The 226,933-nt window shown below is 72.2% G+C and carries 196 protein-coding genes and 3 pseudogenes (2 of these 199 cut by a window edge); 117 read left to right on the top strand and 82 right to left on the bottom strand.

The features are described from left to right. The 9 genes in view from ACZ4UV_RS22060 to ACZ4UV_RS22020 are tightly spaced (at most 27 nt apart) and all read left to right on the top strand, a layout consistent with a single transcriptional unit that may run on beyond the window. Positions 1-235, top strand: partial view of an ABC transporter ATP-binding protein gene (locus ACZ4UV_RS22060; RefSeq protein ID WP_451019113.1) — the 3' end only. It extends 473 nt beyond the left edge of the window; 235 of the gene's 708 nt are visible here — the last part of the coding sequence; the start codon falls outside the window, past its left edge; it ends in the stop codon at positions 233-235. After that, positions 232-627: a hypothetical protein gene (locus ACZ4UV_RS22055; RefSeq protein ID WP_451019112.1), complete on the top strand. Its 396-nt coding sequence runs from the start codon at positions 232-234 to the stop codon at positions 625-627. Before ACZ4UV_RS22060 ends, ACZ4UV_RS22055 begins: the two co-directional genes overlap by 4 nt. Then, positions 593-910 carry a hypothetical protein gene (locus ACZ4UV_RS22050; protein WP_451019111.1) on the top strand — a complete coding sequence of 106 codons (318 nt, stop codon included), beginning with the start codon at positions 593-595 and terminating at the stop codon, positions 908-910. The genes ACZ4UV_RS22055 and ACZ4UV_RS22050 overlap by 35 nt, the downstream gene beginning before the upstream one ends. A 27-nt stretch (positions 911-937) precedes the next feature. Further along, positions 938-2,236: an amidohydrolase family protein gene (locus ACZ4UV_RS22045; protein ID WP_451019110.1), complete on the top strand. Its 1,299-nt coding sequence runs from the start codon at positions 938-940 to the stop codon at positions 2,234-2,236. Next, entirely contained in the window at positions 2,236-3,003 is a 768-nt protein-coding gene (locus ACZ4UV_RS22040; RefSeq protein ID WP_451019109.1) for an SDR family NAD(P)-dependent oxidoreductase, read from the top strand. The genes ACZ4UV_RS22045 and ACZ4UV_RS22040 overlap by 1 nt, the downstream gene beginning before the upstream one ends. Then, complete coding sequence (locus ACZ4UV_RS22035; protein WP_451019108.1) at positions 3,003-4,187, top strand: CaiB/BaiF CoA transferase family protein; 1,185 nt, start codon at positions 3,003-3,005, stop codon at positions 4,185-4,187. The genes ACZ4UV_RS22040 and ACZ4UV_RS22035 overlap by 1 nt, the downstream gene beginning before the upstream one ends. Then, positions 4,184-5,008 carry an enoyl-CoA hydratase/isomerase family protein gene (locus ACZ4UV_RS22030; RefSeq protein ID WP_467839989.1) on the top strand — a complete coding sequence of 275 codons (825 nt, stop codon included), beginning with the start codon at positions 4,184-4,186 and terminating at the stop codon, positions 5,006-5,008. The genes ACZ4UV_RS22035 and ACZ4UV_RS22030 overlap by 4 nt, the downstream gene beginning before the upstream one ends. Further along, positions 4,993-6,126, top strand: a complete 1,134-nt coding sequence (locus ACZ4UV_RS22025) for a thiolase family protein (RefSeq protein WP_451019106.1) — start codon at positions 4,993-4,995, stop codon at positions 6,124-6,126. Before ACZ4UV_RS22030 ends, ACZ4UV_RS22025 begins: the two co-directional genes overlap by 16 nt. Before the next feature lie 13 nt (positions 6,127-6,139). Continuing rightward, the gene (locus ACZ4UV_RS22020; RefSeq protein ID WP_467839986.1) at positions 6,140-7,288 is read left to right on the top strand and encodes an acyl-CoA dehydrogenase family protein; all 1,149 of its coding nucleotides are present in this window, start codon (positions 6,140-6,142) and stop codon (positions 7,286-7,288) included. Between the two features lie 61 nt (positions 7,289-7,349). Here ACZ4UV_RS22020 and ACZ4UV_RS22015 read toward each other — a convergent pair whose 3' ends face one another. Continuing rightward, positions 7,350-8,378 carry a phosphotransferase family protein gene (locus tag ACZ4UV_RS22015; RefSeq protein WP_467839983.1) on the bottom strand — a complete coding sequence of 343 codons (1,029 nt, stop codon included), beginning with the start codon at positions 8,376-8,378 and terminating at the stop codon, positions 7,350-7,352. Continuing rightward, a complete protein-coding gene (locus tag ACZ4UV_RS22010; protein WP_451021768.1) occupies positions 8,375-9,676 on the bottom strand; it encodes an acyl-CoA dehydrogenase family protein in 1,302 nt (433 codons plus the stop codon). The genes ACZ4UV_RS22015 and ACZ4UV_RS22010 overlap by 4 nt, the downstream gene beginning before the upstream one ends. 85 nt (positions 9,677-9,761) lie before the next feature. Here ACZ4UV_RS22010 and ACZ4UV_RS22005 point away from each other — a divergent pair, with 85 nt between their 5' ends. Genes ACZ4UV_RS22005 through ACZ4UV_RS21995 form a run of 3 tightly spaced genes read left to right on the top strand, consistent with a single transcriptional unit; the run spans position 9,762 to position 11,709 of the window. Further along, positions 9,762-10,400 (top strand): TetR/AcrR family transcriptional regulator, encoded by a 639-nt coding sequence (locus ACZ4UV_RS22005; RefSeq protein ID WP_451021769.1) that lies wholly within the window; start codon positions 9,762-9,764, stop codon positions 10,398-10,400. A gap of 2 nt (positions 10,401-10,402) precedes the next feature. Further along, positions 10,403-10,861 carry a VOC family protein gene (locus ACZ4UV_RS22000; RefSeq protein ID WP_467839979.1) on the top strand — a complete coding sequence of 153 codons (459 nt, stop codon included), beginning with the start codon at positions 10,403-10,405 and terminating at the stop codon, positions 10,859-10,861. Next, positions 10,858-11,709: an SDR family oxidoreductase gene (locus tag ACZ4UV_RS21995; RefSeq protein WP_451021771.1), complete on the top strand. Its 852-nt coding sequence runs from the start codon at positions 10,858-10,860 to the stop codon at positions 11,707-11,709. The genes ACZ4UV_RS22000 and ACZ4UV_RS21995 overlap by 4 nt, the downstream gene beginning before the upstream one ends. An 82-nt stretch (positions 11,710-11,791) precedes the next feature. On the opposite strand, the gene ACZ4UV_RS21990 is transcribed toward ACZ4UV_RS21995, so the two are convergent. The 3 genes from ACZ4UV_RS21990 to ACZ4UV_RS21980 are packed head-to-tail and all read right to left on the bottom strand — an operon-like array spanning position 11,792 to position 13,586. Further along, the gene (locus ACZ4UV_RS21990) at positions 11,792-12,106 is read right to left on the bottom strand and encodes a DUF1330 domain-containing protein (protein WP_467839976.1); all 315 of its coding nucleotides are present in this window, start codon (positions 12,104-12,106) and stop codon (positions 11,792-11,794) included. Between the two features lie 14 nt (positions 12,107-12,120). After that, positions 12,121-12,309: a ferredoxin gene (locus ACZ4UV_RS21985; protein WP_390039046.1), complete on the bottom strand. Its 189-nt coding sequence runs from the start codon at positions 12,307-12,309 to the stop codon at positions 12,121-12,123. After that, positions 12,306-13,586 carry a cytochrome P450 gene (locus tag ACZ4UV_RS21980; protein ID WP_451021772.1) on the bottom strand — a complete coding sequence of 427 codons (1,281 nt, stop codon included), beginning with the start codon at positions 13,584-13,586 and terminating at the stop codon, positions 12,306-12,308. The genes ACZ4UV_RS21985 and ACZ4UV_RS21980 overlap by 4 nt, the downstream gene beginning before the upstream one ends. Positions 13,587-13,709: 123 nt before the next feature. Here ACZ4UV_RS21980 and ACZ4UV_RS21975 point away from each other — a divergent pair, with 123 nt between their 5' ends. From ACZ4UV_RS21975 to ACZ4UV_RS21955, 5 genes are all read left to right on the top strand, one after another. Then, positions 13,710-14,096: a carboxymuconolactone decarboxylase family protein gene (locus ACZ4UV_RS21975; protein ID WP_451021773.1), complete on the top strand. Its 387-nt coding sequence runs from the start codon at positions 13,710-13,712 to the stop codon at positions 14,094-14,096. Then, positions 14,093-14,953 (top strand): NAD(P)-dependent oxidoreductase, encoded by an 861-nt coding sequence (locus tag ACZ4UV_RS21970; protein ID WP_467839972.1) that lies wholly within the window; start codon positions 14,093-14,095, stop codon positions 14,951-14,953. Before ACZ4UV_RS21975 ends, ACZ4UV_RS21970 begins: the two co-directional genes overlap by 4 nt. 196 nt (positions 14,954-15,149) lie before the next feature. Next, the gene (locus ACZ4UV_RS21965) at positions 15,150-16,436 is read left to right on the top strand and encodes an aromatic ring-hydroxylating oxygenase subunit alpha (protein ID WP_451021775.1); all 1,287 of its coding nucleotides are present in this window, start codon (positions 15,150-15,152) and stop codon (positions 16,434-16,436) included. A 17-nt stretch (positions 16,437-16,453) separates the two neighbouring features. Next, positions 16,454-16,783, top strand: coding sequence for a hypothetical protein (locus ACZ4UV_RS21960; protein ID WP_390039036.1), 330 nt, complete (start codon positions 16,454-16,456; stop codon positions 16,781-16,783). Positions 16,784-16,820: 37 nt separating this feature from the next. Beyond that, positions 16,821-18,083, top strand: coding sequence for a metal-dependent hydrolase family protein (locus ACZ4UV_RS21955; protein WP_451021776.1), 1,263 nt, complete (start codon positions 16,821-16,823; stop codon positions 18,081-18,083). Positions 18,084-18,158: 75 nt separating this feature from the next. On the opposite strand, the gene ACZ4UV_RS21950 is transcribed toward ACZ4UV_RS21955, so the two are convergent. Both ACZ4UV_RS21950 and ACZ4UV_RS21945 read right to left on the bottom strand, forming a co-directional pair. Further along, a complete protein-coding gene (locus tag ACZ4UV_RS21950; RefSeq protein WP_390039032.1) occupies positions 18,159-18,923 on the bottom strand; it encodes an SDR family NAD(P)-dependent oxidoreductase in 765 nt (254 codons plus the stop codon). A gap of 5 nt (positions 18,924-18,928) precedes the next feature. Further along, positions 18,929-20,419 (bottom strand): class I adenylate-forming enzyme family protein, encoded by a 1,491-nt coding sequence (locus ACZ4UV_RS21945; RefSeq protein WP_467839967.1) that lies wholly within the window; start codon positions 20,417-20,419, stop codon positions 18,929-18,931. Positions 20,420-20,538: 119 nt separating this feature from the next. Between ACZ4UV_RS21945 and ACZ4UV_RS21940 the strand changes: the two genes are divergently transcribed. Both ACZ4UV_RS21940 and ACZ4UV_RS21935 read left to right on the top strand, forming a co-directional pair. After that, the gene (locus ACZ4UV_RS21940) at positions 20,539-21,705 is read left to right on the top strand and encodes an acyl-CoA dehydrogenase family protein (protein ID WP_467839964.1); all 1,167 of its coding nucleotides are present in this window, start codon (positions 20,539-20,541) and stop codon (positions 21,703-21,705) included. A 96-nt stretch (positions 21,706-21,801) separates the two neighbouring features. Then, on the top strand, positions 21,802-22,470 hold the full coding sequence (locus ACZ4UV_RS21935; RefSeq protein WP_467839961.1) for a Type 1 glutamine amidotransferase-like domain-containing protein: 669 nt from the start codon (positions 21,802-21,804) through the stop codon (positions 22,468-22,470). 57 nt (positions 22,471-22,527) lie between these two features. On the opposite strand, the gene ACZ4UV_RS21930 is transcribed toward ACZ4UV_RS21935, so the two are convergent. Genes ACZ4UV_RS21930 through ACZ4UV_RS21915 form a run of 4 tightly spaced genes read right to left on the bottom strand, consistent with a single transcriptional unit; the run spans position 22,528 to position 27,071 of the window. Next, complete coding sequence (locus ACZ4UV_RS21930) at positions 22,528-22,794, bottom strand: hypothetical protein (protein WP_390039024.1); 267 nt, start codon at positions 22,792-22,794, stop codon at positions 22,528-22,530. Between the two features lie 50 nt (positions 22,795-22,844). Further along, positions 22,845-24,290, bottom strand: coding sequence for a FadD3 family acyl-CoA ligase (locus ACZ4UV_RS21925; RefSeq protein WP_467839958.1), 1,446 nt, complete (start codon positions 24,288-24,290; stop codon positions 22,845-22,847). Position 24,291: 1 nt separating this feature from the next. Then, positions 24,292-25,470: an amidohydrolase family protein gene (locus tag ACZ4UV_RS21920; protein ID WP_467839955.1), complete on the bottom strand. Its 1,179-nt coding sequence runs from the start codon at positions 25,468-25,470 to the stop codon at positions 24,292-24,294. 38 nt (positions 25,471-25,508) lie between these two features. Beyond that, a complete protein-coding gene (locus ACZ4UV_RS21915; protein WP_467839952.1) occupies positions 25,509-27,071 on the bottom strand; it encodes an AMP-binding protein in 1,563 nt (520 codons plus the stop codon). 115 nt (positions 27,072-27,186) lie between these two features. Between ACZ4UV_RS21915 and ACZ4UV_RS21910 the strand changes: the two genes are divergently transcribed. After that, the gene (locus ACZ4UV_RS21910) at positions 27,187-27,906 is read left to right on the top strand and encodes an enoyl-CoA hydratase/isomerase family protein (RefSeq protein ID WP_451020973.1); all 720 of its coding nucleotides are present in this window, start codon (positions 27,187-27,189) and stop codon (positions 27,904-27,906) included. Between the two features lie 216 nt (positions 27,907-28,122). Here ACZ4UV_RS21910 and ACZ4UV_RS21905 read toward each other — a convergent pair whose 3' ends face one another. From ACZ4UV_RS21905 to ACZ4UV_RS21890, 4 genes are all read right to left on the bottom strand, one after another. After that, positions 28,123-28,881 carry an SDR family NAD(P)-dependent oxidoreductase gene (locus ACZ4UV_RS21905; RefSeq protein WP_451020972.1) on the bottom strand — a complete coding sequence of 253 codons (759 nt, stop codon included), beginning with the start codon at positions 28,879-28,881 and terminating at the stop codon, positions 28,123-28,125. Beyond that, positions 28,878-29,714: a TauD/TfdA dioxygenase family protein gene (locus tag ACZ4UV_RS21900; protein WP_467839948.1), complete on the bottom strand. Its 837-nt coding sequence runs from the start codon at positions 29,712-29,714 to the stop codon at positions 28,878-28,880. Before ACZ4UV_RS21900 ends, ACZ4UV_RS21905 begins: the two co-directional genes overlap by 4 nt. 118 nt (positions 29,715-29,832) lie before the next feature. Further along, on the bottom strand, positions 29,833-31,047 hold the full coding sequence (locus tag ACZ4UV_RS21895) for a CaiB/BaiF CoA transferase family protein (protein WP_451020970.1): 1,215 nt from the start codon (positions 31,045-31,047) through the stop codon (positions 29,833-29,835). Beyond that, on the bottom strand, positions 31,044-32,519 hold the full coding sequence (locus tag ACZ4UV_RS21890; protein ID WP_451020969.1) for an aldehyde dehydrogenase family protein: 1,476 nt from the start codon (positions 32,517-32,519) through the stop codon (positions 31,044-31,046). Before ACZ4UV_RS21890 ends, ACZ4UV_RS21895 begins: the two co-directional genes overlap by 4 nt. Positions 32,520-32,706: 187 nt before the next feature. Here ACZ4UV_RS21890 and ACZ4UV_RS21885 point away from each other — a divergent pair, with 187 nt between their 5' ends. From ACZ4UV_RS21885 to ACZ4UV_RS21850, 8 genes are all read left to right on the top strand, one after another. Beyond that, positions 32,707-33,522: an NAD(P)-dependent oxidoreductase gene (locus ACZ4UV_RS21885; protein WP_467839946.1), complete on the top strand. Its 816-nt coding sequence runs from the start codon at positions 32,707-32,709 to the stop codon at positions 33,520-33,522. A 104-nt stretch (positions 33,523-33,626) separates the two neighbouring features. After that, on the top strand, positions 33,627-34,487 hold the full coding sequence (locus ACZ4UV_RS21880; protein ID WP_451020967.1) for a mycofactocin-coupled SDR family oxidoreductase: 861 nt from the start codon (positions 33,627-33,629) through the stop codon (positions 34,485-34,487). Positions 34,488-34,523: 36 nt separating this feature from the next. Next, positions 34,524-34,715: a ferredoxin gene (locus ACZ4UV_RS21875; protein WP_388908112.1), complete on the top strand. Its 192-nt coding sequence runs from the start codon at positions 34,524-34,526 to the stop codon at positions 34,713-34,715. Positions 34,716-34,749: 34 nt separating this feature from the next. Then, positions 34,750-36,114: a cytochrome P450 gene (locus ACZ4UV_RS21870; protein WP_467839941.1), complete on the top strand. Its 1,365-nt coding sequence runs from the start codon at positions 34,750-34,752 to the stop codon at positions 36,112-36,114. Between the two features lie 14 nt (positions 36,115-36,128). Beyond that, positions 36,129-37,790: a thiolase C-terminal domain-containing protein gene (locus ACZ4UV_RS21865; protein WP_451020965.1), complete on the top strand. Its 1,662-nt coding sequence runs from the start codon at positions 36,129-36,131 to the stop codon at positions 37,788-37,790. Then, a complete protein-coding gene (locus ACZ4UV_RS21860) occupies positions 37,787-38,704 on the top strand; it encodes an alpha/beta fold hydrolase (protein ID WP_467839937.1) in 918 nt (305 codons plus the stop codon). Before ACZ4UV_RS21865 ends, ACZ4UV_RS21860 begins: the two co-directional genes overlap by 4 nt. Then, on the top strand, positions 38,701-39,240 hold the full coding sequence (locus tag ACZ4UV_RS21855) for a DoxX family protein (RefSeq protein ID WP_467839934.1): 540 nt from the start codon (positions 38,701-38,703) through the stop codon (positions 39,238-39,240). Before ACZ4UV_RS21860 ends, ACZ4UV_RS21855 begins: the two co-directional genes overlap by 4 nt. Beyond that, on the top strand, positions 39,240-40,097 hold the full coding sequence (locus ACZ4UV_RS21850) for an NAD(P)-dependent oxidoreductase (RefSeq protein WP_451023075.1): 858 nt from the start codon (positions 39,240-39,242) through the stop codon (positions 40,095-40,097). The genes ACZ4UV_RS21855 and ACZ4UV_RS21850 overlap by 1 nt, the downstream gene beginning before the upstream one ends. Here the strand turns inward: ACZ4UV_RS21850 and ACZ4UV_RS21845 are convergent. Continuing rightward, positions 40,082-41,482: an amidohydrolase family protein gene (locus ACZ4UV_RS21845; RefSeq protein WP_467839931.1), complete on the bottom strand. Its 1,401-nt coding sequence runs from the start codon at positions 41,480-41,482 to the stop codon at positions 40,082-40,084. The two genes, ACZ4UV_RS21850 and ACZ4UV_RS21845, sit on opposite strands and share 16 nt — an antisense overlap. Then, the gene (locus ACZ4UV_RS21840) at positions 41,479-42,822 is read right to left on the bottom strand and encodes a CoA transferase (protein WP_467839928.1); all 1,344 of its coding nucleotides are present in this window, start codon (positions 42,820-42,822) and stop codon (positions 41,479-41,481) included. Before ACZ4UV_RS21840 ends, ACZ4UV_RS21845 begins: the two co-directional genes overlap by 4 nt. 22 nt (positions 42,823-42,844) lie before the next feature. On the opposite strand from ACZ4UV_RS21840, the gene ACZ4UV_RS21835 reads away from it, so the two are divergent. Beyond that, positions 42,845-43,930: an enoyl-CoA hydratase/isomerase family protein gene (locus tag ACZ4UV_RS21835; protein WP_467839926.1), complete on the top strand. Its 1,086-nt coding sequence runs from the start codon at positions 42,845-42,847 to the stop codon at positions 43,928-43,930. Between the two features lie 35 nt (positions 43,931-43,965). Here the strand turns inward: ACZ4UV_RS21835 and ACZ4UV_RS21830 are convergent, their stop codons facing one another. The 6 genes from ACZ4UV_RS21830 to ACZ4UV_RS21805 all read right to left on the bottom strand — a co-directional run bounded on the left by ACZ4UV_RS21830 (position 43,966) and on the right by ACZ4UV_RS21805 (position 51,816). Further along, positions 43,966-44,775, bottom strand: coding sequence for an SCO2400 family protein (locus ACZ4UV_RS21830; protein WP_451021687.1), 810 nt, complete (start codon positions 44,773-44,775; stop codon positions 43,966-43,968). 334 nt (positions 44,776-45,109) lie between these two features. Beyond that, on the bottom strand, positions 45,110-47,230 hold the full coding sequence (locus ACZ4UV_RS21825; protein ID WP_451021686.1) for a beta-galactosidase: 2,121 nt from the start codon (positions 47,228-47,230) through the stop codon (positions 45,110-45,112). Between the two features lie 46 nt (positions 47,231-47,276). Continuing rightward, positions 47,277-48,131 (bottom strand): carbohydrate ABC transporter permease, encoded by an 855-nt coding sequence (locus ACZ4UV_RS21820; protein WP_467839923.1) that lies wholly within the window; start codon positions 48,129-48,131, stop codon positions 47,277-47,279. After that, positions 48,128-49,042 carry a carbohydrate ABC transporter permease gene (locus ACZ4UV_RS21815; RefSeq protein ID WP_467839922.1) on the bottom strand — a complete coding sequence of 305 codons (915 nt, stop codon included), beginning with the start codon at positions 49,040-49,042 and terminating at the stop codon, positions 48,128-48,130. The genes ACZ4UV_RS21820 and ACZ4UV_RS21815 overlap by 4 nt, the downstream gene beginning before the upstream one ends. 1 nt (position 49,043) lies before the next feature. Next, positions 49,044-50,435, bottom strand: a complete 1,392-nt coding sequence (locus ACZ4UV_RS21810) for an ABC transporter substrate-binding protein (RefSeq protein ID WP_451021683.1) — start codon at positions 50,433-50,435, stop codon at positions 49,044-49,046. A gap of 265 nt (positions 50,436-50,700) precedes the next feature. Then, complete coding sequence (locus ACZ4UV_RS21805) at positions 50,701-51,816, bottom strand: LacI family DNA-binding transcriptional regulator (protein ID WP_467839917.1); 1,116 nt, start codon at positions 51,814-51,816, stop codon at positions 50,701-50,703. Positions 51,817-52,379: 563 nt separating this feature from the next. Between ACZ4UV_RS21805 and ACZ4UV_RS21800 the strand changes: the two genes are divergently transcribed. From ACZ4UV_RS21800 to ACZ4UV_RS21785, 4 genes are all read left to right on the top strand, one after another. Continuing rightward, a complete protein-coding gene (locus ACZ4UV_RS21800; protein WP_451021681.1) occupies positions 52,380-53,315 on the top strand; it encodes an SGNH/GDSL hydrolase family protein in 936 nt (311 codons plus the stop codon). Positions 53,316-53,490: 175 nt separating this feature from the next. Beyond that, the gene (locus tag ACZ4UV_RS21795; protein ID WP_467839915.1) at positions 53,491-55,737 is read left to right on the top strand and encodes an MMPL family transporter; all 2,247 of its coding nucleotides are present in this window, start codon (positions 53,491-53,493) and stop codon (positions 55,735-55,737) included. 117 nt (positions 55,738-55,854) lie between these two features. Beyond that, a complete protein-coding gene (locus tag ACZ4UV_RS21790) occupies positions 55,855-57,060 on the top strand; it encodes a sensor histidine kinase (RefSeq protein ID WP_451022639.1) in 1,206 nt (401 codons plus the stop codon). Beyond that, complete coding sequence (locus ACZ4UV_RS21785) at positions 57,057-57,737, top strand: response regulator transcription factor (protein WP_451022638.1); 681 nt, start codon at positions 57,057-57,059, stop codon at positions 57,735-57,737. Before ACZ4UV_RS21790 ends, ACZ4UV_RS21785 begins: the two co-directional genes overlap by 4 nt. Positions 57,738-57,901: 164 nt before the next feature. Here ACZ4UV_RS21785 and ACZ4UV_RS21780 read toward each other — a convergent pair. Next, a pseudogene (locus ACZ4UV_RS21780) lies at positions 57,902-58,356 on the bottom strand (PaaI family thioesterase). Positions 58,357-58,492: 136 nt separating this feature from the next. Here ACZ4UV_RS21780 and ACZ4UV_RS21775 point away from each other — a divergent pair. After that, positions 58,493-59,893: a Fic family protein gene (locus ACZ4UV_RS21775; RefSeq protein ID WP_467839911.1), complete on the top strand. Its 1,401-nt coding sequence runs from the start codon at positions 58,493-58,495 to the stop codon at positions 59,891-59,893. A gap of 15 nt (positions 59,894-59,908) precedes the next feature. On the opposite strand, the gene ACZ4UV_RS21770 is transcribed toward ACZ4UV_RS21775, so the two are convergent. Then, entirely contained in the window at positions 59,909-60,730 is an 822-nt protein-coding gene (locus tag ACZ4UV_RS21770; RefSeq protein WP_467839908.1) for a methyltransferase domain-containing protein, read from the bottom strand. Next, positions 60,727-60,876 carry a hypothetical protein gene (locus tag ACZ4UV_RS21765; RefSeq protein ID WP_390038962.1) on the bottom strand — a complete coding sequence of 50 codons (150 nt, stop codon included), beginning with the start codon at positions 60,874-60,876 and terminating at the stop codon, positions 60,727-60,729. Before ACZ4UV_RS21765 ends, ACZ4UV_RS21770 begins: the two co-directional genes overlap by 4 nt. A 211-nt stretch (positions 60,877-61,087) precedes the next feature. On the opposite strand from ACZ4UV_RS21765, the gene ACZ4UV_RS21760 reads away from it, so the two are divergent. Next, on the top strand, positions 61,088-61,444 hold the full coding sequence (locus ACZ4UV_RS21760; protein ID WP_351500824.1) for a 5-carboxymethyl-2-hydroxymuconate Delta-isomerase: 357 nt from the start codon (positions 61,088-61,090) through the stop codon (positions 61,442-61,444). Between the two features lie 28 nt (positions 61,445-61,472). Here ACZ4UV_RS21760 and ACZ4UV_RS21755 read toward each other — a convergent pair. Further along, a pseudogene (locus ACZ4UV_RS21755) lies at positions 61,473-61,739 on the bottom strand (alpha/beta hydrolase fold domain-containing protein); the annotation flags it as partial. A 10-nt stretch (positions 61,740-61,749) separates the two neighbouring features. Between ACZ4UV_RS21755 and ACZ4UV_RS21750 the strand changes: the two are divergent. Together ACZ4UV_RS21750 and ACZ4UV_RS21745 are read left to right on the top strand one after the other, a co-directional pair. Then, positions 61,750-62,601, top strand: a complete 852-nt coding sequence (locus ACZ4UV_RS21750; protein ID WP_467839904.1) for an NAD(P)-dependent oxidoreductase — start codon at positions 61,750-61,752, stop codon at positions 62,599-62,601. A gap of 10 nt (positions 62,602-62,611) precedes the next feature. Next, positions 62,612-63,067, top strand: a complete 456-nt coding sequence (locus tag ACZ4UV_RS21745; RefSeq protein ID WP_451018149.1) for an RpiB/LacA/LacB family sugar-phosphate isomerase — start codon at positions 62,612-62,614, stop codon at positions 63,065-63,067. 13 nt (positions 63,068-63,080) lie between these two features. Here the strand turns inward: ACZ4UV_RS21745 and ACZ4UV_RS21740 are convergent, their stop codons facing one another. Together ACZ4UV_RS21740 and ACZ4UV_RS21735 are read right to left on the bottom strand one after the other, a co-directional pair. Further along, entirely contained in the window at positions 63,081-63,446 is a 366-nt protein-coding gene (locus tag ACZ4UV_RS21740; RefSeq protein ID WP_390038956.1) for a DUF6479 family protein, read from the bottom strand. A 78-nt stretch (positions 63,447-63,524) separates the two neighbouring features. Further along, the gene (locus ACZ4UV_RS21735; RefSeq protein WP_451018150.1) at positions 63,525-64,121 is read right to left on the bottom strand and encodes a CBS domain-containing protein; all 597 of its coding nucleotides are present in this window, start codon (positions 64,119-64,121) and stop codon (positions 63,525-63,527) included. A gap of 318 nt (positions 64,122-64,439) precedes the next feature. On the opposite strand from ACZ4UV_RS21735, the gene ACZ4UV_RS21730 reads away from it, so the two are divergent. From ACZ4UV_RS21730 to ACZ4UV_RS21690, 9 genes are all read left to right on the top strand, one after another. Beyond that, positions 64,440-64,883, top strand: a complete 444-nt coding sequence (locus tag ACZ4UV_RS21730; protein ID WP_451018151.1) for a universal stress protein — start codon at positions 64,440-64,442, stop codon at positions 64,881-64,883. Positions 64,884-64,940: 57 nt separating this feature from the next. Beyond that, a complete protein-coding gene (locus tag ACZ4UV_RS21725) occupies positions 64,941-65,321 on the top strand; it encodes a four-helix bundle copper-binding protein (protein ID WP_451018152.1) in 381 nt (126 codons plus the stop codon). Positions 65,322-65,562: 241 nt separating this feature from the next. Then, positions 65,563-66,087, top strand: coding sequence for a cupin domain-containing protein (locus tag ACZ4UV_RS21720; RefSeq protein ID WP_451018153.1), 525 nt, complete (start codon positions 65,563-65,565; stop codon positions 66,085-66,087). A 94-nt stretch (positions 66,088-66,181) separates the two neighbouring features. Continuing rightward, positions 66,182-67,360, top strand: coding sequence for an acyl-CoA dehydrogenase family protein (locus ACZ4UV_RS21715; protein ID WP_467839898.1), 1,179 nt, complete (start codon positions 66,182-66,184; stop codon positions 67,358-67,360). A 9-nt stretch (positions 67,361-67,369) separates the two neighbouring features. Continuing rightward, entirely contained in the window at positions 67,370-68,215 is an 846-nt protein-coding gene (locus tag ACZ4UV_RS21710) for an oxygenase MpaB family protein (protein WP_451018155.1), read from the top strand. A 61-nt stretch (positions 68,216-68,276) separates the two neighbouring features. Beyond that, positions 68,277-70,511, top strand: coding sequence for a serine/threonine-protein kinase (locus ACZ4UV_RS21705; RefSeq protein ID WP_467839893.1), 2,235 nt, complete (start codon positions 68,277-68,279; stop codon positions 70,509-70,511). Positions 70,512-70,669: 158 nt separating this feature from the next. Then, complete coding sequence (locus tag ACZ4UV_RS21700; RefSeq protein ID WP_451018157.1) at positions 70,670-72,241, top strand: phytoene desaturase family protein; 1,572 nt, start codon at positions 70,670-70,672, stop codon at positions 72,239-72,241. Between the two features lie 85 nt (positions 72,242-72,326). Further along, positions 72,327-73,436 carry a nitronate monooxygenase gene (locus tag ACZ4UV_RS21695; RefSeq protein ID WP_351494932.1) on the top strand — a complete coding sequence of 370 codons (1,110 nt, stop codon included), beginning with the start codon at positions 72,327-72,329 and terminating at the stop codon, positions 73,434-73,436. Next, positions 73,433-74,986, top strand: a complete 1,554-nt coding sequence (locus ACZ4UV_RS21690; RefSeq protein WP_467839889.1) for an acyl-CoA synthetase — start codon at positions 73,433-73,435, stop codon at positions 74,984-74,986. Before ACZ4UV_RS21695 ends, ACZ4UV_RS21690 begins: the two co-directional genes overlap by 4 nt. Before the next feature lie 19 nt (positions 74,987-75,005). Here ACZ4UV_RS21690 and ACZ4UV_RS21685 read toward each other — a convergent pair whose 3' ends face one another. From ACZ4UV_RS21685 to ACZ4UV_RS21675, 3 genes are all read right to left on the bottom strand, one after another. Beyond that, positions 75,006-77,873: an ATP-binding protein gene (locus tag ACZ4UV_RS21685; protein ID WP_467839886.1), complete on the bottom strand. Its 2,868-nt coding sequence runs from the start codon at positions 77,871-77,873 to the stop codon at positions 75,006-75,008. Between the two features lie 230 nt (positions 77,874-78,103). Then, a complete protein-coding gene (locus tag ACZ4UV_RS21680; protein ID WP_467839883.1) occupies positions 78,104-79,111 on the bottom strand; it encodes a (-)-alpha-amorphene synthase in 1,008 nt (335 codons plus the stop codon). Continuing rightward, positions 79,095-80,567 carry a cytochrome P450 gene (locus ACZ4UV_RS21675; RefSeq protein WP_467839880.1) on the bottom strand — a complete coding sequence of 491 codons (1,473 nt, stop codon included), beginning with the start codon at positions 80,565-80,567 and terminating at the stop codon, positions 79,095-79,097. The genes ACZ4UV_RS21680 and ACZ4UV_RS21675 overlap by 17 nt, the downstream gene beginning before the upstream one ends. 346 nt (positions 80,568-80,913) lie before the next feature. Between ACZ4UV_RS21675 and ACZ4UV_RS21670 the strand changes: the two genes are divergently transcribed. From ACZ4UV_RS21670 to ACZ4UV_RS21655, 4 genes are all read left to right on the top strand, one after another. Further along, on the top strand, positions 80,914-82,416 hold the full coding sequence (locus tag ACZ4UV_RS21670; protein ID WP_467839877.1) for an acyl-CoA synthetase: 1,503 nt from the start codon (positions 80,914-80,916) through the stop codon (positions 82,414-82,416). Between the two features lie 142 nt (positions 82,417-82,558). Next, positions 82,559-84,073, top strand: coding sequence for a purple acid phosphatase family protein (locus ACZ4UV_RS21665; protein ID WP_467839875.1), 1,515 nt, complete (start codon positions 82,559-82,561; stop codon positions 84,071-84,073). A gap of 27 nt (positions 84,074-84,100) precedes the next feature. Next, positions 84,101-84,820 (top strand): class I SAM-dependent methyltransferase, encoded by a 720-nt coding sequence (locus tag ACZ4UV_RS21660; RefSeq protein WP_390038926.1) that lies wholly within the window; start codon positions 84,101-84,103, stop codon positions 84,818-84,820. A gap of 67 nt (positions 84,821-84,887) precedes the next feature. After that, positions 84,888-85,724 (top strand): alpha/beta fold hydrolase, encoded by an 837-nt coding sequence (locus ACZ4UV_RS21655; protein WP_390038924.1) that lies wholly within the window; start codon positions 84,888-84,890, stop codon positions 85,722-85,724. Here ACZ4UV_RS21655 and ACZ4UV_RS21650 read toward each other — a convergent pair. Both ACZ4UV_RS21650 and ACZ4UV_RS21645 read right to left on the bottom strand, forming a co-directional pair. Continuing rightward, positions 85,661-87,433 carry an alkaline phosphatase family protein gene (locus ACZ4UV_RS21650; RefSeq protein ID WP_467839870.1) on the bottom strand — a complete coding sequence of 591 codons (1,773 nt, stop codon included), beginning with the start codon at positions 87,431-87,433 and terminating at the stop codon, positions 85,661-85,663. The two genes, ACZ4UV_RS21655 and ACZ4UV_RS21650, sit on opposite strands and share 64 nt — an antisense overlap. A gap of 111 nt (positions 87,434-87,544) precedes the next feature. Further along, positions 87,545-89,155, bottom strand: a complete 1,611-nt coding sequence (locus ACZ4UV_RS21645) for an acyl-CoA synthetase (protein ID WP_451018165.1) — start codon at positions 89,153-89,155, stop codon at positions 87,545-87,547. Between the two features lie 208 nt (positions 89,156-89,363). Here ACZ4UV_RS21645 and ACZ4UV_RS21640 point away from each other — a divergent pair, with 208 nt between their 5' ends. From ACZ4UV_RS21640 to ACZ4UV_RS21605, 8 genes are all read left to right on the top strand, one after another. Beyond that, positions 89,364-90,164 carry a crotonase/enoyl-CoA hydratase family protein gene (locus tag ACZ4UV_RS21640; RefSeq protein WP_451018166.1) on the top strand — a complete coding sequence of 267 codons (801 nt, stop codon included), beginning with the start codon at positions 89,364-89,366 and terminating at the stop codon, positions 90,162-90,164. 141 nt (positions 90,165-90,305) lie between these two features. Then, positions 90,306-91,247, top strand: coding sequence for a Zn-ribbon domain-containing OB-fold protein (locus ACZ4UV_RS21635; RefSeq protein WP_467839867.1), 942 nt, complete (start codon positions 90,306-90,308; stop codon positions 91,245-91,247). Beyond that, on the top strand, positions 91,247-92,293 hold the full coding sequence (locus ACZ4UV_RS21630; RefSeq protein WP_390038914.1) for a thiolase domain-containing protein: 1,047 nt from the start codon (positions 91,247-91,249) through the stop codon (positions 92,291-92,293). Before ACZ4UV_RS21635 ends, ACZ4UV_RS21630 begins: the two co-directional genes overlap by 1 nt. Next, positions 92,290-93,456: a thiolase domain-containing protein gene (locus ACZ4UV_RS21625; RefSeq protein WP_351494958.1), complete on the top strand. Its 1,167-nt coding sequence runs from the start codon at positions 92,290-92,292 to the stop codon at positions 93,454-93,456. The genes ACZ4UV_RS21630 and ACZ4UV_RS21625 overlap by 4 nt, the downstream gene beginning before the upstream one ends. Positions 93,457-93,539: 83 nt before the next feature. Then, a complete protein-coding gene (locus ACZ4UV_RS21620; RefSeq protein ID WP_451018859.1) occupies positions 93,540-93,782 on the top strand; it encodes a DUF397 domain-containing protein in 243 nt (80 codons plus the stop codon). Between the two features lie 156 nt (positions 93,783-93,938). Beyond that, the gene (locus ACZ4UV_RS21615; RefSeq protein ID WP_467839863.1) at positions 93,939-94,841 is read left to right on the top strand and encodes a universal stress protein; all 903 of its coding nucleotides are present in this window, start codon (positions 93,939-93,941) and stop codon (positions 94,839-94,841) included. 131 nt (positions 94,842-94,972) lie between these two features. Continuing rightward, positions 94,973-97,636 (top strand): ATP-binding protein, encoded by a 2,664-nt coding sequence (locus ACZ4UV_RS21610; RefSeq protein WP_467839861.1) that lies wholly within the window; start codon positions 94,973-94,975, stop codon positions 97,634-97,636. A gap of 328 nt (positions 97,637-97,964) precedes the next feature. Beyond that, entirely contained in the window at positions 97,965-98,462 is a 498-nt protein-coding gene (locus ACZ4UV_RS21605) for a glycosyltransferase family protein (RefSeq protein WP_093507815.1), read from the top strand. A gap of 6 nt (positions 98,463-98,468) precedes the next feature. Here the strand turns inward: ACZ4UV_RS21605 and ACZ4UV_RS21600 are convergent, their stop codons facing one another. Together ACZ4UV_RS21600 and ACZ4UV_RS21595 are read right to left on the bottom strand one after the other, a co-directional pair. Then, positions 98,469-100,499 (bottom strand): N-acetylmuramoyl-L-alanine amidase, encoded by a 2,031-nt coding sequence (locus ACZ4UV_RS21600; RefSeq protein WP_467839858.1) that lies wholly within the window; start codon positions 100,497-100,499, stop codon positions 98,469-98,471. A 267-nt stretch (positions 100,500-100,766) separates the two neighbouring features. Further along, positions 100,767-101,906: an aminoglycoside phosphotransferase family protein gene (locus tag ACZ4UV_RS21595; RefSeq protein WP_451018863.1), complete on the bottom strand. Its 1,140-nt coding sequence runs from the start codon at positions 101,904-101,906 to the stop codon at positions 100,767-100,769. Positions 101,907-102,172: 266 nt separating this feature from the next. Between ACZ4UV_RS21595 and ACZ4UV_RS21590 the strand changes: the two genes are divergently transcribed. Next, positions 102,173-103,669, top strand: a complete 1,497-nt coding sequence (locus tag ACZ4UV_RS21590; protein WP_451018864.1) for a DNA-binding protein NsdB — start codon at positions 102,173-102,175, stop codon at positions 103,667-103,669. A gap of 73 nt (positions 103,670-103,742) precedes the next feature. Here the strand turns inward: ACZ4UV_RS21590 and ACZ4UV_RS21585 are convergent, their stop codons facing one another. Beyond that, complete coding sequence (locus tag ACZ4UV_RS21585; protein WP_451018865.1) at positions 103,743-105,164, bottom strand: PP2C family protein-serine/threonine phosphatase; 1,422 nt, start codon at positions 105,162-105,164, stop codon at positions 103,743-103,745. A gap of 383 nt (positions 105,165-105,547) precedes the next feature. Between ACZ4UV_RS21585 and ACZ4UV_RS21580 the strand changes: the two genes are divergently transcribed. Both ACZ4UV_RS21580 and ACZ4UV_RS21575 read left to right on the top strand, forming a co-directional pair. Next, positions 105,548-105,961, top strand: a complete 414-nt coding sequence (locus ACZ4UV_RS21580) for an SsgA family sporulation/cell division regulator (RefSeq protein WP_351494974.1) — start codon at positions 105,548-105,550, stop codon at positions 105,959-105,961. A 140-nt stretch (positions 105,962-106,101) separates the two neighbouring features. Continuing rightward, positions 106,102-108,135: a phosphocholine-specific phospholipase C gene (locus tag ACZ4UV_RS21575; protein WP_451018866.1), complete on the top strand. Its 2,034-nt coding sequence runs from the start codon at positions 106,102-106,104 to the stop codon at positions 108,133-108,135. Here the strand turns inward: ACZ4UV_RS21575 and ACZ4UV_RS21570 are convergent. Together ACZ4UV_RS21570 and ACZ4UV_RS21565 are read right to left on the bottom strand one after the other, a co-directional pair. Beyond that, a complete protein-coding gene (locus tag ACZ4UV_RS21570; protein WP_451018867.1) occupies positions 108,125-109,150 on the bottom strand; it encodes a Gfo/Idh/MocA family protein in 1,026 nt (341 codons plus the stop codon). The two genes, ACZ4UV_RS21575 and ACZ4UV_RS21570, sit on opposite strands and share 11 nt — an antisense overlap. A 66-nt stretch (positions 109,151-109,216) precedes the next feature. Beyond that, positions 109,217-110,311 carry a baeRF3 domain-containing protein gene (locus ACZ4UV_RS21565; RefSeq protein ID WP_390038897.1) on the bottom strand — a complete coding sequence of 365 codons (1,095 nt, stop codon included), beginning with the start codon at positions 110,309-110,311 and terminating at the stop codon, positions 109,217-109,219. Between the two features lie 168 nt (positions 110,312-110,479). On the opposite strand from ACZ4UV_RS21565, the gene ACZ4UV_RS21560 reads away from it, so the two are divergent. Together ACZ4UV_RS21560 and asnB are read left to right on the top strand one after the other, a co-directional pair. After that, positions 110,480-111,259: an alpha/beta fold hydrolase gene (locus ACZ4UV_RS21560; protein WP_451018868.1), complete on the top strand. Its 780-nt coding sequence runs from the start codon at positions 110,480-110,482 to the stop codon at positions 111,257-111,259. A gap of 323 nt (positions 111,260-111,582) precedes the next feature. Continuing rightward, on the top strand, positions 111,583-113,421 hold the full coding sequence (asnB, locus tag ACZ4UV_RS21555; RefSeq protein WP_451018869.1) for an asparagine synthase (glutamine-hydrolyzing): 1,839 nt from the start codon (positions 111,583-111,585) through the stop codon (positions 113,419-113,421). A gap of 73 nt (positions 113,422-113,494) precedes the next feature. Here asnB and ACZ4UV_RS21550 read toward each other — a convergent pair whose 3' ends face one another. Continuing rightward, positions 113,495-115,114 (bottom strand): alpha/beta hydrolase, encoded by a 1,620-nt coding sequence (locus ACZ4UV_RS21550; protein ID WP_451018870.1) that lies wholly within the window; start codon positions 115,112-115,114, stop codon positions 113,495-113,497. 281 nt (positions 115,115-115,395) lie between these two features. Here ACZ4UV_RS21550 and ACZ4UV_RS21545 point away from each other — a divergent pair, with 281 nt between their 5' ends. From ACZ4UV_RS21545 to ACZ4UV_RS21535, 3 genes are all read left to right on the top strand, one after another. Continuing rightward, positions 115,396-116,061 (top strand): chaplin, encoded by a 666-nt coding sequence (locus ACZ4UV_RS21545; protein ID WP_467839850.1) that lies wholly within the window; start codon positions 115,396-115,398, stop codon positions 116,059-116,061. 245 nt (positions 116,062-116,306) lie between these two features. Beyond that, positions 116,307-117,161, top strand: coding sequence for a GNAT family N-acetyltransferase (locus ACZ4UV_RS21540; RefSeq protein ID WP_451023147.1), 855 nt, complete (start codon positions 116,307-116,309; stop codon positions 117,159-117,161). A 93-nt stretch (positions 117,162-117,254) separates the two neighbouring features. Continuing rightward, positions 117,255-118,031: a GNAT family N-acetyltransferase gene (locus ACZ4UV_RS21535; RefSeq protein ID WP_451023146.1), complete on the top strand. Its 777-nt coding sequence runs from the start codon at positions 117,255-117,257 to the stop codon at positions 118,029-118,031. Positions 118,032-118,166: 135 nt separating this feature from the next. Here the strand turns inward: ACZ4UV_RS21535 and ACZ4UV_RS21530 are convergent, their stop codons facing one another. Then, positions 118,167-118,430 (bottom strand): GlsB/YeaQ/YmgE family stress response membrane protein, encoded by a 264-nt coding sequence (locus ACZ4UV_RS21530; protein ID WP_351502889.1) that lies wholly within the window; start codon positions 118,428-118,430, stop codon positions 118,167-118,169. A gap of 217 nt (positions 118,431-118,647) precedes the next feature. Between ACZ4UV_RS21530 and ACZ4UV_RS21525 the strand changes: the two genes are divergently transcribed. Next, positions 118,648-120,081 (top strand): hydrolase, encoded by a 1,434-nt coding sequence (locus ACZ4UV_RS21525; RefSeq protein ID WP_467839846.1) that lies wholly within the window; start codon positions 118,648-118,650, stop codon positions 120,079-120,081. On the opposite strand, the gene ACZ4UV_RS21520 is transcribed toward ACZ4UV_RS21525, so the two are convergent. Then, positions 120,068-122,815 (bottom strand): glycoside hydrolase family 2 protein, encoded by a 2,748-nt coding sequence (locus tag ACZ4UV_RS21520; RefSeq protein WP_451020559.1) that lies wholly within the window; start codon positions 122,813-122,815, stop codon positions 120,068-120,070. The two genes, ACZ4UV_RS21525 and ACZ4UV_RS21520, sit on opposite strands and share 14 nt — an antisense overlap. Before the next feature lie 112 nt (positions 122,816-122,927). After that, positions 122,928-124,115 (bottom strand): ROK family transcriptional regulator, encoded by a 1,188-nt coding sequence (locus ACZ4UV_RS21515; protein ID WP_451020558.1) that lies wholly within the window; start codon positions 124,113-124,115, stop codon positions 122,928-122,930. Positions 124,116-124,254: 139 nt separating this feature from the next. Here ACZ4UV_RS21515 and ACZ4UV_RS21510 point away from each other — a divergent pair, with 139 nt between their 5' ends. The 3 genes from ACZ4UV_RS21510 (at position 124,255) to ACZ4UV_RS21500 (ending at position 127,148) form a co-directional block, all read left to right on the top strand. After that, a complete protein-coding gene (locus ACZ4UV_RS21510; RefSeq protein WP_467839841.1) occupies positions 124,255-125,724 on the top strand; it encodes an APC family permease in 1,470 nt (489 codons plus the stop codon). Positions 125,725-125,865: 141 nt separating this feature from the next. After that, complete coding sequence (locus ACZ4UV_RS21505) at positions 125,866-126,297, top strand: GNAT family N-acetyltransferase (RefSeq protein WP_467840709.1); 432 nt, start codon at positions 125,866-125,868, stop codon at positions 126,295-126,297. A gap of 83 nt (positions 126,298-126,380) precedes the next feature. Next, on the top strand, positions 126,381-127,148 hold the full coding sequence (locus tag ACZ4UV_RS21500) for an ArsR/SmtB family transcription factor (protein WP_467839838.1): 768 nt from the start codon (positions 126,381-126,383) through the stop codon (positions 127,146-127,148). 76 nt (positions 127,149-127,224) lie between these two features. On the opposite strand, the gene ACZ4UV_RS21495 is transcribed toward ACZ4UV_RS21500, so the two are convergent. Beyond that, complete coding sequence (locus ACZ4UV_RS21495; RefSeq protein ID WP_451020554.1) at positions 127,225-127,665, bottom strand: SPW repeat protein; 441 nt, start codon at positions 127,663-127,665, stop codon at positions 127,225-127,227. 104 nt (positions 127,666-127,769) lie between these two features. Continuing rightward, on the bottom strand, positions 127,770-129,143 hold the full coding sequence (locus ACZ4UV_RS21490; RefSeq protein ID WP_467839835.1) for a cryptochrome/photolyase family protein: 1,374 nt from the start codon (positions 129,141-129,143) through the stop codon (positions 127,770-127,772). A 171-nt stretch (positions 129,144-129,314) separates the two neighbouring features. Here ACZ4UV_RS21490 and ACZ4UV_RS21485 point away from each other — a divergent pair, with 171 nt between their 5' ends. Continuing rightward, on the top strand, positions 129,315-129,518 hold the full coding sequence (locus ACZ4UV_RS21485) for a hypothetical protein (RefSeq protein ID WP_351485420.1): 204 nt from the start codon (positions 129,315-129,317) through the stop codon (positions 129,516-129,518). On the opposite strand, the gene ACZ4UV_RS21480 is transcribed toward ACZ4UV_RS21485, so the two are convergent. After that, on the bottom strand, positions 129,504-131,945 hold the full coding sequence (locus tag ACZ4UV_RS21480; RefSeq protein ID WP_451020552.1) for a SpoIIE family protein phosphatase: 2,442 nt from the start codon (positions 131,943-131,945) through the stop codon (positions 129,504-129,506). The two genes, ACZ4UV_RS21485 and ACZ4UV_RS21480, sit on opposite strands and share 15 nt — an antisense overlap. Positions 131,946-132,191: 246 nt before the next feature. Here ACZ4UV_RS21480 and ACZ4UV_RS21475 point away from each other — a divergent pair, with 246 nt between their 5' ends. The 4 genes from ACZ4UV_RS21475 to ACZ4UV_RS21460 all read left to right on the top strand — a co-directional run bounded on the left by ACZ4UV_RS21475 (position 132,192) and on the right by ACZ4UV_RS21460 (position 136,249). Beyond that, positions 132,192-133,280, top strand: coding sequence for an S-(hydroxymethyl)mycothiol dehydrogenase (locus ACZ4UV_RS21475; protein ID WP_451020551.1), 1,089 nt, complete (start codon positions 132,192-132,194; stop codon positions 133,278-133,280). Positions 133,281-133,540: 260 nt separating this feature from the next. Further along, positions 133,541-133,903, top strand: a complete 363-nt coding sequence (locus tag ACZ4UV_RS21470) for a bifunctional 3-phenylpropionate/cinnamic acid dioxygenase ferredoxin subunit (RefSeq protein ID WP_451020550.1) — start codon at positions 133,541-133,543, stop codon at positions 133,901-133,903. After that, complete coding sequence (locus tag ACZ4UV_RS21465) at positions 133,900-135,063, top strand: NAD(P)/FAD-dependent oxidoreductase (protein ID WP_467839830.1); 1,164 nt, start codon at positions 133,900-133,902, stop codon at positions 135,061-135,063. The genes ACZ4UV_RS21470 and ACZ4UV_RS21465 overlap by 4 nt, the downstream gene beginning before the upstream one ends. A gap of 52 nt (positions 135,064-135,115) precedes the next feature. Continuing rightward, positions 135,116-136,249, top strand: coding sequence for an aromatic ring-hydroxylating oxygenase subunit alpha (locus ACZ4UV_RS21460; protein ID WP_351485428.1), 1,134 nt, complete (start codon positions 135,116-135,118; stop codon positions 136,247-136,249). A gap of 56 nt (positions 136,250-136,305) precedes the next feature. Here the strand turns inward: ACZ4UV_RS21460 and ACZ4UV_RS21455 are convergent, their stop codons facing one another. Next, positions 136,306-137,103 (bottom strand): IclR family transcriptional regulator, encoded by a 798-nt coding sequence (locus ACZ4UV_RS21455; protein ID WP_451021943.1) that lies wholly within the window; start codon positions 137,101-137,103, stop codon positions 136,306-136,308. Positions 137,104-137,252: 149 nt separating this feature from the next. On the opposite strand from ACZ4UV_RS21455, the gene betA reads away from it, so the two are divergent. From betA to ACZ4UV_RS21400, 11 genes are all read left to right on the top strand, one after another. Next, on the top strand, positions 137,253-138,923 hold the full coding sequence (gene betA, locus ACZ4UV_RS21450) for a choline dehydrogenase (RefSeq protein WP_451021942.1): 1,671 nt from the start codon (positions 137,253-137,255) through the stop codon (positions 138,921-138,923). A 6-nt stretch (positions 138,924-138,929) separates the two neighbouring features. After that, on the top strand, positions 138,930-139,766 hold the full coding sequence (locus tag ACZ4UV_RS21445) for a methylenetetrahydrofolate reductase (protein WP_467839825.1): 837 nt from the start codon (positions 138,930-138,932) through the stop codon (positions 139,764-139,766). A gap of 142 nt (positions 139,767-139,908) precedes the next feature. After that, complete coding sequence (locus tag ACZ4UV_RS21440; protein ID WP_467839821.1) at positions 139,909-141,378, top strand: aldehyde dehydrogenase family protein; 1,470 nt, start codon at positions 139,909-139,911, stop codon at positions 141,376-141,378. A gap of 21 nt (positions 141,379-141,399) precedes the next feature. Further along, entirely contained in the window at positions 141,400-142,491 is a 1,092-nt protein-coding gene (locus ACZ4UV_RS21435; RefSeq protein WP_451019934.1) for a quaternary amine ABC transporter ATP-binding protein, read from the top strand. Continuing rightward, positions 142,491-144,464: an ABC transporter permease gene (locus ACZ4UV_RS21430; protein WP_451019939.1), complete on the top strand. Its 1,974-nt coding sequence runs from the start codon at positions 142,491-142,493 to the stop codon at positions 144,462-144,464. The genes ACZ4UV_RS21435 and ACZ4UV_RS21430 overlap by 1 nt, the downstream gene beginning before the upstream one ends. A gap of 13 nt (positions 144,465-144,477) precedes the next feature. Continuing rightward, on the top strand, positions 144,478-145,443 hold the full coding sequence (locus ACZ4UV_RS21425) for an ABC transporter substrate-binding protein (RefSeq protein WP_451019933.1): 966 nt from the start codon (positions 144,478-144,480) through the stop codon (positions 145,441-145,443). A 256-nt stretch (positions 145,444-145,699) separates the two neighbouring features. Then, entirely contained in the window at positions 145,700-148,165 is a 2,466-nt protein-coding gene (locus ACZ4UV_RS21420; protein WP_451019932.1) for a GcvT family protein, read from the top strand. A 140-nt stretch (positions 148,166-148,305) separates the two neighbouring features. Then, positions 148,306-149,589: a serine hydroxymethyltransferase gene (gene glyA / locus ACZ4UV_RS21415; protein WP_467839815.1), complete on the top strand. Its 1,284-nt coding sequence runs from the start codon at positions 148,306-148,308 to the stop codon at positions 149,587-149,589. 32 nt (positions 149,590-149,621) lie between these two features. Next, the gene (locus tag ACZ4UV_RS21410; protein WP_467839812.1) at positions 149,622-150,851 is read left to right on the top strand and encodes a sarcosine oxidase subunit beta family protein; all 1,230 of its coding nucleotides are present in this window, start codon (positions 149,622-149,624) and stop codon (positions 150,849-150,851) included. Positions 150,852-150,862: 11 nt separating this feature from the next. Continuing rightward, positions 150,863-154,111, top strand: coding sequence for a sarcosine oxidase subunit alpha family protein (locus ACZ4UV_RS21405; protein ID WP_467839809.1), 3,249 nt, complete (start codon positions 150,863-150,865; stop codon positions 154,109-154,111). Then, positions 154,104-154,712 (top strand): sarcosine oxidase subunit gamma, encoded by a 609-nt coding sequence (locus tag ACZ4UV_RS21400; RefSeq protein WP_467839807.1) that lies wholly within the window; start codon positions 154,104-154,106, stop codon positions 154,710-154,712. The genes ACZ4UV_RS21405 and ACZ4UV_RS21400 overlap by 8 nt, the downstream gene beginning before the upstream one ends. Positions 154,713-154,769: 57 nt before the next feature. Here ACZ4UV_RS21400 and purU read toward each other — a convergent pair whose 3' ends face one another. Together purU and ACZ4UV_RS21390 are read right to left on the bottom strand one after the other, a co-directional pair. Further along, positions 154,770-155,642, bottom strand: a complete 873-nt coding sequence (gene purU / locus ACZ4UV_RS21395; protein WP_467839804.1) for a formyltetrahydrofolate deformylase — start codon at positions 155,640-155,642, stop codon at positions 154,770-154,772. Positions 155,643-155,783: 141 nt separating this feature from the next. Continuing rightward, positions 155,784-156,836, bottom strand: coding sequence for an acyl-CoA dehydrogenase family protein (locus ACZ4UV_RS21390; RefSeq protein WP_451023218.1), 1,053 nt, complete (start codon positions 156,834-156,836; stop codon positions 155,784-155,786). A gap of 99 nt (positions 156,837-156,935) precedes the next feature. Here ACZ4UV_RS21390 and ACZ4UV_RS21385 point away from each other — a divergent pair, with 99 nt between their 5' ends. The 5 genes from ACZ4UV_RS21385 to ACZ4UV_RS21365 all read left to right on the top strand — a co-directional run bounded on the left by ACZ4UV_RS21385 (position 156,936) and on the right by ACZ4UV_RS21365 (position 161,788). Beyond that, positions 156,936-157,286 carry a YciI family protein gene (locus ACZ4UV_RS21385; RefSeq protein WP_390038828.1) on the top strand — a complete coding sequence of 117 codons (351 nt, stop codon included), beginning with the start codon at positions 156,936-156,938 and terminating at the stop codon, positions 157,284-157,286. Further along, positions 157,286-158,479, top strand: coding sequence for an RNA polymerase sigma factor (locus ACZ4UV_RS21380; protein ID WP_467839800.1), 1,194 nt, complete (start codon positions 157,286-157,288; stop codon positions 158,477-158,479). Before ACZ4UV_RS21385 ends, ACZ4UV_RS21380 begins: the two co-directional genes overlap by 1 nt. 66 nt (positions 158,480-158,545) lie before the next feature. After that, positions 158,546-159,940, top strand: a complete 1,395-nt coding sequence (locus ACZ4UV_RS21375; RefSeq protein WP_451022753.1) for an aldehyde dehydrogenase family protein — start codon at positions 158,546-158,548, stop codon at positions 159,938-159,940. Positions 159,941-160,137: 197 nt separating this feature from the next. Next, positions 160,138-160,848, top strand: coding sequence for a chitinase (locus ACZ4UV_RS21370; RefSeq protein WP_467839797.1), 711 nt, complete (start codon positions 160,138-160,140; stop codon positions 160,846-160,848). A 34-nt stretch (positions 160,849-160,882) separates the two neighbouring features. Continuing rightward, the gene (locus ACZ4UV_RS21365; RefSeq protein ID WP_451022752.1) at positions 160,883-161,788 is read left to right on the top strand and encodes an oxidoreductase; all 906 of its coding nucleotides are present in this window, start codon (positions 160,883-160,885) and stop codon (positions 161,786-161,788) included. 9 nt (positions 161,789-161,797) lie between these two features. On the opposite strand, the gene ACZ4UV_RS21360 is transcribed toward ACZ4UV_RS21365, so the two are convergent. Further along, on the bottom strand, positions 161,798-162,256 hold the full coding sequence (locus ACZ4UV_RS21360; RefSeq protein WP_467839794.1) for a pyridoxamine 5'-phosphate oxidase family protein: 459 nt from the start codon (positions 162,254-162,256) through the stop codon (positions 161,798-161,800). A gap of 199 nt (positions 162,257-162,455) precedes the next feature. On the opposite strand from ACZ4UV_RS21360, the gene ACZ4UV_RS21355 reads away from it, so the two are divergent. The 4 genes from ACZ4UV_RS21355 to ACZ4UV_RS21340 all read left to right on the top strand — a co-directional run bounded on the left by ACZ4UV_RS21355 (position 162,456) and on the right by ACZ4UV_RS21340 (position 165,484). Further along, positions 162,456-162,839: a BlaI/MecI/CopY family transcriptional regulator gene (locus tag ACZ4UV_RS21355; protein ID WP_351499325.1), complete on the top strand. Its 384-nt coding sequence runs from the start codon at positions 162,456-162,458 to the stop codon at positions 162,837-162,839. Next, positions 162,836-163,762: a M48 family metalloprotease gene (locus ACZ4UV_RS21350; RefSeq protein ID WP_467839792.1), complete on the top strand. Its 927-nt coding sequence runs from the start codon at positions 162,836-162,838 to the stop codon at positions 163,760-163,762. Before ACZ4UV_RS21355 ends, ACZ4UV_RS21350 begins: the two co-directional genes overlap by 4 nt. Positions 163,763-163,982: 220 nt before the next feature. Continuing rightward, positions 163,983-164,375: a VOC family protein gene (locus ACZ4UV_RS21345; RefSeq protein ID WP_451022515.1), complete on the top strand. Its 393-nt coding sequence runs from the start codon at positions 163,983-163,985 to the stop codon at positions 164,373-164,375. A 38-nt stretch (positions 164,376-164,413) separates the two neighbouring features. Continuing rightward, a complete protein-coding gene (locus tag ACZ4UV_RS21340; protein WP_451022514.1) occupies positions 164,414-165,484 on the top strand; it encodes an adenosine deaminase in 1,071 nt (356 codons plus the stop codon). Here ACZ4UV_RS21340 and ACZ4UV_RS21335 read toward each other — a convergent pair. The 3 genes from ACZ4UV_RS21335 to ACZ4UV_RS21325 all read right to left on the bottom strand — a co-directional run bounded on the left by ACZ4UV_RS21335 (position 165,466) and on the right by ACZ4UV_RS21325 (position 168,478). After that, the gene (locus tag ACZ4UV_RS21335; RefSeq protein ID WP_390038811.1) at positions 165,466-165,981 is read right to left on the bottom strand and encodes a mycothiol transferase; all 516 of its coding nucleotides are present in this window, start codon (positions 165,979-165,981) and stop codon (positions 165,466-165,468) included. The genes ACZ4UV_RS21340 and ACZ4UV_RS21335 overlap by 19 nt on opposite strands. 27 nt (positions 165,982-166,008) lie before the next feature. Continuing rightward, positions 166,009-167,502 carry a carotenoid oxygenase family protein gene (locus ACZ4UV_RS21330; RefSeq protein WP_467839788.1) on the bottom strand — a complete coding sequence of 498 codons (1,494 nt, stop codon included), beginning with the start codon at positions 167,500-167,502 and terminating at the stop codon, positions 166,009-166,011. Between the two features lie 61 nt (positions 167,503-167,563). Then, positions 167,564-168,478: a LysR family transcriptional regulator gene (locus ACZ4UV_RS21325; protein ID WP_451022512.1), complete on the bottom strand. Its 915-nt coding sequence runs from the start codon at positions 168,476-168,478 to the stop codon at positions 167,564-167,566. Positions 168,479-168,589: 111 nt separating this feature from the next. Between ACZ4UV_RS21325 and mgrA the strand changes: the two genes are divergently transcribed. Continuing rightward, a complete protein-coding gene (gene mgrA, locus ACZ4UV_RS21320; RefSeq protein WP_451022511.1) occupies positions 168,590-169,582 on the top strand; it encodes an L-glyceraldehyde 3-phosphate reductase in 993 nt (330 codons plus the stop codon). Here the strand turns inward: mgrA and ACZ4UV_RS21315 are convergent. Beyond that, entirely contained in the window at positions 169,572-169,859 is a 288-nt protein-coding gene (locus tag ACZ4UV_RS21315) for a DUF1905 domain-containing protein (RefSeq protein WP_451022510.1), read from the bottom strand. The genes mgrA and ACZ4UV_RS21315 overlap by 11 nt on opposite strands. 76 nt (positions 169,860-169,935) lie before the next feature. Beyond that, on the bottom strand, positions 169,936-170,319 hold the full coding sequence (locus ACZ4UV_RS21310) for a nuclear transport factor 2 family protein (RefSeq protein WP_451022509.1): 384 nt from the start codon (positions 170,317-170,319) through the stop codon (positions 169,936-169,938). 310 nt (positions 170,320-170,629) lie between these two features. Between ACZ4UV_RS21310 and ACZ4UV_RS21305 the strand changes: the two genes are divergently transcribed. The 3 genes from ACZ4UV_RS21305 to ACZ4UV_RS21295 all read left to right on the top strand — a co-directional run bounded on the left by ACZ4UV_RS21305 (position 170,630) and on the right by ACZ4UV_RS21295 (position 174,005). Then, a complete protein-coding gene (locus ACZ4UV_RS21305) occupies positions 170,630-171,040 on the top strand; it encodes a hypothetical protein (protein WP_467839783.1) in 411 nt (136 codons plus the stop codon). A gap of 69 nt (positions 171,041-171,109) precedes the next feature. Next, complete coding sequence (locus ACZ4UV_RS21300; RefSeq protein ID WP_467839780.1) at positions 171,110-173,449, top strand: FHA domain-containing protein; 2,340 nt, start codon at positions 171,110-171,112, stop codon at positions 173,447-173,449. 7 nt (positions 173,450-173,456) lie between these two features. Further along, entirely contained in the window at positions 173,457-174,005 is a 549-nt protein-coding gene (locus ACZ4UV_RS21295; RefSeq protein ID WP_451017742.1) for an SH3 domain-containing protein, read from the top strand. A gap of 13 nt (positions 174,006-174,018) precedes the next feature. Here the strand turns inward: ACZ4UV_RS21295 and ACZ4UV_RS21290 are convergent, their stop codons facing one another. After that, positions 174,019-175,308, bottom strand: coding sequence for a streptophobe family protein (locus ACZ4UV_RS21290; protein ID WP_467839777.1), 1,290 nt, complete (start codon positions 175,306-175,308; stop codon positions 174,019-174,021). A 177-nt stretch (positions 175,309-175,485) separates the two neighbouring features. On the opposite strand from ACZ4UV_RS21290, the pseudogene ACZ4UV_RS21285 reads away from it, so the two are divergent. Together ACZ4UV_RS21285 and ACZ4UV_RS21280 are read left to right on the top strand one after the other, a co-directional pair. Continuing rightward, positions 175,486-176,691: pseudogene (locus tag ACZ4UV_RS21285) on the top strand (DUF6777 domain-containing protein); the annotation flags it as partial. A 353-nt stretch (positions 176,692-177,044) separates the two neighbouring features. Beyond that, positions 177,045-177,497, top strand: coding sequence for an ATP-binding protein (locus tag ACZ4UV_RS21280; protein WP_388917060.1), 453 nt, complete (start codon positions 177,045-177,047; stop codon positions 177,495-177,497). A gap of 80 nt (positions 177,498-177,577) precedes the next feature. On the opposite strand, the gene ACZ4UV_RS21275 is transcribed toward ACZ4UV_RS21280, so the two are convergent. Both ACZ4UV_RS21275 and ACZ4UV_RS21270 read right to left on the bottom strand, forming a co-directional pair. Continuing rightward, positions 177,578-178,465 (bottom strand): RNA polymerase sigma factor SigF, encoded by an 888-nt coding sequence (locus ACZ4UV_RS21275; RefSeq protein WP_451017753.1) that lies wholly within the window; start codon positions 178,463-178,465, stop codon positions 177,578-177,580. Between the two features lie 206 nt (positions 178,466-178,671). Then, complete coding sequence (locus ACZ4UV_RS21270) at positions 178,672-179,493, bottom strand: class I SAM-dependent methyltransferase (protein WP_467840706.1); 822 nt, start codon at positions 179,491-179,493, stop codon at positions 178,672-178,674. A 134-nt stretch (positions 179,494-179,627) separates the two neighbouring features. Here ACZ4UV_RS21270 and ACZ4UV_RS21265 point away from each other — a divergent pair, with 134 nt between their 5' ends. Next, entirely contained in the window at positions 179,628-180,110 is a 483-nt protein-coding gene (locus tag ACZ4UV_RS21265) for a VOC family protein (protein ID WP_451016104.1), read from the top strand. Positions 180,111-180,170: 60 nt separating this feature from the next. On the opposite strand, the gene ACZ4UV_RS21260 is transcribed toward ACZ4UV_RS21265, so the two are convergent. From ACZ4UV_RS21260 to ACZ4UV_RS21245, 4 genes are all read right to left on the bottom strand, one after another. Continuing rightward, entirely contained in the window at positions 180,171-181,055 is an 885-nt protein-coding gene (locus ACZ4UV_RS21260) for a geranyl diphosphate 2-C-methyltransferase (RefSeq protein ID WP_451021967.1), read from the bottom strand. Between the two features lie 49 nt (positions 181,056-181,104). Beyond that, on the bottom strand, positions 181,105-182,157 hold the full coding sequence (locus ACZ4UV_RS21255; RefSeq protein ID WP_451021968.1) for a family 2 encapsulin nanocompartment cargo protein terpene cyclase: 1,053 nt from the start codon (positions 182,155-182,157) through the stop codon (positions 181,105-181,107). Positions 182,158-182,174: 17 nt separating this feature from the next. After that, the gene (locus tag ACZ4UV_RS21250; protein ID WP_451021969.1) at positions 182,175-183,617 is read right to left on the bottom strand and encodes a family 2B encapsulin nanocompartment shell protein; all 1,443 of its coding nucleotides are present in this window, start codon (positions 183,615-183,617) and stop codon (positions 182,175-182,177) included. Positions 183,618-183,847: 230 nt separating this feature from the next. Then, positions 183,848-184,855 carry a zinc-binding alcohol dehydrogenase family protein gene (locus ACZ4UV_RS21245; protein ID WP_451021975.1) on the bottom strand — a complete coding sequence of 336 codons (1,008 nt, stop codon included), beginning with the start codon at positions 184,853-184,855 and terminating at the stop codon, positions 183,848-183,850. 148 nt (positions 184,856-185,003) lie between these two features. Here ACZ4UV_RS21245 and ACZ4UV_RS21240 point away from each other — a divergent pair, with 148 nt between their 5' ends. Both ACZ4UV_RS21240 and ACZ4UV_RS21235 read left to right on the top strand, forming a co-directional pair. Further along, positions 185,004-185,798 carry a VOC family protein gene (locus ACZ4UV_RS21240; protein WP_451021970.1) on the top strand — a complete coding sequence of 265 codons (795 nt, stop codon included), beginning with the start codon at positions 185,004-185,006 and terminating at the stop codon, positions 185,796-185,798. A gap of 47 nt (positions 185,799-185,845) precedes the next feature. Next, complete coding sequence (locus tag ACZ4UV_RS21235; protein ID WP_390038781.1) at positions 185,846-186,550, top strand: ribonuclease H family protein; 705 nt, start codon at positions 185,846-185,848, stop codon at positions 186,548-186,550. Between the two features lie 24 nt (positions 186,551-186,574). Here the strand turns inward: ACZ4UV_RS21235 and melC2 are convergent, their stop codons facing one another. Together melC2 and melC1 are read right to left on the bottom strand one after the other, a co-directional pair. Further along, positions 186,575-187,405 (bottom strand): tyrosinase MelC2, encoded by an 831-nt coding sequence (melC2, locus tag ACZ4UV_RS21230; RefSeq protein ID WP_467839770.1) that lies wholly within the window; start codon positions 187,403-187,405, stop codon positions 186,575-186,577. A gap of 36 nt (positions 187,406-187,441) precedes the next feature. Next, complete coding sequence (gene melC1 / locus ACZ4UV_RS21225; protein ID WP_451021972.1) at positions 187,442-187,849, bottom strand: apotyrosinase chaperone MelC1; 408 nt, start codon at positions 187,847-187,849, stop codon at positions 187,442-187,444. Between the two features lie 343 nt (positions 187,850-188,192). Here melC1 and ACZ4UV_RS21220 point away from each other — a divergent pair, with 343 nt between their 5' ends. The 3 genes from ACZ4UV_RS21220 (at position 188,193) to ACZ4UV_RS21210 (ending at position 191,582) form a co-directional block, all read left to right on the top strand. Then, a complete protein-coding gene (locus tag ACZ4UV_RS21220; RefSeq protein WP_451021973.1) occupies positions 188,193-189,383 on the top strand; it encodes an FAD-dependent monooxygenase in 1,191 nt (396 codons plus the stop codon). Positions 189,384-189,477: 94 nt separating this feature from the next. Then, positions 189,478-190,971 carry an MFS transporter gene (locus ACZ4UV_RS21215; protein WP_467839766.1) on the top strand — a complete coding sequence of 498 codons (1,494 nt, stop codon included), beginning with the start codon at positions 189,478-189,480 and terminating at the stop codon, positions 190,969-190,971. Then, positions 190,968-191,582 (top strand): TetR/AcrR family transcriptional regulator, encoded by a 615-nt coding sequence (locus ACZ4UV_RS21210; protein ID WP_390038771.1) that lies wholly within the window; start codon positions 190,968-190,970, stop codon positions 191,580-191,582. Before ACZ4UV_RS21215 ends, ACZ4UV_RS21210 begins: the two co-directional genes overlap by 4 nt. Before the next feature lie 150 nt (positions 191,583-191,732). Here ACZ4UV_RS21210 and ACZ4UV_RS21205 read toward each other — a convergent pair whose 3' ends face one another. Beyond that, a complete protein-coding gene (locus ACZ4UV_RS21205) occupies positions 191,733-192,629 on the bottom strand; it encodes a LysR family transcriptional regulator (RefSeq protein ID WP_451023099.1) in 897 nt (298 codons plus the stop codon). 132 nt (positions 192,630-192,761) lie between these two features. On the opposite strand from ACZ4UV_RS21205, the gene ACZ4UV_RS21200 reads away from it, so the two are divergent. Then, positions 192,762-193,658: an SDR family oxidoreductase gene (locus tag ACZ4UV_RS21200; protein ID WP_467839761.1), complete on the top strand. Its 897-nt coding sequence runs from the start codon at positions 192,762-192,764 to the stop codon at positions 193,656-193,658. A 73-nt stretch (positions 193,659-193,731) separates the two neighbouring features. Here the strand turns inward: ACZ4UV_RS21200 and ACZ4UV_RS21195 are convergent, their stop codons facing one another. Further along, positions 193,732-195,438 (bottom strand): cholesterol oxidase substrate-binding domain-containing protein, encoded by a 1,707-nt coding sequence (locus ACZ4UV_RS21195; protein ID WP_451023159.1) that lies wholly within the window; start codon positions 195,436-195,438, stop codon positions 193,732-193,734. A gap of 139 nt (positions 195,439-195,577) precedes the next feature. Here ACZ4UV_RS21195 and ACZ4UV_RS21190 point away from each other — a divergent pair, with 139 nt between their 5' ends. Both ACZ4UV_RS21190 and ACZ4UV_RS21185 read left to right on the top strand, forming a co-directional pair. Next, positions 195,578-196,561, top strand: a complete 984-nt coding sequence (locus ACZ4UV_RS21190) for an aldo/keto reductase (protein ID WP_451023158.1) — start codon at positions 195,578-195,580, stop codon at positions 196,559-196,561. Between the two features lie 81 nt (positions 196,562-196,642). Next, a complete protein-coding gene (locus ACZ4UV_RS21185) occupies positions 196,643-197,128 on the top strand; it encodes a DUF6328 family protein (RefSeq protein WP_451022222.1) in 486 nt (161 codons plus the stop codon). Between the two features lie 25 nt (positions 197,129-197,153). Here the strand turns inward: ACZ4UV_RS21185 and ACZ4UV_RS21180 are convergent, their stop codons facing one another. From ACZ4UV_RS21180 to ACZ4UV_RS21140, 9 genes are all read right to left on the bottom strand, one after another. Continuing rightward, the gene (locus ACZ4UV_RS21180) at positions 197,154-197,822 is read right to left on the bottom strand and encodes a DUF2238 domain-containing protein (protein ID WP_451022221.1); all 669 of its coding nucleotides are present in this window, start codon (positions 197,820-197,822) and stop codon (positions 197,154-197,156) included. A 68-nt stretch (positions 197,823-197,890) separates the two neighbouring features. Further along, positions 197,891-198,316, bottom strand: a complete 426-nt coding sequence (locus tag ACZ4UV_RS21175; RefSeq protein WP_451022220.1) for an SsgA family sporulation/cell division regulator — start codon at positions 198,314-198,316, stop codon at positions 197,891-197,893. 102 nt (positions 198,317-198,418) lie between these two features. After that, positions 198,419-199,474 (bottom strand): hypothetical protein, encoded by a 1,056-nt coding sequence (locus ACZ4UV_RS21170; RefSeq protein ID WP_390038758.1) that lies wholly within the window; start codon positions 199,472-199,474, stop codon positions 198,419-198,421. Positions 199,475-199,565: 91 nt separating this feature from the next. Then, on the bottom strand, positions 199,566-200,537 hold the full coding sequence (locus tag ACZ4UV_RS21165; protein ID WP_451022219.1) for an LLM class F420-dependent oxidoreductase: 972 nt from the start codon (positions 200,535-200,537) through the stop codon (positions 199,566-199,568). Positions 200,538-200,584: 47 nt separating this feature from the next. Then, positions 200,585-202,234, bottom strand: a complete 1,650-nt coding sequence (locus tag ACZ4UV_RS21160) for a serine/threonine protein kinase (protein WP_467839754.1) — start codon at positions 202,232-202,234, stop codon at positions 200,585-200,587. A 200-nt stretch (positions 202,235-202,434) separates the two neighbouring features. After that, positions 202,435-203,397 carry a threonine/serine dehydratase gene (locus ACZ4UV_RS21155; RefSeq protein ID WP_390039708.1) on the bottom strand — a complete coding sequence of 321 codons (963 nt, stop codon included), beginning with the start codon at positions 203,395-203,397 and terminating at the stop codon, positions 202,435-202,437. A 132-nt stretch (positions 203,398-203,529) separates the two neighbouring features. Next, entirely contained in the window at positions 203,530-204,207 is a 678-nt protein-coding gene (locus tag ACZ4UV_RS21150; RefSeq protein ID WP_451022217.1) for an AIM24 family protein, read from the bottom strand. Between the two features lie 56 nt (positions 204,208-204,263). After that, positions 204,264-205,607 (bottom strand): CAP domain-containing protein, encoded by a 1,344-nt coding sequence (locus tag ACZ4UV_RS21145; RefSeq protein WP_467839751.1) that lies wholly within the window; start codon positions 205,605-205,607, stop codon positions 204,264-204,266. Between the two features lie 103 nt (positions 205,608-205,710). Next, positions 205,711-206,922: a serine hydrolase domain-containing protein gene (locus ACZ4UV_RS21140; protein WP_451021472.1), complete on the bottom strand. Its 1,212-nt coding sequence runs from the start codon at positions 206,920-206,922 to the stop codon at positions 205,711-205,713. A gap of 323 nt (positions 206,923-207,245) precedes the next feature. Here ACZ4UV_RS21140 and ACZ4UV_RS21135 point away from each other — a divergent pair, with 323 nt between their 5' ends. From ACZ4UV_RS21135 to ACZ4UV_RS21115, 5 genes are all read left to right on the top strand, one after another. Beyond that, complete coding sequence (locus ACZ4UV_RS21135; protein ID WP_467839748.1) at positions 207,246-209,030, top strand: M4 family metallopeptidase; 1,785 nt, start codon at positions 207,246-207,248, stop codon at positions 209,028-209,030. 193 nt (positions 209,031-209,223) lie between these two features. After that, a complete protein-coding gene (locus ACZ4UV_RS21130) occupies positions 209,224-210,414 on the top strand; it encodes an ROK family transcriptional regulator (protein WP_451021468.1) in 1,191 nt (396 codons plus the stop codon). A gap of 31 nt (positions 210,415-210,445) precedes the next feature. Further along, positions 210,446-212,242, top strand: a complete 1,797-nt coding sequence (locus ACZ4UV_RS21125; protein WP_467839744.1) for an alpha-galactosidase D — start codon at positions 210,446-210,448, stop codon at positions 212,240-212,242. A 110-nt stretch (positions 212,243-212,352) separates the two neighbouring features. Continuing rightward, positions 212,353-214,698, top strand: a complete 2,346-nt coding sequence (locus ACZ4UV_RS21120; RefSeq protein WP_467839741.1) for a glycosyl hydrolase family 95 catalytic domain-containing protein — start codon at positions 212,353-212,355, stop codon at positions 214,696-214,698. After that, on the top strand, positions 214,695-215,996 hold the full coding sequence (locus ACZ4UV_RS21115) for an SGNH/GDSL hydrolase family protein (protein WP_467839739.1): 1,302 nt from the start codon (positions 214,695-214,697) through the stop codon (positions 215,994-215,996). Before ACZ4UV_RS21120 ends, ACZ4UV_RS21115 begins: the two co-directional genes overlap by 4 nt. 22 nt (positions 215,997-216,018) lie before the next feature. Here the strand turns inward: ACZ4UV_RS21115 and ACZ4UV_RS21110 are convergent, their stop codons facing one another. From ACZ4UV_RS21110 to ACZ4UV_RS21095, 4 genes are all read right to left on the bottom strand, one after another. Beyond that, complete coding sequence (locus ACZ4UV_RS21110) at positions 216,019-218,895, bottom strand: helix-turn-helix transcriptional regulator (protein ID WP_467839736.1); 2,877 nt, start codon at positions 218,893-218,895, stop codon at positions 216,019-216,021. A 123-nt stretch (positions 218,896-219,018) separates the two neighbouring features. After that, positions 219,019-219,372: a UBP-type zinc finger domain-containing protein gene (locus tag ACZ4UV_RS21105; RefSeq protein WP_451019104.1), complete on the bottom strand. Its 354-nt coding sequence runs from the start codon at positions 219,370-219,372 to the stop codon at positions 219,019-219,021. Further along, positions 219,369-220,847 carry an ATP-binding protein gene (locus ACZ4UV_RS21100; protein ID WP_451019103.1) on the bottom strand — a complete coding sequence of 493 codons (1,479 nt, stop codon included), beginning with the start codon at positions 220,845-220,847 and terminating at the stop codon, positions 219,369-219,371. The genes ACZ4UV_RS21105 and ACZ4UV_RS21100 overlap by 4 nt, the downstream gene beginning before the upstream one ends. After that, complete coding sequence (locus tag ACZ4UV_RS21095; protein WP_451019102.1) at positions 220,844-222,520, bottom strand: NAD(P)/FAD-dependent oxidoreductase; 1,677 nt, start codon at positions 222,518-222,520, stop codon at positions 220,844-220,846. Before ACZ4UV_RS21095 ends, ACZ4UV_RS21100 begins: the two co-directional genes overlap by 4 nt. 189 nt (positions 222,521-222,709) lie before the next feature. Here ACZ4UV_RS21095 and ACZ4UV_RS21090 point away from each other — a divergent pair, with 189 nt between their 5' ends. Then, positions 222,710-223,579, top strand: a complete 870-nt coding sequence (locus ACZ4UV_RS21090) for a universal stress protein (protein WP_451019101.1) — start codon at positions 222,710-222,712, stop codon at positions 223,577-223,579. A 23-nt stretch (positions 223,580-223,602) separates the two neighbouring features. On the opposite strand, the gene ACZ4UV_RS21085 is transcribed toward ACZ4UV_RS21090, so the two are convergent. From ACZ4UV_RS21085 to ACZ4UV_RS21075, 3 genes are all read right to left on the bottom strand, one after another. Then, on the bottom strand, positions 223,603-224,838 hold the full coding sequence (locus tag ACZ4UV_RS21085; protein ID WP_467839731.1) for a DUF4032 domain-containing protein: 1,236 nt from the start codon (positions 224,836-224,838) through the stop codon (positions 223,603-223,605). A gap of 24 nt (positions 224,839-224,862) precedes the next feature. After that, positions 224,863-225,612, bottom strand: coding sequence for an MBL fold metallo-hydrolase (locus ACZ4UV_RS21080; RefSeq protein WP_451022961.1), 750 nt, complete (start codon positions 225,610-225,612; stop codon positions 224,863-224,865). Positions 225,613-225,693: 81 nt separating this feature from the next. Next, the gene (locus tag ACZ4UV_RS21075; protein WP_390038724.1) at positions 225,694-226,320 is read right to left on the bottom strand and encodes an alpha-ketoglutarate-dependent dioxygenase AlkB; all 627 of its coding nucleotides are present in this window, start codon (positions 226,318-226,320) and stop codon (positions 225,694-225,696) included. Between the two features lie 120 nt (positions 226,321-226,440). Here ACZ4UV_RS21075 and ACZ4UV_RS21070 point away from each other — a divergent pair, with 120 nt between their 5' ends. Further along, on the top strand, positions 226,441-226,933 hold the 5' portion of the coding sequence (locus tag ACZ4UV_RS21070; RefSeq protein WP_351497921.1) for a TetR/AcrR family transcriptional regulator. It continues 137 nt past the right edge of the window; 493 of the gene's 630 nt are visible here — the first part of the coding sequence; its start codon is at positions 226,441-226,443; its stop codon lies beyond the right edge, outside the window.

The following is a 226,933-nucleotide window of genomic DNA, read 5'->3' as shown; positions in this document are numbered from 1 at the left end:
CGACGAACTGTCCATGGGACTCGCCCCGTTGGTCGTCTCCCGGCTCTACGAACAGGTCGCCGAGATCGCCCGGCGGGGTGTCGCGGTCCTGGTCGTCGAGCAGTTCGCGGCCGCCGTCCTCGGCATCGCCGACCACGCCGCCGTCCTCGTGCGCGGCCGCATCGAACGCCAGGGCCGCCCCGACGGCGGGCTGCGCGACGAACTGTCCGCCCTCTATCTGGGGAGTTCCGCATGACATCCACCGAGCCGGCTCCAGACTCCCGTGCGGACCGGTTCGTCCGCGAACTCGCCGACCTCCGGATCCCCGACCCGGCCGCCACCCGCGCCGGCCTCTGGCTGCGCCTGGGTGCCGCCCTGATGACCGTCGGCCTGGTCCTCGCGGTCTCCGCGTACTTCGTCTCGCACAACACCCAGAACCCGCTCGACCAGAACGACGCCCTCGCCCTCGGCCTCGGCGGCATCGCGGCGACGGTCGTCGGCGCGGCCCTGTTCCTGCGCTACTCGCTCACCGGCTTCCTGAGGTTCTGGATGGCCCGCCAGTCCTACGACCTCGCCGTGCTCGCCGACCGCCTGTCGGAAAGGGACCTGAACCATGACCTCACCAGCACCGACGCCGCGCCCCGGTGACCAACTCGCCAGCACGGTGTGCGGCACCCGGGTCGTCGTGGTCCGCGCCCCGGCGGACCGGCAACCGGCCCTGACCTGCGGCGGCGCCCCCATGACGGCCGCCGCCGACGCCCCGCCCGCCCCGCCCGCGAACGGCGCCCCGGTCACCCTCCTCGGCAAGCGCTACGTCGACGCCGACGGCACCCTCGAACTGCTCTGCACCAGCCCCGGAACCGGCGAACTCGCCTGCGACGGCGTCCCCATGACCCTCAAGGCCGCCAAACCCCTCCCCGCCTCCGACTGAACGCGCCTCCAGCGAAAGGGACCGCGCATGAACAAGGACGACCTGATCCTCATCAGCGTCGACGACCACGTCATCGAGCCGCCCGACATCTTCGTGAACCACCTGCCGAAGCGGTATCTCGACGACGCGCCCAAGCTGATCCACCGCGAGGACGGCAGCGACGTGTGGCAGTTCCGCGACAACACCGTCGGCAACGCCGCGCTCAACGCGGTCGCGGGCCGCCCCAAGGAGGAGTACGGCCTCGACCCGCAGGGCATGGACGAGATCCGGCCCGGCTGCTACGACGTCCACGAACGCGTCAAGGACATGAACGCGGGCGGCGTGCTCGCCCAGATGAACTTCCCGTCCTTTCCCGGCTTCTCGGCCCGCATGTTCGCCACCGAGGACTCCGACTTCTCGCTCGCGCTGGTGCGGGCGTACAACGACTGGCACATCGACGAGTGGTGCGGCTCCTACCCCGGCCGCTTCATCCCGATGGCCCTGCCCGCGATCTGGGACGCCGAGCTGTGCGCCGCCGAACTGCGCCGGGTCGCGGCCAAGGGCTGCCACTCCATGACCTTCCCCGAGAACCCGGCAGCGCTCGGCTACCCGAGCTTCCACGACCCGTACTGGAATCCGGTGTGGCAGGCCGCCTGCGACACCGACACCGTCCTGTCGGTGCACATCGGCTCCTCCGGCCGCCTGGCCATCCCGGCCGTCGACTCCCCGCCGGACGTGATGATCACTCTCCAGCCGATCAACCTCGTCCAGGCCGCCGCCGACCTGCTCTGGTCGCGCACCCTCAAGGATTTCCCCGCGCTGAAGATCGCCCTCTCGGAGGGCGGCACCGGCTGGATCCCCTACTTCCTGGAGCGCGTCGACCGCACCTTCGAGATGCATGCCGCCTGGACCCTCCAGGACTTCGGCGGCAAGCTGCCCTCCGAGGTCTTCCGCGAGCACTTCCTGACCTGCTTCATCACCGACAAGCTCGGCGTCAAGCTGCGCCACGACATCGGCATCGACAACATCTGCTGGGAGGGCGACTACCCGCACAGCGACTCCCTGTGGCCCGACGCCCCCGAGCAGCTGCACGGCGTCCTCACCGAGTGCGGGGTCCCGGACGCGGACACCGTGAAGATCACCCACGAGAACGCCATGCGCTGGTACTCCTTCGACCCCTTCGCGCACATTCCGCGCGAGCAGGCCACGGTCGGCGCCCTGCGCCGGGCCGCCGACGGGCACGACGTCAGCATCCGGCCCCGCAGCCGCCAGCTCAAGGAACCGGTCGACAAGCTGGAGGCCTTCCGGCAGCGGGCCCGCGCGGCCGTAGCGGCGGCGAGCAAGTAGTGGCACAGGACAACGAGCTGTTCGACCTGACGGGACGCTCGGCGCTGGTCACGGGAGCCGCGGGCGGCATCGGTGCCGCCGTCGCCCACGCGCTCGCCCGGGCCGGCGCCGCCGTCCTCGTCACCGACGTCGCCGCGGCCGCCGCGGCGGCCGTCGCCGGGAAGATCACGGCGGCTGGCGGCACCGCCGACAGCACCGGACTCGACGTACGGGACCGGAGGGCCGCGGAGGCCGCCGTGGACCGGGCCGCCGCCCTCGCCGGCGGGACCCTGCACATCCTGGTGAACAACGCCGGCGTGACCGCGCCCGCGATGTTCCCCGACCTCGACGAGAACGCGTTCCGCCGGCTGCTCGACATCCACGTCCTCGGCACCTTCACCTGCTCCCAGGCCGCCCTTCCGTTCCTGCCGACGGACGGCACCGGACGCATCGTCAACGTCACCTCGTCGGCCGGGCTCGTCGGCACCCTCGGCCAGGTCAACTACTCGGCGGCCAAGGCCGCGATCATCGGCATGACCAAGTCGATGGCCCGGGAGCTGGCCCGGAGACAGATCAAGGTCAACGCCCTGGCGCCGCTGGCCGCCACCCCCATGACCGAGACCATCCGCACCCATGAGAAGTTCGCCGCCACCATGCTCGCCCGCATCCCGCTCGGCCGCTGGGCCGAGCCCGAGGAGGTCGCCGGGGCCTTCGTCTTCCTCGCCTCGGACGCGGCCTCCTTCGTCACCGGCCAGGTCCTGCCGGTCGACGGCGGCTTGGTGATCTGATGGCCGACCGCACAAACAGGGGACCTCTCTCCGGGGTGACGGTGGTGGCCCTGGAGCAGGCCGTCTCGGCGCCCCTGTGCACCCGGGTCCTGTGCGACCTCGGGGCCCGCGTGATCAAGGTGGAGAACCCGGACGGCGGCGACTCCGCCCGCCACATCGACGACGTGGTGAACGGCCTGGCCGCCCACTTCGTGTGGACCAACCGCGGCAAGGAGTCCGTCACCCTCGACCTCAAGTCCGAGTCGGGGACGGCGATCCTGCACCGGCTGCTGGACCGCGCCGACGTCCTGGTCTCCAACCTCGCCCCGGGCACCACGGCCAAACTCGGCATCGCCCCCGACGACCTCGCGACCAGCCACCCCGACCTGATCGCGGTGGAGATCGACGGTTACGGCCCCGGCGGCCCGCTCTCCCACAAACGGGCCTACGACCTTCTCGTCCAGGCCGAGTCCGGGGTCTGCGCCATCACCGGCCACCCCGGCGCCCCCGCCAAACCGGGCCCGCCCATCGCGGACGCGAGCACCGGCCTCTACACGGCGCTGTCCGTCGTGGCGCTGCTGTACGCCGGTGAGCGCCGGGGCGAGCGCGGCGGCGCCGTCGCGGTGAGCCTGTTCGACACCATGACCGAGCTGATGGGCTACCCGCTGACCTACACCCGGCACTCGGGCGAGGAGCAGCAGCCGATCGGCATGAGCTCGCCCGCCGTCGCCCCGTACGGCGCCTACCGCACCGCCGACGGGCACACGGTGGTCCTCGGCACCATCAACGACCGCGAATGGCAGCGTCTGGCACGGGAGTTGCTGGAACGCCCGGACCTGGCCGACGACGAACGCTTCCGCACCAACCCCGACCGCGTCCGGTACCGCGGCCTGCTCGACGCGGAGATCGGCGCCTGGTGCGCCCGGCACGACCTCGCCCACGTCCAGCGGCGCGCCGACGAGACCGGCATCGGCAACTCCCGCTACAACACCCCGGCCGACGTCCTCGCCCACCCGCACCTCGCGGCCCGCGACCGCTGGCGCACCACCGACACCCCCGCCGGACCGGTACCGGCCCTCCTGCCCCCGCCGGTGATCGCCGGGTACGAGCCCCCGATGGGCGCCGTACCGGCCCTCGGCGAGCACACCCGGAAGGTGCTGGCCGAACTGGGCATCACCGAAGTCGAACCGGGGGACGCCACGTGACCGGTGACCCCGTACTGCTGTCCGGCGACAGCGGCGGCGTACGGACCCTGACCCTCAACCGCCCGCACCGCAGGAACGCCGTCGACCGCGAACTGTGGGCGGCACTGCGCCGGGCCCTCACCGAGGCCACCCACGACCGGACGGTACGGGCGCTGGTGCTCACCGGCGCCGGCGGGGCGTTCTGCTCCGGCGCCGACCTCACCAGCGGCGCCGCGGACCTCCGGCACCCGCTCGACAAGGTCCGCGACCTCAACGAAGTCGCCGTCCTGCTGCACGAGTCGCCCATTCCCACGGTGGCCAAGGTGGACGGGGTGGCCGTCGGCGCGGGCTGGAACCTGGCGCTCGGCTGCGACCTGGTGGTGGCCACACCGGAAAGCCGGTTCTCGCAGATCTTCACGCGCCGCGGGCTCTCCCCGGACTGCGGCGGCACCTGGCTGCTGCCCAGGCTCGCCGGCCTCCAGCAGGCCAGGAGACTCGCCCTGCTGGCCGAGACGATCGACGCCGAGGAGGCCCGGTCGCTGAACCTCGTCACCTGGGTGGCGCCCGCCGAGGAGATCGACAGTTTCGTCACCGACCTGGCCGGCCGGCTGGCGGCCGGACCGCCGGTCGCCGTCGCGCAGACCAAGGCACTGCTCAACGAGGGCACAGGTCGCACCCTGCGCGAGGCGCTCGCCGCCGAGGCCCGCGCGCAGGCGGTCAACTTCGCCTCGCCGGACGTGACGGAGGCCTACGCCGCGTTCGCCGGGAAACGCGAGCCGCGCTTCACCGGCCGCTGGTTCCGACAGCCCCCTACGGAGGACCCGTCATGCGCGAAGCAGTGATCGTCGAGGCCGTCCGCACACCGGTGGGCAGACGCGACGGCGGCCTGTCCGACGTGCACGCGGCCGACCTCTCCGCCGTGGTCCTGACCGCCCTCGCCGAGCGCACCGGCCTCGACCCGGCGCTCGTCGACGACGTCGTGTGGGGCTGCGTCTCCCAGGTCGGCGACCAGTCCAGCAACATCGGCCGGTACGCCGTCCTCGCCGCGGGCTGGCCCGAGACCGTTCCCGGGACCACCGTGAACCGGGCCTGCGGATCGAGCCAGCAGGCTCTCGACTTCGCCGCGCAGGCCGTCATGTCCGGCCAGCAGGACGTCGTCGTGGCCGGCGGCGTCGAGGTCATGAGCCGGGTGCCGCTCGGCTCGGCCCGCGCCACCGGGACGCCGTACGGCCCCCAGGTCCTCGCCCGCTACCACGACTTCTCCTTCCACCAGGGCCTCTCCGCCGAGAAGATCGCACTGAAGTGGGGCTTCACCCGCACGCGGCTGGACGAGTACGCGGCGCTGTCCCACGAGCGCGCCGCCGCGGCCCAGGACAGCGGCGCCTTCGAGGCACAGACCGTGCCGGCGGCGGGGGTGAGCGCCGACGAGGGGATACGGCGCGGCACCAGCGTGGCGAAGCTCGCGGGGCTGAAGCCGGCCTTCCTCGACGACGGGGTGATCCACGCCGGCAACGCCTCCCAGATCTCCGACGGCGCCGCGGCCCTCCTGGTCACCACACCGCAGCGGGCCCGGGAGCTGGGGCTGACCCCGCTCGTGCGCTACCGCGCGGGCGCGGTGGTCGGCGCCGACCCGGTCCTCATGCTGACCGGCCCGATCCCGGCCACGGAGAAGGTGCTCGCCAAGGCGGGCGTCGGCCTCGCCGAGGTGGGCGTCTTCGAGGTCAACGAGGCCTTCGCGCCCATCCCGCTCGCCTGGCTCGCCGAGACCGGCGCCGACCCGGCCCTGCTCAACCCGCTCGGCGGCGCCATCGCGCTCGGGCATCCGCTGGGCGCGTCCGGCGCCGTCCTGATGACCCGGATGGTCCACCACATGCGCGACCACGGGATCCGGTACGGCCTGCAGACGATGTGCGAGGGCGGCGGCACGGCCAACGCCACCCTCGTCGAACTCACGTCCTGACGAAGGGGTTTCGGTGCGCCGAGAGATCTACACACCCGACCACGAGGAATTCCGCAAGCTGGTCAGGGAGTTCGTGGCCAAGGAGGTGGTCCCGAACTACGCCTCCTGGGAGCGGGCCGGCCGGCTGCCCCGTGAGATCTTCGAACAGCTCGGCTCGCTCGGCGTGCTGGGCATCGCGATCCCCGAGGAGTACGGCGGCGCCGGCCTCGACGACTACCGCTACAACGTCGTCCTCCAGGAGGAGGCGGCCCGCGCCCTGGTCACCCTGGGCACCGTACGCACCCAGCTCGACGTCATCCTGCCCTACTTCCTCGCCTACGCCGACTCCGCGCAGCGGCGGCGCTGGTTCCCCGGCCTCGCCGCCGGCACGCTGCTGACCGCGGTCGCCATGACCGAACCCGGCACCGGGTCCGACCTGGCCGGCATCCGCACCACGGCCGTACGCGACGGCGACAGCTACCTCCTGAACGGCGCCAAGACCTTCATCACCGGAGGTCTGCTCGCCGACCTGGTGATCGTGGTCGCCCGCACGTCGAGCGACCCCGCCGACCGGCGCGCGGGACTGACGCTGCTGGTCGTGGAGGACGGGATGCCCGGGTTCACCCGGGGGCGGGTCCTCGACAAGATGGGCATCAAGGTTCAGGACACCGTCGAGCTGGCCTTCGACGACGTACGCGTCCCGGTGGCGAACCGGCTGGGGGAGGAGGGCGCCGCCTTCGGCTACCTGGGCCACAACCTCCCGCAGGAGCGGATGACGGTGGCGGTCGGCTCGGTCGCGCAGGCGCGGGCCGCGCTGGACACGACGATCGAGTACGTCAGGGAGCGCGAGGTCTTCGGCAGGACCGTGGCGTCCTTCCAGAACACCAAGTTCGAACTCGCCGCCGTCGCCGCCGAGATCGAGGCCGCCCAGGCCATGCTCGACCGCGCCGTCCTCGACCTCGTCGAGGGGGAGCTCTCCGGCGGCGACGCGGCGAAGGTGAAGCTCTTCTGCACCGAGGTGCAGGCCCGAGCCGTCGACCGCTGCCTGCAGCTCTTCGGCGGCTACGGCTACATGACGGAGTATCCGATCGCCCGGCTGTACGCCGACGCCCGGATCACCCGGATCTACGCCGGCACCAGCGAGGTCATGAAGGTGATCATCGCCAAGTCGCTGGGGCTGTGAGAACACGTCCGGGAAGGCGAGAGCGCCGCGGCCGCCGGGAGCGGCCGCGGCGCTCAGGTGGTCACTTCCCGTAGGGCGTCGTCTCCGCCAGGTCGGCGGCGGACTTCATCAGCTGCAGCACCATCGGGCCGAACGCCTGCAACTTCTCGTTGTCACCGGCTCGTTGGAAACCCTGTTCCAGGACGATGGCGAGCTTCCACTGGGCGAGGACGTCGTAGTAGTCCATGTCGTCGACCTGGCGGCCGGACACCTCGGCGTAGCGCTGGATCAGCTGCCCGCGCGAGGGCATGCCGAACAGGTCGACATAGGACGCGGTGGCCGCCTCGGGGGCGCTCGTGTCCTCGGGCCAGCCGCGGAGCATCCAGGCGAGGTCGAGCTTGGGGTCGCCGACGGTGCCCATCTCCCAGTCGACGACGGCGGCGAGCCGTGCCGGGCCGCCGTGCCGGAACATGACGTTGGCGAACTGGTAGTCGCCGTGCATCAGGCCCGGGACGTAGTCGAGCGGCCGGTGACCGCGCAGCCAGGCCGAGGCCTCGTCGAAGCCGGGCAGCTCACGGCCCTTCACCCGCTCCAGGTAGCGGGTCCAGCGGTCCACCTGGCGCTCGTGGAAGCCCTCGGGGCGGCCCAGGTCCTCCAGCCCCTTCGCCCGCCAGTCCACCCGGCCCAGCAGGGCGGCGCCCTCGGCCAGCTGGTACGCCAGCCCCGCCCGCGCGGCCAGGTCCGTGCCGAACGGGTCCGGCCAGCCGCGTCCGCCGGTGGTGGACATGGGCGACCAGCCGTCGACGAACTCCATCAGGTAGAAGGTGCGGCCGAGGACGGCGGTGTCCGTGCAGACGGCGATCGCCTCGGTGTGCGGGACGTCCGTGCCGTTCAGTGCCGCGGTGATCCGCCACTCCCGCAGGATGCCCTCGTCGCGGGCGGCCGGCGCGGTGGGCGGCGGGATGCGCAGGGCGCAGTGCAGTTCGCCGCGCCGGATCTCGTAGATCTCGTTCTGCGCGCCGCCCGAGACGTACCGCTGCTCGACCGGCTCGCCCTTGCCGGGCAGTGCGGACTCGTCCAGCCAGTCGGCCAGCCGATCGACGTCGATCACCGGGCCTCCGTCTCCGGGGCCAGGAACTCCGCGTACTTGGCCCGCGCCGCGGCCAGCCGCGTGGGCAGGTAGCCACTCGGCCACAGGTCCTCGCTGGGCCTGTGATCACGCAGCACCTGCCGGGCGACGGTCACCTTGTGCGCCTCGGTCGGACCGTCGGCGATGCCCAGGACGCTGGCGCCCAGGAGCATCCGGAACAGCGGCATGTCACCGCTCACGCCGAGGGCGCCGTGCACCTGGATCGCGCGGTGGACGACGTCGTGCAGCACACTCGGCAGCACGACCTTGATCATCGCGATGTCCTTGCGGACCCTGCGGTAGTCGTTGTACTTGTCGATCTTCCAGGCGGTGTGCAGCACGGCCAGCCGGAACTGCTGGATCTGGGCCCACGAGTCGGCTATGTGGCCCTGCACGAACTGCTTGTCGGCCAGGACCGTGCCCTGCGTGTGCCGGCTCAGCGCCCGCTCGCACATCATGTCGAACGCCTTGCCCGCGAGCCCGATCGTCCGCATCGCGTGATGGATCCGCCCGCCGCCGAGGCGGGTCTGGGCGATGACGAACGCCTGCCCCTCGCCGCCCAGCAGCGCGTCCGCGGGCACCCGTACGTCCTCGTAGTGCACCAGGGCGTGAGAACCCCGTTCTTCGGGCTCACCGGCCAGCGCCACGTTCCGCTCGATGACGATCCCGGGCGTCTCGGCCGGGACCAGGAGCATCGACATGCTCTTGTACGGGTCCCCGTCCGGGTCGGTCACGGCCATGACGATGAAGAAGGCGGCCGTTTTGGCGTTGGACGAGAAGTACTTCCAGCCGTTGACGACCCACTCGTCCCCGTCCCGTACCGCCCGGGTGGTGAACTCCTTGGGGTCGGAGCCGGCCTGGGGCTCGGTCATCGAGTAGCAGGAGAAGATCTCGCCGTCGAGCAGCGGGCGCAGGTAGCGCTCCTTCTGCGCCGCCGTGCCGTAGTGGGCGAGGATCTCCGCGTTGCCCGTGTCCGGGGCCTGGCAGCCGAAGACGACCGGCGCCCAGGAGGAGCGCCCCAGGATCTCGTTGAGCAGGCACAGCTTGACCTGGCCGTGTCCCTCACCGCCCAGGTCGGGGCCGAGGTGGGTCGCCCACAGGCCGTGCGCCCGCACCTCCTTCTTGAGGGGGTCGAGGACCCGGCGGAGGGTGTCGTCGGGCGGGGTGAACTGCAGGCCGTCCCACAGGAGGTCGAGGGGCTCGACCTCCTCGCGCACGAACCGGTCCGCCCAGTCCAGCTGCGCCTGGTAGTCCGGCTCTGTCTCGAAGTCCCACGGCATTGTGTCTCCTTCCGGCGGATGTCAGAATAACGTTCTCGTGGATGAGAACACAATTCCCTCGTCGCGGAACGCGACTTCTGGCGACGTGCCGGACCGGCCTCCGGACGGCATCGCCGACCGGATAGCCCAGCGCGCCCTGGCCCGCCGCGCCGACCAGTACGCCCACGAGGTACGAGCCCTCCTCGACGCGGCACGCGCGGTCATGCGCCGCCTCGGCACGACGGCACGCCCGCGCGTCGCCGACATCGTGACGGCGGCCGGACTGTCCAACGAGGCCTTCTACCGGCACTTCCGGTCCAAGGACGCCCTGGTTGCCGCGATCATGGAGGACGGCGCCGAGCGGCTGTGCGGCTACATCGCCCATCAGATGGCGAAGGAGCCCACGGCGCGGGGCAAGGTGCGCCGCTGGGCCGAGGGCGTCCTGTCGCAGGCGATGGACACCGACACGGCCGAGACGACCCTCGCGGTCATGTGGAACGCCCAGAGCGTGGGGGAGGGGTTCCTCGCCGGGCCGCCCTCGATCGCCGGCCTGCTCGCGGACCTGCTCCGCCCGCCGTACACCGAACTCGGCAGCACAACCCCCGACCTGGACGCCGCCCTGGCCGCCCACGCCGTGGTCGGCCGGCTCGCCGACCACCTGTGGCGGCGGACGCCCCCGACGGTCGCCGACGTCGAGCACATCACCCGCTTCTGCCTGCGCACGGTCACACCCGAAGGAGCGTGAGAATGAAGGCGACCGATCAGTTCCATGTCGGCCTCGTCGTCGACGACATCGCCGCCGCGGCGGCCGAGTTGACGGCCGTGTTCGGCCACCGGTGGTGCGAGGAACTGGGCGCGCCCGCCCGGGTGAGCCTGCCCGGCGGCGACGCGGTCCTCGACCTCAGGTCGACCTACTCCATGTCCGTGCCCCGGGTGGAGCTCGTCCGGAGCGTCCCGGGCACCCTGTGGCAGCCGGCCGCCGACTCCGGCATCCACCACCTCGGCTACTGGTCCGACGACGTGGCCGCCGACTCCGCCGAGCTGGCCCGGCGCGGTTACGCGTCCGAGGCCGTCGGCCGCCGCCCGGACGGTACCCCGTACTGGGCGTTCCTCCACGGCGAGGCCGGCCCGCGCATCGAACTGGTGGCCCGCACGCTCCGGCCCGTCCTGGAGCGGTACTGGACGACAGGCAGGAGGCCGTCGTGACCGTCGAGAAGGAGGCAGGCCCGATGACGAGCGTGGGAATCGTGACCGGAGCCGGGCGCGGCATGGGGCTGGAGTGCGCGCGGCGCCTGGTCGGCACGGTGGACCGGCTGCTGCTGGTCGACCTGGACGAGAAGACCGTTGCCACGGCCGCGGAGGACCTCTCCACCTCCCCGCACGCGACCGTCGTGGAACCGCACACCCTCGACATCACCGACCGCGACGCCCTGGCCGGCCTCGCCGCCCGGGCCCGCGAACTGGGCACCCTGCGCGCCGTCGCCCACGCCGCCGGCATCTCGCCCACCATGGCCGACTGGCGCCGCATCCTCAGGGTCGACCTCGTCGGCACGGCCCTGCTGGCCGAGGCCCTGCGCCCGCTCTTCACCCGGGGCACGGCGATGGTGTGCTTCGCGTCGATGGCGGCCCTGTTCGGCGACACCGAGCCGCGGCCGGCGACCGAGGCGGCCCTGGCGGATCCGCTCGACGAGCACTTCCTCGACCGCATCCGGGAAGCCGTGGGCCCGGACATCGAGGACCCCGGCATGGCCTACACGTGGGCCAAGCGCGGAGTCCAGCGTTTCGTGCAGCGGGAGGCCGTGCGCGTCGGAGCGGCAGGGGCCCGCGTCTGCTCGGTCTCACCCGGCGTCGTCGCCACCTCGCAGGGGCGTCAGGAGGCCGAACACCACCCGTCGATGCGGGCGCTGGTACGGCAGTCCGCCCTCGGCCGCGAGGGCCGCCCCGGGGAACTGGCCGCCGTCGTCGCCTTCCTGCTCTCGGACGAGGCGTCCTTCCTCACCGGCACCGACATCCTGGTCGACGGCGGGGTACGGGCCGGCCTGGCGGCACGCTAGCGGCACCGGGGCATGACTCCCGGGCCGGGGGAGCCCGACTTGCCTCCTGGTGAAGGTGAGTCGGGCGAAGCCCCGGCCGTGTTCACCCGGCGTCGGTCGTCCGTGGGGCGAACCCGGCCACGATCACGGCGTTGGTACGGGCGGCCGCCTGCCGCAGCGACTTCGCCTTCGCGTAGGCGGCCGACTCGTACCATGCCCGGGCCGCCGCCACGGACTCGAATTCGAGCACCACGGTCTGGTCGCCGTGCCAGGCGCCCTCCAGAACCTGCGGACGGGGATCCGCGGCCAGCACGGCGGCGCCGCTCTCGGCGATGGAGAGCCCGGCCGCCCTGCCGTAGGCGGCCATGCCGGCGGGGTCGTCGACGGCCTCGGTGAAGATGACGTAGCCCTTCGGCATGGCGCTCCTCGGCGTCAGGTCACGGTGATGGCGTGCTCGGGGCACAGGGCGGCAGCCGAGCGGACCGCCTCCTCGTGCTCGGCGGGCACCTCGGGTGTGTCCGCCACGGCGTAGCCGTCGTCGCTCAGGTCGAAGACCTCGGGGCAGACCGAGCAGCACACCCCGTGCCCGCGGCAGCGGTCGTCGTCGACGGTGACCTTCATCGGGCCGTGCTCCACTCCAGGTCGAGGTGGGTGAGGCCGCGGAGGATGAAGGTGGGCACGTACTCGTAGCGGCGGGCGTTCGCCGGGCCGTGCACCCGCTCGGCGATCCTGATGTCGGACGTGAGGTCCAGCAGCCGTTCGAGGGTCACCCGGGCCTCTGCGCGGGCGAGCGGCGCGCCGGGACAGGTGTGGGCGCCGCGGCCGAACGCGAGGTGGCGGCGGACGTTCGGACGGCCGACGTCGAAGGTCTCCGGGTCCTCGAACTGGCGCGGGTCGCGGTTCGCCGCGCTGTTGAGCACCATGAGCGTGGTCCCGGCCGGGATGTCGACGCCGCCCACCGTGGTCGGCACCTTCGACAGCCGGAAGTCGCCCTTCACCGGGCTCTCGGCCCGCAGCGTCTCCTCGACGAAGTTCGGGATGCGGTCGCGCTCGGTGCGCAACAGCCGCTGGAGCTCGGGGCGTTCGGCGAGGATCCTGAGCGCGGAGCTGAGCAGCCGGACGGTGGTCTCCTGGCCGGCGGCGAACAGGTTGGCCGCGACCCGGACGACGTCGATGACCTCCGGCGTCGAACCGTCCGGGAAGGTCGCCGTCGCCAGGCCCGTCAGCACGTCCGCGCGCGGCTCGCGGCGGCGCTCCTCGATGTATGCGGCGAAGCGGCCGTAGAGGAACTCCAGCGGCGAGTGGTGCAGGGTGTCGTCGCCCGTGCTGCCGATGCCGCCGCCGTCCTGCGGGCGGCGTTGGAGCCGGTCCATGAACTCCTGTTGGTCCTCGCCGGGCACCCCGAGCAGGTCTGCTATGACGAGCAGCGTGAACGGTCCGGCGAACCCGCTGATGAACTCCCCCTCGCCCGGCGCCAGGAACGTCTCCAGCAACCCGTCGGCGAGGTGCCACATGGACGCCTCGTTCTCCTTGAGGCGCTTCGGCGTGATCAGCCGCATCAGCAGGGCGCGGTGGTCGGTGTGCACCGGCGGGTCCATGGTGGGCAGCTGGTCGCTCATCGGCAGCTCGTGCCGGTGACGTTCGATCAGCTCGCTGACGTCGTCGCCCTCCAGCGGGACCGGGAATCCGGGGAACGGGCCGGTGACCGAGATGCAGGCGGAGAACGCGTCGGTGTCGTTGTAGACCTGCAACGCCTCGTCGTACCCGGTCACCATCATCACGTCGTGGTGGTTCTCGCGACGGACCGGGCACTGTCCGCGCAGGGCGTCGAAGTAGGGATAGGGGTCCGCGACGACCTTCTCGTCCCGGAAGAAATCGATCGCCTCGAAGTCGTTCACGGCCTGTTCGGCTCCCTCTCGCCGGCACCCTGACGATCGGGAACGATAGCACAATTCTCAATTTACTGGAATGCTGAATGATGTTTAGGAGAGTGACATTCTCGTCTACTGTCGGGGAGATTCATGGAAGAGACAGACGAACTGCGCGCCGCGCGAGGCATCCGCCGGAAGGTCCTCGGCGACGTCTGTGCCGACGCGACGACCGCCGGTCCCGCTCCCGTCGCCGTCGAGTTCCAGGACTACCTCACCGCGACGGCCTGGGGTGTCTGGGCCCGCGGTGGTGCCCTCGGCACCCGGGACCGCAGCCTCCTGGTCCTGGCCATGACGGCGGCCCTCGGCCGTATGGAGGAGTTCCGCCTCCATACCGACGCCACGTCGCGCACCGGAGTCACCGACGCCGAGGCCGACGAACTGCTCTTCCGGATCGCCGCCTACTGCGCGGCCCCCGCCGGCAGTGCCGCCCGGCGGGTCGTCAACGGCGTGCGCACGGAACGGGAGGCGGGGGAGTGACCGGCGGGAGCGTCGGGTTCGTCGGGCTCGGCAACATGGGCAGCGTTCTCGCCGGGAACCTCGTGGCGGCCGGGCATGCGGTCGTGACGCACGACGCGCTCGGTCCGCGGCGGTCGCCCGAGGGGGCCGTGCACGTTCCCGCGGTCGCCGAAGTGGCCGGCCGTACCGACGTGCTGGTGCTCAGCCTTCCCGGCGGCCGGGCCTGCGAGCAGGTGGCCCGGGAGATCCTGGCTACGCCCGGACGGCGCGTCCGGTGCGTCGTCGACACCTCCACCGTCGGTCCGGCCGCAGCCCGGGCCGTCGCCGCACTGCTGGCCGGGGGTGGCATCGGCTACGTCGACGCCCCCGTCTCCGGCGGGGTCGCCGGAGCCCGCGCCCGCACCCTCACCGTCATGTACGCCGGGGAGGACGAGGCCTGTTCGCGCGCCGAGGGCGTACTGGCCGGGCTCAGCGACCGTCGCCGCCGGGTCGGCGACCGGCCCGGCCCGGCCCAGGCCCTCAAGCTCGCCAACAACTTCCTGGCCGCGACCGCGCTCGCCGCCACCAGCGAGGCCGTCGCCTTCGGGCTCGCGGCCGGACTCGACATGGCCACCATGCTCGACGTCCTGAACGAGTCCAGCGGCCGGAGTGCGGCGAGCCGGGACAAGTTCCCGGCCCAGGTCCTCACCGGCCGCTATGCCGCAGGCTTCACCAACTCCCTGATGGACAAGGACGTACGGCTGTACCTGCGTGCCGTGGCGGAGCAGGGCGGCGCGACCGCGATCGGCGAGGCGACCGGGAACGTGTGGGAGCGGTTCGCCCAGGCCGAGCCCGGGGCCGACTTCACCCGGATCTTCCCCTTCGTGGACGGATCCTGACGAGCCCGCCCACGAGCCCCGCGGGCTCGTGGGCCGATCCCGGGCGACCGGCCGCCGAGTCCGCCGCGGCCTCCTGCGCCTTTCCTGACAGGCGGCTGACTTGACGGCCGATCTCGGGTGAGAATAGCATTCTCGTTTGGAGAGACTGAGATTATCGTAGGTCTCCTCCGAACAAGCGACTGGAGGACCAGACCCCATGGCGCACTTCAAGAAGCCCGAGGCGGGCAGCTGGACCGCACACCTGAAGATCGGCACGGAGCCGGTGTCGTACGAGGACTCGATCACGCCGGCCCACTACGAGCTGGAGCGGGACGCCATCTTCAAGCGCACCTGGCTGAACGTCGGCCGGGTCGAGAAACTCCCCAAGCGCGGCAGCTACTTCACCAAGGAACTGGACGCGGCGGGCACATCGGTCGTCGTGGTGCGCGGCATGGACGACGAGGTGCGTGCCTTCCACAACATCTGCCGGCACCGCGGCAACAAGCTCGTGTGGAACGACTTCCCGCGCGAGGAGACCAGCGGGGTCTGCCGCCAGTTCACCTGCAAGTACCACGCCTGGCGTTACGACCTCGAGGGCAAGCTGGCCTTCGTCCAGCAGGAGCAGGAGTTCTTCGACCTGGACAAGTCCCAGTACGGCCTCAAGGACGTGCAGACCGACGTCTGGGAGGGGTTCGTCTTCGTCAATCTCGACCCCGAGAACAGCACTCCGCTACGGGAGTACCTGGGCGAGTTCGCCAAGGGCATCGAGGGCTACCCGTTCCACAAGATGACCCAGGCGCACACGTACCGCGCGGAGATCGGCGCCAACTGGAAGCTGTTCATCGACGCGTTCGCCGAGTTCTACCACGCGCCGATCCTGCACGCCGGCCAGTACGTCTCCGACGAGGCCCGCAAGATCCAGAAGTACGGTTACGAGGCGCTGCACTACGACGTCGACGGCCCGCACAGCATGGTCTCCTCCTGGGGCGGCATCGCCCCGCCGCACGACCGCACGATGGTCAAGCCCATCGAAGGCGCCCTGCGCAGCGGTCTGTTCGGACCGTGGGAGGCACCCGACATCGGTCTCACGACCGAAGAGCTGCCGCCCGCCGTCAACCCCACCCGGGACCCGCGCTGGGGCATGGACTCGTTCGTGTTCTTCCCCAACTTCATGCTGCTGATCTGGCGGCCGAACTGGGTCCTGACGTACCACTACTGGCCGACCGCGTACAACACCCACATCTTCGAGGCGACCTGCTACTTCGTGCCGCCCGAGAACGCCTTCCAGCGGCTCCAGCAGGAGCTGGCCGTCGTCTCCTTCAAGGAGTACGGCCTGCAGGACGGCAACACGCTGGAGGCCACGCAGACCATGCTGGAGTCACGCACGGTAGGGGAGTTCCCGCTCAACGACCAGGAGGTTCTCCTGCGTCATCTGCACGGTTCCGCCCGGCAGTACGTCCGTGAGTACCAGCAGCGCACCTCCGGCGCCCCCACCGCGAGCTGACCCTAGGAGACCGAACCATGGCCACCGTTTTCCCCGCCGAGTTCGCCGCGCTGGAACCCTTCGCCGACTGGGCGGTCCCCACCGAGAAGGCCCGGTACGCCAAGCGCATCGCCAGCACCATGGACGAGCTCGACGCCTTCTACAGCGCCGCGTTCCCGCTGCTCGCCTCCGGCACGGACTACCTGCAGCGGGTCACCATGGCGGACATCTCCGAGGAGGACAAGCACCTGCTGTGGCTGTTCTGCGCGCTGGTGACCGTCGCGTTCTCGGTGGAGGCCTGGCGACAGCCCAAGGTGCCGGACACGGGCGCGGCGAGCATCGACTCCGTCGTGGAACCGGCGGTGTGAACGGCATGCGAGTCAGCCGCGTCCCGGGAGGTGCCTGATGCCGCGTCCGCGCACCCCGCAGCCGCCGGTGCGGCTGCGGGCCGCCCGCATGCTGGACATCGACAAGGGCGAACTGGTCGAGGCGGGCGACCTGCTGATCGAGGGCGAGCACATCACGGCCGTCGCCCCGGCCACCGTTGCGCCCGACACCGTCGAGCTCGACCTCGGCGACGTCACCCTCCTGCCCGGCCTGATGGACATGGAGGTCAACCTGCTCCTCGGCGGGCCCGACCACCGCAGTCCCCTCAACCCCGTGCAGGACGACCCCGCCGTGCGCACCCTGCGGGCCGTCGCCAACGCCCGCCGCACGCTGCGGGCCGGCTTCACGACCGTACGCAACCTCGGTCTGTTCGTGCAGACCGGCGGCCTGCTGCTGGACGTGGCGCTGAAGAAGGCGATCGACCTCGGCTGGATCGAGGGGCCGCGGGTCGTCCCGGCCGGCCACGCCATCACACCGACCGGCGGGCACCTCGACCCGACCATGTTCCAGGCGCTCGCGCCGCACATCATGCCGCTGACGGTCGAGGAGGGGATCGCCAACGGGGTGGCCGAGGTGCGCAAGGCGGTCCGCTACCAGATCAAGCACGGCGCCCGGGTCATCAAGGTGTGCGCCTCCAACGGTGTCATGTCGCACACCGGCCCGGCCGGTGCCCAGCAGTACTCCGACGAGGAGCTGCACGCCATCGCCGACGAGGCCCACCGGGCCGGGCTCAAGGTCGCCGCGCACTGCATGGGCGACCGGGCCGTCCGGGCCGCGCTGGACGCGGGCATCGACTGCATCGAGCACGGCTTCCTGGCCGGCGACGAGACCCTCGACCTGATGGTGGAGCGCGGCACCTTCCTGGTCGCCACCACCTACATCGCCGACGGCATGGACGTCTCCAAGGCCGCGCCCGAACTCCAGGCCAAGGCCGCCGACGTGTTCCCGCGCGCCAAGGCGACGACCAGACGCGCGATCGAGCGCGGTGTCCGGGTGGCCTGCGGCACCGATGCCCCGGCCATCCCGCACGGCCGCAACGCCCGTGAGCTCCTCGCCCTCGTCGACCGGGGCATGACCCCGCTCGCGGCGCTCCGGGCGGCGACGACCACCGCCGCCGCGCTGATCGACGCCGAGGACCGGGGCCGCCTCGAACCCGGCCTCCTGGCCGACGTCATCGCCGTCCCCGGCGACCCGCTGGCGGACATCGGGGTCACCGAGGACGTGCGGTTCGTGATGAAGGGCGGCCAGGTCTTCCGGCACGAGGAGACCGCCCGGTCCTGAGCGGACCGGGGGGAGGGGGACGGGAGGGCGGTGGCTCCGGCCGGAGCCACCGCCCTCCCGCATGCCGTGCGGCGTTCACACCTTCCGTGTGATGCCCCCGTCGACCCGGACGATCGCGCCGGTCGTGAAGCTGGACGCGGCACTGGCGAAGTGCAGCGCCAGCGGCGCCACGTCGTCCGGCAGGCCGAGCCGGCCCAGCGGCACGAAGGACGGGTCGAAGTCCGCGGCCGCCCAGGCCTGGTGGGCGTCGGTGAGCACCGGCCCGGGGAGGATGGCGTTCACCCGCACCTTCGGCGCGTACGCCTCCGCGAGCCCCACCGTGAGGGCGTTGAGTCCGGCCTTGGCGCAGGCGTACGGCAGTTCGTGGACGCTGGCCATCAGCGACCCGGCCGTACCGATGTTCACGATCGAGCCGCCGCCGTGGTCGGCCATGTGCTTCGCCGCGAGGACCGCCAGCCGGAACGGCCCCTTCAGATTCACCGCGAGGGTCTTGTCGTAGAGCTCCTCGCCGACCGCGTCGAGACTCTCGTACACGGGGGACATCCCGGCGTTGTTGACGAGCACGTCCAGCCCGCCCAGCCGCTCCAGCGTCTCGGCGACGAGCCGCTCGCAGTCGCCCCAGCGGCCGACGTGGCAGGCGATCCCGACGGCCCGCCGCCCGGTCGACGCCCGCACCTGTCCGGCCACCGCCCGGCACGCCTCGCCCTTGCGGGAGGCGACGACGACATCGGCGCCGGCCTCCGCCAGCGTCTGCACGATGGCCCGCCCGATACCGCGTGAACCACCGGTGACCACGGCCACCTTGCCCGTCAGATCATGAAGCTCAGCGAAGGTCGTCACCCGCGTCAGCCTTTCCGTATCGTCGTCAGCAGCTCGCGCCGCAGCAGCTTTCCGGTGGGCGTGTACGGCAGTTCCGCGCGGAACACGACCACGTCCGGTGTCCTGGAACCGCGCAGACGCCCCCGCACCCAGTCGCGCAGCGTCTCGGCGTCGACGGCCGCCCCGTCGTGGACGACCACGAACGCGGCGATCCGCTCGCCCCACTCCTCGTCCGGCACGCCCACCACGGCCGCCTCACGCACGGCCGGATGCCGCAGGAGAACGTCCTCCACCTCGGCGGGAGCGATGTTCTCGCCGCCGCGGATGATGGTGTCGTCGGCGCGGCCCTCGACGAACAGGTAGCCGTCGGCGTCGAAGCGGGCCAGGTCGCGGGTGGGGAACCAGCCGTCCGCGTCCAGCGGCGCGGCGGCCCCCTTGTACTCGCCGGACACCTGGGGACCGCGCACCCACAGCTGCCCCGGTACCCCGGCCGCCGCCACGGCCCCGCTCTCGTCCCGGATCTGCGCCTCGACGCCCGGCACCATGCGCCCGGCCGAGCGCAGCCGGTCACGGACGGCGTGATCGTCGGAGGCCAGCGCGGCGCGGTGGTCGTCGGGGCCCAGCAGCGCGATGGTCGAGCTGGTCTCGGTGAGGCCGTACGCGTTGGTGAACCCGGTGTCCGGGAAGGCCCGCAGGGCCGCCTCCAGGACGGGGTGGGGCATGCGCGCACCGCCGTACGCCAGCGAGCGCAGCGTCGGCACCCCGGCCGGGCGGCCGTCCAGGTGCTCCACGACGCGGGCCAGCATGGTCGGTACGACCATGGCGGAGGTGACGCCCTCGGAGCGGACCAGCTCCAGCCAGGCACCCGGTTCGAAGGCGCCGAGGTGCACCATCCGGCGGCCGGCGTAGAGGTTGCTGAGCACGGAGCCGACACCCGCGACGTGGTAGGGCGGGACCGCGGCCAGGACGGTGTCGCCCGGAGCGGCTGCGGCGAACTCCACGGTCCCGAGGACATAGCCGGTCAGGTGCCGGTGACGCAGGACGGCGGCCTTGGGCGCGGCCGTGGTGCCGCTGGTGAACAGCAGTACGGCCGGGTCGTCCGCGGCACCCTCCAGACCCTCGGCCGGCTCGGCCGCGAGTGCCTCGGCCAGCAGGTCCCCGGGGGTGTGCACCCGCGGCCCGGCCCCGGCGAACACCCCCGCGACGGCCTCGTCCGCGACCACCAGCGGACGCTCGGTGTGGGTCAGCAGACCGGTCAGCGCATCCGCCGAGAGCCGGTAGTTGACAGGAACCAGCGGCACGCCCGCCAGCGCCGCGCCGAACAACAGCACCGGGAACGCCGGGCCGTTGACCCCGGCGAACACCAGCTCCCGTGCCCCGGACCGGTGGACGACGGTCGCGACCCCGGCGGCGGTACGGCGGAGCTGCGCCGTGGTCGTCCCGGATCCGCGCGGCCCGATCGCCACCCGGTCCGGATCACCCGCCACGGCCATGTCGAGCAGCATCGCGATGTTCAAGGCACGCCCTTTCTTCCACTCCCCGGCTGCGAACGATATTCTACTGATATGGAAACCTCATTCTCCAGGGGTGGGTTCCGGGTTGTCTTCCGTCCAAGGCCGTGTCCCAGGGGGGCCATGTGGATTTCGAGCTGACCGAGCAGCAGGAGGACATCCGCGCCGGCGTCCGCGAGCTGGCCGCCTCCTTCGGGCCCGGGTACTGGGCCGCGCAGGACGAGCGGGCCGAGTTCCCCTGGAGCTTCTACGACGCCTTCGCCAGGGCCGGCTGGCTCGGGATCGCCGTCCCCGAGGAGTACGGCGGCGGCGGACTGGGCGTCCTGGAGGCCTCCCTCCTGCTGGAGGAGGTGGCCGCCTCGGGTGCCGGCATGAACGGCTGCAGCACCATGCACCTGACCATCTTCGGCCTCAACGTCCTGGCCCGGCACGGCAGCGAGCAGCTGCGCCGCGAGGTGCTCCCGCAGGCCGCCGCCGGCGACCTGCACGTCTGCTTCGGCGTCACCGAGCCCGACGCCGGCACCGACACCACCAGCATCTCCACCTTCGCCCGCCGCGACGGCGACCACTACGTGATCGACGGCCGCAAGATCTGGATCACCAAGGCGGGCGACTCCCAGAAGATGGTCCTGCTCGCCCGCACCACCCCGCGCGACCGGGTCGACAAGCCCACCAAGGGCATCTCGGTGTTCCTGGTCGACGTCGACCGCACGGCGATGGACATCCGCCCGATCCCCAAGATGGGCCGCAACGCCGTCGCCTCCAACGAGATCTTCATCGACGGCCTGCGCGTCCCGGCGAGCGCCCGCATAGGCGAGGAGGGCGAGGGCTTCCGCTACCTCCTGGACGGCCTCAACCCGGAGCGCATCCTGCTCGCCCACGAAGCCCTGGGCCTGGGCCGGGCCGCCCTGGACGCGGCCACCCGCTACGCCCGCGACCGGGTCGTCTTCGGCCGCCCCATCGGCCAGAACCAGGGCATCGCCTTCCCGCTCGCCGAGGCCCTCACCCGCCTCGACGCCGCCCGCCTGATGGCCCGCAACGCGGCCTGGCGCTACGACCGGGGACTGGAGTGCGGCCGCGAGGCCAACATGGCCAAGTTCCTGTGCGCCGACGCCGGCTTCCAGGCCGCCGACCGCGCCGTGCAGACACTGGGCGGCATGGGGTACGCCCGCGAGTACCACGTCGAACGGTACTTCCGCGAGTCACGGCTGCTGCGGCTCGCCCCGATCAGCCAGGAGATGGTGCTGAACTACGTGTCCCAGCACGTACTGGGACTGCCCCGGTCGTACTGAGCAGCGCCCGCGCGGTACGTGACGTCACCCGCCATCACGGCACGGCCGGATGCCCGGTTCGTTGCGCGTGCCCGTCGGCCGTGCTTGGCTCGCCCGATGAACCTTCTGCTGACGGCGAGTGGCCTGCGCAACGACACACTGAGGGATGCGCTGCGGGACATGCTGGGAAAGCCGTTCGGATCGGCGAACGTCGTGTACGTTCCCACGGCATCGGTCGCCGAGCCCGGGGACCACGGGTGGTTCGTCGAGGACCTGAACCGGCTGTACGGCCTGGGCTGGCGGGAGTTCGACGTCCTGGAGCTGAACGGCCTGCCCCGGCAGCTGGTGCTCGACCGGCTGCTGCACGCCGACGTCGTCCACGTCGAGGGCGGCAGCCACTACCACCTCGCGCGCAGCATCACCGGCAACGGCCTGGCCGACGGCTTCCTGGAGGCGCTGGAGAACCGGGTCTACGTGGGGGTCAGCGCCGGATCAATGATCTTCAGCCGCAATCTCACCGGACACTCCGCCGACGTCATCGGGGACACCGCCGACCTCCACGTGCTCGGCGCGACGACCGTGGAGCCGCCGTTCGGCCTCTTCGACTGGTATCTCAAGCCCCACCTGTACTCGCCGAACTTCCCCGAGCGGGGCGACGCCTGGGCCGACCGCATCGCCGCGCGGGCGGACTTCCCGGTCTACTTCATCGACGACGACACGGCCGTCCGGGTACGGGACGGCAAGGTGGATGTCGTCACGGAAGGCCGGTGGCGGTTCCACCCGTGACCCGACGTGCGGCGGGGAGCCCCGGACAGGGGTTCCTGAGGCTCCAGGAACCTTTCTTCAGTCCTCGCGGCTGGGGTCGCACAGCACCATGACCGCACGGGCGACGAGTTCGCCGGCACCGCCGAGTTCCTGGCGGTAGCGGTCCGTGATCCCCCGGACGGTCTCCGCGAAGGCCGGGTCGGCGGCGCGGGCGCGGGCGGGCGGCGGAAGCTCCTGGGCCATCGCGCGACGGCGGGCCAGGAGCGCGATGATCTCGTCGTCGAGCCGCTCGATCCGGGACAGTGACATCTCCGCCGTCGGTGCGGCAACGGGGTAGGTGGTCACGTGAGATCTCCGTTCTCCAGGAGGAACCGGGGCCCGGTTCCCGTCCGCGGTCATCGCAGTTGGTCCTTCATCACTTTGCCCGTGGCGTTCGTCGGCAACTCCTCCCGGAACTCCACGGACCGCGGAACCTTGAACCCGGCCATGCGCTCACGGCTCCAGGCGATCAGCTCCGCCTCGGTCACCGGCCCGTGCCGCACCACGAACGCCTTGCCCACCTGCCCCATCCGAGGATCCGGCACACCGATCACCGCGACCTGCGCCACCGCGGGATGCCCGAGCAGGAAACCCTCGATCTCGGCCGGGTAGGCGTTGAAGCCGCCGACCAGGAACATGTCCTTCTTGCGGCCCACGATCCTCAGGTGCCCGCGCTCGTCCAGGGTGCCGAGGTCGCCGGTGTGCAGCCAGCCGTCCCCGTCGACGGCCTCGGCGGTCGCCCGCGGGTCGTCGAGGTAGCCGCGCATCACGCTGTAGCCGCGCACCAGCACCTCCCCGTCGCCGGCGATCCGGATCTCCACGCCGTCGCAGGGGGTGCCCACGGTGGTGGCGATGTCCTCGAAGGAGTCGCCGGGGCGGGAGGCCGTCACCGTGCCGGCCTCGGAGAGGCCGTAGCCGGTCATGATCGACCGGAAGGGGAGTTCGTCGCGCATCCGGCGGATCAGCTCCACCGGGATGTCGGCCGCGCCGGTGACCGCGCACCGCAGCGAGGACAGGTCCCGCCCGCCCTTCTGCCGGGCTTCCAGAAGGGAGTGGTAGAGGGTCGGCGGCCCCGGAAGCATGGTCACCCGCTCGCGCTCGACCAGATCGAGCACCCGCTCCACCTCGAAGACCGGCACCGGCAGGATCGTGGCCCCGCGGATCAGGGAGGCGATGCAGCCCGCCTTGTAGCCGAAGATGTGGAAGAACGGGTTGACGATCAGATAGCGGTCGCCCTCGCGCAGATCGGCCAGGTCGCACCACTCGGCGTACAGGCGGAGCGTCTGGGCGTGCGTCATCATCACGCCCTTGGGCCGGCCGGTGGTCCCCGAGGTGAAGACGATGTCGGCCACGTCGTCGCCGCGCACCTCCCGCTCGTACGGCGAACCGCTCTCCAGGAAGCCGGACTTGAGGTCGATCACCGCGACGCCGGGCGGCCCGGTGAACTCCAGGCCCAGGAAGCCCTGTTGCACCAGTACGGCCTTGGCGCCGCTGCGTACGACGATGTCGTGCGCCTCGTCCGCCTTGAACCGGGTGTTGACCGGGACGAGCACCCCGCCCGCGGTCAGCAGCCCGAACGCGGCCACGATCCACTCGGCGGAGTTGGGCGCCCAGATCGCCACCCGGTCGCCCTTGCCGACCCCCAGCGACGCGAAAGCGCCCGCCGCCACCCGGACCCGCTCGGTGAGCTGGGCGAAGGTGAGCCGCAGGGAGCCGTCGACGACCGCCTCGGCGTCACCGAAGCGGTCGGCCGCGCTCAGCACCATCCGGGGGATGGTCTCCCACGTGGTACGAGCCGTCATGTCAGGCCGGGATCAGCCGGGACAGGTTGCCGCCCATGATCTTCGCCTGGTCGGTCCGGCTCAGTCCCTGGATGGCGTCGACGTACGAGGTCGGCTGCGCCAGGCCCTCGGGGTGCGGGTAGTCCGAGCCGAAGAGCACCCGGTCCACGCCGATGAGGTCGACGAGATCGCTCAGGTTCTCCTCGTAGAACGGGCTGACGTGGATGCTGTCCTTGACCGCCTGCACCGGGTCGCCGAGGAACTGCTCCGGCATCTTCTTGTACACGTCGGCGAGCTGGTCGAGCAGCGGGGCCACCCAGGAAGAGCCGTTCTCGATCAGTGCGATCTTCAGTTCCGGGAAGCGGAACAGGGCTCCGTGGCACACCCAGGAGGCCACCGCGTCCTGGATCGGCCGCCACTCGTTCACCTGGCGGAAGGCGTTCGACTTGAACGGCAGCATCTCGGCGCTGTTGCCCTCCCAGTCGTTGGCGTAGCGGGAGTACCCGCTGTCGGACGAGTGCATCGCCACCAGCACACCCGTCTCCACGACCCGCTTCCAGAACGGGTCGAACTCCTCCATCGCGAAGGACCGCGAGCCGCCGTACCCGGGCACCGGGGCCGGCCGGACGAGAATCGCCCTCGCGCCGCGCTCCACGGCCCAGTCGAGCTCCGCGATCGCCTTCTCGACGATCGGCAGGGTGATCACCGGGGTGGTGAGGATCCGGTCCTTGTAGTTGAACGACCAGGTTTCGTACAGCCACTCGTTGAGCGAGTGGATGACGGCGTGGATGAGCTCCGGGTGGTGCCGCATCCGCTCCTCGATGAGGCTCGCGAGCGTCGGGAACATCAGCGTCCGCTGCACGCCGAGTTCGTCGAGCAGCTCCAGTCGCGGACCCGGCTCCCGGAAGGCCGGGACGGAGCGCATCGGCTCCCCGAAGATCTCCCGGCGGGACTTGCCGTCCGGGTTGCCGACGCGGAAGTACTCCTCCATGGCGCCGGGCCGGGCGACCACCTCGAAGGTGGGGTTCGGGATGTAGTCGCTGATCTGGCCGAGGATCGCGATCTTGGTACGGCCGCGGACCTGTACGTACTCGATCGCACCCGCGTACTGCTTCGGGAGGAACTTGGTCAGCGCCTCCTCGGTCTCGTACAGGTGGTTGTCCGCGTCGAAGAGCGGATACGGCAGCGCACGCGAAGACATGAGACCCTCCTTTGCGATTTGAGAGAATCCTATTCTCTTCAGCTGCGTACGGCAATGTCCTGACGGAGCCGGAACTTCTGCACCTTGCCGCTCGCCGTCCGTGGGAAGTCCGCCACCTCGTGCAGCTCCTCGGGCCACTTCTGCCTGGCCAGGCCGGCCCGCTCGAAGTGGGCGCGCACCTCCGCCAGTCGGGGCATCGGGTGTCCGGGCAGCATGCGCAGGAACCCGGCCGCGTGCTCGCCGAGGCGGGCGTCGGGGGCGGCGACCACCGCGGCCTCCGCGACACCCGGCATCGTGAGGAGCACCTCCTCGACCTCCGGCGCGCTGATGTTCTCGCCGCCCCGGATGATCATGTCGGCCTTGCGGCCGGTGATCGTGAGGTAGCCGTCCTCGTCCACCTCGCCGAGGTCGCCGGTGCGGTACCAGCCCTGCTCGTCGAACGCCCGCGCCGTCAGGGCCGGGTCGGTGTAGCCGAGGCACAGGTCCGGACCCCGGCTGAGGATCTCGCCGTCCTCGGCCAGCCGGATCTCGACGCCCGGGAGCGCGGTGCCGTCCGTGAACAGCCGCTTGGGTTCCGGGGCGTCGTACCGGGACGAGGTGATCGAGGGATGCTCGGTGCTGCCGTACGCCCGGAAGACCCGGATCCCCAGACCGGCCAGCCGCGTGGTGACAGCCGCCGGCACGGACGAGCCGCCGAGCCCCGCGTAGCGCAGGTACCGCAGATGGCCCTCGGAGAAGTCGGGGTGGTCGAGGAGGCTGGTGACGTAGTACGGCGCCCCGCCCCCGATGTGGAGCCCGTGGCCGCTCATCAGCCGCAGGGCCCCGGCCGGGTCCCAGACGTCGGTGAGGTGCACGGGGGTGCCGTCCAGGACGGGGATCAGGAACGCGTTGACCATGCCGATGAAGTGGCCCACGGGGGCCGCGGTGAGCTGCCTGCCGCGGTCGGGCGGGTAGCTGGCGGCGAGCTGCCGGGTCTCGTGGCCGAGGGTCTGGTGACTGTGCACGACGCCCTTCGGGTCGCGGGTCGTGCCGGAGGTGAAGGCGACCAGGGCGGTGCCGGTGGGGTCCGCCGGGAGCGTCCCGGCGAGCGGGGTGCCGCCGAGCAGGTCGTCGAAGGGCTCGGCGTGGGCCCGGCGCCGGCCCGCCTCGCCCACCACGCCCACCACCGGCACGTCGGCGCACAGGTCCGGCAGGAACTCCAGGTGGCCGAACCGCTCGGCGGTGACGAAGACGCGCGGCCGGACGGCGTCGAGGATGTAGCCGACCTCCTTGCGCCCGTAGAAGTGGACGACCGGGACGACCGTCGCCCCCAGGAACGCCGAGGCCCAGAACACCGCGGCGGCCTCCATCCAGTTGGGCAGCTGGAAGACCACCGTGTCGCCGGGCCCCACCCCCCGCTCCCGCAGCCCGGCCGCGAGCCGGCGCGCGGCCGTCTCGACCTCCCGGAAGGTGCCCGCCCAGGGCCGGACGGCCGAGTGGACCCGGAACTCGGTGTCCGGCGCCGCCGCCAGACCCCGGGTCAGCAGGTCACCGACCGTCTCCCGGGTCCACCAGCCCTCGGCTTCATAGCGCTCCACCAACTCGACGGGGATCTTTCGCATCTGCGGCTACCTCCACTGCGGCGGGCGGCTCTTCGAGGCATCGGACTGTGCTGATCAGCGGCGTATACGCTATTCTCGCAAAACGAGAATGCCAATATCCCCAGAAGGGAATCGCGTGATCGACCTGGAGCTGGACGACGGCCTGGCCGTCCTCACGATCGACCGCCCGCACGCCCGCAACGCCATCTCGCGCGCCACGATGGACGAGTTGGAGAAGGCGCTCGACGCGGCGGCGGGCGCGCGGGCCCTGGTGATCAGGGGAGCCGGGGACCGGGCGTTCGTCTCCGGGGGAGACCTCAAGGAACTCGCAGCGATCCGCACCGAGGACGAGGCGGCGGCCATGGCCTGGCGGATGCGGGGCCTGTGCGACCGGATCGCCGGCTTTCCCGCCCCCGTCGTCGCCGCGCTCAACGGCCATGCCCTGGGCGGCGGGGCCGAGGTGGCCGTCGCCGCGGACATCCGTGTCGCGGCCGACGACATCAGGATCGGCTTCAACCAGGTGACCCTCGCGATCATGCCCGCCTGGGGTGGCGCCGAACGCCTCGCCGCCCTGGTCGGCCGCGGCAGAGCACTGCTGCTCGCGGGCACGGGGACCGTGCTCGGCGCCGCCGAGGCGGAGCGGGCCGGCCTGGTCGACCGGGTGGTGCCGCGCGCCTCCTTCGAGACGGAATGGCGTACGCTGGCGCGTTCCCTCGCCGCCCGCCCCGCGGCGGAGATCAAAAGAGTGGTGGGCGGCGGCACTTCGGCGGACGAGGCGGTGCACGCCTTCGCCCGGCTCTGGGCCGCGGACGCGCACTGGGAGGCCGCGGACCGGGCGCTGCGCCGCGGGAAGTGACCTGCGAAGTGACCTGCCCGGTCCCGGGGTCCGTCCCGCCACGGCGCCATCATCGACTCGGCGACGGACGCGCGCGACGGTCCGGACGCGCCGGATGCGTCACATGCGCGGAAGGGGGCGGGGCGCGCGCACCGGATCGCCGGTCGCCGAGGACGCGCACACCGGACCGCGGGGGAGGCGCGCACCGCGCGTCCCCCGCGTGACTTCCCCAGGGACTCAGGTGTTCCGGCCCCCGTTGACCCCGATCACCTGTCCGGTGATGTACCCGGCCTCCTCCGACACCAGGAACGAGCACGCGGCCGCGATGTCCTCCGGGCGCCCCGGCCGCCGTACCGGGGTGAGCTCCGCGTGGTGGTCCACCGACCCGCCGAGCAGACCGCGTTCCTCGGAGTCGCGCAGCATCGGCGTGTCGATGAAACCGGGCGGAATGGTGTTCACCGTGATCCCGTCCGGACCGAGCTCCAGAGCCAGGGACTTGGTGAGCCCGACGAGCCCGGACTTCGAGGCGACGTAGTGCGTCATGTACGGCTGTCCCGAGTGCGTGCTCGACGAGGAGATGTTGACGATCCGGCCCCAGCCCGCCTCCCGCATGTCGGGCACGACCGCCTGGCAGAGATAGAACGGCCCGTTGAGGTTCACGGCCATGATCCGGTTCCAGGTCTCGTCGGTGATCTTCAGGAACCGGCCGACCTCGCTGATCCCGGCGTTGTTGACCAGCACCAGCACGGGCCCGCCCAGCGTCTCGCGCACCCGCCGCACGGCCGCGTCCACCTGCCTCCGGTCGGACACGTCGACGCCCCCGAAGGAGACCGCCTCGTGCCCCTTGCGCCGGGACTCCTCGGCGACCTCCTCGGCCGTCTCCCCGTTCAGATCGAGGACGGCGGTGGCGAAGCCGTCCTCGGCCAGCCGCTGTGCGATCGCGCGCCCGATGCCCGAACCGCCGCCCGTGACGAGGGCCGTACGCCGCTCGCTCATGCGACCGCCTCCTCGCCGAGCAGCGAGGTGCGGTGCATCAGCCGGGAGGACGCCGGGCCGTACGGCAGGGCGCGGTGCAGCATCCCGGTGTTGTCCCAGATCACCAGATCGCCCTGGCGCCAGCGGTGGCGCAGGGTGAACTCCGGCCGGGTCGCCCGGTCCAGGAGCCGGTCGAGCAGCTCGCGGCCCTCGGCCGTCGGCCGGCCGGTCACCTCGCCCGCCGTCGCGCCGATGAGCAGTGACCTGCGTCCGCTGCCGCGGGTCCACACCAGGGGGTGCTCGCGGGCCGGGTTGCGGTCCCAGGCAGCCCGCTCCCGCGGCGACGGGTGCGGTGTCACGAGCAGTTGCGAGGCGGCGAGGCTGTGCACGACGCGCAGGCCGTCCAGCTCCTCGCGCTCGGCCCGGGGCAGCGCCTCGTACGCGGCGAAGGTGTTGGCGAACTCCGTGTCGCCGTCGCCGTCGTCCGACACCTGGCGTGCCGTCAGGAGGGTCGCCTTGTTGGGGACCTGCTCCGTCGTGCCGTCGATGTGCCAGAAGAAGGTGGACTCGCGGTAGGCGGCCAGCGGGCTCTTCGACGGGTCGCGGGTGATCCGCTGGATCTCGCCGTGGGTCGGGTGACCGCCCATCGGCAGCGGTACGACCTTGCCGAGCAGCCTGCTGAACGCGACCAGATCGGCGTCGTCGACGTCGGCCTCGCGGTAGATCACCACTCCGCGCCGCTCCAGCGCGGCCAGGCATTCCTCCGCGACACCGCGATCGACCAGCCGGCTCCCGGAGAGCCCGGTGATCTCCACGCCGGTGGCGGGAGTGAGTTCGGTGACGGTGACGGGCATTCGGGTGCAGCCCTTCTCTCGGTTCCTGCAAGATCATTCTTGATGGCTGAGAATCTCGTTCCGCCAGTGGGCGGCTCGGCCGGGACACCTGCCGCGCCGTCTCCCCGGGCGGTGCCGGCTACGTCACCGCCCCCGCCGCCTTCAGCGCCAGGATCCGCTCCCAGTCCAGCCCCAGCTCCAGCAGGACCTCCTCGGTCTGTGCCGCGAACTCCGGCGCGGGACCCGGCCGCGGGGCCGTGACGTCGAACTGCACCGGGTTCGCGACCAGTTCGAGCTCGCCGGCCCGCACGACGTACTCGTTCGCCCGGACCTGCGCGTCGTGCCCGACCTGCAGGGAGTCCTGCACGGGCGCCCACGGCCCGGCCAGCGTCGCGAAGCGCTCGGACCACTCGGCGAGGGTGCCCGTGGCGATCACCTCGCGCAGGATCTTGACGGCCTCCTCCGTGTTCGCGGCGAGCTGCTCGCCGGTCGCGAAACGCGGATCGTCCGCCAGTTCCGGGCGGCCGATGTGCCGGCACACGTCCGCCCAGAACCTGCCGGGCTGCATCATCACGAACGCGAGATAGCGGTCGTCGGCCGTGCGGTACAGCCCGGAGAGCGGGTTGGTGGGGGAGCCGTGCGCCCCGGTGGGCGGCGCGACCATCGGCCGGTCGAGATGGAGGGACAGGGCGATCCCGTGCCCCAGGGCCCACACACCGCTGCCCAGCAGGGAGACGTCCACGACCGACGGTTCGCCCGTGCGTTCGCGCTTCAACAGGGCCGCGGCGATGCCCCCGGCGAGGTTCGTGCCCGAGATCGTGTCCCCGTAGGCCGGTCCGGGCGGCGGGACCATGCCGGGCGTGCCGGGCGGTGTGAGGCTGGCCGCCGTACCGGCCCTGGCCCAGAACGCCGTCATGTCGTACCCGCCCCGGTCCGCCTCGCCGCCCCGCGGGCCGAGCGCGCTGCCGCGGGCGTAGACGATCCTCGGGTTCACCGCGCGGATGTCGTCCACGTCGATGCCGAACCTCCGCCGCGCCGAGGGCAGGAAGCTGGTCAGGAACACGTCCGCGCGCCGGGCCAGTTCGTACAGCACCTCCCTGCCCTCGGGCCGCGCCATGTCCAGGCCGATGCTGCGCTTGCCCCGGTTGGCGTGCTCCACGTTGGGGTTGGGGTCGCCCTCCACCTTGAAGGTGCCGGTCTGCCGCAGCCCGCGCTGCGGATCGCCGTTGACGGCGTGCTCGACCTTGACGACGTCCGCGCCCCAGTCGGCGAGCACCGCGCCGGCGGACGGGACGAACCCGTACATCGCCACTTCCAGGACCCGTATTCCGGCCAGCGGGCCGTCGCCGCTCATCCGACCACTTCCCCGAAGGTCTTGCGCTCCATGAACTCCTCCAGACCGTCGACGCCCTTTTCCCTGCCGATGCCCGACTGCTTGCAGCCCCCGAAGGGGGTGTCGGCGAAGAAGTAGTTGCCGCCGTTGACGCTGAACGTGCCGGTGCGGATCCGCCGCGCCACCGCGAGGGCCCGCTCCCGGTCGGCGCCGTGCACCGCCCCGGACAGGCCGTAGACCGAGTCGTTGGCGATGCGCACGGCATCCTCGTCGCCGTCGTACGGGATGACCGCGAGGACCGGTCCGAAGACCTCCTCCTGGGCGATCTCGCTGCCCGGGCCGACCCCGGCGAGCAGCGTCGGCGTGTAGAAGAACCCGGGGTCCACGCGCTCGCCCCCGGTCACCAGCGTGGCGCCCGCCGCCACCGCCCGCCGGACCATGCCGTCGACCTTGTCCCGCTGCCGCTCGCTGATCAGCGGGCCCATGTACGTCCTGGGATGGGCGGGATCGCCGTACCGCACCCGTTCCAGGCTCGCCGCGACCAGTTCGACGATGGCGTCGTGGTGCCGGCGCGGCACCAGCATCCGTGAGGTGATCGCGCAGCTCTGGCCCGCGTGCAGGCAGACCAGGTACGCCGCGTACCGCGCCGCGGCGGCGAAGTCGGCGTCGTCCAGGACGACCAGGGCGGACTTGCCGCCGAGTTCGAGGAACACCTTCTTCACCGTGCCGCTCGCGGCGGCCATGATGCGGCGGCCGGTGGCGGTGGACCCCGTGAAGCTGACCATGTCGACGTCCGGATGCGTGGTGAGCAGTTCGCCGGCCGAAGCGTCCGAGGAGGTCAGTACGTTGACCACGCCCGCGGGTATGTCGGTGTGCTCCGCGACGAGTTCGCCCAGGGCCAGGGTGATCAGCGGGGTGTCCGGGGCGCCCTTGAGGACGACCGTGCAGCCCGCGGCGAGCGCCGGGGCCAGCTTCGCCAGGGCGAGCTGGACCGGGTAGTTGTACGGCACGATCGCGGCCAGGACGCCGCCGGCCTCCTTCTCCACCCAGCGGTGGTGGCGCCGGCCCAGGTACTCGACCTCGCCGAGGTCCTCGGTCAGCGGATGGGTGCGCAGCAGGTCGGCGTAGTAGCGGACCAGCTCCACCGGTTCGTCGAGCTGCTGGCCGTGCGTGAGCATGCGGGGGGCGCCGACCTCGGCGATCGTCAACTCCCGCAGTTCTGCGAGGTGTTCGGTGAGCGCGCGGTGCAGCTGGTCGAGACAGCGGACGCGCAGGTCCCGGTCCGTCGGCCAGTCGGTCGTGTCGAAGGCGCGCCGGGCGGCGGTCACGGCGGCCTCGGCCTGCGCGGCGGTGGCGTCCGGAGCGTGCCCGAGCACCTCACCGGTGGCGGGGTCGACCGTGGCGAACGTCCGTTCGGCGTCGACGAGCCGGCCGTCGACGAGCAGCCGGCGTGCGGCGCCGACGCCGGTCCGGGCGCTGTTCGGGAGTGGCATCCCGTTCCCTTCCAGGCGTTGGAAATCAAGTTCTCGATTTTGAGAACCATACCTGTCCAGGCATCGCGCGTCACGACGTCGGAAACGCGGTCTTGGTGCTGTCGCGCAGTGACACAAAGTCGCCAGAAGGGGGTTACGGCCCCAGCTCTCTGAAAGTATGGTTCTCGCATCCGGAAGGGAGATTCTTGTGATCGGAGTCGTGGGCGCCGGTCGGATGGGCCTGCCGATGGTGCGGCGGCTCGCCGAGGCGGGCCACCGGGTACGGGTGACCGGCAGGACACCAGAGACCCGCCGCGCCCTCACCCGGGAACCCGCCCAGGTCGTCCCCGACGTCGCCCGGGTCGGCGAGGGGGCGGACGCCGTCCTGGTGTGCGTCCACACCGACGGGCAGGTGCGCGAAGTCTGCCTCGACAGCGGGCTGCTGACCACGATGCCGAGCGGCAGCACCCTCGTGCTCCACACCACCGGAAGTCCCCGCACCGTCGAGGCGGTGGCGGACCGGGCCGCGGCGGGCGGGATCGGCGTCGTCGACGCACCGGTCAGTGGCGGCCCGCCCGATGTGGCGGCCGGCCGGATCACTCTCTACCTCGGAGGCGACGACGACACCGTCGCCCGCGTCCGGCCCGTACTGCGCAGCTACGGAGACCCCGTGCTGCACGTCGGCCCGCTGGGCTCCGGCCAACGGGTCAAGCTCGTCAACAACACCGTCTTCGCGAGCCAGATCGGACTGCTCGCCCACGCCGCCCGCCTCGCCCGGCAACTGGGCCTCGACGAGCGGCTCCTGCTGGACGCCCTCACCCACGGCAGCGCATCGAGCCGCGCGCTCGCCGGTGTCGTACGCCACGGCTCGGTCACCGGATTCGCCCGCTCCACAAGGGAGTTCCTCGGCAAGGACATGGACGTCGTGCGTGCGGTCGCCCGCGAGCTCGGCGCCGACCTCGGCGCCCTCGCCCCCGCCCTCGACGCCCTGTCCGACGTGACCGTAGCGGAGAACGGCGGCTGAGGAGGCGACCCGCGCACCGGAGCCGAGGTGGCGACGCGACCGCGACCACCGGCCACCCCGCGGTCCGGGAACGAAGTACCACCACGGAAGAAGGGACACCGCCCATGGGACGAGTCGAGGGCAAGGTCGCGTTCATCACCGGCGCGGCGCGCGGCCAGGGGCGCAGCCACGCCCTGCGGCTGGCCGAGGAGGGCGCCGACATCGTCGCGGTGGACATCTGCCGCGACTACGAGACGGTCCGCTACCCGATGGCCACCCCCGAGGACCTCAAGGAGACCGTCCGCCTGGTCGAGGAACAGGGCCGGCGCATCGTCGCCCGCCAGGCCGACGTACGCGACACCGCCCAGCTGCGCGCCGCCCTGGACGCGGGCCTCGAACAGTTCGGCCAACTGGACATCGTGGTCGCGCAGGCCGGCATCGCCCCGCTGCGCGGCGAACCGAAGATGCAGGCCTGGTGCGACGCCGTGGACGTCGACCTGATCGGCACCATCAACACCATCCAGGTCTGTCTGCCGCACCTGCGGGAGGGCGCCTCGGTCATCGCCACCGGCTCCACCGCCGCCCTCATGGACCACGGCATCGTCCAGAACCCGGGCTCCAACCCGGGCGGCGCGGGGTACGCCTTCGCCAAGCGGGCCCTGTCGGAGTACGTCCACGAACTCGCCCGCAACCTGGCCCCGTTGAAGCAGCGCGCCAACGTCCTGCACCCGACCAACGTCGACACCCGCATGCTGCAGAACGAGTCGATGTACGAGTCGTTCCGGCCCGACCTCGACCATCCCACCCGCGCGGACGCCGAGCCGTCCTTCGCCGTGCAGCAGGCCATGCCGATCCCGTTCGTGGAGCCGCGCGACATCAGCAACGCCCTGCTGTTCCTCGCCTCCGACGAGGCCCGCTACATCACGGGAACCCAGCTGCGCGTGGACGCGGGCGGCTACATCAAGTGGTACGACTGGCGCCGCTGAAACCAGGAAACCCCCAGGTCAACAGGGAGAACTAGCGTGAAGGTCCGGGTCGATCCGGAGCGCTGCCAGGGCCATACGCTCTGCGCGATGATCGCTCCGAAGGCATTCCAGCTCGACGACATCGACGGCCACTCCTCGGCCGTGAGCGAAGACGTTCCCGCGGACCAGGAGGAGCAGGTCCGGGAAGCCGCGCACTCCTGCCCGGAACGGGCCATCCAGCTCTTCTGAGCCGGCCGACTTCCCCGAACGTAAGGACAGAGCCATGAGCGAGACCGGCACCGACGACGAACGCAAGAAGAACCGGGTGCACTTCGACCGGCACACACCCCAGTACCGCCACCGGTTCGAGGAGATCACCCACGAACTGCACGGCAAGTGCCCCATCGCCTGGACCGACGCCCACGGCGGCCACTGGGTCGCCAGCGGCAACCGCGAGGTCTTCGAACTGGCCCGGTCCGCCGATTTCCTCTCCAACGACCACGACGTCAGGGGCGAACGCCGCGGCTACAAGGGCATCACCATCCCCTCGCCCCCGCGCGCCCGCGAAGCACAGGGCGGGTTCCTGGAGATGGACCCGCCCGACCAGCGCCACTACCGCCAGACCCTCAACCCCTACCTCTCCCCGGCGGCCGTCGCCCGCTGGATCCCCTTCGTCGACGAGGTGGTCCGCGCCTGCCTCGACGAACGGATCGAGGAGGGCCGGATCGACTTCGTCGACGACCTCGCCAACATCGTCCCGGCCGTCCTCACCCTGGCGATGATGGGCATCCCGCTGGCGGACTGGACCGTCTACAACGAACCCGCCCACGCCTCCGTCTACACCCCGCCGAACTCACCCGACATGCCACGGGTCGCCGAGCTGAGCCGCGCCATGGGCCGCGGCCTGTACACGGCACTCCTGGAGATCCGCGACAAACCGAGGCCCGGCCTGATCGACGCCCTGGTCCGCGCGGACATCGACGGCAGGACCCCGCCCGACGAGGAACTGGTGGGCGTCCTCGCCCTGCTGATCGGCGGCGGCTTCGACACCACCACGGCGCTCACCGCGCACGCGCTGGAGTGGCTGTCCGACCATCCCGGTGAACGGGACCGGCTCAGCCGGGAGCGGGAAACCCTGCTGGACTCGGCGACCGAGGAGTTCCTGCGCTTCTTCACCCCCGCCCCGGGTGACGGCCGTACGATCTCCGCCGACTGCGAGATCGCCGGCCAGCGGTTCGAGGAAGGTGAACGCCTGTGGCTGTCCTGGGCGATGGCCAATCGCGACCCCACCGTCTTCGCCGACCCCGACCGGGTCCACCTGGACCGCAAGGGCAACAGGCACAGCAGCTTCGGCCTCGGCATCCACCGCTGCATCGGCTCGAACGTCGCCCGTACGGTGTTCAAGCGGATGGCGACGGCCGTGCTCGACCGGATGCCGGACTACCGCTGCGACCCGGACGGCACCGTCCACTACGAGACCATCGGCGTCATCCAGGGCATGCGTCACCTCCCGGCGGTCTTCACCCCGGGCAGGCGCCTCGGCCCCTCCCTGGACGAGACGCTGGCGACGCTCCAGCAGGTCTGCGACGAACAGCGCCTCGCCGAACCGGTGACCGTACGCCCGGGCCGGGCCCGTACCGCGGACTGAAGGGAAGTCGCACAGTGGCCGCATCCCCGGGGCGCCCGCTGCCCCTGATCACCGACCAGAACGAGTTCTTCTGGATGTCGGGGGCGGACGGCCGGCTGCGCATCCAGGAGTGCGCCTCCTGCACCGCCCTGATCCATCCGCCGCAGCCCGTCTGCCGATACTGCCGTGGACGGGAGATGGGTGTACGGGCCGTGTCCGGACACGCGACCCTCGTCGGCTTCACCGTCAGCCACCACTTCAGCCTCCCCGGCCTGCCGGCGCCGTACGTCGTCGCCCAGGTCGCGCTCGAAGAGGACCCCCGGATCCGGCTCACCACCAACGCCGTCGAGTGCGACCCCGGCGAACTCGCCCTGGGCATGCGCATGGAGGCCGTCTTCGAGCAGGCCGGGGAGGACGTGTGGCTGCCGCTGTTCAGGCCGGCCGCGGAGCAGGCGGAACCCGCGCCGCTGCCCGCCGACGAGACCGACCCGGGCTCAGTGGTATGTCACATACGACCGATGCGGACCGCGGAGAAGTTCGAGGACAAGGTCGCCCTCACCGGCATCGGCGCCTCCCCGCTCGGCCGCCGGCTGAGGGTCCCCCCGCTCTCCCTCACCGTCCAGGCCTGCGAGGCCGCGGTCGCCGACGCCGGACTCACCCTGGACGACATCGACGGTCTGGCCAGCTACCCGGGCGCCGGCGCCTACGGCGGCTTCGCCGAGGGCGGCGTCACCGCCCTGGAGTCGGCGCTCGGCATCCGCCCCACCTGGTACAACGGCGGCAGCGAGACCTTCGGCCCCGGCGGCTCCCTCATCGCGGCGATGCTCGCAGTGGCCGGCGGCCTCGCCCGGCACGTGCTCTGCTTCCGCACCGTGTGGGAGTCCAGCTTCGCCGAGCTCGTGAAGGAGGGCAGGATCCCTGTGGCCGGCGGGGCGGACGCCGGCTGGCTCAAGCCCTTCGGCGCCACCTCCGCCGCCCACACCCTCGCCCAGAACGCCCAGCGGCACATGCACCGTTACGGCACCACCCGCGAGACCCTGGGCTGGATCGCCCTCAACCAGCGCGCCAACGCGGCCCTGAACCCCACCGCGATCTACCGCGCCCCGATGACGATGGACGACTACCTCCAGGCCCGCCCCATCACCACCCCCTTCGGCCTCTACGACTGCGACGTCCCCTGCGACGGATCCGTCGCCGTCGTCGTCTCGGCCCTCGACACCGCGCGCGACCTCGCGCGGCCACCGGTCCTCGTCGAGGCCGTCGGCACCCAGATCACCGAACGCATCGAGTGGGACCAGAGCACGCTCGCCCACGAACCGCAGACCCTCGGCCCGTCCGCCCATCTGTGGACCCGCACCTCCCTGCGCCCCGCCGACGTCGACGTGGCCGAGCTCTACGACGGCTTCACCTTCAACTGCCTGTCCTGGATCGAGGCGCTGGGCTTCTGCGGCATCGGCGAGGCCAAGGACTTCCTGGACGGCGGGAAGAACATCGCCCGCGACGGCGTGCTGCCCCTGAACACCCACGGCGGCCAGCTCTCCCACGGCCGTACCCACGGCATGGGCCTCGTGCACGAGGCGGTCGTCCAGCTGCGCGGCGACGGCGGCGCCCGCCAGGTGCCCGGGGCCCGGGTCGCGGTGGTCAGTACCGGCGGGCTGGCGCCCGGCGGGGCCATTCTCCTCAGGACGGACACGTGACAGACAGTCATCCGGACGTGGTGCCCGGCGCGGTGAGCGTCGACGGCATCTCCCTCTCGTACCGGGCGAGCTGGGTACGACAGCCACGCGCCGCCGTCCTCGCCCTGCACGGCGGCGGAACCGACTCGGCCTACTTCGACTGCCCGGGCCGGCCACGGCTCTCGCTGCTGCGCACCGGAGCCGCCCTCGGCTTCACGGTCATCGCGCTCGACCGGCCCGGCTACGGCGCCTCCCTGCCCCACGCGCCCCGGCTCACCGACCCGGCACGGCGGGTCGACCTCGCCTACGCGGCCCTGGACCGGCTGCTCGCCTCCCGCCCGACGGGCGGCGGTGTGTTCCTGGCGGCCCACTCCGCCGGCGGTGAACTCGCCGTGCGGATGGCCGCCGACGAGCGCGGACACACCCTGCTCGGCCTGGAGATCGCCGGCACCGGACGGCATCACCACCCGCGCTCGGTGAGCTTCCTGGAGAACGGCGACGAGGAGCTGCGCCGCCCCGGCCGGGCCCGCGACCGACTCCGCGAAGCCCTCTGGGGCGCGGGCCACCTCTACCCGCCGGAGGTCCACGGCGGCGCGAGCATCGCCGCCGCCTCGCCCGCGTACGAGTCCGCCGCCCGCGGCTGGCGGCACGAGTTCCCGGAGCTGGCGGCCCGCGTACGCGTACCGGTGCACTTCACCCTGGGCGACCACGAGGAGGTGTGGAGCTCCGGCCCCGCCGCCCTCGCCGACATCGCCTCCCTCTTCACGGCGTCGCCTCGCGTCCGGGTCCACGAACAGCGCGACGCCGGACACAATCTCAGCCTCGGGTACTCGGCCCGGGCCTACCACCTGAGGGTGCTGTCGTTCGCGGAGGAGTGCGCGGTGACCCGGGAGGCGAGTGTCGCCGCACCCCCACGACAAGGGAGAGCGGGATGAACCACACCGATGCCGTCGCACTGCTGCTGCGCCTGGTCCTGGGCGTCGTCATGATCGCGCACGGGCTCAACCACTGGCGCGGCGGCGGCCGTATCGCGGGCACCGCCCGCTGGTTCACCGGCCTGGGCCTCACCCATGGCACGCTCCAGGCCTGGCTGAGCGTGGCCACCGAGACGGGCGCCGGGCTGCTTTTGCTGGCAGGCCTGCTCACCCCGCTGGCCTGCGCGGCCGTCATCTCGGTGATGCTGGTGGCGGGCCTGCTCGCGCACCGGCCCAACGGCTTCTTCGTCTTCAAAGAGGGCTACGAGTACGTCCTCACGCTCGCCGTCGTCGCCCTGGCGCTGGCCGCGCTGGGACCGGGCAGCGCCTCCGTGGACGACGCGGCCGGCCTCGACCGGGCCGGCTGGACGGGCGTCGGCATCGCCCTCGGGGCTGCTGTGCTCGCCACCGCCGGTCTGCTCGCCGCCTTCTGGCGTCCCCGGCCCGCGCCGGAACCGGTGCCCGCCCCCGAACCCCTCGAGCAGGAGGCCGGCTGATGCGTGTCGGATTCATCGGACTGGGCAGTCAGGGCGCCCCGATGGCCCGTCGGATCGTCGAAGCGGGACACGAGACGACCCTCTGGGCCCGCCGCCCCGCGACCCTCGTCCCCTTCGCGGACACCCCGGCCAGGCGCGCCGCCTCGCCTGCGGACCTGGCCGCGGCCAGCGACCTGGTGTGCGTCTGCGTCGTCGACGACGCGGACGTCGAGGAGGTCCTCACCGGCGAGCACGGTGTCCTCGCCGGACTGCGCAGGGGCGGGGTGGTCGCCGTGCACAGCACCGTCCACCCCGACACCTGCCGTCGCCTCGCCGACCGTGCCCGCACCCACGGCGTCACGCTGATCGACGCCCCGGTGAGCGGCGGGGGCCCGGCGGCGGCCGAGGGACGACTGGTGGTGATGGCGGGCGGTGAGCCCGGCACGGTGGCCTACTGCCGTCCGGTGTTCGCGACCTACGCGGACCCGGTGGTCCACATGGGTCCGCTGGGCACCGGCCAGCTGGCGAAACTCCTGAACAACGTGCTGTTCACAGCCAACCTGGGCACCGCCGCCGACACCCTCGCCCTCGGCCGGGACCTGGCGATCGACCCGGTCGCCCTCGCCCGGGTCCTCGCCCATGGCAGCGCGGCCGGGTTCGCGCTCGAGCGGGTCGCGGCCGCCGGGGGCACCCTGGACCGGTTCGCCGGTCACGCCGGGCCGCTGCTCCGCAAGGACGTCCGCCTGCTCACCGACGTCACCGAGGCCGCCGGTGCCGAACCGGACATCGTCCTGACGGCCGCCGGAGCCGCCCTCGCCCGGATGGCCGGACAAGGGACAACGGACAACGGCCGACGGCCGGTTCAGGACCGGAGGTAGCGGATCCGCCCCCCGACGAGAGTCAGTCGCACGAGGTCTGCCGACGGATCCGACAGGGCCTCGGCCGGCGGCACGGCGAGCAGGACGAGGTCGGCGGGCACGCCCGGCACCGGCCGCGGGGGCCTCGAGCCGGGGGCGTGGGGCGGCGAGAGATACGCCGCCAACGCCTGGGCCGCGGTGACGCGTTCGGCGGAGTTCGCGGTCCGCCCGCCGGGGACCTCGCGGGTGGTGGCCGCGCGGATCACGGACCAGGGGTCGAGCGGCCCGTACGGGGCGTCGCTCGACAGCGCCAGCGGGACGCCGGCGCGCAGGAACGAGGCACAGCGGTACAGGTCGGTGTGCTCGTGGGGCGGGGTGGCGTCGAGGAAGTCGTCGCCGCGGTCGGCGAGGAAGCCGGGCTGGGTGACCACGCTCAGTCCGAGGCGGCGCACGACGGGCACGGCCTCCGCCGGAACCACGGCCGCGTGCTCGATCCGGTCACCCCGCAGCACCCCGGTCCGTTCCAGCGCCGCGAGCAGCAGGGCGAGGGAGACGGCCGTGACCGTGTGCACGGCGACGGGACGGCCCCGCCGGTGTGCGGCCCCTATCTCCTCGGTCAGCCCGGTGAAGTCCGGCAGCTTTGAGTCGGCGAGGACGATCTTCCAGGGGCCGGGCGCCGGGCGGGCCGACGACGGTGTTCCGAGTGGCGCCCCGAGCAGCAGCAGCCGTTGGGGAAGGCGACCGCTGCGCGCCTCGTCGGTGAGCCTCTCGACGGACTCGGGGGTCAGGCGCGGGGTGGCGTCGGTGACGGCCGTGATGCCGTAACCGGCGAGTCGGCGGCCCACCGCCGCCAGGGACGGGGCGGGGGCTTCGGGCAGCCGTTCGCGCAGCCAGTCGTCGGCCCGCCACAACCGCCCCGTGGGCCGTCCGGCGTCGTCGCGTTCGATGCCGGGATGGCGTCCGGGTGCCAGGCCGGTCCGTTCGGCGGCAAGGGAGTTGAGCATCCACAGGGCGCCGCTTCGGTGCTGCACCCGCACCGGGACGTCCGCCCGCAGTGCGTCGAGGCCGGCGGCGTCCAGTGGGCCGGCGACCCGTTCGTCGTAGCCGACGCCCCTGACCCAGCCGTGCCGGTCCGGAACCGCCTGGTGCAGTGCCGCCCGCAGCGCCGGGCGGTCGCCGACGTCCGGCGGGCCGCACCGTACGGAGGCGACCGCGGCCGCCAGTGCGAACAGGTGCAGGTGATGGTCGGTCAGGCCGGGCAGCAGGGCACCGCCCGCCGCGTCGATCTCCTCCTCACGGGGCGCCCGCACCAGCCCCGTGCCGAGTTCCGCGACCACACCGCCCCGGACGCGCACGGAGCACCGTCGGCCCTCGACCTCCGCGTCCCGGATCAGCAGCCCGCTCACGGCACCCGGATCCCCAGCTCGCGCAGCACCGCGGCGGTGTCGGCGCCGCTCGCCGGGGCGGTGGCGGCCGGACGGCGCGGACGCGGCGCGGACAGCGGATACGCCGTGCCCCCGGTGTCCACCAGCCAGCCGTCCCCGTGCCCGACCACTCGGACTTCTCGGGCGGTCGGCACGGACAGGCAGGCCGTCACCACGTCCGCCATCGACACGTCCAGCACCGCGCCGCCGCCCCCCGGTCGTTCGGACAGGGCGAGCGCCGCGGCGAGCAGACCGGTGAGCGGGTCGGCCACGGCGTCACCGGCGAACACGGGCAGCCCGTCCGCGTCCGCGCCGAGGAGTCCGCGGGCGGCGGCCACGTCGTCGCCGAAACCGACGCGGCCCGAGGCACGCCCGTACGCCGTGATCGAGATCCAGGTGCAGCCACGGGCCGCCTCGGCCTCGGCGTCGAGCCCGAACCCCGCCAGAGCGCGGGGCCGGGAGGCCTCGATCACCACGTCCGCCCGGCCGACCAACTCGTGGAGAGCGGCACGGCCGTGCGGGTTCGCCGGGTCGAGGACGACCGAGGCATGGCCCGCGTGGAGCAGGTCGTAGAAGGCGCGGTCGCCGAAGCGGGCGCCGTCCGGGCGGGTCGGGGTCTCCACCTTGACCACCCTGGCTCCCGCCGTACCCAGCAGATGCGCGCACAGCGGGCCCGCCCACAGCGCGCTGAAGTCGACCACCAGCAGCCCCGCCCCGGCGCGCGGTGCGCCGGGCACCGGGCAGGTGCGGTCCGGACGGGGGCGGACCGCACCGCCCGCCAGACCGAGGAGTTCCACCCGCTCGTCCAGATCGGCGCCGTCGTGCGCGGCGAGCCAGTCGGCCAAGCGCCCCGGCAGCGCCCCGGCGTCCAGCTCCCGGCCGATCAGCGCGCTCCACAGCAGCGGGTCGTCCGGACGCGCGTCGGACACGGCCGCCCAGCCGTCCCCGGTGGGCAGGAGCCGGCAACTGCCGCCCACCGACAGCCGGCCCCGCCGCCCACGCCCGTTGAGCGCGGCCCGTTCGGCCGGCAGCCGGGCCCCGTCGAGCCGCGCCCCACCGGCGGCGGCGACGTGGTCGGCCAGCCAGGAGGCGAAGGTGGCGGCCGCACCGGGAGGCAGTAGCGGAGGCCCGTCGGCGTGACCGGTCAGCAGGGGGACACCGCTGCGGGCCCAGTCCTCCGCGATGCGGGCAGGGCTGGTGTCGGGGCCGGTGTCGGGCCAGGGACGCGCCGGCCGTGCCGGGGACGGCGGCGGCGAACCGCCGGGTGCCCGGCGGTTCGCCGCCGAGGACCCTGTCGTACTGCCGGATGCCCGGTCGGCCATGCGGGGATGGTAGATCAGAGAGGTGCCTGCGACCACAGCGATCTCCCTCACCGAACTCGCGGCCGGGGCGGCGGACGCCGACCTCCTGGACGCGCACGCCGAGCCGTCCCGGCCGCTGACGGTCGTCGACCTGGACCCGGCGACCACGCCCAGCGCCGCCGACCTGGAGCGGGCCGTCCGCCGGGCCCGGGACGGCGACCGGCTGCTCGTCGGACGCACCCGCCGACCGGAACCCACCTGTCCCGACGCCCTGTTGAACGCCCTGGACCTGACCCTGGTACGCGCTCCCCGCGACCGCCGCGACGCGACGGACACCGCCGGTCACCCGGCCACGGTCGCGGTCACGGACCCGGCCGCCGAGGCGGAGTTCCTGCGCGCGCGGGCGGCGGAACAACCCCAGGCGGCCCTGGTGCTGCGCCAAGTCCTGGGCATGACCGGGCAGTTGCCGGTCCGGCAGGCCCTCGACCTGGAGTCGCTGGCCTACTCCACGTTGCTCGGCGGTGCCGGGTTCGCCGGATGGCTCGCGGCACGTGGGCCACGGTCCGCGCCGCCGCCCGCGACGCACGACCCCGTGACGGCACGCCGCGAGGGCGGCCTCCTGCGGATCACACTCGACCGGCCCGAGCGGCGCAACGCGCACGGTGCGGAACTGCGGGACGCCCTGGTCGCGGCCCTCGACATCGCCGTCTGGGACGACACCGTGCGCGAGGTGGTCCTGGACGGCAACGGCCCCTGTTTCAGCTCGGGCGGCGACCTGGACGAGTTCGGCACCGCCGCGGACCTGGCGGCCGCGCACCTGATCCGCACCCGGGCCGGCGCGGCGGCCCGCCTGCACGCCCTCGGCGACCGGCTCACCGCACGCATCCACGGGGCCTGCGTCGGCGCGGGCATCGAACTCCCGTCCTTCGCCGCCCGGGTCGTCGCAGCCCCCGGCACCACCGTCCGGCTGCCCGAACTGGCCATGGGCCTGATCCCGGGCGCCGGCGGCACGGTCGGCATCCCGCGCCGGATCGGTCGCTGGCGCACTCTGTACCTGGCCCTCGACGGCCGCGCCGTCCCCGCCGAACGCGCCCTGGCCTGGGGGCTGGTGGACCGGATGGAGGAGTGAGACGGGGCCGGGCGCAGCGGCACCGCGGACCGGAGTCAGCCGATGCAGATGACCAGCAGGCAGAGCTGCGAGGGCGTGGTCGCGGACGCGGCCGGTGCGGGGCTCGCCGACGATGCCGACGTGCCCGCGCCGGTGGTCGCCGTGGTGGTTCCGGTGGTGGCGGTGGGGGTGGGCGTGGCAGTCGCCACCGTCGCCGCGCCGGTGGCGGTGCCGGACACCGTGGCGGCGGACCGTGACCGGGCGGCGGAGACCGTCGTGCGGGTCGGCGAGGTGGCGGTGTCCTGACCGGGAGTCGCCGTGGCGTGCGGCACGCCGGCGGTCTGCTCGTGCGGGGCGTTCGCCGTGGCCGCGCCGGCGGAGGCCGTCCGGTCCGGGGCGCGGTGCCTGCCGGTGGGTGCCGACGCCGCCGGGTCGGCGACCGTGGCCTGCTCGTCGGCGAGGCCCATGGGCCTGTTGTCGGGGGCCGTGGCCGCCTGCGCCCGATCGGTGCCCTGCCGGTCCAGGGACGCGACGGTCAGCCCGCCGCCGACCAGGGCGACCGCGGTGGCCACCACGGCCCGCCGCTGGTTCTTCTTCCAGCGGGCCCGCTGGCGGCGCCGGGCCGCCCGGCCCACCGGTGCGGCAGGGGCGGCGTCCGGACCGTCGTACGGACCCTCGGCCGTCTCTTCGGTGGCGCGGGCGTCCGTGTCGAACCACGCGGTGTTGGCCGGATCCTGCCAGGATGCCACGCCGGTCGACGCCGGAGCGACGGTGGCGCGCGCGGCGACTTCCGGGGCGTAGGCGCCGCATCCGGGGCACGCCAGGGCGCCGTTGAGGTGCCGACGGCACGATGCGCAGTAGTCCATCCGCGGTCTTCCTGACTCGACTGCGCCAGCGGCCCCATGAGCCGTGGCCTGATCTCGTTCGTACGTGGTATCGAACGGCCAGAACGGTAGCGAGCCTTTGGCCAGGCAGTGTGCAGCCTGTGTGTCGCTTCTGCGCAGATCAGGGGTTGTCGGCGATCCGGTACCGGGTGGCGGCCCCGCCGCCCCAGTACACGCCCGGGCGGCCGCCAGGGGATCATCGGCAGCGCGGTCGCCGCGGCGGACGTCCCCAGGGCCCGTACCGCTCTTCTTCCTCGCGTTGTCACTCCAAGTCGATCAGTCGAAGAGTCGATCAGTCGATCAGTCGTGCTGTCGATCAGTCGATGCCGGCGGAGACGAGGACGCGCACGTCCCACGGGCCGAGGTCCACCGCCGTGCCCGCGGCGAGTGACGTGCCGTCGAGGACGTCGGTGAGGTGGACCGGGGCGGAGACGTGCGCGGGCTCCCAGCTCCAGTTGTGGACGATGCGCACGCGGCGCCCGTCGGGTGCGGTGCCGGTCGTGGCGGTGACCGTCGCGGGGAGGTCCCGCCAGCCGTGCCGGGCCGCCGGGGAAAGCCACTCGGCCAGCGTCCGGGCGAGGTCGCGGCCCGGCACCGTGCCGACGTACGTCACCCGGCCCGCGCCGTGCCGGCGGGTGGTGACCGCGGGCCAGCGCCCGAAGTGCGGGTGGTCGTACTCGACGAGCACCTCGGCGTCCGCGACGATCAGGCCGTCCGCCCAGCGGGTGGCCGTGGCGCCCTCCGGCAGGCGGAGCGGGCCGCCGGGCACGGACCGGACCGGCAGCTCCCGAAGCAGGTTGCTGAACTCGTCGTACGACACGCCCGCCGCGTCCGTGAGCCGGCCGGGCGCCGGTTCGGTGCGGGCCCGGCCCTCCTGGTCGGCGTAGCCGGTGCGCGGGCCGAGGACCAGATGGCCGCCCGCGTGGGCGTAGGCCGCGAGCAGGTCGAGGGTCGCGTCGTCGGCGAGGTACAGCGCGGGCACGACCAGCACCGGGTGCCGGCGCACCGTCTCCTCGGGAGTCTCGCCGTCGCGCAGTCGGCGGGCGTGGACGATCCGCACCTGGCGGCCTGCGTCGAAGGCGCCCCGGTGGAAGGCGTCGAAGATCCGGTGGTAGGCGGCCGGGTCGGGGCCGCCGTCGGGTGTGGCCAGCGGCGGGTACTTCTGCATCAGCCACTTGCTCGGCGTCGAGTACACCATCGTGAGGTCGGCGTCCGGCTCCAGACCGGCGACGAGCCCGCCCGCGGTGTCGAACTCGGCGCCCAGCCGGGCGAGTTCGGCGTAGACCCGGCCGGGGCGGCCGGTGTGGGGGAGGATGCCGCCCCAGTAGGTCTCGGCGCCGAAGTGCAGCGTGTGCCAGTGCCAGTACTCGATCATCCTGGCCCCGCGCCCGACCAGTGCCCAGGCCGCCTGGCGCCACTGGCCGTCGTAGGCGGGCCGGTTGTCCCAGGGGAAGCCGATCGAGCCGGCGTTGGTCTCGGTGACCAGGAACGGCGCCTGCCGCGAGGAGAACATCCAGTCGGCGGTGCGGTACAGCGCCCACACCCCGGTGGTCTTCCACTGCTGTTCGTGGGTCTCGGGTGTGGGGTCGGGCAGCAGCAGTCCGTCCTGCATGTCGTAGTACGGGTTGCCTGCGGCGATGTCGAGGCGGTCGGTCAGCTCGTCGTCCTCGACCGCGGGGCGGGTGTAGGAGATGCAGGTGGTGACGAACTGCTCCGGGCGGGCGTACTCGCGGACGATGTCCGCCTGCCAGCCGATGAACTCGGTGACCTGACGGGCCTGGAACTCCCGCCAGGCGATGTCGTACTGGGGCTGCGCGTTGCCGTCCGGGGTCCACAGGTCGGCCCAGGTGGAGAGCCGGTGGGACCAGTACACCAGGCCCCACTCGCGGTTGAGGGTCTCGACGTCTCCGTACTTCTCGCGGAGATGGTCGACGAACCGCTCGAACACGCCCCGGTTGTGCAGGAGTTCGTTGCCGGGCTCGTTGTCGACCTGGAAGCCGATGACCGCCGGATGGTCCGCGTACCGGGCGACGATCCGGCGGACGACCCGCTCGGCGTGGAACCGGAAGGCGGGGTGCGTGAAGTCCACCTCCTGCCGGGCGCCCCAGCCGATCCGTTCACCGGTGCGGCGCTCGCCGGTGATCTCCGGGTACTGGCGGGCCAGCCACGGCGGGACGGCGTACGTCGGGGTGCCCAGGACGACCGAGATCCCGCGCTCGTGGGCGCCGTCGAGCACCGGTTGCAGCCAGTCCAGGTCGAAGCGGCCGTTCTCCGGCTCCCAGGTCGACCAGACCGACTCGCCGACCCGGATGACGGTGACATGGGCGTCGGCCATCAGGTCGAGGTCGGTCTTGAGGCGTTCGGCGGGACGCTCGTACGGCTGGTACTCGTGGTAGTACGCGGCACCGAACAGGACACGGGCAGGCAGAGCCGCCATGAAGGAGACCTCCGAAGGAGAGTGAGGGGAAGTTGCCGGAAGGGGGTCACTGCTTGACGCCGCCGGCCGCCAGGCCGCTCTGCCAGTACCGCTGGAGCAGCAGGAAGGCGGCGACGAGCGGCACGATCGAGAGCAGGGAACCGGTCACGACCAGCGCGAGCATGTCGCTGCTGGCACCGGCCCCGCCGTTCTGGGCCTGCGCGGCCCAGGAGGCCAGGCCCACCGTCACCGGGTACAGGTTCGGGTCGTTGAGCATGATCAGCGGCAGGAAGTAGTTGTTCCAGGTCGCCACGAGCGTGAACAGCAGGACCGTCACCAGGCCGGGGCCCAGCAGCCGCAGGGCGATCCGGAAGAAGATGCGGGCCTCGCCGGCACCGTCGATGCGCGCGGCCTCCAGGATGCTGTCCGGGACGGCGTCGGCCGCGTAGATGCGCATCAGGTAGAGGCCGAACGGGTTGACGAGGGACGGCAGGATGACGGCCCAGGGGGTGTTGACCAGGCCCGCCTTGGCGAACAGCAGATAGGTCGGGATGGCCAGCGCGGTGGTCGGGACCATGACGGCACCGAGGACCAGGTTGAAGGTGAACCGGTCGCCGCGGAAACGGAACTTCGCGAATCCGTAGCCGCCGGCCGCCGCGAGCAGCGCGGCGCCGACCGCGCTGACGACGGCGTACAGGACCGTGTTGAGCAGCCAGTGCACGAAGACGCCGTCGTCCTGGGTGAGGGTCGCCCTGATGTTGGCAAGGAGCTGAGGGGTGTGCGAGAACCACAGGCCGAAGCTGTTGAAGAGGTCCTGGGTGCTCTTGGTCGAGGCGATCAGCAGCCAGCACAGGGGGAGCAGGAAGTAGGCGAGCGCCGCCAGCATGGCGATGGTCAGCGGGGTGCTGCGGCGGGTCGTCATGCGGTCCTCCTGCGGCTGTCGCGGCTGCTGCGGCTGTCGCGGCTGCCGCGGTTCGCGGTGAGCAGCACGCCGTAGGAGGCGATCACGATGACGAGGCCGAGGAGGAAGGACACCGTGGCCGCGTAGTTGACCTGCTGGCCGGTGAACGCGAGGGAGTAGGCGTACAGGTTGGCGGTGTAGGAGCTGGTGATGACGTCCGGGGCGATCTTCATCAGCAGGTTGGGTTCGTTGAAGAGCTGGAAGCTGCCGATCACCGAGAAGAGCAGGGTGAGCAGGAGCGCCGGCCGCAGCGCGGGCAGTTTCACCGACCAGGCGATGCGCCAGGCCCCGGCGCCGTCCACCGCCGCCGCCTCGTACAGCTCCTGCGGGATCGTGCGCAGGGCCGCGTACAGGATGATCATGTTGTAGCCGACGAACTCCCAGGTCACGATGTTCGCCAGGCTGCCCAGCATCCAGCCGTCGCTGAGGAAGTGCGGGGCCGCAAGGTCCACTTTCCGGCTCAGCTGGGCGAACGGGCCGAAGTCCGGCCCGTACAGATAGCCCCACATGAGCGCGGCGACCACGCTCGGCACGGCGTACGGCACGAAGATGCCCAGCCGGATCACCCGCGCCAGCCGCAGCAGCCCGCTGTCGAGCGCGAGGGCGAACAGCAGCGCCAGCAACAGCATCACCGGCACCTGGATCACGAAGAACAGCGCCACCCGGCCCACACCGTGCAGGAGTTGGGGGTCGCCCAGTGCCTGGGTGTAGTTGTCGAGGCCGACGAACACCGTCCCGCCGATCAGGCGGTTCTGGAACAGGCTGAGATAGGCGGCGTAGCCGAGCGGGGCGAGGAAGAGCAGGAGGAACAGCGTCAGGAACGGGGCGACGAAGAGCGGTCCGGCGGCCCGGTGGCGGCGGGTGCCGGTCATCTCAGCTCCCCTTGACCGTGAAGCCCTGGCTCTTCGCGTACGTCGTCAGCCGTGACTGCCAGCTGCCGAGCGCGCGGACCGTGTCGGTGTGGTCCGCCAGGGACTTGCCGACGGTCTCGGTCCAGTCGGTGGCTGCCTGGTCCAGGAACGGGGGCCACTGGAAAGAGGAGTTGACCGTGGAGCTGATGTCGGCGAAGACCTGGTTGACCTTCTGTCCGCCGTAGAAGGAGGGGGCGTCCCCGGTGAACGACGCGTCCGTGAGCAGGGCCTTGGTGGCGGGGAAGAAGAACTGCTCGGTGGCGAACATCCTCGCGCTGGCCGGGTCGCTGTTCAGGAACTGCGCGAACACGGCGGCGGCGACGGGGTTCTTGGTGGAGCGGACCACCGCGGTGGTGGAGCCGCCCCAGTTGCCGGAGCTGGGCTTGGCCGCGTCCCACTGCGGCAGCGGGGCCGCCCGCCACTTGCCGGCCGTGGCCTTGGCGGAGCCGGACAGGAACACCGGCCCCCACGCGGCGGTGATCCAGGTGGCGTACTTGCCCTTGTTGAGGGCGGCGTACCAGGAGTCGGTGAAGTCCGGCTCGACGCCGATGACCCCTTCCTTCGCGAGCCCGCCCCAGTAGGCGCCGAGCTTTTGCGAGACGGTGTCGTCCACGCTGATGGTGATGTCGCTCTTGCCGGAGGTGACATAGGGCTTGGCGCCCGCCTGCCAGAGCAGCCCGTGCCAGGCGGCGACCTGGTTGGCGGCGAGGTTGGTCAGGTAGACGTCCGGGTCCGCCCTGTGCAGCTTGCGCGCGGCCGCGGCGAACTCGTCCCAGGTGCCCGGGACTTCGATGCCGTGCTTGTCGAAGATGTCGTGCCGGTACAGCATGCCCATCGGGCCGGTGTCCTGCGGTATCGCCCAGATCTCGCCGTTGCTGCCGCTGACCTGGCCCCAGGTCCAGTCCACGAAGGCGGACTTGAGCGCCGAGGCGCCGTACGGCCGCAGATCGAGCAGGCTGTTGGTGATGGTGAAGGTCGGGATGGCCTGGTACTCGATCTGGACCATGTCCGGAGCGCCGCTGCCGGCCTTCAGCGCCGTACGCAGCTTGGTGTACTGGGGCGTGCCCTGACCGGCGTTGACGATCTTGATCTTGACGGCCGGGTACTTCTTCTCGAAGAGCGCGACCTCCTTGGCGATGTTCGGGACCCAGGTCCAGAACGTCAGCTCGGTCGGGGTCTTCATGGCCTTGTCGATGTCGGCCTGGCTCACGGGCTTGGCCGAGGCGGAGGAGCCGCCGGAGTCACCGCCGCCGCAGGCGGTGAGGGCGGCGTCGAGCGACAGGGCGCCCGTGGTGGCGAGGAAGAGCCGGCGGCTCACGGGGGCGGTGCTGGACGTGGAGGTGGATCTGGGCATGGTGAACTCCCGCCGATGGCGAAGGGACGGCACGCCTGGCGAGGGCGTGCGGGGGTGGGGATGGGGGAGGAAGGAAGGCGAGTAGCAGGCGCGCAGGCCTGGCTCGGGGCCCTCTGGGGCGCGGTGCGGCTCTGGGAGCGCGGGTGCCAAGCGGGCGCGCTCAGGGAAGTGCGGAGGCGCGCGTGGTCGGCGCGGCGCCGGGCGTCGGCACGGTGGCCCGTGCCGGGATCGCGTCAGCCGGGATGGTGCGGGGTCGGACGGTGGGTCAGTCTGCGGCGGTGGTACCTCCGTTCGCGGATGCGGGACCTGATGCCGGACCGCGCCGGGCCCGGGCCGGTGTCCTGCGGCCCGGCGGTGACGCGGTCGAGGCGCGGACGACGAGGTCGACCGGCGGACCGCTCGACGGCAGCGGATCCGCCGCCGGGTTCTCGATGGCGTGCACCAGGCGTTTGAGACCCTCCTGCGCCACGGCGTCGAAGGGCTGGCGCACCGTGGTGAGCGGGGGAGTCACGTAGGCGGCGACCGGGATGTCGTCGAAACCGACCACGCTGACGTCCTCCGGGACGCGCCGGCCGGCCTCCGCCAGCGCGCGGATCAGACCGATCGCCATGTCGTCGTTGGCGGAGAAGACCGCGGTCACCCGGTCGTCGGCGGCGAGTCCGCGCCCCGCCGCGTACCCGGAGGTGGCCGACCAGTCGCCCCCGGCGACCGGGGGCACCTCCCTGCCCTCGGCGGTCAGGGCGGCCCGCCAGCCCTCCAGCCGGTCCCGGGCCGCGTACCAGCGCTGCGGACCGGCCAGGTGATGGACCGTCGCATGGCCGAGCGACAGCAGGTGTTCGGTTGCGGTGCGGGCCATCAGGTCCGCGCCGTCCCCGGCGGTCAGCACGGTCGGCGCGGTGACCGGCGGCGGCGCGCCCATGACGAGGACCGGCACGTCGACGCGCAGGGACACGTCGCCCTGCTCGTCGATGGGCTCGGAGATGACGATGCCGTCCACGCCCTGGTCGAGGAGCGAGTCCACGGCACCGGAGAGGCCCGCCGGGTCGCCCTCCACCGTGTTGACCACGCGCAGCGCGTATCCCGTGTCCCGGACGACCCGCTCGACGCCCATGAGCAGCGAGGCGGGTCCGTACAGGGCCGTACCGAGTGTCACCACGCCGATCGAGCGGGTGCGTCCGGAGGCCAGCGCCCGGGCGGCGTTGTTGCGCCGGTAGCCGAGCTGTTCGGCGGCGTCGAGCACCCGCCGGCGCACGTCCTCGGAGACGTACGGCTCGTCGTTGAAGACCCGGGAGACGGTCTTCTGCGAGACACCGGCCAGCCGGGCCACGTCCACACTGCGTGGCGCGGCGGTGCTCCTGCCGCGTCCCGTCCCTGGTGTCATGGCATCTCCCGGTGACCGCCCGACCGCTTGATCGAGGCCAATCATGTCATGCGCGGTCTGACTGACTGCGCTGTCATGTCTGCGTAGTCATGTCTACGCAGTCATAGGAATCGCGTCAAGACTCCGGAACGCATCGATTGCGGAGAGCCTGCGCGCGAGCCCGGTCCACGCGGCCGGTGCCCCGCACCGGGGGCGGGCGCCGGCTCCGGTGCGGAGCACGGGTGTTCGGCCACCGGCAGGTGTGGTTCGCGGCCGCCGTGGTCGGGCCGTGCCCGGCGCCTCGGTCGCACGGCCCGGAATCCGGATCACCGGTGGCCCGTGCCGTTCGTCGCCCGTGGGGGCGTCCGCGCGCTACTGCGAACGCGGTAGCCCCTGCTGATACCGCGGTACGTCGTCGCGGCGGCGCGTACTGCGCCCTGAGGCCGCCGTTTGCCCGCAGCGGGACGACGACGGCGCGCCCCCCGCCCCGCGAGCCTGAACCGGTGTCGGAGACCGGGGGCGCACCGCCTCGCGCGGCCCAGCCCAGTGCCGGTCGGATCCCCAGCAGGAAGCAGGGCACTCGGATGAGGACTCGTACCGGGCTCGGGCTGGCGGCGGTCGCCTCGTGCGTCGCGCTCGCCGCAGCCGTGACCGTCGGCCGGGAGGGCGGCTCGGCCGCGTCCCCGCACACGCTGCCGAAAGGGCCGTACGTGGCGCTCGGCGACTCCTACACGGCGGGCCCGGACATCCCCGACCGGCACGGGCGGCCCGCGGGCTGCGAGCGCTCCGACCGGAACTACCCCTCGCTGGTCGCCGCCGGACTCGGCCTGCGGTCGGCCGGGTTCAAGGACGTCAGCTGCAGCGGGGCGGTCACGGCGGATCTGGCCGCCCCGCAGACGACGGACGACGGCGTCAACCCCGCGCAGCTGTCGGCTCTGACCGCCTCGACGCGGCTGGTCACCCTCGGTATCGGCGGCAACGACATCGGCTTCGGCCCGCTCCTCACGACCTGCGTCAAGTTCGGCGTGGCGTACCGGCTGGCGGAGCGGATCGCGAGCGGGGCCGCCGACCGGGCACCGTGCCGCGGCCGGTACGTGGCGGACGGCACCGACGAGATCGACGGGAGGATCGGCGCGGTCGGCCGGCGGCTGTCCGGCGTGCTGGACGACATCAGGCGCCGTGCGCCCGCGGCCCGGGTCTACGTGGTCGGGTATCCCGCGATCCTGCCCGCCGAGGGGACCGGCTGCGCCGCGCTCGGACTGGCGCCGGGCGACGTGGGGTTCCTGCGCGAGAAGGAGCAAAGGCTCAACGCCGTGCTCCGGCGGCAGGCGCAGACGGCCGGGGCCGGCTACGTCGACACCTACACGCCCTCCGCGGGGCGTGACGCCTGCGCGGACGCCGCCGTGCGCTGGATCGAGCCGCTGGTCCCGGCGGCCCCGGCGGCCCCGGTCCACCCCAACGAGCGCGGCGAGCGCGGCATGGCCGACGCCGTGCTCCGGGCAATCGCGGCGACGCGCTGAGGCGGGCCTGCCGTCGTACCGGCGCACGATCCCGCGGCCCGGACGCGTACTGCGGTTTCAGTAGGCCGTCCTCCGGATTCAGTAGGCGGCAGTTCCAGTAGCCGCACGACGACGACGGGGCCCTCGCCGGGACAGCCTGGGTGACCAAGCGAGATCGGATGTGGAGTTCCCTGACGTGGCTAGTTTTCTGTATCGACTGGGCCGACTGGCCTTCCGGCGGCGCGGGTACGTCGCCCTGCTGTGGGTGGCCGTCCTGGCCGCCGTAGGACTGGGCGCCCTGCAGGCGCCGGGCGCCGCCGACGAGGAGTTCTCGACGCCGGGCATCGAGTCCCAGAAGGCGTTCGACCTGATGCAGGAGCGCTTCCCCGGCGCGGCCGCCGACGGTGCCACCGCACGGGTGGTCTTCGTCGCCCCGCACGGGCAGAAGGTCACCGCCACCGCGAACAGGAAGGCGATCGAGGAGACGGTGGCCGCGCTGGGCGACGGCACCCAGGTGGCCGGTGTCGCGGACCCCTTCACCGCGAAGGCGGTCAGCGAGGACGGCACCACGGCCTACGCGACCGTCACCTACAAGGTGAAGTCCTCCGCCCTCACCGACGCCGGCCGGACGGCGCTGGAGAACGCCGCCGGCCAGGCACGCGAGGCGGGCCTCACGGTCGAGACCGGCGGCTCCGCCATGGACAGCGGCGCCGGACCCGGCGGCGCCGCCGAGATCATCGGCATCGCGGTCGCGGCCGTCGTCCTGCTGGTCACCTTCGGGTCGCTGGCGGCCGCCGGACTGCCGCTGCTGACCGCGATCCTCGGCGTCGGCATCAGCATGTTCACCATCACCGTGCTCGCCGACGCCCTGGGCCTGTCCACCAGCACCGGCACCCTGGCGATGATGCTGGGCCTCGCCGTCGGCATCGACTACGCCCTGTTCGTCGTCTCCCGCTACCGGGAGGAGCGCGCCAGGGGCAACACCCCGCAGGAGGCGGCCGGCCTCGCGGTCGGCACGGCGGGCTCGGCGGTGGTCTTCGCCGGCCTCACCGTGGTCATCGCCCTGGCCGGTCTCTCGGTCGTCGGCATCCCGATGCTGACCAAGATGGGCCTGACCGCCGCCGGGGCCGTGGTCGTCGCCGTGGTCATCGCACTCACCGTCGTCCCGGCCCTGCTCGGATTCTGGCCGAACGCCGTGCTGGCGGGCGCCGCACGCCGCCCGGAAGGCGGCCGCCGCCGGCTGTTCCGTGCCAGGAAGACCGTGCCCCGGGGTGACAACCACGGCACCCGCTGGGCCCGCTTCGTGCTGTGCCGCCCGGTCCCCGTGCTGCTGCTGGGCGTCGTGGGCCTCGGCGCCCTCGCCGCCCCGATGACCCAGCTCCAGCTCGGCATGCCGGGAGACGAGGCCAAGTCCACGTCCACCACCGAGCGGCGCGCCTACGACGACCTCGCCGAGGGCTTCGGTCCCGGCTTCAACGGTCCGCTGACCATCGTCGTGGACGCCAAGGGGACCGCCGACGCCAAGGCCGGCGTGAGCACGGTCCGCGAGCGGATCGCCCGCACGGACGGGGTCGTCTCGGTCTCGCAGCCGCGCTTCGACAAGGCGGCGGACACGGCGGTGTTCACCGCCACCCCGTCCACCAGCCCCACCGACGAGAGGACCAAGACGCTCGTCAAGACGATCCGCGGTGAACGCCCGGCCATCGAGTCGGCGGCCGGTGCGTCCTTCGAGGTCACCGGGACCACCGCGCTGAACATCGACATCTCGGGCAAGGTCCAGTCGGCCCTGGTGCCCTACCTCGTCACCGTCGTCGGTCTCGCCGTCATCCTGCTGCTGGTGGTCTTCCGGTCGCTGCTCGTGCCCCTCAAGGCGGCGCTCGGCTTCCTGCTCTCGGTCCTCGCGGCGCTGGGCGCGGTCGTCCTGGTCTTCCAGCAGGGGCATGCGGCCGGGCTGTTCGGGGTGGACCAGACCGGGCCGATCATGAGCCTGATGCCGATCTTCCTGGTGGGTATCATCTTCGGCCTGGCCATGGACTACGAGGTCTTCCTCGTCTCCCGGATGCGGGAGTCCCACGTCCACGGCGAACCGGCGAAGGAGGCGGTCGTCTCCGGGTTCCGGCACAGCGCCCGCGTCGTCGTGGCCGCCGCACTCATCATGATCGCGGTCTTCTCCGGGTTCATCGGCGAGAGCGAGTCCATGATCAAGATGATCGGGTTCGGCATGGCCACCGCCGTGCTCCTCGACGCCTTCGTCGTCCGGATGGCGATCGTGCCCGCGGTCCTCGCCCTGCTGGGCGACCGGGCCTGGTGGCTGCCGAAGTGGCTGGACCGGCTGCTGCCCAGGGTGGACATCGAGGGTGAGGCCCTGACCCGGGGCGCGGCCACCGCAACGCTCACCGACCCGGACCCGACCCCGGACGAGCCCGTCGAGGCACGCCTGTGACCGTCCTCCCCGGTCCCGGCGGGCCGCCCGTGGCACACGTCACGGGCGACCCGACCGGGCGTTCCACGGCCGACGTCGGCCACCATGGACCCAGGCCCCGCACCCGGAGAGACACACATGACCACCACCTTGGACAGGAGAACGGGACGCTACCGCCGTTTCGTGGACGCGGCCACGGTCCTCTCGCTCCTCGGCTGCGTGGCCCTGGGCGCCCTGCTCCGCTTCCCCGGCCTCAGCCAGCCGCGGGAGCAGTGGCCCGCCGTGATCATCGCGGCCGTCACCTGCCTCGCCCTGCTGCGGGCCCGCGACCACCCGCGCGCCGTCGCCGCCGTGGCCATGGCCGGTACGGTGGCCACCCTCGCCCAGGGCTACCTCCCCACGCCCCTCATGCTGGCCCCCCTCATGCTGGCCCTGTACTGGTTGTCCGCCGAGACCGACCGGGAAACCGCGCGGGTGTTCGGGCTGGTGGCCATGGCCGTGGTGGTGATCGCCGCCATGCTCGACAACCCCACGACCGACATGCTGCTGCTGCGCACCGTCGGCCCCGTCCTGTGGCTGCTGCTGCCCCTCGTCGGCGGCGGTGGCGCCCGGCTGCGCACCGCCTACCTGGAGTCGGTACAGGCCCGGGCCGCGTACGCCGAACGCACCCGGGAGGAGGAGGCCCGGCTGCGGGTCGCCGAGGAACGGATGCGGATCGCCCGCGAGCTGCACGACGTCGTCGCCCACCACATGGCCGTCGCCAACGCCCAGGCCGGCACCGCCCGCCACCTCGTGCCCACCCGGCCCGAGCAGGCGCTGGCGCTGCTCGACGAACTGACGGTCACCACGTCCTCGGCACTGATCGAACTCCGGGCCACCGTCGGGGTGTTGCGGCAGTCCGGCGACCCGGACGGCGAGTCCCTGGAACCCGCCCCCGGCCTGGACCGGCTGCCCGACCTGGTCTCGACCTGCGCCGGCGCCGGGCTCGACGTCACCCTCACCACCGAGGGCGAACCCCGCCCGCTGTCCCCGGGCGTGGACCTGACGGCGTACCGGATCATCCAGGAAGCCCTCACCAACGTCACCAAACACGGGGCCGGCCAGGGCGCCGACGTCCGGCTCGCCTACGAGCGGACCCGGCTGCTCATCTCGGTCACCAACGAGGGCACTCCCACCGCCCCGGCGGCCGCCCACGGAGGTTTCGGCCTGATGGGCATGCGGGAACGCGCCCACTCCGTCGGCGGCGACCTGCGGGCCGGACCCCGCTCCGGCGGCGGCTTCGAAGTCACCACCGCCCTTCCGCTCCACTCCCTCGCACCGGAAGAACCAGAGGCCGCCGCGTGAGTGTCCGAGTCCTGCTCGCCGACGACCAGGCCCTGCTGCGGGGCACCTTCCGGCTGCTGATCGACTCCTGCCCGGACCTGGAGGTGGTCGCCGAGGCAGCCGACGGCAAGGAGGCGGTGGACCTGGCCCGCACCCACCGCCCCGACATCGTCCTCATGGACATCCGCATGCCCGGCACGGACGGCCTCGCCGCCACCGCCGCCATCTGCGCCGACCCCGAGCTCGCCGGCACCCGCGTCCTCGTCCTCACCATGTACGAGACCGACGAATACGTCGCCCGGGCGCTGCGCGTCGGCGCCAGCGGTTTCCTCGGCAAGTACGTCACCACCGACACCCTCCTCGACGGCATCCGCACCGTCGCCGCGGGCGAGGCCCTGCTCTCCCCGGGCGCCACCCGCGCCCTCATCACCCGTTTCCTCGCCGGCCCCGCACCCGGCAACCTCCTGGCACCCCCGGAGCGCCTGAACGCCCTCACCCCGCGCGAACGGGAGGTCACCGCGCTCGCCGCCCGCGGCAGGTCCAACGACGAGATCGCCGCGGAACTCGTCCTGAGCGTCCTGACCGTCCGCAGCCACATCCAGCGCGCCCTGACCAAACTCGGCGCCCGCGACCGCGCCCAGCTCGTCGTCATCGCCTACCAGACCGGCCTCGTACGCCCGGAGTCACGGCAGATCTGAGCGCGAGCCCGCCCCGCCCCTTCCACACGACCGGCCCACCGAGCGCACCTGCCCGGCCGCGACACGATCGACTGTCGGAACACGCTGGTACGTCGGCCTCGCCGCAGACACCGCCGCCCGTGACAGGCCGAGTGCCGGTTCCCCGGCAGCCGTGCGGGCGGAGCTCAGCCGGTGCCGCCCAAGCGGATCAGCGTCTGCTGGCCGTTGGCCACCAGGGTGCGCTCGCCGTCGTCCCGGACGCCGTACACCTCCAACCGGCACACGGTCAGGGTGCGGCCGGACTTCAGCACCGTGCCGATCGCCTCGATGTGGTCGCCGACGGCGGGCGCGAGGAGGTTGATCTTGTACTCGACGGTGAGGACGTCGCAGTCCTCGGGGACAGCGTGAGCGCCGCGTAACCGCCGGCCCTGTCCGCGACCGCGCTGGTGGCGCAGGCGTGGATGTAGCCGTGCTGCTGGGTCACCTCGGGGCGGGCCGGAAGCACGATGTGCACACGGCCCGGTGCGATCTTCGTGATCCGCGCGCCGAGATGAGTCATCAGCCCCTGCGCGTCGAAGCTGTCCTGAACACGTTTGCGGACCACGGGGCTCGCCTCTTCCTGCTGCGTCCGGTCGTTCACGTACGCGCTCTCCCTCCGGGGCCGCGCCTGCTTCGCCGCGTGAGGAAGGCTAGGCCGGATCAGCCGGGAAGTGTTCCCCGGATCCACCCCGCCAATGCAGTTGCCCGGCCGCGGGACGGTCGTGGAGGCTTGCGCGGTGAAGTCCGTGCTGTGGCCGTTCGACCTGTCCTGGGACGAGGTGGACCCCGTCCGTCATCCGTTCGACCACGCGGCGGCGGAGCGGGTGGTGCGCTCGCTCGGTCCGGCCCGATGCGTTCCGAGCCGTCCTGACCTGTCCCCGGCCGATCCGGCGATGAGTGCCTGGAGCCATGGCGAGGGCGGTCTCTGGGCGAGTTCCATGTCGTACGCCCTGATGAGGCGTTACGGCCGCTGGGCCGTGGGCTGGCGCTGGGCGCACGACGAAGGGGACCTCGGCGGCGGGCCCGTCGGGAGTTGGTGCTGCCCGCGGGATTCGATCAGCACACCGGAGGAGACACTCGACCGGGTCGTCGCGGCACTGTGCGAGTGGCGGACGTGGCTGGAGAGCCTCGCCGGGCGGTTCGAGGCGTACCCGCTGGATCCGGCCGGCATCGAGGACCAGCGGATCCTGTGGGAGCGCGCCGCCCGGAACCTGATCCTGCAGGTCGTCGACCGTACCGGCTGCGGCAGCGGCTGGTACGGGCACTGCCGGCAGGTGCTCGGCTGGTTCCTCGACCGCTGGGGAGTCGCACCGGGCAACGCGCGCGAACTCGTCGACGAGGCGGTCGGCGGTCGGTTCCACAGCTGGATCACCCCGGACGGCGTGGTGGTCGACGACATCGCGGAGCGCCTCGCGCGGTCGCTGCCGGCGTCCGGCGGACCGCGGCCGACCGCCGGGCCGGCCGTCGACCACCTGGCACGGTGGCTCGCCGTACGCGAGACCGTGGCCTGGCAGGAGGCCTCGAACCGTGGCGGGGAAGGACCGGTGACACCGGCACGCGACGGTGCGGCCGAGGACGTCCGCGCCTTCGACCGCGCCCTGGACCCCGCCCGCGCCGAGGGACTGCTCGCCGCGCTCGAACGGCTCCGGGCCGACGCGGCGCACGGCGCGCCGCTCGACTTCGCACTGCTCCAGGGCTGGCAGCAGCACGTCCTGGGCACCGCACGGCCGCCCGAGTTCCGCACCCTGCCCGCCTTCGCCAAGCGCGGCCGGGAGCGCTACGGCATCGCCCCGGACACCCGGGCCCGCCTCGACGCCTGCCTGGCCGAGAGCGCCGGGAGGGCAGACAGCGCCGGGAGCGCCGAGGACGCCGGCGCACCGCTCCCGCTGACCGCCCGGGCCGCCCGCGCCTACCTCGACGTGTGCTTCTTCCACCCCTTCGACGACGGGAACGCCCGCTCCGCCTTCCTCGCCCTGGTCTTCGTCCTCGCTCGCGAAGGCGTCACGCTCGACAGCGTCAGCCTGCTGCGCCGCGTCACCTTGCAGGCCGACTCTGCTCGGGACGCCCTGTCGCTCGCCAACTACGTCGACGTCCACCTCGCGGAGACCCGGCGCCGAGCCGCCGCCCCGGCCTCCTGACCGGATCCCCTCCGATCAGGGGGAGGTGCCGTCGTCGGCCTTCCAGCCCCAGACGGTGAGCATGCCGGCCGACAGCGCGGCACACTCCTCGGACTCCAGGTAGCGGATGGCCGCGTCCACGGCGGCGTCGTCGACCAGGGCGGTGGCGAGCATCGCGGCCCGGCTCCGCTCCCAGGTGTCCGCCCAGAAGCGGCTGACGGGACTGCCCGGCACCAGCGGCGGCACGTGGATCTCGGCGGCCACGGACCCGAGCCCCGCACCGCGCAGCAACTGCGGATACGACGGCACCCAGGAGAGGTCCGTGCCGATGGCGGCCCGCAGCCCCTGCCACATGGCCCGCATCACCGTGGTGTACGGCGTGTCGGGCGTCCGGTCGCTCGTCAGGTCGACCGCGTCGCTGAGCACCAGCACACCGCCGGGCGCGACGAGTCCGGCCAGCGTCGTGATCAGTCGCTCGTGCTCGGGCAGGTGCATCAGCACGAAGCGCGCGTGGACGAGCCGGAACCGGCCGGGCGCGACGCCCTGGGCGGTGAGGCCGGTGGTGATGTCGGCTTCCAGCACGTCGAGCCCGGGCCGCTCGGCGAGGAACCGTACGTCGCGGTCCACGGCGAGCACGCTCTCCACCCCGGCCTCGTCCAGCAGCCGGCCGGAGACCGTGCCCGTGCCGGCCCCCACGTCGAGGCAACGCCACCCCGGCCCGGCGCCGAGGGCCCGCAGCCGCGCCATGGTGATGTCGTCGTAGACGAGTGCGCCGACGTCGATCCGCCGGCCCTCACCGGCCTGTTCGGGACGGAAGACGGCCTCGCCGTAGCGGCCGCCGCCCGGCGCGGCGGTCACACCGCCGCCCTGGTGATGCCGGGACTGCCGTCGAACTCGGTGAGCCGGAACAGCGGGGCGTCGAAGAGTTTCATCGCCGGGCCTTCGCACGTGGTGGGGGTACCGGGCGGCCCGTCCCGGGGCCGCCCGCCCCACCGATCCTCCACCGGCGCCCGCCCGCACCGCCGAGGCGCGCCGCGCGAGCGGCCGATCGGCCGAAGGGCCGGGCGCCCTCCACCGGGGCTCCACCGGACCCCGGCAGATCGATGGCTGATACAACTGACTTCGCCGCACACGAGCACACGAGTCGTGCCGGGGGTGACCGGCACAGCGGAACACGGTCGGGGAAGCCGGCCGGCCAGGAGGATCGGGATCGCCATGCCGCACGTCACCGTCGACTACTCCCCGCGGCTCGCGGACTCCTTCGACCTGCGGGTCTTCGCGGCAGAGCTGCAGCCGACCGTGCTGGAGGGGAGCGGTTCGGCGGGCACCTGCAAGATGCTGTTCCGGCAGGCGGCCGAGGCCCGGGTGGCGGACCGGCACGGCGCTGCGGCGGCGTTCGTGCACGTGGAGGTCGGGCTGCTCCCCGGGCGGCCCGACGCGGTCAAGGCCCTGCTGTCCGAGGACGTGCTCGCCCTGCTGGAGAAGCACCTGGGGGTGGGCACGCCCCAGGCCGTGGTCTGCTCCGTGGAGGTGCGTGACCTGGGCGGCTCGTACCGTCTCCGGACCCTCTGAACCGCGTCCGACGTGCCGCCACCGGCCGTCAGGCGGTGTGGAGGGCGGTGTGCAGGGTGCGTGCGGCCAGGGAGATGGCGGCTTCGGCGGCGTGGGTCTCGCGCGGTGCGTTGAGCATCACGAAGTCGTGGATGATGCCCTGGAAGCGGACGGCGGTGACGGGTACGCCGGCTTCGCGGAGCTTGTTGGCGTAGGCCTCGCCCTCGTCGCGCAGGACGTCGGCCTCGGCGACGATGACGCAAGCGACCGGCAGCACCGGTGCCCCGGTGTACGGCTTCGTCGGGCTCGGGGTGATGGGGCAGCCCATGGCGCTCAACCTCGCCCGGGCCGGCACCCCGCTCGTCGTGTGGAACCGGACGCCCGGGCGGGCGGAGGCGCTGCGGGCGGCCGGGGCGCGGGTGGCGGCGAGCGCCGAGGAGGTCTTCGCCCACGCCCGTGTCGTGTTCGTCATGCTCGTCGACGAGACGGTGACGGACACCGTCCTCGGCCGGGGCGGCCCGGAGTTCGCGAAGCTGGTCGCCGACCGGGTCGTCGTGTCGACGGGCTCGACGGCGCCGGAGTGCGCGCGGGGACTCGCCGCCGACATCGAGGCCGCCGGCGCCCGTTTCGTCGAGGCGCCGGTCTCCGGGTCGCGCAAGCCGGCCGAGGCGGGCGAGCTGGTCGCGATGGTCGGCGGCGACCCCGACACGGTGGCGGAGGTACGGCCGCTGCTCGCCCCGATGTGCCGGGAGACCGTCTACTGCGGTCCGGCCGGGTCCGGCGTCCTCATGAAACTGGCAGTCAACCTGTACCTGGACACGACGCTCGCGGCACGGGCCGAGTCCGTCCACTTCGCCCAGCGGCAGGGTCTGGACCTGGAGATCTTCCGCGCCGTCGTCGACTCCGGCCGGCTGGGCAGCGGCATCACCCGGGTCAAGGTCCCGATGCTCGCGGCCCACGACTTCACGGTGCAGGCCGCCACCGCCGACGCCTACGCCAACACCCGGCTGATCGCCGACGCGGCCCGCGCGGCCGGCATCGCCACCCCCATGCTCGACCTCAGCAGCGAGCTCTACGGCGAGAGCGTACGGCTCGGTAACGCCCGCCTCGACATGTCCTCGGTCCTCACCGCGATCGAGGCCCGCACGGACACCGCGGCGCCACCGGTGACCGGCTAGGCTCCGGGACATGCGGATCTCCGTCTCCTCCGACATGGACGAACCCGTCGCCCGCCTCCTCGTCGAGGAGCTGCGCAGCCGCGGCCACGACGTGCGGACGTACGGCGCGCTGGAACCCGGGGCCGACCCGCAGTGGGCCGTCTGCTCGGAGACGGCCGCCCGTGACGTCGCCGCCGGCGCCGCGGACCAGGCCGTGGTGTGCTGCTGGACCGGCACCGGTGCCTCGATCGCCGCCAACAAGGTGCCCGGCGTGCGCGCCGCCCTCTGCGCCGATGCCTACACCGCCGACGGCGCCCGCCGCTGGAACGACGCCAACGTCCTCGCCATCGGCCTGCGGCTGACGTCGCAGCCGGTGCTCAAGGAGATCCTCGACGCCTGGTTTGCGGCCACGCCGAGCCAGGACGCCGAGGACCTCGGGAACGTGGCCCACGTCGGTCGCCTCGACGCGGGCCACGGGGCCGTCTAGGGAGTGTCCGGAGTCAGTGGGCGCCGAGCCCGCCGCCGCCGAACGAGCCGCTGGAGCCCTTGCTCCAGCGCGGCCGGTCCTTCGACGCGCTCGGCCTGGTCTGCTGGTTGCTGAGTTCGTACGGGGTGAGCGGACGGCCGCCCTTGGGCATCAGCGGGATCTCCTCCGATTCGCGGTTCTCCCGGATCTCGTGCACAGCACCCTCCGGTGGCAGCTTCGGCTGCTCCTCGGGGCGCGGCCGGGGCGACTCGCGGTACTTGACCCGGTTGCCCAGCCAGAAGCCCCCGGCGAGCATCGCCAGCACGGCCACGGCCACCAGGAAGAGCGCGAGACTCAGTAGGCCGCTGGGAGCGGCCAGCTGCATCGGTTCCGTACTCATAGCCAAGGGATACCCCTCTCATAACGGTGTGAACCGGACGTAATCGGTAGCTGATCGTGCACAGCGGGCGACAGGAGGTCAGTGCGGATCGTCGCGTACCGAGACCGGGCAGAGGCGGCAGCGGACGTCGACCACGCCCTCCACGGCGCGGGTCAGCCGCTCGGCGACCGGTGCCGGTTCCGGGCTGTCGATCCAGCCCGTCAGGGTGACGACCCCCTCGGTGACCTCGACCCGGATGTGGTCGGCGGAGAGCGGGAACAGGCGGTCGACGACCTCCCGGCGCACCTCCTCGGTCAGCTCCTCGTCCGCACGCAGGAACACCTTCAGCAGGTCCGCCCGGCTGACGATGCCCCTGAGCACGCCCGCACCGTCGACGACAGGCAGCCGCTTGACCCCGCGCCGGGCCATGACGCGTGCCGCCTCCGCCACGGTGGCGTCGGCGCGCACGGTCACCGCGGGCGCGTTCATCAGCTCCCCGGCGGTCACCCCGCGGGCCCTGGCCAGATCGGCCTCGGACACGACGCCGATCACCCTGCCCCCGCCCTCCAGCACGGGCAGGGTGCTGACCTTCCACCGGTCCATCAGCGTGACGACGTCCTTGAACGGGGCGGCGCGGCCCACGGCCACGGGGTTGCGGGTCATCACGTCGCCGACGGTGTGCGGGCTGTCGTGCATGGTCGCCTCCTCGGATCCCACCGATCACGAGAGGGCGGGAAGGACGCCATCCACTTCTCGCGGATCCTGATTGCACGGTGCGCGACCGTGGCCGGCCGCTTCCCCGCGCCACTGCGGGTCCTTCCCGTCACCTCCAGCACACCACGGGAACGCCCATGCCACCAGGGGCCACCGGTCCGGAATTCACCGCTCCCCACTCGTGCGGCGGGCGGCGGGCGGTGTCATGCCCCCGGCCGCACTTCTCTGGCGGTGCGGCCGCCCGTCGCGCAGCGTGGAGGTGGAGGGGGCCTGCCGAACGCCCGAGGAGAGGTGGAACGGATGGACAGGGATGTCACCGAGCGGCGGGTCGTGGTCGGCGTCGACGGATCGCCGTCCTCGTACGCGGCCCTGCGCTGGGCCCTGCGGTACGCCGGCCTCGTCGGCGGTGTCGTGGAGGCGGTCGCCGTGTGGGAACTGCCGGGGCTGTACGGCTGGTCGGGGCCCGCCGTCGACATGGACATCGACGCGGAGGAGGCCCGGGTCAAGATGCGGCAGGAGCTCACCGACGTACTCGGCGCGGACGCGGCGGGTTCGGTCCGTTCCCACCTGGTGCACGGCAACACCACCGACGTCCTGCTGCGGGCCGCGGAGGGCGCCGAGGCCCTCGTCGTCGGCAGCCGCGGCCGGGGCGGGTTCGCCCGCGCCCTGCTCGGTTCCGTCAGCCAGCAGGTGTCCCAGCACGCCACCTGCCCGGTCGTGATCGTCCGCGCGGCGCAGGACTGAGCAACCGCCGGCAACAGGCGGCGTTTGCCCGGGCCGCGTGCTGGTTACCCGGGCCGTATGACTTGGACGTCTTCTCAGCAGGACCTGTACCGGTTCCTGGAAGACCGGTTCACGTGCGCGCAGGCGTGCACGGAGTGCGCCCGGATGTGCGCGTTGCGTGCGGGGGTGCTGGATCCGGGCGGGACCGCCGACGCGGAGGCGGACCGGCTGCGCCGCACCGGCATCATGTGCGCCGAGGTGTGCGACACCACCTGCCGGGCACTGACCGAGGAGACCGACCGGGACGCGGAGGGGTTGCGCGTTCAGCTGGAGTGGTGCCGCACGGTCTGCCTCGACTGCGCGCGGGCCTTCGACGCCCGTCCGGGCGCCGAACAGAGCGCGGCCGCCTGCCGGGTGTGCGCCGCGGCCTGCACGGACTTCATGGCGGCACTCGGCTGACCCCATCGGGGCGTTCGCCGGGGTGGCGTGGCCTCCTTCGGCCCCGGTTCGGGCGCCGGTCACCGCGCTCGCCCTGGCACCGAAGCAGATCCGCGCGGCGGCGGCCCGGGCCGGCGCGAACCGCTGACCCGATGGCTGGCATCGCCGATACGCGTTTCCGCCGTACCGCCGGGCTGCCTAGCGTGACGTGGGTACCGCCCACCGTTCCCAGCCGCGCCCGTGCCACAAGAGGAGCACTCCCATGAGCCAGCCGCCCCGCCGGATCGTCACCGGTCACGACGAGACGGGTACCTCCGTGTTCCTCTCCGACGGTGAGCCGCCCGTCATCCGCACCGCGCCCGACGGCGCCGCCTTCTACGAGATGTGGAACACCGACTCCGTCCCGGCACCCGTCGCGGCGGACGAGCCCGAGCCCACACAGCGCGACCTGACCGTGCCGCCGGCCCCCGGCGGCACCAAGATCCGCGTCAACGAGTTTCCGCCGGGCTGTGTCTCCCCGACCCACCGGACCCAGACCGTGGACTACGGCATTGTCCTGACCGGCGAGGTCGTCCTCGTCCTCGACGACTCCGAGCGGCTGCTGCGCGCCGGGGACGTGGTGATCCAGCGCGGCACCGACCACCGCTGGGAGAACCGCACGGACGCGGCGGCCCGGATGGCGTTCGTCCTCGTGGACGGCGCCTTCACCGAGCCGCTGCTGAAGGTCCTGGGCCCCGAGGTGCTCGGCTCCCTGCACGGCAGCCCGCTGGCACCCGGCCAGAGCTGACACCGGTCACGGCGGGCCGCCGCCATTCCCAATTTCTGGAACACGTTCTACGGTGTGCGCCGTCAGGACCGCCCTTGGGGAGCCTGGAGGCGCCGTGCACCTCGACCACACGCCCGAGCAGCAGCGGCTGCGCACCGAACTGCGCGCCTACTTCGCCGGCCTGGTGCCGGACAACGCCTACGCCCGCTACGCCGACCCGGCCGCGCAGAAACGCTTCTACCGGGAGACCGTCCGCCGCCTGGGCACCGACGGCTGGCTCGGCGTGGGCTGGCCCAAGGAGTACGGCGGCCGCGGCCTGACCGCGATGGAGCAGTTCATCTTCTTCGACGAGGCCGCCCAGGCCGGCGTACCGCTCCCGCTGATGGCGCTGAACACCGTCGGCCCGACGATCATGCAGTACGGCACCGCCGAGCAGAAGTCGTACTTCCTGCCACGCATCCTCTCCGGCGAGATCGACTTCGCCATCGGCTACAGCGAGCCCGACGCCGGCACCGACCTCGCCGCCCTGAAGACCCGGGCTGTGCGCGACGGCGACGAGTACGTCGTCAACGGCCAGAAGATCTGGACGACGAACGGCGACACCGCCGACTGGGTCTGGCTCGCCACCCGCACCGACCCCGGGGCCCCGCCGCACAAGGGCATCACCATGCTCCTGGTGCCGACCACCGACCCCGGCTACTCCTGCACCGTCATCAACACCCTCGCCTCGCACGACACCACGGCCAGCTACTACGAGAACATCCGCGTCCCCGTCGCCCGCCGGGTCGGCGAGGAGAACCACGGCTGGCGGCTGATCACCAACCAGCTCAACCACGAGCGCGTCACCCTCGCCGCCCACGGCACCATGGCCATCCGCGCCCTGCACGACGTGCAGCGCTGGGCGATGGAGACCAAGCTCGCCGACGGCCGCCGCGTCGTCGACCTGCCCTGGGTGCGGCGCGACCTCGCCCGCACCCACACCCGCCTGGACGCCATGAAGCTCCTCAACTGGCAGATGGTGAGCGCCGTCCAGGAGGGCAGCCTCACCCCGCAGGACGCCTCCGCCGTCAAGGTCTACGGCTCCGAGGCCCGCCGCGACGCCTACGCCTGGCTGATGGAGGTCGTCGGCGCGGCCGGGCCGCTCAAGGAGGCCTCGGCCGGCGCGGTCCTCCACGGCGACCTGGAACGCGGCTACCGCTCGGCGGTCATCTTCACCTTCGGCGGCGGCAACAACGAGATCCAGCGGGAGATCATCTCCTGGATCGGGCTGGGGATGCCACGGGTACGGCGTTAGCCTGCCGGTATGGACGGTGATGCCGGGCTCTTCACCCCCGACTCCGTGACCTGGCAGATGCACGGTGACCCCATGATGTGGGTCGCCGCCATCCGGGCGCTCTATCTCCAGGCCCTGCATCCTCGCGCGCTGCGCGGTGTCATGGAGAACTCCGACTTCCGCCGTGACGCCTGGGGCCGGCTGATGCGGACCGCGAACTTCGTCGGTACGACGACCTACGGCACCACCGAGGCCGCCGAGCGCACCGGAGCGCGGATCCGGAAGCTCCACAGCATGCTGGGCGCGACGGACCCGGACACCGGCGAACGGTACGGCGTCGACGAACCCGACCTGCTGCTGTGGGTGCACTGCGCCGAGATCGACTCCTACCTGCACGTCGTCCGCCGCTCCGGCTTCCCGCTCACCGACGCGCAGGCCGACCGCTACATCGCCGAACACCGGGTCAGCGGCCGCCTGGTCGGCCTCGACCCCGCCGCCGTGCCGGGCGACCAGGAGGAGATGACCGCCTACTTCGAGAAGGTACGACCGCAACTCGCAGTCGGCGCCGACGCACGCGCGGTGGACGACTTCCTGCTGCGCCCGCCGACGCACCCGCTTCTGATACCGGCGCGCGAAGTACTGTGGCGGCGCGTGGCCAGGCTGGCGTACGCCTCCCTGCCGCCGTACGCCCACGAGCTGTACGGCAGACCGGCCCCTCGGCCCGCGGTCGTCACCCGCCGACTGCACGCCACCGGCACCCTGCTGCGCTGTGTTCCCGCACGTCTGCGCTGGCAACTCCCGCCCAAACACATCCTGCGCGCCATGGCGAGGCTCGGTCCGGACGCACGCCCCGCACCGTACAAAGTCGGGCGATAGACAGCCATACTGGGCGAGCAAGGGGGTGTCACGGACCGCGACGGGGGGGCGACGGCGCGCGATGGCTGACAGCAGGCTGGTCCAGGGGAGGTACCGGCTGCTCGACCTGATCGGGCGGGGCGGCATGGGCGAGGTGTGGCGGGCCCGCGACGAGTCACTCGGTCGGCAGGTCGCCGTCAAGTGCCTCAAACCGCTGGGCCCGCACCACGACCAGGCGTTCACCCGCGTCCTGCGCGAACGGTTCCGCCGTGAGGCGAGAGTCGCCGCCGCCCTCTCCCACCGCGGGGTCACCGTCGTCCACGACTTCGGCGAGTACGACGGCATCCTCTACCTGGTGATGGAGCTGCTGAACGGCCGCAATCTCAGCCAGCTCATGGAGGACGACAAGCACCATCCCCTGCCCGTCGGCGACGTCGTCGACATCGCCGAGCAGGTCGCCGCCGCCCTCGCCTACACCCACCAGCAGGGCATCGTGCACCGGGACCTGAAACCGGCGAACATCATGCGGCTCACCGACGGCACGGTGAAGATCTGCGACTTCGGCATCGCCCGCCTCGGCCACGACATCGGCTTCACCTCCCGGCTGACCGGCACCGGCATCGCCATGGGCACCCCGCACTACATGTCCCCGGAGCAGATCGGCGGCACCGAGGTCGACCAGCGCAGCGACCTGTACTCACTGGGCTGCGTCCTCTACGAGATCGCCACCGGGGCACCGCCGTTCGACCTCGACGACGCCTGGGCGATCCTCGTCGGCCACCGCGACACCCCGCCCGCCCCGCCGCGCTCCCACCGCCCCGAGCTGCCCGGCTGGTTCGAGAAGGTCGTCCTCGACCTGCTGGCCAAACGGCCCGAGCAACGGCCCTACGACGCCCGGGAGCTGGGCCGCCGGATCACCTCCGGGCGGACGACCCCCACCTACGTCCCCACCGTCGTCACCGCGCAGCCCCGGCTCCGGCCCACGGAACCGGCCGCCCGGGAGCCCCGGCTGCCGTCCTGGACCCGGTCCATGACCACCGGCCACAAGGCCACCGGCGCGGCCCTGCGCACCACCCCGCCCGACCCCGGCGCCGGACTCACCGGCGAGTGGATCGCCCGCCCGGCCACCGGCGTCGCGGAACCGCTCCCCGCGGTACCCGTCCCCTCCCCGGAGACCCTCGCCGCCCTCGCCGGCCGCCACAACGCCGGGCTCAGCCTGGGACGGCTCGGCCGCTGGGCCGAGGCCGGCGAGGTGCACCGCGCCGTCGCCGCCGAACGCACCCACCTCCTCGGCCCCGACCACCCCGACACCCTCGCCAGCCGCTACGAGATCGCCTTCACCCTCTCCCGCACCGGCCGCGCCGCCGACGCACTGCGCGAGTACACCGAGGTCGCCGTCGCCCGGGAGCGCGCACTGGGCGCCGACCATCCCGACACTCTCGCCACCCGTCAGGAAACGGCTTACGTGCTGGGCCAGTTGGGCCGCCACTTCGACGCCCACCAGGTGTACACGGCCGTCCTCGCCGCCCGGCAACGGCTGACCGGCCCCGACCATCCGGACACCCTGCGCTGCCGCCACAACCTCGCCTTCAACCTCAGCAGGCTGGGCCGCCCGGAGGACTCGTACCGCATGGCCCACGACGTGGCCGCGGCCCGCGCCCGGGTGCTCGGTCCGCTGCACCCCGACACCCTGGTCACCCGCTACGAAGTCGCCTACGCGCTCGGCCAGTTGGGCCGCTGGGAGGAGGCCCTGCAGACCTACCGCGAGGTCGCCGAGGCCCGTGGCCGCGCCCTCGGCGCCGACCACCCCGACACCCTCGCCGCCCGGTACGAGGTCGGCATCAGCCTGGGTCGCCTGGGCCGCAGCGCCGACGCGCTCACCCTCTACCGCGCCCTGATCGACGACCGCACCCGCGTCCAGGGCCCCGCCCACCCCGAGACCCTGCGCGCCCGCCACGGCCTCGGCGTCAACCTCGGCCGCCTCGGCCGCTGGGAGGAGGCCCTCGCGGAGTCCCGCGACGTGTGTGCGATCCGCGACCGGGTCCTGGGCCCGGACCACCTCGACACCCTGGTCAGCCGCCGCGAGGTCGCGGTGGGCCTCGGCTGGCTGGGCCGCTGGCCGGACGCGCTGACGGAGTACAGGAGGGTGGCCGGTGCACGGGAGAGAGTCCTGGGCCCGGACCACCCGGACACCCTCGCCAGCCGCAACGACGAGGCTCACTGCCTGGAGCAACTGGGGCGGGGCGCCGAGGCGGTGGAGTTGTACCGGAGGGTGGCGGTACTGCGCCAGCAGCGCGCGTCCGGCGGAGGGCTCTGAAACGCGCCCCCAGAGGGGCGCGGGGCTGTGACACATATGCGGCTCCGCCGCGTGGGCGCGATCAGCCCCCACCGGCCGGTACATGCAAACCGACCCTCCCCGCGAAGCGCACCGGCATGCCTCTTACTTGCCTAGATCATCATGTGTTACGAAGAGCCATGCCCCCTGCCACCGAAGCAACCCGGAGCTACGACGCCATCATCGTCGGCGGCGGCCACAACGGCCTCGTCGCGGCGGCCTACCTGGCCCGGGCCGGCCGCACCGTACTGGTGCTGGAGCGGCTGGGCCGCACCGGCGGCGCCGCGGTCTCCACCCGCCCCTTCGCCGGCGTCGACGCGCGGCTGTCCCGCTACTCCTACCTGGTCAGCCTGTTGCCGAGGAAGATCGTCCGCGACCTCGGCCTGGATTTCCGGGTCCGCGGCCGCACCATCTCCTCGTACACCCCCGTGGAACGCGACGGGCGGCCGACCGGGCTGCTGGTCGGCGGTGGCGAGCGGCGGATCCGCGAGGCGTTCGAACGGCTGACCGGGGGCAAGTCGGAGTACCAGGCCTGGCAGCGGTTCTACGGCACGACCGGCCGGGTCGCCGAGCGCGTCTTCCCGACGCTCACCGAGCCGCTGCCCGCGCGTGAGGAACTGCGCCGCCGGATCGACGACGAGGCGGCCTGGCGGGCCCTGTTCGAGGAGCCGATCGGGGTCGCGATCGAAGAGAACTTCACGGACGACCTGGTGCGCGGGGTCGTCCTCACGGACGCCCTGATCGGCACCTTCGCCGACGCCCACGACGCGTCGCTGCGCCAGAACCGCTGCTTCCTCTACCACGTCATCGGCGGCGGCACCGGCGCCTGGGACGTACCGGTCGGCGGCATGGGCGCCCTCACCGACGCGCTGGCCGCCGCCGCGTGCTCGGCGGGCGCGGTGCTCGCCACCGGGCACGAGGCGGTGCGGATCGAGACCGACGGGCGGGCCGCCGAGGTCGTCTACCGCACCGCGGACGGCGAGGGCGTCGCCGCCGCCCGGCACGTCCTGGTGGGCGCCTCCCCGCAGGAACTCGCCGCCCTCACCGGCGACCCGGCCCCGGAGCCCGCCGAGGGCGCCCAGCTCAAGGTGAACATGCTGCTCAAGCGGCTGCCCAGGCTGCGCGACACCGCCGTCGACCCGCGGGAGGCGTTCTCCGGCACCTTCCACATCGCCGAGGGCTACGGGCAACTGGCCACCGCCCACGCCCAGGCGGCGGCCGGCAGGCTGCCCGCCGCCCCGCCCTCCGAGATCTACTGCCACTCCCTGACCGACCCCACGATCCTCGGCCGTGACCTGGCCGAACGCGGCTACCAGACGCTCACCCTCTTCGGCCTGCACACCCCGGCCCGGCTCTTCGCCGCCGACAACGACGCCGTACGCGACGAACTCCTCAAGTCCACCCTCGCGCAGCTCGACGCCCACCTCGCGGAGCCGATCATCGACTGCCTGGCCCTGGACGCCGACGGCCGCCCCTGCATCGAGGCGAAGACCCCCCTGGACCTCGAACGCGACCTCCGCCTCCCCGGGGGCAACATCTTCCACCGCGACCTGTCCTGGCCCTACGCCCAGGACGGCACCGGCCGCTGGGGCGTGGAGACCCGGCACGCCAACGTGCTGCTCTGCGGGGCGGGCGCGGTGCGCGGGGGAGGGGTGAGCGGGGTGCCGGGGCACAACGCGGCGATGGCGGTACTGGAGCAGCGGGAGGGCTGACCCCCGACCGGGACGCCGTCAAAGAATCTGACGGAGCATCAGAAAACCTCTTCCGTCGGCCGCACGACTGCGGCATCCTGCGCCCATGCAGACGGAGCTGAGCAAGACCCTGGGAGTCGAGCACGCCGTCTTCGGCTTCACGCCGTTTCCCGCCGTGGCCGCGGCCATCAGCCGGGCCGGCGGCTTCGGAGTGCTCGGTGCGGTCCGCTACACCGCCCCCGACGACCTCAAACGCGACCTCGACTGGATCGAGGCGCACGTCGACGGCAAGCCGTACGGGCTCGACGTCGTGATGCCCGCCAAGAAGGTGGAAGGCGTCACCGAGGCCGACGTCGAGGCGATGATCCCGGAGGGGCACCGGCAGTTCGTGCGGGACACCCTCGCCAAGTACGGCGTGCCCGAGCTGGCCGACGGCGAGGCGTCCGGCTGGCGCATCACCGGGTGGATGGAACAGGTCGCCCGCACCCAGCTCGACGTCGCCTTCGACTACCCGATCCGGCTCCTCGCCAACGCCCTCGGCTCCCCGCCCGCCGACGTCGTCGACCGCGCCCACGACCAGGACGTCCTCGTTGCCGCACTCGCCGGCAGCGCCCGGCACGCGATCAAGCACAGGGACGCGGGCATCGACATCGTCGTGGCCCAGGGCTACGAGGCCGGCGGCCACACCGGCGAGATCGCCACCATGGTCCTCACCCCGGAGGTCGTCGACGCGGTCGCCCCGCTGCCGGTGCTGGCGGCGGGCGGGATCGGCAGCGGGCAGCAGGTGGCCGCCGCGCTCAGCCTCGGCGCACAGGGGGTGTGGCTGGGCTCCATGTGGCTGACCGTCACGGAAGCGGACCTCTCCTCGCCCGCGGTGACCCGCAAACTGCTCGCCGCCGGCTCCGGCGACACCGTCCGCTCCCGCGCCCTGACCGGCAAACCGGCCCGCCAGCTGCGCACCGAGTGGACCGACGCCTGGGACGACGCGAACGGCCCCGGCACCCTCCCCATGCCCCTGCAGGGCCTGCTCGTCGCCGAGGCACTGACCCGCATCCAGAAGTACGAGGTCGAGCCCCTGCTCGGCACCCCCGTCGGCCAGATCGTCGGCCGCATGACCGCCGAACGCAGCGTCCAGGCCGTCTTCGACGACCTCACCCGGGGCTTCGAACAGGCCGTCGACCGCATCAACCGCATCGCCGGAAGGAGCGGCAAGTGACCAGCACGCCCCCCGCCGGATTCTGGGCCCAGGCCACGAGCGATCCCGACCGCAAGGTGCTCGTCGCACCCGACGGCGAGGAATGGACCGCAGGCCGCCTGCACGCGGCCGTCAACCAGCTCGTCCACGGACTCCGGGCCGCGGGCCTGGAGCGCGGCGACGCCTTCGCGGTCGTCCTGCCCAACGGGCCCGAGTTCTTCACCGCCTACCTCGCCGCCACCCAGGCCGGCCTCTACCTCGTCCCGATCAACCACCATTTCGTCGGTCCGGAGATCGGCTGGATCGTCGCCGACTCCGGCGCCAAGGTGCTCCTCGCCCACGAGCGGTTCGCCGGGCCGGCCCGCCACGCCGCCGACGAGGCCGGCCTCCCGGCCACCCACCGGTACGCGGTCGGCGACGTCGAGGGCTTCCGGCCGTACGCCGAACTCCTCGACGGACAGCCGGAGTCGGCGCCCGCGGACCGCGAACTCGGCTGGGTCATGAACTACACCTCGGGCACGACGGGCCGCCCCCGCGGCATCCGCCGCCCGCTGCCCGGCAAACTCCCCGAGGAGGCCTACCTCGGCGGCTTCCTCGGCATCTTCGGCATCCGCCCCTTCGACGACAACGTCCACCTGGTCTGCTCGCCGCTCTACCACACGGCCGTACTCCAGTTCGCGGGCGCGTCCCTCCACATAGGCCACCGCCTGGTCCTCATGGACAAGTGGATCCCCGAGGAGATGCTCCGCCTGATCGACACACACAAGTGCACCCACACCCATATGGTCCCGACCCAGTTCCACCGCCTGCTCGCCCTCCCCGAGGAAGTGCGCGCACACCATGACGTCTCCTCCATGCGGCACGCCATCCACGGCGCCGCGCCCTGCCCGGACCACGTGAAGCGGGCCATGCTCGACTGGTGGGGCCCCAGCGTCGAGGAGTACTACGCGGCCAGCGAGGGCGGCGGCGCCTTCGCGACCGCCGAGGACTGGCTGAAGAAGCCCGGTACGGTCGGCAAGGCCTGGCCCATCAGCGAACTCGCGGTCTTCGACGACGACGGCAACCGGCTGCCACCGGGCGAACTCGGCACCGTCTACATGAAGATGAACACCGGCGGCTTCGCCTACCACAAGGACCGGGCCAAGACGGAGAAGAACCGCATCGGCGACTTCTTCACCGTCGGCGACCTCGGCTACCTCGACGAGGACGGCTACCTGTTCCTCCGTGACCGCAAGATCGACATGATCATCTCGGGCGGGGTCAACATCTACCCCGCCGAGATCGAGTCCGTGCTCCTCTCTCACCCCGCCGTCGCCGACGCCGCCGCCTTCGGCATCCCGCACGACGACTGGGGCGAGGAGGTCAAGGCCGTCGTCGAACCCGCCCCGGGACACGAACCCGGCCCGGACCTCGCCGCCGCCCTCCTCGCCCACTGCGCCGGACACCTGGCCGGCTACAAGCGCCCCAAGACCGTCGACTTCATCGCCGAGATGCCCCGCGACCCCAACGGCAAGCTGTACAAGCGGCGGCTGCGGGACCCGTACTGGGAGGGCCGCACCCGGTCGGTGTGACCGGCCGGGACCCCGCGCTTCAGGAGCGCGGCCGGTGCCGGGCCTCCAGGAACCCGGTGAGGCCGGCGGCATCGGTGCCGAGCTTGCGGTAGACGCTGGACAGCAGTTGCCGCACACCCTGCTCGGTGAGGTGCAGCTCCTTGGCGACCACACCCACCGCGTGTCCCCGGACGGTCAGTTCGGCGGTCCGCAGTTCCTGCGCGGTGAGCGTGTCCACCTGCGCGTAGCGCAACGGCAACGGCCGCAGCCCGGCCGCCGACAGCTCCTCCCTGGCCCGGGCGGCGAGGGCCTCGGCCCCGCAGTGGACGGCTCCCTCCAGCCCCTGGTAGAGCCGGTCGGCGGCCTCCTGGAGCCGGCCGGCCAGGGACAGCGCGGCACCGTGGCCGATCTGCGCGCGGGCGAGTTCGTAGGCGGCCGGCGACTGCTCCAGCTGCTCGACGGCCTGCGCGTACAGGTCGACCGCAGCCGGTCCGCGGGTCACCTCGGCGAGCGTGTGCAGGGCCTGCCCCACGGCCGAGCCGGCACCGAACTCCCGGGCCCTGCGCACGGCTTCCTCCGCATGACCCACCGCCTCCTCGGGAGCGGTGGGGGCCAGCGCGGTCGCGAGTCGCAGCTGCCACGGGCACCAGGCCGGGTTCCGCCAGCCCCGCCCGTCCAGCCACTCCCCGACCTCGGACAACAGCCGCGCCGCCTCGGCGTGCCGCCCCTCGGCGAGGAGGAGTTCGGCGTAGACGGTGCGGGGGTCGGGGTAGATGACGGCGTTGACCGGCGTCGCGCCGAAGTGGTGATCGTCGGCGAACGCGCGTGCCTCGGCGATGCGCCCGCGGGCCAGCAGGGTCTTGATGAGGATGCTCACGCCGAACCACTGGGCTGCCACGACCCCGTCCACCTTGTCGGCGATCCGCAGACCCTCCCGTACGGCGTCCTCGGCTTCGGCCAGGCTGCCGCGGCGGTAGCGGATGTACCCGGCGATGGTCTGGCCGAACGCCAGGTGGGAACCGTGCCAGCCCTTGGCCACGCATTCGGCGATCCCCTTGCTGAACAGCTCCTCGGCCCGTCGCGGCTGGTCGCCGTACATGTACACCAGGGCGACGGAAAGGGGTACCTCGAACCCCCGGTTCTCGTCGGTCCAGCTCATGCCGCCGTCCAGGGCCTTGTCGGCGTACGCGAGGGAGGTCTCCCTCGGTTCGCCGCGCATGGCCGCGTCCCAGGCCCGCAGTCCCAGGATGTAGCGCTCCTCCAGGCTGCGGCCGGGCAGTTTCCCGGCCAGGCGCGCCAGCGTCCGGGAGCGGGTGGGCGAGTCGTGGTCGTCCGGCCGCACCATGCTCCAGACGAACTGGTCGGCCTGCATGCGCAGTTTGACGCGCGGATTCGTGGCCTGCCGTGCCTCTTCGGCCGCCACGTCCACGGCCTCGGCCAGTTGATCGGTGTGCGCCATGGCCGTGGTCAGCCGGTAGACGATGGAGGCGCGCAGATCGGGGTCGACGTGCGGCTGGGCCAGCGCCTGGCGCAGATGCCGCACCGTCGCCGTGGGCTCGAGCAGGAACGTGGCGCAGGCGAGTTCGTGAAGGACCGCGGCACGGTCCTCGGGCAGGGGTGGTTCCTGCAGCGCGCGGGTCAGCAGACGCCGTGCCGCCTCGGTGGCACCGGCGCGAAGGTATGCGCGGGCGGCCTCGCGCAGACACGCCACGGTCTCGGGACGCTCTTCGCAGGGGACTTCCAGCAGATGCCGGGCGGCCTTGGCGGGTCCGTAACCCGCGGCGAGCACGGCCTGCGCCGCGGTGTTGTGCAGACCGGTCCGGAAGCCCGTGCGGATGGACCGGTAGATCGTCGTGGCGATCAGGGGGTGCACGAACTCCAGCTCGCCCTCGTGGCCGTGCCCCTCCGCCAGGATCCGGGCGGCGCGCAGCTTCCCGGTCGCCTCGGCGACGGCCTCGTCACCGAGCACGGCGATGGCCGCGGCGAGCTCCGGCGAGAACGGCGAACCGAGCACGGCCGCGGTCTGCGCGAAGCGCACGGTCGTGGTGCCGAGCCGTTCCAGGCGTTCGATCAGCCCCGGGCCCTTGATCGCGGCGGCCAGTTCACGCATCGCGGGCAGGTCGTCGTCGGTGCCGCCCAGTTTCCGCTCCGCGAGTCCGATGGCGAGTTCCACCGACTCGAAGGGGCTGCCGCCGGTGGCCGACCAGCACTCCTTGCAGAACCGGTCCCCGGCCGCCTCCCCGATCTCGTTCCTGACGATCTGTGCGACGCCCTCCGGGGTGAGCAGGGCCAGGTTGTGGGGGCGGTTCCCGTGGTCTCCGGCGAGCGTGCGGAGCCGGCCCGCCTCGGGGGGCAGTTCGTCGGGCCGGTAGGTGACGACGATCTGCAGGGGGAGATCCTCGACCCGTGGTGCGAAGGAGGTGAGCCAGCTCAGTGACTCGGGGTCGGTCCAGTGGAGGTCGTCCAGGACCAGGACGACGGGGGCCTTCTTCACCGTGAGCCGCGTCATGACCCAGTCGAGACCCTCGCGGACTCCGGTCGGGTCCGGTGCGGGGGCAGGCCCGGTGGCTTCGAGTCCGAGGACGGCGGCAACGGTGTCGTACCAGCTGCCCAGGAAGACGCGGAGTTCCGCCTCGTCCATTCGTGCCAACGGGGGCTGCATCAACTGGCGTACCACGTGGAACGCCGAGCCCTGCTCCGTCTCGCTGCCCCTGCCCGACAACACCGTGAACCTGTGTGCGGCGGCTCGGGCGCGTGCTTCCGTGATGAGTGCCGTCTTGCCCAGTCCGGCCGCCCCGGAAAAAGCGAGCAGCCCGTTGCTCCGTGTCCGCGGAACGCCGCCCGTGGTGTGCCGCAATTCCCGGAACGCCGCGTCGAGGGCCTGAAGTTCCCGTCGGCGCTCGATCAAGGTCTCCTGGCCCGTGATCGATTGCCGCGGCTCCGTCGCCATATGCCGTACCGCTTTCTTTCGTTCGGCCCGGGGACAGCCGAGCGTACGCCCTGTCGCGGTGTGAGCAGGCCGGACTGAGTACTATCGGGTGAATCATGAACTGGAGAAGGGACAATGTCCCCCTTCCGGGTAAGGGGCTCTGATCGCCACCTTCCTCGGGCGCGGTTGCGGGAGTGCGCCGGACGCCGCTACGTCACGGCGGGCACCGACGCCACGTCCGCATACCGGGGTACGGTTCGGGACCAGTGGTAACACCCGCGGATCCAGCCGATCATGCCCTCCACATAGACGACGCCCGCGGGACTCAACTCCGGTTCGACCGCGGCGTGGAGCCTTTCGAACTCGCGGATCGTGCTGTTGACCCGCCGGACGGCCAGGACGACGGCGGCCTGCAGGGAGCAGTGGTGTTCGCGCTGGTAGGCCAGGGCCAGGTTGATCATTTCGCCCGCGCGCTGTTCTTTCACGGCGGAGAACAGATCGGCTGTCCAGACCGCGGCGTCGGCCGAGAGCCGGCTGAGCCGCTCCACGGCCGGATGGTGGAGTTCCGCGGCGGACAGTTCGTCCGGCGCCGCGGCCTCGTACAGCGGGTGGAACGGCTCGACACCCGCGGTCAGCGACCGTATCGAGGCGCACTCTCCCGTGCGCAGGGCGACGGGGTGGGCCTGGGCCACCGCCTCGTACAGCAGACCGTGCACGTACTCCCGGCTCTTCCAGGCCCAGCGTGCGGCCTGACCTGGTGTGCACCGTTCCCGGACCTGCCGGTACAGGTCGGTCAGGGCCGCTCCGAGCGGTGTGGTGGGCGGGCGGTCGTCCCGCAGAACGGCGATGCTCTCGCACAGCATGGGCACGAGCCCGGCCGGGGAGTGCCGCCCGACGTCCTCCGCCCGGTCGTCGAAGACGAACTGATAGGCGATCTGGTGGGCCACGATGCGCAGGAGCCCGGGGTCCACGGCGGGACTGGTGAAGGACGCGAGCTGGGCGGGGCGGGTACGGGCGATCATCGCCGCCACACCCGGCTCGGCGGTCAGCCCCCACGTACTCAGCCATGCGTCCACACTGGCCGAGGCCTCCGGTTCATGGCGGTTGCGCCGGAACGGGAAGGGCATGTGCAGGTGGGTGTCGATGAGGTCCTTGAGACTGGCCGCCGCAGGTCCGTCCGCCACACCGACCGCGACTTCCTCATGTGTTGTCGACACAGTGGTCACCTGCCGATCGGGAGTCCGGTGCCTGTCGGGTGCAGACCGCGCCATGCGTGAGCGGAGCGCGGGACGACGACGCCTCTGACGGACTGTGCGAGCGTGTTTCGCGGATCATGACCAGTGAGCGTGGCCCCAGCGTGATCGCGGGGCGTGGTGTCCGTGCGACGTATCCGGGGAGATGGCGCAGGCGCACCCGGCCGGCGATGGTCGCGAGTGCCACGGTGACCTCCACCATGGCGAACTCGTCGCCGAGGCATTTGCGGTTGCCCGCGGAGAACGGCATCATCGCGCGCCGCTGTCCGGCGGTGGGGCGCCCCGGCAGCCAGCGGTCGGGGTCGAAGCGTTCGGGGTCGGGGAACGACGACGGGTCGTGGTGGAGGAGGTAGGGGCTGTAGAGCACGGTGGCTCCGGCGGGCAGCCGGCGTCCGGCGAGTTCCGTCTCCCGGGTGGCGACGCGGGTGAACAGCCAGCCGGGGGACGAGTGCCGCAGCGTCTCGGAGACCACGCACCGGGTCCGGACGAGGTCCGGGAGATCGCCGGGGCCGGGCCTGCGGCCGCCGGGCAGGACGGTGTCGAGCTCGGCGTGCAGACGCTGTTCGGCCTCGGGATGGCGGCCCAGCAGGCTGAAGGCCGCGGCCAGGGTCAGGGCCGAGGTCTCGGCGCCCGTGAGCAGCAGGGTCATCAGGTGGTCGTGGATCTCCTGGTCGGTGCGGGCGGTGCCGTCGCCGTGGGCGGCCGCCAGCAGGGTCCCCAGGACGTCGTCACGCGCGGGGCCCCGGCGGCGTTCCGTGATCACCGCGTCGATGATCGCGTGCAGGCGGGCGAGCGCCCGCTGATAACGGCGGTTGGCGGGGGTCGGCAGCCGGAACAGCGCGTCGATCGGGACGACCGTGCGGACGAAGAGGCCGCGGACGACGTCGGCGAGACAGTCGCGCACCTGGGCGGCGGTCGTGTCGTCCAGCGAGTCGGAGAGCAGCACCCGGCTGATCACGCGGGTCGTGAGGGTCGTCATCGCCTCGGTGACCGGAACCGCCCGGCCCGCCTGCCACCCTTCGCACACCGACTCGGCCTCCTCGGCGACGAGTTCCGTGTACGCGGCGGCGTGGGACGGGCGGAAGGCCGGCTGCAGCAGCCTGCGTTTGTCCCGGTGCGCAGGCTGACGGCAGGTGACCAGTCCGTCCCCCATCAGCTTGCCCAGCCTGTCGTACAGAGGGCCCCCCTTGTCGAAGGTGTGCGGGTCCATGAGCACGTCGTGGGCCAGCTCCGGGTGGCACACCATCCAGGCGCGCTGGGGGCCCAGCCGTATCTCGACCAGATCCCCGTGCGCGGGCAAGGAATTGAGAAACGCCAGCGGGCGACGGTATAAGGCGATACCGTGACCCAGGAGTGGGAATATGCCGGGAGCAGAACCTGCTGTCCACGTTCGTTTTTGTTCAGGCACAGCACCGTTCATGAAAACCTCCTGCCCAGTACGACACGTGAAATGAGCGGACCTGCTTCGAGGCTGACAGCCCGAGACAAGTCCTGCCCAGTTCAATCATGTGCGGGTTTCCGGAAACCTTTCTCCAGCGGGGGCGCACAGGGGCACGCTGAAGCAGAAAGCCTGCGGGATGAAGGCCTCTTGATGCACGGTGCATTGAGTGTGATTCTTTTCGGCACTCCAGTGCGGTCCCATCCCGTCCTGCGGTCCGACCGCGACCGGTGGGCAAGAGGAAGCGGCCGGGCGGGCCCGTGGGATTCCGGTGTCGGCCTTCGCGGTCGCTTGACCTGTCCGCGCGACAGGCCGAGGATCATGAGTCATGACGCAGGGACAGGGCAGCACGGTGGACGGGGTACTGCGGCGCAGCGCCCGCCGCACCCCCGCACGGGTGGCGGTGCGGTACGGCGAGCGACGCTGGACGTACCAGGAACTCGACGACGCCGTCTCACGCGCGGCGAGCGTCCTGCTCGGCCAGGGCCTCGACCGCGGTGACCGGGTCGGCGCCTACGGACACAACTCCGACGCCTACCTGATCGCCTTCCTCGCCTGCGCCCGCGCCGGCCTGGTGCACGTCCCGGTCAACCAGAACCTGACCGGCGACGACCTCGCGTACATCATCGGCCAGTCGGGCAGCTCGCTGGTGCTGGCCGACCCGGATCTGGCCGGCCGGCTCCCCGACGGCGTACCGGCGCTGCCGCTGCGGGACGCCGACGGCTCGCTGCTGGCCCGGCTCGCGGACGCGGCGCCCTACGACGGCCCCGAACCGCGCACCGAGGACCTGGTGCAGCTGCTGTACACCTCGGGGACCACGGCGCTGCCCAAGGGCGCGATGATGACCCACCGGGCACTGGTGCACGAGTACCTGAGCGCGATCGCCGCCCTCGACCTGAGTGCCGGGGACCGGCCCGCACACGCGCTGCCGCTCTACCACTCCGCCCAGATGCACGTGTTCCTGCTGCCCTACCTCGCGGTGGGCGCCACCAACATCATCCTCGACGGGCCCGACGGCGACACCCTCTTCGACCTCGTCGAGGCCGGGGACGTGGACAGCCTGTTCGCGCCGCCCACCGTGTGGATCGGACTCTCCAACCGGCCCGACTTCGCCACCCGCGACCTGAACGGACTGCGCAAGGCCTACTACGGGGCGTCGATCATGCCGGTGCCCGTCCTGGAGCGACTGCGCGAACGGCTGCCGGAACTCGCCCTGTTCAACTGCTTCGGGCAGAGCGAGATCGGACCGCTCGCCACCGTGCTCGCCCCCGAGGAGCACAAGGGGCGGCTGGACTCCTGCGGCCGTACCGTCCTGTTCGTGGAGGCACGTGTGGTCGGCGAGGACGGCGCCGACGTCCCCGACGGCACCCCCGGCGAGATCGTCTACCGCTCACCGCAGCTGTGCGAGGGCTACTGGGACAAGCCCGAGGAGACCGAAGAGGCCTTCCGGGACGGCTGGTTCCACTCCGGCGACCTCGCGGTGCGCGACGGCGACGGCTACTACACGATCGTCGACCGTGTGAAGGACGTCATCAACTCCGGTGGCGTACTGGTCGCTTCGCGACAGGTCGAGGACGCCCTCTACACCCACGAGGCGGTCGCCGAGGCCGCCGTGATCGGCCTGCCCGACGAGCGGTGGATCGAGGCGGTCACCGCGGTCGTCGTACGGCGCGGCGAGATCGACGAGGCCGGGCTGATCGCCCATGTGAAGGAGAAGCTGCCCGCCTTCAAGGCACCCAAGCGGATCCTGTTCGTGGACGCGCTGCCCCGCAACGCCAGCGGAAAGATCCTGAAGCGGGCGCTGCGGGAGCGGTTCGGCCCCGCTTCGTGAGGACCGGGAGGCGGCTCTCGCGAGTCCCCGGGACGTGAGCGTCGGCACAACGCCCGCCCAGGACCCAAGAAGTCTGGTTCCATACCGAGTGCGGCTTCCGACACCACGTCCGCCGTTCACCGCCGGCGAGCACACAACCGACATGCGCTGCTGCCTCCCCGTCCCCCTCGGCGCGCTCGCGGGCGTCCCCGGCCCCTGCGAGATGCTGCGCTCCGGCTTCCTCCTCGCCCCCGCCCTGCTCCGCTCCGCCCCCCGCCCCCGCCATCCCCGCTCGCTCGCCGCCGTCCACCTGGAACTGGTCACGCTCACCGAGGACCGCGCCGTCATCACCTGGCACACCGCCCTGCCCGGCACCGACGACGGCACCGGCCGCATGCTGGCCGCCGCCACCGAGGGCGAGATCATCTACGGCACCCACCCGGCCCGCCTCAACCGCACCGCAGGCGAGGACCGGCCCACCGCGCACCACCACGTCGAACTCACCGGTCTGGAGCCGGGCCAGACGTACTACTACCAGGCCCGCTCCCGCGGCGTCCCCGCCACCCCCACCGCGCTGCACCTGGTGCGCGGCAACGCGGCCGGGACCTCCCGCCACGGCCTCGACACGCCCGGCGGCCCCTACTCCTTCACCACCCCGCAGCCCCCGCCCGGCCGCCACCTGTTCTCCGTCGCCCTCTGCAACGACCTGCACATAGGCGAGACCGTCGCCGGTCTCGTGGCCGGCGTCCCCTTCCTGCGGGGAGTGGCGCAGCGGACGGGACAGACCCCCTACCCCGAACTCATGAGCCGGGCCGTGGTGGACGAGGCGCGCCGCCGCGGTGCCCAGCTGCTGCTGGCCGCCGGCGACATCTCGGCCGGCGGCGGACCGCGCGACCTGGCGGAGGCCAGACGGATCCTCGACGGCTTCGGCACCCACCGGCGGGACTACTTCACCGTCCGGGGCAACCACGACCGCGCCGCGGGCGAGGACGACGCCTTCCACCACGTGTTCGGCGTACCGGACGGGCCCGGCTGGTTCGAGCACGACGTGGCCGGACTGCGGATCATCGGCCTCGACACCTACGACAAGCGCGGCCACGGCGGTGACGCGGGCGGCCTAGGCGCCGAGCAGCTCTCCTGGTTCCGGCGCCGGTTGCGGGCCCACCGGGAACAGCCCACCGTCGTCTTCGGCCACCATCCGCTGACCGTCCGGGAGGCCCTCTTCCCGGTGAGCCCGGCACAGCGCCTCGGCCGCCGCCAGGCCCGCGCCATCCTCCGGGCCTACGCCACCGCCCCGGGCGTGTTCCTCCATCATGTGGGTCACACACACCGCAACAAGCGCACCCATGTGCCCCTTGCCCCGCAGGTGACCCAGCAGGAGGTCGGCGCCGCAAAGGAGTACCCCGGCGGTTTCTTCCTGCTGCGGATCCACAGCGGCGGCTACGCCCTCAACTTCTTCCGGGCCCGCGCCGCCGAGGCCCTGGAGTGGAACGAGCGCAGCCGCCGGCAGGCCGGGGGACTGTGGCCGTACCACGCACTCGGCCGTACGGTCGCCGACCGCAACAGCGTGGCCGCCCGCGACCTGTCCGGCATCGGCCGCCTGGTGCCGCCGTCCGCACAGTCCCGTTCCTCCCAAGGGATGACGGCCCTCCCGAACCCCCGCCTGGATGTGGCCTAGCGAGGGGCACCTCCGTAGCGTGGGGACATGTCGACCCTGTGGGAACTCATGCACGACTGCATCCCTGACGACCACGCTCGTCAGGTCACCTCCCGCTACTACCTCGACGAAGCCATGAGCTCGCCGCGGGCACCGGACCGGGTGGTCGACCTCGGCTGCGGACGGGGCACGTCGGCCGAGCTCTTCCGCAAGCACGACTCCGGCGTCCGCTGGGTGGGAGTCGACATCCGCGATTCCCCAGAGGCCGCCCAGCGCCAGGCCGGGGGCGACAGCGTGGTGTACTTCGACGGCGTCCACCTGCCGTTCCGCTCCGGCGCGGTACCGCTCGTCTACTCCCACCAGGTCTTCGAGCACGTGGCCCGGCCCAGGGAACTGCTCGCGGAGGTGGGCCGGGTGCTGAGCCCGGGCGGGCTGTTCATCGGCAGCACCTCCCAGTTCGAGCCGTACCACTCCTTCAGCCTGTGGAACTACACGCCCTACGGGTTCCGGGTGCTGGTGGAGGAGGCCGGCCTCGCCCTGGAGGAGATCCGGCCCTCGCTCGACGGCGTGACACTGATCATGCGCACCTACCACGGCTCGCGGAAGAAGGAGTACGGCCGCTTCTGGCAGACGGAGTCACCGCTCAACACGGAGATCGACGCCTGGGCCCGCAAGAGCAAGCGGGACACGGCCCTGGTGAACCTCCGCAAGCTCACGTTCTGCGGCCAGTTCGCGTTCCGGGTGAGCAAGCCCGTTGCGCCTGCCTGACATCGGGGGCGCGCCGTCCGCCGAAATCCTTTGCGGCACCGCGCCGTCGTACCCGAGGATCGGCGTCATGCCCACCTTCACCGCAGCCGACGGGACCCGACTCGCCTACCACGTCAGAGGGGAGGGCGAACCTCTCGTGGTGCTGCCGGGCGGCCCCATGCGGGCCTCCGCCTACCTGGGGGACCTCGGCGGGCTGACCGCCCACCGCCGCCTGGTCCTCCTCGACCTGCGGGGGACCGGCGACTCCGCCCTGCCCGCCGACCCGGCCTCGTACCGCTGCGACCGATTGGTCGACGACGTGGAGATGTTGCGCGCCCACATGGGGCTCGACCACATGGACGTACTGGCGCACTCGGCCGGCGCAAGCCTGGCCGTCCTCTACGCGGCGGCCCAGCCGCAGCGGGTGCGGCGGCTCGCACTGATCACCGGAAACCCCTCGGCCCTGGGCCTGCGGGCCACCCCGGAGGACCGGCTGGCTGCGGCCCGGCTGCGGGCGGGGGAACCCTGGTTCGAGGAGGCTTTCCCCGCGCTGGAGGCGTGGCTGACCGGCTCCGGGGAGTTCGACGAGGTGTTCATGCCCTTCTTCCACGGCCGCTGGGACGACGCCGCCCGGGCTCATGTCGCGGCCACCGAGAAGCAGAGCAACTTCGAGGCGGGCGACCGCTACTTCGCCGAGGGCGCCTTCACCCCGGACGCCACCCGGGCCGCCCTGCGCGCCCTCGCCGCCCCCGTCCTGGTGTACGCCGGCGAACTCGACGGCGGCCCCAGCCCCGCCCTGGCCCGCAGGGCCGCCGAGGCCTTCCCGTATGCCGAGGTCGCCGTGCAGCCCGGCGCCGGTCACTACCCCTGGCTCGACGACCCCCAGTGGTTCGTCCGCCGTACCGCCGCCTTCCTGGAGGCCTGAGCCGCACTCGGGTGCTGTGGCCCGAACGCGGTCAGGAAGCGGTCGCGGAACTTGTCCATCGCCCAGATCGGCGCGTCGGCGGCGGGCTTCAGGCCCGGCGTCCAGCCCCAGCCGGCGACCCGGTCCAGGGCCGCGGGGTCGTGGGCGACGATCGTGACAGGGACGTCCCGGCGCGGGCTGCCCGCGACGACCTCCGGGCGGGGCTGGTGGTCGCCGAGGAAGACCAGGACCGTGTTCCGGCGGGCGTGGCGCCGCATGAACCCGAACAGGCTGCGCAGCGAGTACTCGATCGATTCCCGGTACTCGGTGCGCACGCTCTGCGGATCCTTCCAGACCTCCGCCGGGTCCTTGCCCGCCTTCCGCATCGGCCCGTAGACCGAGCCGTCGCCGAGGTCCTGCCAGTCGAGCATGCGGGGGAGGGGCGCCCAGGGCTGGTGGCTGGAGGCGAGGACGATCTCCGCCATCAACGGGCGCCGGTTCCGCTTCCCGTACTCCAGGCGGTCGAAGGCCTCCAGCGTGAACTGGTCGGGGACGGGCGTCCAGCTGAAGTACGGGCCGCGGTACCCGAGGTGCGTGGAGTCGTAGGTGCGGTCGAGGCCGAAGAAACGGGCCTCCGGCCAGGCCCTGCGGACGCCCGGGACGACGCCGACCGTGCGCCACGCGCCTGTCCTGCGGAAGTACTTGTTGAGGGTCGTCCGGCCGCCCGAGACGAGATTGGCGTAACGCTGCTGGTTGTCGATCCACAGCCCGGACAGCAGCGTGGCGTGGCACATCCAGCTGCCCGCCCCGAGCACCGGGGACCGCAGCCAGCCGCTGCGCGCCTCGAAACCGGCCGCCCTGAGCGAGGCGGTGCCCTCCTGGAGGACCGCGCCGACCTGCCGCGCCATCGCCGGGTCCTCGATCGCCGTACGGCCATAGCTCTCGACGAATGTGAACAGCACGTCCTTGCCGCGCAGGCCCGTCAGCAGCCGGTCCGGCGGGGTGTTCTCGAAGGCGTCGACGGCGGCCTCCGCCGCGAAGACCCGGGCGTCCGCAAGACCGGCGCGGACCGCCCGCACACGGTCGTCCACCAGCTGGGCGTCGAGCGTCGAGGCGACGGGAGCGCCGCCGGCCTGGCATCCGAAGGTGGCACAGGTGACCCAGGCGACGGCCAGGACAAGGGTCGTACGCACTGCTTGCGGGCGCCGGCGCGCCATCCGCTCCGTGACCCGCATCAGGGCCAGGACGGTCGCGGCCGGGAGGGCCGCCGCGAGGAGCAGGGCCCCGACGATCGCGAGCACCTCGCTGGTCCGGCCGAAGGACTCCCGGACGTAGTCCGCCGCGTCGTCCAGCAGGATCCAGTCGAGCACCAGGTCGAACGGCCGTTGCAGCACCGAGTAGAACCCCATGTCGAGGCACTTGACCAGCGTCAGCAACCCCACCAGCGCGCCCGCCGGTACGGCCGTGACGCGCCGCGCCCGCCCGGGCAGGACCAGCAGCACGGCCGCGAGTACGATCCCCTCGGCCGGGAGGCGCAGAAACGCCGGTGGCGCGAGCAGGTCCAGCCGGTTCGGCAGCAGCAGCTCGGCCGGGAGCAGGAGGGCGGAGACGGCGGTCGTTCCCACCGTGATGCCGCGGGCGGTGCGTGGATGCCTCTGCCGCCGGACCTCGTCCGGGCCGGGATCCGCGGGCGCGGTCTCCGGCGGCCGGGCAGGCGTGGGGTGCGACACCGGAGGTCCTTCCGTGCGGTGGCCGTGACACTGTGCGCGTGATCGGCTTCGGATCGTGCGCACAGCGTACGGCCCGCGGACCGTCCCGCGGCGGTGGCACACCCGCACGGTCTACCGGTCGGCGGCCACCGCCACCTCCCGCGCCCACCGGTAGTCCGCCTTGCCGCTCGGCGACCGCTGGATGGCCTCGGCGATCACCAGCTGACGGGGCACCTTGTACCCGGCCAGCCGGCTGCGGCAGTGGGTCTGGATGTCCGTGAGGGAGGGCGGCTCGGCACCCGCGCGCAACTGCACCACGGCCGCCACATGGTTGCCCCAGGTGGCGTCGGGCACCCCGGCGACGAGCGCGTCGTAGACGTCCGGGTGCGACTTCAGCGCCTGTTCGACCTCCTCCGGGTACACCTTCTCGCCCCCGGTGTTGATGCACTGCGAGCCCCGGCCGAGCACGGTGACGACACCGTCCTCGTCGACCGTCGCCATGTCGCCGAGGAGAACCCACCTGCGGCCGTCCTTCTCGAAGAACGTCTCGGCGGTTTTCGCCGGGTCGTTGTAGTAGCCGAGCGGGACGTGCCCGCTCTGTGCGACCCGGCCGATCTCGCCCGCCGCCACCGGCTCGTGGGTCGCCGGATCGACCACCTGCGTACGGGAGTTGACGCGGACGCGGAAGCCGCTGCCGGCCCCGGAGTCGTCGGTCGCGGTGCCGTTGAATCCCGATTCGGAGGACCCGAAGTTGTTCAGCAGCATGGCGTTCGGGACGAGTTCGCTGAACTGCCGGCGCACGGTCTCGGAGAGGATCGCGCCGGAGGAGGAGACGCTGAACAGGGCGGAGCAGTCGGTGCCCTTCATGGGCCCGTTCAGGGCGTCGATCAGCGGGCGCAGCATCGCGTCGCCGACCAGGGACATGCTGGTGACCTTCTCCTTCTCGACGGTGCGCAGCACTTCCTCGGGCACGAACTTGCGGTGGATCACCACCCGCTGTCCGAAGTTGAAGCCGATGAGGGAGGTGAGGGTCGACGTGCCGTGCATCAGCGGGGGAGTGGGGAAGAAGGTGATCCCGGTACCGCCGGCCGCCACCCGCTCGGCCAGTTCCTCCGGCCGCTTCACCGGCTCGCCGGTCGGCGCCCCGCCGCCCAACCCCGCGAAGAACAGATCCTCCTGACGCCACATCACACCCTTCGGCATCCCCGTGGTGCCGCCGGTGTAGATGATGAACTGGTCGTCGCCCGAGCGCGCCGGGAACCCGCGCCCGGGTGACCCGGCGCCCTCGGCCTCCGCGAAGGGCAGGGCCTTGAGCTCCGACGTCGGCTCGCTCACGCGCACCAGGTGCCGCAGCTTCGGCGCCCGGGGCAGCGCCGCCGCCACCCGGTCGTCGAACTCCGCGTCGAAGACCAGCGCGACCAGGTCGGCGTCCCGGTAGAGGTACGCCAACTCTTCCTCGACGTAACGGTAGTTGACGTTGACCGGCACGACCCGCGCCTTCATGCACCCGAACACGGTCTGGAGGTACTCGACCCCGTTGTAGAGGTGCAGGCCGAGATGCTCGCCGGGCCTGATCCCGCTGTCGATCAGATGGTGGCCGATGCGGTTGGCGGCGGCGTCCAGTTCCGCGTAGGTCAGCCGGCGTTCCGCGCCCGTACCGGGGTGGTCGATGTACACGAGAGCCTCGCGGTCGGCAGCCACGTCGACGACCGACTCGAACAGATCGGCAAGGTTGTACTCCACCGCTCCTCCTGACCCCGGCGACCGTGACGAAGAAAGGCGCACCTGTCCGTTCGCCGGTCATCAGAGCAAAGGGCGCGGCAAGTGTGAAGGGTTCGCGCGAAGAAATCTGACTGTCTGTCAGAAAACTCTTGAAGTGCCTCCCCGGCTACTGCAACCTGTTCTCGTTCTTGTGGAGGGGAGACGATCCCTCCCGGAGGGGAGACGGTCCATGGGTGGGACGGAACACCTCACCGTGCGGCGCGAGGGCGCCACACTCGTGCTCACGCTCAACAGGCCCGAGGCGAAGAACGCGCTCTCGATCTCCATGCTCGTCGGCCTCTACGACGGCTGGATCGAGGCCGACGAGGACGACGACGTCCGCTCGATCGTGCTCACCGGGGCCGGGGGCGCCTTCTGCGCCGGGATGGACCTCAAGGCGCTGGCGGGGCGAGAGATGGCGGGCGAGCACCTGCGGGACCGGCTGAAGGCCGACCCCGACCTGCACTGGAAGGCGATGCTCCGCCATCATCGCCCGCGCAAACCGGTGATCGCCGCCGTCGAGGGGTACTGCGTCGCGGGCGGTACGGAGATCCTTCAGGGGACCGACATCAGGGTGGCGGGCGAGTCCGCGACGTTCGGACTCTTCGAGGTCCGGCGGGGGCTGTTTCCGATCGGTGGCTCCACGGTGCGGCTGCAGCGGCAGATCCCGCGCACGCACGCGCTGGAGATGCTGCTCACCGGGCGGCCGTACAGTGCCCGGGAGGCGGCGGACATCGGGCTCGTCGGGCATGTCGTGCCGGACGGCTCGGCGCTCGGGAAGGCGCTGGAGATCGCCGAACAGATCAACGCGTGCGGGCCGTTGGCGGTCGAGGCGGTCAAGGCGTCGGTGTACGAGACGGCGGAGATGACGGAGACGGACGGGCTGGCCGCCGAGCTCGAGCGCGGGTGGCCGATCTTCGATACGGCGGATGCGAAGGAAGGTGCCCGGGCCTTCGCGGAGAAGCGGGTGCCTGATTACAAGCGTGCGTAGCGCTGCGCCGGCCTGGGCCGTCCGGAAGCTGCGGGCCGGTGGGGGCTTGTCGCGCAGGTCCTCCCCCAGCCTTCGGCCGGGGGTACCCCCAGCGCCCCCTACGGGGCGCTGCACATCGACCTTTCAAGGAGGCAAGCCCCTATGCCCGAAGTCCTCAAAGCCCCCCTCGTCGTCGAGTTTCCCTTCACCCGGTCCCTCGGCCCCGTCCAGAGTGCCTTTCTCACCGGACTGCGTGAGCGTGTCGTCCTCGGGGTGAAGAGCGGTGACGGCCGCGTCCTCGTGCCACCCGTCGAGTACGACCCCGTGACCGCCGAGGAGATCCGGGACCTGGTCGAGGTCGCGCCCACCGGCACCGTCACCACCTGGTCCTGGAACCACGAACCGCGCCGCGGCCAGCCACTGGACACCCCCTTCGCCTGGGTCATGGTCCGGCTCGACGGGGCCGACACCGCCCTGCTGCACGCGCTCGACGTCCCCGGCCCCGACGCCGTCCGTACCGGGATGCGGGTCCGCGTCCGCTGGGCGGGCGAGCGGTCCGGCGCCATCACCGACATCGCCTGCTTCGAGCCGTACGACGGTGAACCGGCCGACGTGACAGGGCACAGCGGTGAGTTCGAGGACGCAGTCCACGGCATCGTCGCCCACGCCCGCCTCGACTACACCTACTCGCCCGGCCGCGCCCAGTCCGCCTACATCGACGCCCTGTCGTCCCGCCGGACGTTCGGTGAGCGCTGTCCCTCCTGCCGGAAGGTGTACGTCCCGCCCAGGGGGGCGTGCCCCACATGTGGGGTGGCCACATCGGAACAGGTCGAGGTGGGTCCCGGCGGCACGGTCACCACCTTCTGCATCGTCAACATCAAGGCGAAGAACCTCGACATCGAGGTGCCGTACGTCTACGCGCACATCGCCCTCGACGGTGCCGGCCTCGCCCTGCACGGCCGGATCGGCGGGATCCCCTACGACCAGGTGCGGATGGGGCTCAGGGTCGAACCGGTGTGGACCGAGGGGGCCCGCTATCCCGACCACTACCGGCCCACCGGCGAGCCGGACGCGGACTACGAGACGTACAAGGAGCTGCTGTGATGCGTGACATAGCACTGGTCGCCTTCGCGCAGACCGACCACCGCCGCACCAGCGAGGACCTCTCCGAGGTCGAGATGCTCATGCCCGTGCTGCACGACGTACTCGAACAGACCGGGCTGAAGACCGCCGACATCGGCTTCACCTGCTCCGGCTCCAGCGACTACCTGGCCGGCCGCGCCTTCTCCTTCACCCTCGCCCTCGACGGCGTCGGCGCCTGGCCGCCCATCTCCGAGTCGCACGTCGAGATGGACGGCGCCTGGGCCCTGTACGAGGCCTGGACCAAGCTGCTCACCGGGGACGCCGACACCGCGCTCGTCTACTCCTACGGCAAGTCCTCACCCGGCTCCGTGCGCGACGTGCTGACCCGCCAGCTCGACCCCTACTACGTGGCCCCCCTCTGGCCGGACTCCGTCGCCCTCGCCGCCCTCCAGGCCCAGTCCCTCATCGACGCGGGCGAGACCGACGAGCCCGCGCTGGCCGCCGTCGGCGCCCGGAGCAGGGCGGACGCGCAAGCCAACTCCCATGCACAGCTGAGGGGTCCGGTGCCGCAGGGGGACTATGTCGTACGGCCGCTGCGCACCGGCGACTGCCCGCCCATCGGTGACGGCGCCGCCGCCGTGATCCTCGCGGCGGGGGAGCGGGCCCGGGAGCTGTGCGCCCGGCCCGCCTGGATCCGGGGCATCGACCACCGCATCGAGGCGCACGGTCTGGGCGTCCGTGACCTGACCGACTCGCCCTCCGCCCGGCTCGCCGCCGAGCGGGCCGGCGCCTTCGAACGGCCCGTGGACACCGCCGAGTTGCATGCGCCGTTCAGCTCGCAGGAGGTCGTGCTGCGCAAGGCGCTGCGGCTCGGCGACGACGTGCGCGTGAACCCGTCCGGCGGCGCCCTCGCGGCCAACCCGATCATGGCCGCCGGGCTGATCCGCATCGGCGAGGCCGCCGCCCGGATCCACCGCGGCGAGTCCGACCGCGCCCTCGCCCACGCCACCTCCGGGCCCTGCCTGCAGCAGAACCTGGTCGCCGTACTCGAAGGGGATCCGCGATGAGCAAGGAACCCGTGGCCGTCGTAGGGATCGGCCAGACCAGGCACGTGGCGGCCCGGCGGGACGTGTCGATCGCCGGGCTCGTCCGCGAGGCCGCGCAACGCGCTCTCGAAGACGCCGAGTTGGGCTGGTCCGACATCGACGCCGTGGTCATCGGCAAGGCGCCCGACTTCTTCGAGGGCGTGATGATGCCCGAGCTGTACCTGGCGGACGCGCTCGGAGCGGTGGGCAAACCCATGCTGCGGGTCCACACCGCGGGGTCGGTGGGCGGCTCGACCGCGCTCGTCGCGGCCAACCTCGTCGCCGCCCGCGTCCACTCCACCGTGCTGACCCTCGCCTTCGAAAAGCAGTCCGAGTCGAACGCCATGTGGGGGCTGTCCCTGCCGATCCCCTTCCAGCAGCCGCTGCTGGCCGGCGCGGGCGGCTTCTTCGCACCTCACGTGCGGGCCTACATGCGGCGCAGCGGCGCCCCGGACACCGTCGGCTCGCTGGTCGCCTACAAGGACCGGCGCAACGCGCTCAAGAACCCCTACGCCCACCTCCACGAGCACGACATCACCCTGGAGAAGGTCCAGGCGTCCCCCATGCTGTGGGACCCCATCCGCTACTCGGAGACCTGCCCCTCCTCCGACGGCGCCTGCGCCATGGTCCTCACCGACCGCGCCGGTGCCGCCCGTTCCGCGAAGCCGCCGGCCTGGATGCTCGGCGGCGCCATGCGCAGCGAGCCCACCCTGTTCGCCGGCAAGGACGCGGTGTCGCCGCAGGCCGGGAAGGACTGCGCCGCCGACGTCTACCGGCAGGCGGGGATCGCCGACCCGCGCCGGGACATCGACGCCGTCGAGATGTACGTGCCGTTCTCCTGGTACGAGCCCATGTGGCTGGAGAACCTCGGCTTCGCCGAGGAGGGCGAGGGCTGGAAACTCACCGAGTCGGGGGTCACCGAACTCGACGGTGACCTCCCCGTCAACATGTCGGGCGGTGTCCTGTCCACCAATCCGATCGGCGCCTCCGGGATGATCCGGTTCGCCGAAGCCGCCCTCCAGGTGCGCGGCCAGGCCGGAGAACACCAGGTGGACGGCGCCCGGAAGGTGCTCGGCCACGCCTACGGCGGCGGCTCCCAGTTCTTCTCCATGTGGCTCGTCGGCGCCGCCGCCCCCGACAACTGAAAGGACCCGTTCACGTGGCCTGTTGAGTGCCGGAACCGAAAGCTAGGCTGGCCGCGGACGACGAATTCGGGAGGAGCACGGACGTGGCCGAGAGCACCATCCAGCAGCAGCGGGCAGTGGGCTGGGACAAGCCGGAGCTGGATCTCAGCGGGGCCGACTGGCAGTCCAGCAGCCGGGGCCTGGGGGATGTCCAGATCGCCTTTGTCGAGGGATTCATCGCGATGCGCAACAGCGGCAGCCCACAGAGCCCTTCCCTGATCTTCACCCCCGCCGAATGGGGCGCTTTCGTGTCGGGGGCCCGGGAGGGCGAGTTCGACCTCACCTGAGCGCCTGCTCCTGGTGCCGCCGTTGCGGCAGAGAGGTGAACCAGGGGGTGTTCCGCAAGGATTTCCGGACACGTGACCAGCAGCGCCCTTCCGGGGCCGCCGCCTGAGACAGGCTGGCCCCGGACGGGGAAGGTCGTATTCCGGAGGTGAGGAACGATGAGCGCTGCGCCGGTCATCGCCGCGGCGGACGGTTCGGACGACAGCCTGCGCGCCCTGGACTGGGCCGTGCAGGCGGCCCGGCAGCGGGACGCACCGCTGCGGGTGGTCCACGTCCGCCAGTACGCCGCCTGGGGGCAGCCCGACGTCCTGGTCGCCGGGGAACCGGACGAGGGGGGCGACCCCGTGCTCGACGAGGTCCGGGGCCGGCTGCGCACCGGTGCCGTCGGACTGACCGTCGAGTACGTCGCCCTGGAGGGCGCCCCGAGCGCGCTGCTGCCCGAACTGGGCGCCGACGCCCAGCTGTTGGTGCTCGGCTCACGGGGCCGCGGCGGCTTCGCCGGCCTGCTGCTCGGCTCCAACGGCATGGCCGCCGCCCGCGACGCCGGATGCCCGGTGGTCGTCGTACCCCGGCCCGGGCGGCAGGTGCACGAGGAACTGCCCGCCGAGCCAGGGCCCCGGGTCGTCGTCGGCCTGGACGTGGACAGCCCCGACGACGCCACCCTCGCCTTCGCCTTCACGGAGGCCGACCGGCGCGGCGCCCGGCTCCAGGTGATCGCCGCCTACCCGTGGCCGGTGCAGAGCTGGTTCGCGGCCGGGGAACTCGTCCCGCCGGCCGTCGACCGGGACGAGGTCGAGCAGGAGACCCGCACCCTCGCCGAGGGCTTCCTCGCCCCGCACCTCAAGGACCGGCCGAACCTGCGCGCCGACGTCCTCGCGCTGCCCGGCGACGCGGCCGGCCTGCTGGTCGCCGCCTCGAAGGACGCCGCGCTGGTCGTCGTCGGCCGGCACCGCCGGCGCCTGCTCGCCCCGGCCCGCATGATGGGCTCCGTCACCCACGCCGTGCTGCTGCACGCGGCCGCCCCGGTCGCGGTGGTCCCGCCGTCGCCGCCGCAGGAGTGATGTCAAGTGCCTTCGCCCAGTTACCGTCAGTAGGGAGCGGATCACCGCCGTGAAGCGTACGCTGAGCTGCCTGCAAGCCACGGTGCGCGCCCGCCCCCCGCGCTCGCGTACCACCGTGGCGGGGGGTGGTCATGGGACAGCGGGTCCTGCGGAACCGACGGACGCTCTACGAGCGTGACAGCGAACTCGCCGCCGTCGACGAGGCGCTGGCCGAGCTCACCGGCCTGGGCACGGACGGCGCGGCACCGGGCGACCGGCAGCTCGGCGCGCTGCTCGCCTTCGCCGGCCGGGCCGGCATCGGAAAGACCACCCTGCTCGCCGAGGTCCGCCGCCGCGCCGCCGCCCAGGGCTGCACCGTGCTCTCCGCGCGCGGCGGCGACCAGGAACAGCGCGTCGCCTTCCACGTCGCCCGCCAGCTCCTGCAACCCCGCCTCGCCGGCGCCCCCGAGGCCGAACTCCGCGCCTCACTGGGCAGTTGGTACGACATCGTCGGCCCCGCCCTGGGCCTGTGCGCCCCGACCGAAGGCGCCCCGCCCGACCAGCAGGGCCTGCGCGACGGCCTCGACTGGGTGCTCACCCATCTCGCCGTGCGCCAGGCCCCGATGGTCCTCGTCCTCGACGACGCCCACTGGGCCGACCCCGAATCCCTGGGCTGGCTCGCCGCGTTCGCACCGCGCGCCGAGCAACTCCCGCTGCTCGTCGTCGTCGCCTACCGGCCCGACGAACTCCCCGAGCACGCCGACGCGTTCCGCGGCCTGCCCGGACGGGCGGGCGGCCGCCCGCACGGCCTCGAACCGCTCAGCGCCGACGCCGTGGCCGTCCTGGTCCGCGAGAGCCTCGGCGACCACGCCGACGACGCCTTCTGTCACGAGTGCTGGGCCGTCACCGCAGGCAACCCCTTCGAGGCCGTCGAGCTGACCGCCAAGGTCCACGACCGGGGCCTCGACCCCACCGAGGCCGGCGCACCCCTGCTGCGCGACCTCGCCGCCGCCGTCAAGGGCAGCGGCCTGATCGCCCGCCTCGAACGCCTGGGCCCCTCCGCCGTCCGGTTCTCCTGGGCCTGCGCCGTCCTCGGCACCGAGATCCATCCCACGCTCGCCGCCGCCGTCGCAGGCCTCGGCCACGAGGAGGCCGCCGACGCCGCCGACGCCCTGCGCGGCGCCCGCGTCCTCACCGGGGCCGAGACCCTGGAGTTCGTCCACCCCCTGATCGCCACCGCCGTCTACCGGGCCATCCCGCCCGCCACCCGGGTCGCCCTGCACGGCCAGGCCGCCTGGTGCGTGACCGACGACGGCCAGGGCGCCACCGCCGCCGCCCGCCACCTCCTGGAGACCCACCCCGAGGGCGACACCTGGGTCGTCCGGCAGCTGCGCGCCGCCGCCGGCGAGACGCTCCGGGCCGGCGCCCCCGACACAGCCCGCGCCTACCTCGCCCGCGCCCTGCGCGAACCCCCGCCCGCCAAGGAGCGCGCGGCAGTCCTCCACGAACTGGGCAGCGCCTCCCTCCTGACCGAACCGGCCACCACCGTCAACCACCTGCGCGCGGCCCTTCAGGAACCCATCGCCGAGCCCGCGCTGCGCCACCACATCGTCTACCGCCTCTCCCAGGTCCTCGCCCACAGCGACCGCCTCGCCGAGGCCTCCGAGACCCTCGCCCGCGAGATCCACGTGACCGGCGACGCCCGGGTACGGCTCCGCATGCTCTCCGAACAGTTCATGTGGGACGCCTTCCGCGCCGACGAACCCGATCACCCCTCCCGGTCCCGTCGGCTGACCCGGCTCGCCGACCGGCTCCGGGGCCGCGACCTCACCGAGCGGTACGTCATCGGACTGCGCACCTGGGACGCCGTCCAGCGCGGCGAACCCGCCGACGTCGCCCTCCAGCACGCCGAACGCGCCCTGGCCGGCGGCCTCGGCTGGGCGGAGGCCGACCGCGGGTTCGAGGTCCCCGTCCTCGTCGCCCTCGCCTTCATGTACGCCGACCGGCCCGACCGCACGGAGGAACTCTTCGCCGCCGGGATCGCCGACTTCGAACGCCAGGGCTGGCGTGGCGCCCACCTCTCCTTCGCGTACACCCTCCTCGGCTACGTCCGCTACCGGCGCGGGCGCCTCGCCGAGGCCGAGGAACACGCCCGCTCCGGCCTGGGCCTCGCCGAACGAGTCGGCCCCGGGACCCCGGCCCACTGGTACGCCGTCGGCATCCTGATCCAGACCCTGCTGGCCCGCGGCCGCACCGACGAGGCCGCCCGCCTCGCCGAGGACCACGCCTTCCGGGAGCCCTTCCCGGCGGCCGTGGTCTTCCCCGACGCCCAGACGGTCTACGGCGAGCTGCTCCTCGCCCGCGGTCTCACGAAGGACGCGGCGGCCGAACTCTCCGCGGCCGGGCGCCGCCTCGAACCACGCGGCATCCGCAACCCCTCCTGGTGCCCCTGGCAGCTCCACCTGGCCCGCGCCGAGGCCCACGACGCTCCGGAACGCGCCCTCACCACGGCCCTGGACGCCCTGACCCGCGCCCGCCGCTTCGGCGCCCCGTCCGCGATCGGCCAGGCCCTGCGTACAGCGGCAGAGGTCTCGACCGGCGAGACCCGCCTGGCCTACCTGCGCGAGTCGGTGGCCTACCTGGACCGCTCCCCGGCCGCCTACGAGCTCGCCTGCGCCCTGGTCGCGCTGGGCACCGAACTCCACGACGCCGCCCACCTGCGCCGAGGACTCGAAACCGCCCGCCAGTGCGGCGCCGACGGCTTGGCGGCCGCGGCACGGGCCGAGTTGGCAGCGACGGAAGCGGCAACTCTGTAGCGGGCACCGACACCGACCCACCCGGGGCGTGCGGCGGGCGTCGTCTGCGGCATACCCAGGGTGGTGTGGCGGGCGTCGACTGCGACATCCCCAGGGGCGCGGGGAACTGCGCGACAAGCCACGATGGCGCCGCGCCCGGCAAAGGACCGCCACCCACCACGGCGATCACCGCCGCCCGGCACGGCACCGCCGAACACCACCGTCGTGGCTGACCACCGCCGCGGCGGCTCAAGAGTGCCGACGGCTCAAGCGCGCCGCACAGACGTCGGCCGACCCGCACCCCGCACTGATCCCCGCCCCACAACCCGGGCCCCGTACCATGGACCGCATGTCGTTCCTCCGTCGCCGCAGCGCCACTCCCGCCGGCCCCGAATTCGATGTTCTGGCCATGGACCCGGGTGACTGGCCCGGCAACCTCGGTGCCGGGCTGCTGCCCGCCCCCGACGGCACCTGCCAGGGCGTCTTCCTGCGCTACGACCTCTTCGGCGGCCGCGGCCCCGCGATGATCATCGGCAACCTCCCCGAGGGCTCCCCGGCCCGCGAGGTGGAGGAGGGCGAGATCCCCTTCGAGGTCGGCCAGCTCCTCCTCGCGCTGGAGAACGACGAGGACGTCACCGTCGTCGGCACCGAGGACATGCCGGTCCTGCAGGGCGACAACCTGCTGATCGTGCGGCGTCTCAAGCTCTCCGAGAGCCGGATCTCCTGCGTCCAGTTCGACCGCAGCGACGGCGTCCTGGTGACCATCGCGGCCTGGGACCGTCCGATCACCGACGACCTGTACGCCCTGCTGAAGCCGCTCCCGGCGGAGCTTTTCCAGCAGGGCTGAGGCCGGCTACTTTCCGTGGCCGTGGCCGTGGCCGTGGTGCCGCCCGGTCTTCGCGGCCGGCACCACGTCGACGTCGGCCGCACGGACGAACCCGATCCGGTGGCCGTACTGGATCTCGTAGTACAGGTCCTTGCCGACCACGACCTTGTGCGAGTCGGTGCTGAAGGTGACGGCGTAGTAGTACTCGCCCGGCACCTCGTCACCGGCCACGTACCTCTGGCCCGCCGGGATCGTGTACGGCAGCGGGGAGACCGACTGGACCGGTACCCCGGAGGGGTACGCGGACGCCTCCGGATAGGCGCGGCCGTACACCGGGATGCTGGTCAGCCCCGCCTTCGGCGTGATCACCACCCCGGTCGAGCCGACCGCCGCCGGGGCGCTCGCCGGGTTCTCGAACCAGGCCTTCTGCCCGAGGTACCAGATCGCCGTCCAGTCCCCCCAGGTGTCCGCCACCGTGTACTGCTGGCCGGTGGAGGCCCGTGAGGAGAGGTCGTTCACGTCGGTCGTCGGCGTCGTGCCCATGCCGATGTCCTTGATCAGGGCCGAGTTCTCGTCGTGGTCGGAGTACAGCCGTACCTCGCCGGACCCGTGCGCGGCGCAGGGCTGGCCCTTGGTGACGCAGCCGGTGTACGTCGGCTGGTTCGTGGCGTAGTCCGGCAGGATCGTGACCACACCGCCCGCCGCCACCCGGTGCTTCTTGCCCGCCTTGTGCTTGAAGGGGTGGTCCAGCAGCTCGAAGTAGTGCCGCCAGTCCCAGTAGGGGCCGGGGTCGGTGTGCATCCCGGGGATCGAGGACGTGGTCGGGCCCGGCACGGTGTCGTGGCCGAGGATGTGCTGCCGGTCCAGCGGGACGCCGTACTGCTCGGAGAGGTACTTCACCAGCCGGGCCGAGGAGCGGTACATCGCCTCCGTGTACCAGGCGTCCGGCGAGGCGAGGAAGCCCTCGTGCTCGATGCCGATCGACTTCGCGTTGATGTACCAGTTGCCCGCGTGCCAGGCCACGTCCTTCGCCTTGACGTGCTGGGCGATCAGACCGTCGGTGGAGCGGATGGTGTAGTTCCATGACACATAGGTGGGGTCCTGTACCAGCTTGAGGGTGGTGTCCCAGGAGCCCTCGGTGTCGTGGATGACGATGTACTTGATGCTCTGCGAGGCCGGCCGGTCGGCGAGGTCGTGGTTGCCGTAGTCGTCGTCCCCGAACTGCGCGTAGGGCGCGGGGATCCACTCGCACGACACCGTTGTCGGGCACTCCGTCCCGTCGTCCGCCGCCGTGGTGCGCAGCCCGGTCAGCTCCAGCTGCGCGGTGTCGGCCCGCAGCCCCGGCTGGGCGGCGAGGGCGACGAACTGTCCGGCGTCGGTGGTGCGCTCCTCGCCCGTGTGGAGGACGTCGAACACCTCGTTGGCGTACGCCGCCGCGGTCGCCGTGTCGTCGGCCCCGGAGAAGCGGGCGATCGCGCCGTACCAGTGCGCCGGATCGGCGCTGAACGGCTGGTGCAGGTCCCGCTGGGCAGCCGCGAGCAGGGCAGCGCCGCCGGCCACGTTCGCTGTCGCGTCGGTGCGCAGTCGCTCGGCCGGGATCCCGGTGAGCGCGGCGGCCTTCGGCAGGGTCTTGAGGCGGGCCGGGAGCGCGGAGTTCTGCGGGACCTGCACGCTGGGGCGGAGGGCGGGGCGGGCGCTGTCGCCGCGGGCGTCCTCGGTGCCGTCGGCGAAGTGCTCGGTGGCCGTCGCCAGCGCGGTGTGCGCGTCGGTGAGGTGCATCGGGCCGTAGCCGCCGGTCACGCTGGGCGCGCCGGCGTGCGTGTCCCAGCGGGACTGGAGGTAGGAGACGGCGAGCAGCACGCTCTGCGGTACGTGGTACTCGGTGGCGGCGGACGCGAACGCCCGCTGGAGCAGCCCGGCGGCGGACTCGCCGGTGTCCGGGGGCGGTGCCGCGCCCAGCAACGGCAGCAGCAGAGCCGCGGCGGCGACGGCCCCGGCCGTCCTGCGCGTACGTCTGCCGCGGTGCGGGGGTGCGGGCTCGGTGACGGATCCTCGCAATGCAGCCTCCTGGGGCGACGGGGCGTGCGGGGCTGAGCGTGGCTCAGTGGTACCGGCTTGCCGACGATCCGTCAATCATGCCCAGAGAGACTGGAATTCCCATGTCATACGATGATCGTGGGAGTTTCGCGGTGGCGGCCCGCAGGCCTGCGGGGCGTCAGTGGCGTACACCAGTGGGGCGTCCCCGACCCCCCTGGAGACACCCCCGGACATGCGAGGATCCGCGGTGCGCAGTTGCCCTGAGCGCACCGCGGATCCTCGTCCCCGTCAGCGAGTGCCGACCGCCGCGCGCACGGCCCGGCGGGCCAGCTGGCAGTCGTCGTGCAGCCGCCGGAGCAGCAGCCGCTGTTCCTCGCCGGTCGGCGCGGCGCCCGGGTGGGCCGTACCCGGTGCCGCCGGGGTCGCGTCGTGCATCGAACGCTGCACGGCGGTCTCGTAGGTCCGGATCTCCCGGGTGAGGACCAGCATCAGGTTCACCAGGAAGGCGTCCCGGGACGCCGGCCCCGCCGACTGGGCGATCTGGCTGATCTGACGACGCGCCACCGGGGCGTCGCCGAGGACCGACCAGAGCGTGGCCAGGTCGTACCCCGGCAGATACCAGCCCGCGTGCTCCCAGTCCACCAGCACTGGACCGGCCGGGGACAGCAGGATGTTCGAGAGCAGGGCGTCGCCGTGGCAGAACTGGCCCATCCCCTGGCGGCCCGCCGCGACCGCGATGCCGTGCAGCAGCTTCTGCAGGTCGCCCATGTCCCGGTCGGTGAGCAGACCCAGCTCGTGGTACCGGGCGATACGGGCCGGGTAGTCGACCGGGGCGTCGAAGGTGCCCGCCGGGGGCCGCCACGCGTTCAGCCGGCAGATCGCGCCCAGCGCGGCCCGGATGTCCGTCCGGGGCGGAGCCTCCACAGGGTGGCGCTGGATCGCCGCCACCCGGCCGGGCATCCGCTCGATCACCAGTGTGCAGTTGTCCGGATCCGCCGCGATCAGCCTCGGCACCCGGATCGGCGGCCGGTGCCGGACGAACGAGCGGTATGCGGCTATTTCGTGGCGGGTCCGCTCCGCCCAGGCGGGGGAGTGGTCCAGTAGACACTTCGCCACGGCCGTGCTGCGCCCCGTCGTCCCGACGAGGATCACGGACCGCCCGGTGCGGCGCAGCACCTGCACCGGAGCGAACTCCGGACAGATCCGGTGCACCGACGCGATCGCGGTGCGCAGCTGCGCCCCCTGGGGGCCGGAGAGGTCGAGTCTCCCGCTGAGGGGCTGGGTGCCGAGACCCGCGGCGCGCCGCTGCCGGCCCACGACCGGTACGGCGGCCCCGGGACGCGCGGGGTCGAGATAGGGTCCGCCGCCCGCCGGGCGGGGGCGCAGCGACCGGGGCGGAGCGGACACGGAGGACGATGCTGCGTACATGGGCGATACAGATCCCTTCGTGTACCTGCGGTGCCTGCCTGAGAAGTCCTGTGAGGGGTTCTCGCGCCCAGCCCGTCCCGGCCGCCCGGGCACACCCTGGGGAGTGTGCCCGTCGAGTGGCGACCGGGTCGGGGTGGCGCGTTCCTACCTGACACCCGTTGCCCAGTGGCACACCATCTGGCGCACCCTGGCGAACCGTGGCGAATAGTCGCCCGGCAACCGGCACCGGGCTACTGTCAACTCAGCCGAGAACCTGGGGGCTTGACGTGACCGGAGAACCCAACACCCGCCTCTCGGACCTGTTCGGCCTGGCCGGCTGGTCCAAGGGCGAACTCGCGAGGCTGGTCAACCGGCAGGCGGCGGCCATGGGCCACCCCCAGCTGGCGACCGACACCTCCCGGGTGCGGCGGTGGATCGACACGGGAGAGATCCCGCGCGATCCGGTGCCGCGGGTGCTGGCGGCCCTGTTCACCGAGCGTCTCGGCCGTGTCGTGACCATCGAGGACCTCGGTCTGGTACGGCACGGGCGTACGGGAAAACGGCCGGACGACGGGAACGTGGAACATCCCGACGGCATGCCGTGGGCGCCCGAACGAACCGCCGCGGTCCTCACCGAATTCACGGGAATGGACCTCATGCTCAACCGACGCGGCTTGGTGGGTGCGGGTGCCGCGCTCACCGCGGGATCCGTACTCAGCAGCGCCATGTACGAGTGGCTGCACACCGACCCCACACTCAAGGCCGACGCCCCCGTCCTCGACGATCCTCTGCACGCCGACCCCGCCGGGTTCGACCGCTACGAGGCCGCCCCCATCGGGTCCGAGGAGATGGAGGAACTGGAGCGCTCCGTCGAGGTGTTCCGCGCCTGGGACGCGGCCCGCGGCGGCGGACTGCAGCGCAAGGCAGTGGTGGGACAGCTCAACGAGGTGGGCGGCATGCTCGCCTACCGCCACCCCGAGCATCTCCAGCGGCGCCTGTGGGGCGTCGCCGCCAACCTCGCCGTCCTCGCGGGCTGGATGTCGCACGACGTCGGCCTGGAGCCCACGGCCCAGAAGTACTTCGTCATCGCCGCCCATGCGGCCCGTGAGGGCGGCGACCGGCCGCGTGCCGGGGAGGCGCTCTCCAGAGCGGCTCGCCAGATGGTGCACCTCGGCCGGCCCGACGACGCACTCGACCTGATGAAGCTCGCCAAGTCCGGCTCGGGCGACGAGGTGCTGCCGCGCACCCGGGCGATGCTGTACACCATCGAGGCCTGGGCACAGGCGTCGATGGGCAAGGGCCAGGCGATGCGCCGCACCCTCGGCCAGGCGGAGGACCTCTTCGTCTCCGACCGGGCCGACGTGCCGCCGCCGAGCTGGATGCAGATGTTCAGGGAAGAGGACCTGTACGGCATGCAGGCCCTCGCCTACCGCACGCTCGCCGAGCACGACCCGGCCGCGGCCGTGCACGCCCAGCACTACGCGGAGAAGGCCCTGGCCCTGCGGATCGACGGCCGCCAGCGGTCGAAGATCTTCGACTTCCTGTCCATGGCCTCCGCCTGCTTCATCGCGGACGACCCCGAGCAGGCGGACCGTTACGCCCGGCTGGCCCTGATGTCGATGGGGTCGAACTCCTCCCACCGCACCTGGGACAGGCTGCGCCAGATGTACCGGCTCACCGCCGAGTACGCCGGCTACCCGAGGATCCAGGAACTGCGGGAGGAGATCAAGCTGGCCCTGCCGAAGGCCAGGAGCAAGGGGAACCACAACAGCGCACAGGCATAGGGAGCAGTCTGCGCGCTCGACACGAACCGGCTGATGACGTCAGGGCGGCAACCGCTGCCCGTCGCTGTTCTTCCTATTCACCCACCTTGGCGACGAGCATGCAGGCCTCGTCCTCGCGCTCGCTCTCGCCGAACTCCTCGACCACGGCCCTGACACAGTCCTGGGCGGTGCGCGCCGCCCCGAACCGCGGGCCCAGGCCGAGGAGCGCGCCCAGAGAGTCCGCTCCGCTGTGCCCGGGCACCACCCCGTCGGTGTGCAGCAGGAGCAGATCGCCCGGTTCCAGGGTCACTTCGGCCTGCCCGTAGCCGGCTCCCGAGGTGACACCGAGCAGCACGCCGTCCGGCGCGCTGAGCGCACACCCCGTCCCGCCGCGGAACAGCAGCGGGGCGGGGTGTCCTGCCTGTGCCCAGGTCAGGGTGCGGGTGGCGGGCCGGTAGCGGCAGCAGACGGCGCTGCCCAGCGCGGGTTGCACGGTGGCGTCGAGTAACTGGTTCAGCAGGGACATGAGCTGCCCCGGCTGGGTGCCGGCCATCGCCATACCGCGTACGGCGCCCAGCAGCATCGTCATGCCCGAGGCGACGGCGACGCCGTGTCCGGTGAGGTCGCCGACGCTCAGCAGGGTGTCGCCGTCGGACAGCTCCAGAGCGTCGTACCAGTCGCCGCCCAGCAGGGTGCCGGCCCCGGACGGCAGGTGGCGGGCGGCGACGTCGAGCGTGCCCGGCCCCCGGCGCGGCAGCCGCAGGGCACCGCGCCCGGGCGGCAGCACGGCCTCCTGGAGTTCGACGGCGAGCCGCTGTTCGGTCTCGGCCCGCCGGCGGTGCCGCTGCATAGTGTCCCGGCTCTCGCGCACCGTCCGCTGGCTGAGCCGCAGTTCGCTGACGTCCCGCAGCACGGCCCACATCGAGGCGGTGCTGCCGTCGCCGTCGAGGACGGGCTCGCCCATCATGTGGACGGTCCGCACGTTCCCGCCGGGCCGCAGGACACGGAACTCGCCGTCGATCGGCTTGGCGTCGACCAGGCAGTCGGTGACCATCGCGGTGAGCCGGGGCCGGTCCTCGTCCAGGACCAGGGACGGCAGTTCGTCGAGGGTGAGCGCGGGCGCGGCCGGGTCACGGCCGAGGATCTGGTAGAGCTCGCCGGACCAGCTGGCCTCGTCCGTAAGGAGGTTCCACTCCGCGCTGCCGACCCGGCTGAGCAGCGAGCCCGGGGCGGGCGCGGAGCTGTGGGCGGGTGCCGCCTCCGCACCGGCCGGCAGCGGGGCCGGTCCGTCCCGCAGCTGGGCCAAGTGTTCGTCCAGGTCGTTCAGTTGATGGAGTGCCAGGTCGTACAGGGCCCGCTGCCAGCGCTCCTCGGGGTCCGAACCCGAGCTCCGGGTGTCCCGCCGCACCGCGTCCACGTCACCCTTGAGCCGCCGCGTCTGCGATATCAACGCCTCGACCGAGCCGCGCCCGGGCGGCTGGCCTGCGGGGCGGTCCGCGGAGACATGGGACGGCATGACGCACTCCGATGCGGATGGGGGTCCCCCCGCTCGAGCGAAGTCGAGAGTGGGGGAGTACGGCCAAGGCGGACGGTGGGACCGGTTACGACTGTTGCACAGCCCGCGACGCCCCGTAAGGGATTTGGCAACACACGATACGGTGGTGCTTCTGGCATATGCCAGAGTCTTCATGGGCTGGTCGACCCATATGAAAGGTGTACGCGACCGCTGGCCGAAGTCGTAGTGGGGCTACGCGATTTGACGGGCGCCATGAGGTCTCCGGGTCGCGCTCGGGCGGTTGTTCGACGCCTCTGTGTTCACAGTGTCGCGGTCTCGGCCAACCGCGGCAACTCTGTCCGGATTTCGCGTCATGCGAGGGGCCCTCCCGGAGTCCTACAGGCATGGACATCACTTTCGAGCAACCCGCCCGGGCCCGGCTGATCACCGCCGAGGACGAGGAGGTCCCGGTGCCCGCCACGCTCCGGTACACCTCAGGTGATCCGCTGGCCGTCTTCGTCGACTTCCCGGCCGAGGTCACCCTCGGCGGCGAGGAGGTCACCTGGACCTTCGCCCGCTCGCTGTTGGACCAGGGGCTCAGCGCCCCGGCCGGGCGCGGGGACGTCCACATCTGGCCCTGCGGCCCGGGCCGTACGGCCGTGGAGTTCCACTCGCCGCACGGCCTCGCCCTGCTCCAGTTCGACACCCAGGCCCTCTTCCGGTTCCTGCAGCGCACCCACGAGGTGGTGGCCCCGGGGCAGGAGGACGTCGAGGCCGTCGTGGAGCGGGGGCTGAGCACGCTGTTCGGGGGCGTGTGAGGCGTACGGGGCGCTACCGACCCGTACTTTGACTCTTGTTCACTCCCGCCTCACCGATCCGGCCCGGAGCCTGCCGACCGCCCCGTGCACCCTGGCGCGCGGTGTGCCGCACGGGCGCACCGGTGACGAGGACGGGGCGAATGACACCGATCAGCCGAAGAGACTTCGTGGGACTGGGCGCTTCCGTGGCGGCGGGCATGACGGTGGGTGCCGCCGGCCCACGGACCGCGGCAGCGGCCGCGGCCCGGAGCACGGCGACCGGCACGATCTCGGACGTCAAGCACGTGGTGATCCTCATGCAGGAGAACCGCAGCTTCGACCACTACTTCGGGCGCCTCAAGGGCGTCCGCGGCTTCGCGGACCGCAGCGGCATCACCCTGAGCGGCGGCTATCCGGTCTTCAACCAGCCGAACGACACGGGCCGCCAGTACCCGTGGAAGCTCAGCGCCACCCCCGACGCGGCCGGCAAGGACGGCGAGACCCTCGCCCAGTGCAACGGCGACCTCCCCCACTCCTGGTCCTCCCAGCACTCCGCGTGGAACAAGGGCCGCCTCGACAACTGGGTCGCGGGCGTCGGCAACGTGCGCTCCCTCGGCTATCTGGACCGCGCCGACATCCCCTTCCACTACGCGCTCGCCGACACCTACACGATCTGCGACGCCTACTTCTGCTCCACCCTCAGCGCCACCGGTCCCAACCGCACCTACCTGTGGAGCGGCAAGGTCGACTCCTCCAGCTACGACGGCGGCGACGAGTCGGGCCTGACCTGGCAGAACTACGCCGAGGCCCTGCAGAGCGCCGGAGTGACCTGGAAGGTCTACCAGAACGCCCAGGACAACTACGGGGACAACGGCTGCGCGTACTTCAAGAACTTCGCGAACGCCAAAGCGGGCAACCCGCTCCACGACCGGGGCATGTCCTCCGTCCCCGCGGTGACCGGCTCCACCCCCGACGACATCGCCGCCGCGATCAAGGCCGACGTCGTCGCCGGCACCCTCCCGCAGGTCTCCTGGGTGGTCGCCAACCAGGCGTTCTCCGAGCACCCCTACGCCCCGCCCGGCGACGGCGCCCACTTCGTCAGCCTGGTCTACCAGGCCCTCGCCGCCGACGCGGCCGTCTTCGACTCCACCGTGCTGTTCCTCAACTACGACGAGAACGACGGCTACTTCGACCACGTACCGCCCCCGGCCCCGCCCGCCGGCACGGCCGGCGAGTTCCTGAACGGCGTGCCCTACGGCTTCGGCTTCCGGGTCCCGATGATCGTCATCTCGCCCTGGACCCGCGGCGGCTGGGTCTCCTCCGAGGTCTTCGAGCACACCTCGGTGCTGCGCTTCCTGGAGACCTGGACGGCGGCCCTCGGCAAACCCGCGAACTGCCCCAACATCAGCGTCTGGCGGCGCGCCGTGAGCGGCGACCTGACCGGCGTCTTCGACTTCGCCAACCCGGTCTACGGCGCCGTCTCCCTGCCCGCGACCAGCGTCATCGGCTACTCCACCTGCGGCCCGCTGCCCAACCCGGTGCCCACCACCAACGCCCTGCCCGCCCAGGAGTCCGGCACCCGACCGGCCCGCGCGCTGCCCTACCAGCCGAACGGCTACCTGGACCACCTGGAGTTCGGGACCGCCGGCACCGTCCGCGCCTGGTTCACCATGGCCAACCAGGGCAGCCCGGCGACCCGGGCGGCCCACTTCTCCCTCCACCCGAACGCCTACCGGGACACCACCCCATGGCAGTACACGGTGGACGCCGGCTCCACCGCCTCCGACTACTTCAACATCGGCACCGGGTACGGCGCCGGCAAGTACGACATCACCATGGCCGGCCCCAACCGCTTCCTGCGCCGCTTCCAGGGCGACGCCACCAAGGCCGGCAAGTCGGCGGAGGTGAGCACCCGTTACGCCGTGGAGCCCGGCACCGGCAAGCTCGCCGTCTGGTTCAAGATGGCCAACACCGGCTCCGGGCCGGTGAAGTTCACCATCACCTCGAACAACTACCGCACCGACGGCCCCTGGACGTACACGGTCGCGGCGGGTGCCTCGGCCGAGGACTACTTCAACGCCGTCGCGTACCAGGGCGGCTGGTACGACTTCACGGTCACGGTGGACTCCGACGCGACCTGGTCGCGCCGGTTCACCGGCCATCTGGAGACGGGCGCCGCCTCCGTCAGCGGCTGAGGTCCGCGTACAGGTCCGGGCGCGGGGCGAGCTCGACGGCCGTACGGCCGCCGGTCTCCAGCGCCCGGACCCCGGCCTCGGCGACCACGGAGGAGGCGTAGCCGTCCCAGGCGCCCGGTCCGGTGACCCGGCCCTGCCGGGTGGCGTCCACCCAGGCCTGCACCTCGCGGTCGTAGGCGTCGGCGAACCGCACCAGGTAGTCCTGGGCCACCTCCTCGCGGGCGCCGCCGCCCGCGGTGACCAGCATGGTGTGGTCCTCGCCGATCCGGGCACTGCCCCGCTCGCACACGGCCTCGCAGCGCACCTGGTAACCGAAGCCGCAGTTCACGAAGACCTCGACGTCGACGACGGCACCCCCGTCGGTCTCGAACACCACCAGTTGCGGGTCGAGCAGCCCCTCGGGGGCGCCCGCGGAGGGCCGCGGCCGCAGCACGGTCACCGCGGTCAGCTCCTGGCCGAGCAGCCAGCGGGCCGCGTCGATCTCGTGCGACACCGAGCTGTTGATCAGCATGGCGCTGGTGAAGCCGGGCGGCGAGGACACGTTGCGGTGGGTGCAGTGCAGCATCAGCGGCCGGCCCAGGCTGCCGCCGTCCAGCAGCGACTTCAGGCGCCCGTACTCGGCGTCGTAGCGGCGCATGAACCCGATCTGCGCCAGCCTGCGCCCGAGCTTCGCCTCGGCGTCCACCACCCGCAGCGCACCGGTGGAGTCCGGCACCATGGGCTTCTCGCACAGTACCGGGAGCCCGCGCTCGAAGGAGGCGAGCAACGGCTCCTCGTGCGCCGGGCCCGGAGAGGCGATCAGCACGGCGTCGACACCCGGCGCGGCCAGGGCGGCCAGCGGATCGGCGTGCACGGTGACGCCGTCCAGACCGGCCACCGCATCCTTGGCGCGGTCGAGGTCGGGGTCGGCCACCGCGGCCACCCGCGCGCCGCTGATCACCTGGTCCAGTCGTCGTATGTGGTCGGCCCCCATGTGTCCGGCACCCAGCACCGCGACGCCCAGCAGCTCAGCCACGCCCACACACTCCCTCTCGGCCGACGATCACGGCCCAGAGCCTACGTCGGCCGGATGAGGGGCTCGTCAGTAGCGCAGCACGCCGGCGATGCCGTTCTCGTCGCCCAGAGTGCCGTCGGGGACGAAGCGGACGTCGGCGCCGGTCTCCAGGCACTGTTCCACGATCTCGTCCACGATGTCGTCGCGGGCGTCGAGGTCACCGCTCACGGCCGGCACCAGGTGGTCGCCGTCGTCGCGGACCGTGGTGCGGTAGTTCTCCTCGACGGCGAGCAGCCGGACCCGGCCCTCGCGGGCGTTCTGCCAGACCTCGTCGACACCGGCCGCGAACGCCTTGTGGCCGCGCGCGGACTCGAGTTCCCGGGTCACCGACGCGGTGCTCCGGCGGTTCTCCGCCTGGAGCAGCGGGGTGATCGCCTGCCACACGGCCTCCGGGCCGGCGTGCGAGAGACCGCCGTGCCGTACGGGGATGCTGTGCCTGGCGACGTTGCCGAGCTCCTCCCAGAGGGAGAGGGCGGCCTGCTCGCCGGTGACGTACAGGGGCCGCGGCTCGTCGCGCAGCAGCGCGGCCATCGCGGTGTTGGCGTCCCGCAGGAAGTGCTTGGTGTCCTCGTCGCGGAAGGTGCTGGGTGTGTCCCCGATCTGCTCCTGGCGCTCGGCGTCGAAGTTCCGCTGCGGGCGGTCCATCGGGAAACCGCCGGACCGGCTCTCGGTGACGCGGTCGACGCCGCCGTTCCACAGCGTGATGCGGTCGGCCGAGATCGAGAGCACCCAGAACGGGCGCTCGGCCGCGTGTGCCGAGACCAGGTTGCGGGTCAGGAAGGTGTCCGAGAGCACCACGCGCTCGGGCACGCTGCGGGCCAGCGACCACACCTGGTGCTCACCAGGCGCGGCGAAGATCACCAGACCGTCCTCGGTGTACGTCAGATCGACCTCGGCGAGCGCCTGTTCGAGCTGGCTGACCACGTCGGAGCGCCGGTCCCGGGTGACCGCGGGATCCGCCTCCAGCTGCTTCTTCGCCTCGGCCACGACATTGCGCAGCCGGACGGGGTCCTGGGCGTTGTCGGGCTCACGGCGGTGCGTCGGCGTCAGCACCGACACGGCGGGGTAAGGGCGCGGGCGGCGCAGCTCGGCAAGGGTCGAAGGACTGAGTGCGTGCTCCATATCAGCACCATAGGGCCGATTCGCCATTGCGGCATTTGGGGTAATTCCCCGATGCCGTCGGATCCGGCGCGCGCCGTAACCGTGTTGAGGCCCGGCGGCCGGTGACGGCGGGCCGGACGGCCCGTTACCGTACCCGGCAGTAACCGGATCACGCCCCAGGAGGCCCCCATGCCGCAGTTCGAAGTCGACGGAGCGGCACTGACGTACGACGACGAGGGCCCCCGCGACGGCGCCGCGGCGCCCCTGGTGTTCATCCACGGCTGGACCGCGAACCGGCACCGCTGGGACCACCAGGTGGCGCACTTCGCCGGAGCGCGCCGGGTGATCCGGCTCGACCTGCGCGGCCACGGCGAGAGCACCGGGGCCGGCGTGAAGACGGTCGCCGAACTGGCCGAGGACGTGGTCGCGCTCCTCGACCACCTGGAGGTGGATCGTTTCGTCCCCGTCGGACACTCCATGGGCGGCATGATCTCCCAGACCCTCGCGCTGGCCCACCCCGAGCGCGTCGAGCGCATGGTCCTGGTCAACTCCATCGGCCGGATGGCGTACAGCCGTGGCCGCGGCCTGCTGATGGCTGCCTCGACTCTCGTGCCGTTCAAGCTGTTCGTCGCCGCCAACATCCAGCGCGCCTTCGCCCCCGGCTACCCGCGCGAGCAGATCCGGGAGTACGTCCGCGCGTCCGCCGGCACCCCGCGCGAGGTCGTCATGACGCTGTACGGCGCCATGCGGGCCTTCGACGTCCTCGACCGGGCCGGTGAGATCACCGTGCCCACCCTGATGGTGCACGGCTACCACGACATCCAGCTGCCGGTGGGGCAGATGCTGCGGATGGCCAAGGCGTACCCGGACGCCGAGGTCCGGATCATCGACGCGGGCCACGAGCTGCCGGTGGAGCGGCCGGCCGAGCTGACGGCGGTGCTGGACCGGTTCCTGACTCCGGCCGCGTAGCGCGAACCCACGACAGCACCAGGTGACCGGCGCCCGGCGAAAGCCGCGGCGCCGACCCGTTTGGGGAACTTTTTGCGCTTGGCCTGTTCGAGGCGGACGGAGCCCGGTGCGAGGCGGGTTCGCGGGCCTCGCGCGGGCAAAACGCGTCCGAAAGTGGGGGTGGTGTACTCCGTTCGTGTTACGGCCAGGTTGACCGGCCGAGGTCCCGGGCGCACGCTCGTTATATAGGTGCTGAATACAAGTGGTTCGCTCGGGCAATTGTCTGCGCCGCAGAACCGCAGGTGGCGCGTATTACCCGGCTGACCGGCAGCAGGAGGTAACGCATGTGTGGCATCACCGGCTGGGTCTCCTTCGACCGTGACCTCACCACCGAGAAGCGCGCATTGGATGCAATGACGGAGACCATGGCCTGCCGCGGCCCCGACGACCGGGGCACCTGGAGCGAGGGCCCCGCCGCCCTGGGCCACCGCCGGCTCGCGATCATCGACCTGCCCGGCGGCCGCCAGCCGATGACCGTCGGCACCCCGGAGGGCACCGTCGCGATGGTCTACTCCGGCGAGGCCTACAACTTCACCGAGCTGCGCCGTGAACTCGCCGCCCGCGGTCACCGGTTCACCACCGACTCCGACACCGAGGTCGTGCTCCGCGGCTACGTGGAGTGGGGCGACGCCGTCGCCGAGCGGCTCAACGGCATGTACGCCTTCGCCGTCTGGGACGGCCGCCACGACAAGCTCGTGATGATCCGCGACCGCATGGGCATCAAGCCCTTCTACATGTACCCGACCAAGGACGGCGTCCTGTTCGGCTCCGAACCCAAGGCGATCCTGGCCAACCCGCTGGTCCGTCCCCGCGTGGGCCTGGACGGCCTGCGCGAGCTGTTCACCATGGTGAAGACCCCCGGGCACGCCGTGTGGGAGGGCATGCGCGAGGTGGAACCCGGCACCGTGGTCACCGTCGACCGCCACGGCCTGCGCACCCGGGCCTACTGGCGGCTGGAGACCCGCACGCACCCCGACGACCGCGACACCACCGTCGCCACCGTCCGCGAACTCCTCGACGACATCGTGCGCCGCCAGCTGGTCGCCGACGTGCCCCGCTGCACCCTGCTCTCCGGCGGCCTCGACTCCTCCGCCATGACCGCCCTCGCCGCCCGGCAGCTCGCCGTGCAGGGAGAGAAGGTCCGCAGCTTCGCCGTCGACTTCGTCGGCCGGACCGACAACTTCGTCGCCGACGAGCTGCGCACCACCCCCGACACGCCCTACGTGCACGACGTGGCCCGCCTGGCCCGCACCGACCACCAGGACATCGTCCTCGACGTGGCCAGCCTCGCCGACCCCGCGGTCCGCGAGAGGGTGATCCGGGCCCGCGACCTGCCGGCCGGGTTCGGCGACATGGACACCTCGCTCCTGCTGCTCTTCCGGGCCGTCCGCGACCAGTCCACCGTCGCGCTGTCCGGCGAGTCCGCCGACGAGGTGTTCGGCGGCTACCTGCAGTTCTTCGACGAGGGGGCCCGCACCGCCGACACCTTCCCCTGGCTCTTCCAGTTCGCCCGGCACTTCGGCGACGACGCCGGCGTCCTGCGCGCGGACCTCGCCAAGTCCCTCGACCTGGAGAACTACGTCGCCGACGCCTACCACTCCGCCGTCGCCGGCATCCAGCGCCTGGACGGCGAGAGCGATTTCGAATACCGGATGCGTCGCATGAGCCACCTGCACCTCACCCGCTTCGTCCGTATCCTGCTCGACCGCAAGGACCGGATGAGCATGGCCGTCGGCCTGGAGGTCCGGGTGCCGTTCTGCGACCACCGGCTCGTCGAGTACGTCTACAACGCGCCCTGGGCCCTCAAGTCCTTCGACGGCCGCGAGAAGACCCTGCTCCGCGAGGCCACCCGGGACGTGCTCCCGCAGTCCGTGTACGACCGGGTCAAGAGCCCCTACCCGTCCACCCAGGACCCGGAGTACGGCCGCGCCCTCCAGGAGCAGGTCAAGGACCTGGTGGCCCGGCCCGACCACCGGGTGTTCGATCTCGTCGACCGGGAGAAGGCCGACCGGGCGGCCCACCGGGCCGAGCTGAGCACCCAGGCCGACCGGCGCGGCCTGGAACGCACCCTCGACATGGCCCACTGGATCGACCTCTACGACCCCGAGCTCATGCTCTCCTGAGCCGTGAGCCGTGAGCCGTGAGCCGTGAGCCGTGAGCCGTGAGCCGTGAGCCGTGAGCCCCGGCCCTCGGGTCTCAGTCCGACGCGTCGGTGACGGCGCCGCCGTCACCGTCCGCCGGGCAGGAGCTGCCGTCGGGCGGCAGCGTGCCGTACAGCAGGAAGTCGTCGACCTTGCCGTGCACGCACGTCGACGACGTGTATCCGGTGTGGCCGTCGCCCCTGTTGTCCAGCACCACGGCCGACGGGCCGAGCCGTTTCGCCGTCTCCACCGTCCAGCTGTACGGCGTCGCAGGGTCTCCGCGGGTGCCCACGAGCAGCATCGGGGCGGAGGGCACGTCCTTCACCTCGTCGCGGATGAAGTCCGTGCCGCGCGGCCGGCCGTAGCACAGCAGCACCTGGGTCAGCCGGAACCGGCCGAACACCGGGGACGCCTGCTGGTACTCCTTGTCGAGCCGGGCGAGATCCCGGGTGAGCCGCAGGGCGCTCGGCCGGTCCGGGTCGTCGGCGCAGTTGATCGCCATCAGCGCGGCCGACAGGTTGTCCACGGGGATGTCCGCGCTGCCCACGAGCCCGCCGCCCGGCCTGTGCTGCTCGTGCGGAAGCGCGTAGCCGCCGGATGCGAGGTTCTGCACGCCCCGGGTGTCCCCGTCGTCGGTCAGTGAGGCCAGCCCCCGCTCCAGCAGCGGCCACAGGTCCTTGCCGTAGAGCCCCTGCCCGATGGCGTCCACCAGGTCCTGACCCGTGAACGGTCCGCCGAAGTCGGAGGGGACCGGGTCCTCGTCGAGGGAGCGCACCAGCTTCACGACCGCGTCGCCGGCCTTGCGCCGGTCCTGGCCGAACGGACACCCCCGGTCGGTGACGCACCAGTCCAGGAAGTCGTCCAGCGCCGTCTGCTGCCCCCGGGCCCCGGCCACCCCCTGCGCGGCCAGCGACTCGGTCAGCGTGTCCACGCCGTCCAGTGCGATCCGGCCGACGTTGTACGGGAACTGCGCCGCGTACACCGCGCCGAGCCTGGTGCCGTAGGAGAAGCCCAGGTAGTTCAGCTTCCTGTCGCCGAGCGCCTGGCGGATGACGTCCAGGTCCCGGGAGGCGTTCACGGTGCCTATGTGGGACAGCACGGGCCCGGAGTTCCTGGTGCACCGGAGCGTGAGCTGCTTCAGCGCCTTCATCAGGGCCTGCGGACGCGCGACGTCGGGGGGCTCGTCGGCGCTCGCGCCGTCCGAGGGGTCGCCGGTGCCGTCGCCGCAGCTGACGGGGGAGGAGCGGCCGACCCCGCGCGGGTCGAAGCCGACCACGTCGTAGCCGTTGGTCAGGCCCATGAACTCCTTGCCGTCCTGCCCGAGCTGGCTGACACCCGAGCCGCCCGGACCGCCGAAGTTCAGCAGCACCGAGCCCCGCGACGTCCCGGTCGCCCGGTAGCGGGACAGCGCCAGATCGAGGGTGCCCGCGGCCGGCCGTGCGTAGTCGAGCGGGACGGTGACCTTGGCGCACTGCATGTCCCTGGGCAGCTCCACGTCCTTGCACGCCGTCCACCTGACCTTCTGCCGGTAGAACAGGGTCAGGTCCGGCTGTTCTCCGCCCGCGGCCGCCGTGGTCACGGGCAGCCCGGCGCCCAGCAGGGCCAGCGCGACGGCACCGGCACCGGCGCCGGCGCGGCGCCGCAGGGCGGGCCGGGTACGGGGCACGGCAGGCATCGAGGGCCTCCAGGGACGCTCCGTGACGGACCGGGTACAGGACTTTCGCTCACCATAAGCGGGCTCCGCGGGGCCCGCCTCCCGGCGAGCGGCGCGGGCCGGAGTGCCGTACCCTCCGCGCGATCATCACCTTTCGGTGGCCTTGCATGCTTTTGCCGTCGGTTCGATATGGCTGTCGCTCGATGGGGTGAAATGTGGATAAGCCATAACTCACATGGTTCGTCTGCGTTTTAACCGTTGCGGGCGAGCGCCCGCAATCATGTCTGGAAGGCAGGGAACCTATGAAACGGGTTACCCGAAACGGTGTGATCGCCGTCGCCGCCGCGTCCGGTGCGATGGCCGTGGCGGTTCCGGCCTGGGCCGACGCGGGCGCGAACGGTACCGCGACCGGTTCGCCCGGGGTGGTCTCCGGCAACGGCATCCAGTTGCCGGTCGACCTCCCGGTCAACGTGTGCGGGGACACCGTGAACGTGGTGGGACTCCTGAACCCGGCGGCCGGCAACACCTGCGCGAACGAGGGCGGCCGCGCCACCGACAGCGCGGCCGGCGGCTCGGCCACGTCCGGCGGCGCGACCGCGCAGGGCACCGAGGAGGACTCGCCCGGGGTGGTCTCCGGCAACGGCATCCAGTTGCCGGTCGACCTCCCGGTCAACGTCAGCGGCAACAGCGTGGACGTGGTCGGCGTCCTGAATCCGGCCACCGGCAACACCTCGGGGAACACCTCCGGCGACCACCCGAGCCCGCCGAAGACCACCACCCCGAAGCCGCCGGCCCCGCCGAAGGCCCACCACGAGCCCAAGGCGCACCACCCCGCCGCGCCGCCGGCCCGGGCGACCCTCGCCCACACCGGCACGGACCTCACCGGTGCCACCGTGGCGGGCAGCGCGGCGCTGCTGCTCGCCGGGACCGCCCTGCACCGGCGCTTCCGCCCGGGCCGGACGCGCTGACCGGCCGGCGTGATATCGGAGCGGGCTGACGCACCGCACATCGGCAGGCCCCACCGGACCCGACCGGTGGGGCCTGCGCCGTACCCGCCAGCCGCCCGGCGACCGACCGGCGGACCGGAACGGCACGCGGCACGTCAACGGCTTGATCCCGTCGTGGCGCGGGACCCGGTGATCGGGAAGGATGCTGCGGGCGCGCGGCGCCGGTCGCCGCGCGGTCGGACCCCGTCACGGAATGGAGCGCATCGATGACCTCTCCGGCCCCCCAGGACCTCGTCGTCACCCGGGCCACGCCCGACGACTGGCCGGTGATCGTCGGCTGGGCGGCGGACGAGGGCTGGAACCCCGGGCTGTCGGACACCGCCGCCTTCTTCGCCCAGGACCCCGACGGGTTCTTCGTCGGCCGGGTCGACGGCGAACCGGTGTCGGCCATCTCCGTCGTCAACCACGGCGCCGACTACGCCTTCCTCGGCTGGTACCTGGTCCGTCCCGACCTGCGCGGTCAGGGTCACGGCCTCACCACCTGGAAGACCGCACTCGCCCACGCCGGGAACCGCACCGTCGGCCTGGACGGCGTGGTGGCACAGCAGGACAACTACCGCCAGTCCGGCTTCGAACTCGCCTACCGCACCGCCCGGTTCGTGGGCGAGGCCCCCGCCGCGGAGACCCCGGCCGGTGTCCGGCCCGCCCGCGCCGCCGACCTGGCCGCCGTCACGGCGTACGACGGTGCCTGCTGCCCGGCCGACCGGCCGCGCTTCGTGGCCGCGTGGCTGACCGCCGCCGGGCACAAGGCCCTCGTCCGCCACGACGGTGACCGCCTCACCGGTTACGGCGTGATCCGCCCCGGCCGCGACACCCTGCGTATCGGCCCCCTCTTCGCCGACACCGCGGAGGACGCCCGCGCCCTGTTCACCGCCCTCACCGCCGAGGCCGCGGGCAACCAGGTCGCCATCGACGTACCCGAGACCAGCACGGCGGGCGTCGCCCTCGCCGAAGCGGCCGGCTTCGCCCCCTCGTTCGAGACCGCCCGCATGTACACCGGCCCGGTCCGCGACCACGCCCGCGAGCGGGTCTTCGGGGTCACCACGCTCGAACTGGGCTGACCGTCGGTCACTGGGCCGACCGTCGGTCCCGGGCAGCCGGTGGCCGCGGGAAAAGGCGTTGCCGCCGCCGTGCCCGGATGATGGAGTGCTCGGATGGATCATCACACCGTGCTCGCTCTGTACGACCGTGACATGCGCGAGGGCGCCCGGCCCGACGGGCCCGGCGCCCGGGTCGAGCGGGTGGGCGCGGTGGTGCGTCAGGTCGCGGACGCCGAGGGATGGAACGGCGTCCTCTGGTCGGACCTGGACGCGGCGACCGCGGATCGTGCGATCGCCGGGCAGATCGACTTCTTCGCCGCCCGGGGGCTGGAGTTCGAGTGGAAGGTCTACGGCCACGACCAGCCGCCGGACCTCGGTGACCGGCTGACCGCGGCCGGGTTCCGGCCTGAGCCGCAGGAGACGCTGATGGTCGGCGAGGTGGCCCGGCTGAGCCTCGACACCGGGTTGCCGGACGGCGTACGCGTGGTGCCCGCCACGGACCGGGCCGGGATCGAACTCGTGGTGGACGTGCACGAGAAGGCCTTCGGCACCGACGGTGCGCGGCTGCGGCACCTGCTGCTGGCGCGGCTCGCCGAGCAGCCGGACAGCATGGTCGCGCTGGTCGCCCTCGCCGGGGACGAGCCGGTCAGCGCCGCCCGGGTCGAGCTGATGCCCGGGGCGAGGTTCGCCGGCCTGTGGGGCGGCGGCACGGTCGAGGAGTGGCGCGGACGCGGTGTGTACCGTGCCCTCGTCGCCCATCGGGCCCGGGTCGCCGCCGCTCACGGCTGCCGGTATCTCCAGGTGGACGCGTTGCCCACGAGCCGGCCGATCCTCGAACGGCTGGGCTTCCACGCTCTCAGCACGACCACGCCGTACCTCTCCCCGCAGTAAGCGCAGCAAGCGGCGGGAGACGGCCGGCCGGCGGTATCGCACGGCGCTCGGCCCGTTGACCGCCGCCGGGCGCGCCCGCGCGGCGGGACCGCACCACTCCGCGATGTGGTCCCGCCGCGCCCGATGCGCGTCAGGTCACCGGCGCGCCCTGCTGCGGTCCAGTGCCGCGATCCCCAGCGCCGCCAGGGCGATCTGGATGAACCACTCGATCCAGTCGGGGCCCTTGGTGTCGGCCACGCCGAAGCCCGCCGCGAGCGCCGAACCCAGCAGTGCCGCCACGATGCCGACGACGATGGTCCACAGGATGCCGATGTGCTGGCGGCCGGGGACGACCAGGCGCCCCAGCACACCGATGACGAGTCCGATGATGATGGCGCTGATGATGCCCGAGATCTCCATTTCCGCCCCTCTTCGTCTGTACCCCGCTGCTGTCCAATCTGCCCGCTGAATCCGGCGGCAGTCCCGTCCGGTTGTTACAGCGGTTTTCTGTTCACCGACCGGACATGCCATGTACCTTTCAATGAGTCGACGCGTGTAGAAATCTCAAGCACGTTCTACGCGCGCAGAGTTGGCGCCCGCACCGCCTCTACCCCACCCCCTCACGGAGGTTCGCCGGATGCTTGGATCCAGCAGATCCCGCCACAGACTCACCACCGCCCTGGCCGGGTTCGCACTGCTCGCCACGGGAGCCGCCCTCCAGGTCGGCACAGGGGCCGCCCCCGCCCGCGCGGCCACCACCTACCGCGTCCTGTTCGACGACGGCCACGCCGAGGAGGCCGGCAACGCGGACTGGATCATCTCCACCAGCAAGCCCGACCCGCTGGCCCAGGACTCCTCCCCGTCCTCGGAGACCGACTGGACCGGCGCGCTCTCCTCGTGGGGCGTCGCCCTCCAGAAGACCGGCAGCTACAGCATGAAGACCGCGACCAGCGCGCTCACCTACGGCGGCTCGTCGACGACCGACCTGTCGAACTTCGACGCGCTGGTGCTGCCCGAGCCGAACACGCTGTTCACGACCGCCGAGAAGACGGCGATCATGAACTTCGTGAAGAACGGCGGCGGTCTCTTCATGATCTCGGACCACACCGGCGCCGACCGCAACAACGACGGTGAGGACGCCGTCGAGATCCTCAACGACCTGATGACCAACAACAGTGTCGACTCGACCGACCCGTTCGGGTTCTCGATCGACTCGCTGGACATCAGCTCCGGCTACCCTGCCGCGATCAGCGACAGCAGCAACGCGGTGCTGAACGGCTCCTTCGGCACCGTCACCAAGAGCCTGATCGCCGACGGCACGACGGCCACGCTCAAGCCCTCCGACAACTCCGCCGTCAAGGGCCTTGTGTACCGCAGCGGTTACTCCGGGAACACCGGCGCCTTCTTCGCCACCAGCACCTTCGGCAGCGGCCGGGTCGCGTTCTGGGGCGACAGCTCGCCCATCGACGACGGCACCGGCCAGTCCGGCAACACGCTGTACGACGGCTGGAACGACAGCGGCGCCACCAACGCCGCCCTCGCCCTCAACGCCACCGCCTGGCTCACCGGCGCCTCCAGCGGCAGCAGTGGCGGCGGCGGAGGGGGCGGCGGTGGCACCTGCACCTCCGCCCAGCTCCTCGGCAACCCCGGCTTCGAGTCCGGCAACACCACCTGGACCGCCAGCAGCGGGGTCATCACCAACTCCAGCAGCGAGGCGGCCCGCACCGGCTCCTACAAGGCCTGGCTCGACGGCTACGGGTCCGCCCACACCGACACGCTGTCCCAGTCGGTGACCATTCCGTCCGGCTGCTCCGCGACGCTCAGCTTCTATCTGCACGTGGACACCGCGGAGACCACCACCAGCACCGCCTACGACAAGCTGACGGTCACCGCCGGATCCACCACCCTGGCCACGTACTCCAACCTCAACGCGGCTTCCGGATACGTCCTCAAGAGCTTCGACGTCTCCTCCCTGGCCGGAACCACGGCCACCATCAAGTTCACCGGTGTCGAGGGTTCGACCCTCCAGACGTCCTTCGTCGTCGACGACACCGCGCTCAACGTGAGCTGAGCGGGACGGACGGTTCCGGCAGGCCCGCCGGAACCGTCCGCTCCACCGCGTTCCAGCCGGACACCCGCACCTGGGGCGCGGAGCCGTGCAGGTCGGCGGTCCGGTAGGTGGCCGTCAGGGTCGCCGACTCGCCCGGCCACAGGCTGACCTCGTTGTCCGACCACTGGACGGGCAGCACCGGCTTGCCGTTCGCGTCGACCAGATGGACGTCCGTCAGCAGGGCCGGGGTCTTCCCCGTGCCCGTGTTGCGGACGGTGACCGTGGTGGTCGACGTGCCGTCGGCGTCCGTCGTCGACGCCGTCGCCGTGACCGGGACCTGGGCCATCGATGACAGCCCGGTCAGGTCGGCGTAGCTCGTCGTCGGGGTGTGCCACCAGTCGGTCTTCGCCCAGTCGAGGGTGTCGGACCTGGTGGAGAGCCAGTAGACGTTGCGGCTCACCTCCTTGCCGTCGGCGTCGGTGAGCACCAGCCGCGCCAGGTAGGTGGAGGACAGCCCGGACACCGACGCCGGCAGCGAGAGCGCGGTGCTGTGCGCGCCGTCGCCCTGCACCGAGACACCGGTGACGGTCTTGTCGTACTTCTGGGTGCCGTCGGGGTTGAAGAGGGTGGCCCGCGCGGTGAGCCCGGAGACCGGCGTGTGCCGGTTGTTCACCACGGCCACCGAGCGGTCGTCGTAGGAGTACTGGACGTGCAGCGGCTCGTTGGCCTTCTTGGCGCCGAAGTAGGCGCCGCCCTGGTCGAGATAACGGTCCATCAGCTGCCAGTGCAGGGACGTCCAGCCGCTGTTGAACATCCAGTAGACGACGCCGGTCGAGGGCTTCGAGGCGTCGGTCTGGTTGCGCTCGTACGCCTCGTACTGCGCGCGGACGTTCTCGTACTGCGCGAGCTGGGCCTTGCGGACGTAGTCGGTGAGGCTCTTCGGTGCGCCGTAGCGGCCGGTGAGGGCGGCGTCGTAGACCTTCAGGGTGCCGAAGGTCGCGGACGGCGAGCGGTGGTACTGCTTGGCGTCCGGGTTCTTCCAGAGGGTGTCGAGTTCGGCCGGGGTCATCATCCGGCGCAGGGTGTCGAGGGTCGGGATGTCCGGGCCCGCGCTGGTCTCGGAGTTGAAGCCGGTGGCGCCGCCCTCCCGCTTGGCGTACCAGTAGGACGGCGGGACCCAGTCGTAGGGGCCGGTCATCTTCATGCCCGAACTGCCCAGCTGGGGAGCGGACTTGTCGGAGGCGGCGGGCACCACGGGGACGGTCCAGTCGGCGGCGTCCAGGGCGTCCAGATAGTTCTTCTCGATCTTCGCGTCGGGCGCGGCGTCGCTGCCGATCAGGAAGGAGACCACGCTCGGGTGGTCACGCAGCCGGGCGGCCTCGGCGGCCATCGAGGCCTGGGCGACCGGGTAGTCGGCGGCGGTCCATTTCTCGCCGCTCTCGCCGGGGTTGGTCTGCCCCTCCCACTTGTCGCAGCACTCCCAGCCGGGCAGGGTGAGGACGCCGAGGCGGTCGGCGAGGTCGAAGAACTCGTCGGGCTCGATGTGGCCTTCCAGCCGGATGGCGTTCAGGCCCAGGTCGAGGGCGTACTTCAGGCGGTCCTCGGCGTAGGCGCGGTCCCAGCGCAGGAACTCGTCCGGTGACCAGCCGCCGCCCTTGATCAGCAGCCGGCGGCCGTTGATCGAGTACTGGCGGGCGCCGTCGGAGTTCAAGGGGGCCCGGACGTCCCGAATGCCGAAGCTCTCGTGGGCGGTGTCCGAGGCGGTGCCGGCGACGGACGAGGTGAGGTCGAGATCGTACAGCGGCTGGCCGCCCATGCCCGCGGGCCACCACACCTTGGGGGAGGTGAGGTGCAGACCGGGGGTGTCGGCGGGAGTGAAGGTGAGGGTCCTGGTCTGGTGGGCCGCCAGCTCGACCGACCTGGTGAGGGTCACCCCGGCGACGGTGCCGGAGACCTCGGCGGTGACCGGCGAGTCCGAGTCGTTGCGGGCCTGCGCCTTCACCGTCAGGTCGGCCGTCGCGAGGGACGGCACCGCGAGATTCGTCACCACGTGCGCGTCGCGCAGCGTGACCGGGCCGCCGCGCCGGACCAGGACGTCCCGGACGATCCCCATGTTCTGGTCGGGCGGCGGCTGGAGCCAGTCGAGCCAGCCCATGGTGAGGTTCTTGTTGGGGTTGTTGGGCCGGATGCGGAAGGCGACCGTGTTCGTGCCGGCCCGCACCAGCGAGGTGACGTCCAGTTCGTGGCGGGTGTAGGCACCGGTGACATCCGCGGTGGTCGCGACCTGACGGCCGTTCACATACACGTCGGCCGCCGAGATCACTCCGCTGAAGTCCAGGTAGGTGCGCTGTGCCGGGTCGGCCAACGAGAAGTCGCTGCGGTACCACCAGGGCACCTGGAAGGGCGCCTTGGGGATCTTCTCCTGGTTGGTGGAGACGAACGGGTCGGGGTAGACGCCGTCCGCGAGCAGCGCGGCCAGGACCGTGGAGCGGGGGCCGGCCGGATACCAGTCCTGTGTCGGGTAGCCGGGGGAGGAGACCGCCGCCGCGGAGTCGCCCACGTCGGCCGTCGACCGGATCGCGTACCCCGACAGCGGGGTCCTGGACCCGGCGGCGGACGGCACACGGGTGATCCGGGCGGGCCCGTGGGCCGGGTCGCGGGCCCCGGCCCAGGCGCTGGTGTTGAGTGAGCAGAGCAGTCCCAGGGCCACGGCGGCCGTGGCGAGGCGGTGTCCGGGGGCACGGCGAGGGAACACGATGGTCTCCAGGCTCGTAAAGTTAGGAAACTTTACTAACCCGGCTCAAGCTAGGGTGCCACGGAGGCCGTGTCAATCACCGTGGCGCCCGCGCGAGTTGGCGCCGCCGCTGTCAGGACGTGCCCGACCTGCGCTCGAACACCAGGTCACGGGCGGTCCCCAGGGCCGTGGCCACCGCGCCGAGCAGCACCGCGTCCTCGCCGAGCCTGCTGGGCGCCAGCTTCGGGCGCAGCGGTGTGAGCGTGCGCAGATGCTCCCGTACGGGGCGCAGCAGCAGGTCGACGCTGTGGCCGACGCCGCCGCCGAGCACCACCAGGTCGGGGTCGAGGACGGCGGCGGCGGCCGCCACCGTGTGCGCGATCCGCTCGCCCTCGAGGCGTACCGCCTCCACCGCGGCCGGATCGCCCAGGCGTGCCGCATCGAACACGGACTTGGCGGTGAGCTGCCCCGTCATCCCCAGTCGTCGCGCGGTCTCGACCACGGCCACCCCCGACACCGCGTCCTCCAGCCGCTCCGGCCCCCGCTGCTGTCCCGGCCAGGGCAGGAAGCCGATCTCCCCGGCCAGCCCGTGTGCCCCGGTGAACAGCCGCCCCTCGCTGACCACGCCCATCCCGAGGCCGGTGCCGATCATGATGTACGCGAACAGCCGGCTGCCCGCCCCGACGCCGTACGTGTACTCGCCGAGGGCCGCCAGATTGGCGTCGTTGTGCACCTCCAGCGGGACGCCCAGCTCCTCGCGCATCCGGTCGAACAGGCCCGCGCGCCCCCAGCCCGGCAGGTGCATCGCGTACCGCACCCGGCGCTGCCGCTCGTCGTACACGCCCGGCGTGCCCACCACCCCGTGCACCACCTCGGCCGGATCCACCGCGGAGTTGGCGACCACCTGCCGGGCGGTCGCCACCAGCAGGTCGGCCATCGCGCCCGAACCCCGGGCCCGGTTGCGCACGTCGGAGCGGGCGACCAGGGTGCCGTCGAGATCGGCGACCGCCACCCGCAGCCAGCTGCGGCCCACGTCGATGCCGAGCGCGAACCCGGCCGCCGGGTCGGGCGCGTACAGGACGGCCGTGCGGCCCCGCTCCGGCACGTGGGTGCCGACCTCGTGGACCAGGCCCGCCGACTCCAGCGCGGCGAGCGCGCTGGACACCGTCGGCTTCGACAGACCGGTCTCGCGGGCCAGTTGGGCGCGGGAGGCGGAACCGAGCAGGCGCAGCCGGTCCAGCAGCAGCCGCTCGTTGGCGCTGCGCAGGCGTTGCCGGCTCCAGGGCTGCTCCTGCTCCTCTACGACGTCGCTGGCGGCCATCGCACCATTCTCACCGATTCCCGTCGCATACTTGACGCATCTAGTAAGGCTCCTTAACTTTATCGGCCATCCCGCCGAGTCGGCCCCCGCCCGTCGTACGCGCCTCGCCCACCTCCCCGTGTCTCGCTCAGGAGCCCTCATGTCTGCAGGTCCCGGTAGTCCCGTCGTCTCGGGCGGTGCGCCACCGACCGGCGGTTTCGTCCGCCGCGTCGGCCTGTTCCAGGCCACCGCCATCAACATGAGCCAGATGTGCGGCATCGGTCCGTTCGTGACCATCCCGCTCATGGTCGCCGCGTTCGGCGGCCCGCAGGCCGTCATCGGGTTCGTCGCGGGCGCGGTGCTCGCGCTCTGCGACGGCCTGGTCTGGGCCGAACTCGGCGCCGCGATGCCCGGTTCCGGCGGCAGTTACGTCTACCTGCGCCAGGCCTTCCAGTACCGCACCGGACGCCTGATGCCGTTCCTGTTCGTCTGGACGGCGATGCTCTTCATCCCGCTGATCATGTCCACGGGCGTGGTCGGCTTCGTCCAGTACCTGGGCTACCTCGCCCCCGGCCTCGGCCAGACCTCCGGCGACCTGATCGGGCTCGGTGTCATCGCCCTGGTGGTGCTCCTGCTCTGGCGCGGCATCGAGCACATCGCCAGGATCACCGCCGTCATGTGGACGGTGATGATCGCCTCGGTGCTACTGGTGATCGTCGCCGCGGCCACCGACTTCAGCCCGCACCTGGCCTTCACCTACCCGGCCCACGCCTTCGACCTGACGAGCGACCACTTCTGGCTCGGCTTCGCCGCGGGCCTGACCATCGGCATCTACGACTACCTCGGCTACAACACGACCGCCTACATGGGCGCCGAGATCAAGGAACCCGGCCGCGTCCTGCCGCGCTCCATCCTCTTCTCGATCCTCGGCATCATGGCGATCTACCTGCTGCTCCAGATCGGCACGCTCGGCGTCATCGACTGGCACCGCATGACGAACCCGGACGACATCGCGTCGACTTCCGTGGCTTCGGCGGTTCTTGAGAAGACCTGGGGCAAGGGCGCCGCCGACACGGTGACCGTGCTCATCCTGATCACCGCCTTCGCCTCGGTCTTCACCGGCCTGCTCGGCGGCTCCCGGGTGCCCTACGACGCCGCCCGCGACCGCGTCTTCTTCCGCCCCTACGAGAAGCTGCACCCGAAGCACCGCTTCCCGATGCTCGGGCTCGCCACCATGGGCGTGATCACCGCGATCGGCTTCCTGATCGGCCGCCACACCGACCTGGCGACCCTGATCCAGCTGCTCACCACCGTGATGGTGATCGTCCAGGCGCTCGCCCAGATCGTGGCGCTCACGGTGCTGCGCCGCCGGCAGGCGGGGCTGAAGCGGCCGTACCGCATGTGGCTCTACCCGCTGCCGAGCATCGTCGCCTTCGCCGGCTGGTGCGTGATCTACGGCTACGCCGACCGGAACTCCCCGGGCCGTCACCCCATCGAGTGGTCCCTGGCCTGGCTCGCCCTCGGCTGCGTGGCGTTCCTGGTCTGGGCCCGGCTGGAGAAAGTGTGGCCGTTCGGGGCGAAGGAGATCAGCGAGGAGTACCTGACGCCGGAGGAGCCGGCCGTGGTGTAGTGTGCCGACCACACGTCAGCCTCACTCGGCGGTCAACTGCCGCCGGGTGAGGCTTTTTTCGTGATCGAACCCACTGCAGCGGACGTCGTCGTCCGCCCCGCCGTCCCCGCGGACCGCCCCGTCGTCGATCGTCTGTGGCTGATGTTCCGCCACGACCTGTCCGAGTTCCGTGGACTCCTGCCGAGGCCCGACGGCTCGTTCCGCGACGAGCGCGTCGAGGACGCGTTCTCCGCACCCGACTGGGCGGCCTACCTCTTCGTCCTGGGTGAGCACCCGGTCGGCTTCGCCTTCGTCCGCGCGCTGGACGTGCCCGTGCGGGTGCTCAACAGCTTCTTCGTGGCCCGCGGCGCGCGGCGGACCGGCATCGGGCTGGCCGCCGTCCGTGAGGTCCTCACCCGTCATCCGGGCCGCTGGGAGATCGCGTTCCAGTACGAGAACCCGGGCGCCGTCGCCTTCTGGCGGCGGGTCGCGGCCGAGGCCGCGGGCGACGCCTGGACGGAGGAGCCCCGGCCGGTGCCGGGCATGCCGGAGCTGCCGCCGGACGTGTGGATCTCGTTCGACACGGCTTCCTGAACCGCGTCGAACAGGAGGGCGACGTTGACATGCAAGCAATTGCCTGCATGACTTTGAGTGTGCGATCAGAGGGCGACAGTGGCATGGACCGCGCCTTCAAGGCGCTGGCCGACGACACCCGCAGGCGGCTGCTGGACCGGCTGCACGAGCAGAACGGCCAGACGCTGGGCGAGCTGTGCGAGCGCATCGCGATGACCCGGCAGTCGGTGACCCAGCACCTGGCCGTCCTGGAGGCCGCCAACCTGATCAGCACCGTGCGGCGGGGGCGGGAGAAGCTGCACTACCTCAACCCGGTGCCGCTCCACGAGATCCAGGAGCGGTGGATCGACAAGTTCGAGCGTCCGCGCCTGCGCGCGCTCGGCGACCTGAAGCGACGAGCCGAGGAAGCCATGAGCGACCAGCCCAGCTATGTCTACGTCACCTACATCGCCAGCACCCCCGAGAAGGTCTGGGACGCCCTCACGGACGCCGACCTGACCGCCGTCTACTGGGGGCACTCCAACGTCTCCGACTGGCGGCCCGGCTCCCGCTGGGAGCACGTCCGCACCGACGGCTCCGGCATCGCCGACGTGGTCGGCACCGTCGTCGAGAGCGACCGCCCGACCCGGCTGGTCACCACCTGGGCCGCGCCCGCGGACGAGGGCGACCGGGGCCGGCACTCCCGCGTCACCTTCGACATCCGCCCGCACGCCGACATCGTCAAGCTCACCGTCACCCACGAGGACCTCAACGACGAGGGCGAACTCCAGGCCGTCTCGTCCGGCTGGCCGGCCGTGCTCTCCAACCTGAAGTCCCTCATCGAGACCGGCAGCCCGCTCCCGCAGGAGCCCTGGCTGGTGCCCGGCCGCTGAGCGGGCGCGCGGCGGGGCCGGTCCGCCGTCATCGGACCGGCCCCGCGTCCTCCCTTCCAGGGGATGCTCGGTGTGCCTAGGTCATGGGCGTCCGCCTGGCCGCCGAAACGGCGCACACCAGCCCGAGGCAGAGGGCCAGCGCGCCGATGATGACGTTGTTGATGATGACGCCCTTGTCCGGGCTGGTGCCGACCACCCAGGGGGCGATGATCATCCAGATGCCCAGCGCGCACATGGCCCAGCTGAGGCCGTACATGCGCTCCGGTGCCCTGGTGAAGCCCAGTGCCAGCAGACCTATCGCTACGCCCATGATCAGGTTGTGGGTCACGAGCGCGGGCTGGCTCGCCGTGTAGTGGAGGATCCACGGGGACGCCGCGCAGTACAGACCGAGCAGGAACACCGGGCCGTCCACGAGCGCCACGTCACGGCCGCCGAGCATGCGGGCGTAGCGCTCCCGCATCTCGGAGACATCGGGGTGGCTGGATATGTCACTTCTGCCGTGCGAGACGTTGGCCATGACTCGTCTCCTTTGACTTGCAGGCCTGACCGCGTCTGGTGCGTGCGGTAAACGCCGCTAGAGAGCATTCTGCTCTTATTTCTTCTTTATGTGTAGTTCTGGGTTCAGCCGCGCTCCCGGGCCCGCCGGAACCGCGCGAGCCCCTCCGCCAGGTCGACGATCGGCTCCGGATAGCCGAGCGCCGCCCGGTCCGGGCCGCCCAGCTTCCACGGCACGTGCGCCTTCGCCCCCGCCAGCCCCGCCAACTCCGGCACCCAGCGTCGTACGTACGCGCCCTCGGGGTCGTAACGCTTCGCCTGGGTCACCGGATTGAGGACCCGGTTGGGGCGGGTGTCGGTGCCGGTGCCCGCCACCCACTGCCAGTTGAGCTGGTTGTTCGCCACATCCCCGTCGACCAGCAGTTCCAGGAAGTGCCGGGCGCCCACCCGCCAGTCGACGTACAGCGTCTTGGCCAGGAAGCTCGCTGCCAGCAGCCGCCCCCGGTTGTGCATCCAGCCCTCGTGGCGCAGCTGGCGCATCGCCGCGTCGACGACCGGGTAGCCGGTGCGCCCTGCCCGCCACGCCTCGGCGTCCTCGTCCGCGGCCCGCCCGGTGCGCCAACGGTCCTGTTTCGTCCGGTAGTCGGCCGTGGCCGCCGCCGGCCGCGCGGCCAGCACCTGCCGGTGGAAGTCCCGCCAGGCGAGCTGCCGTACGAACGCCTCGGCGCCCGGGCCGCCCGCCTTGCGGGCCCGGTCGACCAGCTCGACGGGGGAGAGTGTGCCGAAGTGGAGGTGCGGTGAGAGCCGCGAGGTCGCGTCGCCCGCCAGGTCGTCGTGGCGGTCCTCGTACGACCCGATGCCCGCGCGCAGCCAGGAGGTGAGCCGTCTGCGGGCCTCCGCCTCGCCCCCGGCGGCCAGCCCCTCCGACACGCCGGACACCCGGTCGCGGCGCGGCAGCGGCTCGGACCCGACCCCGTCCGGGACCGGGACCCGGCGCGGCGCGGCCACGGCCGTCCGCAGCGGCTGCCTCGACCACTGCCGGAAGTACGGCGTGAACACCGCGTAGTGGTCCGAGCCGGCCGGGGCCACCGCCCCGGCCGGGACCGCCCCGGTCACCGCGTCGTGGACGTGCAGCCGCCGGCCGTCCGCCTCCAGGGCGCGGCGCAGCCGCTCCTCCCGGCGCTGCGCATGCCCGCTGACGTCGCCGGCCAGGTGCACCGCGTCGGCGTCCGCCTCGGCCGCCGCCTTGCACACCTCCTCGACGAGGTCACCCGAACGCACCACCAGCCGGCCGCCGCGCTCACGCAGCCCCGCGTCCAGATCGCGCAGGCAGTCCGCGAGGAAGGCCAGCCGGTTGGGCACGGCGAAGCCGGCCCGGTCCACCGCGCGGTCCCGCACGAACAGCGGCACGACCTCGTCCGAGCCGTCCAGGGCCGCCCGCAGCGGCGGATGGTCGTACAGGCGCAGGTCGGCGGTGAACAGGACGACCGAGACGTTCATGGGGCGGCTCCGGTGCGGTGCGGCGGCAGACGAAGGTCCCACGCTCCCACTTCCCCGGGCCCGCGCGACGGACCGGCGGCCGGCGCCCCTCCGGCGTTTCCGGCATGTCCGCGTCGATCGGGGGCAGCCGCAGGGAAAGGCGAAGACCGACTCGGGAGGTGCGGGACCACTATGGGCGCGAGGGTGCTGGAGCGATTTCCCGCCGGGGCTCCCCGGGGTTCGTGGCCGGCCGAGGAGTACGCGGCGCGGTGCCGGGCCGAGGGCGGCCGGGCGACCGTGGTGATGGACCTCGGCTCGGACGCCTTCCTGGTCGTCGTACCCGGCCCGGACGACGACCGGCCCCCCTCCGCGGAGCGCGCGTCAGCCGGGAAGTGACTGCTCGGCCCAGATGGTCTTGCCCCGCGGATTGTACCGCGCCCCCCAGTTCTGCGCGAGCTGGGTGATGAGGTAGAGACCGCGCCCGCCCTCGTCCGTGTCCCGGGCGCGCCGCACATGGGGCGAGGTGCTGCTGCCGTCCGAGACCTCGCAGATCAGGCTCCGGTCCCGGATCAGGCGCAGCGTGATCGGCGCACCGCCGTACCGCAGCGCGTTCGTCACCAGCTCGCTCACGATCAGCTCGGTGGTGAACGCCTCCTCCGCCAGCCCCCACCGCGCGAGCTGCCGCGCCGCCAGCTCCCGCGCCCGGCCGACCATCCGCTCCTGCGCCTCGATCTCCCAGGTGACATGGGCGTCCGGGGCCAGACCGCTCATCCGGGCCACCAGGACGGCCACGTCGTCCTGGTGGCCCGGCGGCAGCAGTTCGGTGATCAGCGTGTCGCACACCTCCTGCGGAGCGGCCGACGCGGGGGTGCGCGAGAGCGTGGCGCGCATCCGGCGCAGCCCGGTGTCGAAGTCCTGCGCACGCGACTCCAGCAGCCCGTCCGTGTAGAGGACCAGGAGGTCCCCGTCGGCCAGGGCGACCTCCCGTTCCTCGAACACGACACCGCCGAGGCCGAGGGTCGGGCCGCCGGGCAGGTCCACGAAGTCGACGACGCCGTCCGCCGAGACGACCGCCGGCGGCGGATGACCGGCACGCGCCAGCTGGCACAGCCGGGACACCGGGTCGTACACCGCGTACAGGCAGGTCGCCCCCGTCACCAGGGACACCTCGTCGCCGCGCTCGTCGAGGAACCGGTTCATCTGGTCGTCCAGGTGGGCGAGGAGTTCCGCGGGGGACAGGTCGAGATCCGCGAGGGTGCGCACGGCACCGCGCAGCCGGCCCATGGTCACCGCCGACTGCAGACCGTGCCCGACCACGTCGCCCACCACGAGCGCCACCCGGGCCCCGGACAGCGGGATCACGTCGAACCAGTCGCCACCCAGCCCGGTGTGCTCGCTGGCCGGCAGATAGCGGGACGCCGTCCGCACCGCCGACGGCGACGGCAGCCGCTGGGGGAGCAGGCTGCGCCGCAGGGTCCGGGCCGTCGTCCGCTCCCGGTGGTAGCGGCTGGCGTTGTCGACGCACACCGCGGTACGGGTCACGATCTGCTCGGCGAGCAGCACGTCCTCGGGCTCGAACCGGCGGGGGCTGCGCGAGCGCATGAAGACGGCGGTACCGAGGGCGACACCCCGGGCGAGCATCGGGACCAGCAGCCAGGAGTGGACGTCCGGGCCGGCGCCCGGTGCCCGGCTGGGGTCGGTGGCGGCGGGGCGCAGTTGCTCGTCCGCGAGGAGCACGGACCTGCCCTTCGTGAGGGCGTCGAGGAAAGGCGAGCCGGATGCCGTCGCCGCCGTGTCGAGGTCGCCCACCCGCACCGCGCGCGCCCCGCCGGTGGTCGTGCCCCCGGTGGTCACCCCGTCGGACGCGGCCCGCCGCAGCAGCGGGTGGCGCGGCCGTGCGTCGTCGGCCGGCTCCCTGTCGTCCGCGTCGTCCCCGTCGGAGAAGACGGAGTCCAGCAGGTCGACGTGGCAGGCGTCGGCGAACCACGGCACCGCGACCTCGGCCAGTTCCCGGGCCGTCTGCCACAGGTCCAGGGTGGTGCCGATCCGGGTGCCGGCCTCGTTGGCCAGGACCAGCCGCTCGCGCGAGCGGACCCGGTGGGTCACGTCGGAGACCACATGGGCCAGCGCGATCACCGTCCCGGACGGGTCCCTGAGCGGCAGGATGGACTCCGACCACACGTAGTCCTGCGGTGAACCGGGTACCGGGTGGCCGACCACCTCGGTGTCGAGCAGCGCCTTGCCGGTCTCCAGCACCCGCCGCTGCCGCTCCTCCAGCGCGTCGATGTCCAGCAGGCCGGGCGGGGCCATCTCGCGCATCGTGTGCCCGGAGTACTCGGCATCCCGGAACACCCCCGCGCGGCGCTGCGCGAGGTTCTGGGCGATGAACCGCTGCCGGGTGTCGAAGAGGTCGATGTGGAAGGGGATGTCGGTGAACAGCCCTTGCAGCAGGGCGCGGCCGAATTCGTACGTGCGGTACGCCTCCGCGCCGGCCGCCTGTACGAGCCACCGCTGCTCGCCGTCCGCGGCGGTGAGGGCGCGCACCCAGACCTGGACCTCGACCGGTTCCCCACCGCGCCGCCGCAGCACCAGCGGCCCCTGGCGGATCCCCTCCTCCCACCGCCGGACCACGTGCGCCGCCTCGGCGGGGTCGTGCAGCAGGCCGTCCGCGGGCCGGCCGAGCACCTCCCGTGCCGGGTGACCGAGCAGCGCCTCGGCGCCCGGGCCCCAGGCCGCCACCCGGCCCCGCGCGTCCAGCAGTGCCTCCGCCTCGCCCCCGGGCTCAGGGAGCTCGCCGCGGCCGTCGAAGGTGATGTCGCGCATCCTCACCTCGGGCACATCCGTGCCGGACTCGGGATGTCGGTGTTTGTGGTGTTTGCCCAACAAATGATACCTGCGGGTGCGATGTCGGCCCCAGCGCATGCGGGGCGGGCCCCGGCCGTGCCGGGTGCGCGGGCCGCAGACGGATCCTTGACCCCCGGTTCGGCCTCCGCGATGCTGTGTTGCGAAACACGAGATGCGTGCCGTATTGGGCAACGTCTCGCCGCCTCTGTCAGTCGAGGAGTGGCCATGTCTCAGCAGGTCCGTGCCGTCGTCGCGCGGAGCAAGGGCGCCCCTGTCAGCCTGGAGACCATCGTCGTGCCCGACCCCGGTCCGGGCGAGGCGCTGGTCAGGGTCGAGGCCTGCGGGGTCTGCCACACCGATCTGCACTACCGCGAGGGCGGGATCAGCGACGAGTTCCCCTTCCTGCTGGGGCACGAGGCGGCGGGGGTCGTCGAGGCGGTCGGCGACGGCGTCACCGACGTGGCGCCCGGTGACTTCGTGATCCTCAACTGGCGTGCGGTGTGCGGGGCCTGCCGGGCCTGTCTGCGCGGGCGGCCCTGGTACTGCTTCAACACCCACAACGCGAAGCAGAGGATGACCCTCGCCTCGACCGGCCAGGAACTCTCGCCCGCCCTGGGGATCGGCGCCTTCGCCGAGAAGACGCTGGTGGCGGCCGGACAGTGCACCAAGGTCGACCGGCGCGCGTCGGCGGCGGCCGCCGGGCTGCTGGGCTGCGGCGTGATGGCGGGCATCGGCGCCGCCCTCAACACCGGCCACGTCGGACGCGGCGACAGCGTCGCCGTGATCGGCTGCGGAGGTGTCGGCGCCGCGGCCGTCCTCGGCTCGAACCTGGCCGGCGCGGCGCGCGTCATCGCCGTGGACATCGACGACCGCAAGCTGGACACCGCACGCAGGCTCGGCGCCACCCACACGGTCAACTCGAAGGAGACCGACGCCGTCGAGGCGGTGCGCGAACTGACCGGCGGCTTCGGCGCCGACGTCGTCATCGAGGCAGTCGGGCGCCCGGAGACCTACCGGCAGGCCTTCTACGCCCGCGACCTCGCCGGCACCGTCGTCCTGGTCGGCGTACCCACCCCCGAGATGAAGCTGGAACTGCCGCTCCTCGACGTCTTCGGCCGCGGTGGCGCCCTCAAGTCGTCCTGGTACGGCGACTGCCTGCCCTCCCGGGACTTCCCGATGCTGATCGACCTGTACCTGCAGGGCCGCCTCGACCTCGACGCCTTCGTCACCGAGACCATCGCCCTGGACGAGGTCGAGAAGGCGTTCGAGCGCATGCACCACGGTGACGTGCTGCGTTCGGTGGTGCTCCTGTGACGGACGGCCGCGGTCTCTGACCGCCCGCAGGCGCAGCGGCCCTGCCCCGGTGACGGCACCGGGGCAGGGCCGTACCCGCACCGCACAGGGGCCTGTTCGCCCTGCTCACGCCTGCTTTCGAGGGCGCTTCGGCGTGCCCGCGGGACCGCTGTCGGGGCCCGGGTAAACCGGCGCGTGAACTCCTTGACAACGCTTCGCGGCGGCCTCCAGACTGGCGTTGCGCTCATTGCAATCCGTTTCGCTATACGCACCGAGGTGTCATGATGATTCCCGCGTGCCGTCTCGCGGATCTGCCGCGAGGCGAGGCCCACCGGCTCGACATCGAACCGCCCGTCTCGGTGTTCCACACCGACGACGGCGAGCTCTTCGCCATCGACGACACCTGCACCCACCAGGACGCCTCGCTCGCCGACGGCTGGCTGGAGGGCTGCGAGGTGGAATGCCCCCTGCACGCCTCCAAGTTCGACCTGCGCACCGGCGCCGTGGACGCACCCCCGGCCAAGCTCCCGGTCCGCACCCACGAGGTCGTCGTGGAGGACGGAACGGTCTACGTCCGGCTCTCCGCCGACGCACCCAACCTGCCGCCGTGCGTCACCGCCCGCCTCGCCGGAGGCGCGGCGTGAGGACCGTCGCCGTGGTGGGCGCCTCGCTGGCCGGTCTGTCGGCCGCGCGCTCGCTGCGGCAGCGGGGATACGACGGCCGGCTGGTCGTCGTCGGCGACGAATCCCACCGCCCTTACGACAGGCCGCCGTTGTCCAAGGAGTTCCTGGCCGGCACCCTCGGCGAGGCGGACCTGGCACTGGAGCGCGACGACGAGGACCTCGGAGCGGAGTGGCTGCTCGGCTCCCGGGCCGTCGGCCTCGACCGCACCCGGCAGGCGATCCGTCTCGCCGGCGGCGGGGAGGTCCGCGCCGACGGCGTGGTCCTCGCCACCGGCGCCGCCGCCCGCACCCTGCCCGGCACCGAGGGTCTCGCCGGCGTCCACACGCTGCGCACCCTCGACGACGCCCGGGCGCTGCGGGACGACCTGGCCCGGGGCGGCCGCCTGGTGGTGATCGGCGGCGGGTTCGTCGGCGCCGAGGTCGCCTCCACCGCCTACGCCCTCGGCCTCGACGTCACCGTGATCGAGGCGGCCTCGACCCCGCTGGCCGGACCGCTCGGCGAGGACATGGGCGCCGTCGTCTCCGCGCTCCACGCCGACCACGGAGTACGGCTGCTGTGCGGAGTGGGGGTCAAGGGGCTGAGCGGCGAGCGCCGGGTGGAGGGCGTGCTGCTCGAGGACGGCCGCAGCGTGCCCGCCGACACCGTCGTCGTCGGGGTCGGGGCGCGCCCCTCGGTCGACTGGCTGGCGGGCTCCGGCATCGCGCTCGACAACGGCGTGAAGTGCGGCGCCGACGGCCGCACCAGCGTGGCCGGGGTGGTCGCCGTCGGCGACTGCGCCAACTGGTACGACCCGCACACCGGCGCCCACCGCAGGATCGAGCACTGGACGGGTGCGCTGGAACGGCCGGACACCGCCGTCGCCACGCTGCTCGCCCACGGCGCCCGGGAACCGGGGGCGCCCAGGCCGCCGTACTTCTGGTCCGACCAGTACGGCGTGAAGATCCAGTTCGTCGGTCACGCCGCCGGGGCCGACAGTGTGACGGTCGAGGCGGGCTCGACCGACGACCGCAGCTTCCTCGCCGTGTACCGGCGGGCGGGCCGGCAGGTCGCCGTGCTCGGGATGAACCAGCCGCGGCTGTTCACCCGTGCGCGCAAGCAGTTCGGCACCGCCGCGTCCTGACCCGGCGCCCGCGCCACCCCACCGATCCACGACGTCCTCCGAGGAGTGCACCGTGACCTCGACCAGCCTGCCGGACAGCCTGATCGCCACCCTCCCCGGCTCCGCCTACACCGATCCCGGGATCTTCGCCCAGGAGCAGGAGCGCATCTTCGAGACGATGTGGTTCTGCGTCGCCCGCGCCGCCGACCTGCCGAAACCCGGCGCGTTCCGCACGGTCGACGTGGGCCGCGAGTCCATCCTCGTCACCCGGGCCCGGGACCACTCGATCCGCGCCTACTTCAACGTCTGCCGGCACCGCGGCGCCAAGCTCTGCACGGAGGAGACGGGCGAGGTCAGGCGGGCGTTCCAGTGCCCGTACCACGCCTGGACCTACGACCTGGACGGCAGGCTGGTGGCGGCCCCCAACCTCACCAAGATGCCCGACGTCGGCCGCACCGAGTACGGCCTGGTGGGCGTCGCCGTCCGGGAGTGGCTCGGCTATGTGTGGGTCTGCCTCGCGGAGAACCCGCCGTCCTTCGAGGAGGACGTGATCGGGGCGGCCGTCGAGCGGCTGGGCGACGTCGAGTCGATCGAGCGCTACGGCATCGAGGACCTTTCGGTCGGCAGGCGGATCGTCTACGACGTCAAGGCCAACTGGAAGCTCATCATCGAGAACTTCATGGAGTGCTACCACTGCGCCACCATCCACCCCGAACTCACCGAGGTGCTGCCCGAGTTCGCCGACGGATACGCGGCCCAGTACTACGTCGGCCACGGCGCCGAGTTCGGTGCGGAGGTCCAGGGCTTCACCGTCGACGGCTCCGAGGGACTCGACCGCATTCCGGGGGTGTCGGCGGACCAGGACCGGCGGTACTACGCGATCACCGTCAAACCGCAGGTGTTCATCAACCTGGTGCCGGACCATGTGATCTTCCACCGCATGTACCCGGTGGCCGTCGACCGCACAATCGTCGAGTGCGACTGGCTCTACCTCCCGCACGTCGTCGAGAGCGGCAAGGACGTCAGCCGGTCCGTGGAGCTCTTCGACCGGGTCAACCGCCAGGACTTCGAGGCCTGCGAGCGCACGCAGCCCGGCATGAGCTCACGGCTGTACGCGAAGGGCGGGGTGCTGGTGCCCAGCGAGCACCACATCGGCGCCTTCCACGACTGGGTCCACGAACGGCTCGGCACCCGGCAGCCGGAGTGACGCCCGTGGCCCGCGCGCGAGGGGCGGACGCGGGCCGCACGGCGTGCTGCGGGGGCTCAGCCCAGGTACCCCATGCGGTGGCTGATCTCCTCCGCGCCCTTGACCAGCACCGGGGCCAGCTCGTGCATGCGCTCCTCGGTGAACCGGTAGGACGGCCCGGACGCGCTGATCGACGCGATGACCACCCCGTCCCGGTCGCGGATCGGCGCGGCCATCGCGTGCAGCCCGATCTCCAGCTCCTCCAGCGTCCAGGCGTAACCGCGCTCCCGGGCCTCGGCGAGGTTCTTCTCCAGCTTCGCCTTCGAGGAGATGGTGTGCGGGGTGAGCTTCTTCAGACCCCCGTCCGCGATCAGCGCGGCGCGCTCCGCGGCGGGCCGGTGGGCGAGCATGATCTTGCCGCTGGAGGTGGCGTGCAGCGGGGTCAGCTGGCCGACCCAGTTGTGCGCGGTGACGGCGGCCGTGCCGCGCACCTGGTAGAGGTTGATCGCGTAGTGCTCCTGCATCACCGCGATGTTGACCGTCTCGCCGATCTCGTCGGCCAGCCGCTCGCACACCGCCCGGCCCTGCTGGGTGACGTCGATGCGTCCCGTCACGGCACCTGCCAGGCGTACGATGCCGAAGCCGAGCGAGTACTTGCCCCGCTCGCCCGACTGCTCCACGAGACCGCGCGCCTCCAGGGCGCCGAGCAGACGGAACGCGGTCGACTTGTGAACATCGATCTCGGCGGCCACCTCGCTGACCCCCGCCTCGCCGCGCTGGGCCAGGATCTCCAGGACGCTGATGGCGCGGTCGACGGACTGCACGCCACCAGAAGATGAGCCGTTCGTTTCGGTATCCGGACTGAAGTTGCTCATAGCGAAACTATACGCGCAGTAAACAACGCTCTCCAAGTAACGCGATGTGAACAAAGATCTTACAAGTTGCGTTGTTCGCAACCTGGTGCGTATAGCGATACCCGTACTAGCATGCCGCGCAATCGACGGCGCGAGTGAGACGAGGCACCATGGCTCCCTTGCAGTACGACTTCGTCATCGTCGGCGGCGGCTCGGCCGGCAGCGCACTGGCGAACCGGCTCTCCGCCGACCCGGGCAACCGGGTGCTGGTGCTGGAGGCAGGCCGCCCCGACTACCCGTGGGACGTCTTCATCCACATGCCGGCGGCGTTGACGTACCCCATCGGCAGCCGGTTCTACGACTGGAAGTACGAGTCCGAGCCCGAGCCCCACATGGGCGGCCGCCGCATCTACCACGCCCGCGGCAAGGTGCTCGGCGGCTCCAGCAGCATCAACGGCATGATCTTCCAGCGCGGCAACCCCATGGACTACGAGCGCTGGGCCGCCGACGCCGGGATGGAGAGCTGGGACTACGCGCACTGCCTGCCGTACTTCCGCCGGATGGAGAACTGCCTCGCCGCCGACCCGGACGACGAGTTCCGCGGCCACGACGGCCCCCTGGTCCTGGAACGCGGCCCCGCCACCAACCCCTTGTTCTCCGCCTTCCTCCAGGCCACCGAGGAGGCCGGGTACGCGCCGACCGACGACGTCAACGGCTACCGGCAGGAGGGCTTCGCCAAGTTCGACCGCAACGTCCACCGCGGCCGGCGCCTGTCGGCGTCCAAGGCGTACCTCAAACCCGCTCGGAAGCGCCCCAACCTCACCGTGAAGACCCGCGCCCTGGTCACCCGCGTCCTCTTCGAGGGCAAGAAGGCGGTCGGCGTCGAGTTCCAGCGCGGCAAGGGCGCCCTCCAGCAGGTCCGGGCCAAGGAGGTCATCCTCTGCGGCGGCGCGATCAACTCCCCGCAGCTGCTCCAGCTCTCCGGCATCGGAAACGCGGAGGAACTCGCCGCCCTCGGCATCGACGTCGTCCACGACCTGCCCGGCGTCGGCGAGAACCTCCAGGACCACCTTGAGGTGTACATCCAGTACGCCTGCAAGCAGCCCGTCTCCGTCCAGCCGTACCTCGCCAAGTGGCGGGCCCCCTTCATCGGCCTCCAGTGGCTCTTCCGCAAGGGGCCGGCCGCGACGAACCACTTCGAGGCCGGCGGCTTCTGCCGCAGCAACGACGACGTGGACTACCCCAACCTGATGTTCCACTTCCTGCCCATCGCGGTCCGCTACGACGGCTCGGTGCCGGCCGGCGGTCACGGCTACCAGGTCCACGTCGGCCCCATGTACTCCGACGCCCTCGGCTCGGTGAAGATCAGGAGCAGGGACCCGCGCGAACACCCGGCTCTGCGCTTCAACTACCTCTCCACCGAGCAGGACCGCCGCGAGTGGGTCGAGGCGGTCAGGGTCGCCCGCAACCTCCTCGACCAGCCCGCCCTCGCCCCCTACAACGACGGGGAGATCTCACCCGGCCCGTCCGTGGCGACCGACGAGGAGATCCTCGACTGGGTCGCCAAGGACGGTGAGACCGCCCTGCACCCGTCCTGCACCTGCAAGATGGGCACCGACGAGATGTCGGTCGTCGACCCGGCGAGCATGCGGGTGCACGGCGTGGAGGGCCTGCGGGTGGTGGACGCCTCGGTGATGCCGTACGTCACCAACGGCAACATCTACGCCCCGGTGATGATGATCGCCGAGAAGGCGGCCGACCTCATCCTCGGCAAGGAGCCCCTGCCGCCCTCCAAGGCCGTGTACTACCGGCTCCGCGACGCCCAGAAGCAGGCCGGGTAGCCCGCCATGGGCGCCGAGGCGCTGCGGGCGCTGCTCGCCCGTGTCCGCTACGAGGTGCTGCCCGCCCGGGCGGCCGAGGACAAGGTCCTCGCCCATGTGCCCCGCGACGTCGTGGTCGCGGTCACGGCGTCGCCGGTCAAGGGCCTGGAACCGACCCTCGACCTCACCGAGCGGCTCACGGCGCACGGCTACCGGGTCGTCCCGCACGTCCCGGCACGGCTGCTGCGTGACGACACCCACCTGAAGGACGTCACCGAGCGGCTGCGCGCGGCGGGCGTCGACGACCTCTTCGTCCCGGCGGGCGACGCCGATCCGCCCGCCGGGACCTACGAGGGAGCGCTGCCGGTGCTGCGCCGTCTGACCGAACTGGGCAGACCCTTCGGGGAAACCGGGATCACCGGCTACCCGGAGAGCCATCCCCTCATCCATGACGACCTCACCATCCAGGCGATGTGGGACAAGCGGGCGCACGCCACCTACATCGTCAGCAACCTCTGCTTCGACGCGCGCGTGCTCGCCGACTGGCTCACCCGGATCCGGCGACGGGACGTCACCCTGCCCGTGTACCTCGGCGTCGCCGGGCCCGTCCAGCGGGCCAAGCTGCTGTCCATGGCGACGAAGATCGGGGTGGGGGAGTCGACCCGCTTCCTCACCGGACACGCCTCCTGGTTCCTGCGTTTCGCCACACCCGGCGGATACCACCCGGAGCGGTTGCTCACCCGCGGCGGGGCGGCGTTCACCGCGCCGTCGGCGGGCGTGGCGGGCCTCCATCTGTTCACCTTCAACCAGGTCGCCGAGACGGAGCGGTGGCGCCGCGCGCTGCTGGACCGGCTGGGCGGCTGACCCACCCCCGGGGGTCGCGTTTTCGCGGCCGAATCGGGATACGCGGAGCCCTTGACGGGTGTCAGTACATTCGGTCAGGGTGTTCCACCAAAAGCAATCCAATGCACAATGCGCAACGAATTCGGGCTCGAAGGGCGCGGCCGTGGCAGATCTTTATGTGGATGGGAAATGGCGCGCGGCGATGGCCGGCGGCCACCGCGAGATCCGCTGTCCGGCGGACGGCACCCTCGTCGCGACGGTCGCCGAGGCGACCCGCCCCGACACGGAGGCCGCGATCGCCGCCGCCCGCCGCGCGTTCGACGAGGGTCCCTGGCCGCACACCCCCGAGCGCGAGCGCGGCGCCCTGCTCCTGCGCACCGCCGACATCATCGAGCGCGACGCCAAGGAGTTCGCCCGCGCCGAGTCCCTGGACACCGGCAAGCGCCTGGTGGAGAGCGAGTACGACATCGCCGACGTCGTCTCCTGCCTCCGCTACTACGGCGGCATCGCCGGCACCAGCGCAGGACGGGTGATCGACACCGGCCGCGACGACGCGCTCAGCCGGGTCAGCTACGAACCCGTCGGCGTCTGCGGACTGATCACCCCCTGGAACTACCCGCTGCTGCAGGCCAGTTGGAAGGTCGCGCCCGCCCTGGTCGCGGGCAACACGTTCGTCCTGAAGCCCAGCGAGCTGACCCCCTCCACCGCGATCCTGCTGCTGAAGGCGCTGGAGGAGGCGGGACTCCCGCCCGGTGTCGGCAACCTCGTGCTCGGCGCGGGGCCCGAGGCCGGCGCCGCGCTCGCCGAGGACTCCGCCGTCGACATGGTGTCCTTCACCGGCGGCCTGGAGACCGGCAAGCGGATCATGGCCACCGCTGCGGCGACCGTGAAGAAGGTCGCCCTCGAACTCGGCGGCAAGAACCCCAACGTGGTCTTCGCGGACGCCGACTTCGACACGGCCGTCGACTTCGCGCTCACCGCCGTCTTCCTGCACTCGGGGCAGGTCTGCTCGGCCGGGGCGCGGCTGATCGTCGAGGACTCGATCCACGACGCCTTCGTCGACGAGGTCGTCCGCCGGGCCCGCCTCATCCGGCTCGGCGGCCCCTTCGACCCCGAGGCCGAGACCGGCGCGCTGATCTCCGCGCGGCACCGCGAGAAGGTCGAGGCGTACGTCGCCGCGGGCCTCGCCGAGGGCGCCGTACTGCGCTGCGGCGGCACGCGCCCCGACGACCCCGCGCTCGCGAACGGCTTCTACTACCCGCCCACCGTCCTCGACGAGTGCCGCCAGGACATGCGCGTGGTGCACGAGGAGTCCTTCGGCCCCGTGCTCACCGTGGAGCGCTTCCACGACGAGGACGACGCCGTCCGCATCGCCAACGACACGGAGTACGGCCTCGCCGGAGCCGTCTGGACGCAGGACGCGGGCAAGGCCCAGCGGGTCGCCCGCAGGCTGCGCCACGGCACCGTGTGGATCAACGACTACCACCCCTATGTGCCGCAGGCGGAATGGGGTGGCTTCGGGCACTCGGGCGTGGGCCGCGAGCTGGGACCGACCGGCCTGGACGAGTACCGAGAGCCCAAGCACGTCTGGCAGAACATCCAACCCCGGCCGCAGCACTGGTTCCGCGGCTGACGCCGAAGAGAGGTCCCCACCATGCCCCCAGCCCAGACCGAGGCGTCGCAGCGGCGCGACACGTCCGAGGAACCCCGGGACCGCACCCCGGTCATCTCCGTGCGCCGGCTGTGGAAGGTGTTCGGGCCCAAGGCCGACGAGGTGCCGGGCTCCGAGGAGCTCTGCGGGCTCACCCGCCGCGAGCTGATGGACCGCACCGGCTGCACCGCCGCCGTGCGGGACGTCGACTTCGAGGTGTCGCCCGGCGAGGTCTTCGTCGTCATGGGCCTGTCCGGTTCCGGCAAGTCCACCCTGGTGCGATGTCTGACCCGGCTGATCGAACCCACCGCCGGCGAGATCGTCTTCGAGGGCGAGGACATCCGGGACGCCGACCCCCGGCGGCTGCGGGAGCTGCGGCGCAGCAAGTTCTCCATGGTCTTCCAGCACTTCGGGCTGCTGCCGCACCGCAAGGTCGTGGACAACGTGGCGTTCGGCCTGGAGATCCGGGGCATGGGCAAGGCCGACCGCATGAAACGCGCGATGGAGACCGTCGAGCTGGTCGGCCTCGCCGGCTACGAGAACTCCTACCCCGACCAGCTCTCCGGCGGTATGCAGCAGCGCGTGGGCCTGGCCAGGGCGCTGGCCGGCGACCCCGACGTCCTCTTCTTCGACGAACCGTTCTCCGCGCTCGACCCGCTGATCCGGCGCGACATGCAGAGCGAGGTCATCCGGCTGCACCACGAGGTCGGCAAGACGATGGTGTTCATCACCCACGACCTCTCCGAGGCGCTCAAGCTCGGCGACCGCATCCTGATCATGCGGGACGGCAAGATGGTCCAGTGCGGCACCGGCGACGAACTCGTCGGGGCCCCGGCGGACGACTATGTACGGGACTTCGTCAAGGACGTGCCGCGCGGCGACGTCCTCACCCTGCGCTGGATCATGCGGCCCGCCGAGCCCGACGACGCCCTGGACGGACCCGAGCTGGGCCCGGACGTCGTCGTACGCGAGGCGACCCGGGCGGTGCTCGCCGCCGACAAGCCGGTCAAGGTCGTCGAGAACGGCAAGCTGCTCGGCATCGTCGGCGACGAGGAGATCCTCGCGGTCGTCGCCGGGCAGGAGGGCGGCGCCTGATGGCCGCCGTCGCCGACGCGACCGCGCCGGTCGCGACGATACGCAAGAAGGTCAGCCGCCCGATGGTGGTGGCGGCGATCCTGGTCGTCTGGCTGGTGCTCTTCGCCGCGTTCCGGGGCCGGCAGACGCTGACCCTGGCCGCCGCCGACCTCACCGGGCTGCACCGCTGGCTGAACGACGTCAACGACAGCATCGGCGCCAACCGGAACTCCAACCCGGTCTTCCTGTACTTCTTCAACGAGATCCGGCTGGTCATCGACAACCTGGTCACCTTCGTCCAGTCGCTGATCTCCCAGCCCACCGACGGCCGCCCGGTCCCGCAGATCGGCTGGCTCGGCGTCGTCGGACTCGTCGGGTACGTCTCCTGGGCGGTGGGCAACTGGCGGGTCGCCCTGCTGGCCGTCGCCGGGTTCACCTTCTTCGGGCTCCAGGGCCTGTGGCAGGAGAGCATGGACACCCTGGCGCTGACCCTGTCGGCGGTCCTGGTGGCGCTGCTCATCGGCATCCCGCTCGGGGTCTGGGCGGGGCTCTCCGACCGGTTCAACCGGATCATGACGCCCTTCCTGGACTTCATGCAGACGATGCCGACCTTCGTCTACCTCGCCCCGCTGACCCTGATCTTCCTCATCGGCGGCGCCTCCGCCGTCATCACCACCGTGATCTACGCGGCCCCGCCCGCCATCCGCATCACCGCGCACGCCATCCGCTCCGTCCCCGAGACCACGGTGGAGGCCGCCGACTCGCTCGGCACCACCCGCACCCAGCAACTGGTGAAGGTGCTGCTCCCGATGTCGAAGCGCACCGTCGTCATGGGCGTCAACCAGACCATCATGGCCGCCCTGGCCATGGTCACCATCGCCGCCCTGATCGACGCGCCCGGCCTCGGCAAGACCGTCGTCCAGGCCCTCCAGTCCCTCGACGTCGGCACCGCCTTCAACGCCGGCCTCGCCATCGTCGTCATGGCCATCGTGCTCGACCGGGTCACTACCGCGGCCGCCGCCCGCACCGAGACCCGCCGCACGGACGGGCGGTTCCTCAAGTGGCGCCGTCCGCTGCTCGGAGCGGGCGGGGTCGCCGCCGTCGTCCTGGCCTACCTCTCCCACACCTACGTCTGGGCGGCCGAGTTCCCCGGCGACGGCACCGTGGGCAGCCACATCGCGAGCGCGGCCGACACCGCGACCACCTGGATGCAGGACCACCTCTCGGGCCTCACCAACGCCCTGCGGGACGCCCTCACCAACGGCCTGCTCAACCCCTTCCAGACCCTGCTCACCGACTCTCCGTGGTGGCTGGTCGGCGCCGTCCTGGTCGGGCTCGGCGCGGTCCTCGGCGGCTGGCGGGCCGGGGTGACGGCGGCCGTGTGCGTCGGGCTGCTGGTCGGCACGGGCCTGTGGTCGGACAGCATGACCACCCTCGCCTCCACCGCCGTGGCCACCGTCCTGGTGATGCTGGTCGGCGTGGTCTTCGGCGTGTGGATGGGCCGCAGCATGCTGGTGGACCGGCTGATCCGGCCCACCCTGGACGCGGCACAGGTCATGCCGCCGTTCGTCTATCTCGTACCGTTCCTGGCGCTCTTCGGCGCCACCCGCTTCACGGCGATCGTCGCGGCCGTCGTCTACGCGGCACCCGTCGCCGTCAAGATCATCGCGGACGGGGTGCGGAACGTGTCCGCGCCCACCGTGGAAGCGGCCACCTCGGCCGGGTGCAACACCTGGCAGATCATCACCAAGGTCCAGCTGCCGATGGCACGCAGCGCCCTGACCCTCGCGACCAACCAGGGCCTGATCTACGTGCTGTCGATGGTTGTGGTGGGCGGCCTGGTAGGGGCCGGCGCCCTCGGCTACGACGTCGTGGCCGGTTTCTCGCAGGGCGAGCTGTACGGCAAGGGGCTGGCGGCGGGGCTCGCCATCGTACTGCTCGGAGTCATGTTCGACCGGATCACTCAGGCTGCGGCACGACGCACCAGGGCATAAGGAGCTCGACACCATGGCACAACACTGGCGAGCCGGCGCGGCCGGCCTGGCCGTCCTCGGCCTCACCCTCACCGCCTGCGGCGGGGCGAAGGTCGGGGACAGCAGTTCCGCCGGCTCGACGTCCTCGGGCGGCAAGTGCGGCACCTTCAACCTGGCCGTCAACCCCTGGGTGGGCTACGAGGCGGACGCGGCGGTCGTCGCGTACGTCGCGCAGCACGACCTCGGCTGTACGGTCAACAAGAAGGACCTGAAGGAGGAGATCGCCTGGCAGGGCTTCGGGACCGGCGAGGTCGACGCCGTCCTGGAGAACTGGGGCCACGACGATCTGAAGAAGAAGTACATCACCGGGCAGAAGACGGCCGTCGAGGCCGGCTCCACCGGCAACAAGGGCATCATCGGCTGGTACGTGCCGCCGTGGCTGGCCAAGGCGCACCCCGACATCACGAACTGGGAGAACCTCAACAAGTACGCGGCCCAGTTCAAGACCTCCGAGTCCGGCGGCAAGGGCCAGCTGCTCGACGGCGACCCGTCGTACGTCACCAACGACGCCGCACTGGTGAAGAACCTGAAGCTGGACTTCAAGGTGGTGTACGCGGGCAGCGAGACCGCGCTCATCCAGGCCTTCAGAACGGCCGAGAAGAACAAGCAGTGGCTGATCGGCTACTTCTACGAACCGCAGTGGTTCCTGTCCGAGGTGCCGCTGGTCAAGGTGGACCTGCCCAAGTACACGACGGGCTGCGACGCCGACGCGGCGAAGGTGGCCTGCGACTATCCCGTCTACGACCTGGACAAGATCGTCAGCGCGAGCTTCGCCAAGTCGGGCAGCCCGGCGTACGACCTGGTGAAGAAGTTCAACTGGACCAACGACGACCAGAACACCGTGGCCAAGTACATCGCGGTGGACAAGATGTCGGACGACGCGGCGGCGAAGAAGTGGGTCGACGCCAACCCCGACAAGGTGAAGGCCTGGCTGAAGTAGCGAGGGCCGTCAAAAGGGTCGTTCCGGGACGCCCGGCGGGCGGTGCGCAGCTGTGCGCGCCGCCCGCCGGGCGTTGCCGTTTTCCGGCCGTCGTGAGGGCCGCCGCCGGGGCTGCTCCCGGTGCTGTTCCGCGGGCTGTTCCGCAGGGTCGCCACCCCCTTGACACCCCTCGTCGAGGGGGGCACATTGAGTTGCGCAGCCTGAATCACGTTGCGCACAAAGCAACTGCACCGGTCTCAAGTTCGGAGGTTGGGCGATGGCGGGACCCCGAGTGGTCATCATCGGAGCGGGTGTCGTGGGGGCGGCCCTCGCGGACGAGATCTCCGCACGCGGCTGGACCGAGGTGACCGTGGTCGACCAGGGCCCCCTCCCGGCCACCGGCGGCTCCTCCTCACACGCTCCCGGCCTGGTCTTCCAGACGAACCCCTCGAAGACCATGACGGAGCTGGCCCGCTACACCGTCGAGAAGTTCTGCTCCCTCGACGTCGACGGCAAGCCCTGCTTCCTCCAGGTCGGCGGCCTCGAAGTGGCCACCACCCCCGAGCGCCTCACCGAACTCCACCGCCGGCACGGCTGGATCACGTCCTGGGGCATCGAGGCGCGGCTCCTCACCCCCGAGGAGTGCGTCGAGCAGCACCCGCTGGTCAACCCCGACCGGGTCCTCGGCGGCCTCCTCGTCCCCACCGACGGCCTCGCCAAGGCCGTCCTCGCCGTCGAGGCCCAGATCCGCCGGGCCACCGAACGCGGCGTCCGCTTCCTCGCCCGCCACGAGGTCCTCGACGTCCGCCAGAGCGAAGGCGCCGTCACCGCGGTGGTGACCGACCAGGGCGAGATCCCCGCCGACATCGTCGTCTGCTGCGCCGGCATCTGGGGCCCGAAGATCGCCCGCATGGTCGGCATGAACCTGCCCCTCACGCCGCTCGCCCACCAACTCGCCTGGACCGGCCCCGTCCCCGCCCTGGCCGGCCAGACCGAGGAGGCCGTCCGCCCGATCCTGCGCCACCAGGACGCCGACCTCTACTACCGGGACCGCTTCGACACCATCGGCATCGGCTACTACGGCCACCGCCCGATGCCGGTCTCCGCCGACGACATCCTCTCCGTCGACGAGGCCGACCAGATGCCGTCTGTCCTGAAGTTCACCGAGGAGGACTTCGAGGACGCCTGGACCGAGACCCGGTCCCTCCTCCCCGCAACCCGCGAGGCCAAGGTCGAGGAGGGCATCAACGGCCTGTTCTCCTTCACCACCGACGGCTACCCGCTGCTCGGCGAGTCCCCGGACGTCAAGGGCTTCTGGGTCGCCGAGGCCGTCTGGGTCACCCACTCCGCCGGCGTCGGCCGCGCGGTCGCCGAATGGCTGGTCGACGGCCACTGCTCGTCCTTCGACCTCCACGAGTGCGACGTCAACCGCTTCGAGCCCCACCAGCTCGCCCCGGAGTACGTCCTGGCCCGCGACTGCCAGAACTTCGTCGAGGTCTACGACATCCTCCACCCCCTCCAGCCGTCCGGGAAACCGCGCCCGATCCGCACCAGCCCCTTCCACGCCCGCCAGCGGGAACACGGCGCGTTCTTCCTGGAGGCGAACGGCTGGGAGCGCCCCCAGTGGTACGAGGCCAACGCGGGCCTTCTCGAAGACCGTTCGATCCCCACCCCCAACGACTGGGCCGCCCGCTACTGGTCGCCGATCGTCGGCGCCGAGGCCCAGGTCACCCGCGAGACCGTCGCGATGTACGACATGACCGCGCTCAAGCGCCTGGAGGTCAGTGGCCCCGGCGCCGCCGACTTCCTGGAGGGCCTGGTCACCGGCAAGGTCGCCAAGTCCGTCGGCTCGGTGACGTACACGCTGCTCCTCGACCACGACGGCGGCATCCGCAGCGACATCACGGTCGCCCGCCTCGCCCGCGACCTCTTCCAGGTCGGCGCCAACGGCAACCTCGACCTCGACTGGTTCACCCGCCACCTCCCTGCCTGGGGGCACCGCCCAGCGGTAGCTGGGGGAGGCAGGGTCCAGGTCCGCGACATCACCCCCGGCACCTGCTGCATCGGCCTGTGGGGCCCCCTCGCCCGCGAGGTCCTCCAGCCGCTCACCGACGAGGACTTCTCCAACGAGGGCCTCAAGTACTTCCGCGCCAAGCGCGCCTACATCGGTTCGGTGCCGGTCACGGCGATGCGGCTGTCGTACGTCGGCGAACTCGGCTGGGAGCTGTACACCACCGCCGACCAGGGGCAGAAGCTCTGGGACACCCTCTGGCAGGCGGCCGAGCCCCTCGGCGGGATCATCGCCGGCCGCGGCGCTTTCAACAGCCTCCGGCTGGAGAAGGGCTACCGCTCCTTCGGCACCGACATGACCTACGAGCACGACCCCTACGAGGCCGGCGTCGGCTTCGCGGTCAGGCTCGACAAGGGCGACTTCGTCGGAAAGACCGCGCTGGAGCGGCGCAAGGCGGATGTGCGGCGCCGGCTGAGCTGCCTCACCGTCGACGACCCGCGGGCGGTCGTGATGGGCAAGGAGCCGGTGTACGACGGTGAGCGTGCGGTGGGTTACGTGACCAGCGCGGCGTACGGCTACACGATCGGCAAGGGGATCGCTTACGCGTGGTTGCCGGTGGAGCTGGCGGTGCCCGGGACCGGCGTGCAGATCGGGTACTTCGACCAGCGCGTGGACGCGGTGGTGGCCGAGGAGCCGTTGTTCGACCCGGGGATGAGTCGTCTCCGTGGGTGACGGATCCGGGTGGCGTCGTTGTTCGACTGCGGGCTCGTCGTGGCTGGTCGCGCCCATGCGGCGGTAGCCGCATATCAGTACAGCCCCGCGCCCCTTACGGGGCGCCTCGCCAAGGTCGTTGAAAGGATCGCGGAACCCGTATGAACGCGCTCAACATGCCCCTGGCCGAGCTGGACCCCGAGGTCCATGCCGCGCTCCGTGCCGAGCTGGAGCGGCAGCAGTCCACCCTGGAGATGATCGCCTCCGAGAACTTCGCGCCCGTCGCCGTGATGGAGGCGCAGGGTTCGGTCGCCACGAACAAGTACGCCGAGGGCTATCCCGGCCGCCGCTACTACGGGGGCTGCGAACACGTGGACGTCACCGAGCGGTTGGCGATCGAACGGGTCAAGTCGCTCTTCGGGGCGGGGTTCGCCAACGTGCAGCCGCACTCGGGAGCCCAGGCCAACACCGCCGTCTTCTTCGCGCTGCTCCAGCCCGGCGACACGATCCTCGGCCTCGACCTCGCGCACGGCGGCCACCTCACCCACGGCATGCGCCTCAACTACAGCGGCAAGATGCTCAACGGCGTGCCCTACCACGTCTCCGAGACCGACAACCTCGTGGACCTGGACGAGGTGGAGCGACTCGCCAAGGAACACCGCCCGAAGATGATCATCGCGGGCTGGTCGGCGTACCCGAGGCAGCTCGACTTCGCGGCCTTCCGGCGGATCGCCGACGAGGTGGGCGCCCTGCTCATGGTCGACATGGCGCACTTCGCGGGCCTGGTGGCGGCGGGGCTGCACCCGAGCCCCGTCCCGCACGCCCACGTGGTCACCACGACCACGCACAAGACCCTCGGCGGCCCCCGCGGCGGAGTCGTCCTCACCAACGACGCCGACCTCGCCAAGAAGATCAACTCGGCGGTGTTCCCGGGGATGCAGGGCGGCCCGCTGGAGCACGTCATCGCGGCGAAGGCCGTCTCCTTCAAGGTCGCCGCGTCACCCGAGTTCGCCGAACGTCAGGCTCGCACCCTGGCCGGGGCCCGCATCCTCGCCGAGCGCCTGACCCGCCCCGACGCGGCCGCGGCCGGTGTGCAGGTGCTGACCGGCGGCACGGACGTCCACCTCGTCCTGGTCGATCTGCGGGAGTCCCCGCTCGACGGCCGCCAGGCGGAGGACCTCCTCCACGAGATCGGCATCACCGTCAACCGAAACGCCGTCCCTTTCGACCCGCGGCCGCCGATGGTCACCTCCGGCCTGCGCATCGGCACCCCCGCACTGGCCACCAGGGGCTTCAGGGCGGAGGACTTCGCCGAGGTGGCCGACGTCATCGCGCTCGCCCTCCAGCCCGAGCCGGACATCGCCGCCCTGCGCGCCCGCACCGAGGCGCTCGCTGCCGAACACCCGCTCTACCCGCACCTCTCGCACGACGGAGCCGTCCGATGAGCCCCCGCACCCGCCCCCTACGCCCTGCGGGCGTGGGGGGACCCCCAGGCGCCGACCTCCCCGACCACCCGGAGTTCCTCTGGCGCACACCCGAACCCAGGCGGTCGTACGACGTCGTCATCGTCGGCGGCGGCGGGCACGGCCTCGCCACCGCCCACTACCTGGCCAAGAACCACGGCATCACCAACGTGGCCGTCCTGGAGAAGGGCTGGCTCGCGGGCGGGAACATGGCCCGCAACACCACGATCATCCGCTCCAACTACCTGTGGGACGAGAGCGCCGGCATCTACGAACACGCGCTGAAACTCTGGGAGGGACTGGAGGAGGAACTCGACTACCCGATCCTCTTCTCCCAGCGCGGCGTCCTGAACCTCGCCCACAGCCTCCAGGACGTTCGCGACAGCGTCCGCCGGGTCGAGGCCAACCGCCTCAACGGCGTCGACGCCGAGTGGCTCGACGCCGACGGGGTCAAAGAGGTCTGCCCGATCGTCAACACCTCACCCGACGTGCGCTACCCGGTCCTCGGCGGCACCTACCAGCCCCGCGCCGGCATCGCCAAGCACGACTACGTCGCCTGGGGCTTCGCCCGCTCCGCGGACGCGGCCGGCATCGACATCATCCAGAACTGCGAGGTCACCGGGCTGGACGTGGTGGGCGGCCGGGTCGTCGGCGTGCAGACGACCCTCGGCCCGATCGCGGCAGGCAAGGTGGCCCTCTGCTCGGCCGGCCACACCTCGGTCCTGGCCGCCATGGCGGGCATCGAACTCCCCCTCCAGAGCCACCCGCTCCAGGCCCTGGTCTCCGAACTCCTGGAGCCCGTCCACCCCACCGTCGTCATGTCCAACGCGGTGCACGTGTACGTCAGCCAGGCGCACAAGGGCGAGCTGGTGATGGGCGCCGGCATCGACGCGTACAACTCCTACACGCAGCGCGGCGCGTTCCACATCATCGAGGAGCAGATGGCGGCGGCCCTCGAACTCTTCCCGGTCTTCGCGCGCGCCCACGTGCTGCGCACCTGGGGCGGCATCGTCGACGTCAGCCCCGACGCGTCGCCCATCGTCGGCCTCACCCCGGTGGACAACCTGTACCTCAACTGCGGCTGGGGAACCGGCGGTTTCAAGGCCACGCCAGGCGTCGGCTGGGTCTACGCCCACACCATCGCCCACGACAGCCCTCACCACCTCAACGCCCCCTTCTCGCTCGACCGTTTCACCACCGGCGCGCTCGTCGACGAGCACGGCGCGGCCGCGGTGGCCCACTAGGGAGCCCAACCATGCTGCTCATCCCCTGCCCGTGGTGCGGGCCCCGCGACGAGACCGAGTTCCACTACGGCGGCCAGGCCCACGTCCCCTACCCCGAGGACCCGGCCTCCCTCACCGACGAGCAGTGGGCCCGCTACCTCTTCTTCCGCACCAACCCGAAGGGCCCGTTCGCGGAGCGCTGGAGCCACGCGGCAGGCTGCCGGCGTTGGTTCAACGCGGTCCGCGACACGTCGACGAACGAGATCCTGACGGTGTACAGGACGGGTGAGCCGCGTCCGACACCATCAGCCCGTCAGGCGGGGCCTTCGCAGCCGACTCCGCCCCTCCCAGCCCGTCCGGCGTTTGAGGACGAGGCCGTTCAGGCCGAAGGGGGGCCTGGGGGCGCAGCCCCCAGCGGGGTCGAAGGGGCGGCGCCCCTTCAGGACGGGACGGGCAGGGGCGGCGGGGGCGACCACCCCTACCGCACCCCCACCGGCGGCCGAATCGACCGCACCACCCCCCTCACCTTCACCTTCGACGGCACCCGGTACCAGGGCTACCGAGGCGACACCCTCGCCTCCGCCCTCCTCGCCAACGGCATCATCCAAGCCGCCACCAGCATCAAGCTCGGCCGCCCCCGCGGCATCTTCTCCGCAGGCGTCGAAGAACCCAACGCGGTCGTCCAGATCGAGGCCCCGTTCCCCGAGCCGATGCTCCCCGCCACCACCGTCGAACTCCACGACGGCCTGGTCGCGACCAGCCTCCCCGGTCAGGGCCGCCTCGCCACCACCCCCGACCCGGCCCGCTACGACGCCGTACACGCCCACTGCGACCTGCTGATCGTCGGCGCCGGCCCGGCCGGCCTCGCCGCGGCGGCGGCCGCGGCCACCACCGGCGCCCGCGTCATCCTCGCCGACGACCAGCCCGAGCCCGGCGGCAGCCTGCTCGGCACCGGCGAGCACCTCGACTGGGTCGCGGCCACCCGAGCCCGCCTCGAAGCCGCCCCCGAGGTGCGCGTCCTGCCCCGCACCACCGTCTTCGGCCACTACGACGACAACCATCTCCTCGCCGTGGAGCGCCGCACCGCCCACCTCGGCGCCGACGCCCCGCCGCACGTCTCCCGTGAACGCGTCTGGCGGATCCGCGCCCGGCACGTCGTCCTCGCCACCGGCGCCCACGAACGCTCCCTCGCCTTCGGCGACAACGACCGCCCCGGCGTGATGCTGGCGACCTCGGCCCGTACCTACCTGAACCGGTACGCCGTGCTCCCCGGCCGGCATGCCGTCGTCCTCACCACCAACGACAGCGCCTACGCGGCCGCCCTCGACCTCGCGGCGGCCGGAGTCGGCATCGCCGCGATCGTCGACACCCGGCCCGAACCGGGCCAGTGGGCCGAGCGGGCCCGCTCCGCCGGGATCGAGGTGCTGCCCGGCCACGCGGTCACCGGCACGGCGGGCAGCGAGCGTCTCACCGCCGTGACCGTCGCGCCGTACGAAGGCACCGGCGCCCAGCGGGAGTTCGCCGCCGACCTCCTCCTCGTCTCCGGCGGCTGGAACCCCGTTGCCCACCTGTTCAGCCAGGCGGGCGGCAGGCTCCGCCACGACGAGGCACTCGGCACGTTCGTGCCCGACAGCTGCCGTCAGGCGGTGGAGGCCGTGGGCGCCGCGAACGGGGCGTTCGACCTCGCCACGGCCCTCGTACAGGGCGCCGCGGCCGGCACCCGCGCGGTGGAGGCGGAGGGCTACACCGCCGAGACCCCCGCCCTCCCCGCCGTGGCCCCACAGCCGTACACCCCGCCCATGGCGGTCTTCACCGTCCCCGGCGAGGCCCCCCGCTTCGTGGACCTCCAGCGCGACGTCACCGTGGCCGACCTGACCCGCGCGACCGGCGCGGGCCTGCGCTCGGTGGAGCACACCAAGCGCTACACCACGGCCGGCACCGCCAACGACCAGGGCAAGACCGGTGGCCTCCTGGCGAGCGGAGTCGTCGCCGAACTCCTCGGCGTCGACGTCTCGGCGCTCGGCCTGCCCACCTTCCGGCCGCCGTACACCCCCGTCTCCTTCGCCGCCCTCGCCGGGCGCGACCGGGGCGCGCTGCACGACCCGGTCCGCACCACCGCCCTGCACCGCTGGCACGTCGAGCACGGCGCGCTCTTCGAGAACGTCGGTCAGTGGAAGCGGCCCTGGTACTACCCGCAGGACGGCGAGGACATGGAGACCGCCGTGCTCCGCGAGTGCCGTGCCGCCCGTGAGGGCGTGGCCTTCATGGACGCCTCCACGCTCGGCAAGATCGACGTCCAGGGCCCGGACGCCGGGCGCTTCCTGGACCTGCTCTACACGAACATGATGAGCACCCTGAAGGTCGGCATGATCCGCTACGGCGTGATGTGCCGCCCGGACGGCATGGTGTTCGACGACGGCACGGTCATCCGGCTCGCCCCCGACCGGTTCCTGGTCACCACCACGACCGGCAACGCGGCGGCCGTCCTGGACTGGATGGAGGAGTGGCTGCAGACCGAGTGGCCCGACCTGCGCGTGCACTGCACCTCGGTCACCGAGCACTGGGCGACCGTCGCCCTGGTCGGCCCCCGGTCCCGCGCCGTCCTCGGCTCGCTCGCGCCCGGACTGGCCGTGTCCAACGACGACTTCCCGTTCATGGCCTGGCGCGAGACCACCGTCGCCGGCATCGACGCCCGCGTGTGCCGGATCAGCTTCTCCGGCGAACTCGCCTACGAGATCAACGTGTCGCCGTGGCACGCGGTCGCGCTCTGGGAGGCGCTGTACGAGGCGGGCGCCCCCTACGGCATCACCCCGTACGGCACCGAGACCATGCACGTGCTGCGGGCCGAGAAGGGCTACCCGATCGTCGGCCAGGACACCGACGGCACCGTCACCCCGCAGGATCTCGGCATGGGCTGGGCGGTCTCGAAGAAGAAGCCCGACTTCATCGGCAAGCGCTCCTACGCGCGTGCCGACACCGTCCGGCCCGACCGCAAGCAGCTCGTCGCCCTGCTCGCCGACGACCCTGCCGCCTTCCTCCCGGAGGGCACGCACCTGGTCGCCGACAGCGAACTGCCCGCCCCGCCCGTGCCGATGCTCGGCCACGTCACCTCCAGTTACCGCAGCGCCGCACTCGGCCGGACCTTCGCCCTCGCCCTGGTCAAGAGCGGCCGGGACCGCATCGGTGAACGCCTCTACGCCCCCGTCGGCGGACAGCTCCTGCCGGTGACCGTCGCAAGCCCCGTCCTCTACGACCCCGAGGGAGCCCGCCGCGATGGCTGACACCGCCCCGACCGCATCCCGGCGCAGCCCCCTGGCCGACGCCGCACCCCGGCTGGCCGCCGTGACCCGCTCCTCCAAGGGCGCGGTCCGCCTCGCCGAACTCCCGTTCCTGGCCCAGGTGAACGTCCGCCTCGACGCCAAGAGCCCGGTGGCGGACGCCGTCGCACTGGCCCTGGGACTGCAGCTGCCTCTGGAACCCGACACCGTGGTGCACGCGGGGGAGACGACCGCGGTCTGGCTCGGCCCCGACGAATGGCTGGTGGTGGGCCTGCCCGGCACCGAGCGGGACCTGGAGAGCCGGATCCGTACGGCAGCCGGGTACGAACCGGGCGCCGTGACCGTCACGGACGTCTCCGCCCAGCGCACCGCCCTCCTCGTCGGTGGCCCGCGCGCCCGCGACCTGCTCGCCCACGGCTGCGCCCTGGACCTGCACCCCCGGGCCTTCGGCCCCGGCCGCTGCGCCCAGACCACGCTGGCCCGCACCCAGGTCGTCCTGGTCGCACGGGACGAGACCAGGGCCGGCTTCTGGGTACTGGTGCGTTCCTCCTTCGCCGGCTACCTGGTGGACTGGCTGCTGGACGCGGCCGTGGAATACGTGTGAGGCACCGCGAAGGGCGGGCCGGCACCCCACCGGGGTGCCGGCCCGCCCTTCGCGGTGTCAGCGGAAGACGACCGTGCAGCGGCCGTTGACCAGCACCCGGCTCTCACTGTGCCAGCGCACGGCGCGGGCGAGCACCTGGGCCTCGACGTCGCGGCCCAGCGCGACCAGCTCGTCCGGGGCGTGCGCGTGGCTCACCCGGACGACGTCCTGCTCGATGATCGGGCCCTCGTCCAGGTCGGGCGTCACGTAGTGCGCCGTGGCGCCCACCAGCTTGACGCCGCGCTGGTGCGCCTGGACGTAGGGCCGGGCCCCCTTGAAGCTCGGCAGGAAGGAATGGTGGATGTTGATGGCCCGGCCGTCGAGCTGCTTGCACAGGTCGTCGGAGAGGATCTGCATGTACCGGGCGAGCACCACCAGGTCGACGTCCAGCTCGCCGACGAGCCGCAGCAGCCGGGCCTCCGCCTCCGCCTTGGTGTCGGGTGTCACCGGGATGTGGTGGAAGGGTATGCCGTAGGTCCGGGCCAGCGGCTCGAAGTCGCGGTGGTTGGAGACGATCGCCGGGATCTCGATGTTGAGCGCGCCCGTGGACCGGCGGAACAGCAGGTCGTTCAGGCAGTGGCCGAACTTCGACACCATGATGAGGGTGCGGGTCGGGGTCGACGCGTCGGTCAGCCGCCAGGTGAAGCGGTGCTCCTCGGCGACCGGGGCGAAACCGGTGCGCAGATCCTCCAGGGAGACGGCCTTGTCCGGGACGTCGAAGTGCACCCGCATGAAGAAGCGGTCCTGGAGCCGGTCGTCGAACTGCTGGCTCTCCAGGATGTTGCCGCCGTGGCCGACCAGAAAGCCGGTGACGGCGTGGACCAGACCGGCCCGGTCGGGACAGGACAGGGTGAGGACGAACTCGCGGCCGGGCTGCGGTCGAGGAGACATGACATCCTCCTGATGCGCATTGCGCAACGACATGAGTGATACGCAACATGGTCCAGCCAAGGGGGTCGACGGGTCAAGAGGCTGCGTTCTACTTGGCGCACCACTCTGTACGATGCGCAACTCGCGTGCGAGTCGGTCCCGTCAACGGCCGCCGGGGCGGGACCGCTCCGCGAGTCCCTTCAGGTGCGCCGTGCGCGACTCGCCCGTCTGCCCCTGGACCAGCAGGAACAGCCCCTCCCTGGCCAGCCGTTGGGCGCGGTGGTCCAGGGACATCGCCCGGCCGCCGCCCGTCACCACCGCCGCGGTCGTGGCCGTACGCATCAGCGTGAACGCCTCCGCCCGCAGCGCCAGCCGCTCCTCCGCGTGCTCGTCCGGCACCGGATGGTCGGCCAGCGCGTAGGCCCGGCGGCGGATCTCCGCCAGGCGGCCGCGCAGGCCGGCCGTGAACTCCTCGTCCACCAGCGCCAGCGCCGCCTCCGCGATGCCGAAGACCGCCGGGTTGGTGTTGCGGGTCTTCGGGCGGTCCGCCGCCGCCCACCGCGCGAACGGCGTCCGGAGCGCGACCGCCTCCTCCGGGACCAGCAGGCCGTCCAGGTCCAGCGACACCGTCCGGGACGCGGTGAGCGCCGCCAGGCGCATCGGCTCCGACGGCCGCAGGCCCGGCTGCTCCCGTGCCTCCACGAAGGCGAACAGGGCCTCGTCGTCCTCGGTCACCCCGGCCAGCAGCAGCACGTCGTTCAGGCCCCAGCCGGTGTACCAGGGCACGGTGCCGGAGAAGAGCCATGCGCCCGCCTCCCGACGGACCCGCACGGGAACCCGCGGGTAGGACCGCAGATGCGCGTACGCCACCCCCGACAGCAGCTCACCGCGGGCCAACGGGCCCAGCAGGCGCTCCCGCACCGGCAGATCGGACCTGGTCAGGGTCAGCACCGGAGTGTGGTGCTGCGTCTGCACGAACCAGGTCGAGCAGCACGCCCCGGCCAGGATCTCCGCCGTCTCCCGCACCACGGCCGCGGGCGCCGCCGAGCCGCCGTACGCCACCGGGGCGTTCACCCCCAGCAGGCCCGATCGCTTGACCGCCTCGATGTGGCTCGCGGGGACGCCCTCCTGGTCGACGTGCTCGGCGGCGGGGGAGAGGAGGCCGTCGGCGAGTTCCCGGGCGCGGGCGACGAGCGGATGCGCGGCGATGGTCATAGGGAAGATTCTTTCGGTTACCCGGAGTGCGGTGTCGATCCGGGGGCCCGCCGTTCGTGTAGAAGGCGAGAACACCCCACGACGACCGAGGAGAACGTCATGAAGCACTACCTGCTGAGCGTGGTCCAGCCCGCCGACGCCACCCCGCCCCCGCCCGACGCGCTCGCCACGATCATGCGCGACGTCGAGGCGTTCAACGACGAGCTGCGCGCCGCCGGTGCCTGGGTCTTCGCGGGCGGACTGCACGGTCCGGAGACGGCCACGATGCTGCGGCCCAAGGACGGCGACGTACTGATCACGGACGGGCCCTACGCCGAGGGCAAGGAGTACCTGGGCGGCCTCTGCCTGATCCGCGCCGAGGACCTCGACGCCGCCCTGGAGTGGGGCCGCAGGGCCGCTCTCGCCACCACCCTCCCCATCGAGGTACGGCCCTTCGTGGACCAGCACTGATGGTGGAGTCCGCCGATGTCGAGGCCGTGTTCCGTACCGAGTACGGGCGCGCGGTCTCGGTTCTGGTCCGCTTCCTCGGCGACATCGACCTCGCCGAGGAAGCGGTCCAGGACGCCTTCACCACCGCGCTGGACAGCTGGCCGCGCACCGGGACGCCGCCGAGCCCGGCCGGCTGGATCATCACCACCGCCCGCAACCGCGCGATCGACCGGCTGCGCCGGGAGTCCTCCCGGGACGCCCGGCACACCGAGGCCGCCCGGCTGCACGCGCCCGACGCACCGGCCGAGGAGGGCCCCGTGCGCGACGAACGGCTCCGGCTGATCTTCACCTGCTGCCATCCCGCCCTCGCCCTCCAGTCCCGGGTGGCCCTGACCCTGCGCCTGCTCGGCGGGCTCAGCGCGGCCCGGATCGCCCGCGCCTTCCTGGTCCCCGAGCCCACCCTCGCCCAGCGCCTGGTGCGCGCCAAGGCGAAGATCCGCGACGCTGGGATCCCGTACCGGATCCCGAAGGACGCCGACCTCCCCGACCGGCTGAACGGGGTCCTGGCCGTCGTCTACCTCGTCTTCAACGAGGGCTACGGCGGCGATCCCGCGCTGTGCGCCGAAGCCCTGCGCCTGGGCCGGCTGCTGTACGAGCTGATGCCGGACGAGCCCGAGGCCGCAGGGCTGCTCGCGCTGATGCTGCTCGTCGAGGCCCGGCGGCCCGCCCGGCAGCCGACAGCCGGTGAACTGGTCCCGCTGCCCGAGCAGGACCGCGGCCTCTGGGACCGGGAGCTGATCGAGGAGGGGCAGGAACTCGTCCGGCGGTGCCTGCGGCGCAACCGCCCCGGGCCGTACCAGATCCAGGCCGCGATCAACGCCGTGCACAGCGACGCGCGGAGCGCCGGGGCCACCGACTGGGGTCAGATCCTGGCGCTGTACGACCAGCTCATGGCCGTCGCCCCCACTCCGGTCGTGGCGCTGAACCGGGCGGTCGCGGTGGCCGAGGTCCAGGGCCCGGCCGCGGCTCTGGAGCTGGTCGACGCCCTCGAGCTGAGCGGGTATCACGTGCTGCACGCCGTCCGCGCCGACCTGCTGCGCCGGCTGGGCCGGGACCGCGAGGCGGTGGCGGAGTACGACGCGGCCATCGCGCTCACCGGCAGCCTGCCCGAACAAGTACACCTCGCACGGCGACGGGGCGAACTCACCGACTGAGCAGGTGTGACCTTCGTCAAACGCAGTGGTTTCGGGCTGCCGGAATTTACTTCGGTCCATGAAAGGTTGCAATATACATCTGATCGTCGAGACCCCGTTCGGGCCGTGCGGCCCGAACGCACCACCAGCGAGGCATCCGTGAACCAGCCCACCCCCGAGCAGCCCGCCGACATCGTGGCCCGGCTGCGCGCCACCTTCCGCACCGGCCGCACCAAGCCCGTCGAGTGGCGCATCGGCCGGCTCCGCCGGCTGCGCGCCATGCTCACGGAGCGCGGCGACGAGATCGCCGCGGCCCTCAACGCGGACCTGGGCAAGAGCACCCGCGAGGCCTACGGCTCGGAGATCGACTTCACCATCCGGGAGATCGACCACACCCTCGACCACCTGGAGGAGTGGCTGCGCCCCGAGTCCGCGCCGGTCCCGAAGCACCTGGGCGACGACGCGACCGCCTGGACGCAGTACGACCCCCTCGGCGTCGTCCTCGTCATCGCCCCCTGGAACTACCCGGCCCAGCTGCTGCTCGCCCCCGTGGCCGGCGCCCTGGCCGCCGGCAACGCGGTCGTCGCCAAGCCCAGCGAGCTCGCCCCCGCGACCTCGGCCGTCCTGGCCCGGCTGCTCCCGGCCTACCTCGACACCGAGGCGGTCGCCGTCGTCGAGGGCGGCATCCCGGAGACCACGGCCCTGCTCGCCGAGCGCTTCGACCACATCTTCTACACCGGCAACGGCGTGGTCGGCCGTATCGTCATGCGGGCCGCCGCCGAGCACCTCACCCCGGTCGCCCTCGAACTCGGCGGCAAGTCCCCGGCGTTCGTCGACCGCGACACCGACCTCACCGTGGTCGCGCAGCGGCTCGCGCGCGGCAAGTTCCTCAACGCCGGGCAGACCTGCGTGGCCCCCGACTACGTCCTGACCGACCCGGAGACCGCCGCGGCCCTGGAGCCCGCCCTGGCCAGGGCCGTCCAGGGGCTGTTCGGCAGCGAGCCCAAGGAGTCCGGCGAGTACGGCCGGATCGTCAACGAGCGGCACTTCGACCGGCTCAGCGCACTGCTCGGCTCGGGCCGGGTGGCCGTCGGCGGCGAGACCGACCGCGCCGCCAAGTACATCGCGCCCACCGTGCTCGCCGACGTCGACCCGAAGTCCCCCGTGATGCAGGAGGAGATCTTCGGCCCTCTCCTGCCCATCGTCACCGTCCCGGACCTCGACAGCGCGATCGGCTTCGTCAACGACCGCGACAAGCCCCTCGCGCTCTACGTGTTCAGCGAGTCCGACGACACCCGGGAGCGTTTCGCCGCCGAGACGTCCTCCGGCGCCCTCGGCCACGGCCTGCCGCTCGCCCATCTCACCGTCTCCGACCTGCCGTTCGGCGGGGTGGGGGAGAGCGGTATGGGCAGCTACCACGGCCGCTACTCCATCGAGACGTTCAGCCACCGCAAGGCGATCCTGGCCAAGCCCCTGAGCTGATCCCCCGTCACGTTCCGGGCCCGGCCGCACCTGCGCGGCCGGGCCCGACCGCTGCCGTGGCCCGGGGTTCGGCGGCCGGTTGACTGGTCTACACCCTTGACTGGTACAGACCAAAGCAGTTGAGTGTGCCTCACACCCCCCACCGCGGCCGCACCCCCTTCGAGGGGCGCGGCCGTGCTCCGCAAAGGAGTTGGTCCGTGTTGAGGCGCCGTATCGCCGCACTCCTGACCTCGCTGGCCATAGGCGGCTCCGTCCTGGTGCTCCAGGCGGCCCCCTCGGCCTCCGCCGCCGGCTTCGTCGTCAGCGAGGCGCAGTTCAACCAGATGTTCCCGAACCGGAATGCGTTCTACAGCTACAGCGGCCTCACCGCCGCCCTCAGCGCCTACCCGGCCTTCGCCAACACCGGCAGCGACACCGTCAGGAAGCAGGAGGCGGCCGCCTTCCTCGCCAACGTCAGCCACGAGACCGGCGGACTGGTCTACATCGTCGAGCAGAACACCGCCAACTACTCGCACTACTGCGACTGGAGCCAGTCCTACGGCTGCCCCGCGGGTCAGTCCGCCTACTACGGGCGCGGCCCCATCCAGCTCAGCTGGAACTTCAACTACAAGGCCGCGGGCGACGCGCTCGGCATCGACCTGCTCGACAACCCCTGGCAGGTCCAGAACAACTCCGCCGTGGCCTGGAAGACCGGCCTCTGGTACTGGAACACCCAGAAGGGTCCCGGCACCATGACCGGGCACAACGCCATGCTCAACCAGGCCGGCTTCGGCCAGACCATCCGCTCCATCAACGGCTCCCTGGAGTGCGACGGCAAGAACCCGGCGCAGGTGCAGAGCCGGGTCAGCGCCTACCAGAAGTTCACCCAGATCCTCGGCGTCCCGACCGGCGGCAACCTCTATTGCTGACCTTTCCGTCAGGACCGTGTGCCAGACTCCGTCGATGACCTCCGAAACGATCACCGCGGACGCCTCCGGCACCTGGAAACTCGGCGACCTGCCCGTCCACCGCCTCGGCTTCGGCGCGATGCGGCTGACGGGCAGCGCCGCCTTCCACCACGGCACCCCGAGCGACCGCGACCGCTCGATCGCCGTCCTGCGCAAGGCCGTCGAACTCGGCGTGAACCACATCGACACGGCGGCCTTCTACTTCTCCGCCCTGCGCTCCGCCAACGAACTCATCAACACCGCACTGTCCCCGTACCCCGACGACCTGGTCGTCGTCACCAAGGTCGGCCCCCACCGGGACTACTCCGGTGAGTGGGGCACCTCCGCCCGCCCCGACCAGCTGCGCGGGCACGTCGAGGAGAACCTGCGCCAGCTCGGCCGCGACCACCTCGACGTCGTCAACCTCCGCCGGATGCGGCAGGACTCGATAGCCGAGCACTTCGGCGCCCTCGCCGAACTGCGCGAGGCGGGGCTGATCCGGCACCTCGGCGTCTCCGACGTCGAACCACGCCATCTCGACGAGGCACAGGCCATCGCCCCCGTGGTGTGCGTGCAGAACCGCTGGGGACTCGACGCGGCGGACCCGGCCACCGACGAGGTCGTGCGCATCTGCGGCGAGCGGGGCATCGCCTTCGTACCGTTCTTCGCCGTCGCGGGCGACGCCGGGGCGCTCGGCGCCACCGCGAGCCACGACGACGAGGTCCTCGCCGTCGCCCGCGCCCACGGCGCCACCCCCGCCCAGATCCGCCTCGCCTGGACCCTGCACCAGGGCGCGCACGTCCTCGCCATCCCCGGCACCGGCAACCCGGACCACCTGGCCGAGAACGTGGCGGCCGGCGCCGTCCGGCTCACCGAGGACGAGCTGACCCGGCTCAACGCCCTCCACACCAGGGCCGGTTGACGGTACGGCTCAGACCGCCCACACCCCGCCGCGCATCAGGTGCCGGCCACGCAGCTCGCGCGTCCCCTGCCAGGCCTGCACCGCGTTCGGCCGGATCCGGAAGAACGCGTACGACGGGCTGTCCCCGCGCGGGTCCCAGCCCGTCTTCGCCCGCAGCGCCCCGGCAGCCGCCGCCGGCACGTCGGCCGGGGAGCAGGCGGTCACCTCGCCGTCGAGCAGCACGACGTCATGGGTGTCCCCGAGCGCGAGCCGGGCCCGGCCGCCGTCCCGCAGATTGCGGCCGGTCGCGTTGGTGATCCGGGTGGACAGCCACACCGCGTCCGCGTGCCAGACGAACCAGAGCGGGACGAGACACGGCAGCCCGCAGTCGTCCGCCGTGGCCACCCACACGTCCCTCTCCCGCTCCAGACGGTCGAGTACGTCGCGCTTGCGCTGCTCGGAGGAACGGGCCGGGTTCGTGATCTTCATGGCCGCGAAAGTACCGGCCGGGCCCGCTCCGCGCCTCGGGCCCGCGTCCTAGGTCTCCGGTACCGCGCACCCCGGGACGATTCCCCGGCGCGCGCCGGGCTCCCCATGACGGGTTCACCGGTGCCGGCCGCCGCCGGGCTGACTACACTGCCGTAGACGGTCTGCCGACCGAGGACGAAGAAGGGGTGAGGAACCTTCCATGGCCGACGGGAAGGACGAACGCCGGCCCGCCGGCGAACTGGAGGCGAGCGTCATGGCCGCTCTCTGGGCCGCGGGCGCGCCCCAGACCCCCGGACAGGTGCAGCGGAGCCTCGGCACCGACCTGGCCCGCACGACCGTGACGACGATCCTGACCCGGCTGCACGACAAGGGCGTGGTCGAACGGCACCGTCAGGGGCGCGGCTACGCCTACGTCCCCGCCCAGGACGCACAGGGCCTCACCGCGAAGCGGATGCACACCGAACTCGACCGGGACAGCGACCGGGAGACCGTGCTCGCCCGCTTCGTCGCCCAGCTCAGCCCCCACGACGAGCGGGTTCTGCGGACCCTGCTCGAACCCGGCGAGCAACCCGGTCCGTCATGACCGCGCTGCTGCTCCTGCCCCTGCTGGTGCCGTTCGCGCTGCCGGCGCTGTCCCGGCGGGCCCTCGACCGGCTGGCGCCCGGCACCGCGCTCTGGGTGATCACCGCCTCGGCCGTCGCCCTCGCGGGCTGCTGCCTGGCCGCGCTCGGTGCGTTCTTCCTCACCGGGCTCCTCGAGCTACCGTTCTTCGCGGCGCTCGGCGAGCTGGTCCGGCCCCTGCGCACCGCCTCCGACCAGTTCGTCCTGCCACTCGCGGCCATCTCGGTCGGCGGCCTCGCCGTGTGCTTCGGGACCCTCGCGCGGTCGGTGCTCCGGCAGACCCGCGCCTTCCGCGCGGCCCGCACGGAGGCGGGGCGCCGGCCTGCCGCGGGCGACCTGTGCGTCGTCGACTCACCGTGCCCGGACGCGTACGCGCTGCCCGGACGTCCGCACCGGATCGTCGTCACCACCGGAATGCTGCGCAGCCTCGACGGAGCCGAGCGGGAGGCGCTGTTCGCCCACGAGCGGGCGCACAACACGGGCGGCCACCACTTCTTCCTCGCCGCGGCGGAGCTCGCCGCGCACGGCCACCCGGCGCTGCGGAGGGTCCGGGACGTCGTCCGGCTCGCCGTGGAGCGGGCCGCGGACGAGGCCGCGGCGAGCGCGGTGGGGGACCGGCGCCTGACGGCCCGCGCGATCGCCCGGGCCGCGCTGGCGGGGCAGGGTGCCGCCGCCGAACGGCCGGCGTTCGTGTCGGGCGCCGCGTCCGGGCCGGTGCCGCAGCGGGTCGAGGCGCTGCTGGCGCCGCGCGGGCGGCGGCGGGCCGGGGCGTGGGTCGTCGTGCTGCTGGTGGCCTGCGCCGGGTTGTCGTGTGTCGCCTCCGCGACCGGGATGGTCGACTTTCACCATCGGGTGGAGGTCGCTCAGGGGGAAGCGGAGCGGTAGGGGGACGGCAGGGGGGGGGCGGCCGTTCGTCAGGTGCGGGTGCGTCGTGGCTGGTCGCCCAGTTCCTCCCCCAGCCTTCGGCCGGGGGTACCCCCGGCGCCCCTGTCGGGGCGCTCCGGTCGGCGCACCCCGAAAGAGTTGCCCGAGGGAAAGGGCGGCTGGCGTCCTGGGCGTTTTACGTATAACCTCTCCCGCTAACCAGCCCCACCGAAAGGCCCCCATGCGACGCGTCGCCCTGGTCACCCTCGTCGTCGGCGACTACGACGAGGCGATCCGCTTCTACACCGAGGCCCTCGGGTTCCGGCTCGTCGAGGACGAGCCCCGCCCGGACGGCTCCCGCTGGGTCGTCGTGGAGCCCGGCGGGGAGGGGCGCGGCACCGGACTGCTGCTCGCCCGCGCCAAGGACGAGGACCAGCGTGCCCGCGTCGGCGACCAGACGGGCGGCCGGGTCGGCTTCTTCCTGCACACCGACGACTTCGCCCGCGACCACGCCCGGATGACCGCCGCCGGCGTGACCTTTCTGGAGGAGCCGCGGCACGAGCCGTACGGCAGCGTCGCCGTCTTCCAGGACCTCTACGGAAACCGCTGGGACCTGCTCCAGCCCGCCGCCTGACCGACCACTCCGAACCACCTGCCGAGGACAGCTCCACCATGACTGCTACGCGCGTAGACAAAGCCGCGATCCGTCGCCTTCCCAAGGCCGTCCTGCACGACCACCTCGACGGCGGCCTGCGCCCCGCCACCCTCGTCGAGCTCGCGGCCGAGGTCGGTCACACCCTGCCCACCACCGACCCCGACGAGCTGGCCGCCTGGTACTTCGAGGCCGCCAACTCCGGCGACCTGGTCCGCTACATAGCCACCTTCGAGCACACCCTCGCCGTCATGCAGACCAAGGAGGGGCTGCGGCGGGTCGCCGAGGAGTACGTCCTCGACCTGGCCGCCGACGGTGTCGTCTACGGCGAGGTGCGCTACGCGCCGGAGCTGAACGTCAAGGGCGGGCTCACGCTGAACGAGGTCGTCGAGAGCGTGCAGGAGGGGCTCGCCGCCGGTATGGCGAAGGCCGCCGCCGCGGGCACGCCAGTCCGCGTCGGCACCCTCCTGTGCGGCATGCGGATGTTCGACCGGGTCGGCGAGGCCGCCGGGCTGGCCGTCGCCTACCGGGACGCCGGTGTCGTCGGCTTCGACATCGCCGGCGCCGAGGACGGCTTCCCGGCCGCCGACCACCTCGCCGCCTTCGAGTACCTGCGCCGCGAGAACGTGCCGTTCACCATTCACGCCGGTGAGGCGTTCGGCCTGCCCAGCATCCACCAGGCGATCCAGGTGTGCGGCGCCCAGCGCATCGGGCACGGTGTCCGCATCACCGAGGACATCGTGGACGGCAAGCTCGGCCGCCTGGCGAGCTGGGTGCGCGACCGCCGGATCGCCCTGGAGATGTGCCCCACCTCCAACCTCCAGACCGGCTGCGCCGCCTCCATCGCCGAGCACCCGATCACCGTGCTGAAGGAGCTGGGCTTCCGGGTCACCCTCAACACCGACAACCGGCTGGTCTCGGGGACGACGATGACCCGGGAGATGTCCCTGCTGGTCGAGGAGGCGAACTGGACGGTGGAGGACCTGCGCACGGTCACGGTGAACGCCCTGAAGAGCGCGTTCATCCCGTTCGACGAGCGCAGGGCCCTCATCGAGGACGTCGTGCTGCCGGGTTACGCCGCTGTGCTCTGAAGCAGCCCCCGCAGATAGGCGGCCTGTCCGACGTGCTGAAGGTCGTCGGACAGGACGCTCACCAGCCGTACGCCCAGCGTGACGGGCGGATCGAAACGGGTGTCGACGACCCGTTCGAGGTCCTTGGCGGGGAGCTCGCGCAGCACCCCCAGGGTCTGCTCGTGCACCGCGTCGTAGTAGCCGGTCAGCAGGTCGCCGGAGTCCACCGTGACCTTCGCGACGTCGGCGGGCGTATGGCCGTACCCGTGGTCACGGGGCGGCAGGTCGAGGCCGAAACGCTTCTCCCAGCCCTGGGCCAGCCACACCTGGTCGAGGTCGAAGGCGTCGGCGACGTGGTCGTCCTGGATCCGGGTGAGGTGCCAGACCAGCCAGGTGACGGAGTTGGCGTCGGTGGCAGGGCGCTTGTTGAGCAGGTCGGGGCCGGCGCCGTCGAGGGCGGCATGGACTTCTTCCTGGATGCGGCCGAAGCCGTCGATGAGAATGTCCCTTGCATGCATACGACCACGATCGCGCATCGCCGGGCGTCATGCGTCAGGAATCCAGCTTCCGTGGAAGCCCAGCGGCACCCGGCCCGGCAGGTGCACCCGGGCCAGCGGCTCGCCGGTGAAGTCCTGCGCGGCGAGGATCAGCAGGTCGGCGGCGCCCCGGTCGGGATTGTGGACGTAGGCGATCGCGTACCCGTCGTCCTCCCAGCGCCCGTGTGCGCCCGGCACGAACACCGCCTCACCCGCCGCCGCGTCCCTCGGCAGCCGGTGCACCTCGGCCGTGCCGCGCGCAAGGTCGTGCTTGAAGAGGGCGTTGGAGAAGGCGCGGTCCGGTGGGTTGCCGTCGCCGGCCAGATAGGCGACGGACATCTCGGCGGCCGCCGCCGAGTAGCCGTAGCGGTGCCGGCGGGACACCAACTCCTCGTTGACCCGCGGGAATTCCTGCGGCCGGTCGTCGAGCGTGCGCCTGCGGACCTGCCCACACCGCAGGTCGACCGTCCAGCGCTCCAGCTTCGCGGTGCCCACCGCGTGCGGTCCGTCGGTGGTGGCGCTCGCGACGTCGAACGGTGCCGGATACGTCGTCAGGTCGATCACCACGGACCCGCCCTCGTCGTACGCGTTGAGGGTGTGCGAGTAGAAGACCGGGTCGACGCCGAACCACCGGACGGCGCCCCCGGAGCGTGGCATCACGCCCACCCGCGCCGGGTGTTCACGGTTCCAGACGTACGGCACCGGTGCGCCCGCCCCGGCGGCCGCCGCGTCGAAGGTGACCGGGATGTCGAAGACGACCACGTGCCTCTCGGTCAGCGCGAAGTCGTGCATCATCGGCGCGTCCCGGACCGGGATCCGGGTGGTGCGGGCGAGCCGGCCGCTCGGGTCCACGACCAGGTGCCGGACATGGTCCCAGGTCGGGTAGTAGGCGATCGCGTGCAACTCGTCCGCGTGCGCGTCGTACTTGGTGTGCGCGGTGAACGCGCCCTCCAGGGTGCCCCGGAAGTCGTAGGTGCCCACGGTGTTGAGTTCCCCGTCGAGTTCGTACGGCAGCGGGCCGCTCTCCTGGAGCGCGAGGATCCGTCCCCGGTAGGGGACGACATGGGTGTTGCAGGCGAAGTCGTCCGGCGGGACCGGACCGGGGTAGGTCTCGCCGAGCTCCGCCGTCACCTGTGAGGACCGCACCCAGCGGTTGCGGTACCACTCGGCGCGGCCGCCGCGCAGCCGCACCCCGTGCACCATGCCCTCGCCCAGCATCCAGTGGTGGGCGCGCGGATCCTCCAGACCGAGCACGTTCGGGCCGTTGCGCAGGTAACGGCCGTTCAGGTCGCTCGGGATACGGCCGGTGACCGGCAGGTCGAAGGCCGTGAGTTCCTCCGTGACCGGGGCGAACGCGCCCTCCAGGAAGGGAAAGCGACGCTCCGCTGCATTCGCTGCCGCTGCCGCTGCCTCCGCCGGACGGACCGCCGTTCCCGTCAGCGCGCCCGCCACCGCGATGCCCGCCGCCCCGCGCAGCACCGTACGCCGTGTGTGTTCCGCCATCTCCGTACTCCCCGTCGTCGTCGTGGACAGCCACGAGTCTGCGGCGACGGGGCAGCCCGGGTCAGGAGGGGCAGGCCCCGTCCGGGGGTGTTGCCAGACCCCCTGTTTCGAGGAGGGTGATCAGCGCCCTGGCCGCCGGGCTGGTGGCCGTCTCGGGCGGCAGCAGGGCGACCGTCTCGTACGCCGCCTCGTCCGTGTCCTTGAGCGCGAGCGCGGCCAGCGCGGGGCGCTTGTGGCGGAAGTGGCGGGGTACGACGGCGATGCCGAGGTTCTCGTCGACCAGGTCGAGGAGGCTGTGCACATCGTTGACCTCCAGGGCGACCGTGCGCCGTACGCCCGCCGAGGCGAAGGCCGCGTCGGTGGTGCGGCGCGGGCCCCAGTCCGGGTGGAAGTCGACGAACACCTCTCCGCCGAGGTCCTCCGGGGTCACGGCAGCGCCGGCCGTCGCCAGCCGGTGGCTGGGATGGCACAGCACGGTCATCGGCTCGCCGGTCAGGGACACCGAGCGCAGCTGGTCGGTGTCGTCCTGGGTGCGGTAGGCGAAGGCCAGGTCGAGCCGGCCCGCCGCCACCTCCTCGGCGAGGGCGCCCGAACCGGCCTGCCGCAGCCGGATCTCCACGTCCGGGTGGCGGCGCCGGAACGCGGCGAGCAGCCCGGCCACATGCACCCCGGCGATGCACTGCTCGGTGCCCAGCGCCAGCGTCCCGCGCAGCACGCCCTGCACCGCGGCCACCGCCTCGTGCGCCGAGCGCACCTGGGCGAGGATCCGCTCCGCCTCGCCGAGCAGCGCCCGGCCCGCCTCGGTCAGCGTCACCCGGCGGGTGGTCCGCACGAACAGCGGCGCCCGCAGCTCCCGCTCCAGGGCCCGGATCGACGCCGACAGACCCGACTGGGACACCATCAGCCGCTCGGCGGCCCGGGTGAAGTGCTGGTCCTCGGCGACGGCGACGAAATGCTGGAGGTGGCGCAGTTCCATGATTGAGAAGACTAACCGCACAATTCCATCGGATTCTCCTGTTGGACCACTGCCCGCGGCTCGGGAAAGAGTGGAACCGGTAGATCCTGTGGCAACCCCTCTGGAGTCGCGTTGTACACCGCACACCCCGACCGCTACGCCGACATGCCGTACCGCCGCAGCGGCCGCAGCGGCCTGAAGCTTCCCGCGCTGTCGCTCGGCCTGTGGCACAACTTCGGGCCCGACCGGCCCGTGACGACCCAGCGTGCCATCCTGCGCCGCGCCTTCGACCTCGGTGTCACCCACTTCGACCTCGCCAACAACTACGGCCCGCCGCCCGGCGCCGCCGAGTCCGCGTTCGGCGAGGCCCTCAGGGCGGACTTCGCGGCCTACCGCGACGAGCTGGTCATCTCCACCAAGGCCGGCTACCTGATGTGGCCCGGCCCGTACGGCGAGTGGGGTTCGCGCAAGTACCTGCTGTCCTCGCTGGACCAGTCCCTGACCCGGATGGGCCTGGACTACGTCGACATCTTCTACTCGCACCGCCCGGACCCGGAGACTCCCCTGGAGGAGACGATGGGCGCCCTGCACTCGGCGGTCCAGCAGGGCAAGGCGCTCTACGTCGGCATCTCCAACTACTCGGCGGAGCAGACCCGCGAGGCCGCCCGGATCCTCGGCGAGCTCGGCACCCCGCTCCTCATCCACCAGCCGCGCTACTCGATGCTCGACCGCCGCCCGGAGGCCGAGGGCCTCCTCGACGCTCTCGACGAGCTCCAGGTCGGCTCCATCGTCTTCTCCCCGCTGGAGCAGGGCCTGCTCACCGGCCGCTACCTCGACGGCATCCCCGAGGGGTCGCGGGCCGCGAGCGACAGCCCGTTCCTGAACTCGGACGCGGTCACCGCGGACCTCGTCGCCCAGCTGCGCGACCTCGACGAGGTCGCCAAGGGCCGCGGCCAGACCCTGGCCCAGCTCGCCCTGTCCTGGGTGCTGCGCGGCGGCCGGGTCACCTCGGCGCTGATCGGCGCGAGCAGCCCCCAGCAGGTCGAGGACTGCGTCGGCGCCATCGGGAACCTCGACTTCGACGCGGAGGAACTGGCCCGGATCGACGCGATCATCAACCGGTGATCCGTTCGGTGAGGCGGACGCACACCGCGTCCCCCTCACCCTTTCCGATCGCCCTGCGGACGTCGGCCCGCACGGGGAGCTTGTGCGTGCCGTCGCCCAGGGCCATGAAGGAACTCCGGAACGGGTGCCCGTCGACCGTGCCGCGGATCCTGACGAGCCCCCGGGTGCCGAAGAACACGGCGGACTCCGGCCAGACCACGTAGGCCCAGCCGCCTCTGGCGGGGCTGCGGCGCAGCACGGCGGTGAATTCCACGTCCAGATGTGCGGTCGTACTCATGACGATCCTCCGCTCGCGTTGGTCTCTCTCGTCGGGGAGACCGCCGCGAGGGCGGGAACTCATCGCGGGCGCGGGCTCACGCCCCGGCCGGAACCCGGTCCAGGAAGCCCAGTACCCGGAGGATCCGGCCGTCCTCACTGAGCGTGACCACGTCAAAACCGGCCACCGGAGCCGATCGGTCCGCCTCGTTCACCAGCTCCCAGCCGAAGCGGGCCGTGTCGTGGTGGCCGTCGACGACCCCGAGCGGGCGGAAGACGAAACCGGGGAACTGCTCGTGCGCCGCCGCGATCACGGCCGTGATCTGCGCATGTCCGGCGACATCCGCGAGCGGGTCGGTGTAGCTGCCTTCGGGGGCCCAGGCCTCGGCGACCGCCTTGCCCAGCGCCTCCGGCTCGGTGGCGTTCCAGGCCTCGAAGTAGCGGGCGGCGGCGGTCTGGTAACGGTCGGTGTTCACGGACATGGCGAATCAGCCTCCATCGAGGTCGTCACTGCTGGTCAGGGGGTGGATCGCGGTGTGCGGCGATCCGTGGGCACCACTCTGCCCCGGTTCGCGTGACGGGTCGATTACCCCTCGGGTAATGAAGGCCGGCCGGTACACCTTGCGCATTTCGGCCAATTCGCAGGGCGAATATGCCAAGAGACTGGCCGGAAAGGTGTGGTGACAGTGTTTCGAAAGTGAACATACTCGAATGTCAGGAGCACTTCACCGCACAGGAGCCGCACGGAAACCCGGCCGCGACGGCACACCGGCGAGCTACGGGGGAGTGATCGTGCACGACGAATTCCTGTGCCATGTCACGGCATACGGCATGTGCGGCGGGCAACGCATCGGCGTTCCGCTCGGCACCTACCGTGCACCGACCCTGGCACTGGCGCTGTGGTGGTTACGGGACCGGGCCTCCTGGATCGCGGAACGCCTCGACCCCTTACCCGAGAACCCCAGATTCCCGCAGGGTTCACTCGTCCCGGTCGCGGAGACCGTCTCCGACGTGCCCGGCCTGCTGCGCGCCTGGTGCGCCGACGCGGCCCGGCAGGAACTGGTCGCCGACGAGCTGGCCGACGGGCGGCTGGTGCGGATCGCGCTCCAGGACGACACCACGGAGTACGAACTGCTCGCCGAGTCCATCGACGCCCTCCGGATGCAGCGCACCGTCCCGGCCCTCGTCGTCCCCGTCGCCTGACCCGTGACAGCCGCCGCCGAGGCGGTCGTGACCAGGCACAGAAGAGGTCGGATCGGTAGAATTCTGCCCATGGCGGAGTGGCCGGTCGCCTCGACGGCGCCCGAACTCGTCCTGGAGACCGACACGGGATCCACGGTGATGACCCCGGGCCGCGACTACCACGTCGGGCGGGACCCGTTGAGTGACATCGTCATCGACGATGCCCGGGTCTCGTGGCACCACGCGGTGCTGCGCCCCGACGACGGCCACTGGACGCTGGAGGACGAGCAGAGCACCAACGGCACCTACGCCGACGGCCGCCGCATCCGCGAGTGGGAGGTCGGACCGGGCACGGTGATCCGCTTCGGCAGCCCCGCCGACGGGCCGTCCGCCGTTCTGAGCGGCCGCCCGGCGCCCGCCACGGACCGTCCCTCCGCCGTCTCCATGCCCGCCCGGACCGGCACCTTCCGGCAGCCCTCCTCGGTACGTCGGCTCCCGGCCCGCACGGTCCGCATCGGCCGCGCCGCCGACAACGACATCGTCGCCGACGACCTGATCGTCTCCCGCCACCACGCCGAACTGCGCACCCAACCCGACGGCAGCCACGAGATCGTCGACCTCGACAGCCACAACGGCACCTACCTCAACGGCCGCGCCGTCACCCGCGCCCTGCTCGGCCCCCGGGACGTCGTCGGCATCGGCCACTCCGCGTTCTGCCTGGTCGACGGGGAACTGCAGGAGTACGTCGACACTGGCGAGGTCTCCCTCGACGTCCAGGAACTGACCGTCGCCGTCGACCACGGCCGCAGGATCCTGCTGGACCACGTCTCCTTCCCGCTGGGGGAGAAGTCCCTGCTCGCCGTGGTCGGACCGAGCGGTGCCGGCAAGTCCACCCTCCTCAACGCCCTCACCGGCCAGCGCCCCGCCGAGCACGGCACCGTCCTCTACGACGGCCGCGACCTCTACCGCGACTACGCCGAGCTGCGCCAGCGCATCGGCCTGGTCCCGCAGGACGACATCCTGCACGTCCAGCTGACCGTGCGCAGCGCCCTCACCTACGCCGCCGAACTGCGCTTCCCCGAGGACACCGCGAAGGCCGAGCGCCGGCAGCGGGTGGACGAGGTCATCCGGGAACTGGGCCTCGAACAGCGCGCCGAGCAGCCCGTGCACAGCCTCTCCGGAGGGCAGCGCAAACGGGTCAGCGTCGCCCTGGAGTTGCTGACCAAACCGTCCCTGCTCTTCCTGGACGAGCCGACCTCCGGACTCGACCCCGGGATGGACCGCTCGGTGATGAACATGCTGCGCGGCCTCGCCGACGACGGCCGTACCGTCATCGTCGTCACCCACAGCGTCCTCAGCCTCGACGTCTGCGACCGCCTCCTGGTCCTCGCACCGGGCGGCCGGACCGCCTACTTCGGCCCGCCCGGCGACGCCCTCGGCTTCTTCGGGTTCGACGAGTGGCCCGAGGCCTTCGAGGCGTTCGAGCGAGACACCGGCCGGGACTGGGCGGGGGAGTACCGCGCCTCGTCGTACCACCGCAAATACATCGTGAACTCCAGCGCGCAGCCGGTGGTGGCGCGCTCCGGGGCGGTGGCCGCGGCCCCGCCGCCGCGGCCGCGCAGCTGGGGCGCCCAGTTCTCGACCCTGGTGCGCCGCTACACGGCCGCGCTCGCCGCCGACCGGACCTTCCTCGCCATCATGATCGCGCTGCCTTTCGTCATGGGCGCGATGGTCCGGGCCGTCGCCGGCCACAAGCTCACCGTCGACACCGCGACCGACGTGCTGCTCCTCCTGTGCGTGGGGGGAGTGCTGGCCGGCTCGGCCAACGCGGTGCGCGAACTGGTCAAGGAACGCGTCATCTACCAGCGCGAGAGAGCCGTCGGGCTGTCCAGATCGGCGTACGTCATGTCGAAGGTCGTCGTCCTCGGCACCGTCACCGTGCTCCAGGCGATCGTGCTCACCCAGGTGGGCCTGGCCGGCGTCGACCTCAACGCGCCCGGCGGCGAGGGGGTGCTGATGCCGCCCCTGCTGGAGATCACCGTCGCCGTGGCCGTGCTCTCCTTCACCGCGATGATGCTCGGGCTGCTGATCTCCGCACTGGTCCGCAAGGAGGAGGTGACGATGCCGCTGCTGGTGCTGCTCACCGTCGTCCAGGTCGTCTTCTGCGGGACCCTGCTGAAGCTGAACGGCGTGCCCGGTCTCGAACAGGTCGCCTGGCTGGTGCCCTCGCGCTGGGCGCTCGGCGCCATGGCCGGCACCGTGGAACTGCACCGGATCGTGCCCGGCTCCCTCACCGCCGACCCCTTGTTCCGGCACTCGGTGGGCGTCTGGCTGCGGAACATGGTCATGCTGGTGGTGCTGTCGGTCGTCTTCGGCTGGGTGCTGTCCCGGCTGCTGCGCCGCCACGAACCGGCCGTGATGCGGAAGTAGGCGACCCATGACGACGACGCCAGGATTCCGGCCCACCCATGTCGTCCCCGGCGACGGCATGCCCGCCTGGGAGGCCCCCGACCCGGCCCGGCCCACCGTGCCCCTCGATCCGCTGCTGCCGGTCCAGCTCGTCGAACGGCGCGGCGACTGGGCGCACATCAGCTGCGCCAACGGCTGGTCCGCCTGGGTCGACGGCCGCTACCTCGTCGCCGTACCCCAGGACCCGCCCGTCACCGGCGGGCCGCCCGCCGAGGCCACCGACCCGCGCCCGCTGCTTGCCCGCGCCGCCGAGGCGCTCAACGGCTACCGGGCCGCCGTCGAGGAACTGGCCGTCGGCGGCCTCGACGGGGAGTCCTTCCGCGGCCGTACGCACGGGCTGCGCATCGGCGTGGTGGTCGACGGGGAGTCCATGTGGCTGTACGACCCGGCCGAGGGACGCTGGCTGTACGGCGACGGGCGGCGGCTGTCCACGTACGTCACCGACCGCGCCCGGCCCGGGCGCGCCGGTCCCGGCCGCGAGCCGACCCGGGTGGTCGCCCCCGACGGTGACCGCTGACGGCGGGCTGCGCTCAGGCCGCCACCTCGCCCCGCCGGTGCACCGGGCGGGCCAGCAGCGCGCCCAGGAACCCGGCGAGCAGACCCCACAACGCGCCCAGGCCCACCGCCGGCCAGAGCACGGGCTCCAGCAGCAGTTCGCCGGACAGGTTGCCGCCGAGGTCGCCGATGCCGAGCAGGGAGAGGCCGTAGTGGGCGGAGATCCGGCCGATCAGGCACAGCGTCAGCATCGTCAGCGCGAGGGCGACGGCCAGGTGCAGGGCATGCTGCCAGGCACGGATCCGGGCCGGGGAGCGGGCCGCCATCAGGAAGGCGGCCGCCGGCAGCAGCACCGCGGCCACCCAGGCCAGCCACCACCAGCGGCCGTCGTGGGCGGCGACGGTGCGCAGGTTCAGCGTCGAGACGTGCGGTGTGCGCAGCACCTCGGCGAGCACCTTCGGCACCGGCAGCCCGAACGGGCCGTCGACCCTGCCCTGCCAGGTGGCGCCCAGACCGAGCGTGAGGGCGAGCCAGGCCAGGTTGGGCAGCCCGAGCAGGATCACCGCGAGGGTCTCCTTGGCGTGCCCGCGGGTCACCACCGAGGCCAGGGCGATCACCAGGGCCAGCACGACGTACGCCAGCACGAGCACGACCATCGCGTACCCCGCCGGGCGCACCGAGGCCTGGAAGCGCAGCAGACGACCCGGCAGCGGCGCCCCGCGCGACACCAGCAGCGCCAGCAGCAGGATCCCCGCCAGCCACAGCAGCCCGAACCCGGCCGTCTGCGGCACGTCCGCCGTGAAGCCCGCCTTCGGCGCCGCGTCGAGCGCGTCGGTGAGATCGTCGAGGGTGCCGCTGTCCACGTCCACCGCGAAGGTGTGCCGGGCACCGGACGCGAGCCCGACCAGAGTGAGCAGCCACAGCACCGCGATCCGCGCCGCCCACCCGGCCAGCTCCCCGGCCCCGGCCACCGCCCGGTGCCGCAGCGGCCGCAGGAAGCCCCCGGCGGCGGCCAGCGCCCCGACCAGCGTCACCGACAGCGGTACGACCGTGAGCCCGGCGTTCGTGCGGGCCAGTTCGCCCGCGGTCCCCGACAGCTCGACGGCGCCGCCCACCGCCGTCACCACGGTCGCGAGAACCACCGGCAGGAACGCCCCCTTCGGCAGGTCCGCCGCGTCCGCCGCCCACAGCCCCACCGCGGCCACCACGAGCATCGCGACCGACGTGGCCAGCACCACGGCGAGGGCCTGCGGCCAGCCGTGCCGGGCCGCTGACCGGCCGGCCGGCGCGGCCACCGGCCGCTCGGAGGCGATTCGGAGGCGCACGCTGTCACGCTAGGCAACGCCCGGACCCGCCGCCCGCCGGGTGGTCCGTCCGCGTCGGCTCCGCGTCGGCTCCGAGTCCGCTTGCGGACGGTACCGGACCGGCGCACATTGGGCTCGACATGCCCCAAATGAGGCATTTTTCATCAATGTCGTTTACCGCACTGGGGAGATGAGCGCGTGAGCGTCGAACCGCCGTCGTCCGGCCGCCCCACAGGACCTCCCTCCGGCCCCCTGTCCGGGCCGTCCGGGCCACCGCCGGGACCCCCCTCGCAGCCGACCGGAGGCGGCGACGGCCAGGGCGGCGAGCCGCGCCGGCCGTGGTGGAGGTCGGCGCCCCGGGTCGCGACGCTCACCACCGCCGTGGTGGTCGCCGCCGCCCTGGCCGTGGTCCTCACCCGTTCGGGCGACAGCTCCGGCAGACGCGGCGAGGTCTTCCTGCAGGCTGCCAACAGCTCCGGCCAGGACCCGTTCACCGAGTCCACCGCCAAGAAGAGCTCCGCGGCGCCGCTGTCCGCGGCCCCGGCCGCGTCGGCGGCGCAGGCGAACGAGGTGCGCGGGGTGGACGGCGGGGCGCCCGGCCTCTACAGCGGCACGAAGAACAGCGCCAGCTGCGACGTCGAACAGCAGGTCAAGTACTTCCAGGCGTCGCCGTCCCGCAACAGGGCCTTCGCCTCGCAGGCCGGCGTCCAGCCCTCCGGCGTCCCCGCCTACCTGCGCTCCCTCACCCCCGTGCAGCTGCGCGCGGACACCCGCGTCACCGCCCACGGCTACCGTGACGGCAGGGCGACGACCTACCAGTCCGTCCTCCAGGCGGGCACCGCCGTCCTGGTCGACGGGCACGGCGTGCCCCGGCTGCGGTGCGCCTGCGGCAACCCGCTGGCCCCGCCGGTCGCGCAGCCGACCACCCCGAGGACCATCGGCACCGCCTGGGCCGCCTACCGGCCCGCGAACGTGGTCGTCGTCGCACCCGCCGTGCAGATCATCAAGGTGTTCGTCGTCTTCGACCACGACCACGACGACTGGTTCGGCCGCCACCGGGGCGACCACACCGGGCACGACGACCGCCCGGCCAGGCCGCCGGCCGATCCGGACCCGCTGAACCCGCCGCCCCACCGCGGCTGCCCGCCCGCGTCCGGCAGGCCCGGGTCACCCGGCACCACCCCGTGCCCGCCGGCCTCGTCCGGCCCGTCGACGCCGACGAGCCCGGGGAACGGCTCCAGGTCCCCGTCGTCGAACCCGCCGTCCTCGAACTCCCCGTCCTCGCAGTCGCCGGCGTCGAAGCAGCCCTCGTCCGCGCCGCCGTCCTCGAAGCCGCCGTCCTCCGAACCGCCCTCGTCGGAGCCTCCGAAGAGCGAGTCGCCGAAGACCGAGTCCCCGCAGACCCAGAACCAGTCCCCCCGCACCGAGTCCCCGCAGACCGAGTCCCCGGCGTCGCAGCCGCCGAAGTCGCAGGGACCGGCCTCCGAGCCGCCGTCCTCCGCGCAGCCGCTCGCCCCGCAGTCCGCGGCGCCGCCGGGATCGCCCGGCCCGCAGTCCGCGGTGTCCTCCGCCGCTCCGGTGTCCTCGGCCCGGCAGGTGGCGCCCGGCTCGGCCGCTCCCGGTTCGCCGGCGCCGTGACCAGCGTGACGAGTGGAGTGCGCGGTCGGCGAACGCCTCCGGGGACTGCCGGGGCGCACTCGGGGTACGAGCATGGATGCAACAGCGACGGGCCGGGACGGCCTCCTGGAGAGACACGCATGATCGAAAATCTGGGCGGGGCAGTGATACCGACTGGCTTCGACGTACCCGTGGAGCCGCTGCGGCGCGCGGCGCACTACACCGGCGAGCCCGGCTGCATCGCCGAGGCACGGGACTTCGCGGCCGGCTTCCTGGAGCAGCTCAGGACCGAGTGGTGTGCCGCGATCGATCCCCGGGCCGACGGTGAGCTGCTTCTCGTGGTGAGTGAGCTGGTGACCAACGCGGACCGGCACAGCAACGGCCCGTACATCCTCGAACTGGAGGGCACGGACAGCGCGGTCCTGGTCTCCGTGTACGACAGCAGCGCCGCGCTGCCCCGTCGCTTCCCCAGGGACCCCGAGCGGGTCGGCCGGCACGGGTTGGAGATCGTCCATGCCCTGGCGGCGGAGGTGACCGCCGAGCGGGTTCCGGTCGGCAAGCGGGTACGCGCGCTGGTGCGCTTCCCCCAGTGAGCCCGAACCCCGCCCCGGTGAGCCGAAGCCACGGGCGCTGCCCCACGCGCCGGTGCGGGGCAGCGCCCGGGATCCCGCCGTCAGGCGCAGCCGAGCTCGCCGAGCATCCCCTGACGCAGCCGTGTGATGATCCGCTTGATCAGGCGGGAGACGTGCATCTGGGAGCAGCCGAGCCGCTCACCGATCTCCGCCTGGGTGGCCTCCTCCACGAACCGCAGATGGATGATCTCCCGGTCCCGTTCGCTCAGCTCGGCCATGAGCGGGGCCAGCGACTGGAAGTCCTCCACGAGCCGCAGACCTTCCTCCTCGACCCCGATGAAGTCCGCCAGAACCGCCTCGCCGTCCTCCGGGCCGTCCCCGGTCAGCGCGGCGTCCAGGGAGGAGGAGTTGTAGCCGTTGGCGGCCAGCTGGCCCTCGACCACCTCGTCCTCGGACAGGTTCATGAGCGTGGCCAGTTCGGCGATCGTCGGCTCCCGGTCCAGGCGGCTGGAGAGCTCCTCGCGCGCCTTCGCCAGCTCCACGCGCAGTTCCTGGAGGCGGCGCGGCACGTGCACCGCCCAGGTGGTGTCACGGAAGAACCGCTTGATCTCGCCCACGATGTACGGCAGCGCGAAGGAGGTGAACTCGACCTCGCGCGACAGCTCGAACCGGTCGATCGCCTTGATCAGGCCGATCATCCCGGTCTGGACGATGTCCTCCATGTCGTCGCCGCGGTTGCGGAACCGTCCGGCCGCGAACCGGACCAGCGACATGTTCATCTCGATGAGCGTGTTGCGGGCGTACTGGTATTCGTGTGTGCCCTCCTCCAGCTCCCCGAGCCGCTGGAAGAACTGGCGGGACAGCTCGCGTGCGTCGCGCGGGGCGACGGTGCTCGGGTCCTCGATTCCTGGCAGTGCCCCCTCCGGCGTCCGCGCCTCGACGGGGTGAGCGGTGTTCACTGCTTCCGACCGGATCCCGGCGGTGTTCATGTCCTCTCCCAGGTCACTCATGTTTCGGCGGCTGCCTCTTCGGCCGGTGTCGTCCCGGCCCTGTCCAGGTGTCGCTCGGCCCCGGATACCCGGAACCGGACGTCTCATGCGTGCCTCGTCCGCTCGGGTACCCGGGGTGACGCGACGCATGCGTCCTGTTTCCCGCCCTGGCGGAAAACCGCCGGTGGCGGTCTGTGGAGAGGTGGCTACGGCCCGACGCGTACGGCTGTGACCAGCTCGTGCCAGTACCGTTTGGTGACGACACCGCCGTACCGGGAGTCGATCAGCTTGCGGATGCTCGCGAGCAGCCCGTTCCGGGCCGGCTCCGGGAGTGCGCGGTGGTTCGAGTAGGTCAGCAGCAAGTCCAGGTACTGGCCGGTGCTGTACGTGATCTCCTGGGCGTGGCCGTGCACGGCCACGTCGGTGAAGTACGGGGAGCCGGTGAATTCGGTCGTGTCGGTCGCGAGATCCGCCTCACGGGTCTGGCGCAGGCCCGGCGGGGTGGCCGGATCCCAGCGTTCGTAGCACTCCTGGACCTCGGCGAAGAAGTCCTCGGTGCCGCCCGCCACGTGGTGGGTGGTGACGACACCGAGCAGCCCGGCGGGGCGCAGCGCCCGGGCCGCCTTCGGCACCCGGACCGCCGGGTCGAGCCAGTGGAAGGCGGTCGCGCAGACCACCGCGTCGAACGGCTCCGGCGGCAGTTCCCACTGTTCGAAGGCCGCGACCACCACGTCCACCCCGGCAACCGCCGACAGCTGTCGGCGGGCCACGGCGGCCATGCCCGGTCCGATCTCCACGCCGGTGACCGAGCAGCCGGACGCGGCCAGGTCGACGGTGAGCTTGCCGGTGCCCGGGGCGATCTCCAGCACCCGGACGCCCGGCCCGGCCCCCGTGACCCGGACCAGCTCCTCGACCAGCGCGCCGGGGTAGCGGGGCCGGGCCCGTTCGTACAGCTCGGCGTCCTCGTCGAAGATGTCCCGCAGCTTCGGGTCCTTCACCCTGAATTCCAGTGCGTCCACGCAGGGCAGGATGCCGGTGCCCGCGCCTCGGGGCCAGTGCTTTTCGGCGGCGCCTCGGCCCTCGCGCAGCTGGCGGCCGATGAGTTTCCTGGCGGGCACCGGTCGGTACACATGACCGCGTTCCCCGCTCCCAGGAGGTGTCCATGAGCACCGACGGATTCACCACGTGTCTCTGGTTCGACGGGCAGGCCGAGGAGGCCGCCCACTACTACGTGTCGATCTTCAAGAACTCCAGCATCGGGAAGGTCGGCCGGTACAACGAGGCCGGGCCCGGGGAGGCGGGCTCCGTGCTGGCCGTCGACTTCACGGCCAACGGGCAGAAGTTCGTCGCGATCAACGGCGGCCCGCAGTTCAGGTTCACCGAGGCGATCTCCTTCCAGATCTACTGCGACGGCCAGGAGGAGGTCGACCACTACTGGGCCAAGCTCACCGAGAGCGGCGGCGAGCCGGGTCCCTGCGGCTGGCTCAAGGACAGGTTCGGCGTGTCCTGGCAGGTGATCCCGGACGGGCTGATCGAGATGATCGGTGACGCCGACCCGGAGAAGGCCGCGCGTACCACGCGTGCCATGTACGCGATGGGCAAGCTCGACATCGCCGCGTTGAAGAAGGCCTACGCGGGGGAGTGAGCGGTACGGGGAGGGGGCGGTGTCCGCGGACACCGCCCCCCTCGTGCACACGCCGCCGGGTCAGACCCGGTCGGCCACGATCAGCAGGTACTGGAAGCTGCCGTTCTTGTACGCGGTGAGGAACGCGTCCTCGATCCCCGTCACCAGGTGGTCGGCCTGCTTGCGCAGTTCCCAGTACGGGATCGTCGCCGCGGTGAGGTCCTCGACATGGACCGGCACCAGCCGGTTGGCGGCCATCGCCCGGAAGTACTCCGACCTCGGGTGGATGTCGCAGATGTAGTGCGCGTTGATCAGGGACACCTCGCGGGACGCCTGCCCGTAGGTGTTGTTGTAACAGCCGGTGATCGTCACGTAGCGGCCACCGCGGCGCAGCAGCCGGGCGTGCTCGGCGAACAGCAGCTGCAGCTCGACGTACATCGTGGACTCGTTGTTCCACGAGGCCGCGTAGGCGCCCGTTTCGAAGCCGGTGTCCAGCATGTTCCGGTGGTGGTAGCGGACCTTGTCGCCGACCTCCCGTTTGCGGGCCATCTCGTTGGCGAAGTCGGCCTGCTTGGCGGAGATGGTCACCCCGTCGGAGTGGCAGCCGTAGCGCAGGTTCGCCACGATGCTGCCGCCGCCGCGGCCGCAGCCCGCGTCGAAGACCCGGTCGGCCGGCGTGAGGGCGCCGAGATGGGAGGCGAGCAGTTCGGCCTGGGCGTGCTCCAGGCGGTGCAGCTCGGCGGTGACGCGTTCCTTGCGCAGCGCGGGGTCGGTCTCGTCGAGCACCGACCAGTCGGCCTCACCGATGCCGTAGTGGTGGTGGTACAGGTCGTCGATCTTTCCGAGTTCGAGGTTGACCGGGTTCTCCTCGGCGTTCCAGTACTCCGCGACGCTGTTCTGGTACCTGGACTGGGTCGGCACCGGGGCTGACGTGGTGGTCTTCCGAGTGACAGGGGCGGTCGTCAACAGTTGCTCCTCGAAGTGTTTCTGACGGCGTTTCGGATTGGCTCGGTGGCTACCAGTAGTCGGGCAGGTGGTAGCGGTTGGTGTTGGTGGCGTGCCACTCGTGGTTGCCGGCGACCCAGGCGGCGAGCCCCTCGGCGTAGCGTGCGACCAGCGGCGAGCCGGCGGACAGGGCGGCCGACTCCTCCTCGAAGGCGTCCATGACCCGGTTGTGGATGTCGACGGACTTCAGATAGGCCGCCTTCAGCCCGCGCCGGTCGTTGGCGGCCACCACCTGGGGCAGGTTCAGGTGGTCCGGGTCGCTCGCCAGCTCCTTGGTGAAGGAGTACAGGTCGTTGACGATGGTGGTGGCGTTGCAGGCCAGGGCCGTGATCCGCTGGATCTCCGGGCGGGCGTAGAGCTGTTCGGGCAGTTCGTAGCCGTCCACCGCGTCGACGATCGACAGGCACGGCCGGAAGTTGTTGAACTGCCGCATCACCAGGTACTCCCAGACCCGCGGTACATACCCGGTCTCCATCCACGCGGCCTCGCCCAGATAACCGAGGTGCAGCCGGGCGATGTCGTGCACGAACCGGTCGGTCTGGCTCGGCGTGGCGAAGGCCGCGAAGTCCGCGAGGGCGAAGTGGTACGACCGCAGGGGTCCGGTGGCCCGAATGCCTTCGCGCCACTCCTCCTCCAGCTCCGGGATGCCGTGGTAGGGGTCGAGCGCCGACTGGGCGATGATCAGCGGCCCGCCGAGGCCCCGCCGGGATCCGCCGCGCCCCTCGTCCTCCTCGCAGTAGCAGGAGTCCACGATGTTCTCGGCGAGCAGCAGCTTGCCCGCGGCGGTGAGCCGGTCGAGGTCGAGGCCGCCCGGGTGTTGAAGGGCGACGGCCCGGCCGAACTGGAAGCCGGAGAAGTCCCCCCTCCAGGCGGCGGGGAACAGGTCCAGCTCGCGGGCCCAGGCCTCGAGCCGGCGGTCGAGTTCGGCGGCCTTCTCCGGGGCGGCGGGCACGGCCGGCCGGTAGTGCAGTCCGGGGACCGCCCCGGTGCGCCTGGCCGGGCGCAGTCGCTCCGCGATGTTCGGCGGTCCCGGCAGGGCGTAGGAGGTGGTGGTTGTACTCATGGATGTGCTCCAGGCCGTCAGTCGGCGGTGCGTCCGAGCTGGACGTTCTCCAGGATCCCGGCCGCGTCGGGGACCAGGACGGCGAGCGAGTAGTAGGCGGTGACCAGGTAGTTGACGACGGCCTGCTCGTTGACGCCCATGAAGCGGACGTTCAGGCCGGGCTGGAACTCCTCGGGGATACCGGTCTGGTAGAGGCCGATGACCCCCTGGTCGGCCTCGCCGGTGCGCAGCGCGATGATGCTGGTGGTGTGGTCGTCGCTGATCGGGATCTTGCTGCACGGGTAGATCGGGACCCCGCGCCAGGCCGGGATCTCGTGCCCGTCGACGGTGGTGGACGGGGGGACGAGGCCGCGCCGGTTGCACTGCCGGAAGAAGGCCGCGATCGCCTTCGGGTGCGCCAGGATGACCTTGGTCTTGCGGCGCATGGAGATCAGCTCGTCCATGTCGTCCGGGGTCGGCGGACCGGTGAAGGAGCTGATCCGCTGCCCGTAGTCGATGTTGTGCAGGAGCCCGAACTCCCGGTTGTTGACCAGCTCCCACTCCTGGCGCTCGCGGATCTCCTCGACCGTGAGGCGCAGCTGCTGCTGGGTCTGGTCCATCGGGTGGTTGTAGAGGTCGGCGACCCGCGAGTGCACCCGCAAAACGGTCTGGGTGAGCGACAACTCGTACTCGCGCGGCGCGAGTTCGTAGTCCACGAAGCCGCCCTGGAGGGTCGGCTCGCCGGTGTGGCCGGCCTGCACCGGCACCTCGGCCTCGCCCTTGCGGTTCATCGGCAGCCGCTGCCGGTCGACATAGGCCTGCAGATGGGCGCCGAGCGACGGCACCCGGTCCATGATCTCCTCGGCGACCGCCCAGGGCAGCGCCAGGACCACGCCCGCCGTCTCGGCCCGCACCGAGGTGAGCCACAGCGGGTCGGTCTGGCCGACCGCCTCGTCGCCCATCTGGTCGCCGTCGGTGACGACCCCGACGACCTCCTCCTCGCCGTACTTGCCGACCGCGTACCGGGTGAACCGGCCGTGCACCACCAGGTAGGTCTCGGTGACCGGCTGCCCGGCCTCGAACAGCACCTGCCCGGCGCGGACCTCGCGGGGCTGGAACCGGTCCGCGAGCTGGTTCAGCGCCTCCTGGTCGTCGTAACCGCGCAGGATCGGCAGCTCGGTGAGGGTCCCCGGGATGACCCGGATGTCGTCCCCGCCGTTGTGCTCGAAGCTCACCCGGCCCCGACCGGTGCGCAGTTGGAGGCGCCGGTTGACCCGGTAGGTGCCGCCCTTGACGTCCACCCACGGCAGTGTCTTCAGCAGCCACCGGGAGGTGATGGCCTGCATCTGCGGTTCGGACTTGGTGGTCGTGGCGAGCTGGCGTGCCGCCCGGGTGCTCAGGCTGGTGAGCTGCCCGTCGGCGGTCGGATCCGGCTCGGGCTCGTCGACGGCGGAGCCGATGACGCTGTCCGGTGTGGACACATTCCCTCCAGCAGAGAGGTGAACAACGGTGACCCGGAGGGTCGGTGGTGTGCGAGGTGGTGGTGCGCACGGACAAGCCAAACAGCCTTGGTGATCTACGGGTACGGCGCGAAAGGGGCGGTTGCATCCCTTAGTTGCGCAAACCTGGTGTTCGGGGTGGAAAGGGTGGTGTTCGGTGATCGCGCGCCGGTCAACCCGCTCCGGTGCCCGGGTCGCCCGGGAGGTTCAGCTCAGGAAAGGTCGTTCACCAGCACCGCGGCCCCGTCGAAGCGCCCGGCCTTCAGGTCCCGCAGGGCCCGCGGGGCCTCCGAGAGCGGGTAGGGGTGGGTGGTCGCGTGCACGCCGTGCCGCTCGGCGAGGGCGAGGAACTCCCGGCCGTCGGCACGGGTGTTGGAGGTGACGCTGCGCAACTCCCGCTCGTAGAACAGCTCGCGCTCGTAGTTCAGCGACGGCACGTCGCTGAGGTGGATGCCCGCGACCGCCAGCACCCCGCCCCGGTCCAGGGCGCGCAGCGCGACCGGCACCAGGTCGCCGACCGGCGCGAACAGGATCGCGCTGTCCAGCGGCTCGGGCGGCGGCTCGTACGCGTCCCGCGCCGAGGCCGCGCCCAGCTCCACGGCCAGCCGCCGCGCCTCGGCGCCCCGGGTGAGCACATGCACCCGCGCGCCCTCGGCGAGCGCCACCTGCGCGCACAGGTGAGCGCTGCCCCCGAAGCCGTACAGACCCAGCCGGCCGCCCGCCGGCAGCGACGCCCGGCGCAGCGCGCGGTAGCCGATGATCCCGGCGCACAGCAGCGGCGCGAGCGCGACGTCGTCGAGGGCGCCGGGCAGCCGGTAGGCGAAAGCGGCCGGCACGGTCGTGTACTCCGCGTAACCGCCGTCGGCGTCCCAGCCGGTGTACTCCGAGCGCGGGCACAGGTTCTCGGCGCCCCGCAGGCAGTACGCGCACTCCCCGTCCGTGCGCCGCAGCCAGGCCGCCCCGACCCGGTCGCCGACCGCGAAGTCCGCCACCCCGGCACCCGCGCCCGCGATCACGCCGACCACCTCGTGCCCCGGAGTCACCCCGGTCCGGCGCACCGGCAGATCCCCCTCGGTGACATGCAGATCGGTGCGGCACACCCCGCAGGCCCGTACCCGCACCAGCAACTCGTCCGCCCCGGGCACCGGCACCGGCCGCTCGACCAGCCGCAGCGGATCCGCCTCGACCGGCCCGGGCCGCTCCACCGACCACGCCCGCATCACGTCCGCCATACCGCGCCCCGTCCGCCGAAGGCCGCCGAATCCCTTCCCAGTCTCCGCCGGAGTCCGGCATTCGGCGCGCGGGCGGACCGCCCCGTGGCTAGCGTGAGGAACCGGGAGAACCCGCTCGATCGGAAGGGCCGCGGCGATGGCGGTACAACCTGAAGGAACCCCCTGTTGGGCCGACGCGATGTTCGCCGACCTGGAGGGGGCCAAGCGCTTCTACGGCGAGGTCCTCGGCTGGACCTTCGGCGAGTCGTCCTCGGAGTACGGCAACTACACCCAGGCCTCCGTGGACGGCAAGGCCGTCGCCGCGGTCGTACCGCCCATGTCAGGTCAGGAGGGGCACTCGCAGTGGTGCCTGTACCTCGCCTCGCCGGACGCGGCGGCCACCGCCGCGCGGATCCGGGCGAACGGCGGCGAGGTGCTGATGGAGCCGATGCAGGTGGGCGAGTTCGGCACCATGTGCCTGGCCCGTGAGCCCAGCGGCGCGGTGTTCGGGATCTGGCAGGGCGGTGTCCACGAGGGCTTCGAGGCCACGGCGGTGCCCGGCGCCTACTGCTGGGCGGAGTTCTTCACCCGCGAGCCCGAGAAGACCGACCCCTTCCTCGCGGCCGTCTTCCCCTACACGGTCCAGCAGATCGAGGACGGCAACGTCGACTTCCGTACGTTCCACCTCCGTGAGCAGCCCGTCCTCGGCCGGATGCGGATGACCGACGACTTCCCGCCCGAGGTGCCCTCGTACGTGAACGTGTACTTCACCGTCGCCGACTGTGACGAGGCCGTCGCCAGGGCGACGAAGCTCGGCGCCGCGCTCCGGTTCGGGCCGATGACCAGCCCCTTCGGCCGGATGGCCGCGCTCACCGACCCGCAGGGCGCGAACTTCTCGGTGATCGACGTCACGACCACCGAAGGCGAGATGCCGTCCAGCACGGAGGTCTGACCAGGGCGGATCCCGGGCCACGGCCGGGCACCCCGCCCGGCCGTGGCATGATCGGGCCCATGCGTGAACGAGTGGTGGCCGCGTGCGACGGGGCTTCTAAGGGAAACCCGGGACCGGCGGGCTGGGCCTGGGTGGTGTCCGACGACGCGGCGACTCCCGCCCGCTGGGAGGCCGGGCCGCTCGGCAAGGCCACCAACAACGTGGCCGAACTGACCGCCCTGGAGCAGCTGCTGGCGGCCACCGACCCGGACGTGCCGCTGGAAGTGCGGATGGACTCGCAGTACGCGATGAAGGCCGTCACCACCTGGCTGCCCGGCTGGAAGCGCAACGGCTGGAAGACCTCCGCGGGCAAGCCGGTCGCCAACCAGGACCTCGTCGTCCGGATCGACGAACTCCTCGACGGGCGCACGGTCGACTTCCGGTACGTCCCCGCCCACCAGGTCGACGGAGACCCGCTGAACGACTTCGCCGACCGCGCGGCCAGCCAGGCGGCCACGGTCCAGGAAGCCGCGGGCAGCGCCCTCGGCTCCCCGGCACCGCCGCCGTCACAGGCGCCCGCCGCCTCCACCGCGGCCCCGCGCCGCAAGGCGGCACCCCGCAAGAGCGCGGCGGGCGGCTCGGCGTCCCGCACCATCAAGGCGAAGTTCCCCGGCCGCTGCCTGTGCGGCCGTTCCTACGCGGCCGGCGAGCCGATCGCCAAGAACGCGCAGGGCTGGGGCCACCCGGAGTGCCGCGCGGCGGCCGAGGCCTGACGCAGGCGTCACCCAGCGGCCCGGTCAGGCCTCCAGGGTGTCGAACGTGTAGAACCTCGTGTGGTCGAGCAGGTCCGCCGGCCGCACGTCGTTCCACGGCTTCATCGTCTCGTCCAGGTCCACCACGTCCGGCGTGCCACCGCCCGGCACATAGGCCGCCTCCGGGTGCCGGCGCTGCCACCGGGCCCACAGCTTGTCGACGAAGGCGTGGTGCAGCCAGAACACCGGGTCGTTGGGGGACACCCCGGTGGCCATCTGGCCGCCGACCCAGACGTGGACCCTGTTGTGCAGGTTGACCCCGCGCCAGCCCTCCAGATGGTTCCGGAACCCGTCCGAGGCACTGTTCCAGGGCGCCATGTCGTACGTCGCCATGGACAGGACCGAGTCGACCTCGGCCCGGGTCGGCAGCTCGCGCACGCCCGTCCCGAGCGACCTGCGCAGATAAGTACGGCCGTCCACGCGGACGTTGACCGGCCAGTTGCCGCCGGTGGCGGCGAACGGCCCGTCCGTCACCCGCCCGTCCGAACTGCGCCCGGTACCGCCGAGGAAGTCCGGTGCCCACAGCGAGGCGCGGACGGTCCGGTCGGTACTCCAGTCCCAGTAGGGGAGCGCGACGGAGGAGTCCACCGACTGCAGCGCCTGCTCGAAGTCGAGCAGGAATCTGCGGTGCCAGGGCAGGAACGACGGCGAACGGTGGCCGGTGCGCTCCGAGTCGTCGGTGTCGGACATGATGAAGGCGTTGTGCGTGCGCACGAAGTCGTCGTAACGCCCGCTGCGCTTCAGCTCGACGACGGCGGCGACGAACCGCCGCTTCTCGTCGGCGGTCAGACTGGCCTGGTTCTTGCGTACGGTCATGTGCGGGAAGCTCCTCGAACGGGGCGGTCGGGGCGGTCAGTTGGCGGGGAACGGCAGCAGCGCGGCGCCCTGCAGCTCGTCGACCGCGGCCCTGGCGGCGGCGCGCGGGGTGGCGACCGGGTCGTAGTGGCTGACCACGCTGATCCAGCTGCCGTCGGCGTTCCGCATCACATGCAGTGCGACCCCGTCCACGAACACCGCGTATCCGGCGCCGTGTCCGTGGTGGTGACCGCCGCCCATTCCCTTCATCCCGCCCATGTCGTCCATGCCGGCCGGGCGGCCCTGTATTCGGCGGCCCTTGTAGACCTCGTCGAAGGGTTCGAGCGATCCCTCGTGCGAGTGGCCGGCGGCCGAGGCGCCGGGCGCGAGGAGGGTCTGGGTGCCGGCCGCGGCGGCGAGGGCGGCCGCCGCGGTGAGGGCGCGACGGCGGGTGAGTTCGGGCATGCGGATGCTCCTGTGACGGATGTGGGTGCTGACCCCGTATGCCTATCCGGCGGTCTCGGAGCGGGAGAAATCGCCCGGATCGAGTTGGCTACGATCAGGACAATCAGTCACATGTCATACAAGATTGAACGAAGATGATCTTGCTGTGGTGATGGCTGCGACGGACCCGGAACGGGTAATTCCTTGCGTGGGCGCGCGGCTTGCCGCTGATCCTTCTCCGTGGTCCGCCGTCCGGGTGGTGTGGCTCACGGCGTCAAACTGGCGCGATCCGAAAACCCGGCCGGGTGTCCTCGCGCTGCTACCCTCCGATGCCAATTGACCACGTTCGGTGAAACCTAGGGGTGTGTGCGTGAAGGTCGTCTGCGTCGGAGGCGGGCCCGCCGGCCTGTATCTCGCGATCCTGCTCAAGCGGCAGAACCCGTCCCACGACATCGCCGTCCACGAACGCAACCCCGAGGGCTCCACCTACGGCTGGGGCGTCACCTACTGGCGCGCCCTGCTCGACCGGCTGCACACCTGCGATCCCGAGTCGGCCCGGGCCATCGAGGACAGCTCGGTGCGATGGACCCAGGGTGTCGCCCACGTCCGGGACCGGACGGCCCGGCAGCCCGGCGACGTGGGCCACGGCATCGGCCGCCACCGCCTCCTGGAGATCCTCGCCGACCGCGCCCGCGGCCTCGGGGTCCGGCTGGAGTTCGAGGACGAGATCACCCCCGAGGACCTCCCCGAGGCCGACCTGGTCGTCGCCGCCGACGGCATCCACAGCGCCCTGCGCACCCGGCACGCCGGCCACTTCGGCACCGAGGCCACCGAGGGCCGCAACCACTACGTGTGGCTCGGCACCACCCGGGTCTTCGACTCCTTCACCTTCGCCTTCGTCGAGACCGAGCACGGCTGGGTCTGGTGCTATGGCTACCCGTACGACGACGGGCACAGCACCTGCGTCATCGAGTGCGCCCCGGACACCCTCGCCGGTCTCGGCCTCGACGCGATGGACGAGGCCGGCCAACTGGCCCTGCTGGAGAAGCTGTTCGCCGGCATCCTCGACGGCCACCCGCTGACCGGCGGTTCCTCGGCGGCCTGGCCGGCCTTCCGCACCCTCACCAACCGCACCTGGCACCACGGCAACCTCGTCCTGCTCGGCGACGCCGCCCACACCACCCACTACTCCATCGGCGCCGGCACCACCCTCGCCCTGGAGGACGCGATGTGCCTGGCCGGCGCCCTGCGTGAGCACACCGTCCTGCCGGAGGCCCTCGCCGCCTACGAGCGGCGCCGCAGGGCCGAACTGGTCTCCGCCCAGAGCGCCGCCCGCCTCAGCGCCCAGTGGTACGAGAACCTGCCGCGCTACATCGGCCTGCCCCCGCACCGCATGTTCGCGCTGCTCGGGCAGCGGCACTCGCCGCTGCTGCCGTACGTCCCGCCGCAGCTCTACTACGGCCTCGACAAGGCCGCCGGACGGCTGGAAGTGCTGCGCAGGTTCAAGCGGTGGATCGGGCCCCGGGCGGCGCGCGCCCTGCACGCCCGGTCATAGGCGCCGTACGCGGAATGGTTTGGGTGAAAGACCATTCACCCGATAGGGTGAATGGGTATTCACCTGTTTATCCGCGACGCCCGCAGGAGTGCCGATGGACCAGCCCGCCCCGACAGCCGGTCACCCGGGATCGCCCGCCGCCCCGCCCCCGCTGCGCGAACGGCTGACCATCCCGGTGCTGGCCTTCGGCGGGATCCTCATGGCCGTCATGCAGACGGTCGTCGTCCCCCTCCTGCCGGACCTGCCCCGGCTCACCCACTCCTCGGCCGGCACCGTCTCCTGGACGGTCACCGCGACCCTGCTCGCCGGGGCCGTCCTCACCCCGGTGCTCGGCCGGGCAGGTGACATGTACGGCAAACGCCGCGTGCTCACCGGTGCCCTCGCGCTGATGACCGTGGGCTCGGTGATGTGCGCCCTGTCGTCGGACATCGGCGTGCTCATCGTGGCCCGCGCCTTGCAGGGCGCCGCCGCTTCCGTCGTACCGCTCTCGATCAGCATCCTGCGCGACGAACTCCCGCCCGAGCGCCGGGGATCGGCGGTGGCGCTGATGAGCTCCACCGTCGGCATCGGCGCCGCACTGGGCCTGCCGCTGGCCGCGCTGGTCGTGCAGTACTACGACTGGCACACCATGTTCTGGCTGACCAGCCTCCTCGGGGCGCTGGGCGTCGCGGCCGTCTGGTGGGCGGTGCGGGAGTCGCCGGTGCGCGAGAGCGGCAGGTTCGACTTCCTCGGCGCGCTCGGGCTGGCCGTGGGGCTGACCTGTCTGCTGCTCGGCGTCTCGCAGGGCGGCCAGTGGGGCTGGGGCAGCCCCCGCGTCCTCGGACTCTTCGGCGCCGCCGTCCTCGTGCTGGCCTTGTGGTGGTGGCAGCAGCTGCGGACCGAGCAGCCCCTGGTCGACCTGCACCTCGTGACCCGGCCGCGGGTCGGTCTCTCGCACGTCGCCGCCCTGCTCACCGGGTTCGCCTTCTACGCCAACTCCCTCGTCACCGCCCAGCTGGTCCAGGCGCCGAAGGCCACCGGATACGGGCTCGGCCTGTCGATCGTGGCCACCGGCCTGTGCCTGCTCCCCGGCGGCGTGACCATGCTGCTGCTCTCGCCAGTCTCCGCCCGGATCTCCGCATCCCGCGGACCGCGCATCACCCTGGCTCTCGGCGCCGCGGTCATCGCCTGCGGATACGTGGTCCGCATCGCCGACAGCCGCGACCTGTGGATGATCATCCTGGGCGCCACCGTCGTGGCCACCGGCACCACCCTCGCCTACTCAGCGCTGCCCACGCTGATCCTGCGGGCCGTACCGGCGAGCCAGACCGCCTCCGCCAACGGCGTCAACGTCCTCATGCGCACCATCGGCCAGGCCACCTCCAGCGCCGCGGTGGCAGCCGTCCTCACCCACCACACCAGCCTCGTCGGCGGCGCCCCGATCGCCACGCTCCACGGCTACCTGCTGGCCTTCGCGATGGCTGGGGTCGTCGCTCTCGCGGCCGGTGCCGCCGCCCTCTCCATCCCCGGCGACAGGGCGCCCGACGACGCCCCGCGGGCCCGGAGCCGTGCCGAGGGCGCCAGGGACGACGCGCTGGAGGGAGCATGAGTGCCGTGAACACCCGCCCCGGCACCCCCGCCGCGCCCGCACCCGCCCCGGCTCCCGCCCGCCGGGACGCCGAGGCCACCAAGGCGGCCATCCTCAGGGCCGCCCGGTACCTCCTCGCCCGGCACGCGCACGCCGACATCACCCTCAAGGACGTCGCCGAACGCGCCGGCGTGAGCGCGCCCCTGATCCTCAAGTACTTCGGCAACAAGGACAGCCTGTTCGCCCGCGTCATGTCCTTCGACACCGACGCGGCCGCCCTGCTGGACGCGCCCCTGGAGGACCTCGGCCGGCACATGGTCCGGCACGTCCTGGAGAGCCAGCGCGACCGCGGCGCCGACCCGCTGCTCCGCATCGCCTTCGCACCCCTGCACGGCGACCACGGAGACGTGCTGCGCGCCAACTTCCGCGCCCACGTGATCGACGCCCTCGCCGCCCGGCTCACCGGCCCCGACCCCGGCCTGCGCGCCGAACTCGCCGTCGCCCAGCTCATCGGCCTGGGCGTGATGTACGGCATCGCCCGCGGCCCGCGGCTGCGCGAGCGCGCGGCCACCGACGTGGGCGACATCGCCGACCGCTACGGCCCGGCCGTACAGGCCCAGTTGACGCCCTGAGCGCTCAGCCGGAAGTGCCGCGACGCGTCGTCGTTCGGCCGCGGCGTCGTCGTGGCTGGTCGCGCAGTTCCTCCCCCAGCCTTCGGCCGGGGGTACCCCCAGCGCTCCGAAGGGGCGCTGCCGGACACGGCGGACTTCCCCCCGGCCTGCTCAGTCAGGCTCCGGGCCCGTCAGCAGTGCCTCGGCCGACCTGCGGAAGGCGGCCGTCAGCCGGTGGTTGTCCCCGGCGCGGGTCGCCAGCACCACATGGCTCGGTTCGAGGCCGTGCAGCGGGACCGTGGTGAGGTCCGGGCGGATGGCTGCGCCCGGCACCCAGGGCACGATCGCCACGGCCTGCCCGGCGGCGACATGCTCGAACTTGTCCTCCACCGCGCCGATCAACGGCCCGTCGGGCGCGGGGCTGCCGTCCGGACGGGGATCGACGCGCCAGAACGCGTTCCACAGCGGATCCCGCCCGCGGGGCAGCGGCTCCTCGGCGATGTCGTCGAGGGTGACCGACTCCTTCCCGGCCAGCCGGTGGTCCAGCGGGACGACCAGGACGCGCGGCTCGTCGTAGAGCACCGTCACCCGCAGCCCGTCGGTGCTCAGCGGCAGCCGGGTCACGACCGCGTCCACCCGCCCCGCCAGCAGGGCCTCGCGCGGCTCGCCCCAGTCGAGGTGCAGGGTCCGCACGTCGGCGTCCGGGAAACGGCGGCGCAGGTCGCGCACGGCGGGGGTGACGAAGATCCCGTTGATGTACCCGACGGTGATCCGGCTCGGCTCGGCGGCGGCCCGGGTGACGGCCGCGGCCTCGCCCGCGGCCCGCAGCAACTCCTTGGCCCGCGGCAGGAACACCTCGCCGGCCTCGGTGAGCCGGGCCCCCTGCGGGGTGCGGTCGAAGAGCCGCGCCCCCAGCACCTGCTCCAGCCGCTGGATCTGCCGGCTCAGCGCCGGCTGCGTGATGTGCAGGGCGCCCGCGGCCCGGCCGAAGTGCCGCTGCTCGGCGACGACGGTGAAGTACCGGACGAGCCGCAGATCGAGGTCGGGGACGGACGCGGGATCAGCCATGTCTCCAGATTACGACCGGCGACCTGCGCTCATGCCTGAGATGCATTGCGCATTGCGAAAGAGGCTTTGGACGCCCGCCGCCCGCCGGCCGAACGATGGGAGCACGACCCCCTCCTTGGAAGGACGCCCTCCATGCGCGTATTCGTCACCGGCGGCAGCGGCTTCATCGGCTCCGCCGTCATCCCCGAACTCCTCGGCGCGGGCCACCGGGTCCTCGCCCTCGCCCGGTCGGACCGGTCGGCCGGGACGCTGCGGGCGGCGGGCGCCGACGTGCACCGTGGGAGCCTCGACGACCCCGAGGACCTGGCCCGCGCGGCGGCCGGTACCGACGGAGTGATCCACCTGGCCTTCAACCACGACCACTTCCCGGACCTCACCCTCGCAGCGGAGGGCGACCTGCGCGTGATCGAGGCGATCGGCGCCGCGCTGGCGGGCTCCGACCGGCCCTTCGTGATCACCTCGGGAACCCTGATGCTCGCCTCGGTCGACGGGGTGGCGACGGAGGAGGACACCCCGGTGCCCGGCACCTACCGCGCCGACCCCGACCTCGCCGCGCTCGCCCTGGCCGAGCGCGGCGTACGCAGCGCGGTGGTCCGCCTGCCCCCCTCGGTGCACGGCCACGGCGACCAGGGCTTCCTGCCACGGCTGATCGACGTCGCCCGTGAGAAGGGCGTCGCCGCGTACGTAGGCGACGGCACCAACCGCTGGCCGGCCGTCCACCGCCTGGACGCGGCCCGCCTGTTCCGCCTGGCCCTGGAGTCGGCCCCGGCGGGCACCGGCCTGCACGGCGCGGCCGACGAGGGGATCCCCTTCAAGGGCATCGCGGCGGCGATAGGCAGCGGCCTCGGTGTCCCGCTCAAGAGCATCCCGGCGGAAGAGGCCCAGGCCCACTTCGGCTGGCTGGGCATGGCGGCGGCCGTCGACAATGCGACGTCGAGCGAACGGACCAGGAACATCCTGGGCTGGAAGCCGGAACAGCCGGGTCTGATCGAGGACTTGGAAGTGGGCCACTACTTCGGCGCCCCGTAAGGGGCGCTGGGGGTACCCCCGGCCGAAGGCTGGGGGAGGAACTGCGCGACCAGCCCCCACCCACCCGCAGCGTTCAACGGCGCACAAGCACCGCGTCCAAGAACCCGTTGCTGAAAACCCGGTGTGGGTCAAGGCGGTCCAATACCCCCACCGCCGCATCCCACACCGCGCCCCCGAACGACTCCGGAATCCGCGCCCCGATCACCTCCTCATCACTCCATACATCGGACTCCGTATAAGCCCACCCCTTGGACCACTCCACCCGCGTCCCTTCGAACCTCTCGAACAGAAACCCCTCCAGCTCCCGCAGGAACGCCTCCGCATGAGGCGTCCCCGGCAGCGTCAGCACATCCAGCCACACAGCGGTGTCGGCCCCCTCCCGGGGACGCACCGCCGACAGCAACGGCACCTGCGCCCCGGCCACCCCGGCGTCGGACGCCTCGTCCAGCCCCGTCACCCGGATCTCCACGGACCCGTTGACCGGGAACCGCCCCGCCGCGGCGTACGCGGCCAGCCGTTCCCGGTAGAACGAGGTGAACTCGTGCACCACCCGCTGCACGTCGGCCCGCTGCGTCAGCACCGCGTACCCGTTCGCGCCGACCCGCAGCGTGGTCGGCCTGATGTACAGCAGCGTGTTCTTCGACGCCCCCCAGATGTCCGAGGACAGCGTCGCCGTCAACCCCAGGGCCGCCACGTCCAGTTGCGCGTTCCCGAGCACCGGCGCCAGGTACCAGGCCGCGTCGGACGCCATCCGCCCCACCAGGTCGGCGACCACGGTCGGCACGTTGTCGGAGAAGGGGTAGTTGTACGGCGCGGTGACGTGCCGCGAGGTGAGCGGCCTGTCCGGTGCCACGCTCCACTCCTTCAGCCACGGGTACTCGGTGAAGGCGAACCAGATCGCCTCGACGCGCCCGGACCGGCGCAGGAAGCCGTCCAGGGTCCGGCCACCGGAACCGGGCGCGGCGAACAGCTCGCCGGCCGGGATGTCGGTCCGGCTGACGCACCGCAGCATGCTGTTCGCCCCCACCCGGAGCACGACCTCGGTGACCAGCGCGCGGCCCAGATGCGTCAGCAGCGCCGCGCAGTCGGCCTCGTCGCGTCGGAACGTCCGCAGGACGTACGCTGCGGCGCTCTCGTCCCACACCACCGCCGTCAGCGACAGTACGAGATTGCTCAGCGAGCCGTAGGTGTGCCCGGGCACCGGCTCCTCGCCGTCGGCCGGTACGGCGGTGCCGTGCGCGTCGATCGCCAGCGCGCCGCCGAGCGTCAGATCGCCCGGCGCGGGTGCGGCGGTGAGCCCGAGGCCGTGGTCCTCCAGGAAGGTGAGCAGCGACTCCAGGGTGACCCCGGTCCCGGCCCGGACCGCGGAGCCGGAGTCCAGGGAGAGCCCGGTGAGATGGCTCGTGGTGTCGACGAGCAGAACCTGTTCGCCCGCTGCCGCCCCCTCGGTGATCGTCAGGGGCGACCAGCCGTGCGAGGAGCCACGCGCGCGTACCCGCCACCCGTTGCGCCAGGCCCAGTCGACGACCGTGAGCACCTGACCGGCGTCGGCCGGGGCGCAGGCCCACAGTCCGTCGGCGGTGATCTCGCCGACCCAGTTGCGGTAGGCGGAACGATACAGCGCGACATCCGCCGGAAAGCCGGGCAGTTCGGCGGCGGCCACGGCCGGATCGGCGGCGAGCAGCACCGGAACGGCGGCGAGCGCGGCGGCGGACCGCAGGAAGCCACGGCGGCTCCAGCCGTCCACGGCAGGGAAGTTGTCCGATGAACGATCAGTCACGCCGACACGCTAGGGGCACGGTGGACACACCTCCGATTTCCGTCCCTCACAATCACCCGTGTGAGTGAAGGATTCACAGGTGGGTGCCGGTGCACCGGCCCGTGACACCGTTGTCGGTGGCGGATGACAGACTGGCGCCATGGACGAACGCGTAATCGGCAGGTCGGGACAGCGGGCATCGGTCGTCGGCCTCGGCACATGGCAGCTCGGCGCCGACTGGGGCGAGGTGGACGACAAGGAGGCGCTCGCCGTTCTGGAGACGGCGGCGGAGTCGGGGGTGACCTTCTTCGACACCGCCGACGTGTACGGGGACGGGCGCAGCGAGCAGACCATCGCCACGTTCCTGCGCGGCAGGCCGGACCTGCACGTGCTGGTGGCCACCAAGATGGGCCGCCGGGTCGACCAGATCCCGGAGAACTACGTCCTGGACAACTTCCGCGCGTGGAACGACAGGTCCCGCCGCAACCTCGGCGTGGACCGCCTGGACCTGGTGCAGCTGCACTGCCCGCCGACCCCGGTCTACTCCTCCGACGCGGTGTACGACGCCCTCGACACCCTGGTCGAGGAGGAGCGCATCGCCGCCTACGGGGTGAGCGTCGAGACCAGCGCGGAGGCCCTCACCGCGATCGCCCGCCCGGGCGTGGCCAGCGTGCAGATCATCCTCAACCCGTTCCGCATGAAGCCGCTGTACGAGGTGCTCCCGGCCGCCCGCGAGGCCGGCGTCGGCATCATCGCGCGCGTGCCGCTCGCCTCCGGGCTGCTGTCCGGCAAGTACACCAAGGACACCGTCTTCGCGGCCGACGACCACCGCACGTACAACCGGCACGGCGAGGCCTTCGACCAGGGCGAGACCTTCTCCGGCGTGGACTACGCGACGGGCGTCGAGGCCGCCGCCGAGTTCGCCGCCCTCGCCCCCGAGGGGTACACCCCGGCCCAGCTCGCCCTGCGCTGGATCATCGACCAGCCGGGCGTGACCACGGTGATCCCGGGCGCCCGCAACCCGGAGCAGGCCCGCGCCAACGCGGCCGCCGCGCGGCTCCCGGAGCTGTCCGGGGAGACGGTCGCCGCGATCCGCGAGCTGTACGACCGCCGGATCAAGGACCAGGTGGAAGCCCGCTGGTAGCACCGCACGGACCGGGGGCGGCACCCTGCCGCCCCCGGTCCGTGCCGTTTGGGGGACCGGCCCGGGGGTTACCCGTACTCCATGACCGACCAGGAGCGGCGGACCGGGCGCGACGAGACGGAGGAGGAGCGCGCCGACCGGATGTGGGGCGAGCTCATCCAGGAGGTGCGCGTCGCCCAGACCGGAGTGCAGATCCTGTTCGGCTTCCTGCTCACCGTGGTCTTCCAGCAGAAGTACGCCCAGCTGTCCGACGTGGACAAGACGATCTACATCGTGACCGTCATCCTGGGCGCGTCCGCCACGGGTGCCCTCATCGGCCCGGTGTCGCTGCACCGGCTGGTCGCCGGCCGCAAGGTGAAGCCGCTGGCGGTGCGGACGGCGTCCCGGCTCACCTCGATCGGCCTCTTCCTGCTGCTGGCCACCATGACCGCCTCCCTGGTGCTGATCCTCCGGGTGGCCACCGGCGGCAGCCAGGTGACCTGGGCGGTGGTGGCCGTCGTCGTCTGGTACCTGGTGTGCTGGTACGGCCTGCCGCTGTGGTCCCGGCACCGCCACACGACCCGCTGAGCCGCGTCACACCGGCCGAGTCGCGTCACACGCCCCGCCGTGCCGCCTCCAGCGCCCGCATCTGCCGGTCGTGCACCCTGCTCAGCACCAGCACGGACACCGTCGCGCCGATCAGCGCGCAGAACATGTCCCACTGGGTGTCCCACACATCGCCCTGGGTGGCCAGGAAGGCGTCCGCGCCGTGGCCGCCGATCTCGGCCGCCAGCCACTCCAGCAGCTCGAAGAAGGCGCTGAACGCGAGGCACGCACACACCGTCAGCGGGGCCAGCCAGCGGCTGCCGCGCAGCGGCGAGGTACGGACGAGCAGTTCCCGGACCAGGACCGCCGGCACGAACCCCTGCATGAGGTGGCCGAAGCGGTCGTACGGATTGCGGGACAGGTGGAAGGTGTCGCGCACCCAGTCGCCCACCGGCACCTCGGCGTAGGTGTAGTGGCCGCCGACGGCGAGCACCAGGGCGTGCGCCGCGAGGAGCCCGGCCAGCAGCCCGGTCAGCGGGAAGCGCCGCCAGGTCAGCACCACCAGCGGCAGCCCGACCAGCACCCACACCGTCTCCAGGAACCAGGTCGTACGGTCCCGTGCGCCCCACGCCGAAAGGGCCATGCCGGCCACCACCACCCCGGCGAGCAGCGCCGGCGGAACCCGGCGGGGCACGCGGTGCGGAACGGGGCGCGGGGCGGGGTGCACTGCGGTCATCGCGGACTCCTTGTCGTGGGAGCCCCATCGTGGCCGCGGCGTCCGGGCGCCTGCATGAGTACGGCTACTCAGCCGGTGGCGAGGATCTCCGCGAGTACGTCGTCCACCGGGACCTCTTCGCGGCCGGGCGGCACGGCCATGTAGGTGTCGCTCAGGAAGGAGGCCAGCGCGGGCGCCCACGCGAACACCACCGCGTGGTGGCGGCTGCCGCCGGGCAGCGGGTCGCCGAGGAAATCCATGCGCACTTCCCTCCAGCGCCCCTGCCGTACGGGACGCAGCCGGACGTCCCCGACCCCGACCGGTTCTCTCAGCCCGTCGTTCAGCATCTCGCGGTCCAGCCGCCACCGGGCGAGCACCCGGCCGTCCAGGGTGAACAGCGCGGTGACGGCGAACGGGTCACCGGGGTCGTACGACAGATGGGCGAGGACGGGACAGCGGCCCGTCCCGTCCGTCCGGAGCTGTACGACCAGGGTCCTGTGCACGATGGGGTTCACGCGAGTGGCCTCCGAGAACGATCGGCTTGGTGCCCTCTAGTACCCCTCTCGCGGGAAAAACGCTCAATCCTGAGCGGAATTGCCCTGCGAGTCCTACGAGTCCTACGCGTCCGCGGTGTTCTCGTCGCTCTCGGTGCCCTTCGTGCCGCGCAGCGCGGCCAGGCAGGAGCCGATGGCCTGCTGGAGGTCCTCCAGGCGCTGGACCATGTCGTCCTCGTAGAAGTCCTGGGCGTCGTCGAAGGTCAGCTCCTCGAACGCCTTGGTCGCCTTCTGCAGGCTGTTGTAGAACTTGGTGCGCTTCTCCTGGACCCGCAGTTCGGGGTCGGCCTCCACCGCCTCCACGACCAGGTTCTTCATGGTGTCGTAGGCCTCGGTCGCCCACTCGCCGGTGTCCTCGTCCTCGTCCAACTCGTCGAGGAGCGACAGATGGCGCTCGGCCTCCTGGCGCAGCTCCGACGGCGCGTCGACGGTCTGCCCGGCCGGGGTCTTGATCTGGCCGGACTCGGCGATCTGCCGGACGTAGCCGATCCGGTCGGCCGAGCGGCTCTCGGTGGCGACGGCCTTCTTCAGGTCGGCGGTGCGGACCACGTCCCGGGCCAGCACGGTCTGCAGGTCCGGGTCCTCCTTGATGCGGTCGAGAAGGGCCGAGCGGGCGGCGCGGGCGGTGGACGGGTCGGCGAGGATCGCGGCGCGCAGCGCGGTGGGATTCTCGGCGACCTCGAGGGCCTTGGTGGGCCGGATGCCCTCGGCCTCGGCGGCCTCCGCGATGGCCGTGCCGCGCTCGGAGCCGGCACTGCTGCGGGAGACGTAGTAGTCCAGCCAGACGTCGGAGTCCGGGAGTTCCACCTCCTGGCCCGGGGCGAGGGCCTCGAAGTGCGGGACCAGACCGTCGTCGGCGGCCTTGTCCCAGGCCTTGTAGTAGCGCATGACACGCTCCGCGGAGCAGCCGGCCAGCTCGGCGAACTCCTTCGCCGACACCTTCGGCGTCTCGTCCGCCCCCTGACCTCCCGGCCGCACGCTGCGGGCCACCATCAGCCCGAACGTCCAGCCTCCGGTCCGCACATAGGCGCCGAACTCGCGGGCGTCCCGCGCCACCAGGTCGGAGAGGGGAGCCGGGGACGCGCTGGACGTCTCGGACGGGTCAATCGCTAGGGTCACGGAGGACACTCCTGAAGGCTGCCGAACTGCATACGTACCGACGGGCAGCCTATATCGACCCATTGGCCGGGGTTTGCCGGACCGGCGAAGATCAGCCGAGGGCGTCGCGCAGTGCCGGCAGCAGCGTCTTGCGGGACCAGTCCAGGTACTCCGGCTGTGACTCGCCGCCGATCTGCACCAGGGCGATCTCCCCGAACCCGGCCTCGGCGTACGGCCGTACCGCCTCGACGAAGTCGTCCGGGTCGTCCCCGCACGGGATGGACGCGGCCACGTCGTCCTGGGTGACGAACTGGGTCGCGGCCTCGAAGGCGTCCGGGTGCGGAAGTTCGGAGTTGACCTTCCAGCCGCCGCCGAACCAGCGGAACTGGGCGTGCGCGCGCTTCACCGCCGTGTCCCGGTCGGGGTCCCAGCACACCGGCAGCTGCCCGACCCGGGGCTTGCCCGAACCGCCGTGCCGGTCGAAGGCGTCGAGGAGGGACGCCTTCGGCTCGGTGGCGATGACCAGGTCGGCGAGGTGCCCGGCGAGCGTGCAGGACTGTTCGCCGGAGACCGCGATGCCGATCGGCGGCGGGTCGTCCGGCAGGTCCCACAGGCGGGCGGACTCCACGTCGAAGTGGGTGCCCCGGTGGTTCACATGGCCGCCCGCGAACAGCGCCCTGATGATCTCCACCGCCTCTTCCAGCATCTCGTGCCGTACGTCCACCGACGGCCAGCCGCCGCCCACCACGTGCTCGTTGAGATTCTCTCCCGCGCCGAGGCCGAGCCGGAACCGGCCCCCGGACAGCAACTGCACGGTCGCCGCCTTCTGGGCCACCACCGCCGGGTGGTAACGGAACGTCGGGCAGGTCACGTAGGTCATCAGCGGGATCCGCTCGGTGGCCTGGGCGGCCGCACCGAGCACGCTCCACACGTACGGCGAGTGCCCCTGTGAACGCAACCACGGAAAGTAGTGGTCCGAGGCCACCGAGAAGTCGAAACCCGCTTCCTCGGCCCCCACCAGATGGTCCACGAGATCACGTGGACCGGCCTGCTCGGTCATCATCGTGTATCCGATTTGCACCATAGGCGCCGAGTCCCCCGGCCGGGCGGCCGGAAAACGGATCAGCTCGCTCAGGTGCGGAACGTCTCCAGGAAGGTCTTCATGGCGAGCTTGTCCGCGGCGTCGTCCCAGTCGGCGGCGGGTGCCGTGATGCGCAGCGAGAAGCTGCGGCCGCCGCCGAGCAGGAAGCCGCGGCCGAAGGTGTGCACCCGGTCGGCCCCCGTGCCGGACAGCCACTCCATGTCCGCGGCCTTGTGGCCCTGGTAGGTGGTCGCTTTGATCTCGCCGATCCGTTGGTAGCCGTCCAGTTTCTCCAGCCCCGGCTCCACGTCGTCCCGCCAGATCGCGACCGGGTCCGGGCCCGCCTGGGTGCTGTAGGTGACCGCCAGGGTGCGCAGGTCGTCGCCGCCCGGGCCGAAGGTGACACGGTAGGCGACGTCGTCCCGGGCGGTGTCGAGGCGCTTCCAGCCCTTCGGGAGCGCCACGGAGAACCCCTCCGGGGCTGTGTAACGGCGGAAACCGGCCGGCAGGGCACCCGCCGAGGCCGAGGCCGAGGCCGAGGCCGAAGCGGAGACGGAGACGGAGGCGGAGACGGAGGCGGAGACGGAGGCGGAGGCCGACGGGGTGGGGGAGGAGGACGCCCTGTGCGACGGGGAGGGACTGGGGAGGTTGCCGTCCGTGCGGTTGCCCGCTGCGCCGGCCGTGGCCGAGGCGCTCGGCGCCGAGCCGGCCGTGGCGGCACCCGGCAGGCCCTGGGTCGCGGCCAGCACCGCGACGGACACGGTCACCACGGCCAGCGCGGTCCCGCCGATCATGGTGGTCCTGCTCCACCCGGAGGCCCGGGCGGCCACATAGGCGCCGCGCAGCCGGGAGACGGGGGCGGGCTGCTCGGCCGTCTCCGGGTCCTCCTCCAGGACACGTGTCAGTGCCTGACGCACCACGGCCCGGCCGAGCCGCTCCCGAGAGCTCTTCCGCAGCAGCCCCTGCACCACCTGGGTCAGCGGCCCGGCCCGCAGCGGGGTGCGCAGCGGCAGCCGGTCCACGCCCTTGAGGGTGGCGTCGGCCCTGCCCCGGTCCCGGAACGGCGGCCGTCCCTCGACCATCGTGTACAGGATCGCGCCGAGCGCCCACAGGTCGGCGGCGGGGCCGATCCGCTCGTCGCGGGCCTGCTCCGGCGAGGCGTACGACGGCGCGGTGACCCGGGGCGCCAGCGTCGCGCCGGCCAGACCGAACCCGGTGACGACCACCGGGCCCCGGTCGCGGACGAAGATCTGGCCGGGGCTCAGCTCGCCGTGCGTGTAGCCGTCGGCGTGCGCGGCCTCCAGCACGTCGAGCACTTCCAGACCGATGCGTGCGGCCTGTACATAGTTGAACGTGGACTGCTGGGCGAGCAGTTCACTGAGCGGCGTGCCGTCGATCAGCTCCGTCACCGTCCACAGCACGCCCGCCTCCTCGAAGGCGTCGATCACCATGGCGACCCGGCCCGGCCGCAGCGCGCTCATCACCTCCGAGGAACGCAGAATGCGGGCCGTGGCCCGGCGCACGGTGTCCTCGGTGGGCGACTCGGGAAACGCGATCTCGGTCACCAGACGCGGTCGCTCGGCCTGCACGTCTTCCGCGTACCAGCTGACGCGGTTCGGCTCGCGGTCGGCGACCTCGAGGAGCCGGTACCTTCCGGCGACCAACTCTTGTGCGGAGACATGCGCCTTGACCATCGTCATCCCTCGCTGAAACCCCTGCCTCGTCATTGACCAGAGGTACGCGGGACATACCTGGGTTTGTTCAAAGAATCTGCAACTCGGGGACCGTTCTTGCCTTTTATTCAAGTGGCGGCACCGGCCCGGCACTTGAGGAAAACAACATATGGCCGGGCTTCGACCTGCGGGTAACCGACGGTAAAAGCCCGGCTGCGATCCGCTGGTCAGGCCGGCCCGAAGCGCGCGGTCCACTCCGAGATCTCCTGGTGTGTCACATTGCCTCCGCACACCACGAGCCCGATGCGGGCCCCGGTGCCGACCCGCTCGAGCACCTGCCGGGCCGCGGGCAGCAGACAGCCGGCGGCGGGCTCGGCCCACACCTTGGCGTGCTCGGCGAACTCCAGACTGCCCCGCACCGCCTCCCGGTCCGGCACCACCAGCACCTCCTCCACCAGCGCCGCCGCATGGTCGTACGTCAGCCGGGACACGGACGGCGCGCTGAGCGTCGTCACGATCGACGACACCGCGACCGGCAGCGGACCGCCCGCCGCGAGCGCCTCGGACATGGCCTGCGCGCCCGCCGTCTCCACGCCCCACACCCGCACCTCGGGGCGGCGGGCCCGCACTGCCGCCGCGACGCCCGCGATCAGGCCCCCGCCGCCGATGCTGACGATCACGTCGGTGACGTCGTCGTCCGCGTCCTCGGCGAGTTCCAGGCCCACCGTGCCCTGTCCGGCGATCACGACCGGGTCGTCGAAGGGGTGGACCAGGGTGAGCCCCTCGTCCCGCAGCCGCGGCACCAGCGCGAACGCCGAGTCCATGCCGTCGGTGAGCCGCACCGACGCCCCGGCCGCCTCGACCAGCGCGATCGACCGCGCGGGCGCCGTCCGCGGCATCACCACCGTCGCCTTCACATCGAGGGCCGCGGCCATCACCGCGAGGGCGATGCCGTGGTTGCCGCCGCTGACCGCCACCACGCCGGCGGCCCGCTCGGCCTCGCTCAGGGAGAGCAGCTTCGCCGTGGCACCGCGTGCCTTGAAGGAGCCGGTGCGCTGGAGGAGTTCGAGCTTGGCGGTGACCGGGACGCCGAGCAGCTCCGACAGGCCGGGACTGGGCACGGTGGGGGTGCGTACGACGTGTCCTTCGATCAGCCTGGCCGCGGCTTCGATGTCCGAGATCCCGATGATGCCGTTCAAGGCGGTTCACCCTTCCGGCGCGGGGCGACGGTCCGCGCCGCTCGCACCCTCACCCGGCCGGACCGCCCTGGTCAACCCGGACCGGCCGCGGCGGCCGGACCACGCGGACCAGGGCGCCGGGTGTCAGTGCTGCTGCGCCTTCTGCGGGGTCGCCTCGCTCGGCCGGACCACGACATGGCCCTCGCCCTGGAGCATCAGCTGGACCGTTTCGCCGGAACCGCCGCGCAGCATCGAGCCGATGGACTGCGAACGGTGCAGCGAGGTCTGCAGGTGCGCGGTCCAGCCCACGACCGCGTCCGTGTCGACGTACACCGGTGCCTGCGGCGAGACCGGGATCACCAGCGGGTTGCCGTCACAGATCAGGCCGAGCCTGCCGTATCCGGAGAACACGCTGTTGAACAGGCCGCCGCCCGCGATGCCGGACCCCTTCACCGTCCGGATCTCGTACGACAGCGTGGCGTCGAAGCACAGCACGTTGCGGCCGTTCACGGTGAACTGGTCGCCCGGCTCTATCTCCACGATGAAACAGTTCTGCGCCTCGTGCGCGAACCAGGCCTCGCCCTGGCCCTGCACGGACATCAACGGCAGCCCCTCGCCGGTCACCGCGCGCTTGAGCATCCCGCCCACGCCCTGGCCCTTGCGCTCGAACTTCAGACTGCCGCGGTGCGCGATCATCGCGCCCTGGCGGGCGTACATCTCGCCGTTGACCGCGTACCTGAGGCACTTCGCGTTCTCGACCGTCATGCCCGGCTCGACCGCCGGCGCCACCATGTGCTGACTTGAAAAGAGATCACCCTTCATGCCGGGCATGGTGTCCCGGACGGACCCGTTCCGCCAAGATCACGGACGGTACCGGTTCAGGCACCGAACAGCTGGGTCCAGTAGGTGCCGGCCCGGCCGCCCCCGGCGAAGCCGGTGCCTATGTGGGTGAAGTCCGGTTTGAGGATGTTGGCCCGGTGACCCGGGCTGTTCATCCAGCCCTCCACCACCTCGGCCGCGGAACGCTGGCCGCAGGCGATGTTCTCGCCGATGGTGCGCCGGCGGGAGCCCGCGGCGGCGGCCCGCTCCCAGGGCTGGGTGCCCTCGGGGGAGGTGTGCGAGTAGAAGTCGCGGGTCGCCATGTCCGTGCTGTAGGCCTGGGCGGCCGCCGCCAGCTGCGGATCCGCCGCGAGCGGCCGCAGGCCGGCCCGGGTGCGCTCCTGGTTGGTGAGGTCGACGACCTCGGCGCGGGTGCGGGTCAGTTCGGCCTGGGTGAGGGGTCTGGCCCACAGAGCGGTCCAGTAGGTGTCCCCGTCCCGCGGGCCGCGGGCGTGCGCCAGGCCGGCGTGGGTGAAGGCCGGGTCGAGCAGGGTGCGCCGGGCGTCCTCGGTGCGCAGGCAGTAGTCGACGAACTCGGCCGGGGTGCGCGGGCCCGAGACGAGGTGTTCGCCCACCGTGACATAGGCGAATCCGGTGGCGCTGATCCGCTGGTGGACGGAGACGCCGTCGCGGCTCTCGCCGGACAGCCGGCCGGCCTCGGCCATCGCGGTGGCGTGGGCGAGGGCGGCGGAGGTGAGCCGGGTGTCCGGGGCCACCGGCGGGCGGCCGGCCCCGGCGCGGGCGGAGTTGACCAGGCCCAGCAGCCCGTCCGGATCGGGGAGCGAGGCCACCGAGGGGCGGGCCGGCGAGGCCGCCGTGCGCTGGCTCGGGATCGTGGCGCGGAAACCGGGGGACGGCTGCCGGTCCTCGACCACGTCGACACCGAAGTCCCGGGCGAGGCCGGCCAGTCCGTCCGCGTACCCCTGGCCGATCGCGCGCAGCTTCCAGCCGGTGCCCCGGCGGTATATCTCGGAGAGCAGCAGCAGGGTCTCCGTCTGCGGGCGCGGCGGGGCGAAGCGGGCCACCGTACGGCCGAGGCGGTCGGTCACGTGCAGGGTGGCGGCGGGCAGCCGGCCGAGCGGGGTGCCGGGCTCGGCGGCGGTGACCGTGAGGGTGACGCGCTGGGCGCCGGTCCGCAGCAGGCCCGGCTCGACGGTCAGCGTGTCACCGCGCAGCCGGACGCCGGGTGCGTCCGGCTGGTTGTAGAAGACGAAGTCGGCGTCCCCGCCGACCTTGCCGCTCTCGTCGGTGATCAACGCCGACACGTCGAAGGGGCCGGGCACCCGCAGCGTCAGCGCGCCGCCCGGAAGGGGCAGATTGCCCCCGGGGACCAGCTCGCTCATCTCGCCGCCTCTGCGAGGTGGGGGGCCGAAGGTCGCGCCCGGTGGGGGAGTCGCCGGTTGAACGTCCGGCCCGGGCGCGGGGTTCCCTCCGAGAACCGGGGCGCTACTGCTCCCGCGGCGCGGCCGGTGCCACGTCCTCGCGCTCCAGCGGCACGGCCGCGGTCCGCGGGGACTTCTGCTTGCCGCAGAACACCGGCTCCAGCGTGGCCGCCAGGGTGTTCAGCACGTCGGAGCTGTTGGAGGCGTTGGCGAGCGCGGTGAGGCTGCGCCTGCCGTCCTTGCTGGTGAAGGAGTACGTGTAGTAGCCCTGGACGGCGCCCGTGTGGCCGTAGACGGAGATCCCGCAGGACAGGTCGCGGCGGCGCAGCCCGAGGCCGTAGGAGGTGTTGGCGTTGACGCGGGTGAAGCGCTCCATCTCCGCGAGGCGCGCGGTCGACGTCAGCTTTCCGCGCACCAGCGCCGAGTAGAACGTGTCGAGGTCGCGTGCGCTGGAGATGATGGCGCCCGCGCTCTGTGCCCAGGAGACCGTCTGGTCCGTGGCGTCGACGGGCGCGGCGACCGCCCGGTCCGCGGTGAGGTAGCCGTTGGCGTGCCGCCCCGGGATCTTCGTGTCGGGGTGGACGTAGAAGGTGTCGTTGAGCTTCAGCGGCTTGAAGATGCGGTTCTCGTACTCCGTGCGCACGCTGTGCCCGGTCAGCTTCTCGATCAGCATGCCGGCGACCACGAAGTTGGTGTTGGAGTACGAGTAGGCGGCGCCCGGCGCGTTGGTGCGCGCCTTCTTCAGGGACATGTCCACCAGCTGGCGGTAGGTGAAGACCTTGTTGCGCACGGCCTCGAAGCCGGTCACGCTGCTGGCGAACATGTCGTTGGTGTAGTCGTAGAGACCGCTGCGGTGGCTCAGCACGTGCCGCACGGTGATGCGGTCGTCCGGCAGCAGACCCGGCAGGTAGCGGTTGACGGGCGCGTCCAGGGCGAGCTTGTGCTCGTCCACCAGTTGCAGCAGGACCACCGCCGAGAACGTCTTGGTGACGCTGCCCACCCGGAAGCGGTCGGTGGTGGTGAGGGCCCGCCGGGTCGTCCGGTCGGCGACGCCCTGTGCGGACCGGTAGACCTGCGTGCCGTCGTCGATGCGGGCCATCGCGCCGGGCGCGCCCTTCGCCACGACCGAGCGCAGCACCGCGGCCAGTCCCGTGGTGTCGGGCGCCGGGAGGGCGGTGGCCGCCCGCGGCCCGGCCGCCGTCTTCAGGGGCGCCGCCTGGGCCGGGACCGCGAACAGTGACAGCGTCACCGCCCCGAGCACCGCGCTTCTGCACATCATTGCCGAGACCATTCGGACCTGTTCCTCTCCGTGCTGTCTTCGATGCGAGATGAGTCACATACGGTTCGGGGAACCCTCTCGCATCCCGTCACATCTCCACAGTCGACGCACAGTTGGTCACTCCTTGATCACTGTGCGGTGCGGGTTCGCCAAGTAATGCCACGAAAGGCAAGAAACGTAACGAATTGCGCTTTACATGTACATGATTCGTCCGGAAGGGTTGCGGCTCGGGGCCCGACCAGCCCTCTCGGCGCCCAACGGCGCCCTGCCGCAAGGCGGTTGGTGACCCCGGCCGTCTTCGAACGAAGGAACCCTGATCAGTGCGTAGCGCGCACATACGCAGCGTGGCGGTCGCCGTCGCCGTGACGACGGCCGCCACGGGCCTGGCCGGCACCGCCTTCGCCGGCCCCGCGACGGGGGAACGACAGCCGGCCGTGGCGGCCTCCGTCACGACGGCCGCGCAGGTGGTGGCGGCGGCCCGGACCGCGGCCTTCGCCCATGCCGCGGCGACCGGAGTCGGCGCGGGCGACGAGCTCCAGCCGCAGGACGTGATGATCGACCCCGAAGGGGCGCGCCATGTCCGCTTCGTCCGCACCCACCGGGGGATGCCGGTGCTCGGCGGCGACCTCGTCGTCCATCTTTCCCGCCGGTTGGCCTACACCGGCGTCACCCGGGCGGCCGACCACACCGTCAGGCCTGCCGCCACCGAGGCGAAGCTGACCGCCCGGCAGGCCGAGGAGAAGGCCGCCGCGGCCGCCGACGGCGACGCCGGCACCGCCCGGCTCGTGGTGGACGCACGCGACGGCGCCGCCGCCCTCGCCTACCAGGTGGCGGTCGACGGTGCGGACGGCTCCAGCACGGTCGTCGTAGACGCCCTCACCGGGAAGGTGCGCAGCAACACGCCGGACAGCGACGAGTTCCTCTCGCCCAGGCTGCTGGACACCCTCCGCAGCCACGGCGAGACCCTGGACCCGGCCACCGGCACCGGCGCACCGGCCCAGGCCCTGGCCGGCGCGTCCGTCTCCGCCGCCGCCCACTACCCGGTGACCGCCCACGGCTCCGGCAGGTCCCTCTTCGTCGGCAAGGTCCCGCTCACCACCACGCAGACCGCCCGCAAGAGCTTCCTGCTCAAGGACCCCACCCGCTACGGCACCGAGACCCGGGACGCCAAGGGCAGGGAGACCGAGAGCTTCGGCCAGGGCACCAAGTTCACCAGCACCACCGACAGCTGGGGCAACGGCACCACCACCAGCCGGGGCAGCGCGGCCGCCGACGCCCAGTACGGCATCACCGAGACCCTGGACTTCTACAAGAAGACCTTCGGCCGCAAGGGCATAGCCAACAACTCCAAGCCCGCCCGCGCCATGGTCCACTGGGGCAACAAAGTCGGCAACGCCTTCTGGGACTCCGCCTGCGGCTGCATGCTGTACGGCGACGGCGACGGCGACGAGATCAAGAAGCCGCTGGTCGTCCTCGACGTCACCGGCCACGAGCTGACCCACGGTGTGGTGGACGCCACCGCCAAGCTCGAACCGACGCGCGTCGACAACGACGGCAACCAGTTCGGCGAACCGGGCGCGCTGAACGAGTCGCTGGCCGACATCTTCGGCTCCGGCGTGGAGTTCCTCGCCAACAACCCGAAGAACCCGCCGAACTACCTGCTGGGTGAGAAGCTGGGCCTGCGCCAGAAGTTCCTGCGCCGCCTCGACCACCCCTCGCTCGACCGCCTCGAAGGGACGGTCGACTACTGGTCGCCCGAGGTGGCGGACGCCGAGGTGCACGCCGGCTCCGGCGTCTCGTCGCATGCCTTCTACCTGCTCGCCGAGGGCAGCGGCCGCAAGACGATCGGCGCCACCACCTACGACTCGCCCACCTACGACGGGTCCACGGTCACGGGTATCGGCCGCGCCAAGGCCACGGCGATCTTCTACCGTGCCCTGACCCGGTACATGGTCTCCTCGACCGACTTCCACGACGCGCGGATCGCGACGCTGAAGGCGGCCAAGGACCTCTACGGCGCGAACGGCGCCGAGTACCGCACGGTCGACCAGGCCTGGGCCGCGGTCAACGTCACCGAGGCCGACACGCCGGCCGCCCGCCGCTGACGGGCGCGCCCCACCGCTGATCCGGGTGCCCCGTCGGGGGGCTGGGCACCCGGATCGGTCGCGCTTGCGGAACGTGAGCCAACGCCCCCGCCCCACCCGTCATTTGAAGGCCACGGGAGCCTCACAGTCAACCATCGGGTGATTCCTGTTTCTTTTATTGACAGCGGAAAATAAGCCACCTAAGTTCCCGGCCATGCGCTCCACCTCCCGAGCCGAGACGTTCCCGGCCCACACGCCGGCCGTCTCGCAGATCTTCACCACGGTCCTGTGCCACGGCCCCCTCACCCGCCTGGAGGCGGCCCGCCGGGCCGGCCTGTCACCGGCGGCCGTGACCAAGGCCGTCCGGCCGCTCCTCGCGGCCGGGTACCTGGCGGAGGACGCCGACGGCGAGGCCCGGCCCGCCCTCGGGCGCCCCGCCAACCTGGTGCGGGTGGACGGCGGACGCGCTCTGTTCATCGGGGTCAAGGTGACCGGCGACGAGGTCATCGCGGTCCTCACCGACCTGTGCTGCCGGATCCTGCTGGCCCGCCGGATGCCGGTCACGGACCGCGCGGCCAGGGCCGTCCTGACCTCCGTCGCCGAACTCACCCACGAACTGCGCACCGAGGCCGAGGACTTCGGCGCCCCCGTGCTCGGCCTCGGCATCGCCGTCTCCGGCGACGTGGACCGGGCCGAAGGGGCCGTGCGGTACTCACCCTTCCTCGACTGGCGGGACGTGCCCCTCGCCGAACTCGCCGCGATGACCACCGGACTGCCGGTCGTCGTCGACCACGACGTCCGCGCCCTGACCGTCGCCGAGCAGTGGTTCGGCGCCGGTGTCGGGCTCTCCGACTTCGCCGTCGTCACCGTCGGCGCCGGCATCGGCTGCGGACTGGTGGTCCACGGCCAGGTGGTGTCCGGTGCGCACGGCGTGGCGGGGGAGATCGGGCACGTGGCCATCGACCCGGCCGGGCCCCACTGCCACTGCGGCAACCGGGGCTGCGTGGAGGCGATCGCCGGGGACGCGGCGATCGTCGCCCGCATGCGGGAGGTGACCGGCCGTCAGGTCGCTGACTCCGCGGCGGCGGTGGCCCTCGCCCACGAAGGCGTGCCCGGAGCGCGCGAGGTGTACGCCCGCGCCGGTGAGGCCATCGGCCGGGGCATCGCCACGGTGGCCAACCTCTTCGGCCCGGAACGCGTGATCATCTCCGGCGAGGGACTCGCCGCCCACGACCTCTTCGCCGAGCAGATCCTCGACTCGTTCACCGCGGCCGCCTTCGGCTCCGCCGCGCGGTGCGACGTACAGACCCGCCCGCTCCCCTTCGAGGAGTGGGCACGCGGGGCCGCGGCCGCCGCGATCCAGTCCTTCATCACCTCTTCTCCCACACCGACGGGCAAGGGCTGAGCCGCCCAAGACCCCGAACCCTGGAGGGCCCATGCGGTCACCTTCGACATCCGCCCTGCCCGTACGCGGGCTGAGAACCGTCCTCGTGCTGGCACTCACGGCAGCCTTCGCGGCCACCGTGCCCGCCGCGCAGGCCGACACCCCCGCCCCGATCGCCGCCAAGCCCTACATGGGCTGGTCGAGCTGGAGCATGCAGTCGTCCAAGTACCCGGGCCTGAACGACAAGGGCGACTACAGCTACCTGACCGAGGCGAACGTCCTCAAGCAGACCGACGCCCTGGCGAGCAAACTGAAGAAGTACGGCTACGACTACGTCAACATCGACGCCGGCTGGTGGATGGACTGGAACTGGAAGCAGGGGTACGACCAGTACGGCCGTCAGAAGGCCGACCCCGCCCGCTTCCCCAGCGGCATGAAGGCCGTCGCCGACCACATCCACGCCAAGGGCCTCAAGGCCGGCATCTACCTCCCGGTGGGCCTGGAGAAGGGCGCGTACGGCGACGGCAAGACGCCGATCTGGAACGCCGAGGGCTGCACCACCGCCGACGTCGTCTACGACGACCTGCGCACCACCAACGGCTGGGACAGCTCGTACAAGCTCGACTTCGACAAGCCGTGCGCGCAGAAGTACATAGACTCGCAGGCCCAGTTGCTCGCCGCCTGGGGCTACGACTTCCTCAAGCTCGACGGCGTCGGCCCCGGCTCCGGCAAGAGCGGCGACCAGTACGACAACGTCGCCGACGTGGCCGCCTGGCACCGGGCGATCGCCGCCACCGGCCGCCCGATCCACCTGGAAGCCTCCTGGTCCCTGGACTTCGGGCACGCCGCCGACTGGCAGAAGTACACCAACGGCTGGCGCATCGACACCGACGTCGAGTGCTACTGCAACACCCTCGTCAGCTGGGAGAACTCCGTCGACGACCGCTGGGACGACACCCCGGCCTGGACCGGCAAGGCGGGCCCCGGCGGCTGGAACGACCTCGACTCCCTCGACGTCGGCAACGGCGCGATGGACGGCCTCACCAAGGCCGAACGGCAGAGCTACGCCACGCTGTGGGCCATCGCCAAGTCGCCCCTGTTCACCGGTGACGACATCACCAAGCTGGACGACTACGGCGTCTCCCTGCTGACCAACCGCGACGTCATCGCGATCGACCAGAGCGACAACCCGCCGGCCCGGCCGATCACCCCGTCCGACCCGCAGCAGGTCTGGGCCGCGAAGAACGCCGACGGCACGTACACCGTCGCCCTGTTCAACCTCGCGGACTCGCCCTCGGCGGTCACGGCCGACTGGACGGCACTGGGATTCACCGGCAAGGCGTCGGTGCGGGACCTGTGGAACCACGAGAACCTGGGCAGCTTCCAGAACAAGATCACGGAAGCGCTGCCGGCCCACGGCTCACGCCTGTTCACCGTGACGCCGAAGGGCAGCGCGCTGGCCTCCACCGGGTACGAGGCCGAGGCGAGCGGCAACACGCTGAGCGGAAACGCCTCTGTCGCCGGGTGCGACGCGTGCTCCGGCCAGAAGAAGGTCGGAAACCTGTACCAGGGCGGCAAGCTGACCTTCAACGACGTGGTGGTCGACAAGGCCGGTACGTATCTGGTGAAGGTGGCCTACATCAGCGGTGACTCCCGGCCGGCCACCGTCGCGGCCAACTCCGGGGCAGGGACCGGCCACAAGTTCCCGTCCACCGGGGACTGGGGGACCGTGGCGACGGTGAGTGTGCCGGTGGTGCTGAAGGCCGGTGCGAACACGATCAGCTTCGACAGCGGGTCGGGGTACGCGCCGGACGTCGACCGGATCGACGTTCCCAAGTCGCCCCGTTAGCGGCCTCGGTAAGCGCGTGGTTCGGGAACTGCCGGCCGGTGGGGGCCGGTCGCGCAGTTCCCCGCGCCCCCGAGGGGGCGCCCTCCTCACGGACGTCGGATTGGAACTCCATGGACAACCAACCCAGTAGACGCAGCTTCCTGGCCCTCGCGGCAGCCACCGGAGCCCTGGCCGGGCTGCCCTCCTTCACCGCATCCGCCGCGCCGGTGCGGTCCTCCGAACCGCTCGCCACCCCTCGCCATCAACTCTGGTGGCAGGCGCCCGCCGACGACGGGTCGATGATCACACAGGGGCTGCCCGTCGGCAACGGCCGGCTCGGCGCCCTCGCCGGCAACGACTCCGGCCGTGAGCTCCTCCTGGTCACCGACGCCACCCTGTGGACCGGCGGTCTCAACGACACCCTCGACTCCGACGGCCAGTTCCCCTACGGCCGGGCGGACTTCGGCTCGCTCACCCTCCTCGCCCGGCTCACCGTCGAGATACCCGACCACGACCTGGGCGCCGTCTCCTACTACCGCCGCACCCTCGACCTCGACAACGGCGTGGTGACGGCGTCCTACGTCCGCTCCGGCGTGACGTACCGGCGGCAGGTGTTCGCCAGCCGTCCCGACGACGTGATCGTGCTGCACTTCGGCCAGGACGGCGGCGGGCGCTACACCGGCACCATCACCCTGGAGGGCACCCACGGGGAGACCGGCGGCACCGCCGAGTCGTTCGCCGGGTCCTTCGCCAACGGACTGAAGTACGGGGCCGCCGTCAAGGCGTACGGCAGCGGCGGCAGCGTGCGGGTGAGCGGATCGCACATCAGCTTCGCCGACTGCCGCGAGCTCACCGTCGTCCTCAGCGGCGGCACCGACTACGCACCGGACGCCGCCGCCGGCTACCGGGACACCTCCGTCGACCCGGTGGCGCTGGCCCGTACCAAGGTGAAGGCCGCCGCCCGGCACTCCGCGGACTCCCTGCTGCGCACTCACGCGGCGGACCACCGGGCGCTGTTCGGCCAGTTCGACCTCTCCCTCGGTACGTCGACGGCGGACCAGCGCGAACTGGACACCTGGGCGCGTCTCCAGGCCCGCGCCGACACCGGCGATCCCGACCCCGAACTCGAGGCCGCCTACGCCCAGTTCGGCCGCTACCTGATGATCGCCGGATCACGCGACAGCCTGCCGACGGGCCTCCAGGGCCTCTGGCTGGACGGCAACGACCCGGACTGGATGGGCGACTACCACACCGACATCAACATCCAGATGAACTACTGGATGTCCGACCGGCTGGGCCTGTCCCAGTGCTTCGACGCGTTCACCGACTACTGCGTCGCCCAGCTCCCGTCCTGGACGGACCTCACCCAGCGGCTCTTCCAGGACTCCCGCAACCGCTACCGCAACTCCAACGGCAAGGTCGCCGGCTGGACCGTCGCCATCTCCACCAACCCCTTCGGCGGAGGCGGCTGGTGGTGGCACCCGGCGGGCAACGCCTGGCTGTGCCAGAGCCTCTGGGAGCACTACGAGTTCACCCGGTCCCGCGCCCACCTGGAGAAGATCTACCCTCTCCTCAAGGGTGCCTGCGAGTTCTGGGCGGCGCGGCTGCTCACCACCACCCTGGAGGACGGGAAGGAAGTGCTGATCGCGGACAGCGACTGGTCGCCGGAGCAGGGACCGCTGGACGCCAAGGGCATCACCTACGCGCAGGAACAGGTCTGGATCCTGTTCGGGAACTTCCGTACTGCAGCCGCCGAGCTGAAGAGAGATGCTGGATACGCCGCCACCATCGGCGGCCTGCGCGAACGCCTCTACCTGCCGGTGGTGAGCCCCAAGACCGGCTGGCTGGAGGAGTGGATGTCCCCGGACAACCTCGGCGAGACCACCCACCGCCACCTCTCGCCGCTGATCAACCTCTTCCCCGGCGACCGGATCCGCCCCGACGGCTCCACCCCCGCCGACATCGTCAAGGGCGCAACCGCCCTGCTCACCGCCCGCGGCATGGACAGCTTCGGCTGGGCCAACGCCTGGCGCTCGCTGTGCTGGGCCCGGCTCAAGGACGCCGACAAGGCCTACCAGCTCGTCGTGCGCAACCTCCGCCCCTCGAGCAACGGCAGCAACGGCACCTCGCCCAACCTCTTCGACATCTACGAGGTCGAGCAGGGCCGGGGCATCTTCCAGATCGACGCCAACTTCGGCACCCCGGCCGCCATCCTGGAGATGCTGCTGTACTCCCGCCCTGGCCACCTGGAACTCCTGCCCGCCCTCCCCGACGCCTGGGCCGCCTCCGGCAAGGTCACCGGAGCGGGCGCGCGCGGCGGCTTCGTCGTGGACCTGAGCTGGCGGGACGGCCGGCCGACGGAGGCCCGGATCCGCAGCGTGGGCGGCCGTACGACCACGGTCGCCTACGGCGGGAAGACCCGGACGATCACGCTGAAGCCCGGCACGTCCGTCACGCTGAAGGACCTGGCGCGGTGACCGGCCGGTTCGCGCGGCTCGTCGGCGTCGCCGCCGTCTTACTGGCCACGGTCGCCTGCCAGACCGGGCCCGCCGGGGCGACACCCGTGCGGGAGTCCTCCGCGTCGCCGTCGTCACAGTCCCCGCAGTCCTCGCAGTCCCCCCAACCCGCTCGGCCCGCTCCGTCCTCCTCCCGGTCCGCCGCTTCCGCCCGGCACGACGTCGTCACCTGGGGGGCCGGCGCCGACCAGCTGGGACAGGGCACCGCCGACCGCGGCTACCGGCTGGTCGTGCACACCAGCACGGCCGGCAGCGACCTGCGGGTGCGGCTGTCCAACGCCTTCGGCGACCGGCCGCTGAACCTGGACAGCGTCTACGCCGGTCTGCAGAGCGCGGGCGCCGCCCTCAAGCCGGGCAGCAACAGGCGGCTGACCTTCGACGGCGCCCGCACGGTCGCCGTGCCGGCCGGCGCCACCGTGTGGAGCGACCCGCTGCCCGGCACCCTGCCCGCCGGCAGCAACCTGGTCGTCAGCCTGCACAGCCCGGACGCGGCCGGCCCCGCCACCGGCCACGGGATGGCCATGCAGACCTCCTACCTCACCCAGGGCGACCACACCGCCGAGGAGAGCGCCGCCAACTGGACCGGCACCACAGGATCCTGGTGGTACCTCGACTCGGTCTCCGTACGGCCGAAGAACCCGGACACCGGGGCGGTGGTGGCGCTCGGCGACTCCATCACCGACGGCTGGGCCTCCACCAGCGACCAGAACCGGCGCTGGCCCGACTACCTCGCCCGCCGGCTCCAGAAGGCCGGCACCGAGGTCAAGGGCGTGGCCGACGAGGGGATCTCCGGCAACAAGGTCCTCGCCGACGGCGCCGGGCAGGCGGCCCTCAACCGGCTGGACCGCGACGTCCTCAGCCAGCCGGGCGTCCGTACCGTCTTCCTCTTCGAGGGGGTCAACGACATCAAGGCCCACACCGGGGTCACCGCGGCCGACCTGATCGCCGGATACCAGCAGGTCGTCCGGCGGGCGCACGCGGCCGGGAAGTGCGTGGTCGCCTCGACCGTCGGGCCGTTCGAGGGCTGGCCGGAGTGGGACCAGGCGGGCGAGGCGGTACGCCGGCAGGTCAACCAGTACATCCGCACCAGCGGGGAGTTCGACGGGATCGCCGACTTCGACCGGATCCTGCGCAGCCCCTACGACCAGGCGCGGATGCTGCCGTTCCTGGACGGCGGCGACCACATCCACCCCAACGACAAGGGAATGCAGGCCATGGCCGACTCCGTCGACCTGGCGGGCCTCGACTGCGACCGCTGAACCACCTGGACCCCCCGTCCGATCACCCCCGGGCCGTCGGCTCGGGGGTGATCAGACGTTCCCGGTAGGCGATCGCCACCGCCTCCGTACGGCTCGCCGCGCCCAGCTTGGCGAGGATGTTGGAGACATGCACGCTCGCCGTCTTGCCGGTGATGAACAGCTCCTCGCCGATCTGCCGGTTGCTGCGGCCCAGCGCCAGCAGCCGCAGCACGTCCTGCTCGCGTGCCGTCAGCGGCGAGACCGGGTTCTCCACCGGCGCCGACCGGCGCAGCAACGCGTCCGAGCGCGCCAGCAACGGCGCGGCCCCCAGCGCCACCGCGGTCTCCCGGACCGCCCGTGCCTGCTCCGCGGCCTCCGCAGGCCGCCCGTCGGCCGCCAGGGCCTCGGCGTAGCGCAGCCGCACCCGCGCCGCCTCGTACACATCGCCGTACGCGAACGCGGCCACCGCCTTCTCCCAGGCCGCCACCGCCGGCCCGGACACGGCCCGGGCCCACTCCGCCTCGGCCCGCGCCAGCCAGGCCTGCCCCTCCGGACCCTGCGGCCCGGCCGCCGATCGGGCCAGCTCCACCAGTTCACCGGCGACGCCGGTCCAGCGGTCCTCGCTCCCGTCGCCGCGCCGTTGCGCCGCCGCCCGGTCCGGGACCGCCGCCAGCGCGAGCGCGGCGAGCCGGACCGTCACGTGCGGCGCCCGCCCCAACCCGTCGGAGAGCACCGCGACCGTCTCCCGCGCCCGGGCCACGGCCTCCTCCGGATCACCCCGCAGCGCGGCCGCGTCCGTCAGCACGATTCCCCCGACGAACGTGCCCATCCAGTCGAACGGCTCCCCGAGCAGCGCCCTTGCCCGCGCCACGACATCCGGCTCGCCCCGGGCCAGTGCTACGTACAGGACGGGCCCCTCGGCGAAACCGGGCGCCGGATCCTCGCGGGCCACCCGCACACACTCGTCCCACCGCCCCAGCGTGAAGAGCACCAGCAGCCGCAGGTACCGCATCTCCAGCGCGTACGGCGAGGACAGCAGCCCCGACCGCCGGGCCCGGTCGAGCCCCTCGGTGATCCACGGCAGGGACTCCCGCAGCTCACCCGACTCGAAGCAGCTGATGGCCAGGCTGAACAACGCCCGTATCTCCACCGGGGTGTCCCCGGCTTCCCGGGCCAGCTCCCGCGCCTCCCGGAGCCGCTCCCGGCCCTCCCCGGTGTGGCGCCCGCCGCCCTCCAGCCGGGCCAGGGAGATCAGCAGGTCGGCCCGGGCGGCGGTGGCACCGATCCGCTCGGCGACCTCCAGGGCCTGCCGCGCGACCCGCAGCGCGGTCGCGTCGTCACCGACCTGACGGGCCGCCATGACATGCGTGGCCGCCGCCCACACCCAGGTCCGGGACGGCGGCTCGGCGGGGATCATCGCCAGCGCCTCGCTGCTGTAGGCGAACGCGGCGGCGAGGTTGTCGACGGTGATCAGGTTCCCCGCGAGGGTGTAGCGCACCCGGGCGGCGAGTTCGGGATCCGCGTCCTGGCCGGCGCCCGCCAGCGCGGCTCGGGTCAGCGACACGGCCCGGTGCGCGTCCCCGGAGTGCGCGGCCGCCGCCGACGCCCGCAGCGTCAGACTCACCGGGTCCAGCCCCTCGCCGGCGGGCCGCGCCTCGCACGGCACGGCCGGCCACAGGTCCAGGGCCGTCTCCAGGTGCCGCAGCTCCTCCGCCGGGGCACCCATCCGCCGGGCGTGACCGGCGGCCTCCAGGGAGGCGGCCAGCGCCTCGGGCAGATCGTGACTCTCCCGGTAGTGGTGCGCCCGCTCGGCGGCCGTCGCCGCCCCGCTCCCGCGGGCGGCGAGCAGCCCGGCGTACGTGCCGTGCAGCCGCGCCCGCTGCCCGGGCAGCAGATCGCCGTACACCGCCTCGCGCGCGAGGGCGTGCCGGAAGGCGTACGTGTCCCCGTCCCCGGCGACGAGCAACTGCCGCCCCACCGCCTCCCGCAGGGCGGCCTCCAGCTCCTCGTCCGGAAGTCCGACCGCGTCCCGCAGCAGATCGTGCCCGACCCGGCGCCCGGCCACCGCGGCCGTCCGCAGCACCTGCTGGGCCGTCTCCGACAACTGCTCGACCCGGATCAGCAGCAGATCGGCGAGTCCGGTCGGCATGCCGTCCGCGCCGGCGGCGGCCACCAGCTCCTCGGTGTAGAAGGCGTTGCCCTCGGCCCGCTCGACGATGTCCCGTACGGTCGCCTCCGCCAGCGGCCGCTCCTCCAGCGCCCGCACCAGCCGCGCCACCTCGCCGTCGGCCAGCGGCCGCACCTCCAGCCGCTCCACCCCGGGCAGCCGCACCAGCTCGGCGAGCAACGGCCGCAGCGGATGCCGCCGGTGCAGGTCGTCGGCACGGTAGGAGGCCAGCACGGCGAGCCGCCGGGGCAGCACCCCGCGGCTGAGCAGGAACCGCAGCAGATCCCGGGACGACTGGTCGGCCCAGTGCAGATCCTCCAGGATCAGCAGCAGCGGAGCGCTCGCCGCGAGATCCGCGAACAACCCGGCCACACCCTCGAAGAGCCGCAGCCGCGCGTCGGCGTCGCGGGAGGAGTCCGAGGCGGCACCGAGCAGGCGCTCCACGACGGGATGCGCGGCAAGCACCCCACCGAACCGCTCATCACCCGCCAGCACCCCGAGAATCTCGGTGAACGGCAGATACGGCAGTCCCACATCCCCTAGATCGACACAGTGCCCGACGACGACGGTCGTTCCGTCCGCGGCCGCCCTGACCGCCACCTCGTCCAGCAGCCGGGTCTTGCCGACCCCCGCGTCCCCGGCGACCAGCAGGGCCTGCCCACTGCCGTTCCGTGCCCGCTCCAGCACCGAGGCAAGGCGGCCCAGTTCGTTGTCCCGCCCGATCAGAGGGCTGCCGAAAGATCTCTGCGACACGCCCTCATCCTCGCAAGACGCGCGAGGCCAGACCCGCCGGGGGCGCGGGGAACTGCGCGACCAGCCACGACGCACCTGCAGCCGCCGTCACCACAGAACCCCCCACCCCCGTAGGCACGCGGCTCAGCCCCTCAGAACCCGCGCCCAGTCCGCCGGCACCCGCTCCGCGGGACCCGGCACCGACTGCTCCGCGGGATGACTCACCGGCGGCGCCAACTCCGGCCCGGCCTCGTAGAGTTCCTCCGTCTCGAAGTTCCAGAACCACCCCTCGCCCGGCTCGTAACTACGGATCACCGGATGCCCGGTGTCACGGAAGTGCGCCGTCGCGTGCTTCGCGGGCGAGTCGTCGCAGCACCCGATGTGCCCGCACTGCGCACACCGCCGCAGATGGAACCACCAGCCCCCCGCCGCGTCGCACTCCACACACCCGGCGCCGCTCGGCGGAACGTTCGGGTCTATCGCGGTGTCGCCGCTCATACTGCCTCCACAGGTGTCTCGGATTCCTCGGGCGTCTCGGCGGTCAGCGGTAGCAGCACCTGGAACCGGGTGTCGCCGGGCTCCGACTCCACCCGCAGGCTGCCGTGGTGCTTGTTCACGACGATCCGCCACGAGATGTCCAGACCGAGCCCCGTGCCCTGCCCCACGGGCTTGGTCGTGAAGAAGGGGTCGAAGATCCGGTCCTTGATCTCCGGCGCGATCCCGGTCCCGGTGTCCCGGAACTCGACCAGCAGCTGCTCGTGGTCGAGCGCGGTCCGCACGGTCAGCGTGCCGTGTCCGCCGCCCGCGCCGTCGCCGTCCTTCATCGCGCAGACCGCGTTGTCGATGAGGTTGGTCCACACCTGGTTCAGCTCGGCGGGGTAGGCGGGGACCGGCGGGACCGTACGGTCGTACTCCTTGACCACCCGGATGTCCTGCCCGATCTTCGCGGACAGCATCAGCAGGGTGCTGTCGAGGAGTTCGTGCACGTCCACCACCCGGTACGGCGCCCGGTCCAGCTGGCTGTACTGCTTGGCCGCGTCGACGAGGTTCGAGATGCGGGTGGTCGAGTCCTCGATCTCGTTCATCAACAGCTCTGTCTCGATGGTGTAGTTGAGCCAGCTGATCGCGTTCGGCAGGATCTCCTCGTCCACGGCCACCGCGACCTGGTCCAGCCAGTCGACGTCGAGACCGGCCTGTACGAAGGTCGGCGCGATCTGCCAGGCGTTGTCGCAGCCGTGGTCCTCCAGCCAGTCGGTGAGCGTGTCCTCGCGGTCGGCGGCCTCCAGCGGACTGAGCGCCGGCGCCTTGGCGACCAGCTCGGCGGTGCGCTCCTGGATCTCGATCAGCCCGGCCAGCTGCTCCCGGGAGAAGGGACTCTCGGCGATGATCGCGAGCTTGTGCCGCATCTTCGCCACCCGCTCGCGCAGCGTGGACGTGGCCCGCACGGCCGCCGCGGCCGGGTTGTTGAGCTCGTGGGTGAGCCCGGCGGACAACGAGCCGAGCGCCAGCAGCCGTTCGCGCTGTCCGATCGCCGCCTGGGTGTTCTTCGAACCGAAGAACAGGCCCTCCAGCAGGTGCACGGCCATCGGGAACCAGTCCTGCATGATCTCCGCGAACGTGTCGGCCGGCAGCACGAAGAACCGGGTCGGCTCGGTCACCCGCATCGAGTTGTTGTACGCCTGCCGCACCCGGTCCCCGAGGTACGCCTGCATGGCGCCCGCGTACACGCCGGACTGCGAGGTCCGGGTGACCTCGACGTCGTCCCCGCCGACCTGCCGGGAGAGCACCACCGTGCCCTCGACCATCACGTAGAAGCAGGTGGCCGGTTCACCCTCGGTGTAGACCGGACCCGGCTGGAACAGCTCCACCCGGCCCGCCGCGCACAGCCGCCCGAGCTGCTCCGGCTCCAGCTTCTCGAACAGGAACAGCGCACCGATCTCCTTCGGGCTGCACGGCATCAGCTGCCCGCTCATGACTGCTCCAGATACCGGTGGACGAGCATCACTGCCATGGCTCCTTCTCCGACGGCGGACGCTACACGCTTGGCGGACTCGGCGCGTGCGTCGCCCGCCACGAACACGCCGGGAATGCTGGTCTCCAGGTGGTACGGCGGCCGGTCCAGCTCCCAGCCCGCCGGCGGCCGTCCGTCGACGGTCAGGTCCGGCCCGGCCAGGATGAACCCGCGTCCGTCCCGCAGCACCGTGTCGCCGAGCCAGTCGGTGAGCGGTGCCGCCCCGATGAAGACGAACATCCACTGGGCGTCGACCTGTTCCCGGTCCCCGCTGCGGACATGGCGCAGGGTGAGCTGCTCCAGGCGCTCGACGCCGTGCGCGGCGTCCACCACGGTGTGGCTGCGCACGGAGATGTTGGGAGCTTCGTTGATCTGCTGGATCAGGTAGTACGACATCGACGCCGACAGGTCGGCGCCGCGGACGAGCAGGGTCACCGACTTGGCGAACCGGGACAGGTACATCGCCGCCTGGCCGGCCGAGTTGGCGCCGCCGACGATGTACACGTCCTGGCCCTGGCAGGAGGTGGCCTCGGTGAGCGCGGAGCCGTAGAACACCCCGCAGCCGGTCAGGTCGAGACAGCCCGCGGCCTCCAGCTGTCGGTACTGCACACCGGTCGCCAGGATCACGCTGTGCGCCGCGACCGCCGAACCGTCCGCGAACCGCACCACCCGTGCGGCCCCGTTGACCTCAAGGGCCGTGACCTCGCGCGCGGTCAGGATCTCCGCGCCGAACTTGGCGGCCTGCCGCCGGGCCCGGTCGGTGAGCTGGGCGCCCGAGACACCGTCCGGGAAGCCCAGGTAGTTCTCGATCCGGGAGCTCTGTCCGGCCTGGCCGCCGGTCGCCGACCGCTCCACGAGCACGGTCCGCAGCCCCTCCGACGCCCCGTACACGGCCGCCCCGAGCCCGGCCGGGCCGCCGCCGATCACCACCAGGTCGTAGAAGTCCGCCGTCGGGGTCGTCGCCAGGCCCACGTGCGCGGCCAGCTCGGGAGCCTCCGGCTCCACCAGGGGGGTGCCGTCCGGTGTGATCACCAGCGGCAGCCGGTCCCCGTCGACCTCGGCCGCGGCCAGCAGCCGCCGGCCCTCCGGCTCCTCCACCGAGTACCAGCGGTACGGCACCTGGTTGCGGGCCAGAAACTCCCGCACGTCCGAGGAGCGCGCCGACCAGCGGTGCCCGACGACCTTGGTGGCCGGCACCGGCTTGTAGTCGCTGGCCCGCCAGGCGTCCAGCAGGTCGTCGAGGACCGGGTAGAGCTTCTCCTCCGGGGGATCCCAGGGCTTGAGCAGATAGTGGTCCAGATCGACCACGTTGATCGCGTCGATCGCCGCGTTGGTGTCCGCGTACGCGGTCAGCAGCACCCGCCGCGCGCCCGGGTACACGTCCAGGGCCTGTTCCAGGAACTCGATGCCGTTCATCTGCGGCATCCGGTAGTCGGCCAGGATCACGGCCACCAGGTCGCCGCGCAGCTTCAGCTCCCGCAGCGCGTCCAGCGCCGACTCCCCGGACTCCGCGCGCACGATCCGGTACGACGCGCCGTAGCGGCGCCGCAGGTCCCGGGCGACGGCACGGGAGACCCCCGGGTCGTCGTCCACGGTCATGATGACGGTCCGTGCTGCGTCGGCAGCCTGTGCCATACGTCTCCCACCCCGAGCCGTTGGTTCCACGGCACGGCGGACCCCTGGAGGGGGCGCGGACACCGTACCGGTTCCCGCCCATCGTATGTTCGATCGCTCGCCTGCGCTCTGGTACGAGGGTGCACAGCGGGCACCCGTCAGTGCGGAAGACTGATCACGCAGACGCGGAACCGACGAGGAGGCCGGTGCATGACACGCCCGATCACGGCAGGGGTCGACGGTACGGAGGAGAGCCTTGCCGCTCTCGACTGGGCGGCCCGGGAAGCGGTGCGCCGGGGGCTGCCGCTGCGGGTGGTGCACGCCTGGCGGTACGAGCAGCACGAGGCGCTCGGCGGTGACCGGGAGGCCCAGCGCGGGTGGGTGTCCGACGGGGTGGCCGAGTCGGTGCGGACCGTCACCGGGCGGTATCCGGAGCTCGCGGTGAGCGTCGACGTGCGGGAGGGCGGCCCGGTCGAGGTGCTGGCCGACGCGGCGGCCGGGGCCGAGCTGCTGGCGCTGGGTTCGCGCGGGCACGGCCGGGTCGTCGGGTTCCTGCTGGGCTCCGTCGGACAGCAGGTGATCGCCGGGGCCGCACGTCCGGTGGTACTGGTGCGCGCCGGTGACCGGCCCACTGCGGAGGCCGCCGGACGGGAGGTGGTCGTGGGTCAGCAGGGCGGCCCGGAGGACAGCGCGGCAGCACTGGAGTTCGCGTTCGGCACGGCGGCTGCCCGGGGCGCGACGGTCCGGGTGGTGCGGGCCTGGACCCTGCCGCCGGTCTTCGCCTACAGCCCGGGCTCGCTCAAGCTCCTCGACGAGTCCGGAGGCATGGAGCCCTACGAGAAGAAGGCGCTCTCCGAGGCGGTACGGCCGCTGCGCGAGCGGTTCCCGGACGTGCCGGTCGCCGAGCACGTGGAGATGGGCAGCGCGGGGCAGGTGCTGCTCTCGGTGGCCGCGCGGGCGCAGCTGATGGTCGTCGGCCGGCGCGCCCACCGCACGGCGGTCGGCGCCCGCATCGGCTCGGTCGCGCACGGGGTGCTGCACCACGCCGACTGCCCGGTGGCCGTCGTCCCGCACGAGTGACTCGGCCCGGGGGTGCTCCGGGCTCACTCCGGGGTGACCGGCTCCAGGGTCTCCCGCGCCTTGGGCAGCACGTTCTCGATGTAGTCCTCGACCGCGTTCTCCAGGCCTATGTCGTGCTGCGCCCGCTCGGAGAGGTACCAGCGGTGTTCGAGCAGCTCGTGGTAGATCTCGGCCGGGTCCATCGAGCCGCGCAGCTCCAGCGGCACGGCCCGCACGGTGGGGCGGAAGACGTCCCGCACCCACCGGTGGGCCAGTACCTCGGGGCGGGCGGCGAGAGGGTCGCCGGGGGCGTAGTCGTCCTGGGTGGCCATCCAGCTCTCCAGGTCGTTGAGCAGCCGCCGCGCCTGGTTCTCCTCGGCGTCCAGGCCGGTCAGCCGCAGCAGCTGGCGCTGGTGGTGGCCGGCGTCGACCACCTTCGGCACGAAGGTGACCGAGTCACCGTTGGAGGAGTGCTCGATCTGCATCTCGGCCACGTCGAAACCGAGGTCGTTGAGCCGCCGGATGCGGCGCTCGATGTACTGGTACTTGCCCGCCGGATACACCGAGGTCCGGGTCAGCTCCTTCCACAGCTCGCCGTACCGGGTGCAGATCTCGAACCCGAACTCGATCGGGTCCAGCGAGGGATGCAGCGCCCCCGAGGCCTCCAGGTCGAGCAGTTCCCCGCTGATGTTCACCCGGGCCAGGTCGAGGTCGTACTCCCGCTGCCCGTTGCTCAGCTGCGTGTGCAGGTCGCCGGTCTCGGCGTCCACCAGGTACGCCGCGTAGGCGCCCGCGTCCCGCCGGAACAGGGTGTTGGACAGCGAGCAGTCGCCCCACGCGAACCCGGCCAGGTGCAGGCGGACCAGCAGCACCGCCAGGGCGTCCATGAGGCGGTGCATGGTGGCCGGGCGCATGGTCGTCTCGAACATCGAGCGGTACGGCATGGAGCCGCCGAGGTGCCGGGTGACCAGCACCGACTCCAGCGGTTCGCCGTCCGCGTCGAGGCGGCCGGTGATCACGGCGAGCGGGTCGACGGCTGGGATGCCGAGCCGGTCCAGGTCGCGCAGCAGCTCGTACTCGCGCAGCGCCGGGCGCTCCGCCAGCTCCTTCACCGCGATGACCTCGCTGCCGGCCCGGGCGTAGCGCACCACGTGCCGGGAGATGCCGCGGGGGAGCGGCACGAGGTACTCCTCGGGCCACTCCTCCAGCGGGACGTCCCAGGGGAGTTCGAGCAGGAGCGCGGGGTGCTCCGGGTTGGTGGCGTTGATCTGCAAGGCCATGGGAGGAACCTTAAGGCCGGTGGGTCACGAGGCAAGCTCCCGGGCCCGCTCGGCGGCCGCCCGCACCGGACCGCGGTGCAGCGGGCCGTGTCCCGGCAGCAGGGCGTCGCCGTCGAGGGCGCCGATCAGGTCCAGCGAGGCGACGGCCCGGGCCCGCTCGTGGTGGAACATGTCGGGCAGCAGCTGCGGGCCCTGGATCCGCGAGGTGCGGTGGCCGCTGACCAGCGCGTCCCCGGAGATCACCAGCCCGGCCTCGGGCAGGTGGTAGACGGTGTGCCCGTCGGTGTGGCCGGGGGTGTGCACCGGGACCGGGCGGCCCGGCAGGTCGAGCGGGCCGTCGGCGACCGGGAACGCCTCGGGCGCCTTGACCGGGTGCTGCTCGGTGCCGCCGACGCGCAGCACGTGCACCAGCCAGGGCACGACCCCCGGCCGCCAGGCGTTCTTCACCACCTCGCCCACGGACACCTGCTGGAGGAACTCCCGCCGGGCGTGCGGTACTTCGGCCTCGTGGAGATAGACCGGCGTGCCGTGGGCGTCGCGCAGGTACTCGGCCGAGCCGAGATGGTCGTTGTGCGCGTGCGTGATCAGCACGGCTGCGACCGCCTCCGGTGAACTGCCCACCTCCGCGAGGGAGCCGAGCAGCCCCTGCCGGTCCCCGGGGTAGCCGGTGTCCACCAGCGTGACGGCGTCCCCGTCCTTGAGGATCACCCAGTTGGTGTGCTGGCCGTGCACCAGATAGGCGCCCTTGCCGACTTCGTGTACCTCTGCCCGCATGATCACTCCGGCCCGTTCGTGCAGATCGAAACGGAGGACAGCCAACCACATGCCGTGTGCCGCCCGTTGCCGAGGCCCGGGTCAGCGCACCCCGTGCGGCCGGAACTGGATGCTGATCCGCGGCCCGGCGGCCCGGGCCGTCTTCGGCACGCAGTGCTCCCAGGTCCGCTGGCAGGAGCCGCCCATCACGATCAGGTCGCCGTGGCCGAGCGGGCGCCGGACCGAGGGGCCGCCGCGCAGCGGGCGCAGCAGCAGATCGCGGGGCGCGCCCACCGAGAGGATCGCGACCATGGTGTCCTCCCGCGCACCCCGGCCGATCCGGTCGCCGTGCCAGGCCACGCTGTCCCGGCCGTCGCGGTAGTAGCAGAGCCCGGCCGTGGCGAACGGCTCGCCCAGCTCCTCGGCGTAGTGCCGGGTGAGCGCCTCGCGGGCCTCGGTGAGGACGGGGTGGGGGAGCGGGTCGGCGGCGCCGTAGAAGGCGAGCAGGCGCGGTACGTCCACGACGTTGTCGTACATCTGGCGGCGCTCGGCGTGCCAGGGGACGTCCGCCGCCAGCTGTTCGAACAGCGCGTCGGCGCCGCTCAGCCAGCCGGGCAGCACGTCGATCCAGGCGCCGGAGCCCAGCGCCGTCCGGCCGATGCCGTCGAGGGTGCCGAGCCGCAGCTCGTCGGTCTGGTCGAACAGGGAGCCCTGGAGGTGCGTGGCCATGAGTCAAGCGTACTCCGTAATCGAAAATCTGTTCTTATTTGATCTCCGGCGGGTCCGTGGCGGCCTCTTTCGATACACCGATGTATTCGATACATTCGCGTATTGAACGGAGGTCGGCCCATGACGGTGGACGGCGGTGCGCAACGGCGCGTGACCCGGCGGCGGGTGCAGACCCGCGCCCGGCTGCTCGACGCCGCGTTCACCGTGTTCGCCGCCAAGGGCTTCGGGCGGGTCTCCATCGAGGAGGTCTGCGAGGCCGCCGGGTTCAGCCGGGGCGCCTTCTACTCCAACTTCGCCACCCTCGACGAGCTGTTCTTCGCCCTCTACCGGGAACGCGCCGACCTCATCGCCCGGCAGGTCGCCGACGCGCTCGCCGGCGACGGACCCGACCTGGACGTACCGGCCTCCGTGGACCGGGTCACGGACGTACTGCTCCTCGACGTGGACTGGCTGCTGGTGAAGACCGACTTCCTGGTGCACGCCGCCCGGGACCCGGCCGTCGCCGGGCTCCTCCTCGACCACCGCACCCGGCTCCGCGAGGCCGTCGCCGACCGGCTCCTGCGGGCCCGCGGCCACACCCCGATCCCCGCCGTGCTCGGCGACGTCGAGGGAG

This window comes from Streptomyces sp. NPDC028289 (assembly GCF_055565975.1).
Note: the sequence above shows the minus strand (reverse complement) of the source record. Positions and strands in the feature narration are given on the sequence as shown.

What these genes read in the sequence shown, in the direction of transcription:
- ACZ4UV_RS22055 (WP_451019112.1), top strand. Translation starts at nt 232, where the DNA reads ATGACATCCACCGAGCCGGCTCCAGACTCCCGTGCGGACCGGTTCGTC.
- ACZ4UV_RS22050 (WP_451019111.1), top strand. Translation starts at nt 593, where the DNA reads ATGACCTCACCAGCACCGACGCCGCGCCCCGGTGACCAACTCGCCAGC.
- ACZ4UV_RS22045 (WP_451019110.1), top strand. Translation starts at nt 938, where the DNA reads ATGAACAAGGACGACCTGATCCTCATCAGCGTCGACGACCACGTCATC.
- ACZ4UV_RS22035 (WP_451019108.1), top strand. Translation starts at nt 3,003, where the DNA reads ATGGCCGACCGCACAAACAGGGGACCTCTCTCCGGGGTGACGGTGGTG.
- ACZ4UV_RS22025 (WP_451019106.1), top strand. Translation starts at nt 4,993, where the DNA reads ATGCGCGAAGCAGTGATCGTCGAGGCCGTCCGCACACCGGTGGGCAGA.
- ACZ4UV_RS22010 (WP_451021768.1), bottom strand. Translation starts at nt 9,676, where the DNA reads ATGCCGTGGGACTTCGAGACAGAGCCGGACTACCAGGCGCAGCTGGAC.
- ACZ4UV_RS22000 (WP_467839979.1), top strand. Translation starts at nt 10,403, where the DNA reads ATGAAGGCGACCGATCAGTTCCATGTCGGCCTCGTCGTCGACGACATC.
- ACZ4UV_RS21990 (WP_467839976.1), bottom strand. Translation starts at nt 12,106, where the DNA reads ATGCCGAAGGGCTACGTCATCTTCACCGAGGCCGTCGACGACCCCGCC.
- ACZ4UV_RS21985 (WP_390039046.1), bottom strand. Translation starts at nt 12,309, where the DNA reads ATGAAGGTCACCGTCGACGACGACCGCTGCCGCGGGCACGGGGTGTGC.
- ACZ4UV_RS21975 (WP_451021773.1), top strand. Translation starts at nt 13,710, where the DNA reads ATGGAAGAGACAGACGAACTGCGCGCCGCGCGAGGCATCCGCCGGAAG.
- ACZ4UV_RS21965 (WP_451021775.1), top strand. Translation starts at nt 15,150, where the DNA reads ATGGCGCACTTCAAGAAGCCCGAGGCGGGCAGCTGGACCGCACACCTG.
- ACZ4UV_RS21960 (WP_390039036.1), top strand. Translation starts at nt 16,454, where the DNA reads ATGGCCACCGTTTTCCCCGCCGAGTTCGCCGCGCTGGAACCCTTCGCC.
- ACZ4UV_RS21955 (WP_451021776.1), top strand. Translation starts at nt 16,821, where the DNA reads ATGCCGCGTCCGCGCACCCCGCAGCCGCCGGTGCGGCTGCGGGCCGCC.
- ACZ4UV_RS21935 (WP_467839961.1), top strand. Translation starts at nt 21,802, where the DNA reads ATGAACCTTCTGCTGACGGCGAGTGGCCTGCGCAACGACACACTGAGG.
- ACZ4UV_RS21925 (WP_467839958.1), bottom strand. Translation starts at nt 24,290, where the DNA reads ATGACGGCTCGTACCACGTGGGAGACCATCCCCCGGATGGTGCTGAGC.
- ACZ4UV_RS21920 (WP_467839955.1), bottom strand. Translation starts at nt 25,470, where the DNA reads ATGTCTTCGCGTGCGCTGCCGTATCCGCTCTTCGACGCGGACAACCAC.
- ACZ4UV_RS21915 (WP_467839952.1), bottom strand. Translation starts at nt 27,071, where the DNA reads ATGCGAAAGATCCCCGTCGAGTTGGTGGAGCGCTATGAAGCCGAGGGC.
- ACZ4UV_RS21905 (WP_451020972.1), bottom strand. Translation starts at nt 28,881, where the DNA reads ATGAGCGAGCGGCGTACGGCCCTCGTCACGGGCGGCGGTTCGGGCATC.
- ACZ4UV_RS21900 (WP_467839948.1), bottom strand. Translation starts at nt 29,714, where the DNA reads ATGCCCGTCACCGTCACCGAACTCACTCCCGCCACCGGCGTGGAGATC.
- ACZ4UV_RS21895 (WP_451020970.1), bottom strand. Translation starts at nt 31,047, where the DNA reads ATGAGCGGCGACGGCCCGCTGGCCGGAATACGGGTCCTGGAAGTGGCG.
- ACZ4UV_RS21890 (WP_451020969.1), bottom strand. Translation starts at nt 32,519, where the DNA reads ATGCCACTCCCGAACAGCGCCCGGACCGGCGTCGGCGCCGCACGCCGG.
- ACZ4UV_RS21880 (WP_451020967.1), top strand. Translation starts at nt 33,627, where the DNA reads ATGGGACGAGTCGAGGGCAAGGTCGCGTTCATCACCGGCGCGGCGCGC.
- ACZ4UV_RS21870 (WP_467839941.1), top strand. Translation starts at nt 34,750, where the DNA reads ATGAGCGAGACCGGCACCGACGACGAACGCAAGAAGAACCGGGTGCAC.
- ACZ4UV_RS21855 (WP_467839934.1), top strand. Translation starts at nt 38,701, where the DNA reads ATGAACCACACCGATGCCGTCGCACTGCTGCTGCGCCTGGTCCTGGGC.
- ACZ4UV_RS21850 (WP_451023075.1), top strand. Translation starts at nt 39,240, where the DNA reads ATGCGTGTCGGATTCATCGGACTGGGCAGTCAGGGCGCCCCGATGGCC.
- ACZ4UV_RS21840 (WP_467839928.1), bottom strand. Translation starts at nt 42,822, where the DNA reads ATGGCCGACCGGGCATCCGGCAGTACGACAGGGTCCTCGGCGGCGAAC.
- ACZ4UV_RS21830 (WP_451021687.1), bottom strand. Translation starts at nt 44,775, where the DNA reads ATGGACTACTGCGCATCGTGCCGTCGGCACCTCAACGGCGCCCTGGCG.
- ACZ4UV_RS21825 (WP_451021686.1), bottom strand. Translation starts at nt 47,230, where the DNA reads ATGGCGGCTCTGCCTGCCCGTGTCCTGTTCGGTGCCGCGTACTACCAC.
- ACZ4UV_RS21820 (WP_467839923.1), bottom strand. Translation starts at nt 48,131, where the DNA reads ATGACGACCCGCCGCAGCACCCCGCTGACCATCGCCATGCTGGCGGCG.
- ACZ4UV_RS21815 (WP_467839922.1), bottom strand. Translation starts at nt 49,042, where the DNA reads ATGACCGGCACCCGCCGCCACCGGGCCGCCGGACCGCTCTTCGTCGCC.
- ACZ4UV_RS21810 (WP_451021683.1), bottom strand. Translation starts at nt 50,435, where the DNA reads ATGCCCAGATCCACCTCCACGTCCAGCACCGCCCCCGTGAGCCGCCGG.
- ACZ4UV_RS21805 (WP_467839917.1), bottom strand. Translation starts at nt 51,816, where the DNA reads ATGACACCAGGGACGGGACGCGGCAGGAGCACCGCCGCGCCACGCAGT.
- ACZ4UV_RS21800 (WP_451021681.1), top strand. Translation starts at nt 52,380, where the DNA reads ATGAGGACTCGTACCGGGCTCGGGCTGGCGGCGGTCGCCTCGTGCGTC.
- ACZ4UV_RS21790 (WP_451022639.1), top strand. Translation starts at nt 55,855, where the DNA reads ATGACCACCACCTTGGACAGGAGAACGGGACGCTACCGCCGTTTCGTG.
- ACZ4UV_RS21760 (WP_351500824.1), top strand. Translation starts at nt 61,088, where the DNA reads ATGCCGCACGTCACCGTCGACTACTCCCCGCGGCTCGCGGACTCCTTC.
- ACZ4UV_RS21750 (WP_467839904.1), top strand. Translation starts at nt 61,750, where the DNA reads ATGGCGCTCAACCTCGCCCGGGCCGGCACCCCGCTCGTCGTGTGGAAC.
- ACZ4UV_RS21745 (WP_451018149.1), top strand. Translation starts at nt 62,612, where the DNA reads ATGCGGATCTCCGTCTCCTCCGACATGGACGAACCCGTCGCCCGCCTC.
- ACZ4UV_RS21740 (WP_390038956.1), bottom strand. Translation starts at nt 63,446, where the DNA reads ATGAGTACGGAACCGATGCAGCTGGCCGCTCCCAGCGGCCTACTGAGT.
- ACZ4UV_RS21735 (WP_451018150.1), bottom strand. Translation starts at nt 64,121, where the DNA reads ATGCACGACAGCCCGCACACCGTCGGCGACGTGATGACCCGCAACCCC.
- ACZ4UV_RS21730 (WP_451018151.1), top strand. Translation starts at nt 64,440, where the DNA reads ATGGACAGGGATGTCACCGAGCGGCGGGTCGTGGTCGGCGTCGACGGA.
- ACZ4UV_RS21725 (WP_451018152.1), top strand. Translation starts at nt 64,941, where the DNA reads ATGACTTGGACGTCTTCTCAGCAGGACCTGTACCGGTTCCTGGAAGAC.
- ACZ4UV_RS21720 (WP_451018153.1), top strand. Translation starts at nt 65,563, where the DNA reads ATGAGCCAGCCGCCCCGCCGGATCGTCACCGGTCACGACGAGACGGGT.
- ACZ4UV_RS21710 (WP_451018155.1), top strand. Translation starts at nt 67,370, where the DNA reads ATGGACGGTGATGCCGGGCTCTTCACCCCCGACTCCGTGACCTGGCAG.
- ACZ4UV_RS21705 (WP_467839893.1), top strand. Translation starts at nt 68,277, where the DNA reads ATGGCTGACAGCAGGCTGGTCCAGGGGAGGTACCGGCTGCTCGACCTG.
- ACZ4UV_RS21700 (WP_451018157.1), top strand. Translation starts at nt 70,670, where the DNA reads ATGCCCCCTGCCACCGAAGCAACCCGGAGCTACGACGCCATCATCGTC.
- ACZ4UV_RS21695 (WP_351494932.1), top strand. Translation starts at nt 72,327, where the DNA reads ATGCAGACGGAGCTGAGCAAGACCCTGGGAGTCGAGCACGCCGTCTTC.
- ACZ4UV_RS21675 (WP_467839880.1), bottom strand. Translation starts at nt 80,567, where the DNA reads ATGAACGGTGCTGTGCCTGAACAAAAACGAACGTGGACAGCAGGTTCT.
- ACZ4UV_RS21670 (WP_467839877.1), top strand. Translation starts at nt 80,914, where the DNA reads ATGACGCAGGGACAGGGCAGCACGGTGGACGGGGTACTGCGGCGCAGC.
- ACZ4UV_RS21665 (WP_467839875.1), top strand. Translation starts at nt 82,559, where the DNA reads ATGCGCTGCTGCCTCCCCGTCCCCCTCGGCGCGCTCGCGGGCGTCCCC.
- ACZ4UV_RS21660 (WP_390038926.1), top strand. Translation starts at nt 84,101, where the DNA reads ATGTCGACCCTGTGGGAACTCATGCACGACTGCATCCCTGACGACCAC.
- ACZ4UV_RS21655 (WP_390038924.1), top strand. Translation starts at nt 84,888, where the DNA reads ATGCCCACCTTCACCGCAGCCGACGGGACCCGACTCGCCTACCACGTC.
- ACZ4UV_RS21640 (WP_451018166.1), top strand. Translation starts at nt 89,364, where the DNA reads ATGGGTGGGACGGAACACCTCACCGTGCGGCGCGAGGGCGCCACACTC.
- ACZ4UV_RS21635 (WP_467839867.1), top strand. Translation starts at nt 90,306, where the DNA reads ATGCCCGAAGTCCTCAAAGCCCCCCTCGTCGTCGAGTTTCCCTTCACC.
- ACZ4UV_RS21630 (WP_390038914.1), top strand. Translation starts at nt 91,247, where the DNA reads ATGCGTGACATAGCACTGGTCGCCTTCGCGCAGACCGACCACCGCCGC.
- ACZ4UV_RS21625 (WP_351494958.1), top strand. Translation starts at nt 92,290, where the DNA reads ATGAGCAAGGAACCCGTGGCCGTCGTAGGGATCGGCCAGACCAGGCAC.
- ACZ4UV_RS21615 (WP_467839863.1), top strand. Translation starts at nt 93,939, where the DNA reads ATGAGCGCTGCGCCGGTCATCGCCGCGGCGGACGGTTCGGACGACAGC.
- ACZ4UV_RS21610 (WP_467839861.1), top strand. Translation starts at nt 94,973, where the DNA reads ATGGGACAGCGGGTCCTGCGGAACCGACGGACGCTCTACGAGCGTGAC.
- ACZ4UV_RS21605 (WP_093507815.1), top strand. Translation starts at nt 97,965, where the DNA reads ATGTCGTTCCTCCGTCGCCGCAGCGCCACTCCCGCCGGCCCCGAATTC.
- ACZ4UV_RS21595 (WP_451018863.1), bottom strand. Translation starts at nt 101,906, where the DNA reads ATGTACGCAGCATCGTCCTCCGTGTCCGCTCCGCCCCGGTCGCTGCGC.
- ACZ4UV_RS21585 (WP_451018865.1), bottom strand. Translation starts at nt 105,164, where the DNA reads ATGCCGTCCCATGTCTCCGCGGACCGCCCCGCAGGCCAGCCGCCCGGG.
- ACZ4UV_RS21580 (WP_351494974.1), top strand. Translation starts at nt 105,548, where the DNA reads ATGGACATCACTTTCGAGCAACCCGCCCGGGCCCGGCTGATCACCGCC.
- ACZ4UV_RS21575 (WP_451018866.1), top strand. Translation starts at nt 106,102, where the DNA reads ATGACACCGATCAGCCGAAGAGACTTCGTGGGACTGGGCGCTTCCGTG.
- ACZ4UV_RS21565 (WP_390038897.1), bottom strand. Translation starts at nt 110,311, where the DNA reads ATGGAGCACGCACTCAGTCCTTCGACCCTTGCCGAGCTGCGCCGCCCG.
- ACZ4UV_RS21560 (WP_451018868.1), top strand. Translation starts at nt 110,480, where the DNA reads ATGCCGCAGTTCGAAGTCGACGGAGCGGCACTGACGTACGACGACGAG.
- asnB (WP_451018869.1), top strand. Translation starts at nt 111,583, where the DNA reads ATGTGTGGCATCACCGGCTGGGTCTCCTTCGACCGTGACCTCACCACC.
- ACZ4UV_RS21550 (WP_451018870.1), bottom strand. Translation starts at nt 115,114, where the DNA reads ATGCCTGCCGTGCCCCGTACCCGGCCCGCCCTGCGGCGCCGCGCCGGC.
- ACZ4UV_RS21545 (WP_467839850.1), top strand. Translation starts at nt 115,396, where the DNA reads ATGAAACGGGTTACCCGAAACGGTGTGATCGCCGTCGCCGCCGCGTCC.
- ACZ4UV_RS21540 (WP_451023147.1), top strand. Translation starts at nt 116,307, where the DNA reads ATGACCTCTCCGGCCCCCCAGGACCTCGTCGTCACCCGGGCCACGCCC.
- ACZ4UV_RS21535 (WP_451023146.1), top strand. Translation starts at nt 117,255, where the DNA reads ATGGATCATCACACCGTGCTCGCTCTGTACGACCGTGACATGCGCGAG.
- ACZ4UV_RS21530 (WP_351502889.1), bottom strand. Translation starts at nt 118,430, where the DNA reads ATGGAGATCTCGGGCATCATCAGCGCCATCATCATCGGACTCGTCATC.
- ACZ4UV_RS21525 (WP_467839846.1), top strand. Translation starts at nt 118,648, where the DNA reads ATGCTTGGATCCAGCAGATCCCGCCACAGACTCACCACCGCCCTGGCC.
- ACZ4UV_RS21515 (WP_451020558.1), bottom strand. Translation starts at nt 124,115, where the DNA reads ATGGCCGCCAGCGACGTCGTAGAGGAGCAGGAGCAGCCCTGGAGCCGG.
- ACZ4UV_RS21510 (WP_467839841.1), top strand. Translation starts at nt 124,255, where the DNA reads ATGTCTGCAGGTCCCGGTAGTCCCGTCGTCTCGGGCGGTGCGCCACCG.
- ACZ4UV_RS21505 (WP_467840709.1), top strand. Translation starts at nt 125,866, where the DNA reads ATGTTCCGCCACGACCTGTCCGAGTTCCGTGGACTCCTGCCGAGGCCC.
- ACZ4UV_RS21500 (WP_467839838.1), top strand. Translation starts at nt 126,381, where the DNA reads ATGGACCGCGCCTTCAAGGCGCTGGCCGACGACACCCGCAGGCGGCTG.
- ACZ4UV_RS21495 (WP_451020554.1), bottom strand. Translation starts at nt 127,665, where the DNA reads ATGGCCAACGTCTCGCACGGCAGAAGTGACATATCCAGCCACCCCGAT.
- ACZ4UV_RS21490 (WP_467839835.1), bottom strand. Translation starts at nt 129,143, where the DNA reads ATGAACGTCTCGGTCGTCCTGTTCACCGCCGACCTGCGCCTGTACGAC.
- ACZ4UV_RS21485 (WP_351485420.1), top strand. Translation starts at nt 129,315, where the DNA reads ATGGGCGCGAGGGTGCTGGAGCGATTTCCCGCCGGGGCTCCCCGGGGT.
- ACZ4UV_RS21480 (WP_451020552.1), bottom strand. Translation starts at nt 131,945, where the DNA reads ATGCGCGACATCACCTTCGACGGCCGCGGCGAGCTCCCTGAGCCCGGG.
- ACZ4UV_RS21475 (WP_451020551.1), top strand. Translation starts at nt 132,192, where the DNA reads ATGTCTCAGCAGGTCCGTGCCGTCGTCGCGCGGAGCAAGGGCGCCCCT.
- ACZ4UV_RS21470 (WP_451020550.1), top strand. Translation starts at nt 133,541, where the DNA reads ATGATGATTCCCGCGTGCCGTCTCGCGGATCTGCCGCGAGGCGAGGCC.
- ACZ4UV_RS21455 (WP_451021943.1), bottom strand. Translation starts at nt 137,103, where the DNA reads ATGAGCAACTTCAGTCCGGATACCGAAACGAACGGCTCATCTTCTGGT.
- betA (WP_451021942.1), top strand. Translation starts at nt 137,253, where the DNA reads ATGGCTCCCTTGCAGTACGACTTCGTCATCGTCGGCGGCGGCTCGGCC.
- ACZ4UV_RS21445 (WP_467839825.1), top strand. Translation starts at nt 138,930, where the DNA reads ATGGGCGCCGAGGCGCTGCGGGCGCTGCTCGCCCGTGTCCGCTACGAG.
- ACZ4UV_RS21435 (WP_451019934.1), top strand. Translation starts at nt 141,400, where the DNA reads ATGCCCCCAGCCCAGACCGAGGCGTCGCAGCGGCGCGACACGTCCGAG.
- ACZ4UV_RS21430 (WP_451019939.1), top strand. Translation starts at nt 142,491, where the DNA reads ATGGCCGCCGTCGCCGACGCGACCGCGCCGGTCGCGACGATACGCAAG.
- ACZ4UV_RS21425 (WP_451019933.1), top strand. Translation starts at nt 144,478, where the DNA reads ATGGCACAACACTGGCGAGCCGGCGCGGCCGGCCTGGCCGTCCTCGGC.
- ACZ4UV_RS21420 (WP_451019932.1), top strand. Translation starts at nt 145,700, where the DNA reads ATGGCGGGACCCCGAGTGGTCATCATCGGAGCGGGTGTCGTGGGGGCG.
- glyA (WP_467839815.1), top strand. Translation starts at nt 148,306, where the DNA reads ATGAACGCGCTCAACATGCCCCTGGCCGAGCTGGACCCCGAGGTCCAT.
- ACZ4UV_RS21405 (WP_467839809.1), top strand. Translation starts at nt 150,863, where the DNA reads ATGCTGCTCATCCCCTGCCCGTGGTGCGGGCCCCGCGACGAGACCGAG.
- ACZ4UV_RS21400 (WP_467839807.1), top strand. Translation starts at nt 154,104, where the DNA reads ATGGCTGACACCGCCCCGACCGCATCCCGGCGCAGCCCCCTGGCCGAC.
- purU (WP_467839804.1), bottom strand. Translation starts at nt 155,642, where the DNA reads ATGTCTCCTCGACCGCAGCCCGGCCGCGAGTTCGTCCTCACCCTGTCC.
- ACZ4UV_RS21390 (WP_451023218.1), bottom strand. Translation starts at nt 156,836, where the DNA reads ATGACCATCGCCGCGCATCCGCTCGTCGCCCGCGCCCGGGAACTCGCC.
- ACZ4UV_RS21385 (WP_390038828.1), top strand. Translation starts at nt 156,936, where the DNA reads ATGAAGCACTACCTGCTGAGCGTGGTCCAGCCCGCCGACGCCACCCCG.
- ACZ4UV_RS21380 (WP_467839800.1), top strand. Translation starts at nt 157,286, where the DNA reads ATGGTGGAGTCCGCCGATGTCGAGGCCGTGTTCCGTACCGAGTACGGG.
- ACZ4UV_RS21365 (WP_451022752.1), top strand. Translation starts at nt 160,883, where the DNA reads ATGACCTCCGAAACGATCACCGCGGACGCCTCCGGCACCTGGAAACTC.
- ACZ4UV_RS21360 (WP_467839794.1), bottom strand. Translation starts at nt 162,256, where the DNA reads ATGAAGATCACGAACCCGGCCCGTTCCTCCGAGCAGCGCAAGCGCGAC.
- ACZ4UV_RS21355 (WP_351499325.1), top strand. Translation starts at nt 162,456, where the DNA reads ATGGCCGACGGGAAGGACGAACGCCGGCCCGCCGGCGAACTGGAGGCG.
- ACZ4UV_RS21350 (WP_467839792.1), top strand. Translation starts at nt 162,836, where the DNA reads ATGACCGCGCTGCTGCTCCTGCCCCTGCTGGTGCCGTTCGCGCTGCCG.
- ACZ4UV_RS21345 (WP_451022515.1), top strand. Translation starts at nt 163,983, where the DNA reads ATGCGACGCGTCGCCCTGGTCACCCTCGTCGTCGGCGACTACGACGAG.
- ACZ4UV_RS21340 (WP_451022514.1), top strand. Translation starts at nt 164,414, where the DNA reads ATGACTGCTACGCGCGTAGACAAAGCCGCGATCCGTCGCCTTCCCAAG.
- ACZ4UV_RS21335 (WP_390038811.1), bottom strand. Translation starts at nt 165,981, where the DNA reads ATGCATGCAAGGGACATTCTCATCGACGGCTTCGGCCGCATCCAGGAA.
- ACZ4UV_RS21330 (WP_467839788.1), bottom strand. Translation starts at nt 167,502, where the DNA reads ATGGCGGAACACACACGGCGTACGGTGCTGCGCGGGGCGGCGGGCATC.
- ACZ4UV_RS21325 (WP_451022512.1), bottom strand. Translation starts at nt 168,478, where the DNA reads ATGGAACTGCGCCACCTCCAGCATTTCGTCGCCGTCGCCGAGGACCAG.
- ACZ4UV_RS21315 (WP_451022510.1), bottom strand. Translation starts at nt 169,859, where the DNA reads ATGAGTACGACCGCACATCTGGACGTGGAATTCACCGCCGTGCTGCGC.
- ACZ4UV_RS21310 (WP_451022509.1), bottom strand. Translation starts at nt 170,319, where the DNA reads ATGTCCGTGAACACCGACCGTTACCAGACCGCCGCCGCCCGCTACTTC.
- ACZ4UV_RS21300 (WP_467839780.1), top strand. Translation starts at nt 171,110, where the DNA reads ATGGCGGAGTGGCCGGTCGCCTCGACGGCGCCCGAACTCGTCCTGGAG.
- ACZ4UV_RS21295 (WP_451017742.1), top strand. Translation starts at nt 173,457, where the DNA reads ATGACGACGACGCCAGGATTCCGGCCCACCCATGTCGTCCCCGGCGAC.
- ACZ4UV_RS21280 (WP_388917060.1), top strand. Translation starts at nt 177,045, where the DNA reads ATGATCGAAAATCTGGGCGGGGCAGTGATACCGACTGGCTTCGACGTA.
- ACZ4UV_RS21275 (WP_451017753.1), bottom strand. Translation starts at nt 178,465, where the DNA reads ATGAACACCGCCGGGATCCGGTCGGAAGCAGTGAACACCGCTCACCCC.
- ACZ4UV_RS21265 (WP_451016104.1), top strand. Translation starts at nt 179,628, where the DNA reads ATGAGCACCGACGGATTCACCACGTGTCTCTGGTTCGACGGGCAGGCC.
- ACZ4UV_RS21255 (WP_451021968.1), bottom strand. Translation starts at nt 182,157, where the DNA reads ATGAGTACAACCACCACCTCCTACGCCCTGCCGGGACCGCCGAACATC.
- ACZ4UV_RS21245 (WP_451021975.1), bottom strand. Translation starts at nt 184,855, where the DNA reads ATGCGGGCGTGGTCGGTGGAGCGGCCCGGGCCGGTCGAGGCGGATCCG.
- ACZ4UV_RS21240 (WP_451021970.1), top strand. Translation starts at nt 185,004, where the DNA reads ATGGCGGTACAACCTGAAGGAACCCCCTGTTGGGCCGACGCGATGTTC.
- ACZ4UV_RS21235 (WP_390038781.1), top strand. Translation starts at nt 185,846, where the DNA reads ATGATCGGGCCCATGCGTGAACGAGTGGTGGCCGCGTGCGACGGGGCT.
- melC2 (WP_467839770.1), bottom strand. Translation starts at nt 187,405, where the DNA reads ATGACCGTACGCAAGAACCAGGCCAGTCTGACCGCCGACGAGAAGCGG.
- melC1 (WP_451021972.1), bottom strand. Translation starts at nt 187,849, where the DNA reads ATGCCCGAACTCACCCGCCGTCGCGCCCTCACCGCGGCGGCCGCCCTC.
- ACZ4UV_RS21215 (WP_467839766.1), top strand. Translation starts at nt 189,478, where the DNA reads ATGGACCAGCCCGCCCCGACAGCCGGTCACCCGGGATCGCCCGCCGCC.
- ACZ4UV_RS21210 (WP_390038771.1), top strand. Translation starts at nt 190,968, where the DNA reads ATGAGTGCCGTGAACACCCGCCCCGGCACCCCCGCCGCGCCCGCACCC.
- ACZ4UV_RS21205 (WP_451023099.1), bottom strand. Translation starts at nt 192,629, where the DNA reads ATGGCTGATCCCGCGTCCGTCCCCGACCTCGATCTGCGGCTCGTCCGG.
- ACZ4UV_RS21200 (WP_467839761.1), top strand. Translation starts at nt 192,762, where the DNA reads ATGCGCGTATTCGTCACCGGCGGCAGCGGCTTCATCGGCTCCGCCGTC.
- ACZ4UV_RS21190 (WP_451023158.1), top strand. Translation starts at nt 195,578, where the DNA reads ATGGACGAACGCGTAATCGGCAGGTCGGGACAGCGGGCATCGGTCGTC.
- ACZ4UV_RS21185 (WP_451022222.1), top strand. Translation starts at nt 196,643, where the DNA reads ATGACCGACCAGGAGCGGCGGACCGGGCGCGACGAGACGGAGGAGGAG.
- ACZ4UV_RS21180 (WP_451022221.1), bottom strand. Translation starts at nt 197,822, where the DNA reads ATGACCGCAGTGCACCCCGCCCCGCGCCCCGTTCCGCACCGCGTGCCC.
- ACZ4UV_RS21165 (WP_451022219.1), bottom strand. Translation starts at nt 200,537, where the DNA reads ATGGTGCAAATCGGATACACGATGATGACCGAGCAGGCCGGTCCACGT.
- ACZ4UV_RS21160 (WP_467839754.1), bottom strand. Translation starts at nt 202,234, where the DNA reads ATGACGATGGTCAAGGCGCATGTCTCCGCACAAGAGTTGGTCGCCGGA.
- ACZ4UV_RS21150 (WP_451022217.1), bottom strand. Translation starts at nt 204,207, where the DNA reads ATGAAGGGTGATCTCTTTTCAAGTCAGCACATGGTGGCGCCGGCGGTC.
- ACZ4UV_RS21145 (WP_467839751.1), bottom strand. Translation starts at nt 205,607, where the DNA reads ATGAGCGAGCTGGTCCCCGGGGGCAATCTGCCCCTTCCGGGCGGCGCG.
- ACZ4UV_RS21140 (WP_451021472.1), bottom strand. Translation starts at nt 206,922, where the DNA reads ATGTGCAGAAGCGCGGTGCTCGGGGCGGTGACGCTGTCACTGTTCGCG.
- ACZ4UV_RS21130 (WP_451021468.1), top strand. Translation starts at nt 209,224, where the DNA reads ATGCGCTCCACCTCCCGAGCCGAGACGTTCCCGGCCCACACGCCGGCC.
- ACZ4UV_RS21125 (WP_467839744.1), top strand. Translation starts at nt 210,446, where the DNA reads ATGCGGTCACCTTCGACATCCGCCCTGCCCGTACGCGGGCTGAGAACC.
- ACZ4UV_RS21120 (WP_467839741.1), top strand. Translation starts at nt 212,353, where the DNA reads ATGGACAACCAACCCAGTAGACGCAGCTTCCTGGCCCTCGCGGCAGCC.
- ACZ4UV_RS21105 (WP_451019104.1), bottom strand. Translation starts at nt 219,372, where the DNA reads ATGAGCGGCGACACCGCGATAGACCCGAACGTTCCGCCGAGCGGCGCC.
- ACZ4UV_RS21100 (WP_451019103.1), bottom strand. Translation starts at nt 220,847, where the DNA reads ATGAGCGGGCAGCTGATGCCGTGCAGCCCGAAGGAGATCGGTGCGCTG.
- ACZ4UV_RS21095 (WP_451019102.1), bottom strand. Translation starts at nt 222,520, where the DNA reads ATGGCACAGGCTGCCGACGCAGCACGGACCGTCATCATGACCGTGGAC.
- ACZ4UV_RS21090 (WP_451019101.1), top strand. Translation starts at nt 222,710, where the DNA reads ATGACACGCCCGATCACGGCAGGGGTCGACGGTACGGAGGAGAGCCTT.
- ACZ4UV_RS21085 (WP_467839731.1), bottom strand. Translation starts at nt 224,838, where the DNA reads ATGGCCTTGCAGATCAACGCCACCAACCCGGAGCACCCCGCGCTCCTG.
- ACZ4UV_RS21080 (WP_451022961.1), bottom strand. Translation starts at nt 225,612, where the DNA reads ATGCGGGCAGAGGTACACGAAGTCGGCAAGGGCGCCTATCTGGTGCAC.
- ACZ4UV_RS21075 (WP_390038724.1), bottom strand. Translation starts at nt 226,320, where the DNA reads ATGGCCACGCACCTCCAGGGCTCCCTGTTCGACCAGACCGACGAGCTG.